Source organism: Streptomyces sp. NPDC043908, from assembly GCF_056435525.1.
Window position 1 is genome coordinate 1 of sequence record NZ_JBWKEI010000015.1, and the last position, 191,794, is coordinate 191,794.

Consider the following 191,794-nt stretch of genomic DNA (forward strand, 5'->3'; position numbering starts at 1 on the left):
GCGCGCGGTCTGCTCCGCAGACACGACGCGCCGCCGCTACGCGGCGGAAACAAGAATTGCTCCGCAATTCTGCATTCCGGCTCCGCCGAAATATTCGCCCAACTCCGTTGGCCCGGGGCCGGATCGCTCCGCGATCCGGCCCGAATTGAATTCGCTCCGCGAATTCAATTGGTCTGGCTAGGGGGTGGGGGTAGGCCGGTTTTTCGACTTCCGTATTCTGAGGATTCGTCAATTTCCGGTCTGGGATACCGCATTCACCTCCCCGGACCATCCCCTATTGAATTGAGACCCCACCGTGGCACACACCCGGCAAGCCCCGCAACCCCCACACTGAGGGCGGGGCGGACTAAGGCTGGAGGGGGAGCGCTCAGTCCGCTGTCCTCGTTTCTGCGGGTGTTGTCTGGGCGTAGCCCCTCTGTCAAGGCTCGTGCGCGCGCCACGGCCTGACGCCCCCTCATGTCGCCCGTACGGCACCCGCGCGACTCGCGGTCTGCCTGGCCGCCGGTCCTTCCCCCGTGGCACGCGACAGCCGGTGTGGGGTGCTTACCGGGTAAGCACCCCACCAGACGCCCGCTGGACGGGCGGCACAGCGCGGCCGCCAGCCGACGCGCGACAGTAAGGTCGACGCCCCGAAACAGGCCGCCTTAATCCGTCGCTGACACGCCCCGTTCACAAGCAGGGCAAGCCTTACCGTGCCACCTGCGTTCAGGCCTCGGCAACGGCCCCGAGAAGACATCACGCTTCCAGAACGACGTGTCAGGCTACGGGCACATTAACCACTGTGACTTCAGGCACGGCGACGACTTCGTCGAGATCTCCGTGGACCAGGACACCGAACACACGGCATCCGCAGCCGCGTTTCAGTCGCTCTATCAACCAAGAAGAACCGCCGCAGGTGACGAGGCATTGCAGGTAACAAGTCTAGGACCACCTACTGGAGCGATGCTCACGGCGAACGACACACTCAATCTGGAGGTCGTCGTCTACAGCCAGGACTCCTGGCTGCTGAGGGTGCAGGTGGTGCGACACTTCCTGCCCAACGACGGGCATCTGCTGCCCGAAGCGCGAAGCTTGCTGGCTGCCGCGCTCACCCGTTACGGCAAGGTCTCCTAGCCCCGAGCGAGCCATTCCGGGCATCGGCGCACAGGTCGGCGGCGCCGTCCATGGCCCGTGGCCCAGTGTGGTGGCGGTGCGGGTGAGCAGGGTCAGGGAGTCGTCCGGATCCAGGATGTCCAGGCGTAAGGCAGTGGTGGCGTCGGGTGGGCGGCGTCGTCCTGGGCGACGCGGGCGCGGCCCGGGTGCGCGCTGCTCTTGGGGGCGGGGCCGGCTACCGGGGCGAGCCGCTACCAGGTGCCCGCGCTGACGCGCGTGAGGATGACGGTGGCGAAGTGTTCTCGGGCGGCCGGGGCGAGGCTGCCGGCGGCGCGGCCGTTATAGAGGACGTGGATGCGGGCCTGGCGTCCCGCGTGCAGGCCGTCCTCGAGCAGTGATGGCCGGGGACTTCTTCCGGTCGTCCTTCTGCCGGAAGGCCTCCCAGTAGCGGGCGAGGTGCCGCATGGTGTCGTCGGCCCGGTCGAGGACGACTATCGGGCGGGGCGCGTCGTCGACGGCGCTGTCGAGGTGGAGGCGGCGATGGAGTTCGGCGGCGAGGCCGACCAGGGCGTTGTGGATTCCGGCGACGCTGCCGCGGTGCGTCACCGTTGGCAGGTCCTTGGTCCAGAGGTGAGCGACCAGGGGGCCGTCGAGGACCAGGGCATGGGCGCCCTGGTGGAGGAACTGGGCGGCTGAGGGTGCGCAGGATCGTGGTGCTGTCGTTGCAGGTGCCGGTGCCGGTGGCGGTGCAAACGAGGATGTGTGGCGTGTGGTCTACGTTGACGGCGGTAGCCGTTCCGTCGGTGCCGATGCCGATGAGTGCGTCGTCCCTGGCGGCATCGGTGGTACCGGCTCGGCTCTCGGGAGGGGCCATGGCCTTCAACTGATCCTGTCCCTAAGGGTGTTGACGGACCGTCTGCGAGGTGGGCGCGGCGAGGTCGACGACCGCCCACAGGCGGGTACCGTCGGGGGCCCGGTCAGTGCCGCACGCCGCGACCGAGGGAGAGCTGGCCACCGCGGTCAAGGACGGCTCCGCGCTGGTGACGGGGGTGTGGTGGTGGCTGAGGACGAGGATGCAGGCGCGATCACCCTCGTCGGCCAGGTGCACGCTGATACGCCGGCCCTCATCCGCCACCGCCGGAGCGATCAGAGCGGCCACCACCCCTCGCACCGCCGCCTCCTCGGGGCGATATCCCCAGGCATGCAGCTGTTCGATGATGCGGCGCTGGGCGGTGGAGGCAGTCCACGGAGCAGATTCCAGCGGCCAGTTCACACACCGGCGGTTCGCCAGCCGCACCCGCGCCCGCGCGTCCTGCAGCAGCGGGATGGTGCTGGGCTCGGGCGGGAAGGGGGACGGCGGCTTCTTCGGCGGTGTCGGGGTCTTGGGGGGATAGTCCGGTCGGTGCTCCAGCGCCGCATCCGGGGAGGTCTCGAACATGCGTTGCTCCTCCTCGCGTACAGCACGAGCCGCTGCCGACTCCCGTGCAGCCCATGCTAGGGGTCACTCTGGCGGGCCGTCAGCGCCTTCCGACGAGTTGGAGATCCTCTCTTTGCCTTGGTCTGGTATCGCAAGCAAAGCACAAGGGGGAGGAACTTCGACTCGTTGTGCGGAGTTGTACGGGGGAAAGCGTCTTCGCGGGGCGCCGCTTCGTCATCTGGGTACGGCGGTGGACCGCTCAGCGATCGGCCGCCCGGGGTCCGTCGGCCGGCCAGCATCCCGTGCCAATGATGTGTTTCACGAGCCTGAAGGGTACCCGGATGGGAACAGTGTTCCCATCCGGGTACTCGTCGTCTTGCCCGTTCGCGAGGACGAACCCGCCGCTCGACCCCAGAGCCCCGGGGTCCACCGCGTGCTCGCCGGAATCGTTCTCTTCGTCGAAGAGCATCACCATCGCGCGCTGGGTATTGGTCACGACGGCCAGCGGCCGTCCCGACGAACTGGTCAGCCATGTCTCAAGCTGTCCGCTGTCGATCCTTGACCGAAGAGCTTCCAGCACCTGCTCGCACGACACAGGGGTAGGGCAGTGGCCATTGATCACCCAGGACTCGGTCACATGCACGACGATCTCACGGACGGGATCCGAGGAATTGTCGATTCCTGTGGACTGAGGGTCCCTGTCAGGAGTCGCTGACGCCCTGATCCTTGGTTGCGAGTAGCTGGCGGAGCCGTCGAATCTCGGCGGCCAGACGTGGAATGTTCTGGCGGGCGCCAGCGATGAACTGGGCGTTCTCGTCCCACCGTTCATCGGCGACATCGACATAGCGAGCTTGCTGGATGAGAGTGGCAGCGACGATCTCGTGCTGGTCGAAGTCCGGCCAGCGTTCACCAAGCCCGGTGTCGGGAACGGTGCTGACGGCGACCAGGCTCATGGCGAAGTCGTCGTCGAGCTGACGGACATACCAGGGACCCGGGGTCGCTGCGTTCGCCACATCCTCGATCTCGGCAAGCTCTTTGTCGGTCATCGATTCGGGGGTGTCCATCAGGCGGCGAGCTCCTCGTGTTCGACCAGGCGGCCCTTGCTGAAATACGCACCGGCGCGGACGAGCGGGACAAGGTGGGCGCCGTGACGGCCCGCCAGCGGGCCTGAGCCGACTCGACGAGCCTAAAACCATGGCGAGCTCTGCGGCGCGCGGGATCCGGCGCCCTTGGTGACCTTCAGCCTGCTGGCTGGCCCCATAGGCCCGCTGTTCCATGCTGGCCTATGGCTCCCACCTAATGGGCGCCCTTCGCGACGGCCACAGCCGCGCTCCTGGCGGCCGCAGTTGCCTATGCGCCGCCCGTCGGCCCGCGCGGCACATGGCGATCTAGATCGGCACAGTGACAGTACGACCGCCCCTACAATGCAGCAGGCAGTCGCAGTTCAATCCAACCCACGCCTACCGATCACGGCCGGAGAGCGACATTCCCGTCAAACATAGAGATTATTCATCACACAATTCTGCCTTGGCTACCGAAATAGCCCATTCGATAAACTCATCACCCGGACTATCCCCCCCCAGCAAGTCGACCAAATACTCACTCTTGAGAACCTTACGAATGTGCACCATCTCACCCTTCCCTCCAGGTGTAAGGTCCCAAAATTCCACAACCGAATCTTCACTCCCTGGAACACCGTCACTCAGCACCACAGCTTCGATCAACGAACCGCAATATCGATAGAATCCCATAACTCAGTCCTCCTGGGCAAATTTCCCAAAAATATAGATCGGTGGCCCACCGCATACGGGTGGGCCACCACGAACGTGACTCTAATCCCTGAAGGAGTGCAGCTGCCAATCTCCGCTGCCACCAGGCTGCCTAAACTGGACGCCCCCCCATGGCACATGGTACTCGAGGAGATTCTCACCAGACTTACTGGTGTACCGCTGCACTGCTACCCGCGGATCCCTGAGAATTTTCTCTAGAGTCTCTTGCCCAAGCTCACTCCAGGTCCAGGGGTTTTGCTTACCTGTAGGCTTTGGCCATTGCCCATTATTCGTTGCGCGGCTCGCATGCTTCTTAAGCTCGTGACCTGCGCGCGTATAGTTGTTCTTGTCTTCTGCTTTGCCCAACGCCAAGAGGTCATCAACTTCTGGAAGACCACTCACTGACGCAGGGGGAATTTTCCGTGAACCCTTAGCCGCCTTCTCAGCACCCCCCTTCAGCAACTTTTCACCGAGATGCCTAAGTGACCCTGCCGCACTGAAGAAGCCGGCTAGTTCAGCAAGAGCGTCACCTGCATCGAACGCCTTGGTGTTCTTATCCACACCGTGCTTGGTGACAAAGTCGTCGTATTGCTCCGTGCCGCCGCCGCAGTCTTCGACGTAGCAGTACGGGTTGACCTTGGTGAGGGCTTCGCCGGCAGCAGCAATGTTGTGCCCGATTCCCCCGAGGAAGTCCTTGAAGCTTCCTTGCGGGCGCGGGTCGAGGGGTTCGTAATGGCAGTTGGGCTTGTAGGCGGGGTATGTGGCACTGCAGTCGGTGCCTCCGCCGCCGCCGCCAACATAGTTGCCAGAACCTCCGCCCATCCACGGGCCGCCGCCACCGCCACCACCGCCACCACCGCCACCGCCACCGCCACCGCCGCCACCTGTAACAACCTGGATGGTTATTACAGCAACGATGGTGATAAGGACGTATTCGATACCGAGGAACTTCCCACTGGGATCAGCGAATGAGACGGGATTGTTATTGCTGTACGCGTACCCGTTGATCTGCTGTGGGTCTTTGAGGTCCGCGATGGAGTCGGCGCTGATGAAGCGTCCGGTGGTGGGGTCGTAATCGCGAGCGCCGAGGTGCGTGAGGCCGGTCGGGTCTTGGGTTCCGCCGACGAAGCCCTTGTCGCCTGTCCAGGTGGTGGACTGGGTGCCGCGCGCTTCGCCGAAGGGCTGGGTCTGGCGCCGGGTGACTGTTTGGGTGGTGGCGTCGATCTGGAGGTTGGCGGTGCCGTTATGGTCAGTGCACATCCAGGTCAGGGACTTGGGGGTGCGCATGGCGACGGTCTGGCCGCCGTGGCTGTAGTAGCGGGTGGCTTGGACCGCACTGGTGGCTTTGTCGAGGCGGAGTTCGGTTTCGCCGAGGTAGAGGGTAGTGCCGGTGGTGTCGCGGCGGATGAGCCGGTTGCCATCGGCGTCGTTGAGGAAGCTGGTCTGGGTGTTGTCAGCTTCCGTGACCTTAATGAGTTGGTCTTGTTCGTCCCAGGTCAGGTTCTGGGTTTTGGTTCCGATGGTGCGGGTGGTGGTGTTGCCGGCTTCGTCGTAGCTGTAGCTCGTCGTGGGACGGCTGGCGTTGGCCGGGGCGGTCGTGGTACTTGACAGCAGGTGCGGGCGGGGCGTGTCGCCGGTCTTGGCGTCGTAGCCGTAGGTGGTGGTGGCCGGTCCGCCTTGGGCGAGGTAGTCCGTGGCGGTCTTGCGGTTACCGGCGCTGTCGTAGGTGAAGGACTTCCAGTACGGGGCGATCCCGCCGACGTTGCCACTGGTCGGGGTGGTGTCGCAGTCGGTGGTGGCGGTCCAGGCGCTCTTGAGGCGTCGGTGGCCGTCGTAAGTGAAGCACTGCTTGTCACCGGGGGTGGTGGAGCGGTCTTCGACCTGGATGGGGTTTCCGGCGCTGTCGTAGCGGTAGTAGGTGTCGGCGTCAGTGCCGCTGTGGGATTCGGAGACGACTGTCTGGCGTGCCAGGCGCTTGGTGCCGTCTTCGAAGCTGTTGTTGATCTCGGTCCACTTGGCAGTGGAGGAGACGCCGAGGGTGGTGCGGATCCTTTCACCGGTGGGCAGGTAGTCGGTGCCGCGGACGATGCCGGTGATGCCCTGGAGGGTTTCGGGCTGGCGCTGGGCGTTGTAGCCGTAGGTCAAGGTCTCGGCCGGCAGTCCGCCCATGGCGGGGATGACGCGCTGCTGGAGGGTGCCGTCGAGGTTGTAGAGGTTGTTGATGGTGTAGATGCCGGTGCCGGCGAGTGCGCCTTCGCTGGTGCTGATCGTGTACTGCTGCTTGAGGGTGCGGTACAGCTTGTCGTAGGCGGCGTTGGTGACGGCGTAGACCTTGCCGTTTTTGCCTCCGTCGTAGCGTATGGCCGACGTCGGCCGGCCCAGGGCGACGGTGTCGTAGCTCCAGCGCGCCAGGTACTTGCTGTCGTCAATGGCGGGCTTGCCACCGACAACGGGAATGCGGTCAGTCAGCTTTCCGGTGGGGCGGCCGAGCGCGTCGTATGTGTAGCTGAGTATCTTGCCGCGGGGGTCCTGGGTGACGCTGATCTGGTCGAGGTTGTTGTATTCGGTCCTGGTGGTGCCTGCGTCCGGGTCGGTGGCTGCGGTCTTGCGGCCGAGGAAGTCGTACGCGTAGCTCCAGGTGTTGCCGTCAGTGTCCTTGACCTGGGTGAGTTGGTCGGACTTGTCGTAGCCGTAGGTGAGCTTGGTGTAGGCGCCGGTGGCCTTGTTGCCGTCGTACTCCCGCTTCTCCACCAGTCGGCCTCGGGCGTCAGCCTCCTCGCGGATGGCGGAGGCTCCGTTCGGGCCTTCCACGGTTGTGGCGTTGCCGTCGTAGGTGCTGGTGGTGCGGGTGAACTCCTTGCCGAGGACCAATGTGATCTCGGCGGTGGGACGGCCTGCGCCGTCGTACACCTTCTGGACACCGGACGGAGCGGCAGTCAACAGCGTGGCAAGTGTGCCGCTGGGGGCTGTGGTGTCGGTGTAGTCGCCTGCGGTTTCTACTTCCAGTCCGCGGGTGTCGTACTTCGTCGTGGTGATCACCCGGCCGGCGCCGACGGCGGCCGGGGCCTGCGTCTGACGCGGACGCAGCAGCGCGTCGTAGATCGCGTAGGAGGTTTTGTAGGTCTTGCCGTCGTTGTTGAGGGACTTGGTGGCGACCCAGGATGCCTGGTCGCGCTGGACGGTGTACTCGAATTTGCTGCTCGGGATCTGTCCGGCGGACCGGTCGCGGTCGGCGAGCCATACGTCAGTGAGGCGGCCGAGGCCGTCGTAGGCCATTTCGGTGCGCCGGCCGTTGGGGTCCGTGCTGGACCGGTTGACGCCCCAGTCGGGCTGGATCTCGGTGGTGACAGTGTGGCCGAGCGCGTTGCTTTCCTTGGTCGCGGTCAAGGGACCGCCTGCAGCGGGGGTGTACTCGGTGTGCTTGACGTGGGTGCCGGTGGTGTCGTACTGGTCGGTCAGCCGGCCCAGGATGTCGAACTTGGCGGTGGTCACCGTCTGCAGGTCGGCTGTGCCGGCCGTGTAGCCGACGACCCGCTGGGTAGCGGTGACATCGCCACGAGTCGGAGCAGTGCCCCACGGCTGGTCGTCATAGGACGTGCGGGCGTCGGAAACGACGTCGGTTGTCTTCGGATCGCCCGTGCGGTTGGGCGCGGTAGTGCAGGCGACGGAGACCTGCTCGACCCGCTTGGGGTAGGAGAGCATCCACGTCTTGGAGTCGCTGGCGTATTCGGTGCGGGTGCAGTCGGTCCTGCCCGCGCCCTCGGTCTGCACGCTCAGCGGCAGGCCGTTGGTCTCGTCGTACGTGGTGAGCGTGGACGAGGTCAGGTTCCCGCCGGGGGCGGGGGTGCGCTTTGTTTCCTTCGCGGTGCGGACGATGTAGGCGCGCACGGTGCCGTATGCGTGGGGGGCCGTGGCCGTGTTCTTGGACCACGGGGTAGTTATGGAGCCACTGACCTCCCCGCCGTCGGTGCCGTTGTAGGTGATCTGCTCGCGGGCCTGGCCGGCGAACTCTTCTGCGTCGGTGACCTCCGTGCCCTGAGAGTCGGTGAGCGTGGCCTTGCGGGTGGTGCCGTCGGCCTGCTTGTCGCCGTTCATGCCGCGGTAGTAGAGGCTGACGCTCTTGCTGCGGGTACCGGCGGCTTCGCCGCTGGTGGTGGTGACCTTCTGGTAGCCGCGCCAGATGCCCCAGGTGCGGTACTTGTCCTTCGTGATCGGGGACTGGTCGTCGTACGCCCAGGCGCCGCCGTCGTGGTAGGTGTAGTCGGTCTGCTTGAGTGGGGCGCCGCCGGTCGGGTCGGACTCGGTGACCTGGGTGACGACGTACTTGTGGAACCAGTCGGTGCGCGGCTTGGGGTCCTCACCGGGGGTGGGGTTGGTCGGTGGAATCCACTTGACCGGGTAGCAGCGCTTGGTGTTCTTGTCCAGGTCGGAGGGAATGTTGCTGCTCGCGATGCACTCCGGGGCGGAGTAGTTGGCCGTCAGTACCGAACCGGTCTCGGAGGTGACGGTGCGTACCCGCCATTTGATGTAGGGCGGGATGTCGTCGCCGGTCTTGTCGACGCGGTTGTGCAGCTGGATGCCGGTGAACGTCACCGGCGGCAGGGTGACCTGGCTTCCGGAGACGCCGCTGTGCTGGATGGACTTCAGCCACAGGCCCGGGTTGGATCCGTCTCCCGGGTCGGGGAACTGGTGTTCCAGTGCCCAGGTGTTGACGTCGCGGTAGTCGGTGTCCGCACCGGTTCCCGTGCTCTTGTAGACCTGGGTGGTGATTGCCGTCAGGCGCTTGCGGGAGAAGAAGGACGGGGATGCCTGGTCGGTGCAGACGGTGTCCTTTTTGCAGATCTGATCGAAGGGCACGTCCGGCCAGGCGGACCGGTTCCCTTCGCCCAGGCTGTCGCAGGTCTCCTTGCCTGGCACGGGCAGGCAGCGCTCGGTGACGGTGAACTTCACCCGGGCGGCCGCGGGCTGGGTGGTGGAGAAGATGGTGTCGGTGCGCTGACCGTAGTCGATGCGCTTGAGGTAGCCGCCGCGGGTGTATTCGGTGCCCTTGTCGGTGGTTCCGTTCTTTGCGTAGGAGTTGAGCTCCTTGTCGTACCAGTAGGTCATGACGTTGCCGTGGGGGTCGACGACGTAGTCGAGGTTCCACCGCCATGCCTGGGTTTTGGCCCGGTCGGCGAAGGTGTCGCCCGCGTCGTAGCCGGGCTCACCGGCGTCGTCACCGAAGACGGGCACGGTCCACACCGAGTTGGTTTCCGGCTTGCCCGAGGTCCAGCCGGGCAGCTTATTCTTGCCGAAGACGTACTGCGTGCCATCGGTGCCGGTGACGGTCCAGAACTCGCCGTCGTCGTCCCCGTTGGGGGCTCCGGTGCCGCGCGCCACGCGCTCGCCGTCGTCGCTCTGCAGGTGCCAGGTGCCGGTCGTCTTGTCCTTGACGAGCGTGCTGGCCTTGCCGTTCAGGACGAGGGAGGCGTTGTCTTCCTGCCAGCACCGGTCGTACTTCTTGTCCTGTCCTTCGTCGGCACAGGTGCTGTAGGAGCGCTCGATGTAGGAGGTGGGCAGGTCGAAGCCCTCGCCGATCCAGGACGGCTGAGCGCTGGTCGCCGAGGTACGGCCGTCGACGCTCTGTGCCGAATAGCTGAGAGAGAGCTTCGGCGCCGGGCCTGCGGGGGCAGGGACGGCGTCCAGGGGGTAGGACCAGGTGAAGTCGCCGTTGGAACCGCCGCCGGCCCAGGTGGCGGAGGGGGACAGGGGGGTTGCCTCATAGGTGCCCTGGTCCGAGGATGCTCCCGCAGACAAGGCCAGCACCGCGAAACTACTGCGGCCCTGCAATGCCTTGGGGGTGGTGACCTGCGATGTCACCTTCTGCTTCGTCGCACTGTTGGTGGAGGGCACTGGAGTGGCGGTGCGGCAGGCCGGCTTGTCCGGGGTGGTGAGGGCACAGGCGGGCAGTTGGACCATGCGCAGTCGTGAGGACCAGTTGCCGCTGTAGGCCTGCGCGAAGCCGCTGTAGTCGAGGCCGACGGACAGTGCGGCGGGGTCGGCCTTGCCGTCGGTGCGTCCTACGGCCAGGACCACGCCCTTGATGCCGAGTTTGGCCGTCGTGGCACGGTCCGCGATCCGCACCTCGGCCTTCGCCGGCCCGGTGTCACGTGCGGGCGCGGTAGCCAGGCTCCGTCCGCTGCTGGCCCGCAGTGCGGGCACGGTCGGACGGGACACCTCGACTGGTAGGCCAGCGGCATGCACAGGCTTCGATGCAGCGGACGAGAGGGCAACGCTGGCCTGTCCGGCTGCTGGCCAGGTGACCTTCTGCGCGGCACGCTGGCGGGTTTTGGCATCTGCCTGGCGGGTTGGATCGGCCAGGCTCCTTGCTCGGCTTTCAAAGGGCTTGGCCTTGCCGAACTTCGCCTTTGGTAGCGCACTGGGGTCACGTTCAGCCGACTGGGCTGGGGCTATCCCCAGCAAGGTGGTGACAAGGGCTGTGGTCACGGGGAGGGCGACGGCCGCCATGCGGCGGCGACTTGCCCTGCTCCATGCCCACGAGCGCAGCACGGATGGTGTGCCGGACACGGGGATTCTCCGCATTCTGAAGGGCGGGGTGTGCACGATGGGCACACCCCGCTGGGGTGAATGATTAGGTGTCGAGTGGTCTGGGAAAGGTCAGCCGATTTCGATCGGCGGCTCGTCCGTAAGTGCGAGCTGGGTGATCTCCGCGTCGGACAGGATGCCGGCGTAGACGCGCATGTCGTCGAGCTGGCCGGACATCAGATTGCCCAGCGTGGCGTTGCCCTGCTGGTGCCCACGTCCGAGGTTAATCGGTCCGGTGGGCTGCAGGACGCCCTTGATGAAGGGAGTACCGGTGACGCCTTCTTCGTCGCCTTGGCGCTGGCCCGTCAGGTAGAGCTTGACCGAACGCTTGGTGGAGTCGTACACGCCGACGGCGTGGACCCATCCCGCCGGCCGGGTGACTTCGCTGGAGCTCGCGGTGGCACCGGCGCTGTCCGTACTGTCAAGAGAGCGGTATCCAAAGTTCCAGCGGCCGGTCTCCTGGCCCGCTGCCTGCTGATACCACAGGCGGAACGCGTCCTGCTGGGCTGCCGGGTGGGAGATCACCGTCGGAGAGTGCTCCGCACTGGTGTCGTCCAGGGTCGGGTAGTGCGCCAGGTTCACCCAGCCAGCGACCGTAAAACTGCCGTTGTTGTCCAGGGCTACTGGCGCGGTGGCGTATGACTCCAGCGTGTCGTCCAAGGTGAGGACATTGCCGTGCCCGTAGTCACCGGTCGACTCGAATACGGAGCCGCCTTCGAGCGTGAGGGTGTTCCCGTTGCCACTGCTGTCGGAGGCAGACCTGCCTGAGGTCTCGTCGAGTCCCCACTGCGCGAGAAGGCCCGCGCGCGGGAGACCGGTGTTGGGGTCCTCCGCATGTACCAGGGAGGACAGCTCGTCCCGGAAGACAACACGGTTCCATGCCCGCACGTCGTCGACATCGGCAGACAGTTGCGTGGTCCCCTCCCAGCGGCCGATCTCAAAGGGCCCCTTCGCTGCCCATACTGCGCTGGAGCCCGTCGTCTGCTGCGGACGGCCGTTGACGTACAGCTGAATCGTCTTGTTCTGCGCGTCGTAGACACCGAGCAGATGGGTCCAGGCGCCCACGACCGGCGAGTGCTGGCCCACAGCGCGAGCGACTTCGCTTCCCTGCGCATCGGCACTGGACCGGTTGAAGATCCAGCGGTCGTAGCCGGGCGAGTAATACAGGGCGAACGCTCCGGTGGCGCTGCCTCGCTGGCTCAGCACCACACTCTGGCCGGTCTTGTTGTTCAAACGCGCCCAGGCACTCACGGAGAAGCTGCGTGCGGTATCCACCACCGGTCCGGGCGTGGCTGCCGAGACGGTACCCATGCCCTTGAGGGCGGCGCCCACTCGACCCTTCGGGGTCCAGGACGGCTGGCTCAAAGTCAGGGAACTGCTGGCGTCGGCGCTGTTGGCCGCAGTGGTACCGGAGTTCTCATCCAGCGTCCACTGGCCGACGTTCGGTGCTCCTGGCCCGGCTTTGAAGAGGTAGTCGCGGGCAGCGCTGGCGTTGCCGGCCGCGTCATATGTCTGCACGCGCAGCGTGTTCGTCATCCGCTTGTCCGGAGCAATCTGCCGCTCGTAGGTCGGGGTGTTGACGGAGAACTGCTTGCTCTCCAGAGGCAGGCCGTTCAGGAAGATGTCGTACCGCCGGACATCCGAAGCCCCTGCGCTGATCTTGAAGGTACCGGGGGACCCTACTCCTCCAGCTTCCGCAGAGGTGTCACACGTCGTCCCCGCGCATTCGGGATACTGCTGGGACGTCACGGTGGGCATGGGTGGCGCGCTTGTGTCGACGGTGAAGTAGCAGGAAGGCGAATCCCGGCTGTACAGGGAGTAGGACTTGCCCTTCCATGAGTACTGGTACTCGGTCCGGGCCAGGAAGCGGTAGGTCTTGCCGCTGGTCAACGTGGGTGTTGGAGTCGATCCGGCCGTTCCGCTGGCCGTCCAGGTGCCGGGCTGGGCGATGTTGAGCTTGGTGCTGCCGTCCCACAGCTCGAAGTTCGGCCGCAACATGCTGTTGCCGCCGTCGCCGCCCGTGGGCGTGGCCGTCAGGCGGGCGGAGGTGGTGCGGATCATCGCGGGACTGGAAGCTGCCGAGCACGCGAGGTTCGGGTCGGACAGCTTCACATACGACGGCGCTTCCCCCGGAGGGGTTACGTAGGTGACGGACAAGCGCGGCTTGCGGTCACTGGTCGCCCGGTCGTCGGTGGGTGACATGAACTGCTTCCACGCATACGGATCCTTGTCGCTGGCCGCCAGTGCGAGGGTCGTCGTCGACGACTTGGCCCCCGCCGTGTCGGTGACCGCCGAGGTCGCATCGAACTCCACGTCACCGTCACGGCAGTCGGCGGAGAACCCCTTGGCTGCGGACACGGTCTTCACGTACTTCCACGACAGCCGGGAGTTCCACGTCGTCGATGCGGAGATCGGGCTGGTGCGGTAGAGAGTGACGTCTTTCTTGTCGCAGTTCGCCGACCAGATCTCATAAGCCGTGAATGTGGCATCCACGATCTTCTTGCCCACCACACGGCGGGTGTCGAACTGGAAGAGCGATTTGGACTGCTTGTTGTCCACCCAGGCGTCGTAGCCCACACCCAGCGCATGGGAGGTCTTCCAGAACGAGGTGTTCGGAGAATTCGACCAGATCGACGTCCATCCCGTCAGCGTCGCGCTGACGGCCGGCGGATCGATCACCACTGGATAGGAGGTCTGAGCGGATGCCAGGAACTTCTGGTCGGGGGCGACCGAGAGAGCTCCGTTACTCAGCGAGACGGTCGCCAGCGCCGTACGGGCCCCCGGCTCGGGGACCACTGGACTACCGTTTCCGACAGCAGCCGCGTGCACGACCGGCTTCACTGCGGAGCGGAGTGCCGGCGCAGCAGCGGCTCCGGTTGCCGAGTCCCACATCAGTGCGGCACTGCTGGAGAACACCGGGTGGCCAGCGCGGTCGACCAGCGACACACTGCCGCCAGAAGAGGTCCTGACCGTCAAGCCGGTGGTCTTGACCGGGAACCGGACCGACTTCAATGCCGGATCGGCCGCCGCCTCACGGGAGCGCAGGACGAGGTTCTGCGTGAACCCGTCGGGGCGCACCTGGACCACCAGATCGACGCCGGGCCGCACCGACTCGTAAACCGCCAGCGAACCCGTGACCCTGGGCTTGGGCAGCGACCAGGGTGCTCCCAGTTCATACGTCTTGCCGTCCCGCGTGATCTTTGCCAGCGGATCGGCCGCACCTCCCCCGGACAGCACAACGTCCTGCGCCGCCTTCGGGACGATCCTGCCGTCGGAACGCTGAGTCAGCGTCGTATCGATCGCTACCCACGAACCGTTCTTGCGCACCCGCTCCGCGACCGGCGAAGACTCCATGGTGAACGTGCCGTCGCTATTGGCGAGCACCCGGCTCGACTCATTCGTCAGCCCTGACACCTCCACACGGCGTCCCTCGGCCACGGCCCGCTGCGACGCCTTCTGCTCCGCAGAAGGCGTAGGCAGCTTGTCGTTCTGCCAGAAAGCCTTCTTCGGCTCGTCCTCCTCGCCGGAGGTACCGGCGGGATCCCGCTCTGCAGCGGCCGCCGCTACCGCAGCATGATTCCCGCTCAGCGGCCCGGCAGACAGACCCACTGCTGCGAGCAGCACCGCTACAACCGTGGCCCTTCCCCGCGCCGCTCCCCCACGACGCCTACATCTCTTCACTGCACAGAACTCACAATCTGAAAATTTGATGAAGATCGAGAGGAGACCTTACCTCTCACTTACTTCGCCGACTAGGCCTTTAAGGGCCTGAAATCAGCCAGAACTTGCCTATATCCTTGCAACCTGGAGCAAACTAACTGCGGCGCAACGGAGTTGACGTTGCGTCAGCCCCGCCGGGAGATACATCGAGAGACACTGAAAAGACTCCGGCAGCAGGGTCGCTGCAGGACAGGTGCCCAGCAGCGCGGCTACCGGCAGACGCCCGAGCAGCACTTCCGAGCCCAGAGCCACGTTCCTCATCAGCTGCGTCTCCGGGCACAGTCGAGCAAGCCGGCCCTCCGGCTAGGTCACCAACCAGACGGCGATGGTGGTCTCATACGGCTGATCATGCACGACACCACTGACAATGCCCCCCGTCGAAGCAACGGGCGGCGCGGAGGCCGTGGTCAGGCCCAGAGAGAAAGCGGCTCACGGCCCAAGGCTGCATAGATGGTGGACACCAGCCGGTTCCAACGCCCCGACCTTCCACGACAAGGGCTGAGCCTCGGCCGTATATCGCCCCCGACCACCACACGTGGCCAGGACGGGAGGCGCTGCGGTGAGCGTCAGGAGCACGATGCGGGATGTGGTCTAACGGGTGCTGCGCCAGCCGGACAGCCAGGTGATGAAAGATCCGCCCGGCGAAGTCGTACGACTCTGACATGCCGGGGGCGGGTGGTCACGGCCCGCGCAACCGCGGGGCCGTGACCGTGACGGACGACCAGACCCCGGCACCGGAGCCCCTACCTGGTAGAGCCCCCCATGTCCCCGGTTTCTGGCCGACGCCGATACCGGCGTCCACGCTGAAAGCGTGCGGTGCCACGCCACAGGGCTCAGTCCGGCCGAAATCGGCGGCCAGGCGGCGCGCCTGCCACGTGGTGCGCGGGGCAAGGGCCCACCGCAAGAGCGAGAAGCGAACGCGGCCGGTGCCGACTGTCATCCGGGCCGCCCCGTCGGGCAGGTCCTCGGGGGCGGTGCCTGGGTGGTTCGGAGCGGTCACGATCGCGAGTCTGGCGACGGCCACGGCGCTGGGGCGGCCGCCGGGCCGGGGCCACTGCTGGCCTCGGGTTGACGCCCGCGCACCGACGGCGCCCCCTGGGGGTGCGGGGGGCGATGCCTGGCTAGGCACTCTTCGGTTTGCGCCCGGCTGTTTTCTTCGTAGCCGTCTTCTTCGAGGCCATAGCTGCCTTGCCCGGAGCCTGCTTCATGGCGGCGACATTCCTTGTCGTGCGCTTTGCGGGGAGCTCGTGGACGCTGGCGTCTTCACCCGTCTCGCCGCGGCTGGCCTTACGAGTTGGTGCGTGACCTCTCGGTGACATCTACGTGGTAACCGACAACCTGTCCTCCCACAACAGCCTGTCCACCCGGACCTGGCTGGAGGGCCACCCCAGGATCCGGCACGTCTTCATTCCTGTCGGCGCCTGCTGGCTCAACCTCCAGGAAGGCTGGTGGCGCATCTTCCGCAAGGCCGCCCTCGCCGGCCAGTCCTTCGCCGGACCACCCGAGATCGACCAAGCCACCCGCCTCGCAACAGCCCAGCTCAACACCCGAGCCCGGCCCTGGGTATGGGGGCGACCCGCACCATCAACTCGCCTCTTACGCCGACGATATGTGTACCTCCTTTGAGCAATCCAGCACTAGTGGGGTCTGGCAGTGCCGTGGTTGGGGCGGTGGAGGGGTTGGAGGGGCCCCCACCATCGACCAGCGGCTGGAACGAAGAGGGATCAAGCTCATAGCCCCACCCCAGCGATACAGACGACTGTGCAGTGCCGATCGTCACCCTGAAGCGCAAAGGTCAGTGACGCCGTGCGCCGGGAGCAGGCTACCCGTTGGTTCGAAGGCGCCCGCCGCGCCGAACACCGTGTCCAGGGAGTCGACGGCCGCGGCTCCGCAGGGGACGATGTCCCGATCACGCTTCGGACTCGAGGGGCTTCAGTATCGCCGTGAACTCCTCCAGGAACGCCTGGCGGGAGGTCACCGGCCCCGCGGGGCGGATCACGAACTTCGACAGGCCCGCGTCGATGTAACGGCGCAGCTGGGCCCGGGCGTCGGACCAGCCCCAGCACAGCAGGGTGCGGGGGTCGGGCACATCGGGGCGGTCCTGGCGGAGGCGGGTCAGCAGGGCGTCCACAGCAGCGCTGTCGGTGTCGGGCTGGACGACCGTCAGGTACATACCGTAGTGGTCTTCGTCGATCGTCCGGTTCGCGCGTTCGGCGGCGAGGACAATGCGGGCACGGCACGCTTCGGCCTCCCGCGGACCGATGTTGCTGCCGAGCCAGCCGTCGCCGAGACGGCCGATCCGGTCCAGGGCCACGGGTACCCGGCCGCTCAGCCACAGGTCCAGCGCTCTCGTGGGCCGTGGGACCGATGCCTCCTCCAGGTGGAAGAACTGGCCGTGGTGGGTGACGACCCGCTGTGTCAGCAGCGCCCGCACCACCTTCAGTGCCTCTTCGAACACCGCGGCCCGGCGCCCGGTCGGCACGGGGTACATCGTCCGGTCGGGGTGCCGGGCGGGGCGGATCCCGAAGACGGGCAGGACGCGGCCCGGCGCGAGGGCCGTCAGGCTCGCCAGCTGTGCCGCGACCAGGGCCGGGTTGCGTCCGGGCAGGACCAGCACGCCCATGCCGAGCTTGAGCCGTGTGGTGACAGCGGCCGCGTGGGCGACGGCAACCAAGGGGTCGAGCGTGTCGGGGGCGGAGACCAGGTCCGAGAACCACACCGAGTCGATGCCGTGTGCCTCCACGTCCGCCACCAGGGCGCCCAGGTCGGGACGGTCCGACCGCGCGGCACGCTCGGGCACGCTGCCCACACCGATGCGGACCTTCATCGCGGCACCCCGGCCTCGGATCCCGCCGCCGCTGCGTCCCTCGTGCCGCCTGCCGGGCGCGGTCGCCTCACGGCCGGGCCCGCAGCAGCCGCCCCAGGGTGGTGGCCTTCGCCAGGACCGTGCCATCGGCTGCGGCGGTGACACCCTCGGCGAGGGCGACGCCTTCGGTCAGGGTCGCCGTCGTGGTGAGACGGCGCCAGGCGTGGACGGGCACGTGGCGACTCCAGCGGACGCCCAGGTCGAGCGTGATCGGCTGCACGGTACCGAGGCCTTCGCTGCGGAAGACGCACTCCAGAAGGAAGCTGTCGAAGAGCAGCAGGTCCACGGCGGCCCCGTGCGTGGCGCCGCCGATGAGCTCGGGGCGGCCCCGGACCCAGACGTCACAGAGCGGTTTGCCGTCCCCCAGCCCGGCCGGGCTGAGCGGGTAGTCCACGGCTCGTACGTCCAGGTGTTTGAAGAACGCCACCTCGTCGGCCAGCCAGGTCACCTCCGGCGCGGAGTCCGGCGGTGAGGCGTCGTCGGCGGAGGTGTCGTCCGTGACCAGCCGGGGGTCGAGCATCCAGGCGTCGGCGGTGAAGACGCGCTCGGCGTCCTGCAGCAGGTCGATGCGGAGCAGCTCGCTCTTCCCGCCCTTGCGGATGGTTTCGACGCGGCCCTCGATGGGTCCGGGTGCCGCGGCCTTCGGATAGGCGCCCTGGATGCCGCCCAGAACGAGACCGGTTGCCGCGGCACGGGCCACCTGGCTCGCGAACGCCGCTATGCAGCCGCCGAAGACCCGGTCGGCGAACAGCCACTCCTCGCCGACGACGCCCTGGAAGCCGGAGCCGGACGGTGTGACGGTGAACGCTGTTTCAAGCGACAACATTCTCTCCCTTGATACGGACCACGGCGGCGGCCACGATCCCCTGATGTTCGGCCGAGGTCAGCAGCACGACCCGGTCGCCGGGGCCGGAGTCCGCCGCCCGCGTCAGGGCGGTGACTAGCTGGAAGGCACCCGCCGCGGAGTGCAGCTGCCCCACCGCCTCTGTCACCGGCGGCAGCCGCGTCGCCTGTGGACACACGGTCGTCAGCGCTGTGGACTCCGCGTCTTCCCCCGTCCCCGAGCCCATCGTCGCCCACACCTGCCCGGGCGCGGCGCGGTCCAGCACCCGCTCCGCCGCCCTGCGCACGGCGGTCCCGGTGTCGCCGTCCGTGACCACCAGCGACGTGACGGCGAGGACCTCGGCCAAGCCGCCCGTGGCGTCGGTCTCAAGGCGGACCAGGGCGCAGCCTTCCGCCAGCGGAGCGGTGCCGCTCCGGACCCAGGTGCGTGCTTCGCTCAGTTCCTCGACGGCCCCGGCGAGCAGGACATCCGCCCGGCCCGTCAGCAGCAGTCGCCTGCAGTACCCGAGGGCGAGCAGTCCGGTCGTCGTGCCGCCGGCCAGGGTGGCGTTGGGGCCCTGGAGCCCGTGCCAGATGGCGGTCTGCCCCGCGATGCTGTTCATGGTCGCGTTCTGGATGGACGAGGGCTGCACGTGGTGCGGGCTCTTGCGCTCCCGTGAGGCGCGGTTGACTTCCAGAATGCTCTGGGCGCTGCCGTTCGTCGTGCCCAGGACCAGGCCGGTGCGGGTCGGGTCCACGTCTTCGGTGAGGAGCCGGGTGGCTGCCGCGATGCTCAGGGCGGTCGCGCGGCCCATGGTGCGGGTGCCCTGGCGGCCGAGGTACTCGCGGGGCTCGAAGTCGGGTACCGGCCGGGGCTTGTCGGGCAGCGGACGTCGTGCCGTGGTTCCTTCCGCGAAGGCCTGGTCCTCCGTTCCGTACGGGGACAGGGCCGACCATGCGGTGATGATCACGGCGTCTCCTCGAAGCGGCCGAACACGGTGATCGCGTTGTTGCCGTTGAACGCGAAGCCGTTGTTCTGCACGATCGTCACGTCGGCGGGTACGGAGTGGTTGGGTACGCAGTCGATGGCGCACTCCGGGTCCGTGGTGCGGTGGTTGACGGTGGGCGGGAGGAAGCCCTCGTTGATGGCGATCGTCGAGGCGATGGCGCCCAGGGCACTGGAGGCGCCCATGGAGTGTCCGAGCATCGACTTCAGCGAGACGACGGGGGGCGGGCTGTCGCCGTACACCGCCTTGATGGCCCGTACCTCGGTCACGTCGTTGGAGGGGGTGCCGGTGCCGTGGGCGGAGATGAGGTCCACATCGCCGGGGGCCACCCGGGCGTCGCGCAGGGCGGACTCCATGCACGCCTGGATGCTCTTCTCCTCGGGGGCGAAGGCGTGGTGGGCGTCGCAGTTGATCCCGTAGCCCAAGACCTCCGCGAGGATGGTCGCCCCGCGGCCGCGTGCCGAGGTCAGGCTCTCCAGGAGGAGGATGCCCGCCCCTTCGCCGCTGAGGATGCCCTGGCGGTCGGCGTCGAAGGGACGGCAGCGGTCGGGCGACATGATGCCGAGTCGGTGGAACGAGGCGAAGGAGCGCCGGCACACGGCGTCGGCGCCGCCCACCAGGGCGTAGTCGGCGTCGCCGAGCCGGATGGCGTCGAGGCCGTCCCCGATGGCGTAGTTCCCGGCCGAGCAGGCGGTCGGGAACGTTATCGGGGCCACGTTCTGGAGCCCGAACTCCCAGGCGATGGAGGTGGAAAGCCGGTGGGTCCAGGCGCGGTCCACCAGCGCCGGGTCCATCTGGTCGGCTCCGTGCAGGAGGGTCTGCTCGGCCAGCGCGTCGAGATCCTGCGACTCGCCGTCGGCGGTGCCCACCGCGATGTGACCCGGCCGGTCTCTCAGGTCCTCACCGGTCAGCCCGGCCTCAGCCAGAGCCATCGCGGCGGCGGCCACGACGAAGGAACTGGCTCTGCCGAGCGTCTCCACCGAGGTGCGCGCGATCCAGTCGGCCGGGTCGAACCCGGTGACCTCGCAGCCCAGGGAGTGGGCGAATCCGGTGGTGTCGAACGCAGTGAGCGGCGCGACCTCGTTGCGTCCGGACCGCAGCCCTTCGGTGAACGCCGCCGTGCCGACGCCGATGCTCGACACCGGGCCGCGGCCCGTCACCACGACGCGTTCGAGTCCGCTTGTCATGCCTCGGCCAGGACGTCGTGGATCGCGGCCAGGCTCACCATGCGTTTGGCCTTGTCCTGTTCGATGGTGATGCCGAGGCTGTCCTCGATGGCCGTCATTATCTCGAGGACGGCCAAAGAGTCGACGCCGAGCTCTTCGTAGAAGTGCGTCGTCTCCGTGAGTTCGCCGGGCTCGACCTCCAGGATGTCGCAGACGATCTTCTTGACGCTTTCCCGCAGGTCGGGCGTGATCTCTACCATGTCGTTCTCCTCGGTCTTCGGGGCGTAGCGGTCGGTCAGGCGCCCATGACGTGGACTCCGCCGTCCACGTGGACGATCTCGCCGGTGGTCGCGGGGAACCAGTCGGACAGGAGTGCCACGCACGCCTTGGCGGCGGGGGCGTGGTGGGCGGTGTTCCAGCCCAGCGGGGCACGATCCGCCCAGACGCCGGCCATGTCCCCGAATCCGGGGATGCCCTGTGCGGCGGGTGTGTCCAGGGGGCCCGCGGCCACCAGGTTGACGCGGACCCCCTGGGGCCCGAGGTAGCGGGCGAGGTAGCGGGAGCAGGATTCGAGGCCCGCCTTGGCGACGCCCATCCAGTCGTACAGCGGCCAGGCCTGGGAGGCGTCGAAGTCCAGGCCGACAACCGATCCGCCGTCTTTCATCAGAGGCAGGCACGCCACCGACAGGGACTTCAGGGAGTACGTCGACGTGTGCACGGCCAGGGCCACGTCGTCCCAGGAAGCGTTGAGGAAGTTGCCGCCCAGGGCGGACGGCGGCGCAGCGCCGATCGCGTGCACCACACCGTGCAGCTCCGGTACGTGCTCCCGTACGTGGTCCGGCAGCGCCTGCAGCTGCGCTGTGTCCGTGACGTCGAGGTCGATGACGGGGACCGGGCCGTGCGCCCCGGTGGGCAGCCGCTTGGCGATGCGTTCGGTCAGACCGCGCCGGGGGTAGGCGGTCAGCAGGACGTGCGCGCCCTGTTCCAGAGCGATCCGCGCGATGTGGAACGCGATGGAGTTCTGCGTGAGCACCCCGGTGACGAGGATGTTCTTGCCTTCGAGAATTCCCATGCCTCCCCTCACCACCCCATGGCCAGGCCGCCGTCCACCGGGAGGACTGCTCCGGTGACGTACGCCGCGTCCGGCCCTGCCAGGAACCGCACGGCCTTCGCGATCTCTTCGGGCGCGGCCGTACGCCCGAGCGGTATGCGTTCCTTGGCCGCGTCCTTGACCTTGTCGCTGAGTCCCGCCGTCATGTCCGTGTCGACGAAACCGGGAGCGACGACGTTGGCGGTGATGTTCCACGGGGCGAGCTCACGGGCGAGCGACCGGGCGAAGCCGACCAGGCCCGCCTTCGACGCGGCGTAGTTGGACTGGCCGCTCTGCCCCTGGAATGCGACGACGGACGAGACGAAGACGAGCCGGCCCGTGCGGGCTCTCATCATGCCGCGAGCCGCGCGTTTGGCGACGCGGTAGGCGCCGGTCAGGTTGGTGTCGAGGACCGCCTCGAACTCTTCCTCGCTCATCATCGCCAGGAGTTTGTCCTGGGTGATGCCCGCGTTGGACACCAGCACCTCGACGGGTCCCTGCCGCGCCTCCACCGCGGCGAAGGCGGCGTCCACGTCCTCGCCGCTCGTCACGTCGCACCGCACGCCGAACAGTCCGTCCGGTGCCTGCCCCGACCGTTGGGTCACGGCCACCGTGTCACCGGCGGCGGCCAGCTCCAGGGCGATGGCCCTGCCGATCCCCCGGTTGCCGCCCGTCACCAGTACCGAGCGTGTCACGCTCCCTCCCCGGCGGGGGTGTTCAGCGGTGCGACTGCGCCCAAGGCATCCACCAGGCGCTGAGGCACCGGCGTGCTGCCCGAGCCGTCGCCGGCCACGGTGACGTAGACGATGTGACCGGTCGCGGTGGCCGCGCCCTCCTTTCGGAAGGCGAAGTCGAGGGTGAAGCTCTTCTTCCCGATCCGCGCGGTGCTGACCAGGACCTCGGGCTGGTCCCCGTACCCGATGCCCGCCCGCCAGTCGATCTCCACGTGGGCGACGTGCACGTCGACACCCATCTCGGACCAGGTGGAGTACGGCAGGCCCCGCGCGAGGAAGAAGCCGTCCACGGCCTCGTCGACGTGCGCGAGGTACCACATGTTGAACATGACGCCTTGGCGGTCGATTTCAAAGAATCTCGGCTGGATGGGGTGCGCGAACACCTGGTCGTCCTTATTCATGATCTCTTGTGCCTTCGTTCGTGTACGGGTCAGCGGGGACACGGCCGGGCGGCCGCCTCACCACGAGAACGCCTCCTCGTCACGGAGATCCACCCCCAGCGTGGCTTTGCCCAGGTATTCCAGGCATTCCTCCGGCTTGGCCGGCATCACCGATCCGTACTGCAGCTCCCGCAGGAGCCGTTCGATGGGCCGGGAGCGGCTGACGGCCGCCGAACCGCAGACCGAGAGGGCGATCCCCGCGGCCTCGTGGCCGAGGTCGGCTACCGCGTACTTGGCGGCGTGCACGAGCGTGTTGGCGGTGGTGCCGCCGCGTTCGCGATCGACAGCCTCGCCCGCTCGCTCCACCAGGGCGCGGGTGGCATGCAGACGGGCGGCGAGCAGCCCCAGGTTGCGCTGGACGGTGGCGGACCGCGCCCTGCTCGGTGAGGCCGTGACGTGGTCCACGACAGCCTGGCACACGGCCTCGGCGATCCCGAGGTAGGCGCCGGTGTAACCGGCGACCATCCAGTGCGGTTCGCGGATCACCTTCGTCAGGGACAGCCCCTCGATCCCGAGGACCAGCCGGGACGCCGGCACCGTGACCGCGTCCAGGGCCATGTCCGCCGTGCTGGTCCCGTACATGGCCGTGAGGTTGTGGATCTCCCCGAAGGTGACGCCCGGGTCGTCCCGGCTCACCAGCAGGTGGGAGACGCGTCCGGGATCGTCGGAGTCCTCCGGCCGGGCGGGGACCGCGTAGTAGTCGGCGATGCCGGCCAGCGAGACGAAGGACTTCCGGCCCGTGATCACGAAACCCGCACCGTCGGCCTGGCGCCCGTAGCGCGTGCGCAGCCCGCGCAGTTTGGCACCGCTGGCCGGTTCGGACGCCGCCGACGCGAACATCTTGCCCCCCTCCACCACCTCGGCGAAGAGCCAGGCGCGGAACTCCTCCGCCATCGGCGGCAAGGGGGTGTCCGCGGTTTCACACAGCGGTCCGATGACGGCGTTGTGCATGTTCAGGCCGAGCGCCGCCGCGCCGTTGTGGAACCCGATGACGGACAGCACCCGCCAGTAGTCGGCGAACCCGAGCCCCGCTCCGCCCGCTCTGCGCGGGACGAGCAGGCTCAGGAAGCCGGCGTCGGCGAGCAGCCGGTAGGGTTCCCGCAGATCGCCCTGGCGGTTGTCCACGTCGGCGGCGAGGGCCGCGATCTTGCGGCCCACCTCGTGCGCGCGGTCCAGGAGTTCGTCGAAATCGTCGGGCATCGTCACCCTGTCTCCTTGAGTGGGGGGAAGTTCGCCATCGGTTGCGGGAGGTCGGCCGCGGGCCGTGCCGCGAGCGCCGGACGGTCGGTCTTTCCGCGGTCGTTGAGCGGGAGGGCCGGGACGGCGACCACCCGGTCCGGCACCATGTAGAGGGGCAGCTGGGTGCGCAGCAGTGCGAGGACCTCCCGCTCGGGGAGCGTGCCTTCCACGTACGCCCAGAGCTCGCCTTCGTACGCACCGCTCTTGGCGACGACCGCCACCGCCCCCACTCCGGGCGCGTCGAGCAGCAGGCTCTCGATCTCGCCCGGGTCGATGCGGTACCCGTGCCGCTTGATCTGGGAGTCCTTGCGGCCCAGCAGCACGAACTCGCCGTCGGCGGTACGCCGGCCGAGGTCTCCCGTGGGATAGGCGCGGCGCACCACGCCGTCACGGAAGCGGACCCGGCGGGTGGGATCGACGAGGGCGCCGTCCTGCAGGTATCCGAGGAAGACGGTGGCGCCGGCGACGTGGATCTCTCCCTGGCCGGAGGTGGGCCGGCCGTGTTCGTCGAACACCTCCACGGTGTCACCGGGGACCGCGCGTCCGACCGCTGCCTGCTGCGCGGCCGTCCAGGACCGGGGGACGCGGAGGTAGGTGCAGACGTTCGTCTCGGTCGGGCCGTACAGGTTGTAGACCGGCCGGTCGCCGGCGATCCGCAGATAGCTCTCCAAAGCCGCGGGAGGGAAGGGCTCCCCCGCGTACAGCAGGACGCGCAGTGCGTCCAGGGACGTCTTGGCGATGCCGCCGCGTTCCAGCAGACCGACGTAGAGCGAGGGCACCGCGTACAGCACGCTGATCCGCTGGGCGTGGAGCCAGTCGACCACGTCAGCGGGGAACGCCTTGATCCGCTCGGGCATCAGGACCGTACAGGCGCCGACGGCTGCGGCGGAGAAGAGGTCGAACGTGCTCAGGTCGAAGGTCAGGGCGGCCTGTGATCCGATCCGGTCCGTGGGCCGCAGCCCCAACTCCGCCGCGGCCCATTCGGCGAAGTGCGTGACGTTCGCGTGCGACAGCAGCACGCCCTTGGGCGTGCCCGTGCTGCCTGAGGTGAACAGGACGTACCCGCCCGCGCGAGCGGCCTCCGGCAGCGGCCCGGCCGGTACGCCGTCCGCTACGCGCAGCAGTCCTAGGCCGTGCGCGAGGGCCTCGGTGTGCGCGTCTGCTGCGCCGGACACGGCCTCGACCGCGCCGGCCCGGGAAGAGGCGGTGGTGAGCAGCGCCGTCAGCCCGGCCTGGCGCACCATACGGCGGGTCCGGGCCGTCGGGGTGCGGGGGTCGAGCGGTGCCACGACCGCCCCGGCGCGCAGGGCCGCGTGGATCGCGAGCACCGCCTCGAGCGACTTGGGGATGAAGACGCCGATCCGGTCGCCGGGCTCGACCCCGTGAGCGGCGAGTTCGGCGGCCATGGTGCCTGCCGCGGCGTCGAGTTCCGCGTACGTCCACGCGCGGTCACCGTCCACCAGGGCAAGACGCTCGGGGTGGGTCAGCGCGGCGCGGGTGAGCAGGTCGTCCAGGCGCCGCTGCGCGCGTTCGGGGGCCGGCCCCGTCAGGCCGGTCATCGGGCCGTCCCCAGCAGCACGCGCAACTGCCGCGCGCCGAGCGCGGAGTCGATGTCGAGGGTCACGGCGTCCGCGGTGTCCTGCGCGCGGGCGGCACGCAGCGTGGCGTAGAGCTGGACGAGGCCGGCGAGGCTCCCGAAGGCCGAGAAGTCCGCAGGGGCGGCAGGGACGACGGCCTCGGTGGCTGCGGGGGCCGGGGCAGCAGCCGCGGCGGCTTGGGGGGCTGCCTCCACGCGTCGAAAGAGGAACGCCACGGCCGCGTCGGTGCGGGACGGCGCGGCCAGCGGCTCGCCGTCCCGTGCCAGCCGGGCGTGGGCGGCCAGGGGGCGTCCCTCGGCCGTCACCAGTTCGACGCCGATCAGCAGAACCTGGTCCATGCCGTCGTCGAGGATCGTGTCCACCAGGTCCAGGGCCTCGGAGCGCACGTCGCCGCGGAGCGCGACGCAGGTCGTCGGTCCCGTGATGGCGTAGTCGCGGGCGATGACTCCGAGGATCGTCGTGGGCACCGACTGGTAGAACAGCAGGGGGTTGGCGGTCTGCCCGGATTCCAGCAATCGGCTGCCGAGGTCGGAGGTGACGGTGTCGCCGAAGAGCGTCGCCAGAACCAGACCCGTCCGTGCCCCCTGCTCGCCCAATGTGGCGCCGTCCACGACGTCTGCCAGGCAGCGGTCGACCGCGGCCTTGATCAGCGGGCTGAAGGCGGACTCGACGAACCCGGGCACGCGGCGCGTCTCGGACGGCTCGATGACGAGATGGCCCGCCTGGATGCCCGACGGCACGACGAGTGCCTCGGACACCAGAAGGCGTTCGGTTTGCGTGTCGGTCATGCTCGCTCCCACAGCAGTGCTGTGTTGACCCCGCCGAAGGCGGAGTTCGTCGTCAGGGCGCGCCCGATGCTCGATCGGCGGGCCCCTTCGGTTACGTAGTCCAGGTCGCATTCGGGGTCGGGCAGCGAGAAGTTCGCTGTGGGAGGTATCAGTTGATGTCTCAGTGCCAGCAGCGTGATCACGGATTCGACGGCTCCGGCCCCTTCGAGCGTGTGCCCCGTCGTCGATTTGGTGGAGCTCACGGGCACGTGAGCGGCGCGCTCGCCGAACACCCGGCGCAGTGCGGCGGTTTCGGAGGTGTCGTTGGAAGGGGTGCCCGTGCCGTGCACGTTGACGTAGTCCACCGCGTCCGGGCCGAGGCCGGCGATCCGCAGTGCGGACTCCATGGCCTGGGCGGTGCCACGGCCCTCCGGGTGCGGCCGGCTCGCGTGGTAGGCGTCGGAGGCGATGCCCCACCCCGCGACGCGGGCCAGCACCTCGGCTCCCCGGGCGAGGGCGCTCGCCTCGGACTCCAGCACCAGGCACGCCACTCCGTCGCCGAGCAGCAGACCCGTACGGTCGTGGGAGAAGGGACGTATATGGCCGTCCTTGGCGAACGCGCGCGCCGAGTCGAACTTCGCGAAGAGCTCCCGCTCCACCAGATAGGCGCCACCGCACAGCAGCGCTTCGGCCCGCCCCCGGCTGATGAGACGGCTCGCGTGGACGATGGTGTCGGCGGAGGCGACGCAGGCGTTGGTGAAGGTCAGGCGCAAAGGGCCCAGGCCCAGCGCGCCGGCGAGGCCGTGGGCGAGCTGGCCCGGCACACTGTCCGGGAGGAAGGACGCCTCGGGCGTCTCGGCGGCGTCCTCCACGGAGCGCCAGTATCGTGAGATCGGGCGGTAGTCGCCCTGGCTGCCGACGAGGGCGCCGGAGATCCGCGACGGGGCGATGCCCGCCATCCCGATAGCGGCCCTGGAGCAGGCCAGGAGTACGTCGTGCTGGCGCGGTGGGGCGTCCTCGGTGAAGTCGACCCCGGGGATCTGCGGGCCGTCCCCCTCATACACGGCCGCGGAGGCACACCGAAACGGCGTGGTGTCGAACCGCTTGACGTCGCGGAAGGCATGGCGGCCCGCGAACGGGCCATCGAGCAGCGCCTGTTCACCGAAGCCGAATGCGGTGAAGACCCCGAAGCCTGTGACGACGACGCGTTGCGACGCGCTCATCGCGGCTCCCCGGGACCGGCGGCCTTCGCGGTCAGCGCGTTCACGTGGGCCGTGATCCGGCTGATGCTGGAGAACGTCTCCGCGCGGGCTTCCCGCAGGTCGAGTTCGATGCCGAACTCGGTCTTCAGGCTGTGGCTGAGCCAGGCGAGGGAGAAGGAGTCCACCATGATTTCGGTGTCGTCCGCGACGACTTCCACCCCGGCCAGCGTGCGGCTGTCCACGAGGATCTTCCGTATGTCCTGCGTCGTGATCATCGGGCGCCCCTGCTCTCCGCGGTGGCGACGGAGCGCTTCTGGACCACCTCGTCGACGAACTCCCCGAGCGTTGCGGTGAGCATCAACTTCAGCAGTTCGTCCGGGAAATCGATGTCGTACTCCCTTTCGAGTTGGACGGCCACTTCCAGGGCGCCGATGGACTCCAGTCCGACCCCGTCCGGTCCGAGGGACGTGTTGATGTCGATTTCATCGCCGAGTTCCATGCCCACGACATCCTCGATGACATGAATGACGAACTCGAGAACTCGCTGCCGTTCCTCTGACTCCCGAAACTCCGCAGGCATGGCTGTGTCTCCTCAGTTCAACGGTCTGTCGTGATGTCTCCACGGCGGAGACAGCCGGGTACTCGCGCGGTCAGCGCAGCACGTCTCGCAGGACTCGGGCGAACGTCTCCACCTCGGCCATTGAGTTGTAGTAATGCGGTGAGACGCGCACAGCTGCCTCCACGCCGACCGCGTTCATGTACAGGGGTGTGTGGCTGCCCTGGGCGGTCCACACGTTGACCCCGGCGGTGTGAAGGGCGCCTTGGACATCCCGGGCGGGCATCCGGTCGTGCACGAAGGTGACGATCGAGGCGTGCCGACTGCCCGGGTCGATCAGCCGGGTCCCCGGCAGCTGGGCAATCGCCTCGCGCACCGCCTCGCGCACCATGCCGGGGCCGTCATCAGTACGGGCCAGATGGTGGCGGGCCGCCGCTTGGAGGCCCATGACGCTGGAGTTCGAACGTTCGGCGTACTCCAGCCTCCGGGCGCCGGTGCTGTGCACTTCGTAGTCGTCGCCGCCGGTCATGTCCGCGATGTGCAGGTCGTAGAAGGGCAGCGCGACAGCCTCACGCAGCCGGGGGCTGATGGCGGCGAATCCCGTGCCGCGCGGCCCCCGAAGGAACTTGCGCCCGGCACCGGTCAGCAGGTCGCAGCCGATCGATGCGGCAGAGACCGGCAATTGGCCGACGGCCTGGCAGCCGTCGACGCCGTAGTAGCACCGCCAGGGGGCGAGGATCTTTCCGATCTCCTCCACCGGTGTCACGATCCCGCAGCCGGACGGCACGTGCGGTACGGAGACGAAGGCCACGTCGTCCCCGATGTGTGTGCTCATCCAGTCCAGGTCCAGGTCACCGTCGGGCAGAACCGGCACGACCTCGACGCGCAAGTCCAGGCGTCGGCGCAGTTCCGTCCAGAGGATGAGGTTCCCCGCGTACTCGTAGGGGGTCACCCAGACGCGGTCACCGGCCGCGAAGGGGATGTGCGAGACCACCGAGGACCAGGCACGCGTGGCGCTGTCGAAGAGGGCGATGTCGTCGCTCGGTGCGTCGATCACCCGCCCGAGCGTTTCGTACACCTCGCGTTCGAGGGTGTCCGCGTGACGCTGTTCGGCCTCGTAGGAGCCGCCGTCGGCCTCCTCCGCGAGGTAGTCGGTGACGGCCTGGGTGACAGCCGCGGGCATGAGGCCGGCGCCCGCGTTGTTGAAGTGGACAGGCATGCGTGCACCCTTCGATCAGGAGACCTGGGCGGTTTTCGCCTCGGGCTCGGTCAGCCAGAGGTACGAACTGCGGCGGACGACGACGATCAGTACCAGCGCGACACCGAGGGCGGCGCCGACCAGATACCACGGGCTTGCGGCCGAGCCCCCGTCGTCGGTGAGCATCAGGCTCAGCTGGGGCATGGCGATCAGGCCCACGTTGACGCCCGCCGAATACAGCCCCATGTTGCGGCCGGTGACGGAAGGGTCCGACACCTCGCTGACGTAGTGGAGCAGCGCCGGGAAGACGATCATTTCGGCGGCGGTCCAGAGCAGCGTCGCCCCGACGAGCGCGGGTCCCGACGTCGACAGGCCCATCAGCACGAAGCCCGAGGCCGCCAGCACGTAGCCGGCCAGCAGCGAGACGAAGTGGCTCACGTGGCGCATCGCCGTGTTCAGCGGCACCTCGAACAGCACGATGGCCACCGCGTTGACGAAGAAGATCGCGCCTGCCCAGTAGCTGGGCAGACCCCGTTCGTGGATCACGTACGCGCTGAGGAAAGTGGGCGGCAGCGCGTACGCGAGGTGGATGGGCAGCGCCAGCAGGAAGATCGACCAGAAGCGTGTCTCGCCCTTCAGCGTGGGCGCCGTCAAGCGGCCGCGCGCCGTCTTCCCCTCCTCGGCGACCGTCCCTCCGGAGGTCCTGATGATGAGGTAGACCGCAGTGCCCAGGACGACGCAGGCGTTGATGAGGAACAGTCCCACCGGGCGCCAGGCGAACACGAGTCCGCCCAGCGCCGGTCCGATCCCCATGCCCACGTTGATGGCCAGGCGGTTGCAGGAGAAGGCGACCTTGCGGTCCTCCTCCCGGGAGTGACGCACGGTCTCCGCGTACGCCGCAGGCGTGAACGCCTCGTAGAAGAATCCCCAGACGAGGCTGCCGATGATCAGCATCACGGCGCTGTGGGTGAGCGGCAGGACCGCCACCAACGCCGCGTTGCCGACCAGGCCGCTGATCATCACCGTGCGTGCCGACACGAAGTGCAGGACGGGCCCAGCCGCCAGGTCGGCGGCGAGGGCGCCGAGGCCGTAGGCCCCGACGATCGAGCCCACCTGCCCCGCGGAGTAGTCATTCCGCTCCACCAGGTAGGCCGCCAGGAAAGGGAACGCCATGGTGCCGGACCGGAAGAGCAGCGTGGTGATGAACAGCGTGCGCAATTCGGGAGCCAGCCCGCGAACGGCGCGCAGAGTAGTGCGCAGCATCAGATCAGGTACACCTTGTCCTTCAGTTCCTGGATCTTCCGGTAGTCCGTGAGGATGGCCTCCTCGGTCTCCCCGGTCATGAAGATGCGCAGGGGGCTGGTGAGGAGGTCTACCGTGCGGCGGAGCCGGCCGCCCGGCTTCACCTTCACACTCGGGAGGAACACGGTGGGCAGGGCCGCGATCTCGCGTACGACGTCCTCGTCGATTGCGCGCACCTCGCCTTCCTGCACGCTGGGGGCGTTGTAGACCACCGCGGGCTGGCGTCGCGTGTAGACACCGTCGCCGTAGCGACGGAGGAACTCCTCGGGCCGCAGGTAGGACAGTGCGATCAGATCGGCCTGGTTGTGGCCCAGGCAGATCTGGTGGAAATCGGGCTGCATGTTGCCGTTGAGGCGGGCGCCGATCTCTACCAGGGCCGGGCCGTCAGAGGTCATCTTGACCTCGGTGTGCGTGGGCCCGAACCGGATGTTCATGGCCTTGAGGACCTCGTCGACGTACGCGATGAGCTCGGGCACCGGAGAGGCGTCGGCCGGCATCAGGACGTCCTTGTCGTAGACGTTCTTGCCATGGGTGAGGGTCTTCTCGTACTTCCACACACCGCAGACGAAGCGGTGGCCGTCATGGCTGACCGTGTCGACGATGTACTCCTCGCCGTCCAGGTAGGACTGGATGAGTACTTCCCGGTTGGGCAGGTCGAAGATGTCGCGCGAGGCGAGGACCTCCTCGGCGGCCGTGCGCACCTCCTCCGCCGAGCCGCAGATGTAGACCCCGTCAGTGGAGGCGGAACTGAGCGGCTTGATCACCACGGGGTACTGGCCACGCTCCTCGGCCCAGTTGACCAGGGTCTGGGGGTCGGAGCTCTTCAACTGATCGGCGCAGCGCAGGCCGGCCTCGCGCAGCACTTCGATCATCTGGTACTTGTCGCGACGGGCGGTGGACAGCCGGGAGCCATTGCTGGCCGTGCCGATCAGTTCACTGAGCCGGTCCGACAGGGGCACCCCGGGCTCCTGTCCGGCGAGCACGGCGCTGACGTTGTACGGGCCGAGCTCCTTGACGATCTGGTCCTCGTCGTGGAACACCAGATCGCCGACGTAGGAGTTCATGTCGGGCAGCAGCATGGAAGTCATCCACTCCGGGGTGCTGCGGACGTGGACTACCTGGGCCCCAAGCCTGGTGAAGGCCGCGGGCAGGAAGTTGCCGGTCGAGTAACCGTCGACGATGGCCGCTACGGGCGGAGTTGACGACAAGGAACTACCTTCTTTCGCGATGATGCGATGGGCGCGGGTCAGTATTCGGTTCCGAAGCGGACCCGCTCCGGCTCGTACAGATCGGCCAGGGCGGTCATGACCGCGGGCGGGTATTCGGCGAGGCGGTGCAGGAAGTGCAGCCACCAGTTCTGTCCGTAGACCGTGGCGATCCGGCAGGGTATGCCACGCTCCCGGTACGACTTGAGCAGCGGCGGCCGGCAGCCGTGCAGCATCTCGATCTCCGTGACGCGCTCCAACAGCCCGCGCTGGTCGAGGAGTTCGAGGAGTGCCGCGTCGTGGGTGGCGACGGCCACGGGATTGCCGTGCGCCACGATGCGCTCCAGGAGCAGGGCGTAGCGGTCGTTCAGTTCGGGACCGCGGGGCAGGGCGACGTCCGGCGCCTCGTTGTAGACGCCCTTCACCAGGCGGATCTTGCGTCCCATGGGCAGGACGGTGGCGAGATCGGCCTCGGTGCGGTGCAGGTGGGCCTGCATCGTCAGGGAGACGTTCTCGTGGTCCTCGGCCAGCCCCTTGAACACGGTGAGGATGTCGTCCACGAGGGACGAGCGCTCCATGCTGATGATGATGCCGATGCCCTGCGGGGCGGCGTCCCGCAGCAGGACGGCGGTGTTGTCGGCGGCGGTCTGGGGGGAGATGAGCGAACCCACGTTGGAGAGGTCGAAGCCCAGCTGGGTGGGGTGGTCGAGGCCGGCGCTGAGGTGGTCGTCGATCAGCGCGGCGTACTCGGTCATCACCTCGCGGACCTCACCGGCGTCGCGCGCCTCCTCGCCCACGAACTCCACGCCGGTCGTGTACCCCTTGGCCTCCAGGAGGGGGAGGCGTTCGAACAGCTCCGCCCGGTCGGCCGCGACGATGTAGCGGCGGGCGGCCGGGGCGAGCAGGGAGGCCAAGAGCGGGTCATCGACGAAGGCGGAACGGCAGCGGGTGTCAGCGGCGAGCTGCTTGAGGCCTCTGGTGGCCAGACGGAGCAGGGACGGGTCCAGGGCGGCTGCGGCCTGGGCGTCCACGACGTGGTTCATTGCGTGTCCTCTCGTGTAAAGCGACAGACGGGTTTCCTCGGGCGCCGCGGGCAGCACAGGCAGGCACTCGGGCACCTCCGGTACCTGAGGCACCTCGGTCAGCTCAGGCGGCGGTGACGCTCCGGGCAAGGGCTGCCGCTTCGGCGAAGGTTCCGTTGCCGTCGATGGCGGCCGGGTCGCCCCCGTCTCGGCGCCAGGCGCGGTACTTGGAGGCGTAGCTGAGCAGGGTCTCCTGGTTCTCGCGGCCCTTGGTGCGGGTCAGGACGCCCGCCCACAGACCGTCCCAGCGGGCGTAGGCGTGGTCCTCGAGGAGGACTTGGTGGGCCCGCTTCATGTTCCAGAAGGGCACGCCCGTGTTGAGGTGGTGTACCAGGTGGTAGTTGTCGTGGTGCCGACCCAGCAGGAAACGCTCGATGGCCCAGCCGTGACGGTTGCGGGTCATGAGGATCTGCTTGTTCTCGCTCTCCGGCAGCGGGTAGTGCTCGGCGAGCTCCGACAGCCAGCCGATGGCGATCGCCGTGGTGAAAAGCGGGACGAACCAGAGCAGTGCCAGTTCGAGCAGCCAGCCCTGCCAGGCGCAGAGGCCGATGATTCCCGCCCACTGCAGGAGCAGCACGATGCGCTCGGTGGAAAGGCGGACCGGCATGGAGACCGCGACGTTCTTGGGGTTGAAGAGAATACGGTCCTGAATGACGTAGGAGACGTATTCGAGGGTCCTCATGCCGCACACCGCGAGAGCGATGTTTTTGATGAAGAACTTCTTGTCGGAGACCTGGTGGTCGTAGATGCCGACACCCACGTGGAACTCGTAGTCGGGATCTTTTTCGGGGTCACCCAGGTAACGGTGATGGAACCCGATGTGAGAGTTCCGGTAAGGGTTGTACAGGTGGAGCACTGTGTAACCGGAGAAGAACGTCCCCAACGTGACGTTGAGACGACCGTTCTTGGTCAGAACCTTGTGAGAGGACTCGTGCAGGAGGTTTACGAACGCACGCTGAGTCGATCCGATCAGGATGATGGAGATCGGATAGAACCAGTACGAGATCCCCACGCACAGGTAGACCGACGCCGCCACCAGCAGATAGTCGAAGGCTAATGCCAGCGGGGCATGATAGTTGTCCAGTACACAGAGTTCTTTCAGACGCCTGCGAACTCCGCGATCGAGCTTGCTGAAGTCGAGACTCAGATCGTCGGCTTCTTCTTTGCCGATCGCCTCCTTGCCGACCTCTCCCTTCTCGTTCCCCTCATTGATTACTCGCTGAGCAGGCAAGGTAAATCCCTTCCGTAGAGAATGGAATATCCACCTCGGCGCAGCACGAAGCGCCACAGCACATTCAAGGCATGAGGACACTGGCCAGAACAGGCCTGTCAGATCACGCAGAAAACGCCATAAGCGTCGAAAGAGGGAACCGGCTACAGCGATGAGTGTAGACCGAAGACATATGCAGGCACATGTTGAAATTCGCTCCCCCGTTGGAGTCGTTTCGACCCACGGAGTGAAACATGATCTCGCCATCGGGATCAAGGGGGTTCCGGCCGACCGGTGACATCTCGCCGATCAGTCCTGGCCGAAATAGTGTGCAATCCAGAGGGACATAATGCTCATGAAGGGTGTAAGTCGAATGTTCTGTTTGCCGATGATGGCGTGAACCATGTGACTGGATGATGGCGTGAACCACGTGACCGGTCGCGAAACCTTCCGGGCGGCACCACATCGTGGGCGCGGGACGCGGCAACGGGCTGCTCCGAGACAGTTCGGCGCCCACGGGCCGGCCGGGTGGACGAGTCGTAGCGTCCAGAGCCTGATCATTTGAGTACGTGGCGTGCTTGAGCAGCAACGACGGCGACTTCGGCCGGTGTCGTCCTGGCCGCGTTAGCGATGGCGCTGACCGGGTACTCGCTGATCGCACTCACCAGACGGAACCAGACGGAACGGGAGTGGCGAGCGTTCGCTTCACCTGCTTCGACAAGGAGACGCCATGCCCGCTTGGAGACGGTTGTGCGGGAACTACGGGAACTACCACTTAGGGGCCGCAAGTCCGTCATGATCTCCGTCGGACCGCCGAAACAAAGACTGCCGGATTACCAGTAGTTTCCCGTCCCGTCAGGACCACAGGTGCTTGAGGGTGGCTGCGGGGAGCGCATACGGCCCGCCCTGCGGTGCCGCCGAGTCGGCCGTCACATCCGAGCCGGGGATCGTCGCAGCATGGAGATCAGCGTTGTCGACAGGGGTATAGGCCCAGTCCACCCGGTCGGGAGCATCCCAGAACCGGCGTGTGTTGGCTGACACGGCGTAGGTGATGGCGAAGCGGGTGGAAGGCGGCGCGGACAGTGCCGCGCGGATGAAACCGACGGCGTCGCGCGGACTGAGCCAGGACGCCAGGTGACGCTGTTCGGTAGGCACGCGCTCAAAGCTGCCGATACGCAGGCAGATCACCGAGAGGCCGAATTTGTCAGCGTAGAGACGTCCGAGGGCCTCAACGGCCACTTTGCTCACCCCGTAGAGACCGTCAGGGCGTACGGGCTCCTGAGGAGAGGTGAGGTGTCCTGTGGGATAGAAGCCGGTCACCCGGTTGCTACTGGCCAACACCACGCGCTCGATCCCCGTTCGGCGAGCCCCCTCCAACCCTCCAATACGTGACGCGTTCCCAGCACATTGGCCTCGAGTAGCTCGGGCAGGGGGGTGCCTCGTCAGGCACTCCGCCGAGATGGAGCACGCGGTCGGCTCCTGCCATGGCTGCCTCCACGGCAGCGGCGTCCCGAAGATCCACGGTGCGCGTGTCCTCGTTCTCAGCCTCTTGGTGCATCGGTACGCGATCCATGAGGATCAACCGCGCCGCACCCTCTCGAAGGGCTGCCCGGACGGCTGAGCCGATCGTGCCCGCCGCCCCCGTGATAGCAACGGTCCCAAAGTTCACAATGTCTCCCGGACTTCAACAATTCATTCATCGTGGCGTTCGCTGACCCACTCATCAAGTTGCGGGGCCGCGCGTGGACGGTCACGCCCACGCGTCGCTGAGTGAGGAGATGCGCGGGGCCAGGCGGGCCACCGATTTGGCATCCGCCGTGGCAGCGGATGACCAGTCGCCCTAGGGGTACGTACCTGGCCCGGGGCCCGGTCGACCAGTAACCACGCACGTCAACTCTGGTTACGGGACTTCCCCATGCTGCGGGGCCAGGCCGGCGACTGCAGACCCTCGCCCGCAGGGTCCAGGAGCGCCCCCCCCTCAGCGGTGGCCCCGGCCACCGGGTGCCGCGGAGCCGGCGCCACCGCCGCGGGCGCCCACCCTCATACGGAACTACAGCCCGTACGAGGTCGTCGCCATCAACCTCTGGATCGCAGACCCGGTACCGGGCGGTGGCCATCGCCCACTACGACTCTCGAGGACCGCCGCGCCTACCACCTGCGTCTGTGGCCCACCCTGCCCGACGGCGCCCGCACCGACTGGTACTGGTGAAACCCCGCCACGATGACCCGACGGGACTTCACCCCATGACCCCGCCACTTTCCCGGGCCTGCTGCCGCCCGACCTGCCTCGCCTGGAGGCGCTGCGGGCCTGGCACGCGATGTGGGTCGGCCTCATCGACCGGGCCATCGCCGATCTCAAGCGGCAAGAAGCCGAACGCGCAGAGGGCCAGCGGCGCCGACCACCACCGCCGGAGTGGACCATCGAGCATGCCCTCGGGGGGACCGCACCTGCTCATCGCGGTCCACACTGGCGACTGCTGGCTGCTCCACCACGCCAAACGCATGCGCGCCGTCGACCGCGCCACCGCCCGCCAGTCCCTGGCCGATGGCGTCGTGGCGTGCGGCTTCTGTCGGCCCGAACACCGCACTCGGCATGATCGACTGACGTGGCACCGGCCGATCGGGGCCGAAGCGGGTGAGGTGCCCGTGGTGACCAGCCTCAACCCGACGGGCAATAGAGCCTCCTCCGCGGAAAGACCGGACCCGAGGTAGAGGCCAAGGGGCCACATCCTGCGACTGCCCTGTCGCCTTCCTCAGAGACGGCTTCCGCGGCGGACACCTGGACTGCTCGGCTAGTCACCGCCGCACATGAGGACTATTGGTTGGGCTTATCCCGGCGGCGAAATCGCACAGCGGCTATGCCCGAGCCGACAGCGAGGAGAACGGGAAGCGAGGCCCCCCACGCCTTACTAGCGGATGCTCCCGTCAGCGTCATGATGACGCCTCCCAGAACATAGACGGCCAGAAAAGCGAGAATCAGGTTGGCTACGGGATGGCCGCGAGTATGCTCTTCGAAATTTTCCAAGCGTCCCATCATTACCTCTGTAGTGCACTCGGGTGGGGACCCGCGCTGCCACAGGTCCCCACGTACCGCCAAGGTTAGGAGAGCCAGGTCTCCACGCCCTGCGAGGTCAGATCACCGGCCGCAAAGCATCCAGCCGTTCGAAAGAAAACCGGACTCCGGGGCCGTTGCCGCCTCGCAGATTCCACCGACCCAAAGTCCAGCAGCCAGGCTCGCGGAAGTAGTGGGCGCCGAGGTGGTACAGGCCGGTGGGGTCCTTGTAGCCGGCGGCGAAGCGGTAGGGCTGCGGGGTCTTCTCCGTGGCCGTGCGGTCGGTGCCGCGGGGGGTGTAGGTGTAGCTGTTGACCTTCGTGCCCGTGTCGTCCACGAGCGCGATGACGGAGCCGAGCGCGTCGGTGAGGTAGTACGGCGAACTGGCCCCGCTCGTCATGGAGTTGAGGGTGCCCTGAGGTTCGCGGTTGAATCCCGTGTCCACGCCTCCGGTGCTGGTGCCGGACAGGCCCAGGGGGCCGTTGTGGAAGTAGGTGTCGCCCAGGCGGATGCGCTCGCTCTGGTCGGTGGAGGCGTACTGCCCGGTGAAGGCCTTGCTGCCCGTAGTGAGTGAGGTGAGCTGGGAGAAATCACTCCACGTCTCACCGGTGCGGGTGGTCTCCGGGGTCGACCAACTCCAGGCGCGGAGGCGGCCGTGTGCTTCCAGCCGCGTCACCGCCGTGCAGATCGTGATGCCGTGGGCCTGGTCCGCCAGAGCCAGATTCGCCACCGCGCGGGTGAGGCCAACCTCGCCCGCTGCGACGCGGCGTACCCCGGCGGTCTCCGCGAACTCGGTCTCGCCGGCGCCAGCGCCGCCACCGCGTCGATCAGACGCAAGGACATGGGCGGCTCCCCCGGCTGCTCGAAGACCTCGTCGTGGCTGATGGCCGCCCAGGCCAGCACGCGCTCAAACTGGTCGGCTTCCATGCCGGTGGGGCAGGCGGTGATCCGGGCGCGGTCCTGCGTGAGGTAGGACCGTGCCAGATCGGCCGCCTGCCACATCGCTTCGACCAGCTGCTGAGCGGACATGCACGACGGCCCCGCAGACAAGCCGGCCGGTCGCATGCTCCAGGCCCTCTCCCGCGCGTCCCGGCCTGATCCGGCTACGGGTAGAGTCGCGCTCTTCGGGCCCGAGCGGGCTCGGAGTCCCGGTGAGGCACCACTGACCATGACCGAACGCGCACCCGAACCCGACCCGGCCGCCCGCGCACGGCTCGACCGGGCGCTGGACCGGCTGGCCGTCACGTTCCGCGGAATGACCGCCCGGGCCGACGAGGTTCAGTGCGACTGCCACTGGGGCAGCCCGGAGGAACTCGCCCTGCTGAAGCTCCCCGACAAGGAACTCGACCCCGACCTCCTGCACCGCACCTGGAGCACTCCCGACTGGAACGACCACGGCGCCGTGCTGCGCCGCGTCCTGCCGCAGTTCGCCCGCGAACTGACCGCCGGCCTCGGCGCCCACGCGTACGACATCGACAACGTGGGCACCTCCTTCCACCGCGCCGCATGGCAGCAGTGGCCCGCGCCGCAAAGCGGCGCCGTACGGGAATTCCTGCACGCCTGGTGGGCCCACACCCTCCTCACCCCGCAACCCGCCGTCCCCGTGCACGAACTCCTCCCGCTGTGCGCCGAAGCCTCCGGCGACATCGGCCCCTGGCTGGCGGTTCTGGGAGGACCTGCGCCACCCGGTCGCCGACCGGCACCTCTGCCACACGGTCGACCGGTGGGAACGGGACCTCCTGGAGGACACACTCCCCTGGTGGCCATGGCGCGTCTGGCCGGAAGAGGAAGCGGAAGACGTACGGACTGAACTGACCGCCTGGCTCGTACGCGAGGCCCCAGCACGCCTGCGCGCCACCGGCGCGCCCGCCGAACTCCAGCACGCCGTACGCCTGCTCGGCCTCACCCACGCCGACCGCTGGGACGACCCGCACGCACCACGCCACCGCTACGCCTGACGCAGCAGCCCCGGCCCACCCCACGACCCGCAGCCAACAACTGCGCCGACCAGCGTCGGGCCAGGGCGGACAGCGGGCCGGGGCCGATCACCGCCCGGCTAAAGCCGCCTTGCACGGTGTTGGCCACACCCCGCCATCGGCGATCAGCAACCTCTTCACGGTCGCTTCACCCGCCCGAGCAGCTCGGCATACGGATCACTGCTCTTCGCGGTAGCGCATGCACTCCCCGCTCGCGTAGACCGTGGGGTCATCCGCGTACCAGGCCTGCTGGAGGGAAAGCTGGATACCGTGATCGGTGGTCTGGATCCCCGGCAGGCCCGGGCGGCCGGGCCGGTCCCGGGCCGGCAGGTCCTTTACCGTCAGGCCCTCGGCCCTCCAGCCTGCGCGGAGATGGGCCAGAGCCGTGAGGTAGTCGGCGCGGGTCGCGTACCGCAGCGTCCAGCTGTAACGCGGCTCGCCGCGCGTGACGTTGCCTTTGTCGAAACCGAAGTCATCGACACAGGAGGTGCTGTCTTCCTCGTGCGCTGCCGCCTCCGGCGCGGCACCGGGCCCGGTGCCCGCCAGCTGAGCGGCGGGCCGCAGCCGCGCGACGGTGTCCATACCGGCCTGCTTGGTACGTACCCCGTGCTCGCGGTAGTCGGTTGCCGAGTGCACCCGGCCCCCCAGCGATGAGCAAGCGCCTGTGAGGGACATCGCCAGCAGCAGGGGGAACCCCACGATGACTGCCCGGCGGGCGCGGCGCGGCAAGGAAATCATGTCGGTCGTCGGCATACGGACGATCAAACCCCCCAGGCCACCGCCGCAACACCGCACACCTACTCAACCCGCCCCTGAGTACCCCACCGCGTCACTTTTGGGGAGCTGCAAGCCGTCGTCCTGGGCCTGGGCCACACAATCGAAGACGACACGAGCAGCACGGCAAGAGATATGGCCCGCTACCGGGTCTGCGGATCCGCCGCCCGCATCCACGTCATCACCGATCCCGACCCTACACAGCATCGCCCTACCAACCCTGCCCGATGATGCTCTCATCCTCTCGCCGGCCACAGGGGTACGACAGTCGACGCCCCGGACCGTCGATGCCGTACCGCCCGTCGAGAGCGGTGTTCTGTGCGCAGGGCGAGGGAACGGTATGCGGGACGAGGCTCGGTCCGGCGGCGGTTGTCGGATCCGGCCGTGTCAGCTGAGGACGCCGAGAACGACGGTCACGACATACGTACCGTAGGCCTTCCAACGGTGGGTCATGCGGCAGTATCGCCGCGGCCGCTTCCGCCCGTGATGGGGAATGAGTACATCGCACCACTTGCACGGCAGGTCGCCGTGATACCTGCCGTCCTCCCCCAGCCGAGCCCGCTCCATGTCACCCACCCTATCGGGCCGGCACGAGAGCGCAGCCCCGGCTTGAGTGGAGCTGGGCCCGCTGCCGTTGGTGCTGCTCCGAGATCCGCAATGGCGTGATCCGGGCGGATGTGACACTCCGTCCTGCCGGTGGAGAGCGTGCCGAGTCCGGCGCCCGGTGGGCGAGCGACGGTTCGTCTCGTGCCGCCCCAAACTCCCTCCTGGACGCACGTCCAGCCCGGCCGGGGGGCCGGGGGTGATGGCCGAAATTCAGTTTTCTGCGGCTTCGCGGAACGCCGTGGTCTTTCGAGCAGCCTCAGAGAGTTCGGTCACATCCGTGAGAGTCAGGGCGCCGAGAGTGGATGCGTCGCTCCAGGCGCAGATGACGGTCTCCCCCGTGAGACCGTCGCGGTATCCGCAGCTCAGGCGACCGCCCAGCGGACCCGCATCGAAGGACGCCACATCGCGTGCTTTGGCTCCGGCGAAGAAGTTGCGGAACTCCTGGGTGATCGAGTACCTGCGCTTCTCGGCGCGAAGTTCGGAGTCCCACTCCACTGTATTGACGAAGAGGACCGCGTGTACCGAGGCGTCCGAGCCCTTGCCGTAGTACCAGCGCTTCCCGGCGTGGGACGTGCCCTGCGCCGCCCCGGCCCGTTCTGCCTCGTCGCCGGTCAGGAGCCGGTACCCGGCAATTTCCCGCGGGGCCGTGACCACACGCGACGCGGGGGCTCCCTCCGCACCCGTCGGCGTGGCGCCACTTCGCGTCTGCGCGGCGCGTGCCTCGGGATGGTAATTCCCGGCGGCGATCACGGTGCCCACGGCAGCGACCACGGCCATCACCGCGACCACGACGGCACGACGCCGCCCGTCCGGAACCGACGACTCGCCGTCGACACCCTCCCTGCGGGCGTCCGCGCCGCGCCATGATGCGGACAGCTTCCATACCAGGAACATCACGGCCGCCGTGACCAGCACGACGCCCATCACCTGGCCTGCGGCATAGCTCTTGGACGTCTGATCGACGGACAGCAGGGTCATGGGTGAATCGTATATTCGGTCCTGGAGGCGCCCGCCCGCCTGTCCCCAGGGAGCGGGCGTTGGCCGGTGAGCAGGTCCTCGGACGCCCGCGAGGCGAAGCCGTCTCCGGCCCTACTCGGACCGGCCCCGCGTGTCAGGCCACCCTCTTCCGGAAGAAGGGTCGGCTGGCGATGCGGCTTCGCGTACCGCCGGCGGGTCCTGCCGCTCATCGGTCCCGTGGTGGACGTACGGCTCGCCGTTCTGGTCGTGGGCGGCGAGTACGTTTACTCGGGCCTTCGTTGTCGGAGTCGCCGTGCGGACCGTCAGCGGCGGGTGAGGCGGCTCGAGCCGAAGCTCCCCGTGACGCCCGCATGCGCGTGCAGCGCCAACACCTCGCTGCGTACCTGCTCCACTTCGCGGCGCGCCTGCTGCTCGATCAGTATCCCCTCGACCTGTTCCGCCGAACCACGCCGCCCGCGGCGGCCCACCACGGCCACCAGGCCTGCGACAACGACTCCAAGCCCCACCATAAAACCCGCCAACGCGCCCATCGCTCCCCCGTCCCCGCCAAATCAAGAAAGCTCACCCTACGCAAGATCCCTCCCGACAACGCCGTGGAAACCGGACAGGGTTGCCTCGGAACGCGCCGTTCGCCGTGGGCAGCAAGCCGTACCGCTCGGACTCAGGCACGGCACCCCACCATGGGCAGCGCGCTCACCGCCGACGGGCCTCTGCCCCCCCAGTCGCGTTCACGCCAGCCCCGAAACCTCTCGGCGCGCGCCAGCCCACCGGCGGCGGGACGAAATCCAGGCCGGGCCGGCAGAACCGGCCCCCTGACCGGGCTTTCCGGTCGGTCAGTCGTTGATCGGACCTCGATCGGAGGGATCCCTGCTCGAACGAGAACACCCCGTACGGTACGGGTCGTACTTGGAGTTGGCCCGCCCTTGCGCCGAGGGCCACCGGCCCTTAGGGATGCGCGGGAGGACCGGCGGCTGCTCGGAGAGGGTCAGCGGTGCGCCCGCAAGCGCACGGGGCTCACCAGCCGCGCGCCCATACGGCCGGGTAGCCCAAGGCCCTCCGAGGTCCATGGCCATCCATCGGGCGCGGCGGGCTCCGGAGGTGGCCGACTCTGCCCAGTTGGTCGCCGAGCGGACTGCGGCAGTACAGGACTTGCCGTCCGTCGCGGGGCCCGGACCAGAAGGCCCGTGGCGTGCAGCACACGCAGGTGCAGGGACACGGTACTCGGGGTGACCCGGAAGCGACGGGCGATCTCGACTGTGGGCAATGGCTCGTCGAGGAGGGCGAGAAGTCTCACCCTGGTGGCGCCGAGCAGCGCCACCAGGGCAGTTGCGTCAGGGGCGGGTGCCGGGGTCCATAGCGTCGCCACTCCACGCGTTGCGTACGACAGCACCGGCGGTTCCTCCGGGCTGACCGGGGGCGCGGGCTTACGGGCGAAGACGGCGGGCGGGGCAGGCGGTGAAGCGAAACCGAACAGCGCCAGCGCTCAGCAATCATCTGAGCTCGGGTGACCCGCTTGAACCACCGTCGTTGATCACGCCATGAAGACCAACATCCTCGCCACCGCCGGCCTCGCCGCCGTGACCGCGCTGCTTACTGCCGCTCCGGCCCACGCCGGTATCGCCGACGGGACCCTGAACAACTTGGATGTCCTCGACCACATCTCGGCGCTGAACTCGAACATCAACAGCGATGTGCAGAGCCTGCTGAACAACAATGCGAACACCCGCGCCGACGGCTCGAAGAACAACGCCACCGGCCAGCACGAGTAAACGACCTCCGTACCAGCTGTTCGCCCGGCTTGAGGTTCGTGGCGTCGACCCCCTGCCTACGAGGTCGTCGTCCGTCAGTCCGACGGCGGTCGGCCGGTGCAGGCATCAGGTGACCTCCGCCTCCACCTCCACATCAAGCCCGTTTTACCCGTCCTCACCGTAGCCGGGGAAAGCCGTCCTGGCGGTGAGCCGCGCTGCCCTCGGTGAGCGCCACATCATCTGGTGCGGCACACCGGCCAAAACGATCGGCCTGACCAGACAGGCCGTCGAGCGAGCCCGCAGGACACCTGGCTCACGCTCCGTCGGCGGCCCGATGGAGCAACACGATGGATCCGTTACTTGCCGCGCCCCCGCTTCGCCCTGCCATAGAGGACCATGGCTCCCAGCACTGCGAGCGCGATCAGCACGATCACCAGTCCTGCAGGGCCGTCGGGATACCAGCGGCCCGCCCCTACTACAAGCATCTCTCCTCCTCTGATGGGGTGGGGTGTGGTGCGCATCTATGTACTCGCGCCAGGGCCTTTCATCGATCCTGCCGGTGATTTTGTTTGGGCAGAGGACAAGGTCCCGGCCGTTCGTTGACCAGTGCGCAGACACGATGCCGGGCGTGAACCACTCGACCTGACCAAGGCTCGCACCGGTGAGGGCGGAGATGTAGGTGCGGGCCAGCCTCATCTGGCCGTGCATCTGGACAGCGGGAAGCGCGGCGCCCGACTGAACGCGGGGCAGCAGGAACTCCTCAAGGGCTGTCCGGATTTGCGAAGTGGGCCTGTTGCTGTCCGCCACGGATTCCAGCAGCACAGGCAGATTTCGCCCAGGCGGCCCCATGCCGTGTGCCTGGAGCGCGGCCCGGGCCCGCGGGGCGGCGCCGTTGAGGAGAGTGCGGGTCCAGGCTTCGACGGCACGATGCATAGCCGAGGGTCTCCCGCCCTCTCGGGGACACTGAACCGAGCGCCGGGCCGACGGCACCCGCCGCTGATCACATGTCATGGGTATTCAGGGCTGCCACTCGACGTGGTCGAGGTGCGGATCGGCTGTACGGATCTTCCCAAAGCCACAGGCGCAGCTTACGATTTGAACGCGTTCAACTCTGCATATTCATAGACTAGGGGCGATCATGACGGCCGGGCAGAAAGAGGATGACCGCCCCCACCGGCAGCAGGGGGCTCTCGCGGTGTGTGCAGCGCTGACCGCTGCGTTGGTGATGCTCTGGGGCCTGCCGTCCTACCTCGGCCCCCTCTATGTGCTGACCGGCTTGTCCACCGTTTCTCCTCTCTTGTTCCTACGCCGTTCGAAGAGCTTTGTCCGCGCTTGCTTGGCCGTAGGGCTGGGGCTCGTAGCCTGGGGAGCCCTGGGCGTCCTCCTGGGGATGTTCTTGTTCTGGCCATCGGCGGTGCTGCTGCTGTTGGCGGCTTTCGGGAACCCGAAGCGACGCCCGGTCGCCGCGAAGGTGATGGGCGGCGTCGGCGCCCTGGTGACGGCGGGCGCTCTGGTGGGAGCAGCGGTGTTCTGCTGGAGCTTCCTCGTCGGTCCCGCGCTGGCGAAGCCCCATACGTTTCGGGCCGATGCCGAGCCCGGTTTGTCCAGCGAGAGGCTCGCAAAGGCTCGGGGGCGCCTTTGGAAGTTCGGAGCAACAGATGCGTATGAGAGTGAGTCGGATGAGGGATCCTTTCTCGAAGTCAGGTTCCCTGACGACCTGCCAGAGGAGCAGCGCGCGGGGTTGAAAGAGGAGATCGGCCGGCTGCCGGGCATCAGGCGGGTCGAACTGTGTTCTGTGCGCGACTGTGGCTGACCTGCGGAAACCAGCCCGGCTGCGATGCGCAGGGGTTCCTTCGGCGCCGTCGGCCAGGGCGCGTACGACGGAGTAAGCCTCACACCGCTGGGTGCCGCATACGCGAACTTCGGTACGGCATACGCGAACTCAGGGCAGCCGCCCACAGCCGACATGGTGGAGTTGTTGTACCAGGCGACGGCCGACGGGGTCCAGGAGGCCATGCAGGTCCAGGCAGGGAGGAGGCGGCGTGCGCAATGACCTGCAGTTGCCCGTCAGTCGCCTGCACGGCGAGCGGCCTTCCATACGCACCGCCCCGTCCTGGCCGTCGGGTGGCGGGCGGCGCAGTATGGAGGCGAGGGCCAGGTGGCGGCGGAGGGTGTCCATGGCTGATCCAGCAGAGTGCCTTGCGCTGCTGTTGAACGGCCGGTACGGGGCTGGGCGTTGGACGTTACGCGAGGATTGGTGAGCCGCTGAAGTACGCGTGGCCCCGGAGCCCGTGGACCGGACAGAGCGGCTGAACGCCGCTCCGGTCCACGGGCTCCGGGGCCGCTTGCGTCAGCGTGCTTGCGTCCGGCGGTTGCGGGTCTTCACAAAGAGCCCGGCCCCGAGGGCGACTGCGGCCGTGCCGGCGCCGGCCGCCCACGGGAGGGCGTTGCCCGTTCCGGTGGCGGCCAGAGCGCCGCCGGAATCGCCGGTGCCGCCGGCGGTGACCGGTGCGCCGGTCGTGGGGGCGGTCGATGTCGGCTTGGACCCGCCGTTCCGGGTGGGACGGGCTCCGGCGGTGCCGGTGGGGTTCGCTGTGGTCGCGGTCGGCTTCGGCTTGCCGGTGTCGGGCTTACCGGTGTCCGGCTTGCCTGGGGTTGGCTTGACCGGGGTGGGCTTGGGGCTGGGGGTGGCCAGGGTCCACGTCCAGTGGTGGAAGGGGTAGTCGTCCCGCTCGCGGTCCGGTGCCGGGTTGGCAACGCTCGGGTAGATGAACCCGCTGGTCGCCTTTTCCGTCAACAGCCACGCTTCGAAGCGCAGTCGGAGCTGGAGGGACACCTTTCCGCCCTGTGGCATCGTCGGGACGTCGAGGGAGAACTCGTTGAAATTGTCCCGGCCGGGCTGACGGTCGAGCGACTTCCAGGAACCGTTCTCGGTCCGCTGCTCGAACCTGATGGTGCCCTCGATGTCCTTCTCCCGGGGGAGGTGCATGTTCGTACCCGTCACGAAGATCAGCCGCATCCCGGACAGCTCGGCGGGGTCCGGGTTGCTCAGGTCCAGCCGCAAGTTGAGCCACTCCCCCGGGACGACGCTCTTGTCGCCGGTGAGGGTCAGGGGCATCACCGGGAGCTTCTTGTCCTTGGTGGGCTTGTCCCCGGCCTCCGGCTGCGCGGCCGCCGTGGGCTTCGCTGCCGGGTCCGCGAACGCGGGCGGGGCCAGGAAGACGACCGGCGCGACTGCCGTGGCCAGGACGGCAGCCGCGAGGTGCTGGAACTTCATGCGGTGAAACCTCAGTTACTTCAGGAATCGATCAGTGTTGATCGTTGATCAAGAATTCCCGATCACTCTAGGTCGAAATGCACACAAGCCGTCAACCGTTAGAGTCGGCCAATCACGGTAATAGTGCTGATACACAGCCTATGTACCGGTTTCGGCTATCCAGAGTTGTGTGGCACGTCACCACCGGCAGCCTATGACGACGCTGGGGCAACGGAGGCTGCTGTCGTCTCAGCCCAGTACACCGCCGGCCGTCCTGGAAGGCGTCTACGCGTGCGCGTCGACCGGTCGTCACGGCAGGGCGAGGACGTCATCGATCGCGGACCAGATCTCCTCGTGCCGCAGGAGGGCCCGGTAGTCCTGGTACGTCGCCAGCCACCGGTCAGATGCCTGCACCCTACGCAGGGCCGCCCGCGCCGCCGGAGAGACAGTGCCGATCCTCGCGAGGGCGCGCAGCGCGACGAGGAAGGAGCCGTAGGTCTCGCCCCCGTCGGCGACATGGAGGAGGTGCTTCTCCATGACGGATCGCGTCGGCTCGGGCTCGCCAGTGATCGTCCACAGCGCCACCGCCGCGTGCAGCCGTAGCCAGCTGTCACCGTGCTCCATGAGATGCAGCACCCGGTCTGCGTAGCGCGCGGCCGCCGGGCCGAAATCGCCGAGCAGGGCGACCGGACCGTAGAACGGTTCCTGTTCCGTCAGCACCGCCTCGCCGATGAGCTGCAGCGCCTTATCGCGATCGCCGCCCAGGCGCCAGGCTGCCCACGCCACCTTCTGATGGTTGCCGGGGACATCGAGGACCGTGCAGCCGCGCACGGCGGCCTCGGCAGACCGTGCGGCCTCTCCCATCGCCACCAGCGCGTCGACTGCGTACAGCGAGTACCGGGCGTCGTCCAGCAGCGCCACCACTTCCGGCAGCGCGGGCGCCGCAACCGGGCCCCACGCTGTAAGGACTTCCAGGAAGCGGCAGGTCAGCAAGCCGCCCACACCGTCTTCCCGGAGCAGCTCCCGTACTGCGGGCAGCAGGACCTCCGCATGCGCCCGCAACGGGATCAGCACGTCCTCGACCTCCGGCAGGCGCGGCTCGCCCTCGACGTATCCGCGGGAGTACCCGGCCCGGTACGGCGCGCACAGCCGCTCGACCAGCCCCGGCAGGGCGCGCTCGTCGCCGATGCGGGTCAGCGCCCAGCGGGCGTGGTCTCCGACGGTGCCCTTAAGCAACTCCGCCTCGCCCGGGTCGTCGAGGAGAGCGGCCAGCTCGTCGGCGTACGGAGCCGCCCGCGAACCGAGCACGGCCAGCAGGTGCGCGGCCCGGTACCTTACGCCGTCGTCGGGCTCGGCAAGCAACGCGCCCGCCAGCGGCAACAGCGATGACGCCGCGGACGGCCGGACCACCAACAACCTCCATCCCTCGTCCAGCGCGGCGCAGCACAGCAAGGTGTCCCCGTTCCGGCGCGCCACGCCGATGAGCCGGACGACGAAGGCGAGTGCCGTCCGCGGCGCACCCTCGAACAGCCGGGCCGTCCAGGAGACGACCTCCTCACGCGTGAAGGCACTGTCCGTATCCGGTACGTACCAGATCTCCTCGAACCGTGGACGTACGGCTGGGTCGGACAGGGCCGCAACCAGCAGGTTCAGCGCACGGACCGATGCCTGGGGATCGAAGGCGGCCCAGGCGTGCACGGCCGCGACCCGCATGACGGGAGTGCCCGTACGCAGCACCTGGGCCAGCACCGCCCGCACCCGGTCCACCGGGCCGGCTTGAGCGGAACGTGCTGCGGCGCGTCCCATCGCGAGCAGCACAGGCAGCCGAACCGTAGGGTCCGTCTCGGCGTGCCACCGCTCCAGCAGCACGCCGGCACTCTCTCCGAGAGGCAGCGCTTCTCGGCGCACCTCGGGCGCGGGGTCCGCGAGCAGCGCCCGGATCCGGGGACGCTGGGCCTGCCATGCCTCGTGCCACCCCGCGTCCACCCGGCCCGCATCGGCTTCGGCCGCCACCTCGGACAAGCTCACCAGTAGCTGAACGAGCGTGGTTCTGGTACCCATGCCCGGATCGCCGGCGAGTGCGACGACGAACGGCAGCGCAGCGGTTGAGACGGACGCCACGCGCCCGGTGCACAACGCGTAACAGTCGAACAGGAGAGAGCAGTCTTCCTCGGTCGCCGCACCGCCCCCGAGGGCCAGGCGACGCAGTGCTCGCCGCATCTCCCGGGCTGGGTACTGCTCAAGCGCCGACTCCAGCTGCTCCCACGGCACATCGTCCAGCGCCTCCAGCGCTATACCTGCCACTCATACCCCTGTGACCTCGCGACTCGGCTCCCCGACAAGACATCCTGTCATCGCAAACGGGTCCCTGCAGGGGGCCGGTCCGGCCGGGGCCGGTGGTGAGGGCGGCGCCCAGGACGGTACCAAGGCGGGTGGTTTCGGCGACCGGTCCGGCCCGACCCGCCGGTTGGTTCGGTGGTTGGTTCGGTGGTTGGTTCGGTGGTCGCGGGGAGCGGTCGCCGGGACCGCAGCCGTCTCAGCCGGCCTTGGCCAGGTCCAGGCGGAAGTCGGGGCAGACGTCCGGATCGGCGTTCTCGTAGAGAACCGTCCTGGTCGTGTCCATGGCGACGGAGAGCCGGTCAATCGTGTCGCCGGACATCCAGTCGTGCGGCGCGGTGAAGGAGAGGTGGACCAGGGGGCGGCCCGCGTTCGAGCGGGTGTCGACCTCCCAGGTGCCCGCGCCCTTGAAGGTGTCTCCCAGCTCCGAGCGGTAGTAGTCGCCGGTGGGCCAGTTCTCCACGGTGAGGGTGCCGCCGTTGCGGCCGGCGGTGAGCGCCAGGGTGAGGCGGACGTCCTTCGCCGCGTGCTTGCCCCGGTAGGTGCCGGCCAGGTCGCTGCCGTCCGCGGCCGAGGCCTCGGGCGGGATGCAGCGCCCGGTCGCGGCGCCGCACCCGGTGAGCTCGAACGCCAGCAGGCAGAGGGTCGCGGCCGCCGCGAGCGCGCGCAGGGTGCGGGTCATTCGGGGGTCTTCCCTCCGGCCGGGATGCGTTCGGTCCAGGTGATCTCCTGGCGCACGGTGGAGAGGACGCCCTCGTCCCGGTTCGTGCTCTTGAGCCAATCGTAGTAGCCGAGGTAGTGCAGGAACGATTCGTTGCTGGTGGCGTTCTTCAGCTTGTACTGGACGACCAGGGAGCCGTCGGGGTCCTGTCCCCGCACGTCGTAGTCGAGGGAGTAGGAGCCGACGAAGGCCTCGCCGAGGTGGTCCGGGTCCCCGGTGGCGATGGCGGGGATGTCCGTCAGGACCAGCTTCTTCAGCGCGCCGGCCTTGCCGCCGTCGGAGATCGAGTAGTGCACCGTCCCCTTGGCGTTGCCCTGGGCGCGCCACTCCTCGAGGGTGTCCGCACGCAGCTGCTTCATGCTCTCGCTGGAGCGGATCAGCTCGGTCATCCTGTCGCCCGCCTCGTAGTTCCGCTCCCGCGGTCCCTCGCCCAGGAGCCAGCCGAAGCCCAGGTCGTACGGGTCGTCGCTGTCGGGCAACTGGTAGGGGGACTTGCCCTGGATGGCGCGGTTGAGGGCGTTGTACTCCTCGTACCCGATGGTGTTGGTGGTGTCGATGTTCTGGTGCTGGGGTTTGGCGTTGAACCACTGGCCCACCCCGATGTCCGACATGAGACTGGAGGAGAGGTTCTGGTCGGCGGCGATGCCCCGCTTCACGATCTCCACGATCTCGTGCTGGGCCGCCTCGATCGCCTTCGCGTCGTCGGACCCCTTCTCGATGACTTTGCACTGGCCGTGGACCATCGTCGGTGAAACGGCCCCGTCGCCGTCGACGTGCAGACCCCGCTCACCGGCGCGGCGAACCGCGCCCTCCAGGTCCGTCCGTACGGCCTTCAGCTCGCCCAGGGCGTCGTCCAGCACACCCACCGCGGCCGCCGCGACCTTGGTGGCGTCCTGGAGCTGGCGCTCGATGTCGTCGATCATGCGCCAGGCGTACGGCGCCGCCGCGCCCTCCCAGTAGCCCTTGTCCCGCAGCGGCTGAAGCATCTCGTCGTGGACCCGCTTGCCGAGCTTGCCGATCTCCGTGTGCGAGGTGCGCCACTGGTCGGCGAGCTTCTGCAGCGGACCGAGGTCGGTGTCCAGGATCTCCCGGTAGAACGACGCCATCACAGTCCGTCCACCAGGGAGCGGCGGGGCTTGATCCCCCGGAACTCCTCCTCGATGGCGTGGTCCGTCTTCGTGAAGTCCCGCGCGCCGACCCGCAGGCTCTCGGCGATGCGCGCGAGCCAGCCCGCCACGGTGCCGGCCTGGAGTTCCCACTGCTTGTGCCCGGCCCGCAGCGCGAACGCCGTCTCCCAGCCGCCCATCGCCGACGCCGCCGCCTGCGCGGGTCCTTCGAGCGCGGCGGCGGCCTTGGTGAAGGCCGTGTGGATCTCGTCCGCCCTGCCCGCGGCCGCGGTGAGGACCGACGGCTCGATCCTCAGCACCTCCCCTTCCTGGTGCGGCCCGGCCTTGGGCGGCGGCTTGAGGAACGGGTACTGCGGCTGCGGGTACGGGCCCTGCGGGAAGGCAGGGGTGAGCGGGTCGTGGTAACTGTCGGCGGGCGGGGCCTTGGTCGGGCCCGCCGCCCAGGGGGAGTTGTGCTTCTTCAGCTCGTCAGGAGTCAGCGGCAGCTGGGAAGGTTCGGGCAGTTTGTCGTCGCTCATCCGGTATTCCCCCGTGGTGGTGCACAGTTGCCCGGAAACCCTAACCTGGTGGCCGATGCAGGTATGCCCGAGCGTCACACCCGGGTGCGAGGGTGAACTCACGCGACGAAGGATTGCAGGTCAGCCAGCTCCTCATGCCGTAGCGGAGGTGGTCGGGGCGGTCGGGATATGCAAGCACAGCGTTCAGATGCTTCCGTACGGAATGACACTGCGGCCGGCCCACGAAACAGCTCTGCCAGGACCCGAGGGTCCTGGCAGAGCCGCCTATTGGGCACGTCTTACAGACCTTGCTTCACGCGATCGCCGTGCGCAGTTGTCATCACGGCGCATACTTCGCTGCCGCGCGCGCCAGGACATCGGCAGCGAGCGGGGTCTGCAGGCGTACGCGCACCGCCGGAGAGGAGGGTTCCTTCAGTGAATCCCCCAGCGCACTCGCCAGGGCTCGCACTGCCGCTTCTCGTGTGAGGGGGAACTCGTTCTCGTCTTCGGCAATGGCCATGAGCATGCGGGCCAATGCGGTTGGCCCTTCGGACTCGCGAAGGTAACTTCCCGTGACCGACAATGCCATCTCTCGGACGTCTCCGTCGACATCCCACTCGACTCCCGCAAGGAACGCCTGCAGTTCGGGGAGCAACTGTGAGGTCATTCCCCAATAGTCGCAGAGGATCTGCAGGGCAAGCCGCGAGAGCATCGGGTCGGCCGGCGCGTGGAGGTACCTGCGGACGGCCCCCGCATGCGCGGGTGATCCCGCGAGCCCGACTACGTGGAGTGCTGTGTAGAGATCGCCGTTGTCGACTCGGCCATCCGTAACCGCATTCAAAGCAGTGTGGAAGTCGCGACTGTCCAGCGTTCCGGACATCGCCTTGTCAAGCATGCCGTGGAAATCGACCATCAGTGCCTCGGAACATATTTCTCTGAGTAGTCCAACATCTTGCTTGCCTGGCTCAGCTCTTCCTGAAGCCCTGCGTAGCGCGGGTCATCAACCCCCGCCTTCGACATGTCGACCTTGAGCTGGTGCATGCGTTTCAAGAGGCCGTTCTGGGCGTCCCGCACCTCCTTGATGTGGTCCCAGGGGGTGCCGTCCGGCTTTCGCGCAACGACCTCTCCTCCGAGTTCACGCTTGGCAGCATCCAGATCGCTGAACTTGAGATGTTCGGTGATCCGGTCCGTCTTGGTCAGAACACGGCAACTTGAGTTGTGCACCAGGACAGGCGCGCCGCCAGCCAGCACATAGTACGTGTGGAGACCCTCGACGGTGAGGTTGTACACCTTGTGGACCGCGGTCCTAGCACGGGTGCCGATGACCTCACGCAGATGCCCGTCAGGAGTGCGAAGCTGGTCGCCCGCCTTCAGATCCTCGGCGTTCAGCCAGCGGCCCCGACCGTCCACCCAGAACGGGTGCCTGCCAGTGGAGGTGACCGTACCGGTCGCGTTCCCCAGGCTTCCATCGGTGTCGATGGTGATCTCGACGAGATGCTTCCATCCAGCACCAATGATGACATTGGTGACCGTACGCAGCCCGGTCTCACCGGTGTTGGGGTCAGTGGCCAGGACCTTTTGGCCGATCCGCACTTGCCCGATCGGCTCACGCAGGCCGTCGGCCATCAGGACCGGGGTCTGAGGGACGAAACTGTTGGCCTCTTCCCCGACCGCGCATACCGGAGTCTTCCGGAACTTCCCGAGGAGATCCTCTCCCTTGCCGATCAGCTTTTTCGCGGCAGCGGACTCGTCGAGGAACTTACCGATGCCACCCACAATTCGAGTGACAGCCTTGGTTATTGCGGGGAGCTTCTTGAGGACCTGGATGGCCTTGCCCCACGGCAGAGCGCCGACCGCCGCCCAGAAGCAGCTTTCGACATTACCTTCGCCGAAGCACTTCTTGATGTCCTCGAAGAGCAGGTCGACGATGATCTCTCCGCCGTTTTCCAGCAGAAAGTCCTTTATCGACTTGTCAGCGAGCGCCCGGGACTTCTCATAGTCCTCCGCCGACATATGCGCCTCATCCAGCGCTTGGGCTTCCTGCACCGTCAGGGCTGGACCACCGCCCGCACCGTCCTGCTTCGCGGCTTCTTCGCGGCGCTTGCGTTCCTGTTCGCGCTCGTATTCCTCAGCCTTCTTGGCGGCCTCGTCCGCCTCGTGGGCATAGGTGTTGGCATTCTTGGCCGCGGTCTCCGCGGACTTCGCATGCGTCTCGGCGGATTCCGCCAGTTTGCCTGCGTCGGCGGCGTCGTTCTCCGCCTGGGTCGCCGCGCTCTGGGCGACCGCGGCTTCCTTCTCAGCCTGGGCAGCGGCGCCCGCGGCCGCGGTGGCGTGCTGCTCTGCCTCTGCGGCGGCGCCACGAGCGCGGGCCGCTTCGGCCTCGGCCTGGTTGGCGGCCTGACGGGCCGCGCTGGCGTCGGCGTACGCCTGGTTCGCCGCTGCCCGGGCGTCCTTGGCGTCCTGCTGCGCCTGGGCGCCGGCCTGGTTGGCCCGAGCCGCGGCGGCCCTGGCCTTGGCGCCGTCTTCGGCCGCCTGCGCGGCGGACTTCATCGCCGCCGCGGTCGAGCGTGCCGCATTGGCGGAGGATCGTGCCGCGTCTGCGGCCGCCTTGAAAGCGGGGGCTACTTGGGCACTGGCACGCTGTGCGGCCGCTTCGGCGGCTTCTGCGGCCTTGACCGCTTCGGTTGCCTTGGCATCGGCCGAGGTGACGTGCTCCTGACCGAGGTCCTGGGCGGCCGCGGCCACCGCTGCGGCGAAGTCGGCGTCGATGTCCTTGCCGGAGAACGGCGCGGTCAGCTCGATCGCGGTGTTGGCCGGGTCGGCGATACCGGCCGCGGTCGTGCGGGCGGCCATGGAGGCCTGGACGGCGATGCCGGACTGGAGCCGGGCCATCGCGGCCTCGCGGACCGCGCCTTCGGCCTCGTCCTTGGTGCGGTTGGCCGCTTGGAGCGCGTTGTTGGCCTCGGCGGCCGCCAGCCCCGCCAGCCGGGCGGCCTCGTGCGCGGCGACGCCGGCGCGGGCCTCCTGAGCGGTGGCCTCGGCGGCCTGGGTGTTGGCGCGCAGCGCGGCCGCGTGGGTGGCCGCTGCCTCGGCCTCGGCCTTGTTGGCAGCGGCGTTGGCAGCAGCAGCGGCGGCCTCGGCCTTGTTCGCGGCGGCGTTGGCGCGCGCCGCGTGCGCGGTGGCCTCGGCTGCCGCGGCTCGCGCCCGGGCAGCGGCTCCCGCGGCCTCGGTGGCCGCCGACCGGGCTCGTACCGCCGCACCACTCGCCGTATCGGCGGCGCCGCGGGCCTGGCCGGCCGCCGTCTTGGCGGTGTTGGCGTCCTCGCGTGCCGAGTCCGCGGCCGCTCGGGCCGTACCCGCGTCCACGGTGCCCCGGCCCGAGGCCGCGATCGCCTCGGTGGCCCGTGCCCGGGATTCCTTCGCCTGGTGTTCCTGCTCGGCCTTGAACGCCTTGGCGCGGGCGTTGCGCGCGTTGGTCTCCTCGCCGCGGGCCGCTTCGTCGGCCTTCGCCGCGATGCCCTCCTGCTCGGCGGCGTGCGCACGCGCTCCCGCCGCCGTGGCCGCGGCCGCCTGCGCGTCCGCGCGGGCCGCGGACGCGGTGCGCGCCTCGGCCTCGGCGCGGGCCCGGGCAGCGGCCGCGATGTCGCGTTCCTTCTCGGCGCGGACCCGCGCCGCCGCGGCCAGATCCCGCTCGCGCTCGGCGATCACGCGCTGCTCGGCCGCGATCTTCGCCTGGCGCTGGGCCTCGACGCGGGCCTCGCGGGTCTTCTTGGCGTGCTCCCAGGCCTCCTTCTCGGCCTTCTCGGCCGCGATACGGGCCGTCTTGGCGCGGGCGGCCGCGTCCGCGGCGATCGTGGCCTGCTTGGCGGCGGCGTCGGCCAGCGAAGCGGCGGCCGCGGCGTGCTGCTCGGCGTTGGCCCGCCACTGCTTGGCCTGCTGCTCGTGCAGCTCGGCCTGGTTCTTGGCGTTCAGGCCCTTGGCGTCGGCCTCGGTGGCGTCGATGGCGTGCTGCGCGGTCTGGCTCGCCTTGACGGCCGCGCTCGCGGCCGCGGCGATGCCGGCCGCGACATCCGACCACTGCGTGCCGTAGGTCAGGCCGGTCTCGACGAGAACGTCCGCCTGGACCTTGGCCTGCGCGGCCGCGATCTGGGCCGCCTTCGCGGCGCCGTCGGCGATGCCGACCTGACGGACGGCCTCGGCCTTGACACTCTCGTACGAGGACAGGGTCTTGCCCGCGCGGTCGGCGGACAGCATGCGGTCCGCCTGGCGTGCCTGGCCGGCCGCGGAAGTCATCGCGTTGGACGCTTCCTTGAGGGCCTTGACCGCGGTGCCGTGGGCGGTGATGAGCTTGGTACGGGCCTCGGCGGCGCGGGCGGCCTTCTCGGCCAGCTCGCGGAGTTTGTCCGCCGCCTCCTGGGCCTCCTTGAGCGCCTTCTCGTGGGCGGCACGGTCATCCGCGTCCTTCTGGGACGCGATCTGGTAGCCCTTTTCGAGGAAGGCCGCGATCACCTTGTCGTCGTTCGTGGCCAGGGCGGCCGCGGCGGCCTTCTTGACCTCGGGGCCGCCGGAGGCGACCAGCATCTCGACGCGCTTGCGCAGCTCCGCCGCGCGTTCCTTGGCGCTCTGCTCGTTCTTCTTGTCCTGCGCGCGGGCGAGGTCCGCGCCGAACGCCAGGAAGTCGGCCCGGGCCTTGGCGTCGGACTTCAGGACCCGCTCGACCTCGGCGTTGAACACGGGGCCGCCGGTGCCGCGCAGAGCCTCGATCTGCTGGCGGTTCTTGACGTCGGTGCCGTCACGCTTGTCCTTGGCGCGCTGGCGGGCCTCGGCCTCGCCGTGCTCCAGGAACTCCTTGATCGCGTTCGGGTCGCTGCTCTCCAGCGCCTTCTTCGCCGCCTCGCGGACCTCGTCCTCCTCGTCGAACTCCGCGTAGTCCTCGACGAGTTGGCGGTCGCGCTCGGCGCTGAGCTTGTCCAGCTCGGAGCGCGGGGCGGGCGGCGGTGTGGCGGACGGCTTCGGCAGGGCCGCGGCCGCACGGTCCAGTGCCGCCAGGGTGTTGGTGTACGAGGCCTGCTCGGCGCGGGCGGTCGTGGCGGCGGCGGCCTCGGCCGTCGAGCCGCCCAGGATCGCCAGCACCAGGGTCGCGGACAAGGCCCCCGACGCTGCCGCGGTCGCACGACGACCGCGTATCCTTCCGGCCTTCGGCCAGAATCTACCCATCACGGGATGAATCCCCCTCAATTATGGAAACAGAAAGCACTCCCTGCCCCCCGGCGTCACCGCACGGAGGAGCAGGGAGGACAGAAAAAACGCGGCGCACCAGGGACACGCGCGGGAAGCAGGCGAAACGCGCGCCGAGACAGGAGCCCGCTGGACGCGTGACGCCTGCGGGTGCCGTCCGGCTGGTCACACCGGCCGGCACCCGGGACGGATCCGGAGATCAGCCCTTGACGCGGTTCTCCGCGTCCCGGGCCCGCTCGAACATGTCCTTCCAGAAGCCGGCCGACGCGGTTGCTCCCGCCTGCTCCTCGGCCCAGGACGTCTGGTTGGCGTCGGCGGGATCGCCGATGCCCTTCCAGAGCTCGTTCGCGGACTCCTTGGCGGCCTTGGCGATACCGCGCCAGTTCTCCGCCTGCGCGGCCGCGGCCTCCTGCTCGGCCAGCCACGCCTTCTGCGCCGCGCCGGCGTGCTCGGACACCGCCTTCCAGGCGGCCTCCGCCTCGGCGCGGGCCTTCGCGGCGTCGGCGGCGCCCTTGACCGCCTCTTCGGCGGCCGCCGCCTTCGCGATCAGCTGAGACAGCGCGGCGCGCCGGGCCGTCTCGGCGTCGGACACGTGCAGCCGGTACGCCTCCAGGTCCAAGGAGCCGCCGGTGGCCCAGCCGTACCCGTAGAACTCGGCGATGTCGGCATCGGTGGCACCCGGTCGCAGTGCCCACTGCGCGGCCACCCGTACCTGCTCGCCCGGAGCGTGCTGGGCGAGCGCGGCCACGAACTCCCGGTCCGCGGCCGATACGTCCAGCCGGTGCTGGACGTCGGCCGCACGCGCTTCGCGATCGCGCTTCTGCGCCTGCGCGTAACCGGACTTCACGAAGGCGGCCCGGTCGGCGTCCGAGCCCTTGAGCGCCTTCTCGGCCCCGGCGCGCACCGCCGGGGAGAACTGCGCGGTGTGCGTGGCCACGACCCGCTCGCAGAAACTGCGGTTCTGCGTCCGCGAGTCCTTCAGGCGCTGCTTGGTGTACGCGTAACCGCCGCCGGGAGCCATCCACTCGGCGATCGCGTCGTCGCCGCGGGTGCTGCGCAGGGCGTTCCACGCGGAGACGCGCAGCTCGGCGGGCAGCTTGGAGACGGCGATCGAGTGGACGTAGTCGCGTGCGCTCGCGGCCGCGGCGGCCTTCATCGCCGCCGTCGGGTCGGCCGGCTGCTCCGCCGTGGAGACAGACGCGGTGGCGGACTGCGGCGCGTCGGCCCATGCCGGTGCCGCTCCTGCCGCCAGGACGCTTCCGCCGGCCAGCAGGGCTACGGCCGTGGCCCGCGCGGCCCACCCCTGGCGCCTCGTTGTCGGCCTCACGTGGTCTTGACCGGCTTGATCTGCCACAGCTGGGCGTCGGACTGGTTGCAGTACCAGGACTGGGCCTTGACGCCGTTCTCCGCCTTGGCGCTGATGATGTCCAGGCAGCGGTCCTCGGTGTGGGCGGGCCGCACCTGGAAGAGCTTCCTCACCGGGTCGACGAGCACGATCCGCCAGCGCATCTGCGCGCCGCTGCCGCACGTCCACTGCTGGACGGCCGCGCCGGCCTTGGTGCCGCTGTTCTCGACCTCGAGGCACTTGTTGCCGGTTACGGTCCGCAGCTCGTAGGAGGCGCCTCCCTTCGGGACCATGCGCCAGTGCTGGGCGACGACGGCGGGGTTGCAGTCCCACTGCTGGGCGGGCAGGCCGTCGTTGACAGCGCCGTTGTTGATTTCCAGGCACTTGCCGCTGGAGGCGACCTGGAGCTGGACGATCGTCTCGGGCAGCTTGGCCCGCGCTGCCGCCTCTTCGGCGCTCGCGCGTGCCGTGTTGGCGGCTTCCCGTGCGGCCTTGGCCGCGTCTTCGGCGGCGTCGGCATGGACGGTGGTCGCGGTGCCGGCCAGGGCGGCGACACTGGCGGTCAGGGCCAGCGTGGCACGGATGATCCGGGACATGGGGTGGTGGGTTTCCTCTCGGGGGTGGGGGGTGCTCGGGCTCGGGCGGATGCCGGGGCGTGCCGGGTCCGGTGCGGACCGGTTGTGGCCGGGCGGATGCCGGTGCCAGGTCCGGTACGGGGACCAGTTGTCAGGCCTTGGCCGGACCGGTGGTGGCCCGGGCGGACGCCGGTGCCGGGTCCGGTGCGGACCGGTTGTGGTCCGGGCGGATGCCGGTGCCAGGACCGGTACGAGGTCCGGTGCGAGGACCGGCCGTCAGACCTTGAACGGACCGGTTGTCAGGCCTTGACCGGACCGGTTGTCAGGCCTTGACCGGCTTGATCTGCCACTGCTGGGCCGCGCTGCCGTTGCAGTACCACAGCTGGGCGTTGGCGCCGTCGGTGGCGGCGCCGCTCTTGATGTCGAGGCAGCGGGCCGCGGTCGCGTGTGCGGGACGCAGCTCGTACAGATCCTTGGCGACATCCACCAGGAACGGGCGCCAGCGCATGTTGGCGCCGCCGCTGCACCACCACTGCTGGATGTTGGAGCCGCCGGCGGTGCCGCTGTTCTCCACTTCGAGGCACTTGCCGCTGTGCGCGGGCCGCAGCTCGAGCGTGCCGTCACCGACGGGGGCCATCTCGAAGAGCTGGTTGTCGGCGCCGTCGGCGCAGGTGCTCTGCACCGCGTTGGCTCCGTTGCGCAGGCTGGCCTTGTCGATGGTCAGGCACTTGCCGCTGTGCGCCGCCTGCAACTGCACGGTGGCCACCTCGGGGGCGGCGTTGTTCGTGGTGGTGTCGTCCGCGTGGACGGCGGTGACGGTGCCCGCCAGGGCTGCCAGGCCGGCGGTGGCGGCCAGCGCGGCTCGGATGATCCGGGACATCGGGTGTTCCGTTCTGTTCAGGTCTGCGAAGGAGTGGGGCCGGTGGGGCCGGTCGGGCCGGATCAGGGCGCGAGCGGGGAGACCAGCTTCCAGCTGGCGTCCTGGGCGAAGTCCTTGCCGCCGTCGAAGCGGTTCTTCCCGTCCTTGCCGGCGCCGTAGACGTCACCGGCGAAGTGGCGCAGCCAGCGCCCCGGCTGGCTCGCCGACTCGAAGGACTTGCCCGAGCCGGAGAGGCCCGGGCGGGCGCACCAGGTGGCGGCCTGGGCCGAGCCGTCGCTGCCGTCGTGCGCGGCGGCCACGACCCGCTGGCCCTTCAGCGTCAGGTAGGAGCCGCGGTCGCGGGCGGACTCGAAGGAGTAGCAGTCGGCCTTCTTGGCGAGGGAGGGCACGACGACCCAGGTGGCGTCCTCGCGGTCGGCCTGCTTGCCCTTGGCGGCAACGGGCGCGACGAAGGCCTCGCCGGCGTCCACCTTCGACTGCCGGATGAAGAAGCCGGCGGGCTTGCCGGCGGCGGGCTGGAGCGACTGGCGCATCGCGCGGTACTGGTTCGTTTCCTTGAGGAAGTCGACGACCTCCTCGTCCGTACCGGTCAGCGCCTTGTTGGCCTTGGTGACGAACCAGGGGTTGACCCCGGTCTTCGCCAGGGCGGCCGCTATCTGCTTCAGGCGCAGCTTGTTGGCCTCGGCGATCTGCTTGCGGCGGTTCTCCGCGTCGGTCTTGTACGCCTTCTCCGCGCCGGTGTGGATGAACTCGCTCCAGTCGGCGGCGCTCTGGCTCAGGGCCGCCTTCTGGGCGGCCGCGTACAGCTCGGGGCCGTTGGCGGCGACGGCCTGGCGCAGCAGTTCGCGGATGAAGTTGTCGTCACTGAGCCCGAGCATGGCTTCGGAGGGCGTGAGGTTGAACAGCGCGGCGGTGGCCTTGCGCGCGGCCAGCTCCTGCTGGCGCCGGGCCTCCTCGCGGTTCTTCTCCTCCAGCTCCTTGAGCTCGGCCGCCACATCGCGCTGGTGGGCCTCGCGGGCGCCGTTGGTGATGAACTCGCGCCAGGCGGCCGCGTCACCGGCGAGCGCCGCCGCGGCGGCGGCCTTGACCTGGGGGCCGGAGGCAGAGTGCTTCATGATGGCGCGGACGAAGTTGTCGTCGCTCAGTGCCAGCAGGTCGGGGCTGTTGGGGATGCCCACCGCGATCAGCGCCTGCGACTTGGCGAAACGGTCGGCACGGGCCGCGGCCTCGCGCTCCTGCTCGCGCTTCTTGTCGGTCGCGTACGCCTCGTGGATGCCGCTGGCGATGAACCGTACGTGGGCCTCCGCGTCGGGGCTGAGCATGGCCTCCTCGGCCGCCATCCGCACCGCTTCGTACTTCTCGCCGCCCTCGCGGGCCTTGCGCCACAGCTCCTGGATGAAGTCCAGGTCACCGCGCTGGAGCACGTCCCAAGTGGCGTCCAGGCCGACGACCGCGGCCGCCTCCACGCGCTGCTTCTCGTCGGTGCCGACGGCGGCGGCCGCGGCCACGGCCTGCGCGGGCCTGGCGATGGCGATGCCGGGCGCGGCCACACCGGCCACGGCGGCCAGAGCGGTGGTGGTGACGACGCCGCGGGTGATGACCCGGCGCATGCGCGCAGGGGTGATGTCTTGCTTGTCCATGCTGGTTCGACTAGCCCTTTTCATCACGTAATGCCCCCGTAAGTAAAGGGGAGATGAAGGCGAAGTCTTGAAGAGTCACCCGATAGGAGTCAAACCGGACTAGAGGGATATGATCTCGTCCAACACACCTAAAAATTGATTTGCTTTTGCAACTCGATGGGGTGGGCTTGGGCTGCTTTTTACTCACGCCCGGTAGGGGCAGATGGGCCGCGACAGCACCTTCGGCCGCAGCCGGACCAGCGCAGCTCAAGGCGGCCGGTGCCCCGGACGAACGTGCCCCCGATCCCGCGTGACGCGCCACCGCACGCCGAGCCCCCGACCGACGGCGTCGACAGCTTCCTGAACTGTACGTACGGGCCTCTTTGCAGCCCCGCAGCCGGTCCCCGCGTTCTTCCACGTCCCTGACGAGCGCGACGTATGTCTTGCACGCGCCCGGTGACGGGTCGTTCAAGCCGCGGAAGTCATTCGGAGCCGCCGTGGGTGACGTCGCGGTACGTGTCGCCAGCGAACTGGAACCGTTCTCCTCCAAGTCACATAGCGGCTCAGACCGATGCGGATTCACCTGGCCGCCGGCAAGGAAGCCGCCTCACAGTTGAAGGAGACTGCTGCGCCGGTCTGTTCTCGACGTCGAAGCGGGCGGTGGGGTGGGAACGATCCGGACGGGCTGCGGGAGCTTGCCAGACCGCAAGCTGCCCTCGGCGCGTGGACGCCCGCAGGGCGGCGGGTTCGCGTCCCTTGGTGACGAGAAGACCTCCGCCGCGATCGTGTACGGGCTAGGGGGTGGTTGTACCTGGCGTACTCTGCCGTAGCATTTCGGGGCGTCGAACTCGACCGTGCACCGGAGGTTCGTCATCAGGTCCAGGGCCAGCCTGTGGGGCGACTGCCCCGGAAGGTACCGCAACAACCTGACCGGTAACGGCAAGCCCGGCATCCTAGCCGTGGACCATATCGGCAGCCTGTGGCAATACCGCGGAACCGGCGCCCAGACCCCTTCGCCACTCGCATGAAGATCGGCACTGGCTGGAGCACCTACCCCGCACTCATCTGACCCACCATCGGGCAGGTTTGACGACCCTGCAACCGCACTCGCTGAGCGCGCCAAGCGTTTCTTTGCTTGATCTTTTATGTGCTCGCAGTCGCGAACAATGTTCGGCGGTTAGGGTGGCAGCCGCCGGACGAAGGGGGAAACGGTGAGTGACGACGGCAAGGTCCTTGACATCAAGACCGCCGATCTCAAGGCGACAGCACCGACGTTCCACGTGCAGAGCGTGGCGGTGGAGCGGGCTCTGACCACGCTCCGGTCGTCGTTGGCGGCAGCGGGCGCAGCATGGGGCGATGACGACCCGGGCAAGAAGTTCCACGACAAGTACGGCCCGCTGGTCACCCGGATCGAGCAGTCCGCCACGATCATCAAGGACGGCCTGGCCAGCATTCATCTGGCCATGTCGGACATGGCAGACGGACACATCGACAACGACGCCCTGGTCGGCTCCATGTTCCGCAGGGCCGTCCCGAAGCCGCTCGAGCCGCAGGAGGCCGGGAATCACCACCGGGGGCAGGAGCAATGAGTGCCAGTGACAAGGTCCGGGAGATAGTCACCGACGTCACCGGCATCGAGTGGCCCGCCGGTGACGTGGGCAAGCTCCGCAACATCGCCGACGCCTGGCGGAAGTTCGCAGATGACATGGAAGACGTCGCCGCGGCCGCCGACAAGGCAGCTCAGGAGCTCATCCATCACAACAGCGGCGAAGCGATCTCGGCTTTCAACGACCCTTTCTGGCGCCGCTATTACCACGACAAGAAGGGTTGGCTCCAGGACCTCGTCGATGCTCCCCGTGACCTGGCGAAGGGGATCGACCAGTACGCCGACGCCGTCGCGGGCGCAAAGAAGAAGCTCGATCACGAGCTCGAGATCGCCGGCGCCGTGATCGTCGCCGGCACTGCTCTCGCCTTTTTCACGCTGGGCGCGACCGAAGCCGCCGCCGCGACCGCCACGGCTGCGATCGTCGAGATGGCCGCCACCGTGGGGGTTGCCCTCACGACGGAGGTCGCCACCATCGCGGGTGCCGCTTTCGCCACCGCGGCCTTCGCTGGCGTCGAGTCCGTGGCTGTCGACCTCGCTGTCGCCCAGCCCCTGAAGATTGCCGCCGGCCTGCAGGACGGGTTCAGCCTCGACGAAGCCAGCACTGCGGCCACTGACGGGATGCTGTACGGCGGGTTGTTCGGGGCGGGTGGAGCCACTGCGCGCGTCGCGGGCGAATCGGGAGGGTGGGGCAATCTCCTGTCCGGAACCGGCCCGCGCCTCACCCTCGCGGACCTCGCCTACGGTCCCGAGTGGGGCGGTGCCCGCGTTCCGCTGCCGGGCGGGAGAGATCCCCTCCCCGGGGAAATGCCCCCAGGCTATGACCTTCATCAATCGGGGGGTTCGCTCCGCCCGCGTGATGACGGATCGGTTCGCGCATACGAACGTACGGAGACATGGGCCACTGACGCCTACGAATCCTTCCGCTCCGCAGATGACGTCGACGCCCTGGCGGGATCGCTGCAGAATGCCCCGCGCATCCATGGCGGTGAAGGGTTTTCGAGGGATGAGATCGCCGCGGTCAAGCGGCACATATTCGAAGAGACCCACCCCTTGACGTCTTACGACGGTGAGATAGTCCATGCCCGGTACGACCCCAACCCCGACATGGCGGAGGCATGGGTACGCCTGCGGGCCGGTCGCCATACCGACTCCGACCTGCTGCTCTTCGAGCATGAACTCGCCGAGCACCAGTACTATGTCGATCATCCTGGAGCTCCGTACTCAGAAGCTCACGCGGCGGCAAACAAAGTTGCCAACTGGGAGGCGAGCGAGATCACGCCCCCCGGACGCGAGGACTACAACGCCCCTTGGGAGTGAACGATGGCAATCTTCTCTGAAGTCAAGAAAGTCGACGAGAGCGAGCAGGAGGTGCGCTACTCGTTTTCGAATGGCATCGACGCAGAGCGTTTCCTGATCCTCGACAAGATCAACGAAAAACTCCACCCCGAAGACGGCATCGAAAACGTCGTCTACCGGGCTGTCGCCAGAAAGATCGCCACGGCGTGGATCCGAGAGGGGAAGGCGCCCGAGCGATTGACAGTCAACTCCTGAGCCCGAGCCTGACGTCGTGAGTCGCCGTCCGGCAGATCGTGGCGGCCATCCGGTGCACGTGCCAGCGACCTCCACATGCACATGAAGCTCGGTGCACTGGTACCCACCGTCGCCAGGGAACGACGTCCCGGCCGGAGCCCGCACCGCGCGCGTGAGAGCGTTTGGTGCGGTACACCGCCACGGCAATCGGCCTGGCGACCACGCCATTGAGCGAGCCCGCTCGGTACCTCTGGCCCGGCAACCAGGACATCGACGCCCCGAGGCACGGCGACGGAACCTTCGGACGTGTACGCCGCCTGACCGATGGCTGGAACTTCACTCAGACCACTACCGGCGACTTCAACGGCGACGGCAAGATCGACCTCATCGCCCAGGACTCCGCCAAGAACCTCCAGCTGTGGACAGGCCGGGGCAACGGTGCGTTCGACCGCGCCCGCCGCCTGACCGGCGGCTGGGACTTCACCCAGACCACTGCGGGTGACTTCAACGGCGACGGCAGAACCGACCTCGTCGCCCAGGACAGCCGAAGCGACCTCTGGATCTGGAAGGGCAAGGGAGACGGCACCTTCCGCGGCAAGGAACTCCTCAGCCGCAACTGGGCCAGCACCCAGACCACTGCGGGACCCTTCCGCGGCCCGGGCCGTGACTACCTCATCGCCCGCAGCGACACCACTGGCGACCTCAACCAGTGGATTACCACAAACCCGCAGCTCACCAACCCCCTTCGACTCACCGACAACTGGTAACGGCACTATCAGGGCCAAGGTTCTTGCCCCTGCCTCAAAGACCCCTTCTGCATCGCCCGAACCCTTGGGCTCCACCGAGCGAAACAGCCGTGCCGGACAGCGACGCTGCCCGGCACGGGCGCTCATAACCGGATAGCCCTGGCGAGGCTGCCGCATGCCGGCCGCACTTCCGTTCCGACGGCAGGGTGTGCGTACATCCGCGCACACCCCCTGCCAGGTCGTCTCGACCACTGCCTGACACAGCAACCCGTACGAGGAGAACCACCGATGACGCCCTCCCGCCCGCGCAGGTACCGGGGGATGACACGTATACGCGGGACGGTGATGGTGGCGACAGGGCTGTCGGCCGCCCTGTTCGCCGTCGACACCTCCGCCGCGGCGGCCGCCCAGCGGTCCCCGGCGTCATCGCCCGTCGCCGCCACCCGCTTGGCGGCGGCCGAGTGGACCCGTACCTGGGGCACGGCCCTCGGCACGGCGGCCCCCTCCGCCGAGTCCAAGGTCACCGGACGGCAGACGATCCGCATGGTGGTGCACACCAGCATCGCCGGCAGCTCCGCACGCATCCATCTGGCCAACACCTTCAGCACAGAACCCGTGACGATCGGGCACGCCACGATCGCCCGCCAGGACCAGGGTGCCGCCGCCCAGGACACCCACGTGTCCCTGTCGTTCGGCGGTACGCGTCAAGCGGTGATCGCACCGGGCGAGAGCATCGACAGCGACCCCGTGGACTTTCCCGTCAAGGCCGACGAGAACCTCCTCGTCAGCCTGTACCTGCCCGAGCCGGTGACCACCGTGCCGTACCACCAGTACACGCTGACGACTTCGTACGCGTCGGCGCCGGGGGATGACTCCGACCTCGCCGCAGCGAGCGGCTCCAAGAGCTTTCCCGCGCGCTTCCCGCACTGGGCCTACCTCAGCGGGCTGGACGTGACCGCCAGTGCCGGCGGTGGCACCGTCGTGGCGATCGGTGACTCGCAGACCGACGGCGGGCACACCACTCCCGACACGAACCGGCGGTGGACCGACGCCTACAGCCGGGCGCTGCAACAAGGAGGGCGTCCCAGCGGCGTCGTCAACGCCGGGATCTCTGGCAACCGCCTGCTGACCGACAGCACCGGTGCCCGCGCCGTGTACGGGCCCGCGCTGGTCCGCCGCTTCGACCGCGACGCCCTGGAACAGCCCAACGCCACGCATCTGATCCTGTACTCCGGCGTCAACGACGTCCTGTACAACGAGGCCACCAGCGAGGCCCTCGTGGCGGCGGTCCGCGACCTCGCGAAGCGTGCGCACGCCGCCGGCCGCACCCTCACCGTCGCCACCCTCCCCGCGTTCGAGGGGAATCCGGACTACAGCGCGGCCAAGGAGCAGGTGCGCCAGGAGTACAACCGCTACATCCGCACGACCCGGGACATCGACAGTTACGTCGATTTCGACCGGGCCACGCGCGACCCGCTCAACCCCACGCGGCTTTTCGCCGGCTACTACACCCGCGGCGACGACCGGCTGCACCTCAACGACAACGGCAACCAGGCGATGGCCGACGTACTGGCTCCCGCCCCGGCCACCCGTCCTGCTCCGCGCTACTCCCAGACCACGGCCGCCGACTTCAACCGGGACGGCACCGCGGATCTCATCGCCCGGGACAGCCAGGGGGCGCTGTACCTGTGGCCCGGCAATCAGGACATCGACGCCCCGGGCCACGGTGACGGTACCTTCGGTGGTCCGCGTCAGCTGACCGGAGGCTGGAGCTTCACCGAGACCACCGCCGCCGACTTCACCGGCGACGGCAAACCCGACCTCATCGCCAAGGACACCGCCAACAACCTCCACCTGTGGACCGGCCGAGGCGACGGCACCTTCGACCGCCCCCGCCAGCTCACCACCGGCTGGAACTTCACCGAAACCACCGCCGCCGACTTCACCGGCGACGGCAAACCCGACCTCATCGCCAAGGACACCGCCAACAACCTCCACCTGTGGACCGGCCGGGGGGACGGCACCTTCGGCGGCCCGCGTCAGCTGACCGGGGGCTGGAGCTTCACCGAGACCACTGGCGCGGACCTCACCGGCGACGGCAAACCCGACCTCATGGCCAAAGACAGCCGGGCCGATCTGTACCTGTGGAGGGCGAACGCCGACGGCACCTTCCGCTCCAAGGAGCTTCTGAGCCACGACTGGAACTACACGCAGACCACCCCCGGCGCCTTCCGCGAGCCGGGCCGCGACCACCTCATCGCCCGCAGCGACGCCACCGGCGAGCTCGACCAGTGGGTGAACGACGGGACCGCTCAGCTCACCAGCCGGCTGCGGCTCACCGGCGGGTGGTAACACCCGGAGAGCAAGGGACCACTGACATCGGCGGGCCGCACCTCACGGAGCGTCCCGCCGAACATGAAGGGATACCTTACGGCGGTCTCTGCCCGTACAACGCCGCGGAAGCTCTCTGCGAACCCGATCATGGGGTCCTCCTGACGGCCCGGCTCGCCGGCCCAGCAGGGCAGACGTCCCACGTGGGGAAACCGGCCCACTTCACCAGCATCAGCATGCGGCCCCGTACCGTCGAGGCCGCCTCCTGGACGGCGAACCCCGACGAGATGTGATCTCATCGAGGTCACCGATCCGGGTGCTTCCCTTTGGCTCACATGGTCGGTACGGCCAGGCCAGAAGCCAACTCCGGGTGCTGGCGCTTCAATTCGTCGACAAGTACCCGAAGCGGCGAGGTGGTGCTCACGTTGGTGGCGACGACCCGAAGCGGCAGCACGATGCTTTCCCCGGACCGCAGCCCCAACCGCACTCCCCGCATATCCACCTGCTTCCGCGCCCCGAAAACTCGGACGTTCGCCTCCTCCTTGATCACGACCGCCGAGACGATGTCCTCCACACGGACGGAACCAGAGGGTGAGAGGCCACTCTTCACCCCGCCCCGTGGGGTCTTCCAAGCTATGGCCTCGGCGTCGACGCGGACCCAGATTTGAGAGGGTAGCGACAAAAACCGCACGACGACGAGCAGCGCCAGGAGCCCGAGGAACACCTGAGCCAGTACAGACGACAGACTCACGGCTACTGCGATCAATGCGCCGCCGAGGAAGAGAGAAACGTTTCTCGCTTGTCGCATCGTGTACATTCGGATCTTCAACTGAACTCCATGTCGTGAACGACTTCACACCGTAAAGTCCCTGCGAGTCGGCCATCACACAAGGCACTTATAAGGGAATTCAACAACTTCCATCTGCAGCAATGCATCTGAAGCGGACACCCAATTTACAGGCCGCCGCCTCACGCCAAGGTTGCCTAGCAAATAACTATAGCCTCTCCCGCGCCTAAAGTTGAGAGTACTCAATCGAGCACGCTCACGATGCCCGGAATCTCATCCTGTGACACTTTTATGCTCACTTCAGCGAGTAACGCTAGGCCGTTCGGAGTCAAAATATCCGCCACACATGGCGCCGCATCTGCATAACCACCGATGCAAGCCGGTACGCAATGCGCGCAATACTCGACGAGCTGCGATTAGCCCGGGTTGTGGCCACTCGGGGGAAGCTGGAGAGGACACCTCGCAAGCACCTGGCCCCCGCCAAAATTTACTGCGCCTCGGGCGACCCTTGTCGCAACCGGACTCTTCCGCATCATAGCCCGCGTGGTCTTGAAAGCAGTCCCGCCGACCGGGACGGAACCGTGTCCACACACACAAGAGAAGACGCCCCTGCGGCGCGGCGCTGCTCCGACGCCGAAAATTGCACCGATTGCCGTAACTACACCTTTGGTTCGCAGCGCCGGGTGCCGACCGGCGAGCCGCACGGCCCGTGCGTAGTCGCCTTTCGAAAGGACCAAGTTTTAGACCAACGACCCTCTATCAGGAGTACATCCGCAACTAAACCGGGACGGTAAAGACCCTCGCGCTCCCACTACTTGGGCACCTTACTCTCTAAAAGTCCTCACGCGGCCCCGTCGTCGATGACAGTTGCGCGCACTCCGAGGACCAAGTTCTCCATCGCTTCTGGCATTCGACCGAAAGAGGCCAGCCACGTCTCGACGAGATAGATCGAGCTGTCCTCGTCGATACCCAAGAAGAATCTCCCCAAATCGTGCACACCGATGGGAAAGATCGAGCGACCGATGTGCTCACTCCAATCCATGAATCGGTCCTCCTCACCCAGGCATTGCATAGGATCAAACTCAAATGGTTCTCGAGATCGACTAACGCCCGGGCCTGAAATGTCGACGGCAATGCCACCAAACTCCGCCAAAAAGCCCCGTGCAGCCGGATGCGCATGCAGCCCAGTTGACTCGAAATATTCGAGCCACGACTTTGTATCAACACTCCTTCCCTGAAACCAACCAGCAGAACTGAGCTCGCGTTCCACCTCTGCGGAAAATTCAACCATTGAGTCCCTCGAATTTCATTTCGAACGCATCCTCAAGCGCCACACAACTGTTACAGGGCCCGACAACCATTCCGTGCTTAGCGTGCTCCACCGAGTTTCGCACAGTGACAGCCGCCGCACGAGCTCCGGTCGGATCGAACCCATCATTCAAGGCCTGCGATACGCACACCGCCAAGCCGCATCTGCCATGCCCCTGGCCACGCTCCAGCACGGGGATCGCCTCCAAAATCTCCTGGACATCAGGATGCAGATCTGGCGCCGCTCCTCGCACACTCGGACTGGAATAGATCTTTCCGTTCGGTAGCCGTATCGCCTCTGCTACCGCGGGACGCGCCCTCCCGGGTGTAACTGTCGAAGCCTTGTCCGCCTCGCTACGCGCGGCGGACATGACCTCACGCCCTTCCTGACGCGAAGCCGCCGCCCCCGCCTCCCCCTCGGCCCCCGACTTCGAGACCGCCTTGGAGATGCCCTTGGCGACCTTCGCCGCCGCGCCGACCACTGCCGCGCCGGCTCCCACCGCCGCCAGGGCTTCGCCGCCCGCTGATATCACGGCCCCGGCCGCTGCGGCTGTCGCTCCGAATGTGGCTCCTTCGGCGGCTCCGGTGGCCGCCGCCATCATCACTCCGGCGCAGGCGACGCCTGCCGGGGTGACGCAGGCCGCGACCACCGCCACGATCACCACCGTGATCACGACGACCACGGCGACCGTCTCGATCTTGTCCCAGACCTTCTGCCACCAGTGGTGGTGCTTGGGCTTCTTGGGCGGTGCGGGCCGGGTGTCGTACACGGTGCCGGTCGTGGCCGTGTATGTGGCGTACGCGTCCTCGCTCTTCGTCTCCGGCGTGGAGTCCCGGCCGCACTTCTCCGGGTTGAAGTCGCAGATCGTCTGCCCGGTCGGGTCCGCGTTGTTCAGCGGGGAGTTGTCCGCGTACGCGTAGCCGTTCAGCGCCTGGGGGTCGGCCGCGTCGAAGACCGGGTCCACCGACAGGAAGCGGCCCAGGTTCGGGTCGTACTCGCGGGCGCCCAGGTTGGTCAGGCCCGTGTCCGTGTCCACGGTCCCGCCCACGAAGCCCTTGTCGCCGGGCCAGGTGGCGGGAGTCGGGCCGCCCCGGTTCTGGCCGAACGGGGCCGTCGGCCGGCGCTGGACCGTGAGCGTCGCCGAGTCCACGGCGACGTTGTCCGTGCCGTGCGGGTCGGAGGCCAGGTAGGTGAGGCGGCCGTCGCTCGTGCGGGCCAGGGTCAGGGAGCCCGGGACGCCGTAGTAGCGGGTGGCGCTCGTCGCGTTGGTGTCCTTGTTCAGGACCACTTCGGTGCCCGGCAGGTACAGCGTCGACGTCGTCGGGTCGTGGCGCAGCAGCTGGTTGCCGTCCGCGTCGTAGACGAAGTCCGTGCCCTTCTCCGTCTGGGTCTTGGTGACCGTGTCGAGTTTGCCCTCGTCGGTCCAGGTGAAGTTCTGCGTGCCCGCGACTGTGGTGTGGGCGGTGGTGTTGCCGGATTCGTCGTAGGCGAAGGTCTCCGTGCTGGTGCCCGTGGCCGGGCTGCTGGACGTCAGGGACTGCAGGGCGTGCGGATGCGGCTGTCCGGCCGCCGGGTAGGTCTGGGCGCGGGTGACGTCCTTCGTGGTGTCACCGGTGACGTCGTGGTCGACCTGGCTCGTGCGGTTGCCGGTCAGGTCGTATCCGTAGGACTGCCAGTACGGTTTCGGGCCGCCCAGGTTGGCCGCGCTCGGCGTGGTGTGGGTGCAGCCGCCGATGCCCGCGGCCTTCGGGGCGGGCTCCGTGGTGGTGCCGCCCTTGTCGGTCCACGCCTCGGTGAGCCGGTTCAGGTAGTCGTAGCTGAAGCACTGCGTGTCGGTCTGGCCGGTGTCCTGGACGTCCGAGGCGGAGGTGACCGCGCCGGACGGGGTGTAGGTGTAGCTGGTGACGTCGACCGGCGTGGTGCCGTTCTCCTTGTCGAGTGTCGACTTGAGCACCCGGCCGGTGGCGGGGTCGTAGCTGTTGGTCTGCGAGACCTGCTTGGGCACGTCGCCGAGGAGGCTGCGCTGGACCTGGCCGTACGGCGTGTACCACATGCCGCTGATGTAGTCGGCTCCTCCACCGACCAGCATCGGCTTGCCGGCGAGGTTGTAGGAGTAGTAGACGGGCTCGGCGGCCAGGCCTCCCGCGGCGGGCATGGTGGCGGTGTCCAGCAGACCGGTGTTCGGCGTGTACGCCGCGGTGGTGGTGTAGGTGCCGGCCAGTTTGCCCTCGGCCGCGGGGATCGTGACCGTGCTGCCGGTGGGACGGTACGCCACGTCGTAGCCGGTGACCGCGTTGGTGTACGCGTTGCCGTTGCTGTAGCGGGTCGACGATGTCGGCTGTCCCTTGACCAGGGTGTCGTACGTCCACGAGGCCAGCTTCGTACCGCTCGTCGACCCGGCGTACTCGGCCGTCTTGCGGCCCAGTTCGTCGTAGGTGAACGCCAGTGTCTTGTGGCGGGCGTCCGTGACGGAGGTGAGCCGGTCGAGGTCGTCGTACCCGTAGGTGGTGGTGCCGGTGTCCGGGTCCGTGGAGGAGGCCCTGCGGCCGCGCTGGTCGAAGGTGGTGCTCCACTTGTTGCCCGCGCTGTCGGTCACCTGGTCCTGGTTGCCTGACGCGTCGTAGTGGTAGCGCGTGACGTCGGACGGGCCGGTGGGCGTGCCTCCGTGGTACTGGCGGAGCTCGACCGTGCGGCCGCGGGCGTCGGTGAGGGTGCTGGTCGCCGAGGCGCCGGGCGGCGGGGTGACGTCGACGCGGTCGACGCCGGGGTACGCGGTGCTGCTGCGCCACTGTTCCACGGCGAGGCTGGAGAGGGTCTGCGCCACGGGGCGGCCCATGCCGTCGTAGAACGTGCCGGTCTGCGACGGCACCTGGTCGTCGTTGACAACGAACAGCGAGGGGGTGGGGTTGGTGGTGTTGTAGTAGGGGGCGTTGGTCTTCACCGTCCAGCCATGGGTGTCGTAGAAGGTGTCCGACACCAGCCGGCCGGTGCCGCCGTCGGCACTGCTCTGCTGCTCCTGGCGCAGCCGCAGCAGCCCGTCGTACAGCTTGTGGTCGATCGTGTAGGAGTTGTCCTCGCGGAGCGTCTCGCTGGTGACGACGCTGGGGGTGCCCTTGTTGAGCGCGTAGGTGAAGCGCTTGTTGGCGCTCTTGCTCGCCTTGGGCCGGCCGGGCAGCCAGACGGCCGCGAGTCTTCCGAGCGGGTCGTACGCCAGGTCGGTGATGCGGCCGTTGGCGTCGGTCGTGGTCAGCGGGGCGGCCCGCAGCGGGTCATAGGTGGTGGTGCTCTTCCAGCCCGTGGTGGCCGGGGCCACGACCGGCTGGGTGCTCGTGGCGGAGGTCGGCAGCACGCCGGTCGCCGGGCTGTAGGCGGTGGACGTGGTGGCGCCGAGCGCGTCGGTCACGCTCGTCACGCGGCCGTAGCTGTCGTAGGTGCTCGTGCCGATGGTCTTGAACTGGGCGGTGCCGGAACTGTCGTAGTGGTCGAGGACCTGGGTGGACGTGGCGTCGCCCGTGCCCAGGACGTAGCCGAACGGCTTGTTGTCGTACATGCTGCGGTTGTCCGCGAGCGTGTTGTCCGCGTTCGGCGTGCTGTCACAGCTTCCGGCGATCTTGATGACCTCGGACGGGAAGGCCATCATGTTGGCCCAGGGCGTCGCGTTCTGCGCGTAGCTGGTCTTCGTGCAGACTTCCGGCGTCGCCGAGGTGCCGTCGCCCTTGTCGTCGACCGCGACGACGCGTCCGTCCGTGTCGTACGAGGTGTCGATCTCCGAGGTGCGCCAGGTCTTGGCGGCGCGCAGCGCACTCGTCTGAACCTTGGCGGTGCCCCCGAGCCGGGCGGTCAGGTCGGGCAGACCGGCCCGTTTGTGGGTCGCGGTGACGCGGCCTTCCCAGGGGGTACGGAAGGTGGCTTCCTGGATGGATCCGCCGGCCGTGTCGTAGGCCCGGCTCTCACGGACGACACCGGCCAGCTGATCGTCGTCGGTCACCGAGACGCCCGCGGAGTCCGTGACGGTGACCGACTTGTGGGAACCGTCGGCCTTCAGGTCCCCGTTCATACCGCGCAGGTAGAGGGAGGAGCTTTGCGTCAGTACCTGGGGTGCGGTGCCGGTGTGGGTGACGACCTCTGCGTAGCCGCGGAACTGGCCCCAGCTGCGGTTCTTGGGGTCCATCAGTTCTTCGTCGTCGTGGTGCCAGGCCGCGCCGCCCCGGTACTCGTACGAGGTGGACTTGGCGGCGGCGCCGAGCGTGGAGTTGTCGACCTCGGTGACCTGTTCGACCACATACTTGTGGAACCAGTCCAGGGTCGGGGCGCTCGCGCCCTGCGGGACCCAGTACACGGGGTAGCAGGCCATGGTGTTGCTGTCGGGCGAAGCGGGCATGTGGGTGCCCTTGACGCACTCCGGCGACTTGTAGGTGATATTGATCTGGGCGCCGGCTTCGGTGACGATCGCCTTGACCCGGTAGCGGTTGATCGGCGGGATGTTGTCGATGGTCGTGTCGACCCGGTTGGCAAGCCGTGTCCCGTAGAAGGTGACGGCGGGCAGCCCGAGCGTGCCGCCGTCCTTGCCGGTGTGGGTGATCGACGCGAGCCACAGGCCCGGCTTGTTGGTGTCGCCCGTGGCCGGGAACTGGTGGGTGAGGTCGTAGGTGTCCGCCTGGGAGTACGCCGAGCCGACCAGCACCTGGGTGGTGATGGCCGCGAGCCGCCTGGTGGTCCAGAACGATGGCGCGTGGTTGGAGCACGTGCCGGTCGAGGCGCAGTTCTGGTCGAACGGCACATCGGGCCAGTGGGTGGCGGTGCTCGCGGTGGGCGGCGTGTCGGGACAGGTGAACGTCGAGTCGGAGACACAGCGCTCGGACGTGGCGAAGACGATCTGGGCGGCGGCCTTGCTCCCGGCGACCGCGTCCGGCACCCGCTGCCCGTAGGAGATGGTGGTGAGGTACCCGCCGCGGATGTACGGCGTCAGGGTGTTGGAGGTGCCGCGCGCGTAGTAGTTGGACTCGGTCTTGTACGTGTACGTCGTCACGTTCTGGTTGGGGTCCACCACGAAGTCGAGGGACCAGTGCCACGCCTGCTGGCACCAGGAGGTGTCGAACGTGTCCCCGTGGCAGGGCTCCCCGGTGTTGTTGCCGAAGACGGGGGCGGTCCAGGTGGAGTTGGTGGTGGGCGTGGTGGTGCTGCCGGGCGCGTGGTTGAGGCCGAAGTAGTACTGGGTGCCGTTGGTCGTGGTGACCTTCCAGTACTCGCCGTTCTGGGCGCCGTTCGTCGCGCCGGTGAGGTGCTCCACCCGCGAGCCGTCGTCGCCGCTCTCACGCCAGATGCCGGTCGTGTCGTCCTTCACCAGCTTGACCGTGCGACCGCCGAGCGACAGCGTCGCGTTGTCGGTCGCCCAGCAGTTGTCGCCGACCGTGTTGGGCTGGCCGTCCTTGGAGCACGGCTTGTACGAGCGCTCGACGTAGCCGGGCTGGTAGTCCCAGCCGTCGCCGATCCATGAGGCCTGGTTGTTGGTCGCGGCGGTACGGCCGTCGATGCTGGAGGAGTCGTACGACAGCGCAACCGAAGGCGCGGAACCGCCCAGCGGCGGGGGCACGCCGATCGGGTACGTCCAGGTGAAGTCGCCGGAGGAGGTGCCCGCGCTCCAGCTTCCGGAGGGGGAGAGCGCGGTGGCGCCGTAGGTGCCGCCGGCTCCGGCGGGGCCGGCCGTCGCGGCGAGCACGAGCGGCTGGGCGCTGCCTGTCGTGGCGGCGCCCGGCAGCGCGACGTCGGCCACCAGGCGGTGGTTCTCAAAGTCGTTACGGAAAGGCAGGGGCTTGGACGTGCGGCATGCCGGGGAGTGCGGCGTCGTCATGGCGCAGGCGGGCAGCTGGACCAGCTGGAGGCGGGCCGCGTAGTCACCGCCGTAGGCGTCGGCGAAACCGGTGTAGTCCAGACCGACCGAGGCCTTGCCGCCCGTCTGGCGCGGCGCGCTGTCGGTCAGGGAGAACATTGCGCCATTGACCCCGGCGCGCTGCGCGGCGGTACGGCCCGCGACCGCAACGGTGACGGCTGTGGGTGTGGGTGTGCCGGTGGCTTGGTTCGTGCGCTGTTTGGTCAGCGCGCCCGGGCGGCCGACCCATACCGGGGTTCCGGCCGCATGGGCCGGGCCGGGCTCGGCATAGGGCAGCCTCGTGACCGACTGCCGCGAGGGCGCCTGCGGGGGCGCGCTGTTGTCGGCCGCCGGATTGACCTGGACACGGGTCGCGGACGGCCAGGTCACCGACAGCGGACGGTACTTGGCAGGAGACGACCCGCGAGTACCGGAGGGCGCGGCGGCCTGGTGCGGCTCGACGTCGTGCCCCGGCACCGAGTGCGCCTTGTCCAGTGGCCGCGGCGACCACTGCTTGGGCAGATGGTGCCCCTGAGCGAGCACCGGCGCCCCGGACAGCAGCGTCAGAACCAACGCGAAACAGGCGGCCAATGCCACCGTGTCCCGGGTTCTGCCCGCACGTCGAATCCGGCCAAAAAATTGCGAGAAATACCCGCCCCTGCTTCTCACTACAGTCCCCACCCCAGCAAGCAAAAGAGACCGGAAAACTAGCAGCGGAAAGGTTCTGCTCACCCCATGCGAGCGCAAAGAGTGAGCAAATTAAGGACTCAAATCCCTTACTGAGGCGCTAGATGACCCAGATCGGACACTTCACAGAAGGTCCACTGGCCCACCACACAACGGGCAGGACAATTCAGGACGTAAGCCTCTACACCTGCGCGATGAAGCCTGAGGCGTCCGTGCCACTCCCCATGGAGCGCAAGTCCGACTTAGCCGCTATACATCCATTCAACCCATTGACGATGCAGACCGTCATGAAACCACGCGCTGAATGTCTGACTCCCCGTATATGCTCCCCGGGCGCTCGCTGAATTAGCGGGCTGAATTCCATATTCCGCAGCCATACAGGAGCAGCATGGGGACCGAAAGACGGCGTCGGCGAAAAGCGATCGCCTCGGCCTGGAGTGTGGCGGTGAGCAGCGCCCTGATATCCGTCGCACTCGGCGCCGGCCCGGCAGCGGCCGGCGAGGGGGACGCTCCCGCTCCTGTGAAGCCGAACCCCGTCGAGCACCCCGCCACGGAGCCATCGACACCGCTCACCGGTCCGCAGGCCGCCGAAGCCGAGGCCGCGGCGCAGGCCAGGGCGACCGGCTCGGCCGTGCCCGTGCAGAGTGCCACCACCCCGACCAGTACGCTCACCGCCAACCCGGACGGTAGCTTCACCCAGAGGCAGAACGTCACTCCCGTACGCGTGCGGAAGGACGGTCAGTGGACGCCGCTCGACGCCACTCTCCGGCGCGGCGACGACGGGGCGCTCACCACCACCGCGACTCCCACCGCGCTCGCGTTCTCCCCGGGCGGGACAGGCCCGCTCGCCAGGATGACCACGCCCGAGGGCAAACAACTCGCGCTCTCCTGGCCTGATCCCCTGCCCGCGCCCACCGTGTCCGGCAGAGCCGCCCTGTATCCGAACGTCCTTCCCGACGTCGACCTCCGCGTCACCGCCCAGGACCAGGGCGGATTCGCCCAGGTCCTGATCGTCAAGACCCGCGAGGCCGCCACGAATCCGAAACTGGCCACCGTACGGCTCGCCACCTGGACGACGAGCGGACTGACGCTGTCGGATGACGCACACGGCGGCCTGAGCGCCAAGGACACCACGGGAGCCGCGGTCTTCTCCGCACCCACTCCGACGATGTGGGACTCCAGCACCGCGTCCGGCTCCGCCACGTCCGGCCTGTCGGTGGCCCGCAACAGGGCCCTGGTACAGGAACGCACGGCCGCCGCGGGCGAGACCGGCTCCTCGCCCGACGGGCCGGGGGCCGGTGCCAAGCAGGCCGACCTGCAGGCCCGGACCGCCGAAGGAGCCATCACCCTCACCCCCGACCAGCACCTGCTCACCGCCACCGACACGCACTACCCCGTGTACATCGATCCCAACTGGGAACCGGGCAGGACCGACAGCAACACCTGGGGTGCCGTCTGGGAGGCGTACAAGAACAGCGCCTGGGACACCGGCAAGTGGGGCAACCCGGGCGTCGGCTACCAGGGGTACCAGACCGACACCGGCATCGAGCGCGTCTACTACAAATTCAACACGTCCCCGTACGCAGGAAAGGTCGTCCACTCGGCCACCCTCACCATGACGGAGACGTACTCCGCCTCGATCGGCTGCGAGAAGTACGGGCTCAACGTCTATCGCACCGACTCCTTCAGCACGGGCATCACCTGGAACACCGCGCCCAGCGCCCACGAGAGGATCGGCAGCGCCTCGGTCACCGGCACCCGCAACAACGACTGCCCCGGCAACCAGCTCGCCGAGGCCGACATCACCTCGGCCGTCGACGACGCGGGTTCCAGCCTGGCCGTCGGCGTCTTCGCCGCCGACGAGAGCAACCGGGACGCCTTCAAGCGGTTCTCGACCAGCGCGTCCCTGGTCGTGCAGTACAACACCGTCCCCAAGGTGCCCACGTCACCCGGGACCACCCCCGCCTCCGTCTCACCCACCACGCCCGACTGCGGGGTGAACACCATCGGCTGGATCGGCGCGACCAACGCGGCCGGTGACGGAATCCACCTCCGGGCCACGGTCGCCGACGCCGACGCCGACCAGCAGGTCCGCGGACAGTTCGGGATCTGGGACGACTCGGACGGCAGCAGAAGCGTCATCGGCATGGGCGACAACGGCTCCAGTACCGCCTGGGTCTCCAGCGGCACCACCGTCGACAAGGCGGTCGGCACCCTCACCGACGGTCATCTGTACGGCTGGTACGCCCGATCCGACGACGGCATCAGCCACTCCGCCACCACGCCCGTCTGCCACTTCCGCGTCGACGGGACACCGCCGTCGGAGCCGGCGGTCGCGTCGGACGACTACCCCGCCTCCGGCTCCGCGGTCACGACGCACCACGCGGACGACCGGTTCGGCGGCACGTTCCGGCTCAGCGCCTCGGACGGCGGAAGCGGCGTCGACTACTTCGAATACTCCTTCAACCGGTCCCTCCCGGTCGGCGGCGCCACGACCGTCGACGCCGTGAACGGGACGGCTTCCCTGAACCTGACACCCGGCCACTGGGGCACGAACGTGCTCTACGTGGACGCGGTCGACAACGCCGGAAACCGCTCCCGGACGTACGAGTACGACTTCTACGTGCCGGGCAATCCGAACGCCAAGGCCGTGGCGGGGGATCTGACCGGTGACGGCCTGCCGGACGTCGCCACCGTGGACGGCGGCGGGAACATCCGCATGTACCCCGTCGGCACGGACGACCCGGCGCGCGGCGGTACTGTCGCGGCCTACCAGGCGCCCAGCAAACTGCCCACCACCGCCACGTGGGCCGGGGCCATCCTCGCCCACCGCGGCTCCCAACACGGCGGACAGACCGTCGACGACCTGTTCGCCTACAAGGGCGGAGAGCTGTACCTCTACCTCAACCCGACGAACGGCGACTTCACCAAGGCCCAGCTGGTGACGGTGACCCGGCCCGACTGCGTCTTCGATGCAGCCAAGTGCCGCAGCTATGGTGACAACTGGCAACAAGTCACCCAGCTCATCGCGCCCGGCGATGTGGACGGAGACGGCGGCAACGACCTGGTCACCGTGGAGAACGGTGTGCTCTGGCTGTTCCACGGGGCCGGCAACGGCCGTTTCGTCAACCCGGTCCAGATCGGTGCCGGCGGCTGGCAGAGCATGACCGTCCTCGCCCCCGGCGACATCGGCGCCGCCAGCGGCGCCTCCCGTGACGGCCTGCCGGATCTGTGGGCGCGCGACACCACCACGGGCGCCCTCTACGCGTACTACAACCGCGTGGGCGACCCGACCGGACTGGGCGACATCACCACCCGCCAGCAGATCGGCTCCGGTTTCTCCGTGCTGGCCCATCCGTCGATCACCTCCGACGGTGACCTCGACGGCGACGGCTACGCCGATCTCGTCTCCACCACCTGGGGCGGAAGCCTGATCGAGTTCCCCGGCCGGGCACCCGCGGCGGGCCAGTACCCGTTCACCGCCGCCGCGGACATCAGCCAGCGCGTCTGGGGCAAGACCATCCAGACCCTCGAGGGCTCTGCCTACCGGCCATACGCCAAGAACGACTACGACGGTGACGGCAGGAGCGATCTCACCGCCATCTCCGGCTCCGGCACCCTCTACTACTGGCACGGCAACGGCAACGGCAGCCTGCGCAACGGCGCCCGCTTGTGGCCGGTTGACGGCGACTACCTCACCTTCCGCGACCTGGCCCCGGGCGACCTCAACGGGGACGGCAAGACCGACCTCGCGGACATCAGTGGGGTGGGCACGCTCTACTGGAAGCCGGGTGACGGCAACGGCGGTCTCGGCGGTTCGGAGAAGCTGTGGCTCACGGACGAGGACTTCAAGACCTTCCGGGATCTGACCTCCGGCGACTTCAACGGGGACGGCAAGTCGGATGTCGCTGTCATCTCCGGCGCAGGCAACCTCTACTGGTGGGCAGGCGACGGCAACGGCCACCTCGGCACCGCCCAACGCCTCTGGCCCAACGAAGGCGATTTCACCACCTTCCGCGACCTGACCTCCGGCGACTTCAACGCAGACGGCAAAACCGACATCGCCGCGATCTCCGGCGCAGGCAACCTCTACTGGTGGGCAGGCGACGGCAACGGCCACCTCGGCACCGCCCAACGCCTCTGGCCCAACGAAGGCGATTTCACCACCTTCCGCGACCTGACCTCCGGCGACTTCAACGCAGACGGCAAAACCGACATCGCCGCGATCTCCGGCGCAGGCAACCTCTACTGGTGGGCAGGCGACGGCAACGGCCACCTCGGCACCGCCCAACGCCTCTGGCCCAACGAAGGCGGCTTCGCCACCTTCCGCGACCTCGCCTGACCCAGCCGCAGGGTGTCCCGGCCCCCGAGGGCCGGGACACCTGCTCCACCCCCTGACCAGCCCCCCCCGGAAGGCCTCCCCACGTGCCTATCAGTCATCGTCACCGCGTCGCGCTGGCGATCGCCGCGCTAAGTACCGCAATCGGCGCTACCCCCGTACAGACGGCCATGGCTGCCGACGCCGGCGCCTCCGAAGCCGGACTGGATCTGAGCACCCCCAGCACGGTCTACGTCAACGGCACCCCCGGGGACGTAGACCTCACGGTCACCCGCCCGCCCGCCGGCGATACCTATATCCGGCTGGACCTCCACGGCGCCGGACTGGACCACATACGCATCGTGGACGATGCCGGTACCGACGTGCCGTCGCACTACGACCCGTCGGATGGGTCCAGGAGGATCTTCGAGATCGGAGCGGCCGACAGCGATCACAACGGTGTACCCGGAGCACCTCTGGCCGAAGGCACGACCCATCTGCACGTGGCCGCTGAATACGGCGTGGGCAACCACGTCTCCCTGTACGGCCGCCTCGTGGACGGTGCCAGCGGACAGTTCCTCGACAACGCCCTGGAGCAGGGCCCGATAATGATGCCTCTGTCGTCGCCGTCGTTCACGAGCAGTTGGGTTTCCCCGGGGCACGGCACCGGTACCAACGCGACCATCGTCGTCAGCGCGGGTTACCCCCAGCCCGCCCACATGCGACTCACCACGCACATGGGGGCCATGCCTTCGCCCCCGACGAAAACACACACCCAGCTGCGATTCACCGCGCGGCAGCTGGCAGCCGCCGGCTACAGCGCCACGAAGCTGACCGAGGGGGTGAGGGTCGAGTACTCGACGGACGGCTCGCAGTACGCCCGGGTTCCCTGGACGACCGATGCCAGTGGCGCCGCCGTCCTCGACTTCCCCGCGCGCTCGTGGGGAGCCGACAAGCCGGTCGAGGCAACCGAGGACCTGCGTCTGTCTGCCTCCTGGGGGCTTCCGGCCAGCTTCCTCAACGGCGCTTTCTGCACGTTCGCCGACGAAGGAAGAGAGGTACTGAGACAGGACCAGGAGTTCCAGTTCGAACACGACTACGTCCCCGCCTCCGCCAGGCACTCCTTCTACGGCAGGGACGCAGCCGGCGTCCTGTGGCAGTACCAGGAGGGCGAGTACCCCGAATACCACGGCCAGTACTACACCCCCCGCACCCGCGTCGGAGGCGGCTGGCAGGCGTACGACCTGCTGACCAAGGTCTCCACCTTCGGCGTCCAGGGCACCGGCGACCTCGTCGCCCGCGACCGCTCCGGCGTGCTCTGGTACTACGGGGGCAGCGGCGACAGCAGCGCCCCGTTCCTGTCCCGCAGCCGGGTCGGGGGCGGCTGGCAGATCTACGACACCCTTCTCGGCGCGGGCGATGTGACCGGGGACGGCAGGCCGGACCTCCTCGCCCGCGACCGGGCCGGCACGCTCTGGCTGTACAAGGGCACCGGCAACCCGAGCGCCCCCTTCGCCACCCGCACCCGCGTCGGTGGCGGCTGGAACACCTACACCATGATCACGGGCGGCTCCGACCTGACGGGCGACGGACGCCCCGATCTGGTCGCCCGCGACCACAACGGTGTGCTCTGGCTTTACCGGGGCACCGGACGGGCCGCCGCCCCCTTCGCCACCCGCACCCGCATCGGCGGCGCTGGAACACCTACACCACCCTCACCAGCCCCGGAGACCTGTCCGGCCACGGCCACGCAGGCAGTCTGCTGGCCCGTGACCACGAGGGCAGGCTCTGGATCTACTTCGCCACCGGCAACGCCGACGCCCCGTTCGGGCCACGGCTGCAGATCGGCGACGGCTGGAACACGTACAACGCCCTCATCTGAGCAGACCACCGCTCCAGGTTCTGACTATCCAGGGGATACCGAGGCCGTGGGTGTTCCGACACCCACGGCCTCCTGCTGTCAATGGCGCTCGTACGGGACGGTGGGCTCCGCCTCCCGGCCCAGTGCCCGGCACGGACCGTCCGGCTGGTCGCCCCCGCGCCCCCGCTCTTCACCATCCGAACCCGCACGGATGGCTCCTTCGGCGCCTCGGAAGCCCCGTCTTTCGCCTCCCGCTTCCCGCCCCGTGAGGCCGGCTTGATGCTCCTTTGAGCCGCATCAGGTGGTTCTCACCACGCAATACAGGAGGGAACTAGCCGTACCGGTAGGGAAATGAGCCATATGAGGCTGGGTTGCTGTGGATCTTTGCGAGTCACACAAGTATTGCGAGTCTGGCTCAACCAACTGGGCATCGGGTGGCTCCTGTTCAGCCAGCCACACGATCAAACCACTGTTGTCAGAGCCATTTAGACCGCGCCCGTCGACTCTTCGCACGTGCGCGCGAGGAAGGGCGGGTCGGCCATCGGGTGCTCCCCGTGGACCGTGGCAAGATCGGCAGCAGGCACCACGTGATTGTCGAGGCGTACGGCCTCCCTATGGCGTGGCATGTCGGCGGCCTTCTCACCCTGGCCGACGGGAACCGCAACCGCGTCACGGAGCTGGTCCCGCTGGTCCAGGCCGTTCCGCCGGTCCGCGGCAGGAGAGGAAACGTGCTGCACCGCCCCTAGCGCCTCCACACCCGCTGCGGCTACGACCGCTGCAGTTGCCGTGACCCGGTCCCCAGGTTCGAGAACACGTCGGTGGCCGCCCGGCGCCGCATCGAACACGGCTCCGGTCGCGAGGTCTACCGCTGGGTCGTGGAGAGGGGGAGCGATTGCGCTGCTGCCACTGGTTCCGGTGCCTGCGGATGCGCTGGGAGATCCGCGACGACGTACACCAAGCCTTCGTCACCCTGGGCTGCGCCGTCATCCGCTGGTGCCGGCTGGAGACCTCGTTGCGTACCCGGTCCTAGCGCTGGGCGTCGTTGGGGCCACCGAAGTCGGGTATGTCCGCGGACAGCAGGTGTTCGGCGGCGTGTTCGAGGGCCTTGGCCGTCTCGGTGGAGCGGGGGAGCATGGTCTTCTCGTAGGTGCGGATGGCGTCGTCGACGGTGGCGGCGTTCGCGAGGGCGAGGGCGAGTTCGCTGGCGTCGAGCATGGCGAGGTTGACGCCGACGCCGAGCGGGGGCATGAGGTGGGCGGCGTCGCCCAGCAGGGTCACCGTCGCGCTGTGTTCCCAGGTGTGCGGGACCGGGAGGGCGAGGATCGGGCGGTCGATGTAAGGGCCGTCGTTTTCGGTGATCATCCGGCGCATGCGGGGCGACCAGTGGGCGTACTCGTCGCGGAGCACGGCGCGGATGCCGTCGGTGTCCTCGGCGGTCAGCCCGCGGGTGCCGATCCAGTCGGCCGGGACGCGTTGGATGATGTAGACGCGGATGTGGTTGCCGCTGTTGCGCTGGGCGAACAGCGCGCGTGCGCCGTCGGCTGCGTGGGCGCTGCCCGAACCGACCAGCTCGGCGATCTCGGGGTGCCGGTTCTCGACGTCGGAGAACCGTGCTTCCAGGAAGCTGACCCCGGTGTACTCGGGGACGGCGGGGGACACGGCCGGGCGTACCCGGGAGAATGCGCCGTCGGCGCCGATGACCAGATCGGTCTCGATGCTCGTGCCGTCCGCGAAGTGCAATCGCCGCGGCCCGTCGGCGGGTCCGCTGATCGTGTCGAGGGCGCGACCCCAGTGCACGGTTCCCGGCTGCACGGAGCCGAGCAGCAGGTCGCGCAGCTGGCCGCGGTCGATTTCCGGCTTGAAGAGCTCGTCGGGCGCCGGGACTTGGTGGGACGTGATCCTGCCGGTGGGGTCCATCAGGCGCATTTCCTGCCCTTCGGGACGGGCGAGGGCGAAGAACTCGTCGAGCAGGCCGGCTTCGCGCAGGGCGACCTGGCCGTTGTCGGCGTGCAGATCGAGGGTGCCGCCCTGGTTGCGGGCGTCCGGGCCCGGGTCGCGGTCGTAGACGGTGACCGCGATGCCGCGCTGCTGGAGGATGCGGGCGCAGGTCAGTCCACCGGGTCCGGCTCCGATGATGCTGATGCCGGCCTGGGCGGGGGCTGGGGAGTTCATGGTTTTCCTGTCGGTCGGTGGAGAGGAGGCGTCGGGCGGAAGGAGCGGGACAAAGCGGGGCGGTGTGGTCCCGCGTCGGCGTCGGCCTCGGCCGCGGTCGTGCGTCGTGCGTCTCCTTGATGCGCAGGAGCGCGACGGGCGGTGCGGTGCACGCGATGGCCGTGCCGGTGAAGAGGCGCCGTTGAGGTACCCGCGATCTCACAAAAGCACAACGCACATAAAAGTGCAACGACTCTAATTAGCGACCGGTTCGACAATCGGATACGCTCTCCTCATGACCGTGCCCCCCGTCAGCCGCCGCGACCGCAAGAAGGCGGCCACCCGGCAGGCCATCGCCGACGCCGCCCTGCAGCTCTTCCTGGAGCATGGCTACGACCACGTAGGCATCCGTGACATCGCCGACGCCGCCGACGTATCGACCGCTACGGTGTTCAAGCACTTCAGCGGTAAGGAAGCCCTGGTGTTCGACCAGGACCAGGACCGGGAGTCAGAGCTGATCGCCGCGGTGCGGGAGCGCCCCTCGGGTCAGGGCATCCTCGACGCTCTCCGACAGCACGTCCGCGACACCTGGCCCTCGATCGAGGCGCATCCTCAGGCGGCCGAGTTCACCCACCTCGTCGACTCCACACCGGCGCTGCGCGCGTACGCGGAACGGATGTGGACCAGGTACACCGACAGTCTCAGCGCAGCCATCGCCGACGAGGTCGGTGTGGACCACGACGACCTCGCCTGTGTGGCTCTTGCCCGATTCGTACTGGACATCCCGGCACTCGCTCGCGGTCGACAGGACCGCCGAGCCGCCGTCGAGGCAATCTTCGACATCCTCACCCACGGCTGGGAACCACCCACGAAGCCATCTGTGCCGTAGCCCTCACCACGCGCTTCGGCGGCACCGACCCCACGGTCGGTGAGCACCTGTCCTGGCCTGGACGCCGCCGTCCGACAGCCGCGTCTTCGCGGGACTGCGGTGGGGGGGCCGCACACCCCTGGTGCACCAGTGGAAGCGCATTTCCGCCAGATGGTGCAGCTGTGCTCCCTGATCGCGACTACTCGTGCACAGCCGAAACCGGAACAGCTGCCACTGGTGCACCGGTGCCATGGCACAGGCGGTTCCGAATACCTAGATTTACGAGGCAAGACAGGCCCCTCCCGCTCACCGTAGGGGCGGGCGCCCTGTCTGGGCACATGGGACAGATTCAACGGGGTTGGCACAAGCTCTTGCCAGAGACCCGCGCGCCAACGGACCGAACGGGTCAGTCGACGGCGACGCGTCGGGCAGCACCCCCCAAACCTGGGGCTAAACATGTACAGACACATCAGGCCACGGCCTGCTTGGACCGTTCGTCACGAGTCGGGCCCGTGCCTGAAGAACCGGCAACGGGTGCTGACAAGGGGCGCTCCGCCATTGCACCCCGCCGGCAACGCCAGACGCACCGAGCCCGGCTTTTTGAACGCCGTTGCGCCGACACGGTGTTGGGTAGCACTGCTGCTGGTAGCGCGCACCGCGTTCCGCGCAAACCATAAGGCCGGAACCGGCTGCTCAGCCCCAGGTATCCATGCCCGGCGGTACTGAAGCACTCAGCCCCCGACGTCTCCCATCTCCCGGTCGCGGACTCCCCTGACGGCCGGGGGCATGAAGCAGCCGACCCAGCCGCTCGTCCCGAGCGGCTGGTGCCCGTGCGCCTCCCGCAGCGGGCACCGGCGGTCAACTGCAGGCGGGGCGCCGTCTGCTCCCCGCAGCGTGCGCCCCGTCACGTGCCTTCCCACCTCCGCCTTCCCCACCCCGTACCCCGCACCCCGCACGGCCGATTGGCCGTGGCCGATCCGTCACCCGCGACACAGCGCCGGTCGAAGGCGCACGCACCAGTCCCCGGACCCGCGGGGACGCGTTGAGAGGATGAAACGATGACCGATGCAGCTTCGCTCCTTCGCCCGGCGCCGGTACACGGAACAGGCCGCGAAGCCGGGTCCTCCACCGCGGGTATGCCGAAAAGCGCATGTGCACCACCCCGCCCCCAGCGCACCCAGCGCACCCACCGGAACGCATCCACGACGGCTCCGGCACGGCCGCAACCCGCCCGCCGGGCGGCCGGCGGTCTGCACGACTTCATCCGAGGACGGCGCCGCTACCTCGCGCTGAGCCAGGAGGAAGTCGCTCACCGCCTGGACATCAGCGCCCGCGCCTACGGCAACTGGGAGCGCGGCGCCGTACACACCTGGACCGACCTCAAGTTGTCTGCGCTGGCGGCCGCGCTGGAAATGACCGCGGGCCAGACAAGCCGCCTCTTCTGGCTCGCCGCCAACCGGGCCCCGCAGCTCGCGCGCACCGGACACACCGCGCACCCGCGGCTGAGCCCCGCGCAAAGGGGCCTCCTGCGCGACTATCGGTCCACGATCGAAGCCACCAGCCTGCCGAGTCTGCTGGTCGATGCCGGATGGGACACGAAGGCGGCCAATCAGGCTTTCCACCGCCTGTTCGCCGCGGTAGGCGTGCATCCGAGCGCCATGCCGGAGAGTAACTTCCTGCGCTTCGGGCTGTTCCATCCCGACGGCCGCAAGGTTCTGGCGCACTACACACACTGGCGGCTGTCGCTCCTGGCGCAGCTCACCCTGGGACTGGAAGTGCACGGGCACCCGCAGCTGCAGGCCATCCGCCGCCAGGTCCTCCTCGACCCCACACTGCGCGCCGTCTACCTGAACGAGCTCCCCGCCTTCGTGTGCGGTGCGGGAACCGACCTCCTCGATGCCCAGACGGTGCGAAAGGTACGTCCCACCGCCTCTTCGGCTGTCCGGAGGTTCCGTCTGGTGGAGGAGTCGCCGAGGCCGCTCGAGGCCCTGGGGCTCACTCGCGTCACGTTCGTCCCCGTGGGGCAGGAGCCTGCGGCGACGGCGTGAACCAGCCCCGAACCACCCTGAGGCGGCCGCGCCGAACGCACCGTACACGGTCCGCAATGCCTCCTCGCCCGCCGCGACCGAGCCCTCGAACGGAGAGACTGTGGCCCTGCCGACCCGGCCCGACCGCGCCGCCCCGAGCCGTAGCCGCCTCGAACGCGGTCGCGGTGGTGCTGTCGCACAGCTACTTACCGATGAGCGGTGTCGGCCGCATCGTTTCAGAAGGTCGAGGCGTGCGATGACCTAGGAACTCAACAGCCCTGTACGGCCACGCCGTGCCCGGGTCCCCTCCGGCCTGACGAGGTGCGCCAACACCCCGTCAAGCGCCGGGGAACACGGCCCGTCATCTCCTAGCCCGAGATGCCAGGTTGATCACTCCAGCAGTACGGAGCTCACGCCCGTTACGGGGCTTTGACGTTCCACCACCGGGAACGGACCACCATCATGATGCAGCACTGCGGTGCTCGCTGTCACTCACTGCTGTTCGAAATGAAAGTATTTGCGGGTCGTCTGCGCTTGTCTCCCCATCCGAAAAGCCAGTGCCTCGACGGCATGTTCGGCACCCTGCACGTTCCTGCCGGGGGCCTTCGGTGACCGCCGCCGGAAGGGGCGCGCGCACCGCGCCGGCAGGCCTGCTCGCCCCGCTGCCGACGCTCTCTCCCCGTATGGTGCGCCTCCTCGTCGACGGCGACCGGGAGAACAGTTACGCCGGTTCGCCCGCCGGGCGCGGCAGCGGCGCGGCGGACTCCGACCACGCCTGGGCCGTCACCCGCGCCCTGGCCGTCGCCTGCGTCCACGCGGGCTGGAGCCGCGCCGCCTTCGTGCAGGTACTCCTGGACGGTCCCTATGCGGCGGGCCGGCCCGCTCGCGCCCTGCAGCACCGCCACGGTTACGACAGAGCCGTTGCCTGGCTCCACCGGGCCTGGGAGGGCGCCCGCCACCATGTACGCGACGGTGAGCCGCTTCGTACCCGGCAGGACTTCCATGCTGCTCTGGCGGACTTCCGGGCCCGCGTCGAGCGCACCAGGTGGAGCGGAACGGCCGCCAAGACCGACCTGCGCAACCTGATCGCGCGCATCGGTATCTGCTCGCGCTCCGGAGGCTGGGACCACACCGTCTCCGAGCGCGACCTCGCCGAGCGTATGGGGTGCAGCCGCACCACCGCCCGCCGGTCCAACCGGCGCCTTGTCCACGCCCGCCTGCTGCGTCAGCTCGACTCCGGCTCGCCCACCGAGGGTTCCTGCTGGATGCTGGTGTCCCGCACCGACCGCTCTCAGGAGCTGTCGCACAACGAACCCACCCCTCAACGGCCGCAGGCTGGGGGGGCCATGAGTGGGCCAGTGCTGAGACCGGACACCGGGGAAGCGGATATCGACTCCCTCACCGCCGAACACCTCATGCGCCTGGACGCGTTGGCGCACCGTGGCCTGAGCGGGAGTGGGCTCGCCGTTCTTGCGGCGCTGGCCGAGCGGGACGGGCAGACCCTGGCCGAGCTGCGGGGAAGTGCGTCCATCTCGCGTGCTACCGCCTACCGGCAGCTCGCCAAGCTCACCGATCTGGGCCTGGTGCGCCGGGACGGTGAACTGCTGCACCTGACCCTCGCGGCGGTGGAGAGCATCGGCGACGCCCGTGCGCTGGGTGAACACCCCGCGTCGCCGTGGGCGGGCATCGCGGAACGGCTGGGCGTCGCGGGAACCGGTGCCCGCAGGCGGCAGCGCCATGTCACCGAGCGCGCCTGGTGGCGCGCCGTGCAGATGCGATGGGCAGCGCGGCGCAGCGCGAGAGCAGCGGGGCGCAGCGCGAGAGCAGCAGGGCGGGACCTGTCGGGCCATGCACGCGTGACGTGCGCCGTGGGGGGTGAACGCCTGGACCGCGCGCTGTCGGGGCCGGCCGGATACGTGCTCCCGGCGCCACGTGCAGGCGTGGGCTCACGTGCAGGCGTGGGCTTCGGGCCATGTCGCCTGCCTGCCTGACGCGCATGGCAAGGCTGGCCTTGTGCGCTCAGGAGGGGCGCCGCACGCCATAGGTGCGTCCGCCGCGCCGGGGCAGGTTTTCGGGGATGTCACTGTCACCGGCGAGGGTCTCCACGGCCAGGTGCAGTTCGGCCCGCACGGCAGCCGACGCCAGGTCCAGCGCGAGTGCCCCACTGCAGCGCGCCAGCCACTCCGTGAGCGTACTGCGGCTCAGATTGAGCTCGGCGGCCGCCGGGGCGGTGCGGCCGCGGTGGAGCAGCCAGCAGCGCAACGCGATGCGCTGCGGCCGGTCCAGGGGTTCCAGAAGGGCCGCCGCCCAGCGTTGGGCGTACTGGGGGCTGAGCAGCTCACGGGGTACGCGCGGCCGGACGGTGAGCCGCTTGCCCGCCGTGGGCGCCGGCGGCGCGGAAGGGGCGCGGACGGTCAGAAGGAGGAGGGCCTGGGCCGCGGGATCGTCGAGTTCCACGCACAGCGCGGAGGCGGCGGTGCGCAGGCGTTGGCGTACCGTTCCTTCCGACACGGCCAGAGCCGACGCCGCGGCGGCCGTGGAGCCCGAGCGCAGATACGCCTCCAGTGTCTTGCGGAGTTCGCGGGACAGCGGTTGCAGGACGGCAGCCGACCAGGCCGCCAGCCGGCCCGGGGGGATGGTGTGCAGGAGCCCGCGGGCACCCAGGTCGGCGGCGGGGGCCAGGCTGCCTGTCGTCGCGCCGCTGCGGGCCCTCGAGGCTTCGTTCCATGCCGTGGCGGCCAGGTCGAGGGGCATGGGCTCGGAGACCCCGCCGGTGAGCCGGTACTCATGGGCCAGCCGGGCGAGTAGTGCGTGCCGTTGCTGGGGGTCGCCCTGCTCACCGTGGAGGGCGACAACGGTGAGGTCCACGCCGTGCAGACACACCAGCGTGCGGGGTGACGCCATCCGGCGGGGGGTGTGCACGCGGTGCCACAGATCTCCGTACGCGGCCTCGACCGCCTCTCCCGTGAGCCGGTAGACGGTCGTGTGGCTGAGGGCGTCGCAGCCCAGGACCTCGGTGGCCAGGCGTGTCTGGCCGGCCAGGAGCAGCGCCAGCACCGCGCGGTGCTGGCGCTGCTCCTGGCGCTGGGCCTCCTCCACCCGCCGGGCGGGCATACGCATGCGCAGCAGGTCAAGCGCGGTGGACTGGAGCAGGGCGATCCGTTTGCGCGACACCGCAGGTCCCGGCCCGATCACAAGAGTGGTGTCGGCGGTCTTGCGGACGGCGAGGTGACGGTGGGCGAGGGGGTGGGCGGCGGCCCGGACGCCCTTGGACGCGGCCTCGGCAGGGCAGGCCTGGATGGGGCGGCCGCCTCGGTTGACCAGCACCGCCCAGCCGTCCGCCAGTGCCGCGGTTTCGGCTATCAGCCGGGCGTCCGAGTGGGCGGCCGCCTTCTGCAGCCGCCGCACCAGCTGGTACGCGGTTGCCCGCCCTGCCGGGACGGGCGCGGGTGCCCCGCCGCCCGGGGTCACTGGATCCGGGCCACGCCGCCCCAGCCCGCCCGGTCGGTCAGGGTTCCGGTGTTGGCGTCCGGGCGCCAGCGGGGCCAGCTGGTGAAGCCCGGCTCGACCAGTTCCGTACCGTCGAACAGCTGCACGGAGACGGAGGGTTCGCGCAAGATGTAGGGAATGGCACCACTGGTGTTGTACGCCTCCTGGACCTGCGCGTGCAGTTGGTCGGCGGCCGTCGAGTGGCTGAGCGCCAGGTAGCTGCCGGAGGGAAGGCGGTCCACCAGGCGGCGCACCAGGCCGAGCGCTTCCTGCCAGTCCTCGATGTGGCCCAGGACGTCGTTGATGACCAGGGCGACGGGCCGGCTCATGTCCAGGGTCTTGGCCGCCCCGGCCAGGACGGCGTCGGTGTCCCGCATGTCGGTCTGGACGTAGTCGGTGGCTCCCTCGGGGGTGCTGGTCAGCAGCGCGTGCACGTGCAGCAGCACGATGGGGTCGTGGTCGACGTAGACCACGCGGCAGTCGGGAGCGATCCGCTGGGCAACCTCGTGCGTGTTGTTGCTCGTCGGAAGGCCGGCCCCGAGGTCGATGAACTGCCGTATCCCGGCCTCCTTCGTCAAGTAGGTGATGGTGCGGCGCAGAAACGCGCGCGACTCCGCCGCGAAGGGCACGATGTTGGGGTAGGTGGCGCTGTAGGCGTCGCCCGCCGCCTGGTCGGCCGGGTAGTAGTCCTTTCCGCCGAGCCAGTAGTTCCACACCCGTGCACTGTGCGCGACGGACGTGTCGATCGTCGTCGCCTTGGGGGTGGGCTCAGTCATGCCAGGGCCTCCAGTGAGGTATGCGGATGCGGTGCCACGAGGCACGCGTGGTCAAACAGCATCTGGTACGCCGTGACCGTAGTCAGCTCATTCGACATTTCGGCGGTTCCGGGCAATCCGCCGTCACGCACGACGTGGTCGGGGATCTCGGGCACCTCGACTCGGTAGAGCATGAGCGTGGGCTGTCCGGCCAGCACGTGCAGAGGGCCGTCGAGCGGATGGATCTGCAGCGTGACGTCACCGCGTTCGGCGGCGGCCGCCAGCGCCTGACGCTGCTCCGCCATCACCCGCGCTCCCCCGATGGGAGTGAGCAGGGCGGCGGCCGACATCAGCGCCCAGATGCGTGTGTGCGACTGGCGCAGGCGGTGCTGGCGCTCCACTGTCAGTTCGGTGCGCGCCTCACGGTCCTGTGCGGGAAGGTGCGAGCGGCGGATGTCGTCGACCGCGCGGGCATAGGCGGGCGTGCGCAGCAGAGTCGGCACCAGGGCCGGTTCCCAGATGCGGATCAGCCCGGCGGCGGACTCCACCGCCATGAGGTCCTGCTGCCAGGGTTCCATGACGGCCCGCCAGGGGTGCCACCAGCCGGGCAGGTTGGCGGTCGCCAGGTCCTTGAGGAACTCCTCGATTTCGGCAGGCGATGCACCGTAGGCACGCAGGAGGGTCCGCACCTGGCCTTCGTCCAGCGAGGTCGCGGCCGTCTCGATGCGGCGGACCGTCGCCTGGTGGGCTCCGAGGGCACCGGCGGCTTCGGCCCGTGACAACCCGGCGCCCTCACGCAGCGTTTTGAGCCGGTTGGCCAGAACACGGTGCGCGATGGTCGAACCCGACCGTTCTCGGGACACGGACCCCCCTTCCACCCTTCCGGCGGCACTTTGCACAATCTGCCGACAGTGCACACCTTGTACCTTGCACACACTGTCGGCAACCCCTGAGGATGTCTAACCTGCCGCACTCGAAGGGCAGTTGGGCCGCCCTGCACCGAGACGCGGCGCGGACGTCCCTCCGCTGCGCAGGGCCCGTAGTTGCACATGCACCACCAGCGCGCTGCCAGGGAGCGCGCTGACACAAGTGCCCGGGATGCCGACGCTCCGGGCCGGGCAGGCCCGCCGCATCGGGCCCGCGAGGAGAAACGCCCATGACGACCCTCGGCGCGTTAGCCGCGGACAGGGACGAACTGGAACTGCGGCTCGTCTGGCCGCAAAGGCCCGCCGCGCACCTGGACACGGAGATCGCCACCCTGGCGACCCTGCCGGTGGCGACACTGACGCAGGAAGGCGGGCCCGGCGAATTACCGAAGGGCGCTCTCGTCCTGCTCACCGGTACGGCATCGCCGAAGCTGCGCGGCCGCACCGCCTGCGCGTTGGAGTCACTGCTGCGCAGCATGGCGCTCGACGGCTGCCGTGCACTGGCCGTCCAGGCCGCCTCTCCCTCGCCCCAGCCGTTCCCGCGGGCACTGTGCGACGTAGCCGACGAGACCGGGATTCCCCTGCTCGTGACAACGGCGCCCACCGAGCGGTGGCAGGATGCCCATGCCCGCCTCCAGCAATCCCGCCTCGCGGCGTCCGCGGAACTGGGCGCCCAGCTCAACGGTCTGATCGCTCGACTGCCCACGCGCCTGGCCGAACCGCGGGCGATGCAGCGCATGGTGGACTGGCTTGCCCAGGCCCTCCATGCGCAGGTCCTGGTCAGTGGGCCGAACCAGGTCCTGACCGCCTCGTCCACCGAAGCCGTCCACTACCTGGCATGCGCCGTCATCCGCCAGTCCGTTGGCCGGTTTCACCCCTCCAACGACCTCGACATCCGGCTCGTTCCGCTTGCCCCCACACTGACCGGGAACGCCGTCCTGGCGGTAGGGCGTCGCACTCCGTTGAGCGAGAGCGACATGCGCCTGGTGCGACACGCCGCCAAGGCTCTCGGCCTGATCGACCAGGCCACACGTGAGTACCGTGCGGTGAGCGACGCCACCCATGCCACGCTCTCCGTGGCAGCCGAACTGCTCCTGTCGGCCGAGGTGGACAAAGCCCGCAGGGTTCTGGCCGTGCTCATGCCTGGTCTCCTCGACCCCGAAACGGCCCGGCTCTACGTCATCGAGACCGCGCCCAACCACCGCGACGAGACGGTCCGCCAGTGCGAGACGGTGGCGGGCCAACGCGCACTCGTGGCCGCAGACCCCACCAGCGAGGCCAGGGTGCTGGTGATCCACCCCGTCCGCTCCGGCAGCGACCCGGACGACCGCCTCGCCGACGACCTCGTCCACCTCGTCGGGGTCATGGGACCCGGTTCCTGCATGGGAGGCAGTGGCGTCTACGGGCTCGGCATGCTCACCGATGCCCTGCAAGAAGCCTTGACAGCGCTGCGCTGCGCCCCTCGCCAGAGAAACTCGGTAGCCCTGTCCGTCCAGCAGACCGATGTGGTCAGCCTGCTCCCGCCGACGGACGCCCTGGCCTGGTCCCTTGCCCTGCTGCGGCCGGTCATGTGCGACACGGCTCACTGGGAACCGCTGCGCGAATCGCTGCCCACCGCGCTCGCCTACCCCTACACCGTTGCCGCCCGGCGTCTGGCCCTGCACCGCAACACCCTGGCCCGCCGCGTCGCCAAAGCCCAGGAACTGCTGGCGATGGACCTGTCCGCAGTGTCCAACCGGATTGCTGTCGCCCTGGCTCTGGACATCGTCACCGCGCAGACCGCACGGCCTGCCGCATCGCCCGCGCTGGACGAGGCCGCGTCCCCGAACGGCCTGGACCGGCTGTTGCGTGCTCCAGAGGTCCAGGCCTGGGCCCACACACTGCTCGGACCCGCCCGGGCGGACCGGCGCAGGCTGATCGCCACCGCGAGGGCCTGGCTTGCCTGCAACCTGCATGTCGAGCCCACCGCACGGGCGTTGGGGCTCTCGGAGGTGACGGTGCGCTCCCATCTGAGGACCGTCGAGGGGTATCTGTCCCGGGACTTCACGTCGCTGAGCGGGGTACGTGACCTCGCGTTCTCGCTGCACGTCGTCACGGGCCTTCCCCTGGGCATGTCCCGCATCCCCGAGCCGCAGGCCGCTCTCTGACCCCCGGCCCCATGCCGGGAGCAGCGCCCGGCTTTCGGCGGACCGCCGTTTGGACGCCATTGCCCGGATGCAGAATCGTGACCAAGGGTGCTTCAAGCGACGCCCGCAGGCTTCCTTCGGATCGCGGCGCATCCTGCTTGCGGCGGCCGCCCGGACACGGCATAGGGGCTCCGGACGGGTGCAACGGGATCCGTGGTCGGCGCCGAGCGGCCACTGCCCACTCAGACGCAGCACCGGAGAACTTGGCGGCGCGGACGTGTGCGCCTGAGCGTGATCACTCTTGCGCACACTCCCATACGGGTGTTATGCCTGGCCGCACTTTTTTCTGCCACCCCCCTGTTTACGCTTGCGCACGCCCCCACCTGCCCCTTTAGCGTCATTGCGGGGCGACGGACGAGGCTCGCACGAAACCACGGGGGAGTACATGTACGCGCCGAACTGCGGGCGGTCGCTGGACCAAGGGAGGAGGTGGGCGGCACCGGGGCCTGCACCTTCCTGGGAGGTCCCGTCCCGGGGCGGGCGCCCGGGGCACAAGTTCGGAGGTCCTGGAAGGCCCGGACCAGGTCTGCTTCGCCCCGACGAGAGACCCCACATCAGCGCGGAACACCGCCTGGGCCGTGGCGGGCAACGGCGACAAGATCGACCCTGAGGAACCACGATGAAGATTGCCCGCCGCCCCATCGCCGCGCTGCTGCTCCTGGCCGCCACCACCGGCTGCGGCCCGCTCCCCCACAGCAACGGCAACAGCAACCCCGGTGGAAGCAAGAGGCCGGCCCTGAACATGCAGCAGGGCGCGAACCGAGCCGACGTCATCCTGGGGCGGACCCTTGCGGCGATCAAGCCTGAGCTGCGCTGGCTGCACGGCCCCTCGACCGATGCCTCGTGCGCGGACGACCCACAGGCTCCACAGAATTCAGGGACCGTGGACCGCCGCATACAGATCCAGACCGTCGTCTCGGAGGCACGTCGCGCCACCCTGCTCGGCATCGTCGAGCACGACTGGAGAGCCCACGGCTACAAGGTCACCAATGTGAACTCCAACAAGCGGTTCCCCTCCATCGTGGCGTCCACGCCGGACAACTTCTCCGTAGAGGTATCGGTCGGCGGCGAAGGCCAGTTCTTCCTCAGCGTCAGCACCCCATGCCTCACCCGGACAACCGTCGCTGCCCCCACCGCCCCGCCCAACACCCCCGAACGCGAGGGGCAATACCCTCTCCGGCCCTACATCCACGACACCTTCTGGTCCGCCACCTCGACGCGTACGTGAACGACACACCCTCTCCCCGAAAGCCTCCTCCGGAGCTCTCCCCCCCATGAAGTCCTTCTGCGGTCCAGTGGCCGCATGTGTACTCCTCGCCGCGACGGCCGTCGGTTGCGGTGCGATCCCGAACAGCCAGACGAAGGGCGGCGGCACCCACGACCGCAGGAAACCGGCCATGGACATGAGCCAGGGTGCCGATCGGGCCGACGCGATGCTTCAGCAGACCCTGGGGGCCGTCACTCCACCCCTGCGCTGGAACCACGGTCCCTCGATCGACAGTGGTTGCAGCAACATGCCGGGCAGGGACACGGGCACCGGTTCCGTCCATCGCCACGTCATCATCCTGACCAAGGTGTCCGCCGAACGGCGGGGCAGTCTGCTCGGCATCGTCGAGCGTAGTTGGAAGACCCAGGGATACAAGATCAACGGCCTGAACCCGAGCAAGACGATGCCCGCCGTCTACGCCACCACTCCCGACAACTTCCACATCGCCCTGGAGGTCGGTACCACCGGCCAGTTCAGCTTCTCCGCCGTGACCCCGTGCCTCACCGAACCCCACTCCCTGCCCGCCCCCGCGACCACCCCCAACACCCCGCAGCGCGACGACGTCCCCTTCCCACCCCGCGACGACATCCACGACGACTACTGGTCAGCCCCGGTACGTACGTAGACCTCACGATCCACAACGCCCGGCCCAGCGGGCCCCGTTCGGTCTTCGGTCAAGGTCCTGCAGTCGCCAGGCCCTGGTCACTGAGCGAGAAGGGCGGGCCCCGGAAAGCGGGCCCGCCCTTCTCGATGGCGCCCGGGGGGCCGGTCGGGCCCTACCCGCGGTTCAGACGGGCTAGGAGCAGGTTCGGGTCCGGTTCGGGGGCGAAGTACGAGGCGCTGGGGACGTAGACCGTGTGGTCGCGTACGGCCACGGAGGTGGGGTTCGCGAGGCCGTCCTGCTGGGTGAGGACGACGGAGTGGGTGCCCTTCGGGCGTACCACCACGACCTGGTTGGCGGTGTTCACCGTGGCGAGGACCGTGTCTCCGTGGCGTGAGGTGAAGGCGAAGTCGTCGATGCCGTCGAGGCCCGTCGCGCGGACGCCGGTCCTGCCCGCGGAGCCGTTGCGGCGTACGGGGATGCGCAGCAGTGTCCCCCGGTCGGTGTTGGAGACCCAGACGGCGCCGTCGTGGACCTTGATGCCGTTGGCGCCGAAGCCCGTTCCGGACGGGACCGGGCGCAGGGCCTTCGTCGTGGCCCACGCCGTGCGCCTGCCTCCTGTCACGGGTGCGCGCCAGACGACTCCCAGCGCGGAGTCGGCGGCGTACAGCACGCCCCGGTGTTCGTCGAGGGCGAGGCCGTTGGGCAGCCCGTTCGGCGGCAGCTTCACGATCTGGTGGGGCCTGCCGCCGTGGGGCTTGATGCGCCAGATGCCGGTCTCGCTGGTGCCGGTGGCGTACGTGACGTAGAGGGTGCCGTCGTGGGCGCGGGCGATGCCGAGAACCAGCGCGTTGTGGACGAGGGGGGTGTTCGGGTCCGCGACGGCCGGCAGGGTGACGCGGCTGCGGACGTTCCCGTGCCGGGTGACGTTGGCGACCTGGCGGGCGAAGGCGAAGGTCAGATCGGCGGAGCCGTCGGGTTCGAGCGCGATGTTCTCGGGCGTCTCGCCCGCGGTGAAGTCGAAGTGGGCGACCACCCGCGGGTGCGACACGATCGGCTCGTCACCGGATGCGGGAGCCGACGCGAGTACGCCGAGGGCGATGGCGGTCGCGGCGATACCGGCCAGGTACGGGCGTCGGGGCATGGGCCTCTCCTTGGGCTACGGCACGGGCCACCGGTGTGGCGCCAGGGGCAGAGTGCGGTACGCCGGGCCCCGACGGGCGGTGACAGGCGGAATCGCGGCCGGGAGATCGCTCTCGTGGGCTAGGAATGGATCGCCTTGGGGTGGGAGCGGGAGCGGGAGTGGGGGTGGGGGCGGGAAGCGGGGCGGGGGCGGGTGGCCGAGGTCCGCTCACATGTCCGTTGTCAGTGCCCGGCCGTAGATTCCCGGCCATGGGTATCTACTTGGTCAGCATCACCCCCGATGACTGGGCCGACGAAGAAGTCCTCCAGCCCACGGCCCGCGCCCTCACCGCCGAGCTGGCACGCCTCGGACTGCCACCCCTCATGCCCCCGCGGCGGCACGGCTTCGTCCCCGGGTCAGGCACCACCTTCGAGGAGAAGCTCAACCGTCCGATGGGCAGTTTCGGCGCCCTCTGCGAAAGACAGCCGGACGGCCAGGATCACAGCAACACCCTGCTCGGCTGGGACCTGCTCCTGCCCATCGCGCTCCCCCACCCCATCAAACTGCGGGCCGCGCCCCACGGCGACCCCACGATCGCCCAGTCCGCCCACACCGTCCTCGCCGCAACCCAGACGCTGGCCCGTCAGCTGGCACTGCCCCCGCAGATACCCGCGTACTGCGACAACCTCAACCTCACGAACTGGTTCACCGGCACGGAAGTCCAGCGGGCGGCCGCAACGCACCCGGGGCCCTGGCAGAACGACCTCGATGCCGCCTTCTACACGGCGGTGTACCTCCGCGCAGCCGAACACAGCCTGCGCAACGCATGCCCGCTGCACTACTCGTGACCCGTTCTCTTCTCCGGCTGCCGAGCCCGTTCTGCACCTTCAGGAGCCCGTTGGGTTCCCGGGCCCGGTCCCACAGGAGTCGGGCGGGCGGGGCACGATGCGAGGCCGACCCCGAGCACTCAGACGCCGCACCGCAGAACTTGGCGGCGCACACGCGTACGCCTAAGCGTGATCACTCTTGCGCACACCCGTATACGGGTGTTATGCGTGGCCGCACTTTTTTCAGCCACCCCCCTGTTTGCGCTTGCGCACGCCCCCACCTGCGCCTTTAACGTCATTGCGGGGCGACGGAAGAGGGTCGCACGAGACCGTGGGGGAGTACGTGTACGCGCAGAGCTGGCAGCGGTTGCTGGACCAGGCGGGGCAGTCGGGACAGGCAGGGCAGCCGGGGCAGTCCCGACAGGCGGGGGCGATGTCACTCGCGTCGGCGGGACCGGCGCGTGGCGGAAACAACGATGGCAGTGGCGAGCTGAAGCACAGCGCCAAGCCGTGGTCGGACGCGGCGGGCACCGCCCACGCACTGCAGACGGACACCGCCACGGCCAAGGCGAAGCTCACCGCGGCACACGCCGGTGCCGAGGCGGGCACGGCCGGGCTGGCGAGTATGGCCGCGCTCAAGTCCGTACTCACCTCGTGGGAGAAGCGGCTGACGGCCGTCCACACCGAGTGCGGCGCGCTGGAGCCGGTTCTGCGCCGGACGGCGTGGGCGCAGGGCGAAGTGGACGCGGGTGTGAAGTCGGCGCTGGCTCAGTTCTCCGCGCCGGCCGGCAAGGGCCGGTGACGGGGGTGCTCACCTGGCAGCAGTTGCACGACCTCAAGTGCGCCGAACTCCTCGACGCCGCCGACGGCTGGGGCGCCGTCAGTACCCAGGCCGACGCGGCCCGGGACCGGATCAGCAGCGAGATGATCCACGGCCTGGAAGCCACGCAGAAGGGCATGGCGTCCCCGGCCGCCGTCAACCGTCTGCGCCGCCTGGACCGCAACTACGACTACATCCGTACGGAGTGCGGTCTCGTCCGTACGACTGTGACCTCACTCGTGTACGAACTGGTCGGGTTCCAGGGGCAGTTGAAGGACGCCCTGGACGACGCCGCCAGTCTCGGGTTCACGGTCGCGGCGGACGGATCGGTGAGCTACCCGGCCGGCGGCCAGAACGTGGTCACGGACCAGCCGGTCCCCGGCGGCAGCGCCGGCGCCGACACCCCGCTCATGTCCCGCCCGCCCACCCTCGGCGCGCTCCACCCCGGCCTGGCCGACCCCAACCCCAACCGGGCCAAGGCCCAGGACATCGCCGACCGCATCCACCGCGTACTCACGGCGGCCCGCGAGGCCGACGAACACTTCAGTACGGCCCTGAGCAGGCTGAAGGCCGAACCCGGCCTGGACGTCACCGAGGCGACCTGGAAGGACGCGGCCTCGGACCTGGCCGCGGTGCGCAAGCTCTCCGGCGACCGCCTGAAGAAGACCATCCCGACGAACGCCTCCCCCGCCGAGCGCCACGACTGGTGGACCCACCTGTCCCAGGCCCAGCGCGACGAATACCTCACCCTGTGCCCGGACGTCCTCGGCAACCTGGACGGCATCCCGGCCCTCGCCCGCGACGAGGCCAACCGCGACAACCTGCAGATGCTGATCGGCAAGCTGTCGGGCGAGGACACCGAGGCGGCGCGGGCGAAGCTGGCGGGGCTGCGGTCGATCGACGAACAGCTCCAGGCGGCACCGGAGCCGGGCGTCCCGCCCATGTACCTGCTCGGGATCGGCGACCAGGGCAACGGGCGCGCCATCGTGGCCTTCGGCAACCCGGACACCTCGAAGAACGTGTCCGCCTACGTCCCGGGTCTCGGCACCTCACTCGACGCGGACTTCGCCCGCGGTGACATCAAGCGGGCCCGCCAGACCGCCAAAGGAGCAGGGTTCTACGACCAGTCCAGCGCCTCGATCGTGTGGCTCGGCTATGACGCGCCTCAGCTGCCGGCAGAAAAGATCGGCGCCAATTTCGCCGTGATGTTCCCGTACCACGCGGTCGCGGGCTCCTCCGCCTACAACCAGTTCATGGCGGGCATCTCGGCGACGAATGAGAATGCCGATCCCCACATCACTGCCATCGGCCACTCCTACGGCTCCCTCACCGTCGGCCAGGCGGCGCAGCGGTCGGGCGGCATCCCCGGTGCCGACGACATCATTCTCGTCGGCAGTCCGGGCACCGGAGCCCGCACCGCCGACCAGCTGGGTGTCGGCAAAGACCACGTCTACGTCGGCGCCGCCAAGAACGACCTCGTCACCCAGCTGCCGAACTCAGCCGAAATCGCCACTGCCCGGGAAGGCTTCAAGAACGGTTATAAGACCGGATCCCTCCTCGGGCCTGTCGCAGGACTGGGCTCGGGCCTCCTCGGAGCCTTCACCGGCTACGAGGTCGGTGACGCCGTGTCCGACGACAGCCAGATCTACTTCGGCACTGACCCCGCCAGCGCGGAATTCGGCGCCAAGCGCTTCACCGTGGCCGACGGCCCGCCGGTCGTGGACGCCGGGCACCTTTCCATCGGTGACATCGGGGCCCACTCGAACTACTTCAACCCGGATAAGGACGCGGACTCCGCCGACAACATCGCCAAGATCGTGGCGGGTCGAGGCAGTGAGATCAGCACTCAGGAGCCCCGATGAATCTCCATCGCCACGTCGTCACCCTGCTGCTCCTCGCGACAGTCACCGGCTGTGGCTCGCTCACTGACTCGGATATCACCGGAAGAGATCGACCCACCATGAACATGCAGCAAGGCGCCGAGAAAGCCGACGCCATCCTCCAGAACACCCTGGCCGGCATCACCCCGGGGCTCCGCTGGGTCCATGAGGCATCGGAGGACATCGGTTGCTCGGATTGGAAGAACGCCGGCACGGGCACCGGTTCCGTCATTCGCGGCATCATGATCATGACGGTCGTCTCTCCCGAGCGGCGCGGCGCGCTCCTCGGGGTCGTCGAACGCAACTGGAAGGCAAGCGCGTACAAGATCACCCGGGTGAACCGGAGTATGGAGCTCCCGTCCATCACGGCCTTCACGCCCGGGGGCTTCCAAGTACATGTGGCCGTGGGTGGCGAGGGCCAGTTCCGCTTCTCCGTCACCACCCCCTGCCTCACCGACTCTCCCGTCCAGAAGCCGGCCACCCCGTCCAACGTGGACACCAACACCCCCGCCTACGAGGGCGGCAAACCCCTCCCCCGCCCCTACATCCACGACGACTTCTGGTCAGCCACGCCGACGCGTACGTGAGCCGGACGGCCCGGCCGCAGCGTCCCCGCAGCCCGACACCCGACAGGCGCTGTGCGGCATCACTACGGCCCCGTGCTGGCCCCGTGGTCCCTCGAACTCGGTTGCACGCTCTTGGACATGTACATCGAAGACACCTCGTAGCCGTTGCGCCGGTACAAGGCAATGGCTGCGGCGTTGCCCCCGAAGACGTTCAGATGGAGCGAGGCCATGCCCTCACGGGCCACGAGTTCCTCGGCGGCGGCGAGGATGGCCGATCCGTACCCGTGGCGCCGGAACGGAGCGAGGACGTTGATGTCGTACAGCCAGGCCGAGTCCGTGGTGGCCGCTGCCTGACGTGGGTCCGGGCCGATCCACGCGTCTCCCACGACCTGGCCCGATGCGTTCTCCGCCACCACAAGGTGATGACCAGCGGTGTCACACCCGTCCGGGAGGAACTGGGCCGTGCCCCGGTGCGCCCGCTCTCGCGCCAGCTCTGCCGGCATGAACTTGCCCAGTTCGCGGGCCGTCTCGGCCTCGCGATGCGCAGTCGCCGCTTCGTACTCCGACGGCGTCATTTTCCGCAGGGTGACCTTCGGCGCGTCCATGCCACCATCCTCAGCTGACTGCCGGTGAGAGCGATACCGAGTTTCCACGCACGGCGGGTCGTAGCGGGCGTGGCCGGTACGTCACCACACGGCACAGCACACTGCTCGACTCCACGACTGCTCGACCGCGCGCACGGCGAGCTCATGCTCCGTGCGGGGGCGGTGGTCAGTGCAAGGCGTGGCCGTACGCCGTGACCAGTCCGTCCAGGTGCGGGTCACCAAACGTGGCTCGCAGCTCCTCGAAGGCACGGCTCTTGTCGGGGCCGAAGCGGGCGACGTGGGCGGCGTAGCCGGCCGGGGTGAGGAATCTGGGGGGTGTGGACTTGCTGTGGAACTTGTCCGCGTACATCACCAGCCGCTCCTCGGCCGTTTCCGCCACGTAATCGGCGGGCGGCAGCGGCAACTGCTGGCGTTCGATGTCGTCCCTGGTCAGCCCCACACCCGTATGACAGGAGCAGAACCGGCACACGGACTCGGGGAGTCCCTCCTCCGCGAGGAGGGCGTGACCGAGGATGCCGTGGCGCAGGTAGTTGGCGTGATCGAGGCGGCCCGTACTGTCGTAGAGGCGGTAGACGCCGATGTCGTGCAGCAGACAGCCCGCCCGTACCAGCTCGCGGTCCAGCTCCGCCCCGCCGCAGCGGTCCAGCAGCCCTTCGGCGATCTGCCACACGATCTCGCAGTGGGTCCAGACCAACTCGTACGCATCCCGGAACGGGGCGTGCTTCTCATGGAGCTCGCGGCACTCGTCCACCGACAAAATGGTCATCGGTGCAGCTTAGCAATGCCGCGAGGGCGGTCACCGGAGGTGAGCGGGGCGCCCCGCTCACCTCCGGTGACCGCGCCCGCTCTCTCCGAATTCTCCCCGGGCCGTCACTCGCTCCCCTCACTCCTCCCGCAGGCTCGTGACGAGTTCACGAGGCAGACCGTGTGTGTCGTGGAGGTACTGGAAGTCCTCGTCCCGCAGCGGGCCTTGGAAACGGGAACGGGCCAGCACCTGTCGGCCCCGTACCAGGAGTCGGCTGAACCGGCGCTCCTCTTCGAGGAGCAGTCGGCGTACGTCGCCGGGGCGCACCTCCTGGCGGAAGTGGTGCAGGGTGTGGGAGATGAGCTCCTCCGGCAGGTCTCCCAGGGTGCGCGACGGGTCGTCCCGCCAGAGGAGGGTGAGTACGCGTCGCAGCAGGCGGCGGAGTACGTAGCCGCGTCCGGTGGCGGCGGGGCGTACGCCGTCGCCGAGTACGACGACGGCTGACCGCAGGTGGTCGTAGACCAGGCGCAGCGACGGTTCGTCCAGCGGCCACAGGACCGGCACGATGCGGCGCCAGGGGTCGAAGACATCGCACTCGAACACGGACGACTTGCCCTGGAGCAGCGAGGCCAGGCGCTCCACGCCGAGTCCGGTGTCGACGTTGCGCTGGGGAAGTGGAACCAGGGAGCCGTCTTCCCGTCGACGGTGGCGCATCATCACGTGGTTCCAGACCTCCACCCAGCGGTCGTCGCGGGTGGGTGTCGACTGGGGCGGGCTATCGCCGCTCCACAGGAAGATCTCCGAGTCGGGACCGCACGGGCCTATCGGACCGTTGGACCACCAGTTGTCCTCCACGGTGAGCTCGACAGGTACGCCATGCTCCTGCCATACCTCAAGGGAAGCGGTGTCCGGCCCGGTCCGGTCGTCACCGCCGAAGACGGTGGCGTGCAGCATGCCGGGGTCGATGCCCAGTCCGTCGGTGAGCAGCCTGTACCCCCAGTCGAGGCTCAGCGAGCCCTCGTAATCGCCCAGCGACCAGGTGCCGAGCATCTCGAAGACCGTCAGGTGGGTGGCATCGCCGACCTCCTCCAGGTCGGTGGTGCGCAGACAACGCTGCACGTTGACCAGCCGCCGGCCCAGCGGATGGGGGCGCCCCTCCAGGTACGGGGTGAGGGGATGCATACCGGAAGTGGTGAACAGCACCGGGTCGCCGGGGGTTGGCAGCAGTGTCGAGCTGCTGATCCGGCGGTGGCCACGCTCCTCGAAGTACTCGAGGAACGTACGGACCATCGTCTCTGTGTCCATGGGACGGCTCCTTTGCTTCTGCGCTACTTCGCTTCTTCGCGTCACAGCGGGGAAGGCACCGGATAACGGGTCCGTGCTGGTCAACGCGTAGCGGCAGGGGCCGAGAACGCCATGAACCACCGGCGGGCCGTTTCCGGTCGCCGGTGGGAAAGGGGGGAAGGTCAGACGGCGGCAACCGGCGAGCGGGGCGCTCGCGCGGTCGCGGGGGTGGTTCGGCCGGTGACGTTCATACGGGGACGATAGCCCGCCCGGGCCGCGCGAGCGCGCGATTTCCTTCCGCCGCGTCCTGGGCTGTCGCGGGTCCCGGCAGGTCTGCAAGCAAGGAGAAGGGCAGACGGGAACGCGACCGCACCGGTGCGGCAACCGTTTAATGGGGGCCACGGCACCCACGTGAGGACCCGAGCGGCTGCGCGGACCGCGTACGTTGCGCGGGTACCCAGGCGCCGTGCCACAGAAGTTGACGCTCCGGACGTGTACGTCTGAGCGCGGTAGCTCTTGCACACACCCCGGCAACGGTGTTATGCGCGACCACCCGAATTTATCCCGCTCCCCCGTTTGCGCTTGCGCATGCCCCCACCTGCCCCTTTAACGTCATTGGCGGGGCGACGGAAGAAGGTCGCACGGGACCAGGGGGAGTACGTGTACGCGCAGAGCCGTCAACGAGGGCCGGAAACCCCTCCCTCCTCCCTTGCCTCCACGACGACGTCTGGTCGGCCACGGCCGCCACGCAGACACCTACATGAACGAGACGACCCGCAACACCCCCTCCCCGGAGCCCCGATGACTTCATTCCTCCGTCCAGTGGCCGCATCCCTGCTGCTCGCAGCGATGGCCGTCGGTTGCGGCGTACTCCCGGACAGCCATGCGACGGGCAGCGGCACCCATGACCGCAAGAAGCCGGCCATGGACATGAGCCAGGGTGCCGAGCGCGCCGACGCGATGCTTCAGCAGACCCTGGGCAGCATCACCCCGCCCCTGCGTTGGTACCACGGCCCCTCGAACGACATCGCGTGCAGCAACATCCTGGGCAAGGGCACCGGGACCGGCACCGTCAAGCGGCGTATCGCCATCCTGACCACGGTGTCCGCCGAGCGGCGGGGCAGCCTGCTCGGGGCAGTCGAGCGCAGTTGGAAGGCACACGGGTACAAGATCAATGGAGTGAACCCCGACAAGGAAATGCCCGCCATCTACGCCACGACGCCGGACAACTTCCAGATCACGATGCTGGTGGGCGCCACCGGCCAGTTCATCTTCTCCGCCGGGACTCCCTGCCTCACCCAGACCAGCAATATCCCGAAGCCCGTCACCACTCCCAACACCCCGCCGCGCGACGTCCCCTACCCCGCCCCCGCAGACATCCACGACGACTTCTGGTCCACCGCCGCCCCGGACGGACCGGCCTCTCAGGGGCACTCCCCCGCCGCCAGCCGCTAGAAGGCCGCCGCTCATGCCCCGTTGACGCCGCCAACTCCGGCTGTCCGGCACCTACAACCGGCCGTGCCCGGGGCAGGCAGAAACGGTGCCCCTACCAGTCGAAAGGCGTGCCAGCCATCATCGCAACGTTGCCGACTGGCGCGCAGACGTACTCGCACTCCCCCCACGCGCGGGATTCGCGAAGCGCCCGTCAGGCGACCCCGCGCCATACCGCGCAGCGCCTCCCCATCAGCGATCACTGCTTGGAGCTCGTACATCCAAGGCCTCTCCCGATCGGAGGCCCATCGTCTCCCACACAGCCAAACCGTGGCGTCACTGGGACCGGCCGACCTCTGCCGCGTTGTCCCCCTCACGTACGAGGGTCGACGGCTGGAACGCCTACGACACGTTGCCCCGAGCCGTGTTCTGGGCACCGTCCCGTCCCGCCCTCAGCCACCGCTCGATGACGGCGAAGTCGTCGTCGGTGAGGCCGTATCGGGGGTCGACGCGGTGAAGGAGGGCTCGGCCCGGGTGGTGGGTTTGCGTCCAGGACCGGTCCCTGTCCGTGATCTCGTCGTCGATCCATACGTACGGGCGTCCGGCCGCCCAGTCCCGGAGCGGGCGGGTCTTCCAGTGGAGGTGGAGGCCGTGGGGATGGTCGTCGGCGGGGTCCGGCCAGTCCACGACGGGCAGGCGCGGCAGGCCCAGCCACGGGGCGATGCAGTCGTTCGCGTCGGACATCCACGTCGTGGCCCACACCAGGGTGCAGGGCAGCGCCAGCAGCCGTGGCCCGTACGCCGGGTTGATCCTGGTGAGGAGCGGGTTGGCGTCGGCCGCCGGCTGGTGGTGAACGTGCCCGGTGTCGTACGTGGGGTAGCCGCCGTGCGGGAGTTGGTCGGGTGTCGCGCCGAACGGGATGAGCGGTCCGTCGACGTCGAGGAAGAGGAGTGATGGTCGGGGTACGGGGGCGGTCACACTTCGCACCGTACCCGGGGGTGTGTCCGGGCAGCTTCGAAGGTGGGCACGTCCGGTTCAAGATGGGCGCGTTCGGTACGTACCGTGCATACGGACGAGGGCCCCGGCCTCCGCTACGGAGACCAGGGCCCTCATTCATCGAGCGCTGGGCAGGCCTTGCACCTGCATCTCCCCACAGGAAGTGGGGCGCCTTTCCTTGGACCACCAACGCATGTCCCGCCACCGCTCTTCGCGGCCGCAAGCTCAAGATCGACTATAGCGGAACGGCGGGTGGTTCGCGAAACACGGCCTCTCCATGCGGGAGAAGTAAGCAGATGAGGTGGTGGGAGTGAGGGCGTCGCTCGGGACCGGCCAGCCCATGCGCTGGGCTTGGCCTGTGGCCTGTGGCCTTGGAACTGTCTGGTGTCGAGGTGTCGACCGCTCCTCTGCTGCGGCTGGGGCCGTGCCCACGCTCCCCGCAAGCGACTGCAAGTGACTGCATCCTTTGGCCTACTGCGCATTCGGCCCTGGGGAGGACGATCTTGCGGCGCGTTCGCGAGACGGTTGCTCCGTGCGTACGGCCATCGGTTACACCCTTGAAAGCATCGGCTACGTCGTAGGAGGCCAGGGTCTGATCAGCTTCGCTTCGCAGGCCCTCTTCGGCACGGAGTGGGGCTGGTTGCACAAGGTCGTCGGCCTTCCGTCCGTCGCATACCTCGGCATCGCCGTGGCAGGACTGGCGTGCGTCGTCGGCGGGGTGCGGATCCGGAAGCGTCCGCGCAACTGGAAACCGCGTGATCCGCGCGCGTTGCGGGCACCCTGGTGAGGCCTCTGCTGCGCCGGGCCGGACGCCAACTCCTCGTCGAGCCGCTTGGTTCGCCGGTACCAAGCCGGCTAGAAGAGACCGGTACGCACGTACTGCCTGAGGTTGTCGAGGATGTCGCTCAACCACTGGCTGCGGACGGCCGGCAGCCGGACGAGGGTGCGCTGGAAGGCGCCCGGATCGGCTCGGAACAAGTACCCGGGGCGGGGTGGGGGCGGGTCGTCCCGGAGGACGCCGTCGGGCATGCCGCCCGACGCGGGAATCGACAGGTGCGGCTTGGGAAAGGCCAGCTCCAGCCACACCCCGAACGGCAGCGGCACCGGGCAGGCCGAGGCAGCCGGTCCGGCCGGGGTCCACGTCTGTCCGGTCTGGGAATGGGTTGGTACGAGGACGATGTCGGCGCCCGTGTCGGGGACGGGGCGTCCTGGACCGGCCAGAACGGCGCGCCGTGCGGGCGGGCCTGCGGGCAGCAGGGCGTCGAGGGCGCGTTGGAACACCTCCTTGCTCAAACCGTCCGGGACGGTCACCGGGGCGCCCTGCGAGGCTGCCAGCAGGTGAGCGAGTGCTTGACCGGCCGCGGCCTCCCACTGGGGGCTCCACGACCAGAAGTGGTTCCGCCCGCGCCGCGACCCCCAGGTGTCGATGGGCTCGAACGCAGGCGTGCGGTTCTCTGCCTGCAACAGCTCTGTCCAGGTGAGCGGTACGGAGTCGGCCCCGTCGAGGAGAATGCGGCGCACGGCGTTGGGCGCGAGCCACACTGCCTGCCACAGTGAGCAGTCGTCGATCCGGCTCGCCACGGGCAAACCGCATGCAGCGCAGGCCATGTTGGGGCCGTCTGCGCCGTCGAGGCCACAGCAGTAACCGCCGGCCCTCTCCGGGATCAGCAGGGTGCCGCGGGCATCACCGGGTGCGATGACGATTGAGCCGGGGGCTCCATCGGAGAGGGCGTGGACCGGCGCGTAGATGCCGCGGGCCAGCGCCTCGTCCGGATCGACCTCCTCCCATCTCCGCCACGGCGGCCCCCAGGGCTCGGGGTCGACGGCGAACGTGCCCGACTCCATGAGCACCGGGAGCTGAAGCCCGTTCCCGTACGTCTGATGAGCGTGGGCGGGCAGGACGACCCGGGACAACGGGATGGTCAGCTCGGCGCCGCATCCCGCACACACGAAAACGAACAAACATCCTCCGTCGGGGAGTCGGGGAGTCGGGGAGCCAGGGAGTCGGGGAGCCAGGGAGTCGGGGAATCCGGGAGTCGGGAGCATCGTCGCAGCCTCGTCGGAGTCCGGCCAACGTGTTTTGGCTCCCCTGCGGGCGCCTCACCAACCTGTGCTGGCCCCCCGGAGGCCGGGGCCGCCGCGTCGCCCACCGGGCCCTGGGCGTTGTCGGGGCTGCGGGGGCCAGTAGTCTGTGCCGGTTCCACGGGAGGGGCTGCCTGGCGGTAGGGGATTCCGCGTAGCGGCGGGGCGGCAGCACATGGAGCAGTGCGGGGTCGGTGTTCGGCCTCTGCTTTGTCGCGGGTGATGGGGAGGGTGTGTGGGCGTGGTGGCCGGCAGACGTAGGGCGTGGCTGGTGTGGGCGGGTGCGGGCATGGTGCTCGCCGCCGGATGCGGTGGCGGGGATGCGTCGCGCGCGGAGAGCGAGCGGGTCGGGCCGGCGGCGTACGCGAATGCGGGCGCGGTCCCCGAGCAGCTGGGCCTCGACGGTACGACCATCAGCGTGGGGGACCCCAAGGCCGCGGTGACGCTTCATCTGCTGGAGGATCCGCGCTGCCCGTCCTGTGAGGCGTTCGAGCGTACGGGCGGTGGTCCGGCGCTGGCGGCGGCAGTCGTACGCCGGGAGGTGCGGGCGCAGTACACGATGGCCTCGTTCCTGGACGACCGGCTCGGGGGTGGTGGCTCGAAGCGGGCGGTCAACGCTCTGCGGGCGGCGCTGGAGGCGGGAAAGTTCGCCGAGTACCACGCCGTGCTCTACGGCAATCAGCCCCCGGAGGAGTCGGACGGCTACACCACCGCGCGTTTGCTCGAACTCGCCTCGCGGGTACCGGGGTTGCGCGGTGCCGCCTTCGACAGCGCGGTGAAGACGATGAAGTACCGGGCCTTCGTTCGGGCATCCGAGGAGGCGTACGAGGCGAAGGGCACCGAGGAAGGCTTCGGGCCGGGTACCCCCAGCCTCGAAATCGACGGCTACCCCGTCCCCAGGGCCTCCAGCGGGCTTCTGTACGACGCGAAGTCCTTCACTGCCCTTCTGCGTGAACTTCGGGACGCACACGTCTCCTGACCAGGGCGATCCGAGCGGGCGATCCGAGCGGCCGCCGACTCCTCGTACTCCCTCGCAGGTACGCCGACGCGGTGCCCGCACCGAGCAACCCTGCCCTCGCGCACCGAACGCCCCGGAGTGCCGCATAATGACCCGGCCGGCGTCGGTAGTGGTCGGCACGGATCGGCAAAAGTCAGCAGGGGGCGCACTTCGCCGACGGTGCAGGAAGCCAGAGGGGTGGACACGATGAGTGAGACCGGTGGAGAGCCGCACGCGGACGACGTGGTGCAGTTGGTTGGAGTGCCGCACGCGGACGACGTGGTGCAGTTGGTGTGCCAGGCGACGGGTGAAGAGTTCCGGGAGGCCACGCAGGTCCTGCTCCAGGCCTCTCCTGCCGGACGTAACAACCGCAGGCTGCTCATCGGCTTTGGGTTGTTCCCCTTGGCGCTCAACCTCTGGGTCGACCGAGGGGCCTTCGACCTCTTTCCGCTCCTGTTCGCTGCGCTGTTTCTCTCCTACGCCCTGGTGTTCGCGCCTCGCTTGCAGGCCAAGCAGGCCCACCGGCGCGCGCAGGCGGAAGGGCCGCGGTACATCACCGTGGACCCCAGCGGGCTCACGGTGGCCACCGCGCACCAACGCCAGTGGTCCGGCTGGCCGACGTTCTCCGGCTATGTGGAGACCCCCCGGCTGTTCGTGGTGCTCAGCGCGGACAAGAAGTGCATGACGTTCCTGCCCAAGCAGGCCGTACACGCCGCCGGCGAGCCCGACGGCGCTGACCGTCTCCGCCGTATCCTCGCCCAGCATCTGCCGCCCGTCGGCCGTACCCCAGGCCAAGCCACTCATCCCGATCACGTTCACTCCCTGCACGGGTGACGCGGGTTTCCCTGAAAGGGCCTGGGAGGGCCTGAGAGGGGAGGCCGACGGAGGTCGGTCCGGCCGGGTCAGGCGGGGTCGTTGTCCGCGTCCGACGGCTCATCGCCGGACGACTTGCTGTCAGGGGTGCCCTTGACCTGGTCGGTCACGTCGGCGGTGTCGCCGGCCGGGGGCGGGGTAATGGTTTTGGCACCTCCGAACCGCCGGAAGTCGATCTTGACGTGGGCGGCGCCGATCGTCTCTTCCATGCGGACGGGCAGGCTGGTGCGGGGGTCGACCCACAGGGCCAGGGTGATCTCCTGGACCTTGCCGGTGTACTCCCCCATGAGGCTGCCCTTGCTCTGCCCGGTGAGCGCGTCCCCGGCGGCACCCCACTGGCGAGGGGCGACGTGGACCACGTAGTGGCGCGTGACCTTGCCTCGGACGGTCTCGGTGCCCAAGTCCTCGGCATCACGTGCGTACTTGAGCGCCTTCAGCCCGGCCGTCGGGTCGCCGTTGCCGTGGCTGATGGCCGCCTCGCCGCGCTCCCCGAAGACGGCGCTCGCGTCGACCCGCATCCAGTGCACGCCCTTGAGCGGGCCGCTGTCCTGCGGATCGATCTGGTAGTAGTAGGCCCCGCCGACGAAGAGCATGCGGGTGGTGGGCGCCGACCGGAGGTCCTTGATGCCCGCACTGGCCGTGTTGATCTGCGTGTCGAACGCGGGCCGGGTTCCCCAGGTGTACGTGCCGGTCGCCGTCATCGGTGCCGGCTGGCCCGCCCCCGTGATCGTGGCCGTGATGTCCGCGGACCTGGCCCGCTCCGTCATACCGGTGGTGCGCGCCAGCGCCGCCATCACCGCACCGCGAGCCTGATCGGTCGCGTCCGCCGCCGACTTCGCGGTGTCCTTCGCCTCGTGGGCCGTGCAACCCGTCAACCCTGCCAGGACAACCGCGGCCGTCATTCCGATTGCCACATGCCGCTTACTCATGAATCCCACCCCTGGAAATACGTACGCCGAGCGCATCCACTGCGATCGCTCCACGTCAGGAAGTGGACTGTAGGGGAGGCCACGGACAATGGCCCCTGGTTTTCCCCGCAGCGCTCCCCTCGATGGGAGACCTGGCAGCGCCACAAACCAGTTGGTGCGGTGCGACCGGCCTCGACGCCATCACTACATGTTCGCCCGCGCGAACATGACATGGCCCCCATGTGAGGGAGCAGTGAAGTGCCTGTGTATGGTGCCAGAGACCTGAAGGCGCGGTCCAGACCAATCGCGCCCTCTCCTGACCAGCCGGGGGCCAGTCCATGAAGTTCATCCAGCGCACGCTCGCTGCCACCGCCGTCGCCACCGCCGTCGCCACCGCGTTGGCCGCAACCGCCGGTACCGCGTTCGCGGCCGGGAACCCGGCCGACGCGGCCACCCGGGCCGCCGAGCAGCGGCAGCACGTCCCGGCCGCCAAGGGCAAGCCGGCCGCGCCGCGTGCGGCGGCCGGTTCCTGGGAGCAGACGGCCACCTTCCCGATGGCGGCCGTCGAGCGGGACGGGTGGCTGAACTGGTACTTCCCGGACGGCCGGGGCGGGTTCGAGGCGTCGTGGCCCACCGCCGCCGACTTCAGCGGCTTCAAGCACCTCATCCAGGTTGACCAGGACAAGGACGGGGAAAAGGACGGTGCCTGGAGCATCCTGAAGGACGGCACGCTCTACTACGCCGGCACCAACACGGGGTCCGCGAAGACGATCGGCGGGGGCTGGCAGATCTACAACAAGGTCCTCTCCCCCGGCAACCTGGCCGGGGCCCGCGAATCCGACCTCATCGCCGTGGACAAGTCCGGCGTGCTGTGGATGTACCTCGGCTACGCCGACGGCCGCGTCACCGCCCGCACGAAGGTGGGCGGCGGCTGGGGCCAGTACACCGAAATCGCCGGGCAGGGTGACCTGAACGGAGACGGGCGCACCGACATCGTCGCCCGCGACAAGGCCGGCGTCCTGTGGCTCTACACCGGCAACGGCAACCGCAACGACCCGTTCAACAGCCGCGTGAAGATCGGCGGAGGCTGGAACACCTACAACCGGATTCTCTCGGTGGGTGACCTCGACGGTGACGGCCGCTCCGACCTGGTGGCCCGCGGCAACGACGGCACACTGTGGCGCTACTCCGGCAACGGCGGCTCCCGTGACCCGTTCGACAGCCGGGTCAAGATCGGCTGGGGCTACAACTCCCTCAACCTGATCTGATCCCACCCTCCCCGGGCCGAGGACGTCGGTCGGTCTGTGGACAAGTCGTAGGGAGGGGGGCAGCGTCGTGAGGATGGGGGCGGCCCGCTTGTGGGGCCGCCCCCACCAGGCGTTCCGGGTCCTCGCAGACAACCGCACGCCGCGCCCCCGACGCCTAGCGAGCCGTCGACAGCCCCCCGACACCCACCGAGTCGTCGACATCCGTCGGCGACCTCACCATGTGTTCCGCCGGTCTTCCTTGAGGTTTCGATGCGCCGCTCCTTTGTCCTCCTCGCCGCCACCGCGATGCTGTGCGCCGCCTGCACCGGAGCGGGTGACGACGAGAAGCCACGTGCGGAGGCTGCCGCCGCCGTACGCGACGCGGTCACCGCGACCAGCCACACCAGCGCCCGCTTCACCTCCACACTGACAACCCCCGTCGTCGATCCCGCCAAGCCGCCGCAGGTGAAGGCCTCGGGCAGTATCGATCTGGCCACCGGGAACGCTCGGATGACCGTCACGCACAGCTCCTCCGCCGTCGGGGCGGAGGAGATCCTTTACAAAGAGCGCGTCTACATGCGGCCCGCCGTACCCATGGATGTGGCGGTGGAGCTGGACGACCGGTGGGGTGTGGACCTCCGGCGCACCGCCGAGACCCACACCCCCTTCCGGCCGCCTCTCAACGACCCGGCCTATACCCTGCAGCAGGTCGCGCGGATGAAGGACGTACGAGCCGAGGGCACGGAAACCGTCCACGGTGTGCCCACCGAGCGCTACCGGGGCACCCTCGACCATCGCACCCTCACCCTGCGCCTGGCCACGGAGACCCGGGAGAACGCCGACCTCCTGCGCGACGCGTACGGCAGCGACCTCCCCATCGCGGCTCAGGCCTGGGTGGATCACCACGGGCGCCTCGTGCAGGCCCGGTTCACCCTCAAGGACCGCACGGTCACGCACGCCGTGATGACACTCTCCTTCACGGATCTGGGTACCCCCGTACCGGTCACCCCGCCGTCCCACGACGAGGACACCGCCCCCCTGCACGACCAGCTGCCCACGGGCCTGACCGGCTGACGTTCACTGCACCCGTCTCCGCGAACTCGTCACGCGCGGGCACACCTTCGGCCGCCGCCGGGGCTCAGTACAGGTCGCGGTACGTGTTCCAGCCGTCACCGAGCTTGACCCGGGGCTGGAAGCCGCCGTAGCCGTTGGAGCTGTAACGGAACAGCTCACCGCGGGAGTTGGAGGCCAAAAGGTCTCCGCGGCCGTCGCCGTTGATGTCGCCCGGGGCGGCGAGGTTCTTGAACTGCTGCCAGCCGGGGCCGACGTACAGACGCGACTTGAACGGCGAGGTGGAGACGCCTGTGCCCGCGTACAGGTACAGCTTGCCGTCGCCGGTGCGCGCGACGACGTCCGCCAGGCCGTCCCCCGTCAGGTCGCCGGCGCCGACGATCTTGTCGTACGCGTTCCAGCCGCCGCCGACCTTCAGGCGGGAGGCGAAGCCGGTGCCGGTCCCGTTGCCGCGCTGCAACCACAGGGTGCCGGAGCCGTCGCGGGCCAGCAGGTCGCCCTGGCCGTCGTTGTTGAGGTCGCCGGGGCCGGTGACCAGGTTGTAGGCGCCCCAGCCGCCGCTCACCGCGGTGCCGCGGTTGTACAGCCAGTTCTGGTAGATCTCCAGGAGCTCCGGCTGGCCGTCGCTGTCGAGGGAGGAGGCGAACCGGACGTCGGCGTGCGCCCAGCCCCCCGTGTCGCCCACCTGCTGGCGGCTCCCCAGCTGGCCGTTGTTCGTCGCGGAGTAGTAGAACAGGGTGCCCTGGGTGGTGCGCGCGAGGATCTCGCTCTTGCCGAGGAACGGGTTGCCGCCCTGCGATCCGAACCAGGAGCCCACCTCCCAGCCTTCGCCCCAGTATTTGCGGTCCTGGAAGTTGCCGTGGCCGTCGGCGAGGTAGAGGTAGACCGTGCCGTCGGCGGTGCGGGCGAAGACGTCCGCGTATCCGTCGCCGTTGGCGTCGTCCATGCTCAGGAGCTGGTTGTAGGTGTCCCAGCCGCCGCCGACCTTGGCGCGGCCCTTGAGCGGCGCCGCGCTGTCCCCGGTGCCGGCGTAGACGTACAGGTCACCGCCGGGCGTGCGGGCCAGGACGTCGGCGATGCCGTCGCCGTTGACGTCGTTCGCGCCGAGCAGCTGGTCGTACGCCCCCCAGCCGCCGCCGACCTTGATCCGGCCCGCGAAGGGGTCCGCGTCGGCGCTGCCGTTGCCGGGGTAGAGGTACAGGTCGCCGCCGGGCGTGCGGGCCAGGACGTCCATCTTGCCGTCGCCGGTGACATCGCCCGGGGTGAGGAGCTTGTTGTACGCGTTCCAGCCGCCGCCCGACCAGGTGCGGTAACCGGCGTACCCGGCGCTCGGGTTGGTGTAGAGGGACAGGGTGCCGGTCGACGACAGCGTCAGCAGCTCGGGGTGGCCGTCGCTGTTGAGGTCGCCGGGGGCGAGGACGTCCTTCTGCCACTCCGTCTGATCGGCGAAGGTGTACTCGACGTCCTCCTTGCCCTTCACGAACGTCCGCAGCCACAGCTTGCCGCTCGGCGTGCGGTAGAAGAGGTCGCTGTAACCGTCGCCGTCCATGTCGGCACGGGGCTTGGCGGGCGCCGCGGGTGCCACCGCGCCCGCCTTGCGGTGAGCCGTGCCCTTCGGAAGCGTCCCGGTAGGGTGCGCGGCCTCGGGCTTGGCGGGTGTGACGGCCGTGTGCGGCGCCGGCGGCGCTCCGTCGGCCGACGCCGTGCCGGACAGCAGCATCCCGGCAGACAGGGCGAGGGCGGTGCAGGCCGCGAGACGGCCCGTACGCGAAAGGCGCACAGAAGACAAGATTCCCCCCAGGGAACAGGTGAGTGAAACCGGGGGGGGTGGGGTGCGTCGCGGCTCAGGTGGTGAGTGGAGCGCGCGGACGCTCCTCGGAGACATTCCTCGTGCGGAGCGGCGCGGCGCGCGCATGGTGCGATTCCGCGGCCGCCTGGCCATGCCGTGCATGGCCGCGCGACGAACTACCGAGATCCCCCCCGGGATGTGGCTGAAGCCTACAGGCGGTGCATCAGGTGGTTGAAGGGAATATTGAGCCACCGGACGGGCTGCTGCATCCGCGCGTTGCTGGGCATGGGGCGGGGGGTGATTGGGGCGGGCTGTGGACCGTCCCGCGCAGCCCAGGTCGCCCATACAGCAGCCCCTCGCATTCCGCCCCCCTTCCGGTCGGAGGAGCTATACCTTCCTCAGCTTGTACAGGTCCCAGGAGTCGGGGTCGCCGATGTACTGGTAGAGGGTGGGCCGTTCCCGTGTGCCGCCCACGTTCCAGGGCAGCCACTGGCAGTCCTGGACGCTGACGTTGACCTCCTGGCTCCAGGTGTCCCGTCCGGCGTCGAACGTCCACGTGCCCTCGCCTGTGCACCGCGCCACCTCAGAGCCGAGGTTTTCGTCGAGCCGCTCATCCTGGACGCCGGACGCGGTGACCCTGCCGTCCGCGGTGAAGGTCAGCGTTGCGCCTTTGCCATCGGACCAGGTGCCGACAAGAGCCGGCGCGGACATCGTCGGCGGGTGGTACGTCGTGAGGAGGTGCGTCTGGAGCGCCACACCGCCGAGGACACCGACGCTGATCACGGCCAACACGCCCCACCCGGCCACCGCGCCGAACGTTCCTCGCGGCGACCGGCCGACCAGGGCCGGGACGGTGAGCGCGACGGTGGCCACCATCCACGAGCCCCCAGCCGTCGTCCAGTCCGCAGCACCGAGGAGGGCGGCCCCCATCGCCAGGGGCGCAAAGGCCGCCGCCAGGACCAGGGGTACCCACCACCAGGCATTCCGGCCGCCGTACCGCCGCCCCAGCGCTGCGGCGACCTGGATCGCGGGCAACACGAAGACCGCCGAGAGGGCGGCTCCGAGGAAGGCGCCTGCCGCTGCCACGAAAGGCAGGGCCAGCAGCCCGAGGGCGTAACCGCCGCCGGCGTTGGGCGACTCCCGCGTCTGGCCGTACACCACGGCCACCACGAGAGCGAGCACCGCCTCCAGGAACAGCACCACCATCGAGATCCACAGCATCCGACCGACAGACCGCTCGTGCGCCACAGCAAAGCCCCCTCGCGACAAGGCGTACGAGCGTGACTCGCCCATCGGCCGATCGCCATACTGCCAGGTGTTTTGAACGCGTTCAATTCGGGGGGTCGTCGCACTACAGCGGTGGTGCGCGGGACGGCCGTCTCCGGCCACTCCCCCACTCACGCACCGCAGATCCGGCGCTCCCATCCTCCGGCGGTAGCGGGGGGGGGAGCACCGTGCTCCCCAGCGCTCCACGGCAGTTGTCAGTGGTGGCTGCCACCATCGGGGACATGATTCGATTCGCATGGCGGCCGTTCCTCGATCGATGGAGTGGGGAATGGGCCGACGCAGAGGAATTGCAGGACGAGCCCGGGGAAGGCGACCGCCAGGCCCGGGCCGCTCGCTGGCTCGGGTTCGATCCCGCCGACGAGGAGCGCCTGCTGGCGCTGGAGGAGCGGCTGGGGCGGCCGCTGCCCCCGTCACTGCGCTCCTTCCTCCAGGTCACCGATGGCTGGCGGCACGCGGGGCACTTCGTCTATCGGCTGGCCGGGACCGAGCAGATCGACTGGTGCGGGGATCCGCACGGCATGCGCGACATCTGGCTGGAATCCGGGGAGGAGGACGAGGACGAGGAGGCGGTCCGGGAGGCCGAAGTGTGGCAGCGCTCGCTCCAACTGTCCTTGGAGTCCGACATGGTGGACGTCCTGCTGGATCCCGACGACGTCGACGAGCGCGGTGAGTGGGCCGTCCGTACGTATGCCAGTTGGCGCGGGTCCCCTCCCGACCGCTACGAGTCGTTCAAGCACTTCATGGAGGCCATGTACGAGGAATTCCTCGCCATGTCCGCCGGCCTGCCCGGTTTCGCCAACGAGACGACACGGTCCCTGGACGCCGCCGTAGAGCAGGCACGGAAGGACGCCCTCGGTGGTGCGTACGAGCCGGCGGCCGAGGTGCTGGCCCAGGCGGTGGCGTGCGGGCGCCCCCGGGCCGCGCGCATGCTCGACCAGATCCGGATGCTCTCGGGTGCGTCCGGCGGGACGACCCCCGAGCGCGGTGGTTCCCTGCACGACGCGTATGTCGCCCGCGAGGCGATGCCGCTCGACTGTCTGCGCCAGGCGGACTCGGGGCGCGACGACGACGCATGGTTTCTGGAGCAGTACCCCGAAGAGGACCGCGAGTTGGTGGCGGGGGCGCTCCAGCGGATACGTGAGGGTACGTACCGGTACGAGGCGTCAGGCGCGTTCGGCGAAGCGGTCGACGCCACCCGGGCGCTGGCCCGGCAGGCGCGGCCCGAGGCGGCATGGCGGGCCCTGGCGGCGGCCGTGCCCTCCTGGCGACCCGTCGCCACCGACCACATAGCGCCCGTGGGTCTGCTCGCCGATTCCGTCCTCCGCCCGGTGATCACCCCGGAGCGGGCGCGTGCGCTGCTGGCCACGCCTCGCGGTGGCGCCGAGGCAGTCACGGAACTCCGCACCGCCACGGCGGCCGCCCCGGCGGGAGAGCGGACTGTGCCGGACGCCGACGGCCTGGGCTGGCTGGTGGGCCCGGAGTCGCTGCGGCACGGGTTCCGGCTGCTGCTGGTGGAAGGAGTCGATCCCGCCGAACTGCACCGGCGTTTGGGATCGGGCGGTCCGCTGCTCCCGGCCCTGACGATCTGGGATGCCGATTTCCGGTACCAGATCCAGGGCGGCGAGAAGTGGGAGAGCAGGGCGATCGTGCGCACCGGAAGCGCGGGCGTCGGTGGGGCCGGATGGAGTTTCGCCCACACCACGGCCTGGAGAGGCGGGCGTACGGCACGTTTCGTCTCCCCCGCGGTGGCTGCCTCGCGCGGCACCCGGGCCCTGACGATCGTCGCCGACCACGCCTCCGACCACTTGGACGGCCGGCCGGAGAGCTTCTACGTCTCACTCGCCGAGGACGGCCGACTCGTGCACTCCCTCGCCGTGGACGGCGATGAGGTCACCTCCACCGGCGACACCCCCCTGTACTGGGGACCGCGGGGAGCGGCTTCACGTACGGACGACGGCGACGCGGAGGGCGCCACCACCCTCATCCCGCGCCGGACGCTGGACGCGATAGCTGATGCGTTCGGAGTGAGCGTCTCGGAGGAGGCCGTCCTGCGCGGGCGCCTGGACGCCTTCGAAACCGTCTCCTGGCTGCGGGAACCCCGGGAAGGGGAGACCTGGGCGTACGCAACGTGGAGCCGGTGACGCGGGACCTCGCCTCGCTCCCTACCGGCCGCTCGCCTTCTGCTCAGCACCCTCCTCGAACGCCCGCGCCCGCCTGCCGGTGTGCGAGGTCGTCGTCGGCAGTTCCACCGTGACGCGGAGCCCGCCCGGCGGGCGTGGGGTGAGGGTGAGGGTTCCTTCGTGGGCTTCTGTGATCGTCTTGACGATGGCCAGGCCGAGGCCGAGGCCGTTGCCGGAGTGGTCGGTGTGGACGCGTTCGGTGCCCCGCTGGAACGGTTCCGTCAGGGTCGCGGCCAGGTCCTCCGTGATCTGGTCACCCGTGTTCTCCACGGTGAGGAGCGCGCTCCCGGGGCGCGCGGTGGTCGTGACCCACACCGCCCCGCCGCCCTCGGGCAGGTTGTGGACGATCGCGTTGTGCACCAGGTTCGTGGTCAGTTGCAGCAGGAGCGTGGACGAGCCGGTCGTCGGGGCGATGTCGCCGGTGGTTTCGAGGGTGACGCCTCGCTGTTCCGCGAGGGGGAGCAGGGTTTCCGTGGCCTCCTCCGCCAGCAGCGACAGGTCCACCGGTTCGCGGGTGAAGGACCGTTGGTCGGCGCGGCTGAGCAGGAGCAGTGCCTCGGTGAGGTCGATCGCCCGGGTGTTGACCGTGTGGAGGCGTTCGATGAGCGCGCCGGTGTCACGGGGTGGATCCGTGCGGGCCACGTCCAGGAGCGCCTTCGAGATCGCCAGCGGGGTGCGCAGTTCGTGGGAGGCGTTGGCCGCGAATCTCTGCTGGGCGGCGACGTGTGCTTCGAGCCGTTCGAGCATCGCGTCGAAGGCGTCGGCCAGTTCGCGGAACTCGTCCCTGCGGCCCGGGAGCCGGATCCGGTGGGAGAGCGATCCGTGCGTGGCCGCGCGGGTGGCCTCCGTGATGCGGGTCAACGGCGCCAGCATGCGGCCCGCCAGGAGCCAGCCTCCCAGGAGGCCGAAGACCAGCAGGAACCCCAGTACCGCGGCTGCCCTCGGGGCGAAGACCTCCAGGAGCGCGGACCTGATGGGGAAGACACCGTTGGTGGGCCTGTCGTCGGGGTTGATGAGCATCGCCCGGTTGGGGACGTATCTGAGGAGGAACACCCATACCGCCGCCAGCACCATGACTCCGGCCAGCATCAGGAATCCGGCATAGCTGAGGGTGAGTTTGAGGCGGACGCTCATACCGGGTGCCCTGTTCATGCTCTGTTCCCCTCGGCATCCCCGGTTTCGGTCCCTCCCCCGAGGCCCCCGTGTCCTGTCTCCGGCTCGGCTGCGATGCGGTAGCCGGTGCCCGGCACGGTCGCGATGATCCAGGGTTCGCCCAGCCGCTTGCGCAACGCCGAGACCGTGATCCGTACGGCGTTGGTGAACGGGTCGGCGTTCTCGTCCCAAGCCCGTTCCAGCAGTTCTTCCGCGCTCACGACACCCCCCTCGGCCGCCACCAGGATGTCGAGCACGGCGAACTGCTTCCTGGTCAGCGCGATGAAACGGCCGTCCCGGTAGACCTCCCGGCGGAACGGGTCCACCCGTAGCCCCGCGATCTCGCGTACGGGGGGACGGCTGTGGGCGCGTCTGCGGTCCAGTGCTCGGAGCCTGAGGACGAGTTCTCGGAGGGCGAAGGGTTTCGTGAGGTAGTCGTCGGCGCCGAGCTCGAAGCCGGAGGCCTTGTCGTCGAGGCGGTCGGCCGCGGTGAGCATCAGGATCGGCATGCCGCTGCCCGAGGCGACGATGGTCCTGGCGATGTCGTCGCCGGACGGTCCCGGGATGTCGCGGTCGAGGACGGCGATGTCGTAGGCGTTGACGCCCAGCAGTTCCAGAGCGGTGTCTCCGTCACCTGCGATGTCGGCCGCGATCGCTTCCAGGCGCAGGCCGTCGCGGATCGCCTCGGCCAGGAAGGGTTCGTCCTCGACGATCAGCACGCGCATGGTGGCGATGCTACGAGCCGGCGCCTATCGCCCGCGTATCGAAAACCGCATACGTCTCCGCAACACGGAATCGCCTTGAGTACCGGTACCGGTACCGGGGGGGGCGCACACCGCTCCCGTGCCAGGACCCGACGACACGCGATGACCGGCAGTGAGCAGCAAGGAGAAGCCATGACGCAGGTGGACACGCCGCAGGCCCGGCAGGCCGGGCGGGGCGGCGCCGACGGCCGGGTTGCGGGCGTCGGTGGGTGGCGCGCGGGCGTCCGCCGGGCGATGCGTATGGCTTGCGCGCCCGGAGCCTGGAAGCGCGGCCTCGTACTCGCGGCGCTGGCGCTGTCGCTCGGTCTGCTCATGCTGCTGCACGCGTACGTCACGGACCGGGCGGGTCTGGGCAGCCTGGTGGAGACGTTCCTGCCGTGGTTCGGCCTGTTCGTCCCGGTGCTCCTCGTCGCGGGCCTGTGGCGCCGGTCCGCCTCCGCGGTGGTCGCGCTGCTGCTGCCGGTCGCGGTGTGGCTGAACCTCTTCGGCGGGGTGCTCGGCGACAGGTCCCGGCCGGGCAGCGACCTCACCCTGGTCAGTCACAACGTCGACGCCGACAACCCCGACCCGGCCGGCACCGCCCGGGACCTGGCGGCCCGCGGGGCGGACGTGCTGGCGCTGGAGGAGATCACGGCGCAGGCGAAACCCGTGTACGAGAAGGCCCTGGCGAAGGCGTATCCGTACCACTCCGTGCTGGGCACGGTCGGAGTGTGGAGCAGGCTGCCGCTGTCCGACATACGGACGGTCGACGTCGCGACGGACTACGGGCCGCTGGCGGCCACCAAGCCGGCCGACGTCAAGCTGGCCTACAACCGGGCGCTGCGCGCCACGGTGGCCACGGGCCGGGGTCCGCTCGCGGTGTACGTGGCGCATCTGGGGTCCGTACGCGTGCTGCCCAGCGGGTTCTGGACGGGCAGCCGGGACCGCGGCGCGACGGCGCTCACCGGGGCCTTGGCCGCCGAGCGGAACGAGCGGGTCGTGCTGCTGGGCGACCTGAACGGCACCACGGGCGACCGCGCGTTCGACGGCATCACGGCGCGGCTGCGCTCGGCCCAGGACGCGGCCGGGAAGGGCTTCGGGTTCAGCTGGCCCGCGACGTTCCCGATGGTGCGGATCGACCAGATCCTCGTACGCGGGGTGGAGCCGCGGAGCGCGTGGGTGCTGCCGGCCACCGGCAGCGACCACCGGCCGGTGGCGGCCGGGGTGGACTGGTGAACCCGGCAGGCCCGGGACAGCCCCCGCCCCCGCACGGGGGCCAGCCCCCGCCCCGACCGGCCCGTAGCCCGGATGGTGGCGCCGACCTCGTACGACGAGGCTGAACGCACAAGATCCACCGAGCAGAAGGAACCCCCCTGTGTTCAGCTTCAAGCCGCCGCGCCGCCGTACCGTCCGCACCGCCGCCGTCGGCGCTCTCGCCGTCGCGGCCTGCGCCACCGTCCTCGCCGGCAGCGCCGGAGCGATCGTCGGCGGTACGGACTCCACCGAGCGCTACCCGTTCATGGCGTCCATCCCGGAGTCGGCCCCGTCGCAGGGTCTGTACGACGGGAACTGCGGGGGCTCGCTCATCGACCCGCAGTGGGTGCTGACGGCGGCCCACTGCCTCAAGGGGGAGGGCCTGGAGGTGGACGGCACGGTGCGCATCGGCAGCGACCACCGCAAGTCCGGTGGGACCGTACGCAGGATCGACCGTTCCTTCGTCCACCCCGGCTATGTGAACGGCGACAACAAGGCGGCCAACACGAACGACATCGCGCTGATACGGCTGGACCGCCCGGTCTCCCAGAAGCCCATCAGGATCGCCGAACAGCCCGGGCGGCCGGGCACCCCGACGCGGTTGCTGGGCTTCGGCACCACCGTCGACACCGCGTTCGCGTTCCCGGAGCGGTTGCAGGAGCTGAACACCCGCCGGGGCGCCGCGTCCGAGTGCGCGCCGGGGTACGCCGACCGCACCCGGCTGTGCACCATCACCACCGTGCCCCGGGCGATGGCGTGCTTCGGGGACTCCGGCGGACCGCAGGTCCAGAAGGGCCGGGACGGCCGCTGGGAGCTGATCGGCGTCACCTCGGGGCCCGGCGCCCCGAACGTGCCCTGCTCCGAGGGCCCCGGCCTCTACACCAGCGCGCCCGCGTACGCGGACTGGATCAAGAAGACCATGAAGGCCAACCGCGTCTCCTCCACCTCCGCCTCCCCCTCCTCCGCCTCCGCTTACGCGCCGTCGGCCACCGCCCCGGGGTCCGGCCCCGCCACCACTGGCGGCATGGCCGAGAAGTAAGCCGTAATCGCCGATACCGGTACGACTGACGGCAACCCCGCCGTGATCGCCGGGCGGCCACTGCCCTCGGCGTCACCGGCGGCGGCACCGCAGTCGCGGTACACCACCGCCGGACGCGCGACGCCGCCTGAACAACCGGTTACCCCTCGGCGCGGCGCGACACCAGCGGTGTCCTCTACCGCTCCTTCTGACGCGTTCCCCGCCCGGTACGGGCCGTCCATGGTCCGGCCGGTAGTGCCCGGGCGGTCAGGGCCCGCAGGAGGATCAGGACCGCTCTGCCGGCCATCGGGGCCATTGGCGGCGGGGCGCGGGCCGCGACGAGCGTTCCCTCGTGCGGCACGGCCCTCTTCGGGAAGGGCCCCGCCGGTCACCCCTCCGTCGGCCCGTCCGTCACCCGTGCCGTCAGCGGGACCGTCAGCGAACGGAGCGTCGCGTCCGGTGCGAGGGTCGTGAGCAGGGGGTGGCCGTCCGGGGTCAGGGCGAGCGACGGGCCCGTGACCGTTCGGCTCGGCAGCGTCGACCAGTGGGGGTTCGGCGGGCCGTCGCCCAGGCGTGCCCAGCTGACGGTGCCCGCGTTGTTGCGGCCCGCCAGGAGCACTCCGCCGCCCACCGCGAGCAGCGCGAACGCCCCGTAGCCCCGGCCGGGGAGGGCGGAGGAGGGCTCCGGCCGCCACGTGCCGTCGGGGGTGAGCCGGTGCAGGAGCGGGCGGGCGGTGACCGGTTCGCGGAGGGCGAGCAGGACCGAGCCGTCCGGGCGGGGCAGCGCGGTCGGCGGGTCCGCCGACGCCGGGAGGCCGGTGGGGAGTTCGGTGAACGCGCCGCCGGGGGTCTGCTGGGTCCAGTGGTGCACCGCGTCGCGGCCCGTGGCGAAGACGTGGACGCGGCCCCCGGTGTCGGTCACCGCTGCCACGCCGTCCTGGAGGGGCGGTACGGGTGCTGTCGTACCCAGCGGGGTCCAGCGGGTCCAGCTCCCGTCGGGGTGCTGGACGCGGGTGGCGATGCCCCGCTCCCAGTTCCGGGCGAAGAGGTGCAGGGTGCCGTCGGCCGCCCTCGCCACCGCCGGGGTGCCGACGCGGCGGCCCCGCTCGGGGTCGCGGTCGGGGGTGCCCAGCGAGGTCCACGCCCCGAACGCGCCCCCGGGGCGGGTCTGGCGGGTGTGCGCGAGGTCGCGCCGGTTGTCGCGGGGGTGCGGCCCGAGCCCCGTGATCCGGGCCGCGAACAGGTGCCAGCAGCCCTGCGCGTCGAGCAGCGCGGTGAGTCCGAGCGCTATCCCGTCCCCACCGACCCGTATGGGCGCGCCCCATGTTCCGCTGCCGCGTGTGGTCTCCTGCCACATCACCGCCTGCCCGGAGAGCACCCCGAAGGCGTGGAGGCGCCCCGCCGCGTCCGGTGCGACCCGGGGCGCGGCGAACGGCTGGCGCGGGCTGGTGCGCTGGACCCAGCCGGTGCCCAGGGAGTTGTCGTGGCCCACGTCGTAGTCGCCGCACCCGGCCGCGAAGCCGCACGAGCCCGGGGAGCCCCCGTACACGTTGAGGATGTGCGCCTTGCGGCGTACCAGCTGCTTCGGCAGGTTCTGCGGCCAGCGCTCGTTGTAGTAGCCGCGGTACGGCACGACCGCCACGGGCGGTGCCGTACGGGCGCGGCGGTGGCGCTCCAGCGCGGCGAAGGTGAACAGCGCGGTGGCGGTGTGGTCGGGGTGGTCGGAGTAGCCGGGCTGGTCGTGGTGGAGGCGGTTCGCCTTGTCGCGGTCGCGGCGGCCGGGCGCACCACGGCCGTTGTTCCCGCCTCCGCCATTGCTCCCGCCACCGCCGTTGTCCCCGCCGCCGCCTTTGTTCCCGCCGCCGGGCGCGTCGTGGGGCTGGCGGTCCGGGTCGGGGTCCATGGTCCGTACGACGGTCGGCGCGTACCGGTCGAGCAGATGCACCAGGGCGTCGACGAGCCCGGTCCGGGTCACGGCGTACGAGCGCGCCACCGGTGAGCCGGTGCTGACACGGGTCCGGGTGACGGCGGCGGGGTCGGCCCACAGACGGGGCAGCACCCAGTCCGGGCCGTACTGCTGGATGCCGAGGAACACCAGCTGTACGTGGTCGTGGCCTTCCAGCGTGTCCAGTTCGGCCGCCAGGCCGCCGGGCAGGGCGAGCGGTCCGGTCCGCCAGGGCGCGTCGGGGCGGCCGGTGACCATGTACGCGTACGCCTGCCGCAGCCCCTGGCGCCGGGCCCCGGCGTAGCCCGGCTCGTCCGGGCGGGGCGCGGGCCCGCGGCCCGGGACCTTGTTGATGCCGTCCTTCTCGCCGCAGTTCAGATAGACGCTGACCAGGCGGTCCCCCGCCGTGAGCGACTGCTCCAGGTCGGGGTTCATGAAGTACAGGTCGTCGTCGGGGTGCGCGACGATCTGCAGGACGGTGGCGGTGCCGCGCGGCCCGCCCGTGGGGGACGTGCCCCTCGGGGACGCGCCGCCGCGCCCGTCCGGGTCCGAGGCGTTCCGGCGTCCCGGCACACACCCCGCCGCGGCGACGGCGACGGTCCCGGCCATCACACTCCGGCGCGCCGGCCCCCGGCTGGGCTGCGGTATCACGGTCTCCCCCTGGCAAGACGAACATACGGGCGCCCCCGGCCCGGCCCCGGCACACCCGCCTCGGTCAGTGGCGGGTCCATCCGTCGACCCGGCCAAGATACCCGGCGCCGTTCGGGGGTGCGGTGGTTTGCCGGGTGGGGGGTGGTTTGCCGGGGTGGTCTGCCGGGGGTTGCCGGGGTGAGCGGGGCGGGTGCCGGAGGAGGGTGCCGGAGGAGGGTGCCGGAGGAGGGTGGGCACTGGCGGTGGTGACGTGGCTCACGTCAGCCCCCTTCCCTCACCTCCGTACGTACGTCACCTCCGCCACCTCCGCCGCCTCCTCACCTCTGCCACCTCCCCCCTCCCGGCGCGCGCCCGGCCGTCAGCCGACGTACGGGCTTTGGCCGCCCAGCCGTGCCGACGTTAAGGTGTGGCGCCGTACTCGGCGGATCGCTCCCCTGCGGGAGGTGGGAAGGGGGGCTCATGGACGCCGAACACGCTCGGCTCGTCGTCGCGGCGCAGACCGGGGACGACCGGGCGCGCGAGGAACTCGTCGCCGCCTACCTGCCGTTGCTCTACAACATCGTCGGACGGGCGCTGAGCGGCCATGCCGACGTCGACGACGTCGTGCAGGAGACCCTGCTGCGCGCGGTGCGCGACCTGCCCGCCCTGCGCGCCCCGGAGAGCTTCCGGTCCTGGCTGGTGTCGATCACGATCCGTCAGATCAGTACCCACCGGGACCGGCAGCGCGCCTTCGCCGGGCGGACCGCGGTCATCGACGAGGCACACGAGATACCGGACGCGGGCGCCGAGCCCGAGGACGCGACGCTGCTGCGTCTGCGGATGTCCGACGAGCGCCGGCAGGTCGTCGAAGCCACCCGGTGGCTCGACGCCGACCACCGGATGCTGCTGTCGCTGTGGTGGCAGGAGCGTGCCGGGCTGCTGAGCCGTGACGACGTCGCCGCCGCGACGGGGCTCACCACAGCCCACGTCGGCGTACGTCTGCAACGCATGCGCGAGCAACTGGAGTTGAGCCGGACGATCGTCGCCGCGCTGGCGGCCGAGCCGCGCTGTGCGGGGCTGGACGAGGCCGTCGCCGGGTGGGACGGGGCGCGTACCTCGGTGTGGCGCAAGCGGATCGCGCGGCACACCCGCGGATGCCCGGTCTGCGGGGCGACGACGGCGACCCGGGTCCCGGCCGAGCACCTGCTCTTCGGTCTCGCGCCGCTGGCGGTCCCGGCCGGGCTCGTCGCCGCGCTCGCCGCAAAGGGCCTGCTGTCGGGGACGGCCGCCGGCGCCGCCGGGCTGGCCTCCGCCCCCGTCGCCCTCGGCACGGCGGCGGGAAGCGGCGGTCTGCACGGCTCGCTGATCGGCAAGCTCTCCGCGGTGACCGCGCATCCGCTGCTCGCCCTCGCCACCGGCGCGGTACTCGTCACCGGGACCGCCGTCTACGTGACCTGGCCCGAACCGGCACATCGGGAACCCGGTGTCAGCGCCGCTCCCACCCCCGGCCGCTCCACGACCGGCCGTCCCCCGGCCGGTCCTCCGGCGCCTTCCTCCTCGCGCCCTGCCACGCCGAGCCCGTCGCGCACCACCGCGTCGGCCGGGCCGTCCCCGGCGGTGAGTCCGTCCGCCGCCCCCGGTTCGGTTGCGCTGGGCGCCCAGTCGCTGGAGTCCGTGGACGCCCCCGGCCGGTACCTCACGTACGCCGGTGACCTCGCGGCGCTCGGCCCGGTCTCCGCCTCCAGCGACGCGCCGACGCGGCAGCGGTTCACCTTCACGGTCGTCAGGGGGCTGGCCGACACCCGGTGCGTCACCTTCCGCGCCGCCGACGGCCGCTATCTGCGCCACCGGGAGCTGCGGCTGCGGCTGAGCACCAGTGACGGCAGCGCCCTGTTCCGCGAGGACGCCACCTTCTGCCCGAGCCCCGGGGCGGTCGCCGGGTCGGTGACCCTGCACGCCCACAACTACCCCGGGTCGGTTCTGCGGTGGCGCGACGGCGGTATCTGGCTCGACGGCTCCGACGGCACCCGCGCCTTCGCCGGGCAGGCCTCCTTCGTCCTGCGCAGGCCCTGGGCCTGAAGACCCGCTCCCACCCGCCCCCTTCTGCTTCCTCCTGCTCCCTCCTCCGCCCTGAGCAGGTCCGGGCAGGCGCCTCCCCAGCCCAGCCACTCCCCGCAGCCCCGCCGGCCCCGTCGCCGCGGGCCCCGCCGGCCCCGTCGCTCCCGCGGCACGACCAGCCCACCGGGCCCCGCGTAACGCTTTCTTCCCGCGAGATGCATCACCGGGCGATCCGCCGCCCCGCGCCACTTTTCCGTTACGGGACCGCGGTTCCAGCGGCCTCCTCTTGTGTGGGGTGCTCTTCCCGCCGCTCGCCCGGCGTGCCGGCGCGGCAGGGGCCCCGACTTGCCCGTTGACGTATCTCCTGAAGGAAGCCGCTTTCATGACGCGACACCTCCACGACCCCCGAGGAACAGCATGAAGGGCCTGCACCGGCTCAGCCGGCGTCGCCGTACCGTGGCGATCGGGGTGTCGGCCGCCGCGCTGGTGGCCGGTGCCGTGACGCTGCTCCCGAACTCCGCCGGAGCCGCCGCCCTGGGGACGCAGGCGGCCCCCTCCGGCCGGTACTTCGGCACCGCCCTGGCCTCCGGCCGGCTCGGCGACGCGGCGTACACCGCGATAGCGGACCGCGAGTTCTCGATGGTCACCCCGGAGAACGAGATGAAGTGGGACGCGATCGAGCCGTCCCGCGGCACGTTCACGTTCGGCGCCGCCGACCGGATCGTCAGCCACGCCCAGGCCCACGGCCAGCGGCTGCGCGGCCACACCACGGTCTGGCACTCGCAGCTCCCCGCCTGGGTGCGCTCCATCCACGACGCGAACACCCTGCGCGCGGTGATGAAGAACCACATCACCACCGAGATGACCCACTACAAGGGCAAGATCTACGCCTGGGACGTGGTCAACGAGGCGTTCGCCGACGGCTCCGGCCGGCACCGTAGTTCGGTGTTCCAGGACGTGCTCGGCGACGGCTTCATCGAGGAGGCGTTCCGTACCGCCCGGACGGCCGACCCCTCGGCCAAGCTCTGCTACAACGACTACAACATCGAGAACTGGACGGACGCCAAGACCCAGGGCGTCTACCGCATGGTGAAGGCCTTCAAGTCCCGAGGCGTGCCGATCGACTGCGTCGGGTTCCAGAGCCACTTCGGCGCGGGCGGGCCGCCGTCGAGCTTCCGGACCACCCTGTCCGGCTTCGCCGCGCTGGGCGTCGACGTCCAGCTCACCGAGCTGGACATCGCCGGGGCCTCGCCCACACACTACGCAGGCGCCGTCAACGCCTGCCTGTCCGTGGCCCGGTGCACCGGCGTCACGGTGTGGGGCGTCCGCGACCGCGACTCCTGGCGCGGCGGCGAGAAGCCCCTGCTGTTCGACGACAACGGCAAGCCCAAGCCCGCCTACACCGCCGTCATGAACGCCCTCAAGTCCGCCCCGGGCCCGACGCCCGGCGGGTCCGCCACCCCCGGCGGAACCGGCCCCGCCCCCGGCGGGCCGGGCACCACGCCGGGCGAGCCCGGCTCCGGCGGGGAGATCAAGGGCGTCGCCTCCGGCCGCTGCGTCGACGTCAACGGCTTCTCCACCGCCAACGGCACCCAGACGCAGCTGTGGGACTGCAACGGGCAGACCAACCAGCGCTGGACCCGCACCGCCGGCAAGCAGCTGATGGTGTACGGCAACAAGTGCCTGGCCGCCGGGAACAAGGGCACCGCTAACGGCACCCCGGCCGTCATCTCGGACTGCGACGGCAGCGCCGACCAGCAGTGGAACGTCAACGCCAACGGCACGATCGCCGGCGTCCGCTCCGGGCTCTGCCTCGACGCCGTGGGCGCCGCCACCGCCAACGGCACGAAGATCCAGCTGCACTCCTGCTGGTCCGGCACCAACCAGAAGTGGACCGTCCCGTCCGGGACGCCGGCCCCGACCTCGCCCGCGCCGACCGGCGGCAGCACCTGCGCCCTGCCCTCGACCTACCGGTGGTCCTCGACCGGAGCGCTGGCGCAGCCGGCGAACGGGTGGAAGTCGGTGAAGGACTTCACCCACGTGATGTACAACGGCAAGCACCTGGTCTACGGCTCGAACGTGTCGGGTAAGTCGTACGGCTCGATGGCCTTCGCGCCGTTCGCCAGCTGGTCGGACATGTCCTCGGCCCGCCAGACCGGGATGAACGAGAAGGCGGTGGCGCCCACCCTGTTCTACTTCGCGCCCAAGAAGATCTGGGTGCTGGCCTACCAGTGGGGCGCGTGGCCGTTCATCTACCGCACGTCGAGCGACCCCTCCAACCCCAACGGCTGGTCCGCGCCGCAGCCGCTGTTCACCGGCAGCGTCCCGGGCGGCGCCCCGATCGACCAGACGCTGATCGGCGACGGCCAGAACATGTACCTGTTCTTCGCCGGTGACAACGGCAAGATCTACCGGGCGAGCATGCCGATCGGGAACTTCCCCGGCAACTTCGGCTCCTCGTACACCACGGTCATGAGCGACACGGTGAAGAACCTGTTCGAGGCGCCGCAGGTCTACAAGGTCCAGGGCCAGAACCAGTACCTCATGATCGTCGAGGCGCGGGGCGCCAACGAGCAGCGCTACTTCCGCTCGTTCACGGCCTCCAGCCTGAGCGGTACGTGGACGCCGCAGGCGGCCAGCGAGAGCAACCCCTTCGCGGGCAAGGCCAACAGCGGTGCCACCTGGACCAACGACATCAGCCACGGTGACCTGGTCCGCACCAACCCCGACCAGACGATGACCGTCGACCCCTGCAACCTGCAACTCCTCTACCAGGGCAAGTCGCCCACCGCAACCGGCCCGTACGACGAGCTGCCGTACCGGCCGGGGCTGCTCACCCTGCGCCGCTGACCCCGGCACCCGGAGCACGGAGGGACCCCGGCCGACGTACGTACGTCGGCCGGGGTCCCTCCCGCGTGGAGCGGGCGGCGGCCGCGGTCACTCCAGGTGGAGCGGGGCGGCGGGCGCGGTCACTTGCCGTCGCGGTTGGTGAAGTAGTACGCGACGATGACCACCAGGCTCACGCAGAAGACGACGACGACCAGCTTGGTCGTTCCCGCCGTCGCCGGGACGAGCAGCGCCTGGAGGAGACCGGGACTTCCTGTCATGGCGGCGCTCCCATGGCGGCTCCCCTCGACGGCTCGTGTCGGCGCCCGCGCACCGCTCGCGTCCACCGTGGAGTGAACTGGCCGCGTGCGCCGTGGAGTTGAGGGTGCCCCCGGGCCGTGCGTTGAATCCCGTGGTGACGCGCGCCCTTGGGGGCGGGTCCGCCCGCGCTCAGCGCACCCGCTCCACCCGGCGCTCGTCCCACACCGGCTCCGCGCTCTCGCGGACCACGCCGTCCGAGCCGAAGACCAGGTAGCGGTCGAAGGAGCGGGCGAACCAGCGGTCGTGGGTGACCGCAAGGACCGTCCCCTCGTACGCCTCCAGGCCCTCCTGGAGGGCCTCAGCCGACTCCAGGTCGAGGTTGTCGGTCGGCTCGTCCAGGAGCAGCGCGGTGGTCCCGGCGAGTTCCAGGAGCAGGATCTGGAAGCGGGCCTGCTGGCCGCCGGACAGCTTGTCGAAGGGCTGGTCCCCCTGGCGTTCCAGCTCGTAGCGCCGCAGGGCCGACATCGCGCCGCCCCGGTCCTTGGCGTGCTCGGTCCACAGGATGTCGACCAGGGTGCGGCCGACGAGCTCGGGGTGGGCATGGGTCTGGGCGAAGTGGCCGGGAACCACCCGGGCCCCCAGTTTCCAGGTGCCCGTGTGCCGGACGTCCTCGCCCGCGAGCAGCCGCAGGAAGTGCGACTTGCCGGAGCCGTTGGAGCCGAGGACCGCGACGCGTTCGCCGTAGAAGACCTCCAGGGAGAACGGCTTCATCAGGCCGGTCAGCTCCAGGTCCCGGCACTCCACGGCCCGTACGCCGGTCCGGCCGCCCGTCAGGCGCATCCGGATGTCCTGCTTGCGCGGCGGCTCCGGGGGCGGGCCCAGCTCCTCGAACTTGCGCAGCCGGGTCTTGGCGGCCTGGTAGCGCGAGGCCATCTCGTCGCTGCGCGCGGCGTACTGCTGGAGGTCCTGCACCAGGCGCTTGAGCTGCGCCCGCTTCTCGTCCCAGCGCCGGCGCAGTTCGTCGAAGCGGGCGAACCGCTCCTCGCGCGCCTGGGGGAAGCTGGCGAAGCCGCCGCCGTGCACCCACACGTCGGATCCGGCCGGGCCCGGCTCGACCGCGACGATGCGCTGGGCGGCGCGGGCCAGCAGCTCGCGGTCGTGGGAGACGAACAGGACCGTCTTGCGGGTCTCCGCCAGGCGCTCCTCCAGCCACCGCTTGCCGGGGACGTCCAGGTAGTTGTCCGGCTCGTCCAGGAGCAGCACCTCGTCGGGGCCGCGCAGCAGCGCCTCGAGGACCAGCCGCTTCTGCTCACCGCCGGACAGGGTGCGCACCTCGCGGTACTGGGCCCGGTCGTACGGGGTGCCGAGCGCGGCCGTGGTGCACATGTCCCAGACGGTCTCGGCCTCGTACCCGCGCGCCTCGGCCCAGTCGCTGAGCGCCTGCGCGTACCGCATCTGCGCGTTCTCGTCGTCCACGGTCAGGATCAGGTGCTCGGCGGCGTCCACGGCCGCCGCGGCCTCCCTGATCCTGGGCTGCGCGACCGACACCAGCAGGTCGCGCACGGTGCGTTCGTCGCGGACCGAGCCGACGAACTGGCGCATGACACCGACACCGCCGCTGGAGCTGACGGTTCCGCCGTGCGGGCGCAGCTCCCCGCTGAGCAGGCGCAGCAGTGTGGTCTTGCCGGCGCCGTTGGCACCGACCAGGGCGGAGACCGAGCCCTCACCGACCCGGAACGAGGCATCACCGAGCAGCACTCGCCCGTCGGGCAGGTAGTACTCCAGGTGCGAGGCTTCAAGATGTCCCATGGTCCCCCATCCTCGGGGGCGGCGCGGTGGGGGCACAACGCGTTTTCCGGGGGGCGGAAGAGCCGGCGAAGGAGAAGGAACCGTCCGTGGACCCCCACGAAGGCCGGCGCGCCCAGCACGAAGAAGGGCCCTGGTTCCCGCAGTGACTGCGGGAACCAGGGCCCTTCTTCATCGAGCGCTGGGCAGGCCTTGCACCTGCATCTCCCCACAGGAAGTGGGGCGCCTTTCCTTGGACCACCAACGCATGTCCTGCCACCGCTCTTCGCGGCCGCAAGCTCAAGATCTACTATAGCGGACCGGCGACACCCCCGGAACCGGCGTCTGAGTACGGGTACTCACGAGGCCGCGTTCCGGTCCTTGTAGCCTGGCGGCGGCGCGGCGCCGCAGTGACGTACGAGACGGGTGTGATCCAAGGGGGAACGGATGGGGTCGTTCGCGGACGAATGGGCGCAGCTCAAGAGCGGTCCTTCGGGCAGCGGGGGCGGTATGCGACTGGCCCACGCCGATGACGGCGGCGGTGGCGGCAAGGGGGACGTGCAGTCCAGCAAGGCCGCCTGGACGGCGGCCGGAAGCGCCGTCGGCGAGCTGAGCGGCGACGTGAAGAAGGCGCTCACCGCCCTGGAGACGGGCCAGCAGGGACTGGCCGCCGGCGGTGGCGTGGAGAGCGCGGCGGCGCAGGCCGAGGTCTACCAGAGCTGGAAGACCTACCTCGACAAGCTGTCCGGGCGGTGCACCGCACTCCAGGGCAGCCTCCAGCGGGCGGGCAACGACCTCCTCCTGACCGACGACAACATCAAGGGCCTCTTCGTGGAGCTGGGCAAGCAGTACCAGGACACCCCAGGCGTCGGTGGCGGGGGAAAGTGATCTGAGCCGTGGACATCGAGACCCTGAAGGCGCTGAAGCCGCACGAGTTCGAGGAAGCGGCCAACGGATACCGCACCACCAGTGATCTGGCGAGCGGCGCCAAGGACGCGCTGGAGCAGCGGATCACCGCCCAGATGCAGAAGGCCCTCAAGGGGGCCGCGGCCGACGCGGCGGTGAGCCAGCTGCGCGAGGTCGCCAAGGACTTCCACTACGTCCAGGTCGAGTGCGGCCTCGCCGCCACCGCCCTGACCGCGTTCGCCGCCGACATGCGCCCCGCCCAGGACAAACTCAAGCGGGCCCTGGCCGAGGCGGCCGAGCACAAGTTCACCGTCGGCGCGGACGGCTCCGTCAGCTACCCCGCGGCCGGACAGAACCCGGGCGGATCACCGCCGGGAGCCGGCTCCGCGCGAGGCACCACGGACGCGGGGGCCCGCGGCCTGCAGGGCCAGGCGGCCAGGTTCGATCCCAACCCCCACTACAAGGTCGCGCAGGACATAGCCAACCGCATCGCCGAAGCTGTGAACGAGGCCACCGAAGCCGACCAGAAGTGGGCGCCGCAGCTGCGCAAGCTCAAGGCCGACGACGACCTGGTCGTCTCCGACGGCGACTGGGCGGACGTCACCCAGGACACCGAAGGCGTCAGCGGCGCGGGCAAGCACTACCTGGACTCCCTGCCCCAGCCCCCCAAGGACGGCAGCCCCAAGGCCAACGCGGACTGGTGGAAGCATCTGAGCCCCGACCAGCAGGCCGCCTGGACCGCACTGCACCCCGACACCGTCGGCGCCCTCGACGGCCTGCCCGCCACCGTCCGCGACGAAGCCAACCGCATGGTCCTCGACGAGCGGCACGGCCAGTACCGGACGGAACTCAACGGCATCCCCAAACCCCCGGCCAACGAATGGACATGGATCAACGGCGGCGGCGGCTTCCCCGCCAAGGTGCACACCGACGAATGGATGGACTGGGAGAACAAGTACGGGGACCGGTACCGGCACCTGCAGTCGTCCCTCAAGGGCATGGAGAGCATCCAGAAGCGGTTCGACCAGACCGGGGTGGAGGGGCTGCCGGAGGCGTATCTGCTCGGCTTCAGCCCCGAGGGCCACGGGCGGGCCATCGTCGCCAACGGCAACCCGGACACGGCGCGGCACCAGGCGGTGTACGTACCGGGTACGACGTCGAACCTGGAGGGGTTCGGGGGCAGCATCGACCGGACGACGGAGCTGTGGCGCCAGACGCAGCAGGTGACACCCGACGCGTCCGTGTCGACCATCGCCTGGCTCGGCTACGACGCCCCGCAGGACATCGTCAAGGACGCGCCGTTCGAGCACTACGCCTATGACGGCGCGCCCGCCTACCGCAAGTTCATGGACGGCCTCGACGCCTCGTACAGTGCACCCGGCGAGCCGCACCGTACGGCCATCGGGCACTCCTACGGCACCACCCTCATCGGGGCGGCGGCCCAGAAGGGCGACCTCAACGCGGACGACGTGATCTTCGCGGGGAGTCCGGGGGTCAAGGTGGGCTCGGCCGACGAGATGGACGTCCCCAAGGGGCACGTGTGGAACGAGGAGGCCGATGGCGACAAGGTGCCGGACATCGGCCGCTGGGGCCACGGCGGCAGCTCGTGGAAGATGGGCGGCGGCGTGTTCCTCATCCCCAGCGACGACGCCTTCGGCGCGCACCAGATGAACACGGATCCCGAGGGCAGTGGACCGTCGGCGACGAAGGGAGCGCACGGCCACAGTGAGTACTGGGGGCGGGACACCACGGCCCTGAAGAACCAGGCGCTGGTCGTGGTCGGCAAGTACGACAACGTCACCGCTCCCGAGTGATGCGCCGCACGCCCGAGGCGTACGGCGGCAACGCCCGGCGCCGCACCCCCGATCGACCCCCCGCACTCCCCCAAGGACTCGCATGTTCCGCGCACCGTTCCCCGCTGCACGCCGGCGACGCCGCCCGGGCAGCGCCCTGTTCCCCTTCGTCCTGACCGGCCTTCTTCTCAGTGGATGTGGCATGAGCGACGACGACACCTCGAACATCCCCCTCGCGGGCACCGCCGGCACCGATGACGCGGTCGCCGCCGTGAAGGCGGTCTCCAGCCAGGTCTACGAGTTCACCGGCGTGCCCGGCAAGGCCTCGCAGCCCGGGCCCGGGGTCAAGGCGTGCCCGGGCAGGGACCCGGAGAAGTACTTCCAGGTCTACCACCCGTGGAACTTCGCGCCGAAATCCCCCGCGGACAACGACGTCGCCATGAAGCACCTCAAGGAGAAGCTCAGCACGGGCGACTGGGTGCTCAAGGACGAATACCGTGACAACAGCCCCAACAAGAACCTCAACCTCGTCGCCGACAACGACGCCAAGAAGATGAGCGTCTCGGTCGTCGCGTACAGCAAGGATGACGTCCCGAGCCTCGGCATCCAGGTGGTCTCGGGCTGCTACCAGGTCCCCGAAGGCCAGACGATCAAGCACTCGTAGCGGCGGCTCGGGGGGGGGGGAACCCCCCCCCCCCCCCCCCCCCTCCCCCCCCCCCCGCCCCCCCCCCCCCCCCCCCCCCCCCCCCCCGCCGCCCGGCCGTACTCCGCCGGCGGCCCCGCCCCACGGCCCACCACCCCGCTCCGGCCCCCGTCCTTCCCCTGGCCGACACCGTGGCGGCGTGGGAGGACGAGGTGACCGCCCACCGGGCAAGGTGTCGCTTCCCGCGCACGCGAACCCGACCGGCACCCCGCCCCCCGGATCAAGCGCCGGCCATCTCCACCAACTCGAACGCCGTCTTCCCGTCCAGTGACTCCCTGATGATGTCCGCGTGGCCCGCGTGGCGGGCCGTTTCCTCGATCAGGTGGAGCAGGAGCCAGCGCATCGAGACCCGGCCGTCCTCGGGGAACCAGGGGGCCGGCGGGAGGGGGAACGTGTCGTCCAGGGACGGTACGGCGTGGATGAACTCCTCCGTCTCCTTGGCGACCGCGTCCCAGAACTCCAGCATCCGCGGCACCGTCTCCTCGCCGGACAGGGCGAAGCCCTCGTGCCACGTCGACTGCTCGCGCTGCTTCTCGTTCGGGCGCTGCTGTGCCATGCGGAGCCAGGTGAGTTCGACCTCCGCCACGTGCTTGAGCAGGCCGGACAGGGAGAGTTCGCTGGCGCTGGGGCGGCTCGCCGCCTGCTCCTCGGTCAGGCCGAGCAGGGTGCGGCGCACGCCGCCCCGCTGGGCCTCGACGAACGCCAGGAGCGCCCCGCGCTCGTCGCCGTGAGCCTCTGCCGGAACGTGAGTGACCATGATGTCCGCCCTTGGATCCGTGCGAGGAGGCCCGCTGCCTCCCCGCGCTGCCGTACAACATCCAAATTACGGGGGAAGTAGGTCAGTTCCCGTCCTCATGGCGCCGGGGCAGCATGGCGGCCTGACCCGCCTCCCCTGCGCCCAGCCCGTCGTATGCACCGGCGCACCGCCTCCGACGTACGCACCCGCATCGGAGCCGGGCGCTCAGCGCAGCACGCCCTCGATGAAGTCGCTCCCCAGCCGGGCCACCACCGACAGGTTCAGCTGGTGGTGGACGTACCGGCCGCGCCGGCGCGTGGTGATCAGGCCCGCCTTCTTCAGCGCCGCGATGTGCCGGGACACCTCCGGCGCGCTGATGTCGTGCGCGGCGGCGAGTTCCGTCGTGGTGTACGCCGAGCGCGCCAGATAGCGGCACATGCGGATGCGCATCGGGTGGGCCAGGGCCTCCATGCGCAGTTCGAGGAGGTCCAGGGAGCCCGGGCCCGGCAGGGACGGCGCCGCCGCCGGGTAGTGGATCACCGGGCGCCAGCGGGGCGCGTGCAGCACCCACAGATGGGGCCAGCCGAAGGACGACGGTACGAAGGTGACGCCCGGGCCGACGGCCGTGTCCAGCGCGCTGGTGCGGCCGCTGGTCAGCTTGTCGACGCTGATCCGCGTCCCGTCGCCCTCCAGCGTCAGCGCGGGCGATACCTCGGCCAGCGCCTGGGCCAGGCCCTTGTGGCGCAGCACCTGCGTCTTGTGCCGGGCGTCGGCGGCGAGCTCCACCCGTACGCGCTGCCACACGTCGTCGAAGAAAGCCTCCGCGCAGTCCTCGAAGAGCCGCCGCGTCCAGGCCCGTACGGCGGGCGGGTCCTCCAGGAGGCGGGTGGCGAACTCCACCTGGCGCGGGCCGCGCGCCGCCGCGCGTTCCAGCGCGTGGGCGCGGGCGTTCGCGTCGCTGAGCGGGGAGGGGCCGCCGCGGCCGTACTGGCTGGTGCAGGAGATCTCCAGGGCCGCGTCGACGAACACGTCGTCGTCCAGGCGGTCCAGCTGGTCCAGGTCCTCGGCGAGGGTGGCGCCGGGGCGCCCGTGCGCGTCGGGCAGCGCCGCGAACGGCAGCGAGATGTCGGAGAACGACGACGTCCACAGGAAGTCCGCCTCGCACAGACGGTCCGCGAGGTCCGGCTTGAGGGCGGCGTTCGTCGCGGTCGTCCACCCGTGCAGCCCGGGGTGGTGCCCCGGTTCGGCCAGCGCGTGCAGCGCCGCGAACAGCTCGGCCAGCGGCGAGGGGCCGAACACCAGGCGCTCGGGCGGCAGACCGGCTATGTCGATGATCACGCTCATACCGCCATCCTGCCGGACTTTACGCAGGTGGGAGCCGATATGTGACGCTCGCCGCCCCCCGGGTTCGTACGAGAGCGGCGCCCCCGGGAACTCCCCGACGGTCCGCTCCGACTACTGGCAACGGGGCGGCGGAGGTCCGCCCGCGTACCGAGTGGACCTGGAGAGTTGTGATGCGTTCTCGCGTGTGGTGGCCTACGACGGCCGTGGTGCTCGGCCTCCTCGCGGCGGGCTGCGGTGACGGGGACGGGGCCGACAAGGGCGCGGGCTCGGGCTCGGGCAAGGACGCCGCGGGCGGCGCCGCCGTCTCCGCCACCGGGGGCTTCCCCGTGTCCGTCACCGACTGCGCGGGCACCCGGACCACCTTCGCCGCCGCCCCGAAGAAGATCGTCACCAGCAACGCGGCCGGGCTCGAACTGATGCTGCGCCTCGGCGCCGGGGACAAGGTGGCCGGCACCGGCTTCCCGCCCGGCAAGGGCACCCTGCCCCCCGAACTGGACGCCAGGGCCCAGCAGGTGAAGGTCCTCGGCAGGACGGTCATCGCCAAGGAGAAGCTGCTCGGCTCCGGCGCCGATCTCTACCTCGACACCTTCGCCTCGATGGCCGGTATGGGCGGCGGTATGGGGGACGCGCCCACCGAGGCCGAGTTCAAGGCCGCCGGGATCAGGCATGTGTTCCTCAAGTCCACCGCCTGCGCGGCCGACCGCAAGACCCCCGTGACCGATCTGTCCGCCGTCGAGGACGACATCACCTCCCTCGGCGCCGTCACCGGCACCTCCGCCACGGCGAAGGAGCTGGTCGCGGGCATGAGGAAGACCGTGGACGCCGTCCGGTCCGCCGTCGGCGGCGCCGCCCCGGACGCCCGCCCCACGTACTTCTTCTTCGACTACGACGCCGGCACCAAGCAGCCCGTGGCCGTCTGCAACCGGCAGGTCGCCCACGCGGTCATCACCCTGGCGGGCGCCCGCAACGTCTTCGCCGACTGCGACGGCGACTTCAAGCCGGTCGGCTGGGAGGACGTCATCGCCAAGGACCCCGACTGGATCCAGCTCGGCGTACGCGACCGGGGCAGCGAGTCCGCGAACAGGGCCGCGTTCGACGAGGCGCAGCGGTGGCTCCACGACAACCCGGCCACCAAGGGCCTGAAGGCCGTCAAGGAAGGCCACTTCGTCCGGATCGGCTCCGAGCGGACCACCATCGCCGGTGTCTCCAACGCCGACACCGTCCGGGACATCGCCAAGATCCTGTATCCCGGCAAGGTGGGCTGACCGGCCGTGGTGTCACTCGTCTCCTCGCGGAGGAACACACCGGACCGGGACACGGACCGGGACACGGACCGGGACCGGGACACGGACACAGACGTGTATCCGGACCCGGACACGGCCCCGGACCCGGGGGCCCGTAAGCGGGCCCTGTCCGCTCCCGCCCTCGCCGCCGTCCTCGCCCTCGCGCTGCTGGCCGCCCTCACCGCCGCCGTGTCCTTCGGCTCCACCTCCATCCCGCCCGGCGAGGTGTGGGGGGTGGTGGGGCGCAGGCTGTCCGGGGACGCGCCCCGGCCGGGCACGGACGACCTGATCGTGTGGCAGCTGCGGGTGCCGCGCGCGCTGCTCGCCGCGTTCGTCGGCGCCGGGCTCGGCGTCGTCGGCACGGCCGTGCAGGCGCTGGTACGCAACCCGCTCGCCGACCCGTACCTCCTGGGCATCTCCAACGGCGCCTCGCTGGGGGCCGTCGCCGCCCTCGTGCTCGGCGCCGGGGCGGGCGGCGCGCTCGGGCTCGGGCTGTCGGGCGCCGCGTTCGCGGGGGCGCTGGCCACCTTCGCGCTGGTGTGGGCGGTGGCCCGGCGCGGCGGCGGCTTCGCGCCGCTCAGGCTGGTCCTAGCGGGGGTGGCCATCGGCCAGTTCCTGTCCGGCTTCACCAGCTACCTGGTCCTGCGGGCCGGTGACGAACAGCAGACGCACAGCGTGCTGTTCTGGCTGATGGGCAGCCTCGGCGGCGCCACCTGGCCGCTGCTGGCCGTCCCGGCGCTCGCCGTCCCGCTCGCGCTGCTGGTCCTCCAGGCCCGCGCCCGGGGCCTGAACGCGCTGCTCATGGGCGACGAGACCGCCGCCGGGCTCGGCATCGACGTCGTACGGCTGCGGCGCGAGCTGTTCCTGGTCACCAGCCTGCTCACCGGGGTCCTGGTGGCCGTGTCGGGGGCCATCGCCTTCGTCGGGCTGATGGTCCCGCACGTGTGCCGGCTCCTCGTCGGCGGCGACCACCGCAGGCTGCTGCCGCTCTCGGCGCTGCTCGGCGCGCTGCTGCTGGTGGTCGTGGACACGGTGTGCCGTACGGCCATGGACGCGCAGGAGCTGCCCGTCGGCGTCGTCACCTCGCTGATCGGCGCCCCGGCGCTGCTGTATCTGCTGGACCGACGGCTGGGGAGCGGCAGTTGAGGGCCGACGCGGGGGAGCGGGAGCTGAAGACCGAAGCCGGGGAGCGGCAGTTGAGGATCGACATCGAGGACCTGCACGTCGCCTACGGCGGCCGTACCGTCCTGGCCGGGGCGCGGCTGCTCGCCGCCGAGGGCGAGATCACCGGTCTGGTCGGGCCGAACGGCAGCGGCAAGTCGACACTGCTGCGGACCGTCTACCGGCATCTGAAGCCGCTGGCCGGGCGGGTGCTGCTGTCCGGCACCGACCTGCGCGAGCTCAGTCCCGCCCGGGCGGCCCGGCACGTGGCCGCGCTGCCGCAGGAGCGCGGCGGGGACTTCGAGCTGTCCGTGCGCGAGGTCGTCGCCATGGGCCGCACCCCCTACAAGCGGGCCTTCGCCGCCGAGGACGCCACCGACGCCCGGATCGTGGCGCGCGCCCTCGCCGACACCGGTATGGCCGGGCACGCCCACCGCCGCTTCACCGAGCTGTCCGGCGGCGAGCGCCAACGGGTGCTGCTCGCGCGGGCCTTCGCCCAGCAGCCGGACGTCCTGGTCCTGGACGAGCCGACCAACCACCTCGACGTACGCCACCAGGTGGAACTCCTCGCGCTGCTGCGCGCCCAGGCCCGTACCACCCTGGTCTCCCTGCACGACCTCAACGCCGCCGCCTCCGTCTGCGACCGGCTGCACGTCCTGCACCGCGGCCACGTCGTGGCCTCCGGCACACCCCGCGAGGTACTCACCCCCGCGCTGATGGCCGAGGTGTTCGGCGTCCGCGCGGCGGTCGTGGACCACCCCCTGACGGGCGACCCCCTGATCGCCTTCGACCACCGGACCCCGGTGGACGCGGTGACGGAGGGGGGCGGCGGCACGGGCTCGGAGGTGGCGTCGGGTGCGGTCCCGGGCGCGGTCCCCGGCGCGGGTGCAGTCCCGGGCACGGGCACGGACGCGGCCACGGGCCCGGGCGCGAAGGCGGACTCGGCCCTGGGCGCGGGCACGGGCTCGGGCCCGGAGGCGGACGCGTCTTCCGTTCCGGCTCCGGCAGCGGACCCGGCCTCGGGTCCGGCATCCGCATCGGGTCCGGCCTCCGCATCGGACCCGGACCCGGACCCGGACCCCACCCCCCTCACGGAGATACGCATATGAGCCGCCCCCCGGATGCCGCCGCTCCCTCCGTCGACCGCTGGTCCCTCGTCGCCGTCGCCGGGCTGCTCTCCTTCGTCGCGATGCTCGACATGAACATCGTGAACGTGGCGCTCGCGGACATCTCCTCCGATCTGCACGTATCGGCCGCCACCGCCCAATGGGCCGTCCTCGGCTACCAACTCCCCGTCGTCGCCCTGCTGCTGCCCGTCGGCCGCTGGCTCGACGCGGCCGGTCCGCGCCCCGCGCTGCTGGCCGCCACCACCGGGTTCGCGGTGTGCGGCGCGCTCGCCGCGCTCGCGCCCTGGGCGGCCTGGCTGATCGCCGCCCGGATCGGGCAGGGCGCGTTCGCGGCGGTGCTGTTCGTCCTGATGCCCCTCCTGGCGATGCGGTCGGTACGGCCCCAGCTGCGCGGCCGGGCGATGAGCGTGCCCGCCACGCTCGGCCCGCTCGGCGCGGTGACCGGGCCCGCGCTCGGCGGGCTGCTCCTGGACCAGCTGGGCTGGCGTGCGGTGTTCCTCGTCAAACTCCCCGTCTGCGCGGCGGCCCTGGCCGTGGCGTGGAAGGCGATGCCCGGGGGCGGGCGCCTGCGCGCCCCCGACCGGCGCTCGGCCGCCGACGCGCTGCTCGTCGGCACCGGTGTGAGCGTCCTGCTGGTGACGCTGACCCTGGCCGCCTCGCACGGCCCGTGGTGGCTGCTGGCCGCGCCCGCCGCCGTACCGCCGCTGTGGTGGTGGCTGCGCGGGCCCGGCGGGCGCCCGGTGGCCGGCGCCCTGCGCGCCCCGGGCCTGTACCGGGCGCACGGCGCGGTCCTGGCGCTCGCGGCCGCGTTCGCCGCCATGCACTACGTGGTCGCCCTCCACCTCCAGCGCGACGACGGCCGCAGCGCCACCGCCACCGGCCTGACCGTGCTCGCCTTCCCGCTCGGCATGGGCCTGGCCGGGCCGCTCGGCGGACGCCTCGCCGACAGGTACGGCGGCCGGCCGATCGCCACCGCGGGCGCGGTGCTCACCGCGGCCGGGCTGCTGCTGCTCGTCCCCCTGGGCGACACCTGGTCCCCGCCCGACGTGGCCTGGCGCCTGGCGCTCGCGGGCCTCGGCATGGGGCTGAACGGCGGCCTCACCCAGGCGCTCGTGATGGGCGCCGCCGCCCCCGAACGGGCGGCGACCGTCGGCTCGGCCGTCCAGCTCGCCCGCAGCCTCGGCTTCACTCTGGGGCCCGCCCTCGCCACGGCCGTCTGGTGCCTCACGGGCGACGGCGACGGCGTACGGGCCGGGCTGGTGCTGGCCGCCGTCGCCGCCTGCCTCGCCGTCCCCCTGCTCGCGGTCCCCGCCGGGCCCGTACCCCGTCCGGCGCCGGACACCGATCCGGTGCCCGCCGCCCGCCCCTGACCCCCGACCCCGGAGCTGCCCCCATGTGCGGAATCACCGGCTGGGTGTCCTTCCACGACGACACCTACGCCACCCACGACCCTCACGCCCCCTACCCATCCCGCGCCACCCACGGGGCTCGCGCGGACCGAGAAGCCCACGCAGCCCACGCGGCCCGCGACCGTACGCGCAGGCCGGTCATCGAGGCCATGACCGCCGCCCTCGCCCCGCGCGGCCCGGACGCGGGCGGTGTCTGGCTCGACGAGCACGCCGCGCTCGGCCACCGGCGCCTCGCCGTCATCGACCCGGCGGGCGGTGTCCAGCCCATGCCCGACCGTCCCGACGCCCCCACGGCCGTCCTCTGCTACAGCGGCGAGATCTACAACCACCACCAACTGCGCGCCGAACTGCGCCGGTTGGGGCACGTCTTCCACACCCGCAGCGACACCGAGGTGGTGCTGCGCGCCTACGCCCAGTGGGGCGCCTCGCTCGCCGAACACCTCGACGGCATGTTCGCGTTCGCCGTCTGGGACGCCCGCGCGCGGCGCCTGCTCCTCGTACGCGACCGGCTCGGCGTCAAACCGCTGTTCTGGGCGGCCGTGGACGGCGGAATCGCCTTCGCCTCCGAACCCAAGGCGCTCTTCCGCCACCCGGAGCTACGCCCCCGGGTGGACGCCGACGGCCTGCGCGAGGCGTACAGCCTGCTCTTCAACACCGGACCCACCCTCTGGTCGGGCGTACGGGAGGTCGAGCCCGGCGGCCTGCTGCTCCTGGACCGGGGCGGCGTCCGCGAGCACCGCTACTGGCGGCTGGAGGCGGGGGTGCACACCGACGACCGGGACACCGCCGTCGACCACGTCCGCCACCTCCTCGACACCGCCGCCCGCAGCCAGCTGGAGGCCGACGTCCCGCTGTGCGCGCTGCTCTCCGGCGGCATCGACTCCACCGTCCTGACCGCGCTGCTCGCCGACGAACTGCGCCTGCGCGAGGGCCCGGACGCGCGGCTGCGCAGTTACGCCGTCGACTACAGCGACCAGGCCGAGCGTTTCACCGGCGACGTGCTGCGCACCGGCCACGACACCCCGTACGCCATCGAGGCGGGCGCCCACATCGGCACCGACCACAGCACGGTCGTCCTCGACCCGCGCACCCTGCTCGACCCCGAGCACCGCCGGGCGGTCGTGGCGGCCCGCGACTCGCCCATCGGCGTCGGCGACATGGACACCTCGCTCTACCTGCTGTTCGGCGAGATCCGCCGCCACTCCACCGTCGCCCTCTCCGGCGAGGCGGCGGACGAGGTGTTCGGCGGCTACCCCTGGTTCCACAACCCCAAGGCGCTCGCCGCCGACACCTTCCCCTGGCTGCTGGTGACCGGCGACGAGGCCGCGATGCCGCTCAACCCGGACCTCGGCCTGCGCATCGCCGAGTTCCGCGACGACACCTACCGTGCCGCGCTCGCCGCCGTGCCGCACGCCGACGGCGAGAGCCCCGACGAGCACCGGCAGCGCGAGATGCAGCACCTGTCGCTGACCCGCTGGCTGCGCCAGCTCCTGCACCGCAAGGACCGGCTCAGCATGGCGCAGGGCCTGGAGGTCCGCGTCCCGTACTGCGACCACCGGCTCGTCGAGTACGCCTTCGCCACCCCGTGGGCCCTCAAGAGCTTCGACGGCCGCGAGAAGAGCCTGCTGCGCGCGGCCGGGGCGGGGCTGGCGCCCGAGTCGGTGCTGTGGCGGCCCAAGAACCACTACCCGGCCACCCACCACCCCGACTACAACCGGGGCCTTCAGGACATGGCCCGCGACGCGCTCGACGCGTGCGGCGGCCGGCTCCGCGACCTCGCCGACGAGACGCGCCTCAAACCGTGCCTCGACACCCCGCCCGACCAACTCCCGTGGGGCCACCGGCTCCGCCTCGAACGCGTCGTCGACCTCGCCCTGTGGCTGGACCACCACCAGCCCGAACTCGCCCTCTGAGGAGCACCCTCCATGACCATCCAGGAACCGCTGCCGGCCACCGGTCCGGCCGCCGAGCCCGTCCCGCTCATGGGCTGCCCGTACAAGCGCGACCCGTACCCGCTGTACGAGAAGATGCGCGAGGACGGGCCCGTCCACCGGGTGGTGTTCCCCAGCGGGGTGAACGCCTGGCTCGTCACCGGGTACGAGGCCGCCCACGCGGCCCTGAACGACGAGCGCCTCGGCAAGAACCACGACCGGGGCAACGACCGCTGGCGCGCCCGCGCCTCGATCATGCCCGAGCCGCAGCACTCCCAGCTCCAGGTGCACCTGCTGCACCAGGACCCGCCCCGGCACACCCGGATGCGGCGGCTGGTGACGGACGCGTTCACCCCGCGCCGGGTGGAGGAGCTGCTCCCCCGCTTCCAGGAGCTGGCCGACGCCCTCGTCGACGCGCTGCCCGGTTCCGGGCCCGCCGACCTGGTGGCCGCCTTCGCCGCCCGCTTCCCCTTCCAGGTCCTCGCCGAGACCATCGGCCTGCCGCCCGCCCTGGCCGCCCGCTTCGACCGCGACTGGGGCAAGGTCGTCCAGCCCGTCGGCCCCACCGACCCCGGACGCCCGGCGTACGAGGCGCGGCTGCACGGCCTCCAGAGCTACATAGCCGAGGTCGTCGCCGACCGGCGCGCGCACCCGGGCGAGGACCTCCTCAGCCGGCTCGTGGCCGCCCGCGACGCGGACGAGCTGACCCCCGAAGAGCTCGACTCCATGATTTTCCAGCTCCTGGTCGCGGGCCAGGAGCCGGTCACCAACCAGATCACCACCGCGCTCATCGCCCTGCTGCGCCACCCCGGCGAGCTGGTCCGGCTGCGCGACGACCCGGCGCTGCTGCCCCGCGCCGTCGAGGAACTCCTGCGCTACGACAGTGCCTTCGAGCTCACCACGTGGCGTTTCCTCGCCGAGGACGACGACCTGCACGGCACGCGCGTCCCGGCCGGGGACTCGGTGATCGTCTCGCTGTGCGCCGCCAACCGCGACCCGCGCCGCTTCGAGGACCCCGACGCGCTGGTCCTGGACCGCTCCCCCAACCCGCATCTGGCGTTCGGCCACGGCATCCACTTCTGCCCCGGGGCCGCGCTGGCCCGCGCCGAGCTGCGGATCGCGCTGGGCACGCTCCTGGCCCGGCTGCCCGGGCTGCGGCTCGCCGTCGCGGACGAGGAGCTGGAGTGGATCCCGGCGGTGCTGGGGCGGGGGACGGCGCGGCTGCCGGTCACGTACGCCCACCGGGCCTGACACCCGGCCCGGGGGCCCGCCCCCTCCGTCCTCCTCGTTCCCGTACGGCTACGGCGCCCGGCACACAACGGCCGGCCGCGCACGACCACCACACCTGACACCCGCCCCCGGGGGCCCGCCCCCTCCTCCCGTACGGCTACGGCTACGGCGCCCGGCACCCGGCCGAGGCGCCCCGCCGCCATGCCCGCGCGCCCCCGTACCGCGTGCCCCGACCCTCACCCCACCTGGAGAACCCATGCCGCTGAAGACCGCCCCGAGTCCCCTCACCACGCCCCTGAGCGCCGCGATCCTGGACCTCCTGCTCCCCCACCACCGCACCACCGACCCCCACCCGCCCGGCCTCGACGTGTCGGCCTTCCCCCGCCAACTGCGCCGTATCCAGGCCTTCGTGGAGGCCGGAGCACCCGTGGTCCTCACCCTCCCCGGCTTCCCCTGCAAGTCCCCCAACCCCGCCAAGGTCCTCGGCCACCTCCCCGACCAGGGCGAACGCCTCTCCCTGCGGTTCCTGGACGCCTTGTGCAGAGACATCGGCCGGATATACCCACCGGGTGCCCGGATCGTCATCTGCTCCGACGGTCATGTCTTCGGGGACCTCGTCCGCGTCCCGGACCACCACATCGACGCCTACGCCGACGAGCTGCGCACCCTGATCGCCGCCGCCCGCCTGGACCGGCTCTCCGTCTTCGACCTGCGCGACGCCCTGGGCGGCCTGCCGTACGAGGCCCGGCGCGCCCACGTCCACGACCGCTACGCCCCGAGCGTGGACGCCCTGCGCGCCGAGGTCCGCAGCGACCCGCAGACCCTCGGCCTGTACCGGGGCATCACCCGCTTCCTGGTCGAGGACACGGCCGGTTTCACGGGGACGCGTTCCGCGCTGCAACGGGAGTGCCGCCAACGGGCGTACGGCGTGATCCAGCGCAGCCGCGCCTGGGGCGCCCTGATCGGGGAGCAGCACCCCGGCGCGGTGCGCCTGTCCATCCACCCGCAGCCGGTGGGCGCGGACAAGTTCGGCATCCGCCTCCTGGACGCACCCGACGCCTGGACCACGCCGTGGCACTCCAGCGCCCTGCGCCGCGCCGACGGCACCTGGACGCTGCTCCCCCGGGCGGCGGCGGCACAACTGGGCCGCCCGGTCCACCGGGACGGCCGCCCCAGCCACTTCGAGCAGAACGAGCGGGGCGCCGGAGCGACCGGAGCGACGAAAGCGACCGACACGACCGAAGCGACCCGCCCCGGGAACGGATTGCCCCCAATCCGTATCTGACTGTCCGACACTGGACGTCCGACGGTCCGCGCAAGCGGAACGCCCGGACCCCATCGGCATCGGCATCGGCTTCATCTTCGGCATCGTTTTCGGCCTCGGCCTCGGCAGAGAGTTCGCACGGTTCATGGGTCTGACGAGTACCACCGTTCTGCTACTGGCCGTGGCCTGCACGGCGCTGCTGTTCGCCGCCACCGTCTGGCTGTGGCCATACCTGGCGCGGCGGGGGTGGATGCCGGTGCTGGGCAGGGTGGGCCTGGTCCTGACGATCCAGGTGCTCCTCTTCTCCTCGGTCGGCCTCGCCGCCAACAGGACGTTCCTCTTCTACGGCTCCTGGGCGGACCTGTTCGGGCGCCAGACCGGGGTGGGGGTGCTGGGCACGCAGGCCATCGGCAACCCGGGCGTGAAGCTGGTGGCCCGGCAGGAGGTCGGTGTCCCCGGGGCCGGGTCGCCGCACCTGAGCGGCGAGGTGCAGAAGATCTCGGTGCAGGGCGAGCGGTCGCGGATCGTCAGCCCGGCGTACGTGTACCTGCCGCCGGAGTACTTCCAGAAGGAGTACGCGAACACGAGGTTCCCGGCGGCCGTCGTCCTCACCGGCTTCCCCGGCACCGCCGAGAACCTGCTCAAGGGGCTGCGGTACCCCAAGACGGCGTGGATGCAGGTCAAGCAGAAGAAGATGCGGCCGATGGTCCTGGTGATGATGCGGCCCACGGTCGCGCCGCCGCGCAACACGCAGTGCATCGACATCCCCGGCGGCCCGCAGACGGAGACGTTCTTCGCCAAGGACCTGCCCCGGGCCATCTCGGGAACGTTCCGGGTCGGCACCGCGCCCCGCAACTGGGGTTTCATGGGCGACTCGACGGGCGGCTACTGCGCGCTCAAGCTCGCCCTCCAGCACCCCGAGGCGTACGCGGCGGGGGTGGGCCTGTCGGCCGACTACAAGGCGGAGGTGGACCGCGACTCCGGCGACCTCTTCCACGGGGACAGACGCGAGGAGAAGCGCGCCGACCTGCTGTGGAGCCTGGACCACCTGCCGCAGGGCACCTCGTCCTTCCTGGTCACCACGTCCAAGCACGGCGAGACCAACTACCGCGCCACCCGGCGCTTCATCGCGAAGGTGCGCGCCCCCGCCCGCGTCTCGTCGATCACGCTCGACACGGGCGGCCACAACTTCAACACCTGGCGGCGGGAGATCCCGCCGGCGCTGGCGTGGCTGAGCGGGAGGCTGGGGGGCGAGTGAGGGGCGGGGGCCGAAGACCGCCGGCTCACTTGCGGCCCCGCTCCCCGACCCGCTCGACGCGCTCGACCCGCTCGACGCGCTCGGTGAGGAAGTCCTCCCAGGTCCGCGTACCGGTCACGGCGTGCTCCAGGGAGAGGTTGTCGCCCGCCCGGTAGGCGCGCCCGGCCTTGCCCGGCACCCGTACCGGCAGCAGGGGGCGCCGCTTGCCCCGGGCGCCGAGATACGTACGGGTCAGGTCCCGCATCCCGTACACCTCCGGCCCCGCCAGATCCGCCACCCGCCCGGCGGGCTCGCCCAGGGTCAGCTCGACGAGCCGGGCGGCGACCTCGCGCGCGTCGACGGGCTGGAGGCGCATGCCCGGGACGGGGACCACCGGAAGCTTGGCCATCTTCTCCATCATGGTCAGCACCAGGTCGTGGAACTGGGCCGCCCGCAGCGTCGTCCACGGGATGCCGGACTCCTCCACGGCCCGCTCGGCGCCGAGCTTGGCCCGGAAGTAGCCGAGCGGGACGGTGTCGGCGCCGATGACGGAGATGTACACGAGGTGCTTGACCCCGGCGCGGGAGGCGGCCGCGACGAGGTTGCGGGTCGCCAGGTCGTCGCCCTTGGGCCCGCCGGCCAGATGCAGCACGGTGTCGACCCCGTCCAGGGCGTCCTCGATCCCCGCCCCGGCGAGCAGATCGCAGGCGACGTACGCGACACCGCTGTCATCGCTCCGCCGCGCATTCCGGCTCAGCACCCGCACCTCGCGCCCGGCCCCCCGCACCAGGGGGACGACGATCCGCCCGAGGGTGCCGGTACCACCGGTGACCAGGATGGGAGACGCCATGACCACACACTCCAGAACTCGCTCCACATACCCCGCCCACTTCCAGCGGGGCGAGCCGCGCTTCGGGGCGGCTCTGCTTCTGTGAAACGTGGGGGTGGGGGAACGTGACACGATCCCGGAAGTTTTTTGTGCCGGGGCGGGGTACGCCGGCCGCCGGGCGTGCGGGGGGGGAGTTCCGCTCCTCCGGACCGGTCAGTCGCTCGTCTCCCCCAGCGCCGAGCGCAGCCAGTCCAGCGAGTCCTGGCGCAGCAGCTCGTCCGCGAGACGGATCGCCGTGCCGGTGACGAGGCGGCCTCGGCTGTTGTCGATCCAGCGCTGGGCGTGCCGGTGCCCCTGCGCCAGGTACTCGATGCCCTGGAGCATGCACTCCAGCTTGTCCGCGTCCCTGGCGCAGACGGCCTCGGCCGACTCCTTCGCCTCGTACTCCTCGACGAGCTCCCGGACGGCGAGGGCCAGCACCTCGGGCATTCCCTCGGTCTGGTCGGCCGTGACCGCCCGCGGGTCCGCCGCGCCACCGCCGTACTTCTTGCCGAGGTGATTCACGTCCCCGGTGCGGGACTCCTGCGTGTCGTGCCACACCGCGAGGAAGGCCGCGCGCGCCGGGTCGGCGCCTTCCAGCTTCGCGATGATCGAGGCGATCAGGGAGGTGCGCCAGGAGTGCTCGGCGACGCTCTCCGGATCACGGACGCCGGCCATCCACCATCCGGTACGCCGCGCCTGCTTGAGCGTGCCCGCCTCGTACAGGAAGTGCGCCACCGCGGACAGGTCGGTCACGTCCGCCTCCTTTCACGCCTCTGCGAGGCGGGTCGCGTACTGGATAGCTTCCAGCTCCCGGCGGGTGCGCACCGGGAGTCGGGCACCATCCAACATGACCGGCAGGCGGTCGCGCAGGGCACGTAGGGCCTCGCTGTCCCGCAGCAGGGCGGGGCGGGCGGCGATCAGAGCCCACAGGGAGTGGACGTTCAGAGCGAAGAACCCGTGGCGCGGGGTGAGTCCCCGCACGAGATGAGCCAGGAGCCGGTCGCCCGGCCAGGGTCCGAGGCCATCGGCGATGAAGTCGTCGGAGAGCTGGACATGGGGCGCCTCACCCAGCCAGTACGCCCAGTAGTTGAGATTCGCCGCCTCGCCCGCGTCGTCGGCGAGCGTACGGCTGATGAAGTGTTCCATGCGGTCCGTGTCTCCGTGGCGCGCGGCGACCGCGGCAACGGAACGGCTGTTGAGCCAGCAGCGCAGCCAGTCGTCCGGGCGTTCGGTCCGCTGCTGCCGAGCCAGCCAGTCGGCAGTGTCGGACCGGTCGTCGTAGCCGGCGAGATAGAGGGCCTGACGGCGGAGCAGGAAGTTGCCCGGTCCTCGGGCCCGTTCGGCCGTCTCGCGCATCCGGTCGAAGAACCGTGTGCGTTCGGTCGTGTGTAGGACGGGCCCGCCGGGCACCGGCCCGCGCCTCGGGCGCCTGGGCTCCGGCATGTTCCTGAGCGGTCCGGGAGCCACGCCGCTGAGCGGCCACGCCAGCACTTCGACGAGGTCACGCTGCATCACCCAGGCCCCGAGCGGATCACTGCCGACCGGAGCGGCACGTTCGTGCAAGGCACTGGCCAGAAGAACGTCGGCTTCCATGGCCCGGTCGAGCACTGCCATGACGGCGGGCGTCGCTCCCAGCCGCATGAGGCGATGCCGGTGGACGAGGGTCTGCCCGACCGGCAGGGCGGTCAGCGGGCGGCGCCCGGACTCCCATCCGGCGATGGTGTCAGGGGAGACAGCGAACTCCTCGGCGAGCGCTTCCTGCGTCCATCCCAGGGACTCTCGGACGGTCCGGAACACGTAACCGGAGATGATGCCGCCGCGCGCACGGGAAGTCCGGGGAGTGCTGCCCTTACCGCCGGTCGTGGTGGTGGCCGGGTGGTCTCTCATGGCGCCCCCTTTTTACCGGTTCCCAAGGCCGCCCACCCGTACCCGGGGTCACTTCTGGCAGCCCCTCGGGTTTCATACCGTCGGTGGTGCGACGACGACCACGCAACTCACCGTAGGGGAAAGGGGATTGCCATGAACGGCGGACCACCGGCACGGGTGAACGGGGAACAGCCACTCACCGACTCCACAGAACCGGGCGACCCGGCCCAGTACCGCCCCTGCGAGGTCTGCCACGAGCCGGGGGCCGACACCGTCGTCCGGCTGTTCGTCGCCGGCAGCACCGGCGGTGCCCGCTCCAGCTACGCGCACCGCGGCTGTGCCGGGGCGAGCGAGGCCGGGGTGAGCACGCCGTGCTGAACCCGGCCGGCCGGGCCGTCACGGAGTGGCTCGCCTCCGCGCACCCCGTACCCGCCCAGGCCCGGCGGGAGTTCGACGTGGGCATCGCCCTGGTGCCGACGGGGGTGCGGTTCGACGCGGTCCGCCTGCCCGCCGCGGTCGTCCACGCGGCCGCCGGGAGCGAGGACCCGGACGCCGTGGCCACCTTCCTCGCCCGAGCCCTGGGGGACGGGGCCGTCATCCACGACGCGTACGGCGTCGGCGTCTGGTACTACGCCCTCGTCCCGCCGGGCACGCACAGCCACTGGCAGGTGCCCGGCGCCGAGTGCCTGGGTCCCGGAACCTGGCTCGGCGTGCCCCGCCCGGACCTGACCGCACGGCCCGGCCCGCACTGGGCTCTCCCGCCCAGGGCCGCGGGCACCGTCTGCACGGTCCACGCCGTCACCGACCTGGTGACCCTCGGGCAGGACAGGCTCAGGATGATGCCGAGCACACCGGAGCCGGTCCACGAGCACACCGCGCCCCCGCCCGGGCCGACCCCGGGCACCACCCCGTGACTCCCCGGGCCCGCGCCCGGGCCGACCCCGGGCACCACCCTCTGACCCCCTACGCCGCGAACCCCACATTCGTCACATACTCGTACTGCCCCCACTGCGACCCCAGGTCCTCGATGACGTCCGTCCACGCCCCGTCCAGCGCCTCCGCGTCCGCCTCGGCCCAGGCCGCCACGATGCGGTCCCAGCGGCGGACGTTCATCGTGCGGTACTCCACCATCCGCTGGCGCGGGCGCGGGACCTGGGACTGGTTGAGGGGGTGGAGCTCCACGCGGGTGCCGCCCGCCGCGTTGAGGCGGCGCAGCAGGTGGCGGGCCACGTTGTGCCGACGGACCGTCCAGTACGCGCGGTCGATGCGCTCCAGGTTCGCCGCCGTGGGGGTGCGTCGGCCCGCCAGCCAGGCCTTGACCGTACGGTCGGTGACGGTCAGGCCCGCCTCCCGCGCCGCCGCCCACGCGTGCGGCGTACGCGTCAGGTAGTGCAGCCGCGCCATCAGGCCGCGCTTGACCGTCACCGGCGTCGCGATGCCGCCCGCGAGGGAGTCCAGGACCCGGGACACCGCCTCGCTGCCCTTGACGCCGCGCGCCCCGTACTTGCCGAACTCCTGACTGTGCTCCGGCACTTCAGCCCTCCTCGCCCTGCTCGACCGGCTCGCCCTGGTCGGCCGGGTCGCCCGCCGTGTACGTGTCCTTGACCTTGACCTCCGTCACGCCCCGGCCCTCCGCGAACACCGCACGCCAGTCGCCGATCACATGGAGCTCGTCGGTGCCCATCGCCCGTACCACCGTCAGCCCCTCGTCGTGCGCCTTGTACGCCTTCATCCAGAGGTTGGCGAACGCCTGGGAGCGGATGATGTGCATCCAGTCCGGACGGTACAGCTCCCTGTTGTAGTTGGACTCGCCCATCGTGGAGACGAACTTGGAGTACATCGCCTTCACGTACTCCAGTGTCACCTCGTCCCCGTCCGCGAGCGCCGCGTCCCGCGCGTCCTTGAGGGCGATACGGAACTTCTCCAGCAGGTTCTCCGTCGCCCCGGACGTGAACGACTCGTGGATCTCCGGCGGTTCGCACAGCCCGTACCGCGGTCCCGACAGGCGCTGCAGCAGCCGCAGGGTCGGCTCGGTCACCCACAGCGGGCCGGGCTCGTCGCGGTTGCCGATCGGGTTGGGCAGGACGTCCTCGTGCTCCCACACCGGCGGCGTGATCAGATGCACGCCCGCCCGGCGCCGGTCGTGCGCGAAGCCCGTGGAGTGTTCCAGCTGCCCCAGCGGCAGATGGGTCTTCAGCGCGGAGAGGTACGCGCCGTTGATGTCCAGCGCCGTCACCTCGTGCTCACCCGGGGGCAGCGCGTGCCGCGTCCACTTGGGGCGCGCCTCCCAGATCTGGTCGGCGCCCTTCGCCGTCTGCTTGCGCAGCACGTCCGGGATCCACGGGTGGGCGATGATGTCGTAACGGGCGCCCTTGCGCGTCTCGTCCAGCAGCCGCATCGCGTCCGGGATCGCCCGCTTGACCAGCGCGGCCGTCGCCGCGTCCACATCGCCCCGGTGCTCGGCGAGCGCCGCGCGCACGGCCTGCACGACCAGGTCCGAGGGTTCGGGGCGGGCGGCCTGGAAGGCCCGGCGGGTGGGGGGCTTCGGGGACTTGGGGGGTTGGGGGGGCTCGGGACGCTCGGAGGACGCGGAAGCATCCGGGTGCCGGTTCGTGTGGGGTGCGGGCGGCGGGGTGGAGGCGGTGCTGCCGTTCTCCTCACGAGCGGGGGTACGCGTACGAGAGGGAGCGGGCTGGGTCGCCACCGCCGCCGGGCCTGGGGCAACCGGCTCGGCCACAGGAGCCCGCACACCCGGAGCGGCCGCAGCCCCCGCACCCGGAGCCACGGGGGCCTGCATGCCCGGAGCCGCCCCGGTCCCCGCACCCGGAGCCACAGGAGCCTGTGCGTCCGGAGCCGCCACACCCTCCGCGCCCCCGGTCGCCACCTCCCCGCACTCCCCCGGATCCAGGTGCTGCGCGAACCCCGCCACCCGCTGCCGGGCCGGACGCCCGCACAGCACGCACGGCTCGGGCACGACGAGTTGCTCGACGTCCTCGACGTCCTCGGCGGCGTCAGCTACTTCCGCACCCTCCGTGCCCCCCGTACCCTCGGCGCCGCCCAGCCCCCCGGAAGCGTCGCCGCCCCCGCCCTCACCCGTAGGCACGGCTTCCGCCTCCGCCTCCGTCTCGGACTGCTCCTGTCCATACTCCTCCAGCCGCTCCCGCAGCCCCTCCAGCAGATACGCGTACCGCGTGCGCACCTCGCCCGACGGGTCGCGGCCGGTCTCCCAGCCCGTCACCGTCGACGGGCTGACCCCGAGCGCGCGGGCGACCTGCGCCTTGGACAGGCGCGCGGCCTCGCGCAGCCGCAGGCGCTCCTCGGGCGGCACGAGCGCGGCCTCGGGCCCGACCGAGGCGAGCAGCGAGTCGATCGCGTCGAAGTCGCTCACCGTCCCGCCACCCCGTCCCTCACGTTCACCTTCACGTTCACGTTCGCGTTCCGCCCGCTCCTGCCGCCGCCGCGGCGCGTCCCGGCCGGCAGCGCCTCGCACGCCCGGGTCGGGCCGGCCAGCAGGTCCAGCGGGCCGATCCCATAGTGCGCGGCCAGTACGTCGCAGTCGCGCAGGCTCCACGCGGTGGTGCCCGCCTGACGGCGCGACACCTGGGTCTGCGTCAGGCCGAGCACCTCGGCCAGGTCCCGTTGCGACTGGCCCGTCGCCTGCATCAGCGCCGCGACCGTCAGCCGCAGCGACTCCTCCAACCCCAGTCCCATACGCCCCACCCTACCAACCGGTGATGCGTTTTCCGCATGGGACGGAGGGATAGGGACTAGCCCAGTCGTTCGACGAGGAAGTCCTCCCAGGTGCGCTCGCCCAGCACGGCGGTGCCGTCCAGGGAGAGGTTGTCGCCCGCCCGGTAGGCGCGCCCCGCCTTGCCCGGCAGGGGCACCGGGACCAGCAGCCGACGCGTGTCGCGGGCTTGGAGGTACGTACGGATCAGGTCCCCCATCTCGTACACCTTCGGCCCCGCCAGATCCGGCGCCTGCCCGGTCGGGTCCCCGAGGGCCAACTGCACCAACCGGTCCGCCACATCGCGCGCGTCGACCGGCTGGAAGCGCAGGCCCGCCGGAACGGGGACGACCGGCAACCGGGCCATCTTGCGGCACAACAGCAGGATCAGGTCGTGGAACTGGGCCGCGCGCAGGGCCGTCCACGGGATGCCGGACGCCCGTACCGCCTGTTCGGCGTCCCTCTTCGTACCGAACCAGCCCAGCGGGACGCGGTCCGCGCCGATGACCGAGATGTACACGAGGTGGCGGACCCCGGCCCGTGAGGCGGCGCCGGCCAGGTTGCGGGTGGCCTCGTCGTCGCCCTTGGGGCCGCCGGCCAGGTGCAGCACGATATCGGCGCCCTCGACGGCGAGGTCGATGCCCTCGGGCCGCAGCAGGTCGGTGGCGACGTACTCGACGCCGTCGGCGTCCGGGCGGTCGGCGTCCGGGCGGTCGGCGTCCGGGCGGTCGTGGCGGCTGAGGACGCGCACGCGGTGTCCCGCGTCCAGCAGACGCGGCACGACGTGCCCGCCGAGCGTGCCCGTGCCACCGGTGACCAGGATCGTTGACGTCATCCCTGCTGCTCCTCGGTTCGTTGGACTCCCCCGGGTAGATGAGCAGGTCCGCGGTGATCTACTTCTCTGACACACCGCGCGCGGGCGAGGGGGACCGGAGGAATGCGGCCGATGGACGAGCAGCACGAGAAGCACAGCGACAGCCGGAACGAACCGGGGGCGGAGGCGCAGGCGCAGATACCGACGCAGGCACCGGCTCCGGCATCTGCACAGACGCAGGCACCGGCTCCGGTACGGGCGCAGCCCCAGACCGAGGCACTGCCCCAGACGCAGGCACAGCCACGGACCGAGGAACAGACCGAGGCACAGCCCCAAGCACAGCCCCAGACACAGACACCGGCGCAGACCCAGGCGCTGACCGAGCGCTTCGAGCAGGACCGTTCCCATCTGCGCGCGGTCGCCTACCGCATGCTCGGCTCCCTCAGCGAGGCCGAGGACGCCCTCCAGGACGCCTGGCTGCGCGCGAGCCGCGCCGACATCGGCGAGGTCGAGAACCTCGGCGGCTGGCTGACCACGGTCGTGGCGCGGGTGTGCCTGAACATGCTCCGCACCCGCCGTACCCGGGGCGAGGACCCGCTGGAGGCGGCCGGACCCGACGCGGAGTTCGGCCCGGGCGCTCCCACCGGTGCCCCGGGCGACACGGGCCGGCCCGACCCCGAGCGGGAAGCGGTGATGGCCGACTCCGTCGGGCACGCGCTGCTCGTCGTCCTCGACACGCTCTCCCCGGCGGAGCGCCTCGCCTTCGTCCTGCACGACATGTTCGCCGTACCGTTCGACGAGATCGGCCCGATGATCGAGCGGACCCCGGCCGCGGCCCGCCAGCTCGCCAGCCGCGCCCGCCGCCGCGCCCGGGGTGCCACACCCGCGCCCGGCCCGGACCCCTCGCGCGGACGCCGGCTCGCCGAGGCCTTCCTCGCCGCCACCCGCGACGGCGACTTCGAGGCCCTGGTCACCCTGCTCCACCCCGACGTGGTCCTGCGCGCCGACAAGGCGGTCGTGCCCAGTGCCGAGCCCATCTTCCTGGGCGGCGCGGTCACCGTCGCCAAGGCGGCGATGGCGGCGGTGGGCCGCGCCCGCTTCACCGGAGTGGCCCTGATCGACGGGACCGCCGGCCTCGCCATGGCTCCCTTCGGCCGCCTGCGCGTGGTGCTCCGCTTCACGGTCCTGGACGGAACGATCAGCGAGATCGACGTCGTGGCGGAGCCGGACCGTCTGCGGGAGCTGGAGATCGCGGTGGCGGACGCCTGAGCGTGCGGGGTGGCCGGGCTCGCGGGGAGGCTGCGCGCCCACGCCACCTGGCCGACATGCCACCTGGCCCCCCCACGCCACCCCGCCGCACACGGCACCCGGCGCACGGCGGGAAAGCGGGACAGCGGGACGGCGGGACAGCGGGACGGCCCCGGAGCCGTCCCGCTGCCCCGCCCCGGCTAGGCTCATCGATCATGCACCTCTCGGCCGACGCCCTCCTCTTCGACAGCGACGAGACCCTCGTCTCCAGCATGCGTTCGGTCGTACGGGCGTGGACCGGCTGGGCCGCCTCGTACGGCATGACGCTCCAGGACGTCGCCCGCGTCGAGGTGCACGGCCGCCCGGCCGCCGCGATCGTGGCCGAGCTGCTTCCGGCCGATCAGGTCGCACGGGCCGTGGCCCGCCTGGAGGACGCGGAGGTCGCCGACGCGCTGGCGGGCGGCGTCGAGCCCGTCCCCGGCGCGCCCGGCCTCCTCGCCCAGCTCCCCCCGGACCGCTGGGCGGTGGTGACGTCAGGCACCCGCCGGGTGGCCGAGGCCCGCCTCGGCGGGGTCGGCATCCACCCCCGCCACCTGGTCACGGTCGACGACATCACCCACCACAAGCCCCACCCCGAGCCGTTCCTCCTGGCGGCCGAACGCCTGGGCGTCGACCCGGCCCGCTGCGTGGTCCTCGAGGACGCCCCCGCCGGCCTGGCCTCGGGCCGGGCGGCCGGAATGACGACGATCGCCCTGACCAGGACCCACCCGGCCCACGAACTCGACGCGGACCTCACGATCGAGGACCTCACCTCCGTATCCGTCCGGGCGACACCCACCGGTCTGGAGATCACCGTCGGCCGCCCCGCGCGAACCGACGCGGATCCCACCCGCGCGTAAAAGCCCGGGAATTGGGCGGCCGGGCCGCGGGCGTGCCTTCTTCCCGGTTATCGCGTTGATACGGACATGAATGTCAGTCGAGTTCTCAGTACCGCGATCGCAGGGTCGGCGTTGGTGGCCGCAATGGCGCCGTCCGCTCAGGCGCTCGACATCGGCCGGACCATCAGCGGTGCCGCGCTCACGGCCAGCGCCGCCGGGCGGCAGGTGAAGCCGGTGACCGAAGGGGTGGTCGGGCGCAATCTGGACAAGCGGGTGAACGCCGCCAAGAAGGCGGTCAAGGCCGGCAGCGACGCCGTCGAAGCCGGGCGCGAGCTGACGAGCTGACCGGACCTGGGCAGTGTGTGACGAGACGCGCCCCTGCCTTCCTCCGCCCCCGGGGAATTCCTCCCGAGGGCGGACTTTCCTTTTGTGCGACTTTCATGGCGGGTGGGACATTGTCCGTTGACAGGGACAGCGCGGACCGTAAGGGCGGGGCCGGGTGCGATCTCGCGGACCCCGCGTTCTGGGCGCTCCCCCGCGAGCACCGCCTGGAAGCCTTCGCCCGGCTGAGACAGTTGGAACGGCCCGCCTACTTCGTCGAGCGGGCCGCCGGCCGTGGGCGGCCCGAGCGCGGGTTCTACGCCCTCGTGCGCCACGCCGACGTCGTCGGGGCCAGCCGGCAGGCCGAGGTGTTCGCCAGCGCCCCCGGGGCCACCGCGCCCGAGCCGCCCCGCTGGGTGCGCGCGGTGTTCGGAGACTCCATGGTCAACCTGGACGGGCCGCGCCACGCCCAGTTGCGCCGGGTCGTCTCGCGCGCCTTCACCCCCCGCGTCCTGGCCGACGCCGAGCACGGCATCCGCGAGCTCGCCGCCCGTATCGTCGACGACCTGGTGGCCACCGGGGCCGACGAGTTCGTCTCGGCCGCCGCATCGCGCATGGCCTTCGAGGTCATCTGCGACATGCTCGGCGTGCCCGAGCCGGGCCGCGTCGAGATCGCCCGCCAGGTCGACCGGGCCTCCGAGAACGCCGGTGTCGCCCGTACGCTGCGGGCCCGTGTCCGGGTGCCCGGGCGCGGGCTGCGGGCGCTGGCCCGGATGCAGCTGACCGTCGCGGCACTCGGCCGCGAGCGGCGCCGGCGGCCCACCGGGGACCTCATCTCGGCCCTGGTCGCCGCCGACGTCGACGGACAGGGCCTGAGCACCCGTCAGCTGGGCTCGTTCTTCTCGCTGCTCATGGTCGCGGGCGTGGAGACCACCCGCAACGCCATCGCCCACGCGCTCGCCCTGCTCACCGACCACCCCGAGCAGCGCGAACTGCTCACCGGCGACTTCGAGCGCTACGCGGACGGGGCCGTGGAGGAGATCGTCCGCTTCTCCACCCCCATCATCCAGTTCCGCCGCCATGTGACACGCCCTCACGTCCTGGGCGGGCAGGCGTTCGTCCCCGGCGACCGGGTGATGCTGCTGTACGCCTCCGCCAACCGCGACGAGACCGTCTTCGACCGCCCGGACGCCTTCGACATCACCCGCAAGCCCAACCCGCACCTCGGGTACGGGGGCGGCGGCCCGCACTACTGCCTCGGCGCCCATCTGGCCCGCGTCGAGATCAAGGCCCTGCTGCGCGAACTGCTGAGCCGCCCGCACGCCCTGCGGGCCGTGGGGATGCCCGAGCTGGGGCACTCCAGCTTCGACAACCGCGTACGGGCGCAGCGCTGCGCCTTCACGGCCGAGGAGAGCCGCACGACGCGCTGACCCCGTGAACCCGGCACACCCCGTGCATCCCCCACACCCCGCGCATCCCGCACACCCGAACAGATCATCCGACTTGCGCTAGACGGGTTGCCGCACGCCCATCCGGTACGGACACGCCCACGGATACGGCCCTTCCGGTGATGCCCGGAGTATTCCTATGACGATCTGGTCTTCTCTCCGCATTCCTGTCGAAGGGTTTGTCCGGCATGCACAACATCTCTGGTTCCGTCGCCCGGGCCGCCGTGGTGGCGGGCCTGGTCACGACCCTGGGTACGGCCTACAGCGCGGCCGCCGCCCCAGGCGATCCGGCCGGGGAGCGCGCCTCGGCACAACGGGGCACGGCGGCCGCGCGGCAGGGCGACCGTACGGGCGACACCACCGCCGACTCCGCCTCGGGCCCCCGCGACGACCGCGAAGACCGCGAGAGCGGCGGTTACGGCCACCAGGCCCACCAAACCCACCAGTCCCACCAGGGCCGCGACGACGGCGGGCACCGCGACGACCGCGACGACCACGACGCATACGGCCGTCCCGGTCACCACCACGGGCACGACCACGGCCCCGGATACGACCACGGCGCCGGGCAGGCCCCCGACCACGGGCACGGCACCGGCCACCACCACAGCACCGGCCCCGGCACCCCCCACCGAGGCGACTACGGCGAGGAGCAGCAGGAGCAGGAGCATGGCGGCGACACCCCCCGCCCGCACCCCTCCCACCCCCACCCGCACCACCCGCCGCACCACCCCGCCCCGCACCACCCCAAGCCCGCCCCCAGCCCGCCCACGCACCCCTCCCCCGGCCACACCCCGCCTCCCGGCCACTACACCCCCACGGGTGACGACAGGCCGCCGCAGCACGGCGGGCCCCCGGAGCAGAACACGTACCCGCAGCAGGGGCAGCCGCCGCACCAGGGCACGCCCCCGCAGCCCGGCACGCCGCCCCCCACCACGCCTCCGCAGATGGCGCACACCGGCAGTGACCGGCTTCCGCTCTTCCTCGGGGCGGCCGGCGGCACCCTGCTGATCACCGGTGGAGCCGTGGTGGCGCTGGGCCGGCGCGTGGCCCGGCATCAGCAGACGCAGTAAACCTCCGTTACTTCTGCACGCCGGGCGCGTTTAGCCATGACAACTGCGGCTTTGCGGTGGCCGACGGCCCTCGGGAGCCCTGAAGCGTTGGAACAAACAAGGAGAACTTGATGTCTCGTATCGCGAAGACCGTCGCCGTCCTCGCCGGAACGGGCGCGGTGGCGCTGAGCGGTGCCGGCATGGCCACGGCCGACGCGGGGGCGCACGGCGAAGCGTCGAACTCCCCGGGTGTGCTGTCCGGCAACCTGCTCCAGGTCCCGATCCACGTGCCGGTCAACCTGTGCGGCAACACCATCAACGTGATCGGCCTGCTGAACCCGGTGTTCGGCAACCACTGCGAGAACCAGAGCGGCCACCACGGCGACCACCACGGGCGCCACGGCGGCAGCTACGGGCACTGAGCCGGGCCGTCCTCGACGGCTCGGCCCATGAGCGGACGGCCCCCGGGTTCTCCCGGGGGCCGTCCGTGTGTCCGCCGCGCGCGGCGGGCGCCGCCCGGGCCACAGTCGGCGTACTTGTAGCTCTGCCACAGTCGGCGTACTTGTAGCTCTTGCCTCAGTCGGCGTACTTGTAGATCTTGCTGTGGTCCAGGAGCGCCGCCGGGGTGGTGTGCCACGGGGGCATCCGCTCGTTGAGGGCGGCCACCCGCCCGCGCTGGGGGTCGTCGCGGCCCGGCGGCCGGGCGGGGCGGTAGCCCGACTTGGGGTGGCGGGCCTGCCAGCGGGACCAGATGAGGTCGACGAAGGCGTGGTGGAGCCAGAACACCGGGTCGTTGACGGCCCCGCCGCCGATCATGGTGCCGCCGATCCAGCGGTGCACCCGGTTGTGGGTGCGCATGGTGTCGGTGCGCGTGCCGTCCGTCCAGCCCTCCATCTTGTTGCGGAAACCGGTGGGGCTGAGCGAGTTCCACGGCGCGACGTCGTAGACGGAGTCGGCGAGCGCCCGGTTGAGGTCCTCGCGCGGCGGCAGGTCCATCCGGCCGCCGCGGCCGTGGGCGTTGGCGAGGTCGCGGGTGAGGAAGGGGTCCTCGGTCACTGCGGTCTCGATCGTCCAGTTGCCGTGCCGGTGGGCGAAGGGCCCGGTCGTCACCTGGAGGTCCTCGCCGCGCCCGGTGCCGCCCATGAAGTCCTCGGCCCACAGCGACGACGAGGGCGAGTTGTCGCGCGTCCAGTCCCAGTACGGGACCGTCACCTTCGGGTTGACCTTGCGCAGTTCGTTCTCGAAGTCCAGCAGGAAGCGGCGGTGCCAGGGCAGGAAGGACGGCGCCATGTGGGCGACGCGCAGGCCCTCGTCCCCGTCGCCGACGAAGTACTCGATGTGCGTGCGCACGAACCGGTCGTACCGGCCCCGGCGCTTGAGCTCCAGGACGGCGTTGACGAAGGCCCGCTTCTCGGCCTTCGTGAGGTTCTTCTGGTTCTTGCGGATGTACACCATGCGGGTTGTCTCACCTGGCCTGTCGGGTGCGGGGTCACTTGCCGTGGAGCGGGGTCTCGGCCAGGCGGGCGGGCCCCAGGGCGTCGACGGCCGCGCGGACGGCCTCCAGCGGCGTGGCGTACGAGGTGTAGTGGTCCATCGCGCTGATGTACGTGCCGTCCGCGCGGCGCATCAGATGCAGCCGGCGGCCGTCGATGAGCGCCTCGAACCCCGTCCCGGCGGCGCTGGTGCCACCGGGCCCGGCGTGCGGGAGCACCGCGAGGGTGCCGGGCGGGCGCTCGGGCAGGCGGCCGGTCGCCGCGGCGGTCGCCTGCGCGTGCACGTCGGCGAGGACGGTGCGGCCCTGGATGCGCCGGCCCCGGTAGTTCTCGTCGAACGCGAAGGGCAGGCCGCTGTCCTGGGACCCCTTGTCGTCGGTGCCGGTCCAGGTGTCGGCCGGATCGGCCGGGCCGGTTCCGGTGCGCTGGGCGGCGTCGATCCGGGCGAGGGTGCCGCCGGTGAAGCCGACGACCGACAGGGTGAACAGTCCGCGCAGCACATTGCGGCGGGTGGAGGCGGGGGCGGTCCAGTGCGGGCGGCGGGGCCGGAACAGGCCGGCGCGGCGCCTCGGTACCGGGTCTTCGGTGATCACAGGGTCTCCGTTCTGCCCGGGGGCCGACCAGGTGCGTACGGGCCGGGGCTGATCGTTCACAAGGGGGCATTCGGGACAACGAGACCGGCCGGAAACCGTTCCGGTCGAGATTGATCAATTGGCGTCGGATCCGGCAATCGGCCGTGACGTCCGGGGCGGCCGGTCGTTGGAGCGGGTAGGGCAGAGGAGAATGAACGCCTGCCGGGGTCCCGGAAGTCATCACACTTCCGGGGCCTTGGTCTTTACCCGGCCGTGGCGGGCGGCGAGGTCTCCCCCCTTCCCCCGGATGGCGCGCGGCCCGGACGCGTGCCCGGCGAGGCCCCTTCTGACGGCTGCGGGCCCTTCTGACGGCCCGGCACCTGACAGCCCGGCACTCGGTGACCCTGTGTCCGAGCGGCCCGGCCGGTGGCCGGCTGACGGTCCGACAGCCCCCGACACTCACTTGCAGTAGCGGCGCGCTCGCTCAGCGCGACAAGTCCACATGATCGGATTAGCGTCCTAGGTGTCCGTGTTCACCACCTCAGGAGCACCGAAAATGACGTTTCGTCAGATAGCTGTAGTCGCCGCCCTGTCCGCCGTGGCGATCCTCCCGGTCGCAGGCGCCGCCCAGGCAGCGCCCCAGACGGCCCGTACCCCGGCATCGGCGGCACTCTCGTGCGGGTACGGCGACCACTGCAACGACAAGGACCACCGGGACCACGGCCGCTACGACAACGGTGGCAGCTACGGCCACGAGGGCCGCGACGACCACCACGGCCGTTACGACCACAACGGCCGTGACGACTACCGGCACCACGAGGGTCTCCTCGGTGTGCTGGGGTGGCTGCTCTAGCTCCCGGCCGGTCGGCACATGAGAACGGCGTGTGCCGCGGACCTCCCGTCCGCGGCACACGCCGTTTCCGTACGCTCCCCTGCCTCGGGGACCGGTCGGCGACTACCCGCGCAGGCGGCTGACCGGCAGAACACAGTGCCCCGCACCGGTGAGCGTCCGCTCATCGCCGACGAAGGCCCGCATCGCCTCCTCGGTGAGCCGGGCGCCCGGGACCGCCTCGGGCCAGGCTCGGGTGGTGAAGATGAAATGCGCGGCGCCCTCGGCCCTGGCGGCCTCCATCCACTCGGGGGGCGTGACGCACTGGACGCGAAGCTGAGGCAGCGTCAGGGTCACCTGGCCGCCCTCCAGCAGGAGCGTCATCGGCAGCCGCGCCCCGTGGGCGGCGTCGTGGACGGTCCCGGCCGGGATGCCGATCCCCTCAAGCAGTTCCCGGACGGCCGCCTCGGCGCCCTCGGCACCGCCCTCGCCGTCACCGAGCGGGTACACCATGAGAAAGGCCACGTCGCGGTCCTCCTCGAAGTGCGGGCCGCTCCACGCGAGCAGGGAGAGCGTGCCCAACTGGGCGGTCCTGGCAGGGCTTGCGGCACTGGTAGCTGAGGTCATGCCGGGACTCTAGCGACATGAGGGGGACACCAGGAACAAAGGCCACTCGTTAGGGCGAATCGGATTGCGCCGCGCTCCGGCGCCCGGTTGTCCGGCCGCCGTCCCTTCCGGCTCGGCCCCGCGCCGCCGGCTCCGTCGGGTCCCATCCCGGGCACCGGGACCGTCGGCGCTCCCAGGATTCCCTCACCGAAATTCCGCAATTCGCCCCCCATACGGCGAAATACCGCCTCGTGTTCCCGCGAGGGAAACGCGCCGCTTTTCGCTTTCGTCAGTGGGGGATCGGAAGGCCGCCGAGAAGGGCCCCCGGGCCGATGCCATTGGTCTTGTTCGCGCTGCCCGTGGCCTGGGAGACCGTGTGGAACAGGGAGTCCTTGCTGTGCGGGTCGAGGGCGTCGGTCTGGACGACCGTCGGCGGCGCGGGGTTGGTCAGGGCCTCGTTCGCCAGCGTCTCCACACCGCCGTTGAGGCTGGTGGGGACCGGGCTGCCGCCCATGCCGCCGGCCGCGAACGCCGAACCCGCGGACCCCACCACCGCCAGCGAACCGGCTACGACCGCGGCGACCTTCATCGGCTTCATCATCATGTCCTTCCGGTGGCGACATTCCGTCGCGGTTCACTGATTGCGTGTGCGCCTCTGCGCCCTGGGGAAGTGGCACGCGCTTCCTCTTGGCTAACGACCCCCCGGCCCGAGGGAAACCCAGCAATCCGGCAAACGTCGCCGGACCACTCGTACGAAGTGGGCCGCACTGGTGCCCTTACTGGAAAGATCCTCGTATCAGCATCCTGTAGGCATCGAGCCCCCGCCCAGGGGGCCAGTCCCCGAAAACGGCGAAACCGCCCTTTCCCCGCGGGGGAGGGCGGTCCGCACACGGCCCGGCCGTGCTGAGGCGACGCGAGGGCGCGTCAGTCGTTCTTGCACTCGATGCCGAACGCCGGGTTCAGCAGCCCGATGATGTCGATGCTGTTGCCGCAGAGGTTGATCGGCACGTGCACCGGCACCTGGAGGAGGTTGCCGGACAGGACGCCCGGGGAGTTGGTCGCCGCGCCTCCCGCGTGGGCGTCGGCGGCGGCGACACCGGCACCGCCGGCGACGGCCGCGGCGGCAGCGGCGGAGAGGGCGAGAGCCTTGGCGGTACGCGACATGAAGAAGCGCTCCTCTTGATGGGGGACGGTGGCCGGGCGTTGTCGCCCGGCCTGTCTGTCAACGCAGGTCAAAGGCCCCGAGTTGTGGCCCGACTGGGTGAACTCAGTCGTTCTTGCACTCGTTGCCGAAGGCGGGGTTCAGCAGCGCGATCACGTTGACGGTGTTGCCGCAGAAGTTGACCGGCACGTGCACCGGCACCTGGAGGAGGTTGCCGGACAGGACGCCCGGGGAGTTGTGCGCCTGACCCGACGCGTGGCTGTCGGCGGACGAGACACCGGCGCCGAGAGCCACGACGGCGGCGCTCGTGCCCGCCATCGCCACGGACTTGACCATTCGCTTCATCACTTTTTCCTTTCAGGGCAAAGATGAGGCACTTCCCTCAACGAGGCGGTTGACGACTGGATACGGATGATCACCCGATGGGACACTCCGAAACACATTCATGACGATCCCCGGCGGCAAATACGGCTACAGTTGCTGCCCACCCATTGCCCACGTGAAACAGCAGTGCGCCGGAGGCTCGGCCATCCGGCTCAGCAATGCGGAATTGAGTGGCCGACCCGGGGGAACGACACCCGTTCGGCGGGCCGCTTATACGAATACCTTCCCATGGGCGGAGTGACCTCGCGTGCAGCCGCAATTCCCCGACACCGGACCGGAAACCCGGCCCGCGCCGCACCTCCCGCATTCCCCGCGCCCCCCGCACGTCCTGCACCTGGTGCAGCCCGTCGACGGCGGGGTGGCCCGGGTCGTCGCCGACCTGGTGCGCGATCAGCTGCGGTGCGGGATGCGGGTGTCGGTGGCCTGTCCGGGCGGGCGCCTGGGCGCCGAGGCGGCCCGGCTCGGCGCCGACACGTACGCCTGGGAGGCGACCCGCTCCCCCGGGCCCGGCCTGCCCGGCGAGACCGTACGGGCCGCGCGCCTGATCCGCCGGCTCCGGCCCGACGTCGTGCACGCGCACAGCGCCAAGGCCGGGGTGGCGGCGCGGCTCGCGGTGCGCGGCCGGGTGCCGACCGTCTTCCAGCCGCACGCCTGGTCGTTCGAGGCCGTCACCGGCCCCCTCGCGCTCGCCTCGCGCGCCTGGGAGCGGGCGGCGGTGCGCTGGACCGCGCGCCTGGTGTGCGTCAGCGAGGGCGAGCTGCGCACCGGCGAGCGGGCCGGGGTGCGCGGGCCCTCGGTGGTCGTCCCCAACGGCGTCGACCTCACCCGCCACCGCCCGCCCGCGCCCGGCGAGGACGTACGCGCCCCGCTGGCCGCCCTGCGGGAAGTGGACGCGCACGCGCCCCTGGTGGTGTGCGTGGGGCGGCTGTGCCGGCAGAAGGGCCAGGACGTGCTGCTGGAGGCCTGGCGGGAGCTGTCGGGCGAACTGCCCGCCGCCCGCCTGGTCCTGGTGGGCGAGGGCCCCGACGAGGCGGCCCTGCGCGCGGCGGCGCCCGCGTCCGTCCTGTTCGCCGGGGCGGTCGAGGACCCCACCGGTTGGTACCGGGCCGCCGACGTCGTGGTGCTGCCCTCGCGCTGGGAGGGCATGGCGCTGGCCCCCCTGGAGGCGATGGCCTGCCAGAAACCCGTCGTCGTTACTGATGTGGGCGGCTCGTCCCAGAGCCTGCCGCCCGGGCACGCCCCGCTCTGCCTCGTCCCGCCGGACAGCCCGCGGGCGCTGGCCCGGGCCGTCGGCGCTCTGCTCCGCGACGCGCCGCTGCGCGACACCCTGGGCCACCAGGGCCACCAGCACGTGACCACCACCCACGATGTGCGCCGGACGGCGGAAGCGATCGCGGACCTCTACCGCGAACTGACCGGCGCCCGGCGCTCCGAGTGCAGGGAACCCACCTTCAAGTGACTGCGGACAACACCGTTCCCTCCCCCAAAGGGGGCGTTCCTTCCCCGGCGGGTCCGCGCCGGGGCGGCGCGGCCGCGGCGGGATCCGTCTCGACGGTGGCGGCGCCCGGCCGGACGCCCGTCCCGCCGCCGCTGCCGGTGCGGCGCGCGCCCCGGCCGCGTACGGACGCCGCCCTGATGGCCGTGGACGCCTGCGCGGTCCTGCTCGCGGCGGCGGCGGGCGGCGCGGAGCAGGCGCGGACGGCCACCGCCGCGCTGGTCCTGGGCGTGCTGGTCCTGCACGGGCACGCCGGGCTGTACCGGCCGGGCGCCCTCGCCGCCGCGCGCGGCGCCCTGGAGGAGGTGCCCGCGCTCGCGTTCCGGGCGGCCGTGGCGTGGTGCGTGCTGGCGGCCGTGCTCCCGGGGCCCGCGCTCGCGCTGCCGGTGCTGGCCGCCTCCTGCGCCGTACAGACGGGAGCGAGCACGGCCGGGCGCTCCGCCGCGTACGCGCTGCGCCGGTGGCGCGCCGCCCGCGCGCCGCGCCCGGCCCTCGTGGTGGGCCCGGCGGGCGCGCTGCGGCTGACCGCGGCGCTCGGACGCCGCCCGAGCGGCGGGATCCGCCCGGTCGGGGTGGTGGTGCCGCAGTTCCAGCCGGTGCCCGAACCGGTCGGGGTGCCGGTGCTGCGCACCATCGAGGAGGTGCAGCGCGCGGTCATCCAGAACGGCGTCCGCGACGTGCTGTTCACCGACGCCGACGCCGCCGACCCCACCCTGCTGCTGCGCCAGCTGGAGAGCTGGGGCTGCGCCCTGTGGTACGTCGACACCCGCGCCCCGGGCGTGGCCGGACGGGCGGTGCGGGGCGAGGAGCTCGCCGGGTTCCCGGTGCGCCGGGTGCAGGCGGCCGGGGTGCGCCGCCCGGGGTTCGCCGTCAAGCGGGTCCTGGACCTGTGTGTGGCGGTGCCCGCCCTGCTGCTGGCCTCACCGGTGCTGGTGGTGTGCGCGCTGCTGCTGCGCGCCGGCGACGGGCCCGGCGTGGTCTTCCGCCAGGAGCGCGTGGGCCGCGACGGGCGCCCCTTCACCCTGTGCAAGTTCCGTACGCTGCGCCCCGCCGACGCCCACGAGGCCGCCACCCGCTGGAGCGTCGCGGACGACGAGCGCATCGGCCGCACCGGCCACTTCATGCGGCTGACGTCGCTGGACGAGCTGCTGAACCTGTGGAACGTGGTGCGCGGCGACATGAGCCTGGTCGGCCCGCGCCCCGAACGGCCCTACTTCGTCGCCCAGTTCGGCCAGTCCCATCCCGGATACTGGGCCCGCCACCGCATGCCCGCCGGCATCACGGGCCTGGCCCAGGTGGAGGGCCTGCGCGGCGACACCTCCATCGAGGACCGGGCCCGGTACGACAACTACTACATCGACCACTGGTCGCCCTGGCAGGACGTGTGCGTGCTGCTGCGCACCGTGGCGTCCCTGGCGCGTCCGACAGGGAGCTGACGATGAGCCGGAACGCGGCGGCGCCGCCCCGCACCACCGCCCCGCCCCTGCGGGCCCCGCACCCGGCCGTGCGCCGCCGTCTGCACCTGCTGCCGCTGCTCGCCGTCCTCGTCCTGCTCGCCGCGCCGCCGCCCGGCGGCGCGGGCGGCGAGGGAACGGGCACCGGAACACCCGCCGACGCGGCCTGCGCCGTCCTCGCGCTGTGGGCGCTGGGCTCCTCGCTCCGGTCCGGGGCGCGCCCCCTGGCCCCGGCCGCCGCGGGCCTGTTCGGCGCCGCCGCCGCGGGGATCGCGGTGGCCGCCGCCGGGGCCGGCGAGGCCGGGGAGGCGCTCGCCGGGCTGGCCCGCTATCTGGAGGTCTTCGTCCTCGTACCGGTCTCGGTGCTCCTGCTGGTGCGCGACCGCCGCGACTTCACGGTCGTCGCCTGGGCGCTGGTGGCGCTCGCCCTGGCCGAGGGCGCGGTGGGGGTGCACCAGTACGCCACCGCCACCGGCGCCTCCTACATGGGCGAGGACATCCGCGCCGTCGGCACGTTCGGCGCCTCCGACATCATGGGCATGGCGACCGTCGTCGCCCTCGGGCTGGTGTGCGCGGTGGGCCTCGCGCTCGCGCCCGACGCCCGCGCGGGCCGCGCCCAGCGCCCGGTGGCGCTGGTGTGCGCGGCCGCGCTGCTGCTCCCCCTCACCCTCTCCTTCAGCCGCGGCGCCTGGATCGCCACCGCCGTCACCTGCGCGGCGCTGCTCCTGCTGGCGGGCGTGCGGCGGGCGGTGACGGTCGCGGCGGCCGTCCTCGCCCTCGCCGTGGTCGTCGTCGGCGGCGCCGGAGCCGGGACCGCACTCCTCCAGGAACGCCTCACCAGCATCACCCGCGTCACCGACGCCCCCGACCAGTCCGTCACCGACCGGTACACCCTGTGGAGCGCCGCCGCCGCGATGTGGCGCGAGGCGCCCCTAACCGGCGTCGGCCTCAAGGGCTTCCCCGCCCACCGCGACAGCCACGCCCCCCTCGCCCTGTCCTCCGGCAGCGACACCGCGGGCGCGGGCGCCGCCTTCCGCCGCCAGCCGCTGCTCTCCCCGCACAACATGTACCTCCTGGTCCTGAGCGAGCAGGGGCTGGTGGGGGTGTGCACGCTGGTCGCCGGGTGGGCCGCGCTCCTCGTCGCCGCCCTGCGCCGGCTGTACGCGGCGGCCGCGGGCCGCCGCCGCGACCGGGACTGCGGTCTCGCCGCCACCGGCCTGCTCCTGTGGCTCCTGGTCAACTTCTTCTACGGAGACATCGGCGGCCCCTCCACCGTCCTGACCGCCCTCGCGCTCGGCCTCGCCGCCTGGTGGGCCCTCGCCCCGCACGGCGACGCCGTACCCGAAGAGGCCGTACGGCGATGAGCGACGCCTCCCCCACCGCGCCGGGCCCGGTACCGGCCCACCGCCAGGACAGCGGTCCCGCCCCGGAGCCGAACTCCGGCGGGTTCCTGGCGCGGGCCGCCGCCGTCACCGCCGCGCTCACGGTCGCGGGCGCGGTCCTCGGGCTGCTGCGCGACCGGACGTTCGCGCACGTCTTCGGCGCGGGCCCCGACACCGACGCGTTCCTGGTGGCCTGGACGGTGCCGGAGGTCGCGGCCACCCTCCTCATCGAGGACGGGCTCGCGCTGGTGCTCGTCCCCGCGTTCAGCCTCGCCGCCCTGCGGCGCGACCGGGGCGGCCCCGACCCGGTGCGGGCCCTGGTCGCCGCCACCCTCCCCCGGCTGCTGGCGGCCCTCGCGGCGGCCGCGGCGCTGCTGGCGGCGGCGGCGCCCGCCCTGGTGGACCTGCTGGCGCCCGGGCTGCCCGAGCGGGCCCTGGCGGTGGACTGCACCCGCGCCACCGCGACCTGCGCCCTCACCTTCGGCCTCGCCGGCTACTGCAGCGCCGCGCTGCGCGGCCACGCCCGCTTCCTCGCCCCCGCGACGATCTACGTGGCGTACAACACCGGCATCATCACCGTGCTGCTGGTGTGCGGCCGCGCCTGGGGCGTACGGGCGGCGGCGGCCGGGGTCGCGGTGGGCGGCGCCCTGATGGTCGCGGCCCAGGTGCCGTCGCTGTGGCGGGGGATGCGGCGCACCGGACGGCGCGGGGCGCGGTGGCGCGACCCCGGCCCCGTCGGGGACGCTTCCCACGGCCGGGGCGATCCCGGCGGCGACCGGCGGTCCGGCGCCCGCCGCACACTGCGGCGACATGGCGGCGGGCACCACGGGCGCGGCCCGCGCACCATCCCCGGGCAGCGCACACCGGCGAAGCGGCCGGGGCGGCCCGGGGAAGCGGCCGGCGCCGTGCGCCTGGCCATGGTCGCCCCCGTCGTCGTCTTCGCGCTCGGCCGCCAGTGCCAGACCCTCATCGAGCGCCACCTCGCGGCCCCGCTGCCCGCCGGAGCGATCTCGCACCTCAACTACGCCCAGAAAGTGGCGCAGATGCCGATGGTGCTCTCCCTGATGCTGTGCACGGTCACCTTCCCCGTGGTCGCCCGGGCGCTGGCCGCGGGCGACACCGAGCGGGCCCGCCGCCGCGTCGAGGGCGATCTGCTGGTGGCGGGCGCGATCGTGCTGCTCGGCGGCGCCGTCGTCGTCGGCTGCGCCCCGCAGATCGTCGAAGTGCTCTTCCAGCGCGGCGCGTTCGGGCCCGCCGACACCGCCGCCACCGCCGCCGTGATGCGCGTGTACGCGCTGGGCCTGCTCGCCCAGACCATGGTGGGCGTCCTGGTCCGCTCCTTCTTCTCCGCGGCCCGCCCCACCTGGTACCCGGCCGCCACCATGCTGGTGTGCCTGGCGGTGACGGCCGGCGCCGGGGCGTGGGCGGCGCCCCAGTGGGGGGCGCGCGGCATCGCCGCCGCCAACGCCCTCGGCATCGCCTGCGGCGCGCTGCTGCTGTTCGCCGGCGCGGGCCGCCGCCCGGTCGGCCTCGCCCGGCTCCGCGTCGGCGGCGAACTGCTGAAGCTCACCGCGGCCGGGGCGGGGGCCGCCACCACCTGCTGGTGGTGCGCGGCCCGTGTCGCCGACCCGGCCGCGGCGCTCGCCGCCGGCTCCCTCGCGGCCACGGCCGCCTTCCCCGTGCTGGCCCGCGCCGCCCGCGTCCGCGGCTTCGCGCCGCTGACGCTGCTGCGGGCGCTGTCGCGCCCGCTGACCCGCCCCCTGACCCGAAGGCCGAGGCATGCCCGTTGACACCCCCGCCCTGTGGGCGGCGATGTACCACTCGGTCGGCGCCCGCGCCGACGCCCGCGAGGACGACCCGTACGGCATCACCGTCACCCCCCGCCGCCTGGAGCGGCAACTGCGCTGGCTGCGCGCCCGGGGGTTGCTCGGCGTCGGCATGGCCCAGCTGCTGCGGTCCCGCGCCGCCGGCGGCGGCACCCGTCTGGTGGGCCTCACCTTCGACGACGGGTACGCCGACTTCACCGAGGAGGCGCTGCCGCTGCTGCGCCGCTACGACTGCACGGCCACCGTCTTCGCCCTGCCCGGACACCTGGGCGGCACCAACGACTGGGACCCGCTCGGCCCGCGCCGCCCGCTCCTGGACGAGGAGGGCCTGCGGCGCGCCGTGACGTGGGGCATGGAGATCGGCTCGCACGGCCTGCTCCACACCGACCTCACCACCGCCGACGACGACACCCTGCGCCGCGAGACCGCGGAGAGCCGCGCCCTGCTGCGCGCGCTGACCGGCCGGGACGTGCCGGGGTTCTGCTACCCGTACGGCCGCTGCGACCAGCGGGCCCTCGACGCGGTGCGCGCGGCGGGCTACAGCTATGCCTGCGCCATCGACCCCGGCCCCCTGACCGGGCGTTACGCACTGCCGCGCGTCCACATCGGCGAGGGCGACACCAGCTGGCGGCTGCACCTCAAACGCCGGCTGCACCGCTGGCGGCGCCGCCCGCCCGGCGACGGCCCGGGCGCCGGCTTCCTGCCCGAGGACCGCCCGGCCCCCCTCGCCCCGCCCCGCCGCCCCCAGGACGGCAACAGCCCCGGAACCGCCCCCGAGGAACCGGCCGCGAGCCGTCCGGCGCCGGACCAGGAGGCACGGTGAGAGTCCTGCACGTCATCACCGGCCTCGGCGTCGGCGGCGCCGAACAGCAACTGCGCCTGCTCATCGGCGCGTTGCCCGCCTCCTGCGAGGTCGTCACCCTCACCAACCCCGGGGCCGTCGCCGAGGGCCTGACCGCCGACGGCGTACGGGTGCACCACCTCGGCATGGCCGGCAACCGCGACCTGAGCGCCCTGCCGCGCCTGACCCGCCTGATCCGCCGCGGCCGTTACGACCTGGTCCACACCCACCTCTACCGCGCCTGCCTGTACGGGCGGGCCGCCGCCCGCCTCGCCGGCGTCCGTACGGTCGTGGCCACCGAGCACTCGCTGGGCGCCGCCACCATCGAGGGCCGCCCGCTCGGCGCCGGGGTGCGCGCCCTGTACCTGGCCTCCGAACGCCTGGGCACCTCCACGGTCGCCGTGTCCGCGACGATCGCCCGGCGGCTGCGCGAGTGGGGCGTCCCCGCCCGCCGCATCCACGTGGTGCCCAACGGCATCGACGCGGACCGCTTCCGCTTCGACCCGCTGCTGCGGGCCCGCGCCCGCACCCTGCTCGCCCTGCCGCACGACGCCTTCGTGATCGGCGGGGTGGGCCGCCTGGTCGCGGGCAAGCGCTTCGACGTCCTCATCCGGTCCCTGCCCCATCTGCCCGGCGCGCGTCTGCTCCTGGTGGGCGGCGGCGAGCAGGAGACGGCGCTGCGGGCGCTGGCGGCGCGGCTGGGCGTGGCCGGGCGGGTGTGCTTCGCGGGCGAGTGCGCGTACGAGGGCGGCGGCGGGGGCCTGGACCTGCCCGCCCTGCTCGCCGCGGCGGACGTCCTGGCCTCGCCGTCGGCCGACGAGGCCTTCGGCCTGGCGGTGGTGGAGGCGCTGGCGGCGGGCCTGCCCGTCGTCTACGCGACCTGCCCCGCCGTCGACGACCTGCCCCCCGGCCAGGCGCCGGGCGCGGTACGGGCCGACCCGGCGGGCTTCCTCACCGCGCTGCGGGCCGCGAGCCAGGCACCGCCCGGCCGCCTGCCCGTGCCCCCGGCCGTCGCGCACTACACGATCGCCGCCTCGGCGGCCCGTCTGACGGCCGTCTACGAGGCCGCCCTGCACAGCACGACCCCCGTCCTCGGCAGACAGCACCCGCCCCTCGCCGCGAACGCCCCGGCCACCCCCGACGCCCCGGACCTCTCGGCCCGCACCGACACCCCGGACCCCACCAACACCCCGGTCCCCTCAGCCCCGTCAGACCCCTCAGACCCCTCAGACCCGTCAGTCACGTCAGGAGTGAGCGCACGATGAGCCGATCCCCCAGCCCCTGGCGCCGGATGCAGTCGCACCCCGCTGCCCGGCCGCTGCCGAGGTGGTGGCCGCTGCCGGTGTGCGCGCTGCTCGGCGCGGCCGCGGGCGGTGTGTACGGGCTGGCCCGGCCCGCCGAGTACTCCGCGACCAGTTATGTCGTGGTGACCCCCACCGGCACGTCGGACCCGGCGACGGCCCTCGGCTTCGCCCAGGCGTACGGGCGGGTCGCCACCCAGGTCGCGGTGGTCGGCGACGCGCAGACCTGGGCCGGGGTGCCCGCCGACACGATCCGCCGCAAGGTGCAGACGGCGACCTCCCCGGACGCGCCGATGATCGCCATCACCGGCACCTCGGAGCGGCCGGCCGAGGCCGCCGACATCGCCAACGCGGTGGCCCGCTCGCTCACCGTCAACGGCGCGCACACCGAGGCCAGTACGGGCGTGCGCCTGGTGCAGTTCTCGCGAGCGGCCCGCCCCGTCGATCCCTCCTCGGCGTCCCCCTCCCTGACCGCGCTGGTGGGAGGCTGCGCCGGTGGCCTGACCGGGGGTCTCGTCCTGCTCGTCCGGCCCGCCCGGCGCGAGCCCGCGCCCGTACCGGCGCCCGCCCTGCCCGTCGGCGCGCCCTACGGGGGCGCCCGGTGACGGTCACGACGGCCCGGGACACCGCCCTGGTGGCCGAGGTGTGCACGGACAGCGGCCGCTTCGCGGGGCTGGCGCGCGAGTGGCGGGACCTGCACGGCCGCTGCCGCACGGCCACCCCCTTCCAGAGCCACGCCTGGCTGCACTCGTGGTGGACGTCGTACGGCGTGAGCGGCAGGCTGCGCCTGGTGCTGGTGCGCCGGGACGGCGAACTCGTCGCCGCGGCCCCGCTGATGCTGGTCTTCCGGCCCTTCCGCACCCTGGTGCCGCTGGGCGGCGCGATCACCGACTTCACCGACGTGCTGCTGGACGACTCCTGCGCGCCGCAGGCGGCGCGGACGCTGGTGGCCGCGGTGCGGGAGGCGGCGGGCGGCGCGCTGGTGGACCTGCACGAGGTACGGCCGGGCAGCGCGGCCGAACTGCTGCTGGCCCACTGGCCCGGCCTGAGCGCCCGCCTGCCGGACTCGGTGTGCCTGGAGCTCCCGGCCGCCCCCCTGGACGAGCTGCTGGCCCGCCTCCCCTCGAAGGCGGCCCAGCGGGTACGCGCCAAACTCCGCAGGATCGACGCGCTCGCGGTGGACGAGCGGGCGGTGGCGCCCGGGGAGGTCCCCGCCGCCCTCGACACCCTGCTCACCCTGCACCGGTTGCAGTGGCGCGGGCGCGGGGTGACCCGCGAGCACCTGCGCTCCCGGTTCGCCGAACACCTGGACCGCGCGGCGCGGCTGATGGTGGCTCAGGGCGAGGCGGTGCTCACCGAGTTCCGCCTGGACGGCACGGTGGTGGCCTGCGACCTCACCCTCCAGTCCCCGTCCCTGTCGGGCGGCTACCTCTACGGCGCCCACCCCGTCCTGCGCGCGCACAAGGTCGACGTGGCCACGATGCTGCTGCGCACCTCCGCCCGCCGCCTGGACGGCAGTGGCCGCGCCGTACTGAGCATGCTGCGCGGCTCCGAGACGTACAAGGGCCACTGGCGCCCCGGCACGGTCCGCAACGAGCGCTTCCTGCTGGCCCACGGCACCCGCGCGGCCCCCCTGCTGTGGTGGTGCGCGGGATACCTGCGGGCGCGGCGCCGGGCGGCGGTGATCGTACGGGGGCTGCGCGCCCGGCGCCAGGCGGTTACGGCCGGTAGGCCGTCCCGCGCGAACGGGCCCAACTCCCGTCAGGGCAGCGGGGCATAGGGATCGGCGCGTAGAGGGGGCGAGGGGCCCCGTTCGGCCATCCCCGCCCACCCGGCGCCGGAATGCACCACCGGAACGAAAGCCTCGCCCCCACAATTGCGGGCATGCTGATTCCTTCCGAACTCCTGCGACTGGACGAGCGTGTCCACGCCTGGCTGCCCCACTCCCCCGGCACCTGGGGCATGGCCAACTGCGTGGTCGTGGGCTCCGAGTCCGACGCCCTGCTGGTGGACACGCCCTACACCGCCGGCCTCACCCGCGCCCTGCTCGCGGCCGCCCGCCAGGTCCTTCCGCCCGGGGCCCGGTTCTCGACCGTCGTGAACACCCACGCCAACGGCGACCACAGCTACGGCAACGGCCTCTTCCCCGACGCGGAGATCATCAGCACCGAGGCGAACCTGGCGCACCTGTGCGCCGAGCCCACTCCCCCGCAGCTCCAGGCCGTCCTGGACGGGTGCCGGGCGGAGGTGCCCTTCGAGCGGTATCTGCTCGCCCACTTCGGCCGCTACGACTACACGGGAATCGACGTCGTCCCGCCGACCCGCACCTTCAGCGGCCGTCTCGACCTCCTCGTCGGTTCGACGCCCGTCGAGCTGTACGAGGTGGGCCCCGCGCACACCGCGGGGGACCTGGTGGTGCACCTGCCGGAAAGCGGTGTGGTGTGCGCCGGGGACGTCCTGTTCGCCGGGGACGTGCCGGTGCACTGGGCCGGACCCCTGGACGGGGTGATCGCGGCCTGCGCGCGGATCCTCGCCCTCGGCCCGCGCGTCGTCGTGCCCGGGCACGGGCCGCTCATGGGGCAGGACGAGGTGCGCGCGTACATGGCGTATGTGGAAGAGGTGCGCGGACGCGTCCACGAGCTGCACCGCGCCGGTACCGGAGTGGAGGAGGCCTCGCGGGTGGTGCTGCGGGAGCTGCGGCGTCCGGGGCTCGGGCTGTGGGAGCGCCTCGCCGTCCTGACGGCCGTGGAGTACCGCCATCTCGACGGCTGTGACGAGCCGTTGAACCTGGTGAACGTGCTGGACGCGGCGGTGCGGCTCGCCCCGGACTGCGTACCGGATGCGGTCGCCGGGCGGCCGGAGCTGGTGGCGGGGCTGCGGGACCGGCTGCCGGGCGGGCAGCCGGTGGCGGCCGAGGGCTGACGGACCCGCCCGGCGGGCGGCCGGTACCGGGGTCCTCGCGCACCCGGCACCGGCCGCCCGCCCCTCCCCCGCCGCCGCTCACGCCGCGCGGCGGGCTCTCCCCTCGCGCCCCGGCGCGGCCACGCCCGGGAAGTCGAACGGGGTGAGGACGAAGGTCAGCCGCGTCAGGCCCAGCGCGTGCGCGCGGGTCGGGATCTCCTCGACCAGCCGGCAGACCTGGAGGCCGCGCCGCGGATCGGGATGGCGCAGAACGCGCAGCGGGCCTTCCGGGTGGGCGAGGTCCGCGGCGCCGTCCGGGGCGCAGCCCTCCAGCGCGTCGCGGCACAGGGCGCGCAGCGAGGGGCGGCGGTGCACATCGGCGTGCAGGGCGCGCAGCGCGGAATCGTGGGGGTACTGCTCGCGCGCCGCGGCCAGCGCGGACAGCAGGGAGATCCGCCAGTCGGCGTGGTTGGCGAGGATGCTCCCGGCCTCGGGATGCAGCAGGCCGAACCGCAGGAAGCTGACGGCGGGATCGGCGTCCGCGTGCGCGCCCAGACCCGCGAACAGGTCGTGGTAGGCGTCGTTGGCGGCCTGCACCTCCCACCGGTGGTCGATCAGCAGGGCGGGCAGCGACAGCGCGTTCATCATGACGTCGTAGTCGGCGAGGACCGCCTGCGCTGCCTTGCACGATGCCCGTCCGCCGTGGACGGGAGGCCGGCGCACCCGGGCGGGAAAACGGCCGACGGTGAGCCGGAACAGCCGCTCCACCTGGTAGTCCGACATCTCCAGGACGTCGGCGAGGGCGAGGAGCTTGCCGTCGGTCCACTCCTTGACCCGGCCGCGCTCCCAGTTGCCGTACGCGCGCGAGCTGACCCCGAGCCGTTCGGCCACGGCCTCCTGGCTCAGCCCGAGGCGGCTGCGGCGGCCCCGGATGAGCTCCTGGAGCGGTTCGGGGCGTGCGGGCCGGCCACCCGTCCCCGCCCGCGCCGGGTTCTCGAACCCCAAGACCTCACGCATACCCACCGTCATGGCCATCCCCGTCCCCGTCCCCGTGGTGCGGGATCCCCGGGCCGCTCCCCTGGGGGCGGCCGCCTGGTGAAGTCCCGCGCGGCGACGTTGTATTGACACTCCGTCACCTTTGTCGTGATCCTGCAACTCCCCCACCACCCATGTCAACCAGGCTTTCCCGCCGGGGAAAGCCGGCTTTGCCCCGGGGGGTGGGTTCAAGCCGCCGCAGTCGTTACGCTCGGGCCTTCGAGGAGCGACGGCGGGGTACGACCAGGGGGTGCCGTGACTGACGCCTGCGGGCTCGACGCGATGCTGGACCGCGTACAGGCCCTGATCGAGGAGCTGGAACGGCGGCCGGAGGACGTCCTGGACGCCGTGGAGCTCTCCTACGCCTCGGGGGTGCCCCCGGCGGACGTACGGGAGCTGCTCGCCGGGGGGCGGGTCGCCGACCCGGGGGTGGCGGCCCGGGTCCAGCAGCGCCTGGAGCTGCTGATGAACACCCGCAGGAGGTGCGGCGACGGCGTCGTGCGGCCCGTGGGGGAAGCGGTGGCCCCGCACACCCAGGCCGAGATCGCCCAGGGCATCGGCGTCACCCCCCAGGCACTGCGCGCCTACCGCAAACCGGACCATCCCGCCGTCCCCAGCGTCCACACGGTCCTCGGCATCAGCGAGTGGTTCCGGGTGCACTCCGGCTGGCTCACCGAACCGGCCGACCGCGCCCTGGCCCGCGTCCTGCGCGAGCGGCTCCAGGAGCTGGAACGGCAGTCCGCCCAGCGGGAGATGGAACGGCTCCTGCACGACCGGGGCGTACGCGCCCACGCCTTCCGGGCGGTCGGCGCGCTCCCCCGGCAGAAGCTGGAGGCGCTGATGACCCTGCTCGGCTGCGACCCCGAGAGCACCGATCCCGCCGAATCCACCGGCCCCCCGCCGCTCGGCGCCACCCCCGGCCGCTGACCCACTCCCCCACCCTCCCCTCCCCCCCCCACCAGCCACTTCCACGTCCCACGCCCCGAGACGCCCCGGCAGGAAGACCGCACCCCCAGGAAAACGACCATGGCGAGAACTCTCCCTCCCTCACCACGGGCGGTTGACGCTGTGTCCGCCTCCCGGTAGAAGCGGGGCGCGCGGCGTCACGCCGTCCGCCAAGTGACCGGATTTCGCTGGGAAATCCCCTTTCCGGAAGCGCCGTTTCCTGGTGGAGTTCCCGCTCCTTCGATAGGCATCGTGTCCCGCGCAGAACGCGGCAGCACGGCAAGAGCCACGAGCAGGAGGGGATCCATGCACAGCCTCGCGTCACCGGACCGGGAGATCGGGTACGAAGGCCGGAGCGTGGTGTACGAGACGTGCTGGCCGGACGGTCCGCAAGGAGAGGGCGGGCTGCTCTTCAGCAGTCTGGCCACCGCGCAGCGGCAGGCCGAGCACGCCTATCTCCGCGTGGCGGTGAACGGCCCGGGAGGCGGCGCCCCGCCCCTCGCGCCGCGCGACGGCACCGGACGCCTGTCGTGGTTACGGCAGGACGCGCACGGGTCACGGGCGTATGAGACATGGAGTCTGCTCGACGGGGGTGAGAGGACTCCGGTCTCCATCAGCGCGCGGCCCGTCCACGACGGCACGGTGGCGCCGGCGACCCTGACGACCTGGCGGACGTTCCCCCTGCCGCCCGCCCCGCCCCGCCACACCCGGGGCAGGCCCGCCCACTGCCGCGCGAGCCCCGTCCACCGCGCCACCGCTCCCCCGGGGCCGACGGCCGTCCCGTACGACTCGCACGGCTCGTATGGCTCGTATGGCTCGTCCGGCTCGCACGGCCGGGCGGTGTCGTCGGTCGAGGAGCTGCTGGCCCGCTTCCGCGACCACCCGGACCTGTCCGAGTCGATGTACGCGCTGTGCGGCTTCGACATGTCCTGCCGCGACCACGGGGAGGTGCTGACGGTGCCCTCGGGCGTGCCGGTGGAGGGCTTCGCCGGAGACGACGTCGGCGGTACCTATTTCCTGTGCGGCGACCCCGGCGGGCAGCGCGCCGTGGTGTACGCGAGCCCCGAGGGCGAGGGCGGCCTGATCGCGGACAGCCTCGGCGACGCGCTGGCCGTCATCGTCGGACTGCCGGGCTGGCAGGACTGTCTGCGGTTCTCGGGCGGCGGCAGCCTGACGGCGATGCGGGCGGCGGCCGCGTACCTGGAGAACGACCTGCGCCGGGTCGAGCCCCACCTCACGGCGCGCCGTGCCCGCCTGGCGGAAGCACTCTCCCTCGACCTGCCGCCCGTCCACCTGCTGCTGGCCCGGCTGCGGGACGCGGTCGCGCGGACCACCCCCGCGTACGTCCTGAAGACCGCCCGGGGCGACACCTGCACATCCCTGTTCGGCCGGCTGACGCCTGCCGACAACCCCGGCTGGAGCGGCCCGTAGCGGTCCGCGATTATCACGCCGTGATAGGTCGACGACCGCCCGCGCGGCCCGTTCGACCTATCACGGCGTGATAGCTCGCGGGGTTCCCCGGCCGCGCGAGACCCGCGCGTCCGTCGCCGGTTGGCCGCTGTCGGACCGGGTGTCCGGGCGACGGGGGACCGGGTGTCAGGGGGGCCGGGTGTCAGAGGGGGCCGGTCGCCCTCGTTCGGCCCCTCCTCAGCCGGTCGTCGACGGTTCCGTCGAGGCGGCGGCCCGGTCCCGGGCGGCCTCCTCCTGGAGCCGCTCCACCATCCGGCCCCGCTCCACGGGCGTCATCCGCGAGATCGCGATCTCCGCACAGGCGACGCCGTCGGTCCAGGGCATCTTGACGACGGGCCGAGCGGCGGGGGCCTCGGGGCGCTGGGCCGGGAGGTCGCTTCCGTGGGAGGGGGACACGGGAGCGGGCTTGAGGGCGGGCTCGGGCGCGGAAACAGGGACCGGATTATCACGCCGTGATAGGTCGGCCTCGGGGCCCCGGCCATCACGCCGTGATACCTCGGCCACTCCCCCGGCGCCCGACCCGGCCGCGGTCCCGGTCGCCACGGCCGCTCCCGGATTATCACGCCGTGATAGGTCGGCCCCGGGGTCCCGGCTATCACGCCGTGATAGCTCCGCTGCACCTTCGGGGCTATCACGCCGTGATAGATCCACCTCGTCCTCGGGGCTATCACGGCGTGATAGGTCGGCCTCGGGCTCCCGGTTATCACGCCGTGATAGATCCGCATCACTCGCCGAGCCATCACGGCGTGATAGCTCGCCGCGCTCCGCGTCGCTCCCCCCGCCCGGATTATCACGCCGTGATAGCTCGGCCGCCCGCCTGCTCGCCTCCCGGCGTTCCTCCGCCGCAGCCGCCCGGGCGTCGGCCTGGGCCCGCTGCTGCTCGGCGTCGTACTTCGACAGGTTCCGTACGTGCTCGACCTTGCGGCGGCCCTCCAGGAGATCGGCCTGGAGTTCCGGGGCCAGGTCGAGGACCGACAGCTTGGAGGAGATCGTGGACTGGGCGATGCCGAGGCGCTTGGCGGCGCGGCTCTGGGAGCCGTAGAACTCCACCAGCTTCTTCAGGGCGTGCGCCTGCTCCAGCGGGTTCATGTCGTCGCGGTGGACGTTGGCGACGAAGGCCGCTTCGAGGAGCGCCTCGTCGGTGGAGACGAGGGCGTTGTCGACGCTGACCCGGACGGTGGGGACGCCCGCGAGTTTGGCGGCGGCCAGCCGCCGGTGACCGTCGATGACGATGTAGCGGGTCTCGGGGTCGAGGTCGTCGGCCCGGTCGGGGCGCTCCCGCAGATACGCCTCGACGGAGGCGACGGTGATGGCGTTGACGAGACCGATCTCGCGGATGCTGTCGGCCAGACCGTCCAGATCCCGCAGCTGCTCGCGCGGGTTGTCGGGGTTCTGGCTGATGCGGCCGACGGGCAGTTCGGTGGGGTCGGGGACGCCGGCGGTGGGCGCGACGGTGGCGGCGCCGATGGCGGCCCGGCGTGCGGAGACCGCACGCGCCTGCCCGAACGACGACCCGGCTCCGAGGTTCTTGGCCTTGCTGCTCACTTGCTGATCTCCCGGGCGAGGGCGCGCAGCCCCACGGACTGGTCGCAGCGCGGGGCGTACGACAGGAGCGGACGCTTGACCCGTACCGCTTCCTTCTGTTCCTTCAGGTCTCCGATGACGCCGACGACGCGCGGGTCCTTGATGTCCATCCAGGACTGGAGGGAGGAGGTGGCGATGTAGCCGCGCCGGGCGTCGTAGTGGTTGACGACGATGCCGAGGTAGTCGAGCTCCAGGGCGAGGTCGGTCCGCATGTCCTCTATCTGCGACGTCAACAGGTCGTAGGCGTCGGCGCTGCTGTCCTCGGCCTGGACGACGATGAGGGTGCCGGAGTTGCCCGGTACCTCGTCGGGCCGGCGGCGTCCGTAGTAGGCGGCGGCGTCCATGCTCAGGCCGAGGCTGGGCGGGCAGTCGATGAGGATGACGTCGTAGTCGGCCTCGATGGGGGCGAGGGCCCGTTCGAGCGCGGCCTCCCGGGCGCGTACGGAAGCCAGGCGTACGTCGAGGAGGAAGGCGTCCGTGCAGGCGGGCAGGAGGTGGAGCCGGTCACCGAAACGGTCCTCGTCGATGGCGACGATCACCTCGCGCAGCTCGCCCTTGGCGTCGCCCGCCATGTGGTTGGTGAGGGAATCACCGCCCATGGGGAGGGGTTCCTGGCCGAGCTGCTTGGTGAGGTGGCCCTGCGGGTCGAAGTCGACGAGCAGCACGCGCTGGCCCAGACCGGGGAGGTCTTCGAGGGCCAGGGGGTCGTTGCCCCGGCCGTCCTCGCCGTCGTCGAGGAGCGCCGCGAAGTGCTTCGAGACGCGTACGGGCATGAGGGTCGCGGGGTCCTCGGCGAGGGCCTCACCCGTACCGGCGGTGATGGCGGTCTTGCCGACACCGCCCTTCTGGTTGCAGACCACGATGCGCCGCACGATCGCCGGGCGCCGCACGGCGGGGGCGGGGTGGTGGTCGAGCCAGACCTGTACGGACTGGGCGAGGCCCTGGATGAGGGAGACGCCCCGGTCCTTGCAGTCGCCTCGGAAGCCGGACCACTGCTCGGCGGGCAGGAAGGTGGCGAACGACTCGGCGCCGGAGGTGTCGATGGGGGAGAGGTTCGAGCCGAGGCTGCGCCAGGTCGTGATGCCGGTCTCGACGGCTTCCTGGATGTCGACACCGAGCTGGGCCGCCCGGATCTTCAACTCCTGGCGAAGCCGCAGCGGAAGCTTCGAGACGACCTTCTCCCGGTCGCTTCTGGATGCAGGTGAGGTGGGTGAGGTCATGGAACGTAACTGTACTAACGCCGAAGATCCTTTGATGGACCGACACGTTAGCTTTCTGACTTCGGGGGTGGGGGAGAGGGGGTGAAAACTACCCAATAGGGGTGAAGTGGACGGCGGGGGAGGGCAGTTATCACGGCGTGATAGGTCGGCCGGGGCTATCACGCCGTGATAGGTGGCGGCGCGAGAGTGATCGAGAGTGGTGGAGAGGACCGGATTATCACGCCGTGATAGCCGTGATAGGTCGCAGCGCGAAGGTGGTTGAGGGGGCCGGACCTATCACGCCGTGATAGGTCCGGCCGCGCCAGCTATCACGGCGTGATAGCTCGCAGCATCGGAGTGCGGGCGGCCTGCCGACGCCGCTCGCCGGGATGGAAGACCAGGATGATCATGCGGGCGCCGGGGGCGGCCATCGGCTGGGCGGCGCAGAGGGTGACCCAGCCGGGGCCCAGGGCGAGGTGGTGCAAGGGGCGTTCGTCGCCGTCCAGGGGAAGGTGGGCGACGGCCCGTTCGTAGATGGGGGAGGAGACGGGGTCGGCGAGGATCTCCTTCTCGATCTGCTTCAGCGTCTCGTCGTGGGGGTCGGCCGCGAGGGCACCGCGCAGATAGGGGAGGGCGAACGGCGCCCAGGCGTTGTCCCAGTCGGTCAGCACCGAACGGGCCGTGCGGTCCAGGGCCATCCAGCGCATGACGTTGTGCGGGGCCCGGCCGTAGGGGAAGAGCGCGGCGAAGGCGGCGTTGTGGGCGAGCAGGTTCCAGGAGCGGTCATGGACGTACGCCATGTGCGCGATCCCGTCGACGGCCTCCTGCCAGACCCCGGGGACCTCCTCGCCGGAGCGCGCGTTGAGGGGATAGGGGGGATCCTGCCCGAGGCCGTAGCGCCACAGCGCGATCCACTCCTGCTCGTTCATGCCCAGCAGGCGGGCGACGTCTTCGAGGAGATCGGCGGGCGGGTTGCCGTAGCGGCCGGACTCCAGGCGCCCGTACGTGTCGGGCGCGCGGTGCAGCAGCTGATCGATCTGGGCCTGGGAGAGACCGGGGGCGCGCCGGCCCTGCCGGGTGGGCCGGCGCAGGCCGTGGCTCTCGGGGGTGATGCGGGCGCGGCGTTCGCGCAGCAGGCCGCGCAGAGCAACCTTGTCCATGAAACGTGTTCCCCATGCGTGGGCGGCCCCGTCGGAGAGTCACGGGCGGCCGCCTCGGTGAGCTGAGCTGGTGCCGGTACGGGGGTTCAGCCTCCCCGGAAGGAGCACTGGGCAGTCGAACACCGCACCTCCGTGCGAACGTTTCCGGCCTGGCCCAGAGCCCTTCGTGAACCCCTGATGAACCCCTCGTGCGAGCCGGTGCCGTACAGGCCCACCGGTACGCTGCCTGGTCGGACAGGTGGCGATCAAGCGGTGGCGGCTGCGTGTGTGCGCCCGGCGCAGACACGCAGAGCGCCGACGGGGGCGAACCAGGTGGAGAGCGACAATCCGGCGCGGCGCACGGACCGGCTGCCGCCGGAGGCGGTCGAGTTGTACGGGCGGATCACCCGCCACGAGCCCCTGACGCCCGAGGACGGGCCGGTGCTCGCCCGGCTGCGGGAGCGCGGCCTGGTGGCGGTGGACGCCGATCTGCCGGACATCCCGATAGCCCTGGACCCACAGGAGGCGGCCCGGCGGCAACTGGACGCGGATCTGCGGGAGATGGCGGCGCGGGCGGCGCGCATGGCGGCGATACCGGAGGACGCGGACGAGCTGAGCGTGCACTTCGAGCGGGCCAAGTGGCGTTCGGGGCGCGGCTCGGAGTTCCTGACGGAACCCGGTCTGGTCAACGCCCGTATCGAGCACGCCATCAGCCAGGCCCAGGACGAACTGCTCACGGCCCAGCCCGGCGGACCGCGCCCCCCGGAGCTCCTCGCCCTCGCCATGGACCGGGACAGCCGCGCCCTGGAGCGGGGGGTGAGCGTGCGCACCCTGTACCGCGACAACGTCCGCGACGACGAGGCGACACGGCAGTGGGCGCGGGTGATGACCGGCAGGGGGGCCCAGTTCCGGACGCTCATCGGGCCGTTCCAGCGGTGCATCATCGTGGACCGGCGTACCGCGTTCATCTCCGACCACATCGTGAACTCCGTCCCCAGCCACGCCGCCTGGCACATCCTGGACCGGGCCGCGGTGGCGTACATGGCGGAGGGCTTCGACCAGGAGTGGCGCCGCGCGGAGATCTGGCACGGCGACCCCCGGGTCTCGGACGTGGCCGCCGGGGCCCGGACGACCCGGTTGCAGCGGGAGATCCTGCGGGACACGGCCGCGGGGATCGAGCAGCGGATCACGGCGCAGCGGCTGGGGATCGGGCTGCGCACGCTCTCGAAGGAGATCGGCAAGCTGCGGGAGCTGTGGCAGGTGTCCACGCTGGCGGAACTCACGTACCGCTGGGCGCTGTCGGCGGAACGGCTGATCGACGACGTGTGAGGGCGCGCGGGGGAGCGGTCGCGGAGAGCGCCGCGGGGGAGTGGCGGCGTCCACTGCCCGCACGGTTTTTCGGCGGAAAAATCATCAGGAGAAAACGCGGTCCACGCTGTTGCATGCTGGGCCCGGCCGACCGGAGAGGCCCGCGGCCTGGGGCTGTTCCGGTCCGTACGTCCGCTGTCACGGGGGACTGCCATCCGCGCGCATGCCAGAACCGGCAGTGCGGGGCCCGTCGCCGGACCCTGCCGGGCATCGCGCGGGGCCGGGTGCCCGAGCCGGGACACCCGGACGCTGCCGAGTCTCGGCACGCCTCCCGTGCCCAGCGGCGACGCGGACGTACCCACCCCCGGCCTCCCCGCGCGCGAGCGCACCGGCGGACCCAGGTGACGATGGAGTCACCGACGGGCAGGACCTGCCCACGTGTGACCGCACCCACGCCACCCATGGCGTCGAACGCGCTGACGAAACGATCCGTCAGCGCGTTTAATGCGGCCCATGCGCAAACGGGGTGACGACCAGTCCACAACGGCCCGCCCAGCGGCGGCCTTGCTGGCCCCGACGGCCCTGCTGACCCTGCTGACCCTGCTGGCGCTCTGCACGGCCGCCTGCGGCCCCTCAGCCGCCCCGGACGCCCCGGCCTCGTCCAGCGGCCCCAGCGGGGACAGCAGCCGCCCAGCGCCCCGTACAGGCTTCTCCGTACGCTACGAGCCCCCCTCGGCCCACGACCGCCCCGACGCCGCCTTCCTGCGCGGCCGCCGGCTCCTGGAACGCGCCTCCGCCGACCTCGACGCCCTCGTCCCCGGCCAACGCCTGGGCCCGGCCGTCGAGGTGGTCGCCCGCTCCTGTGACGGCGAGGGCTCGGCGTACGACGCCGAGGCCCGGCGGATCGAGATCTGCTACGACGACGTGGCCCAGGAGCGGGCCCTGTTCGTGGCGGCGGGGGTGCGCCCGGCGGACGACGAGGCCGCCGCCGTTCTCACCGAGACGGTCTTCCACGAGGCGGGGCACGCCTTCGCGGACGTCCTCGGTCTGGACCTGGGCGACCGGGCCGAGGAGGACACGGCCGACCGGTTCGCCGCCCTGATGCTGATCCGGCGGGGCCCGGCGGGGGAGCGGGAGCTCAGGACGGCGGCCCGGGAGTACGAGCTGTCGGCGGCGGCCGGGGACGCGGATCCGGACCCGGGTGGCGCGACGAGGGGCGAAGAGGCGAGGGACGAACACTCCTCGGACCTCCTACGGGCCACCCACCACCTCTGCCTCCTCCACGGCGCCGCCCCCGCCCGCACCGCCGACCTGGTCGGGACGGAGCTGCTCCCCCGTGAGCGGGCCGGTCGCTGCGGTGAGGAGTGGCGCAGGGTGCGCGAGACCTGGCAGAAACGTCTCGCTTCGGTCGCTGGGCCCAACGACCGAAAAGCCGCCGGGTCCAGCGACCGAAGCGACCGGAGCGACTCAAGGCCGGAGAAGCCTCGGGCCAGAACACAAAGAAGGCCCAGCAGGCGAGGACCGGCCGGGGTGACCGCCGGCGGAGCGACTGAAGCGACCGAAGCGACTGAGGCCCGGACCTTTTGGCGTGTCCCGGACCAGTCGCAGAGGCAGGTGCGGAACTCGGTCGCTTCAGTCGCTTGAGTAGCTGGGCCCGGAGGCCCTTCGGTCGCTGCCCTTCAGTCGCTGCGGAGGCCTTCAGTCGCTGTTACGCCCGGTAAGGGTGAAGGCGATTTGGGCGTTTTGCTCTCCCAGCTACTGAAGCGAGCGACCGGGAGGGCTTCAGTAGCTGTTCAGTCGCTGCCATGAAACCGCAGGTCAGAGGCGTGGAGGCCAGCAGAACAGCGACTGAAGCGACTCTGGCTCCTATATTAGGTAGCCATTTTGGCTTTTTCCTCGTGTGCGCGTCTGAGTGATAAGTAGGGGTTTTTAGTCGCTGTCAGTCGCTAATGGATCTCCACATGGCGCCTGACCTGGTGTTTTAGGCAGCACCGAAGGCAGCGACTGAAAAATCCTCAGTCGCTGCCCTTCAGTCGCTGGTCGCTCGTTGAGCAGCTGGGCCCGCTCCCGGCCCGCCCCGACACGGCAGGGCATTTTCCGTGGGCCTGCGCTCACCCGCCTCCATGCTTCGCTAACCTATGTCCGTCGTTGAGTCGCTTCAGTCGCTGAGTAGGGGAACCACATGACTGCTGAGCTGCGTTTTTCACGCAGCGACTCAGAGCAGTCAGCCCCTGAGCCGACGCTTGCTGAGCTAGCCGGGATGGGTCCGCTCGCCCTGGCCCGGGGCTGCGCTGCCCGTGACTGGCCGGTGCACCCGCTGGCGGCGGGCCGCAAGACCCCGGTGGCGAACTGCAAGCACTGCAGCCGCCCGGGCCACACCAGAAGCGGGTGCCAGTGCCTCGAGTCCCAAGGCCGCTGGTGCCACGGCTTCCACGCCGCCACCGTCGACCGCGCCCGCATCGAGCGCTGGTGGGGCCCCCGCCCCGACCTCGGGGTCGGGGTCGCCTGCGGAGCAGCGGGCCTTGTCGTGATCGACATTGACGACCACCCCCAGCCGCTCCCGGGCCGCGACCGCATCCTGCCGGGCATCGCGATCCACGACGACGTCGACCTGCGGGGCATGTCCAACGGCTTCCACACCCTGGCCGTCCTGGCCGCCCTGCGGGGCGAGAAGAGCCCGGCCGACGACCCCTCGACCCTGCGCGTGCGCACCCCCTCCGGCGGGCTGCACGTCTGGTACCGGGCCGCGGGCGACGGCCGCCGCTGGCACTCCTCCGTGGGCCAGGGCGGCGGCTGCTCCCTGGCCTGGCAGGTCGACGTACGCGCGCACGGCGGCTACATCGTCGCTCCGGGAACGGTCACCTCCGCCGGGAGGTACACCCCTCTCGAGGGCGCGGAGGAGCCCGCCCTCCTGCCTGCCTGGCTCGCCGACGAGCTGGAGCGGACGGGGCATCTGCGGAAGCAGCGGGTGCCCGCCCCCCAGCCCCTCCACCGCCCCAACCGCGCCCGCCAGGCCGTCATCGCCGCCGGCGGCGGCCGCGAGCAGGCCACCCGGGTCCTCGCCGCCGCCCTGGCCGAGGTCGCCGACTGCGCGGCCGTGGCCGAGGGCGCGGGCTTCACCGACAAGCTGAACCGGGCCGCCTACACCGTCGGCGGGCTCGTCGCGGCCGGGTACCTCGGGCAGGACGCGGGGGAGCGGGTGCTGCTGGAGGCGGCCGAGTACGCGCGCCCGGGCCAGGAGCGCCGGGCCGCCCCGATCGTGCGCGGCGGCATGGCCGCGGGCCTGCGCCGCCCCCTGGAACTCCGGAGCCGCCCGTGAGCGCCCCCGGCAAGGGCGGCGGCGGCCGCGGACGGGCCCACGAGGACGTGCTCTTCGACTTCGACCCGCAGACGGTCGCCTCGCAGATCCTGGCGCACACCCCGGACTCCCCGTCCGGGGAAGCCCTGTTGCCCGCTCAGACGGGCAGCCAGGGCCCTTCCGAGGCCCGTACGGGAGCAGCCCGGGCCGCCGCCCCGTCCGCGTCGGCTCCGGAGGCGCCCGGGCACGTCCCCTCCGCCGCCCGCACCGGCCTGCTGCCCGACACCCTCACCGACCGGGGCAACGCCAAGCTGTTCGTACGGCTCTTCGCGGACGACTACCGCCATGTGCCGGGCCTCGGCTGGTACCGCTGGGACACCACCCGCTGGCAGCTCGACGAGGACGACACGGTGATGTGGGCCGCGGGCGACCTGGCCGAGAACATCGCCGACAGCGACCCGCGCGGCTTCTACACCGCCCAGGCGCTCCAGCAGCACCGCCGCCGGGCCCTGTCGACGGCCGGGATGAACGCCATGCTCGCGCAGGCCCGTTCGGCGCCCGGCATGGTCCTCAACGCGGCGCTCCTCGACGCCGACCCGTACGCGCTGTGCACCCCGGCCGGGATCGTCGACCTGCGCACCGGGCTGCTGCGCACGCCCGACCCGAACAAGGACTTCCACTCCCGCTCGACCTCGACCGGGCCGCGCCAGATGCCCACCCCGCGCTGGAACCGGTTCCTGACCGACACCTTCGGCGAGGACGCCGAGTCCGCCGAGATGATCGGCTTCCTGCATCTGCTGCTCGGCTACTCGATCACCGGCGACGTCGGCGGGCAGATCATGCCGTTCCTGTTCGGATCGGGCAAGAACGGCAAATCGGTCCTGCTGGACGTGGTGATGAAACTCCTCGGCGACTACGCCGACGCCGGCCCGCCCGGCTTCCTCATGGCCCGCCCCTTCGAGGGCCACCCCACGGACCTCGCCGAGCTGCACGGCCGCCGCGTCATCGTCTGCTCCGAGGTCAAGCCCGGCGACAAGTTCGACGAGGCCCGCGTCAAGCTCCTCACCGGCGGCGACCGCATCAAGGCCCGCCGGATGCGCCAGGACTTCTTCAGCTTCCAGCCCACCCACAAGCTCTGGCTGCTCGGCAACCACCGCCCCGAGGTCGGCACCGGCGGCTTCGCCTTCTGGCGCCGCATGCGGCTGATTCCCTTCGAACGCGTCGTCTCCGACGAACGCAAGATCGACAACCTGGCGGACGTCCTGGTCACCGAGGAGGGCCCGGGCATCCTCAACTGGCTGATCGAGGGCGCCCGCCGCTACCTGGGCGGCGACAAGGACCTCACCGGGCCCGAGCGCGTACGGATCGCCACGACCGTGTACGCGGAGACCGAGGACCACACCGGGCGCTTCTTCGAGGAGACCTGCGCCCTGCACCCCGACCACCGGGCGGAGCAGACCCGCCTCTACGCCGCGTACCGGGCCTGGTGTCAGAATGAGGGAGCACCCGTCATCACCTCCCGCGCGTTCGCCGCGCGCGCACGCGAACTGGTCGGGCTGGCCTCGCCCAAGGAGATGATCTTGTCCAATTCGCGGAAGTACTACCCGGGCATCGGACTGCTCGCCGACGAGGAGAGGGCATGAGCTCCCTGATCACGGACGACGAGATCAGCCACGAGACCGAGCTGGTCTGGCTGGAGGACATCTCCCGTCTGGACTACGTACGCCAGAGCCTTGACCGGCTGCCCACGCGGCGCAGCAAACCCGCCTACCACCGTGACGGGCGCATGGTCGGCTACGCGCTGCTGGGCCCCAAGGCCAAGGCGTCCCCGTCCTCGGGCACCTGGCGCCGGCGCGTGTTCTGGGTGCTGCCCCACGACCGCGACAGCGAACCGGACGGTCTGTACGCGACGGGGGCGCCGGCCGAGGCCATCGACCCGCGCACGCTCGCCCCGGGCAGCAAGGGCCGCAAGACCGAACGCTCCGAGGGCGGCCCGCCGTCCTCCGCGATGCGCGAGCTCGGGATAACGCTGCCGCTCTGAGACGCCCACGCGCCCCGGCACGGCACGGCTACCAGGTGGCCCCCGCCGGCTGCCGCGTCGTCGCGTTGAGCCGGTTGAACAGGTTCGTCAGGGCGATCAGCAGGGTGAGCGCGGCGAGCTGCCGCTCGTCGTAGTGCCGGGCCGCCTCGTCCCACACGGCGTCCGGCACCGGGTCGGGGCGGTCGGCGAGCCGGGTCGCGGCCTCGGCCAGGGCCAGCGCCGCGCGCTCGGCCCCGGTGAAGCAGCCCGCCTCGCGCCACGCGGCCACCGCGTGCAGCCGAAGATCGCTCTCCCCGGCCTTCCTGGCGCTCATCACGCCCCCGTGCACGCAGTAGCTGCACCCGTTGATCTGGCTGGCCCGCAGATGCACGAGCTCCAGCGTCGACTGGGGAACCCCGCCCTGCTTGGCGGCCTCGAAGACGTCCAGGAGGGACCGCATCGCGCCGGGCAGCACCACCGCGGGGTTGCGCATCCGGGCCGGGCGCTGCGTCGTCGGGGCGGTCATGGTCTGCCTCCTCGTGCTCGTCTCACCCAGCCCAACGAGCCAGTACGGCAAACGGGACGTGGGCGGCGCGGGGAAAAGCGCCCGAACGGAAAAAGCCGGGCTGGGGGGGGGGGGGGGGGGGGGGGGGGGGGGGGGGGGGGGGGGGGGGGGGGGGGGGAGGGTGGGGGGGGGGGTGCTTGGCGGAG

Annotated in this window: 157 protein-coding genes and 2 pseudogenes; 72 read left to right on the top strand and 87 right to left on the bottom strand. The window is 70.7% G+C overall.

All coding sequences use genetic code 11. The features are described from left to right. Together AC069K_RS28350 and AC069K_RS28355 are read left to right on the top strand one after the other, a co-directional pair. On the top strand, positions 1-181 hold a 181-nt coding region (locus AC069K_RS28350; RefSeq protein ID WP_478621116.1), incomplete at its 5' end, for a hypothetical protein. Positions 182-819: 638 nt separating this feature from the next. Then, positions 820-1,113, top strand: coding sequence for a hypothetical protein (locus AC069K_RS28355; protein ID WP_478621118.1), 294 nt, complete (start codon positions 820-822; stop codon positions 1,111-1,113). Positions 1,114-1,431: 318 nt separating this feature from the next. On the opposite strand, the gene AC069K_RS28360 is transcribed toward AC069K_RS28355, so the two are convergent. The 7 genes from AC069K_RS28360 to AC069K_RS28390 form a co-directional block, all read right to left on the bottom strand. Next, the gene (locus AC069K_RS28360; RefSeq protein WP_478621120.1) at positions 1,432-1,698 is read right to left on the bottom strand and encodes a hypothetical protein; all 267 of its coding nucleotides are present in this window, start codon (positions 1,696-1,698) and stop codon (positions 1,432-1,434) included. A gap of 289 nt (positions 1,699-1,987) precedes the next feature. Then, positions 1,988-2,530, bottom strand: coding sequence for a hypothetical protein (locus AC069K_RS28365; RefSeq protein ID WP_478621122.1), 543 nt, complete (start codon positions 2,528-2,530; stop codon positions 1,988-1,990). A gap of 238 nt (positions 2,531-2,768) precedes the next feature. Beyond that, positions 2,769-3,146, bottom strand: a complete 378-nt coding sequence (locus AC069K_RS28370) for a hypothetical protein (protein WP_478621124.1) — start codon at positions 3,144-3,146, stop codon at positions 2,769-2,771. A 64-nt stretch (positions 3,147-3,210) separates the two neighbouring features. Next, positions 3,211-3,573: a hypothetical protein gene (locus tag AC069K_RS28375; protein WP_478621126.1), complete on the bottom strand. Its 363-nt coding sequence runs from the start codon at positions 3,571-3,573 to the stop codon at positions 3,211-3,213. A 441-nt stretch (positions 3,574-4,014) separates the two neighbouring features. Next, on the bottom strand, positions 4,015-4,260 hold the full coding sequence (locus AC069K_RS28380) for a hypothetical protein (protein WP_478621128.1): 246 nt from the start codon (positions 4,258-4,260) through the stop codon (positions 4,015-4,017). A gap of 81 nt (positions 4,261-4,341) precedes the next feature. Further along, on the bottom strand, positions 4,342-10,845 hold the full coding sequence (locus AC069K_RS28385; RefSeq protein WP_478621129.1) for an RHS repeat-associated core domain-containing protein: 6,504 nt from the start codon (positions 10,843-10,845) through the stop codon (positions 4,342-4,344). A 90-nt stretch (positions 10,846-10,935) separates the two neighbouring features. Next, positions 10,936-14,487, bottom strand: a complete 3,552-nt coding sequence (locus AC069K_RS28390) for a LamG-like jellyroll fold domain-containing protein (RefSeq protein WP_478621131.1) — start codon at positions 14,485-14,487, stop codon at positions 10,936-10,938. 1,419 nt (positions 14,488-15,906) lie between these two features. On the opposite strand from AC069K_RS28390, the gene AC069K_RS28395 reads away from it, so the two are divergent. Then, complete coding sequence (locus tag AC069K_RS28395) at positions 15,907-16,209, top strand: hypothetical protein (protein ID WP_478621133.1); 303 nt, start codon at positions 15,907-15,909, stop codon at positions 16,207-16,209. A gap of 283 nt (positions 16,210-16,492) precedes the next feature. Here the strand turns inward: AC069K_RS28395 and AC069K_RS28400 are convergent, their stop codons facing one another. The 21 genes from AC069K_RS28400 to AC069K_RS28500 all read right to left on the bottom strand — a co-directional run bounded on the left by AC069K_RS28400 (position 16,493) and on the right by AC069K_RS28500 (position 35,736). After that, positions 16,493-17,410, bottom strand: a complete 918-nt coding sequence (locus AC069K_RS28400) for a TIGR03854 family LLM class F420-dependent oxidoreductase (RefSeq protein ID WP_478621135.1) — start codon at positions 17,408-17,410, stop codon at positions 16,493-16,495. A 67-nt stretch (positions 17,411-17,477) separates the two neighbouring features. Beyond that, on the bottom strand, positions 17,478-18,275 hold the full coding sequence (locus AC069K_RS28405) for an acyl-CoA thioesterase domain-containing protein (RefSeq protein ID WP_358831028.1): 798 nt from the start codon (positions 18,273-18,275) through the stop codon (positions 17,478-17,480). Further along, a complete protein-coding gene (locus AC069K_RS28410) occupies positions 18,262-19,242 on the bottom strand; it encodes a beta-ketoacyl synthase N-terminal-like domain-containing protein (RefSeq protein ID WP_478621137.1) in 981 nt (326 codons plus the stop codon). The genes AC069K_RS28405 and AC069K_RS28410 overlap by 14 nt, the downstream gene beginning before the upstream one ends. Continuing rightward, on the bottom strand, positions 19,239-20,465 hold the full coding sequence (locus tag AC069K_RS28415; RefSeq protein WP_478621139.1) for a beta-ketoacyl-[acyl-carrier-protein] synthase family protein: 1,227 nt from the start codon (positions 20,463-20,465) through the stop codon (positions 19,239-19,241). The genes AC069K_RS28410 and AC069K_RS28415 overlap by 4 nt, the downstream gene beginning before the upstream one ends. Beyond that, positions 20,462-20,704: an acyl carrier protein gene (locus AC069K_RS28420; RefSeq protein WP_358831025.1), complete on the bottom strand. Its 243-nt coding sequence runs from the start codon at positions 20,702-20,704 to the stop codon at positions 20,462-20,464. Before AC069K_RS28420 ends, AC069K_RS28415 begins: the two co-directional genes overlap by 4 nt. A gap of 35 nt (positions 20,705-20,739) precedes the next feature. Next, on the bottom strand, positions 20,740-21,516 hold the full coding sequence (fabI, locus tag AC069K_RS28425) for an enoyl-ACP reductase FabI (protein ID WP_478621142.1): 777 nt from the start codon (positions 21,514-21,516) through the stop codon (positions 20,740-20,742). 8 nt (positions 21,517-21,524) lie between these two features. Further along, positions 21,525-22,229, bottom strand: coding sequence for a 3-oxoacyl-ACP reductase FabG (gene fabG, locus AC069K_RS28430; RefSeq protein ID WP_365113293.1), 705 nt, complete (start codon positions 22,227-22,229; stop codon positions 21,525-21,527). Next, positions 22,226-22,669 carry an acyl-CoA thioesterase gene (locus tag AC069K_RS28435; protein ID WP_365113291.1) on the bottom strand — a complete coding sequence of 148 codons (444 nt, stop codon included), beginning with the start codon at positions 22,667-22,669 and terminating at the stop codon, positions 22,226-22,228. Before AC069K_RS28435 ends, fabG begins: the two co-directional genes overlap by 4 nt. A 57-nt stretch (positions 22,670-22,726) precedes the next feature. Further along, positions 22,727-23,908 carry an acyl-CoA dehydrogenase family protein gene (locus tag AC069K_RS28440; protein ID WP_478621145.1) on the bottom strand — a complete coding sequence of 394 codons (1,182 nt, stop codon included), beginning with the start codon at positions 23,906-23,908 and terminating at the stop codon, positions 22,727-22,729. Positions 23,909-23,910: 2 nt separating this feature from the next. After that, positions 23,911-25,506, bottom strand: a complete 1,596-nt coding sequence (locus AC069K_RS28445; protein WP_478621147.1) for an amino acid adenylation domain-containing protein — start codon at positions 25,504-25,506, stop codon at positions 23,911-23,913. Beyond that, the gene (locus tag AC069K_RS28450; protein ID WP_478621149.1) at positions 25,503-26,333 is read right to left on the bottom strand and encodes a ketosynthase; all 831 of its coding nucleotides are present in this window, start codon (positions 26,331-26,333) and stop codon (positions 25,503-25,505) included. Before AC069K_RS28450 ends, AC069K_RS28445 begins: the two co-directional genes overlap by 4 nt. Next, a complete protein-coding gene (locus AC069K_RS28455; RefSeq protein ID WP_365113282.1) occupies positions 26,330-27,535 on the bottom strand; it encodes a beta-ketoacyl-[acyl-carrier-protein] synthase family protein in 1,206 nt (401 codons plus the stop codon). The genes AC069K_RS28450 and AC069K_RS28455 overlap by 4 nt, the downstream gene beginning before the upstream one ends. Next, positions 27,532-27,789, bottom strand: coding sequence for a hypothetical protein (locus tag AC069K_RS28460; protein WP_358831017.1), 258 nt, complete (start codon positions 27,787-27,789; stop codon positions 27,532-27,534). The genes AC069K_RS28455 and AC069K_RS28460 overlap by 4 nt, the downstream gene beginning before the upstream one ends. Beyond that, positions 27,786-28,094, bottom strand: a complete 309-nt coding sequence (locus tag AC069K_RS28465) for an acyl carrier protein (protein WP_478621152.1) — start codon at positions 28,092-28,094, stop codon at positions 27,786-27,788. The genes AC069K_RS28460 and AC069K_RS28465 overlap by 4 nt, the downstream gene beginning before the upstream one ends. A gap of 70 nt (positions 28,095-28,164) precedes the next feature. Continuing rightward, entirely contained in the window at positions 28,165-29,289 is a 1,125-nt protein-coding gene (locus AC069K_RS28470; RefSeq protein ID WP_478621154.1) for an aminotransferase class V-fold PLP-dependent enzyme, read from the bottom strand. 15 nt (positions 29,290-29,304) lie between these two features. Continuing rightward, positions 29,305-30,531: an MFS transporter gene (locus tag AC069K_RS28475; protein WP_365113274.1), complete on the bottom strand. Its 1,227-nt coding sequence runs from the start codon at positions 30,529-30,531 to the stop codon at positions 29,305-29,307. Continuing rightward, on the bottom strand, positions 30,531-31,778 hold the full coding sequence (locus AC069K_RS28480; protein ID WP_478621157.1) for an ATP-grasp domain-containing protein: 1,248 nt from the start codon (positions 31,776-31,778) through the stop codon (positions 30,531-30,533). The genes AC069K_RS28475 and AC069K_RS28480 overlap by 1 nt, the downstream gene beginning before the upstream one ends. 38 nt (positions 31,779-31,816) lie before the next feature. After that, entirely contained in the window at positions 31,817-32,818 is a 1,002-nt protein-coding gene (locus tag AC069K_RS28485; RefSeq protein WP_365113269.1) for a proline dehydrogenase family protein, read from the bottom strand. Positions 32,819-32,921: 103 nt separating this feature from the next. Further along, entirely contained in the window at positions 32,922-34,088 is a 1,167-nt protein-coding gene (locus AC069K_RS28490) for a fatty acid desaturase (protein ID WP_478621159.1), read from the bottom strand. A gap of 834 nt (positions 34,089-34,922) precedes the next feature. After that, complete coding sequence (locus tag AC069K_RS28495; RefSeq protein ID WP_478621161.1) at positions 34,923-35,411, bottom strand: NAD-dependent epimerase/dehydratase family protein; 489 nt, start codon at positions 35,409-35,411, stop codon at positions 34,923-34,925. Further along, positions 35,395-35,736 carry an NAD-dependent epimerase/dehydratase family protein gene (locus AC069K_RS28500; RefSeq protein WP_478621163.1) on the bottom strand — a complete coding sequence of 114 codons (342 nt, stop codon included), beginning with the start codon at positions 35,734-35,736 and terminating at the stop codon, positions 35,395-35,397. Before AC069K_RS28500 ends, AC069K_RS28495 begins: the two co-directional genes overlap by 17 nt. A gap of 758 nt (positions 35,737-36,494) precedes the next feature. Between AC069K_RS28500 and AC069K_RS28505 the strand changes: the two genes are divergently transcribed. After that, positions 36,495-36,779, top strand: a complete 285-nt coding sequence (locus tag AC069K_RS28505; RefSeq protein ID WP_478621165.1) for a DUF6233 domain-containing protein — start codon at positions 36,495-36,497, stop codon at positions 36,777-36,779. A 419-nt stretch (positions 36,780-37,198) separates the two neighbouring features. Here AC069K_RS28505 and AC069K_RS28510 read toward each other — a convergent pair whose 3' ends face one another. Together AC069K_RS28510 and AC069K_RS28515 are read right to left on the bottom strand one after the other, a co-directional pair. Then, complete coding sequence (locus AC069K_RS28510; RefSeq protein ID WP_478621167.1) at positions 37,199-37,849, bottom strand: RHS repeat-associated core domain-containing protein; 651 nt, start codon at positions 37,847-37,849, stop codon at positions 37,199-37,201. Beyond that, complete coding sequence (locus AC069K_RS28515; RefSeq protein ID WP_478621169.1) at positions 37,792-38,148, bottom strand: hypothetical protein; 357 nt, start codon at positions 38,146-38,148, stop codon at positions 37,792-37,794. Before AC069K_RS28515 ends, AC069K_RS28510 begins: the two co-directional genes overlap by 58 nt. 139 nt (positions 38,149-38,287) lie before the next feature. Between AC069K_RS28515 and AC069K_RS28520 the strand changes: the two genes are divergently transcribed. After that, positions 38,288-38,929, top strand: coding sequence for a hypothetical protein (locus AC069K_RS28520; protein WP_478621171.1), 642 nt, complete (start codon positions 38,288-38,290; stop codon positions 38,927-38,929). 343 nt (positions 38,930-39,272) lie between these two features. On the opposite strand, the gene AC069K_RS28525 is transcribed toward AC069K_RS28520, so the two are convergent. The 4 genes from AC069K_RS28525 to AC069K_RS28540 form a co-directional block, all read right to left on the bottom strand. Further along, positions 39,273-39,848: a hypothetical protein gene (locus AC069K_RS28525; protein WP_478621173.1), complete on the bottom strand. Its 576-nt coding sequence runs from the start codon at positions 39,846-39,848 to the stop codon at positions 39,273-39,275. Positions 39,849-40,685: 837 nt separating this feature from the next. Beyond that, a complete protein-coding gene (locus tag AC069K_RS28530) occupies positions 40,686-41,453 on the bottom strand; it encodes a hypothetical protein (protein WP_478621175.1) in 768 nt (255 codons plus the stop codon). 302 nt (positions 41,454-41,755) lie between these two features. Then, a complete protein-coding gene (locus AC069K_RS28535) occupies positions 41,756-41,983 on the bottom strand; it encodes a hypothetical protein (RefSeq protein ID WP_478621176.1) in 228 nt (75 codons plus the stop codon). A gap of 455 nt (positions 41,984-42,438) precedes the next feature. Then, complete coding sequence (locus AC069K_RS28540) at positions 42,439-42,843, bottom strand: ArsR/SmtB family transcription factor (RefSeq protein WP_478621178.1); 405 nt, start codon at positions 42,841-42,843, stop codon at positions 42,439-42,441. Positions 42,844-42,991: 148 nt separating this feature from the next. Between AC069K_RS28540 and AC069K_RS28545 the strand changes: the two genes are divergently transcribed. Then, entirely contained in the window at positions 42,992-43,222 is a 231-nt protein-coding gene (locus AC069K_RS28545) for a hypothetical protein (protein ID WP_358831004.1), read from the top strand. A 335-nt stretch (positions 43,223-43,557) separates the two neighbouring features. Here the strand turns inward: AC069K_RS28545 and AC069K_RS28550 are convergent, their stop codons facing one another. Continuing rightward, complete coding sequence (locus AC069K_RS28550; RefSeq protein WP_478621180.1) at positions 43,558-43,686, bottom strand: hypothetical protein; 129 nt, start codon at positions 43,684-43,686, stop codon at positions 43,558-43,560. Between the two features lie 653 nt (positions 43,687-44,339). On the opposite strand from AC069K_RS28550, the gene AC069K_RS28555 reads away from it, so the two are divergent. Further along, on the top strand, positions 44,340-45,014 hold the full coding sequence (locus AC069K_RS28555; RefSeq protein ID WP_478621182.1) for a hypothetical protein: 675 nt from the start codon (positions 44,340-44,342) through the stop codon (positions 45,012-45,014). A gap of 537 nt (positions 45,015-45,551) precedes the next feature. Here the strand turns inward: AC069K_RS28555 and AC069K_RS28560 are convergent. From AC069K_RS28560 to AC069K_RS28610, 11 genes are all read right to left on the bottom strand, one after another. Continuing rightward, a complete protein-coding gene (locus AC069K_RS28560; protein ID WP_478621184.1) occupies positions 45,552-46,478 on the bottom strand; it encodes a hypothetical protein in 927 nt (308 codons plus the stop codon). Positions 46,479-46,766: 288 nt separating this feature from the next. Further along, positions 46,767-48,761, bottom strand: coding sequence for a hypothetical protein (locus AC069K_RS28565; RefSeq protein WP_478621186.1), 1,995 nt, complete (start codon positions 48,759-48,761; stop codon positions 46,767-46,769). Between the two features lie 232 nt (positions 48,762-48,993). Further along, entirely contained in the window at positions 48,994-49,476 is a 483-nt protein-coding gene (locus AC069K_RS28570; RefSeq protein WP_478621188.1) for a hypothetical protein, read from the bottom strand. After that, positions 49,473-50,621 (bottom strand): hypothetical protein, encoded by a 1,149-nt coding sequence (locus AC069K_RS28575; RefSeq protein WP_478621189.1) that lies wholly within the window; start codon positions 50,619-50,621, stop codon positions 49,473-49,475. The genes AC069K_RS28570 and AC069K_RS28575 overlap by 4 nt, the downstream gene beginning before the upstream one ends. Continuing rightward, on the bottom strand, positions 50,621-51,160 hold the full coding sequence (locus AC069K_RS28580) for a WXG100 family type VII secretion target (protein ID WP_478621191.1): 540 nt from the start codon (positions 51,158-51,160) through the stop codon (positions 50,621-50,623). The genes AC069K_RS28575 and AC069K_RS28580 overlap by 1 nt, the downstream gene beginning before the upstream one ends. 319 nt (positions 51,161-51,479) lie before the next feature. After that, a complete protein-coding gene (locus AC069K_RS28585; protein WP_478621193.1) occupies positions 51,480-52,052 on the bottom strand; it encodes a hypothetical protein in 573 nt (190 codons plus the stop codon). Then, positions 52,052-56,287, bottom strand: a complete 4,236-nt coding sequence (locus AC069K_RS28590; protein ID WP_478621195.1) for a polymorphic toxin type 28 domain-containing protein — start codon at positions 56,285-56,287, stop codon at positions 52,052-52,054. Before AC069K_RS28590 ends, AC069K_RS28585 begins: the two co-directional genes overlap by 1 nt. 289 nt (positions 56,288-56,576) lie before the next feature. Then, positions 56,577-57,704: a hypothetical protein gene (locus AC069K_RS28595; protein ID WP_478621197.1), complete on the bottom strand. Its 1,128-nt coding sequence runs from the start codon at positions 57,702-57,704 to the stop codon at positions 56,577-56,579. Continuing rightward, on the bottom strand, positions 57,701-58,318 hold the full coding sequence (locus tag AC069K_RS28600; RefSeq protein ID WP_365107592.1) for an RICIN domain-containing protein: 618 nt from the start codon (positions 58,316-58,318) through the stop codon (positions 57,701-57,703). The genes AC069K_RS28595 and AC069K_RS28600 overlap by 4 nt, the downstream gene beginning before the upstream one ends. Positions 58,319-58,619: 301 nt before the next feature. Continuing rightward, positions 58,620-59,177 (bottom strand): RICIN domain-containing protein, encoded by a 558-nt coding sequence (locus tag AC069K_RS28605; RefSeq protein ID WP_478621199.1) that lies wholly within the window; start codon positions 59,175-59,177, stop codon positions 58,620-58,622. 62 nt (positions 59,178-59,239) lie between these two features. Beyond that, positions 59,240-60,817, bottom strand: coding sequence for an AbfB domain-containing protein (locus AC069K_RS28610; RefSeq protein WP_478621201.1), 1,578 nt, complete (start codon positions 60,815-60,817; stop codon positions 59,240-59,242). A gap of 1,190 nt (positions 60,818-62,007) precedes the next feature. On the opposite strand from AC069K_RS28610, the gene AC069K_RS28615 reads away from it, so the two are divergent. The 5 genes from AC069K_RS28615 (at position 62,008) to AC069K_RS28635 (ending at position 67,030) form a co-directional block, all read left to right on the top strand. Continuing rightward, complete coding sequence (locus AC069K_RS28615) at positions 62,008-62,385, top strand: hypothetical protein (protein WP_478621203.1); 378 nt, start codon at positions 62,008-62,010, stop codon at positions 62,383-62,385. Beyond that, positions 62,382-63,719 (top strand): WXG100-like domain-containing protein, encoded by a 1,338-nt coding sequence (locus AC069K_RS28620; RefSeq protein WP_365107581.1) that lies wholly within the window; start codon positions 62,382-62,384, stop codon positions 63,717-63,719. The genes AC069K_RS28615 and AC069K_RS28620 overlap by 4 nt, the downstream gene beginning before the upstream one ends. A 3-nt stretch (positions 63,720-63,722) precedes the next feature. After that, positions 63,723-63,953, top strand: coding sequence for a hypothetical protein (locus AC069K_RS28625; protein ID WP_365107579.1), 231 nt, complete (start codon positions 63,723-63,725; stop codon positions 63,951-63,953). Positions 63,954-64,159: 206 nt separating this feature from the next. Next, complete coding sequence (locus tag AC069K_RS28630; protein WP_478621205.1) at positions 64,160-64,699, top strand: FG-GAP repeat domain-containing protein; 540 nt, start codon at positions 64,160-64,162, stop codon at positions 64,697-64,699. A 300-nt stretch (positions 64,700-64,999) separates the two neighbouring features. Beyond that, positions 65,000-67,030 carry an FG-GAP-like repeat-containing protein gene (locus AC069K_RS28635; RefSeq protein ID WP_478621207.1) on the top strand — a complete coding sequence of 677 codons (2,031 nt, stop codon included), beginning with the start codon at positions 65,000-65,002 and terminating at the stop codon, positions 67,028-67,030. Positions 67,031-67,340: 310 nt separating this feature from the next. Here AC069K_RS28635 and AC069K_RS28640 read toward each other — a convergent pair whose 3' ends face one another. The 3 genes from AC069K_RS28640 to AC069K_RS28650 all read right to left on the bottom strand — a co-directional run bounded on the left by AC069K_RS28640 (position 67,341) and on the right by AC069K_RS28650 (position 75,547). Further along, complete coding sequence (locus AC069K_RS28640) at positions 67,341-67,838, bottom strand: hypothetical protein (RefSeq protein ID WP_365107573.1); 498 nt, start codon at positions 67,836-67,838, stop codon at positions 67,341-67,343. 799 nt (positions 67,839-68,637) lie between these two features. Beyond that, positions 68,638-69,087, bottom strand: coding sequence for an SUKH-3 domain-containing protein (locus tag AC069K_RS28645; protein WP_478621210.1), 450 nt, complete (start codon positions 69,085-69,087; stop codon positions 68,638-68,640). Continuing rightward, positions 69,080-75,547 carry an RHS repeat-associated core domain-containing protein gene (locus AC069K_RS28650; RefSeq protein WP_478621212.1) on the bottom strand — a complete coding sequence of 2,156 codons (6,468 nt, stop codon included), beginning with the start codon at positions 75,545-75,547 and terminating at the stop codon, positions 69,080-69,082. The genes AC069K_RS28645 and AC069K_RS28650 overlap by 8 nt, the downstream gene beginning before the upstream one ends. Positions 75,548-76,106: 559 nt before the next feature. Between AC069K_RS28650 and AC069K_RS28655 the strand changes: the two genes are divergently transcribed. The 3 genes from AC069K_RS28655 (at position 76,107) to AC069K_RS28665 (ending at position 82,586) form a co-directional block, all read left to right on the top strand. Continuing rightward, positions 76,107-80,003 (top strand): FG-GAP-like repeat-containing protein, encoded by a 3,897-nt coding sequence (locus AC069K_RS28655; RefSeq protein WP_478621214.1) that lies wholly within the window; start codon positions 76,107-76,109, stop codon positions 80,001-80,003. A gap of 167 nt (positions 80,004-80,170) precedes the next feature. After that, a complete protein-coding gene (locus tag AC069K_RS28660; protein WP_478621216.1) occupies positions 80,171-82,120 on the top strand; it encodes an FG-GAP repeat domain-containing protein in 1,950 nt (649 codons plus the stop codon). Positions 82,121-82,394: 274 nt separating this feature from the next. Then, on the top strand, positions 82,395-82,586 hold the full coding sequence (locus AC069K_RS28665) for a hypothetical protein (protein ID WP_478621218.1): 192 nt from the start codon (positions 82,395-82,397) through the stop codon (positions 82,584-82,586). Between the two features lie 280 nt (positions 82,587-82,866). On the opposite strand, the gene AC069K_RS28670 is transcribed toward AC069K_RS28665, so the two are convergent. Beyond that, positions 82,867-84,012 carry an FAD-dependent oxidoreductase gene (locus tag AC069K_RS28670; RefSeq protein WP_478621220.1) on the bottom strand — a complete coding sequence of 382 codons (1,146 nt, stop codon included), beginning with the start codon at positions 84,010-84,012 and terminating at the stop codon, positions 82,867-82,869. A 274-nt stretch (positions 84,013-84,286) separates the two neighbouring features. Here AC069K_RS28670 and AC069K_RS28675 point away from each other — a divergent pair, with 274 nt between their 5' ends. The 3 genes from AC069K_RS28675 to AC069K_RS28685 all read left to right on the top strand — a co-directional run bounded on the left by AC069K_RS28675 (position 84,287) and on the right by AC069K_RS28685 (position 88,877). After that, the gene (locus tag AC069K_RS28675) at positions 84,287-84,880 is read left to right on the top strand and encodes a TetR/AcrR family transcriptional regulator (RefSeq protein WP_478621222.1); all 594 of its coding nucleotides are present in this window, start codon (positions 84,287-84,289) and stop codon (positions 84,878-84,880) included. A 1,037-nt stretch (positions 84,881-85,917) separates the two neighbouring features. Further along, positions 85,918-86,907: a helix-turn-helix domain-containing protein gene (locus AC069K_RS28680; RefSeq protein ID WP_478621223.1), complete on the top strand. Its 990-nt coding sequence runs from the start codon at positions 85,918-85,920 to the stop codon at positions 86,905-86,907. Positions 86,908-87,494: 587 nt separating this feature from the next. Then, a complete protein-coding gene (locus AC069K_RS28685; protein WP_478621224.1) occupies positions 87,495-88,877 on the top strand; it encodes a helix-turn-helix domain-containing protein in 1,383 nt (460 codons plus the stop codon). A gap of 28 nt (positions 88,878-88,905) precedes the next feature. On the opposite strand, the gene AC069K_RS28690 is transcribed toward AC069K_RS28685, so the two are convergent. The 3 genes from AC069K_RS28690 to AC069K_RS28700 are packed head-to-tail and all read right to left on the bottom strand — an operon-like array spanning position 88,906 to position 91,993. After that, complete coding sequence (locus tag AC069K_RS28690; protein WP_478621226.1) at positions 88,906-90,294, bottom strand: helix-turn-helix domain-containing protein; 1,389 nt, start codon at positions 90,292-90,294, stop codon at positions 88,906-88,908. Positions 90,295-90,353: 59 nt separating this feature from the next. Beyond that, positions 90,354-91,151, bottom strand: coding sequence for an SAM-dependent methyltransferase (locus tag AC069K_RS28695; protein WP_478621228.1), 798 nt, complete (start codon positions 91,149-91,151; stop codon positions 90,354-90,356). Beyond that, positions 91,148-91,993 carry a helix-turn-helix domain-containing protein gene (locus tag AC069K_RS28700; protein WP_478621230.1) on the bottom strand — a complete coding sequence of 282 codons (846 nt, stop codon included), beginning with the start codon at positions 91,991-91,993 and terminating at the stop codon, positions 91,148-91,150. Before AC069K_RS28700 ends, AC069K_RS28695 begins: the two co-directional genes overlap by 4 nt. 293 nt (positions 91,994-92,286) lie before the next feature. Between AC069K_RS28700 and AC069K_RS28705 the strand changes: the two genes are divergently transcribed. The 3 genes from AC069K_RS28705 (at position 92,287) to AC069K_RS28715 (ending at position 96,134) form a co-directional block, all read left to right on the top strand. Beyond that, entirely contained in the window at positions 92,287-94,203 is a 1,917-nt protein-coding gene (locus tag AC069K_RS28705) for a helix-turn-helix domain-containing protein (protein ID WP_478621232.1), read from the top strand. A gap of 658 nt (positions 94,204-94,861) precedes the next feature. Then, complete coding sequence (locus AC069K_RS28710) at positions 94,862-95,470, top strand: hypothetical protein (RefSeq protein WP_478621234.1); 609 nt, start codon at positions 94,862-94,864, stop codon at positions 95,468-95,470. 169 nt (positions 95,471-95,639) lie between these two features. Further along, positions 95,640-96,134, top strand: a complete 495-nt coding sequence (locus AC069K_RS28715; RefSeq protein WP_478621236.1) for a hypothetical protein — start codon at positions 95,640-95,642, stop codon at positions 96,132-96,134. Between the two features lie 151 nt (positions 96,135-96,285). Here the strand turns inward: AC069K_RS28715 and AC069K_RS28720 are convergent, their stop codons facing one another. Beyond that, the gene (locus AC069K_RS28720; protein WP_478621238.1) at positions 96,286-97,254 is read right to left on the bottom strand and encodes an SMP-30/gluconolactonase/LRE family protein; all 969 of its coding nucleotides are present in this window, start codon (positions 97,252-97,254) and stop codon (positions 96,286-96,288) included. A gap of 248 nt (positions 97,255-97,502) precedes the next feature. On the opposite strand from AC069K_RS28720, the gene AC069K_RS28725 reads away from it, so the two are divergent. The 4 genes from AC069K_RS28725 (at position 97,503) to AC069K_RS28740 (ending at position 101,347) form a co-directional block, all read left to right on the top strand. Beyond that, positions 97,503-98,081 (top strand): hypothetical protein, encoded by a 579-nt coding sequence (locus AC069K_RS28725; RefSeq protein WP_478621240.1) that lies wholly within the window; start codon positions 97,503-97,505, stop codon positions 98,079-98,081. Between the two features lie 310 nt (positions 98,082-98,391). Beyond that, the gene (locus AC069K_RS28730) at positions 98,392-98,862 is read left to right on the top strand and encodes a hypothetical protein (protein ID WP_478621242.1); all 471 of its coding nucleotides are present in this window, start codon (positions 98,392-98,394) and stop codon (positions 98,860-98,862) included. Further along, positions 98,859-100,742, top strand: coding sequence for an alpha/beta hydrolase (locus AC069K_RS28735; protein WP_478621244.1), 1,884 nt, complete (start codon positions 98,859-98,861; stop codon positions 100,740-100,742). The genes AC069K_RS28730 and AC069K_RS28735 overlap by 4 nt, the downstream gene beginning before the upstream one ends. Positions 100,743-100,840: 98 nt before the next feature. Then, on the top strand, positions 100,841-101,347 hold the full coding sequence (locus AC069K_RS28740; protein ID WP_478621246.1) for a hypothetical protein: 507 nt from the start codon (positions 100,841-100,843) through the stop codon (positions 101,345-101,347). 62 nt (positions 101,348-101,409) lie between these two features. Here AC069K_RS28740 and AC069K_RS28745 read toward each other — a convergent pair whose 3' ends face one another. From AC069K_RS28745 to AC069K_RS28755, 3 genes are all read right to left on the bottom strand, one after another. Then, positions 101,410-101,931, bottom strand: a complete 522-nt coding sequence (locus AC069K_RS28745; protein ID WP_478621248.1) for a GNAT family N-acetyltransferase — start codon at positions 101,929-101,931, stop codon at positions 101,410-101,412. Positions 101,932-102,097: 166 nt separating this feature from the next. Continuing rightward, entirely contained in the window at positions 102,098-102,697 is a 600-nt protein-coding gene (locus tag AC069K_RS28750; protein ID WP_478621250.1) for an HD domain-containing protein, read from the bottom strand. A 117-nt stretch (positions 102,698-102,814) separates the two neighbouring features. After that, positions 102,815-103,981: an alanine--tRNA ligase-related protein gene (locus tag AC069K_RS28755; RefSeq protein ID WP_478621252.1), complete on the bottom strand. Its 1,167-nt coding sequence runs from the start codon at positions 103,979-103,981 to the stop codon at positions 102,815-102,817. A gap of 780 nt (positions 103,982-104,761) precedes the next feature. On the opposite strand from AC069K_RS28755, the gene AC069K_RS28760 reads away from it, so the two are divergent. Then, on the top strand, positions 104,762-105,415 hold the full coding sequence (locus AC069K_RS28760) for a hypothetical protein (RefSeq protein ID WP_478621254.1): 654 nt from the start codon (positions 104,762-104,764) through the stop codon (positions 105,413-105,415). A gap of 378 nt (positions 105,416-105,793) precedes the next feature. On the opposite strand, the gene AC069K_RS28765 is transcribed toward AC069K_RS28760, so the two are convergent. Then, positions 105,794-106,369, bottom strand: coding sequence for an HAD domain-containing protein (locus AC069K_RS28765; RefSeq protein ID WP_478621256.1), 576 nt, complete (start codon positions 106,367-106,369; stop codon positions 105,794-105,796). A gap of 550 nt (positions 106,370-106,919) precedes the next feature. Here AC069K_RS28765 and AC069K_RS28770 point away from each other — a divergent pair. Further along, positions 106,920-107,174, top strand: coding sequence for a hypothetical protein (locus tag AC069K_RS28770; RefSeq protein ID WP_478621258.1), 255 nt, complete (start codon positions 106,920-106,922; stop codon positions 107,172-107,174). A gap of 68 nt (positions 107,175-107,242) precedes the next feature. On the opposite strand, the gene AC069K_RS28775 is transcribed toward AC069K_RS28770, so the two are convergent. Then, positions 107,243-108,349, bottom strand: coding sequence for a hypothetical protein (locus AC069K_RS28775; protein ID WP_478621260.1), 1,107 nt, complete (start codon positions 108,347-108,349; stop codon positions 107,243-107,245). A gap of 364 nt (positions 108,350-108,713) precedes the next feature. Between AC069K_RS28775 and AC069K_RS28780 the strand changes: the two genes are divergently transcribed. Beyond that, positions 108,714-109,448, top strand: coding sequence for a DsbA family protein (locus tag AC069K_RS28780; protein WP_478621262.1), 735 nt, complete (start codon positions 108,714-108,716; stop codon positions 109,446-109,448). Positions 109,449-109,673: 225 nt separating this feature from the next. After that, a complete protein-coding gene (locus tag AC069K_RS28785; RefSeq protein ID WP_478621264.1) occupies positions 109,674-110,300 on the top strand; it encodes a hypothetical protein in 627 nt (208 codons plus the stop codon). Between the two features lie 68 nt (positions 110,301-110,368). Here the strand turns inward: AC069K_RS28785 and AC069K_RS28790 are convergent, their stop codons facing one another. After that, complete coding sequence (locus AC069K_RS28790; RefSeq protein ID WP_478621389.1) at positions 110,369-111,304, bottom strand: SCO4651 family lipoprotein; 936 nt, start codon at positions 111,302-111,304, stop codon at positions 110,369-110,371. Positions 111,305-111,585: 281 nt separating this feature from the next. Between AC069K_RS28790 and AC069K_RS28795 the strand changes: the two genes are divergently transcribed. Both AC069K_RS28795 and AC069K_RS28800 read left to right on the top strand, forming a co-directional pair. After that, on the top strand, positions 111,586-112,515 hold the full coding sequence (locus AC069K_RS28795; protein ID WP_478621266.1) for an FG-GAP repeat domain-containing protein: 930 nt from the start codon (positions 111,586-111,588) through the stop codon (positions 112,513-112,515). A gap of 249 nt (positions 112,516-112,764) precedes the next feature. Beyond that, the gene (locus tag AC069K_RS28800; protein ID WP_478621268.1) at positions 112,765-113,568 is read left to right on the top strand and encodes an SCO4651 family lipoprotein; all 804 of its coding nucleotides are present in this window, start codon (positions 112,765-112,767) and stop codon (positions 113,566-113,568) included. Between the two features lie 64 nt (positions 113,569-113,632). On the opposite strand, the gene AC069K_RS28805 is transcribed toward AC069K_RS28800, so the two are convergent. Both AC069K_RS28805 and AC069K_RS28810 read right to left on the bottom strand, forming a co-directional pair. Further along, positions 113,633-115,345 carry an FG-GAP repeat domain-containing protein gene (locus AC069K_RS28805; protein ID WP_478621270.1) on the bottom strand — a complete coding sequence of 571 codons (1,713 nt, stop codon included), beginning with the start codon at positions 115,343-115,345 and terminating at the stop codon, positions 113,633-113,635. 396 nt (positions 115,346-115,741) lie between these two features. Beyond that, positions 115,742-116,575, bottom strand: coding sequence for a hypothetical protein (locus AC069K_RS28810; RefSeq protein ID WP_478621272.1), 834 nt, complete (start codon positions 116,573-116,575; stop codon positions 115,742-115,744). 287 nt (positions 116,576-116,862) lie between these two features. Here AC069K_RS28810 and AC069K_RS28815 point away from each other — a divergent pair, with 287 nt between their 5' ends. Next, positions 116,863-118,782: an SMI1/KNR4 family protein gene (locus tag AC069K_RS28815; protein WP_478621274.1), complete on the top strand. Its 1,920-nt coding sequence runs from the start codon at positions 116,863-116,865 to the stop codon at positions 118,780-118,782. A 21-nt stretch (positions 118,783-118,803) separates the two neighbouring features. On the opposite strand, the gene AC069K_RS28820 is transcribed toward AC069K_RS28815, so the two are convergent. Next, positions 118,804-119,973 carry a sensor histidine kinase gene (locus tag AC069K_RS28820; protein ID WP_478621276.1) on the bottom strand — a complete coding sequence of 390 codons (1,170 nt, stop codon included), beginning with the start codon at positions 119,971-119,973 and terminating at the stop codon, positions 118,804-118,806. Further along, the gene (locus AC069K_RS28825) at positions 119,970-120,698 is read right to left on the bottom strand and encodes a response regulator transcription factor (protein WP_478621278.1); all 729 of its coding nucleotides are present in this window, start codon (positions 120,696-120,698) and stop codon (positions 119,970-119,972) included. The genes AC069K_RS28820 and AC069K_RS28825 overlap by 4 nt, the downstream gene beginning before the upstream one ends. Positions 120,699-120,971: 273 nt before the next feature. Here AC069K_RS28825 and AC069K_RS28830 point away from each other — a divergent pair, with 273 nt between their 5' ends. Next, positions 120,972-121,952 carry an endonuclease/exonuclease/phosphatase family protein gene (locus tag AC069K_RS28830; protein WP_478621391.1) on the top strand — a complete coding sequence of 327 codons (981 nt, stop codon included), beginning with the start codon at positions 120,972-120,974 and terminating at the stop codon, positions 121,950-121,952. Between the two features lie 139 nt (positions 121,953-122,091). Beyond that, the gene (locus AC069K_RS28835; protein ID WP_478621280.1) at positions 122,092-123,009 is read left to right on the top strand and encodes a S1 family peptidase; all 918 of its coding nucleotides are present in this window, start codon (positions 122,092-122,094) and stop codon (positions 123,007-123,009) included. Positions 123,010-123,376: 367 nt separating this feature from the next. On the opposite strand, the gene AC069K_RS28840 is transcribed toward AC069K_RS28835, so the two are convergent. Next, positions 123,377-125,542: a PIG-L family deacetylase gene (locus tag AC069K_RS28840; protein WP_478621282.1), complete on the bottom strand. Its 2,166-nt coding sequence runs from the start codon at positions 125,540-125,542 to the stop codon at positions 123,377-123,379. Positions 125,543-126,043: 501 nt separating this feature from the next. Here AC069K_RS28840 and AC069K_RS28845 point away from each other — a divergent pair. Both AC069K_RS28845 and AC069K_RS28850 read left to right on the top strand, forming a co-directional pair. Next, positions 126,044-127,642: a sigma-70 family RNA polymerase sigma factor gene (locus AC069K_RS28845; protein ID WP_478621284.1), complete on the top strand. Its 1,599-nt coding sequence runs from the start codon at positions 126,044-126,046 to the stop codon at positions 127,640-127,642. 396 nt (positions 127,643-128,038) lie between these two features. Further along, on the top strand, positions 128,039-130,471 hold the full coding sequence (locus AC069K_RS28850) for a non-reducing end alpha-L-arabinofuranosidase family hydrolase (protein ID WP_478621286.1): 2,433 nt from the start codon (positions 128,039-128,041) through the stop codon (positions 130,469-130,471). 119 nt (positions 130,472-130,590) lie between these two features. Here AC069K_RS28850 and AC069K_RS28855 read toward each other — a convergent pair whose 3' ends face one another. After that, positions 130,591-130,728, bottom strand: a complete 138-nt coding sequence (locus AC069K_RS28855) for a hypothetical protein (protein WP_365107481.1) — start codon at positions 130,726-130,728, stop codon at positions 130,591-130,593. A 169-nt stretch (positions 130,729-130,897) separates the two neighbouring features. After that, the gene (locus AC069K_RS28860) at positions 130,898-132,517 is read right to left on the bottom strand and encodes an ABC-F family ATP-binding cassette domain-containing protein (RefSeq protein ID WP_478621288.1); all 1,620 of its coding nucleotides are present in this window, start codon (positions 132,515-132,517) and stop codon (positions 130,898-130,900) included. A 423-nt stretch (positions 132,518-132,940) separates the two neighbouring features. Between AC069K_RS28860 and AC069K_RS28865 the strand changes: the two genes are divergently transcribed. The 3 genes from AC069K_RS28865 (at position 132,941) to AC069K_RS28875 (ending at position 135,856) form a co-directional block, all read left to right on the top strand. Then, positions 132,941-133,381, top strand: coding sequence for a hypothetical protein (locus AC069K_RS28865; RefSeq protein WP_365107475.1), 441 nt, complete (start codon positions 132,941-132,943; stop codon positions 133,379-133,381). An 8-nt stretch (positions 133,382-133,389) separates the two neighbouring features. Continuing rightward, the gene (locus tag AC069K_RS28870; protein WP_478621290.1) at positions 133,390-135,213 is read left to right on the top strand and encodes an alpha/beta hydrolase; all 1,824 of its coding nucleotides are present in this window, start codon (positions 133,390-133,392) and stop codon (positions 135,211-135,213) included. A 181-nt stretch (positions 135,214-135,394) separates the two neighbouring features. Beyond that, positions 135,395-135,856: a hypothetical protein gene (locus tag AC069K_RS28875; RefSeq protein WP_365107469.1), complete on the top strand. Its 462-nt coding sequence runs from the start codon at positions 135,395-135,397 to the stop codon at positions 135,854-135,856. Positions 135,857-136,115: 259 nt separating this feature from the next. Here AC069K_RS28875 and AC069K_RS28880 read toward each other — a convergent pair whose 3' ends face one another. Together AC069K_RS28880 and AC069K_RS28885 are read right to left on the bottom strand one after the other, a co-directional pair. Continuing rightward, positions 136,116-136,652: a DinB family protein gene (locus AC069K_RS28880; protein ID WP_478621292.1), complete on the bottom strand. Its 537-nt coding sequence runs from the start codon at positions 136,650-136,652 to the stop codon at positions 136,116-136,118. Between the two features lie 204 nt (positions 136,653-136,856). Continuing rightward, positions 136,857-137,975 carry a DUF5937 family protein gene (locus tag AC069K_RS28885; RefSeq protein WP_478621294.1) on the bottom strand — a complete coding sequence of 373 codons (1,119 nt, stop codon included), beginning with the start codon at positions 137,973-137,975 and terminating at the stop codon, positions 136,857-136,859. 170 nt (positions 137,976-138,145) lie between these two features. Here AC069K_RS28885 and AC069K_RS28890 point away from each other — a divergent pair, with 170 nt between their 5' ends. From AC069K_RS28890 to AC069K_RS28925, 8 genes and pseudogenes are all read left to right on the top strand, one after another. Further along, complete coding sequence (locus tag AC069K_RS28890) at positions 138,146-139,240, top strand: ABC transporter substrate-binding protein (RefSeq protein WP_478621296.1); 1,095 nt, start codon at positions 138,146-138,148, stop codon at positions 139,238-139,240. A 144-nt stretch (positions 139,241-139,384) separates the two neighbouring features. Continuing rightward, positions 139,385-140,404 carry a FecCD family ABC transporter permease gene (locus tag AC069K_RS28895; RefSeq protein WP_478621393.1) on the top strand — a complete coding sequence of 340 codons (1,020 nt, stop codon included), beginning with the start codon at positions 139,385-139,387 and terminating at the stop codon, positions 140,402-140,404. Between the two features lie 50 nt (positions 140,405-140,454). Next, positions 140,455-141,222: pseudogene (locus AC069K_RS28900) on the top strand (ABC transporter ATP-binding protein); the annotation flags it as partial. Between the two features lie 302 nt (positions 141,223-141,524). Then, positions 141,525-142,916 carry an MFS transporter gene (locus AC069K_RS28905; RefSeq protein WP_478621298.1) on the top strand — a complete coding sequence of 464 codons (1,392 nt, stop codon included), beginning with the start codon at positions 141,525-141,527 and terminating at the stop codon, positions 142,914-142,916. Positions 142,917-142,939: 23 nt separating this feature from the next. Next, the gene (gene asnB / locus AC069K_RS28910; protein ID WP_478621300.1) at positions 142,940-144,868 is read left to right on the top strand and encodes an asparagine synthase (glutamine-hydrolyzing); all 1,929 of its coding nucleotides are present in this window, start codon (positions 142,940-142,942) and stop codon (positions 144,866-144,868) included. A 12-nt stretch (positions 144,869-144,880) separates the two neighbouring features. Continuing rightward, positions 144,881-146,137 (top strand): cytochrome P450 family protein, encoded by a 1,257-nt coding sequence (locus AC069K_RS28915; RefSeq protein WP_478621302.1) that lies wholly within the window; start codon positions 144,881-144,883, stop codon positions 146,135-146,137. A gap of 235 nt (positions 146,138-146,372) precedes the next feature. Beyond that, positions 146,373-147,401 (top strand): L-tyrosine/L-tryptophan isonitrile synthase family protein, encoded by a 1,029-nt coding sequence (locus AC069K_RS28920; RefSeq protein ID WP_478621304.1) that lies wholly within the window; start codon positions 146,373-146,375, stop codon positions 147,399-147,401. A gap of 124 nt (positions 147,402-147,525) precedes the next feature. Next, complete coding sequence (locus AC069K_RS28925) at positions 147,526-148,638, top strand: alpha/beta hydrolase (RefSeq protein ID WP_478621306.1); 1,113 nt, start codon at positions 147,526-147,528, stop codon at positions 148,636-148,638. 25 nt (positions 148,639-148,663) lie between these two features. On the opposite strand, the gene AC069K_RS28930 is transcribed toward AC069K_RS28925, so the two are convergent. The 3 genes from AC069K_RS28930 to AC069K_RS28940 all read right to left on the bottom strand — a co-directional run bounded on the left by AC069K_RS28930 (position 148,664) and on the right by AC069K_RS28940 (position 151,375). Beyond that, positions 148,664-149,467: an SDR family oxidoreductase gene (locus AC069K_RS28930; protein WP_478621308.1), complete on the bottom strand. Its 804-nt coding sequence runs from the start codon at positions 149,465-149,467 to the stop codon at positions 148,664-148,666. Between the two features lie 192 nt (positions 149,468-149,659). Beyond that, entirely contained in the window at positions 149,660-150,241 is a 582-nt protein-coding gene (locus AC069K_RS28935; RefSeq protein ID WP_365110541.1) for an HD domain-containing protein, read from the bottom strand. Positions 150,242-150,253: 12 nt separating this feature from the next. Further along, positions 150,254-151,375 carry a helix-turn-helix domain-containing protein gene (locus AC069K_RS28940; protein ID WP_478621310.1) on the bottom strand — a complete coding sequence of 374 codons (1,122 nt, stop codon included), beginning with the start codon at positions 151,373-151,375 and terminating at the stop codon, positions 150,254-150,256. A gap of 132 nt (positions 151,376-151,507) precedes the next feature. On the opposite strand from AC069K_RS28940, the gene AC069K_RS28945 reads away from it, so the two are divergent. Further along, positions 151,508-151,732, top strand: a complete 225-nt coding sequence (locus tag AC069K_RS28945; protein ID WP_478621312.1) for a hypothetical protein — start codon at positions 151,508-151,510, stop codon at positions 151,730-151,732. Further along, positions 151,726-152,268: a hypothetical protein gene (locus AC069K_RS28950; RefSeq protein ID WP_478621314.1), complete on the top strand. Its 543-nt coding sequence runs from the start codon at positions 151,726-151,728 to the stop codon at positions 152,266-152,268. Before AC069K_RS28945 ends, AC069K_RS28950 begins: the two co-directional genes overlap by 7 nt. 49 nt (positions 152,269-152,317) lie before the next feature. On the opposite strand, the gene AC069K_RS28955 is transcribed toward AC069K_RS28950, so the two are convergent. From AC069K_RS28955 to AC069K_RS28970, 4 genes are read right to left on the bottom strand one after another with little or no spacing between them, the layout of a single operon-like run. Beyond that, positions 152,318-152,887 (bottom strand): transcriptional regulator, encoded by a 570-nt coding sequence (locus tag AC069K_RS28955; protein WP_358834318.1) that lies wholly within the window; start codon positions 152,885-152,887, stop codon positions 152,318-152,320. A 1-nt stretch (position 152,888) separates the two neighbouring features. Beyond that, positions 152,889-154,742 carry a helix-turn-helix domain-containing protein gene (locus tag AC069K_RS28960; protein ID WP_478621316.1) on the bottom strand — a complete coding sequence of 618 codons (1,854 nt, stop codon included), beginning with the start codon at positions 154,740-154,742 and terminating at the stop codon, positions 152,889-152,891. Then, positions 154,739-155,065, bottom strand: a complete 327-nt coding sequence (locus AC069K_RS28965) for a helix-turn-helix domain-containing protein (protein WP_478621318.1) — start codon at positions 155,063-155,065, stop codon at positions 154,739-154,741. Before AC069K_RS28965 ends, AC069K_RS28960 begins: the two co-directional genes overlap by 4 nt. Positions 155,066-155,121: 56 nt before the next feature. Continuing rightward, positions 155,122-155,916: an SDR family oxidoreductase gene (locus AC069K_RS28970; protein ID WP_478621320.1), complete on the bottom strand. Its 795-nt coding sequence runs from the start codon at positions 155,914-155,916 to the stop codon at positions 155,122-155,124. Positions 155,917-156,027: 111 nt separating this feature from the next. Between AC069K_RS28970 and AC069K_RS28975 the strand changes: the two genes are divergently transcribed. The 6 genes from AC069K_RS28975 (at position 156,028) to AC069K_RS29000 (ending at position 161,261) form a co-directional block, all read left to right on the top strand. Beyond that, a complete protein-coding gene (locus AC069K_RS28975) occupies positions 156,028-157,164 on the top strand; it encodes a sigma-70 family RNA polymerase sigma factor (protein WP_478621322.1) in 1,137 nt (378 codons plus the stop codon). A 194-nt stretch (positions 157,165-157,358) separates the two neighbouring features. Further along, the gene (locus tag AC069K_RS28980; protein WP_478621324.1) at positions 157,359-158,042 is read left to right on the top strand and encodes an HAD-IA family hydrolase; all 684 of its coding nucleotides are present in this window, start codon (positions 157,359-157,361) and stop codon (positions 158,040-158,042) included. 123 nt (positions 158,043-158,165) lie between these two features. Then, entirely contained in the window at positions 158,166-158,366 is a 201-nt protein-coding gene (locus AC069K_RS28985; RefSeq protein ID WP_358834324.1) for a hypothetical protein, read from the top strand. A gap of 110 nt (positions 158,367-158,476) precedes the next feature. Further along, positions 158,477-159,772 carry a cytochrome P450 gene (locus AC069K_RS28990; protein ID WP_478621327.1) on the top strand — a complete coding sequence of 432 codons (1,296 nt, stop codon included), beginning with the start codon at positions 158,477-158,479 and terminating at the stop codon, positions 159,770-159,772. Between the two features lie 206 nt (positions 159,773-159,978). After that, positions 159,979-160,860, top strand: coding sequence for a hypothetical protein (locus AC069K_RS28995; RefSeq protein WP_478621329.1), 882 nt, complete (start codon positions 159,979-159,981; stop codon positions 160,858-160,860). Between the two features lie 110 nt (positions 160,861-160,970). Next, the gene (locus AC069K_RS29000; RefSeq protein WP_365110512.1) at positions 160,971-161,261 is read left to right on the top strand and encodes a chaplin; all 291 of its coding nucleotides are present in this window, start codon (positions 160,971-160,973) and stop codon (positions 161,259-161,261) included. A 154-nt stretch (positions 161,262-161,415) separates the two neighbouring features. On the opposite strand, the gene AC069K_RS29005 is transcribed toward AC069K_RS29000, so the two are convergent. Both AC069K_RS29005 and AC069K_RS29010 read right to left on the bottom strand, forming a co-directional pair. Next, complete coding sequence (locus AC069K_RS29005) at positions 161,416-162,294, bottom strand: tyrosinase family protein (RefSeq protein ID WP_365110510.1); 879 nt, start codon at positions 162,292-162,294, stop codon at positions 161,416-161,418. 34 nt (positions 162,295-162,328) lie between these two features. Continuing rightward, positions 162,329-162,925: a tyrosinase family oxidase copper chaperone gene (locus tag AC069K_RS29010; protein ID WP_478621331.1), complete on the bottom strand. Its 597-nt coding sequence runs from the start codon at positions 162,923-162,925 to the stop codon at positions 162,329-162,331. Positions 162,926-163,460: 535 nt separating this feature from the next. Between AC069K_RS29010 and AC069K_RS29015 the strand changes: the two genes are divergently transcribed. Next, complete coding sequence (locus AC069K_RS29015; protein ID WP_478621333.1) at positions 163,461-163,757, top strand: hypothetical protein; 297 nt, start codon at positions 163,461-163,463, stop codon at positions 163,755-163,757. 102 nt (positions 163,758-163,859) lie between these two features. Here the strand turns inward: AC069K_RS29015 and AC069K_RS29020 are convergent, their stop codons facing one another. The 4 genes from AC069K_RS29020 to AC069K_RS29035 form a co-directional block, all read right to left on the bottom strand. Further along, on the bottom strand, positions 163,860-164,360 hold the full coding sequence (locus tag AC069K_RS29020) for a DUF5949 family protein (protein ID WP_365110501.1): 501 nt from the start codon (positions 164,358-164,360) through the stop codon (positions 163,860-163,862). A 268-nt stretch (positions 164,361-164,628) separates the two neighbouring features. After that, positions 164,629-164,943, bottom strand: a complete 315-nt coding sequence (locus AC069K_RS29025; protein WP_478621336.1) for a hypothetical protein — start codon at positions 164,941-164,943, stop codon at positions 164,629-164,631. A gap of 320 nt (positions 164,944-165,263) precedes the next feature. Then, on the bottom strand, positions 165,264-165,503 hold the full coding sequence (locus AC069K_RS29030; RefSeq protein ID WP_365110496.1) for a chaplin: 240 nt from the start codon (positions 165,501-165,503) through the stop codon (positions 165,264-165,266). 103 nt (positions 165,504-165,606) lie between these two features. Continuing rightward, a complete protein-coding gene (locus AC069K_RS29035; RefSeq protein WP_478621338.1) occupies positions 165,607-165,846 on the bottom strand; it encodes a chaplin in 240 nt (79 codons plus the stop codon). A 286-nt stretch (positions 165,847-166,132) separates the two neighbouring features. Here AC069K_RS29035 and AC069K_RS29040 point away from each other — a divergent pair, with 286 nt between their 5' ends. The 9 genes and pseudogenes from AC069K_RS29040 (at position 166,133) to AC069K_RS29080 (ending at position 177,106) form a co-directional block, all read left to right on the top strand. Next, complete coding sequence (locus AC069K_RS29040) at positions 166,133-167,344, top strand: glycosyltransferase family 4 protein (protein ID WP_478621340.1); 1,212 nt, start codon at positions 166,133-166,135, stop codon at positions 167,342-167,344. Further along, positions 167,341-168,816, top strand: coding sequence for a sugar transferase (locus AC069K_RS29045; protein WP_365110491.1), 1,476 nt, complete (start codon positions 167,341-167,343; stop codon positions 168,814-168,816). The genes AC069K_RS29040 and AC069K_RS29045 overlap by 4 nt, the downstream gene beginning before the upstream one ends. 2 nt (positions 168,817-168,818) lie before the next feature. Beyond that, positions 168,819-170,198, top strand: a complete 1,380-nt coding sequence (locus AC069K_RS29050; RefSeq protein ID WP_478621343.1) for an O-antigen ligase family protein — start codon at positions 168,819-168,821, stop codon at positions 170,196-170,198. Next, complete coding sequence (murJ, locus tag AC069K_RS29055; RefSeq protein WP_478621345.1) at positions 170,195-172,006, top strand: murein biosynthesis integral membrane protein MurJ; 1,812 nt, start codon at positions 170,195-170,197, stop codon at positions 172,004-172,006. The genes AC069K_RS29050 and murJ overlap by 4 nt, the downstream gene beginning before the upstream one ends. Before the next feature lie 22 nt (positions 172,007-172,028). Beyond that, positions 172,029-172,715: pseudogene (locus tag AC069K_RS29060) on the top strand (polysaccharide deacetylase family protein); the annotation flags it as partial. A 146-nt stretch (positions 172,716-172,861) separates the two neighbouring features. Further along, a complete protein-coding gene (locus AC069K_RS29065) occupies positions 172,862-174,148 on the top strand; it encodes a glycosyltransferase (protein ID WP_478621347.1) in 1,287 nt (428 codons plus the stop codon). Then, positions 174,145-174,789, top strand: a complete 645-nt coding sequence (locus AC069K_RS29070) for a YveK family protein (protein ID WP_478621349.1) — start codon at positions 174,145-174,147, stop codon at positions 174,787-174,789. The genes AC069K_RS29065 and AC069K_RS29070 overlap by 4 nt, the downstream gene beginning before the upstream one ends. After that, positions 174,786-175,964, top strand: coding sequence for a GNAT family N-acetyltransferase (locus AC069K_RS29075; RefSeq protein ID WP_478621351.1), 1,179 nt, complete (start codon positions 174,786-174,788; stop codon positions 175,962-175,964). Before AC069K_RS29070 ends, AC069K_RS29075 begins: the two co-directional genes overlap by 4 nt. A gap of 104 nt (positions 175,965-176,068) precedes the next feature. Beyond that, the gene (locus AC069K_RS29080; RefSeq protein WP_478621353.1) at positions 176,069-177,106 is read left to right on the top strand and encodes an MBL fold metallo-hydrolase; all 1,038 of its coding nucleotides are present in this window, start codon (positions 176,069-176,071) and stop codon (positions 177,104-177,106) included. Positions 177,107-177,184: 78 nt separating this feature from the next. On the opposite strand, the gene AC069K_RS29085 is transcribed toward AC069K_RS29080, so the two are convergent. Then, the gene (locus tag AC069K_RS29085) at positions 177,185-178,102 is read right to left on the bottom strand and encodes an MmyB family transcriptional regulator (protein ID WP_358834556.1); all 918 of its coding nucleotides are present in this window, start codon (positions 178,100-178,102) and stop codon (positions 177,185-177,187) included. A 273-nt stretch (positions 178,103-178,375) separates the two neighbouring features. Here AC069K_RS29085 and AC069K_RS29090 point away from each other — a divergent pair, with 273 nt between their 5' ends. Together AC069K_RS29090 and AC069K_RS29095 are read left to right on the top strand one after the other, a co-directional pair. Further along, positions 178,376-179,047: a hypothetical protein gene (locus tag AC069K_RS29090; protein ID WP_358834555.1), complete on the top strand. Its 672-nt coding sequence runs from the start codon at positions 178,376-178,378 to the stop codon at positions 179,045-179,047. A 324-nt stretch (positions 179,048-179,371) separates the two neighbouring features. Beyond that, entirely contained in the window at positions 179,372-180,496 is a 1,125-nt protein-coding gene (locus tag AC069K_RS29095) for a hypothetical protein (RefSeq protein WP_365110478.1), read from the top strand. 216 nt (positions 180,497-180,712) lie between these two features. Here AC069K_RS29095 and AC069K_RS29100 read toward each other — a convergent pair whose 3' ends face one another. The 3 genes from AC069K_RS29100 to AC069K_RS29110 form a co-directional block, all read right to left on the bottom strand. Next, entirely contained in the window at positions 180,713-182,080 is a 1,368-nt protein-coding gene (locus tag AC069K_RS29100; protein WP_478621357.1) for a ParB/RepB/Spo0J family partition protein, read from the bottom strand. Then, positions 182,077-183,339 (bottom strand): ParA family protein, encoded by a 1,263-nt coding sequence (locus AC069K_RS29105; protein WP_365110473.1) that lies wholly within the window; start codon positions 183,337-183,339, stop codon positions 182,077-182,079. The genes AC069K_RS29100 and AC069K_RS29105 overlap by 4 nt, the downstream gene beginning before the upstream one ends. Before the next feature lie 308 nt (positions 183,340-183,647). Further along, positions 183,648-184,478, bottom strand: a complete 831-nt coding sequence (locus AC069K_RS29110; RefSeq protein ID WP_365110470.1) for an MmyB family transcriptional regulator — start codon at positions 184,476-184,478, stop codon at positions 183,648-183,650. 312 nt (positions 184,479-184,790) lie between these two features. Between AC069K_RS29110 and AC069K_RS29115 the strand changes: the two genes are divergently transcribed. The 5 genes from AC069K_RS29115 (at position 184,791) to AC069K_RS29135 (ending at position 191,104) form a co-directional block, all read left to right on the top strand. Then, positions 184,791-185,786, top strand: coding sequence for a TrmB family transcriptional regulator sugar-binding domain-containing protein (locus AC069K_RS29115; protein ID WP_478621360.1), 996 nt, complete (start codon positions 184,791-184,793; stop codon positions 185,784-185,786). A gap of 492 nt (positions 185,787-186,278) precedes the next feature. Beyond that, positions 186,279-187,409 (top strand): DUF4344 domain-containing metallopeptidase, encoded by a 1,131-nt coding sequence (locus tag AC069K_RS29120; protein WP_478621362.1) that lies wholly within the window; start codon positions 186,279-186,281, stop codon positions 187,407-187,409. A 616-nt stretch (positions 187,410-188,025) separates the two neighbouring features. Further along, positions 188,026-189,084 carry a bifunctional DNA primase/polymerase gene (locus AC069K_RS29125; protein ID WP_478621364.1) on the top strand — a complete coding sequence of 353 codons (1,059 nt, stop codon included), beginning with the start codon at positions 188,026-188,028 and terminating at the stop codon, positions 189,082-189,084. Positions 189,085-189,131: 47 nt separating this feature from the next. Further along, complete coding sequence (locus tag AC069K_RS29130; RefSeq protein ID WP_478621394.1) at positions 189,132-190,706, top strand: DNA primase family protein; 1,575 nt, start codon at positions 189,132-189,134, stop codon at positions 190,704-190,706. After that, positions 190,703-191,104, top strand: a complete 402-nt coding sequence (locus AC069K_RS29135; RefSeq protein ID WP_358834948.1) for a DUF6009 family protein — start codon at positions 190,703-190,705, stop codon at positions 191,102-191,104. The genes AC069K_RS29130 and AC069K_RS29135 overlap by 4 nt, the downstream gene beginning before the upstream one ends. A gap of 28 nt (positions 191,105-191,132) precedes the next feature. Here AC069K_RS29135 and AC069K_RS29140 read toward each other — a convergent pair whose 3' ends face one another. Further along, positions 191,133-191,609 carry a carboxymuconolactone decarboxylase family protein gene (locus tag AC069K_RS29140; protein WP_365110458.1) on the bottom strand — a complete coding sequence of 159 codons (477 nt, stop codon included), beginning with the start codon at positions 191,607-191,609 and terminating at the stop codon, positions 191,133-191,135. Positions 191,610-191,794 lie beyond the last annotated feature (185 nt).

Excerpts from the sequence above, each read along its gene's own strand:
- AC069K_RS28365 (WP_478621122.1), bottom strand. The coding sequence starts at position 2,530 with ATGTTCGAGACCTCCCCGGATGCGGCGCTGGAGCACCGACCGGACTAT.
- AC069K_RS28375 (WP_478621126.1), bottom strand. The coding sequence starts at position 3,573 with ATGGACACCCCCGAATCGATGACCGACAAAGAGCTTGCCGAGATCGAG.
- AC069K_RS28380 (WP_478621128.1), bottom strand. The coding sequence starts at position 4,260 with ATGGGATTCTATCGATATTGCGGTTCGTTGATCGAAGCTGTGGTGCTG.
- AC069K_RS28400 (WP_478621135.1), bottom strand. The coding sequence starts at position 17,410 with ATGAAGGTCCGCATCGGTGTGGGCAGCGTGCCCGAGCGTGCCGCGCGG.
- AC069K_RS28405 (WP_358831028.1), bottom strand. The coding sequence starts at position 18,275 with ATGTTGTCGCTTGAAACAGCGTTCACCGTCACACCGTCCGGCTCCGGC.
- AC069K_RS28415 (WP_478621139.1), bottom strand. The coding sequence starts at position 20,465 with ATGACAAGCGGACTCGAACGCGTCGTGGTGACGGGCCGCGGCCCGGTG.
- AC069K_RS28420 (WP_358831025.1), bottom strand. The coding sequence starts at position 20,704 with ATGGTAGAGATCACGCCCGACCTGCGGGAAAGCGTCAAGAAGATCGTC.
- fabI (WP_478621142.1), bottom strand. The coding sequence starts at position 21,516 with ATGGGAATTCTCGAAGGCAAGAACATCCTCGTCACCGGGGTGCTCACG.
- AC069K_RS28435 (WP_365113291.1), bottom strand. The coding sequence starts at position 22,669 with ATGAATAAGGACGACCAGGTGTTCGCGCACCCCATCCAGCCGAGATTC.
- AC069K_RS28440 (WP_478621145.1), bottom strand. The coding sequence starts at position 23,908 with ATGCCCGACGATTTCGACGAACTCCTGGACCGCGCGCACGAGGTGGGC.
- AC069K_RS28445 (WP_478621147.1), bottom strand. The coding sequence starts at position 25,506 with ATGACCGGCCTGACGGGGCCGGCCCCCGAACGCGCGCAGCGGCGCCTG.
- AC069K_RS28450 (WP_478621149.1), bottom strand. The coding sequence starts at position 26,333 with ATGACCGACACGCAAACCGAACGCCTTCTGGTGTCCGAGGCACTCGTC.
- AC069K_RS28455 (WP_365113282.1), bottom strand. The coding sequence starts at position 27,535 with ATGAGCGCGTCGCAACGCGTCGTCGTCACAGGCTTCGGGGTCTTCACC.
- AC069K_RS28460 (WP_358831017.1), bottom strand. The coding sequence starts at position 27,789 with ATGATCACGACGCAGGACATACGGAAGATCCTCGTGGACAGCCGCACG.
- AC069K_RS28465 (WP_478621152.1), bottom strand. The coding sequence starts at position 28,094 with ATGCCTGCGGAGTTTCGGGAGTCAGAGGAACGGCAGCGAGTTCTCGAG.
- AC069K_RS28470 (WP_478621154.1), bottom strand. The coding sequence starts at position 29,289 with ATGCCTGTCCACTTCAACAACGCGGGCGCCGGCCTCATGCCCGCGGCT.
- AC069K_RS28475 (WP_365113274.1), bottom strand. The coding sequence starts at position 30,531 with ATGCTGCGCACTACTCTGCGCGCCGTTCGCGGGCTGGCTCCCGAATTG.
- AC069K_RS28485 (WP_365113269.1), bottom strand. The coding sequence starts at position 32,818 with ATGAACCACGTCGTGGACGCCCAGGCCGCAGCCGCCCTGGACCCGTCC.
- AC069K_RS28505 (WP_478621165.1), top strand. The coding sequence starts at position 36,495 with ATGCCCTCGGGGGGACCGCACCTGCTCATCGCGGTCCACACTGGCGAC.
- AC069K_RS28515 (WP_478621169.1), bottom strand. The coding sequence starts at position 38,148 with ATGTCCGCTCAGCAGCTGGTCGAAGCGATGTGGCAGGCGGCCGATCTG.
- AC069K_RS28520 (WP_478621171.1), top strand. The coding sequence starts at position 38,288 with ATGACCGAACGCGCACCCGAACCCGACCCGGCCGCCCGCGCACGGCTC.
- AC069K_RS28525 (WP_478621173.1), bottom strand. The coding sequence starts at position 39,848 with ATGCCGACGACCGACATGATTTCCTTGCCGCGCCGCGCCCGCCGGGCA.
- AC069K_RS28530 (WP_478621175.1), bottom strand. The coding sequence starts at position 41,453 with ATGACCCTGCTGTCCGTCGATCAGACGTCCAAGAGCTATGCCGCAGGC.
- AC069K_RS28535 (WP_478621176.1), bottom strand. The coding sequence starts at position 41,983 with ATGGGCGCGTTGGCGGGTTTTATGGTGGGGCTTGGAGTCGTTGTCGCA.
- AC069K_RS28545 (WP_358831004.1), top strand. The coding sequence starts at position 42,992 with ATGAAGACCAACATCCTCGCCACCGCCGGCCTCGCCGCCGTGACCGCG.
- AC069K_RS28550 (WP_478621180.1), bottom strand. The coding sequence starts at position 43,686 with ATGCTTGTAGTAGGGGCGGGCCGCTGGTATCCCGACGGCCCTGCAGGA.
- AC069K_RS28555 (WP_478621182.1), top strand. The coding sequence starts at position 44,340 with ATGACGGCCGGGCAGAAAGAGGATGACCGCCCCCACCGGCAGCAGGGG.
- AC069K_RS28560 (WP_478621184.1), bottom strand. The coding sequence starts at position 46,478 with ATGAAGTTCCAGCACCTCGCGGCTGCCGTCCTGGCCACGGCAGTCGCG.
- AC069K_RS28570 (WP_478621188.1), bottom strand. The coding sequence starts at position 49,476 with ATGACCCGCACCCTGCGCGCGCTCGCGGCGGCCGCGACCCTCTGCCTG.
- AC069K_RS28575 (WP_478621189.1), bottom strand. The coding sequence starts at position 50,621 with ATGGCGTCGTTCTACCGGGAGATCCTGGACACCGACCTCGGTCCGCTG.
- AC069K_RS28580 (WP_478621191.1), bottom strand. The coding sequence starts at position 51,160 with ATGAGCGACGACAAACTGCCCGAACCTTCCCAGCTGCCGCTGACTCCT.
- AC069K_RS28585 (WP_478621193.1), bottom strand. The coding sequence starts at position 52,052 with ATGGTCGATTTCCACGGCATGCTTGACAAGGCGATGTCCGGAACGCTG.
- AC069K_RS28600 (WP_365107592.1), bottom strand. The coding sequence starts at position 58,318 with ATGTCCCGGATCATCCGTGCCACGCTGGCCCTGACCGCCAGTGTCGCC.
- AC069K_RS28605 (WP_478621199.1), bottom strand. The coding sequence starts at position 59,177 with ATGTCCCGGATCATCCGAGCCGCGCTGGCCGCCACCGCCGGCCTGGCA.
- AC069K_RS28610 (WP_478621201.1), bottom strand. The coding sequence starts at position 60,817 with ATGGACAAGCAAGACATCACCCCTGCGCGCATGCGCCGGGTCATCACC.
- AC069K_RS28620 (WP_365107581.1), top strand. The coding sequence starts at position 62,382 with ATGAGTGCCAGTGACAAGGTCCGGGAGATAGTCACCGACGTCACCGGC.
- AC069K_RS28625 (WP_365107579.1), top strand. The coding sequence starts at position 63,723 with ATGGCAATCTTCTCTGAAGTCAAGAAAGTCGACGAGAGCGAGCAGGAG.
- AC069K_RS28635 (WP_478621207.1), top strand. The coding sequence starts at position 65,000 with ATGACACGTATACGCGGGACGGTGATGGTGGCGACAGGGCTGTCGGCC.
- AC069K_RS28645 (WP_478621210.1), bottom strand. The coding sequence starts at position 69,087 with ATGGTTGAATTTTCCGCAGAGGTGGAACGCGAGCTCAGTTCTGCTGGT.
- AC069K_RS28660 (WP_478621216.1), top strand. The coding sequence starts at position 80,171 with ATGGCTGCCGACGCCGGCGCCTCCGAAGCCGGACTGGATCTGAGCACC.
- AC069K_RS28670 (WP_478621220.1), bottom strand. The coding sequence starts at position 84,012 with ATGAACTCCCCAGCCCCCGCCCAGGCCGGCATCAGCATCATCGGAGCC.
- AC069K_RS28675 (WP_478621222.1), top strand. The coding sequence starts at position 84,287 with ATGACCGTGCCCCCCGTCAGCCGCCGCGACCGCAAGAAGGCGGCCACC.
- AC069K_RS28680 (WP_478621223.1), top strand. The coding sequence starts at position 85,918 with ATGACCGATGCAGCTTCGCTCCTTCGCCCGGCGCCGGTACACGGAACA.
- AC069K_RS28695 (WP_478621228.1), bottom strand. The coding sequence starts at position 91,151 with ATGACTGAGCCCACCCCCAAGGCGACGACGATCGACACGTCCGTCGCG.
- AC069K_RS28705 (WP_478621232.1), top strand. The coding sequence starts at position 92,287 with ATGACGACCCTCGGCGCGTTAGCCGCGGACAGGGACGAACTGGAACTG.
- AC069K_RS28710 (WP_478621234.1), top strand. The coding sequence starts at position 94,862 with ATGAAGATTGCCCGCCGCCCCATCGCCGCGCTGCTGCTCCTGGCCGCC.
- AC069K_RS28715 (WP_478621236.1), top strand. The coding sequence starts at position 95,640 with ATGGACATGAGCCAGGGTGCCGATCGGGCCGACGCGATGCTTCAGCAG.
- AC069K_RS28720 (WP_478621238.1), bottom strand. The coding sequence starts at position 97,254 with ATGCCCCGACGCCCGTACCTGGCCGGTATCGCCGCGACCGCCATCGCC.
- AC069K_RS28725 (WP_478621240.1), top strand. The coding sequence starts at position 97,503 with ATGGGTATCTACTTGGTCAGCATCACCCCCGATGACTGGGCCGACGAA.
- AC069K_RS28740 (WP_478621246.1), top strand. The coding sequence starts at position 100,841 with ATGAACATGCAGCAAGGCGCCGAGAAAGCCGACGCCATCCTCCAGAAC.
- AC069K_RS28745 (WP_478621248.1), bottom strand. The coding sequence starts at position 101,931 with ATGGACGCGCCGAAGGTCACCCTGCGGAAAATGACGCCGTCGGAGTAC.
- AC069K_RS28750 (WP_478621250.1), bottom strand. The coding sequence starts at position 102,697 with ATGACCATTTTGTCGGTGGACGAGTGCCGCGAGCTCCATGAGAAGCAC.
- AC069K_RS28755 (WP_478621252.1), bottom strand. The coding sequence starts at position 103,981 with ATGGACACAGAGACGATGGTCCGTACGTTCCTCGAGTACTTCGAGGAG.
- AC069K_RS28760 (WP_478621254.1), top strand. The coding sequence starts at position 104,762 with ATGACTTCATTCCTCCGTCCAGTGGCCGCATCCCTGCTGCTCGCAGCG.
- AC069K_RS28785 (WP_478621264.1), top strand. The coding sequence starts at position 109,674 with ATGAGTGAGACCGGTGGAGAGCCGCACGCGGACGACGTGGTGCAGTTG.
- AC069K_RS28790 (WP_478621389.1), bottom strand. The coding sequence starts at position 111,304 with ATGCGCTCGGCGTACGTATTTCCAGGGGTGGGATTCATGAGTAAGCGG.
- AC069K_RS28795 (WP_478621266.1), top strand. The coding sequence starts at position 111,586 with ATGAAGTTCATCCAGCGCACGCTCGCTGCCACCGCCGTCGCCACCGCC.
- AC069K_RS28800 (WP_478621268.1), top strand. The coding sequence starts at position 112,765 with ATGCGCCGCTCCTTTGTCCTCCTCGCCGCCACCGCGATGCTGTGCGCC.
- AC069K_RS28810 (WP_478621272.1), bottom strand. The coding sequence starts at position 116,575 with ATGCTGTGGATCTCGATGGTGGTGCTGTTCCTGGAGGCGGTGCTCGCT.
- AC069K_RS28815 (WP_478621274.1), top strand. The coding sequence starts at position 116,863 with ATGATTCGATTCGCATGGCGGCCGTTCCTCGATCGATGGAGTGGGGAA.
- AC069K_RS28820 (WP_478621276.1), bottom strand. The coding sequence starts at position 119,973 with ATGAACAGGGCACCCGGTATGAGCGTCCGCCTCAAACTCACCCTCAGC.
- AC069K_RS28825 (WP_478621278.1), bottom strand. The coding sequence starts at position 120,698 with ATGCGCGTGCTGATCGTCGAGGACGAACCCTTCCTGGCCGAGGCGATC.
- AC069K_RS28830 (WP_478621391.1), top strand. The coding sequence starts at position 120,972 with ATGCGTATGGCTTGCGCGCCCGGAGCCTGGAAGCGCGGCCTCGTACTC.
- AC069K_RS28840 (WP_478621282.1), bottom strand. The coding sequence starts at position 125,542 with ATGGCCGGGACCGTCGCCGTCGCCGCGGCGGGGTGTGTGCCGGGACGC.
- AC069K_RS28845 (WP_478621284.1), top strand. The coding sequence starts at position 126,044 with ATGGACGCCGAACACGCTCGGCTCGTCGTCGCGGCGCAGACCGGGGAC.
- AC069K_RS28850 (WP_478621286.1), top strand. The coding sequence starts at position 128,039 with ATGAAGGGCCTGCACCGGCTCAGCCGGCGTCGCCGTACCGTGGCGATC.
- AC069K_RS28855 (WP_365107481.1), bottom strand. The coding sequence starts at position 130,728 with ATGACAGGAAGTCCCGGTCTCCTCCAGGCGCTGCTCGTCCCGGCGACG.
- AC069K_RS28860 (WP_478621288.1), bottom strand. The coding sequence starts at position 132,517 with ATGGGACATCTTGAAGCCTCGCACCTGGAGTACTACCTGCCCGACGGG.
- AC069K_RS28865 (WP_365107475.1), top strand. The coding sequence starts at position 132,941 with ATGGGGTCGTTCGCGGACGAATGGGCGCAGCTCAAGAGCGGTCCTTCG.
- AC069K_RS28875 (WP_365107469.1), top strand. The coding sequence starts at position 135,395 with ATGAGCGACGACGACACCTCGAACATCCCCCTCGCGGGCACCGCCGGC.
- AC069K_RS28880 (WP_478621292.1), bottom strand. The coding sequence starts at position 136,652 with ATGGTCACTCACGTTCCGGCAGAGGCTCACGGCGACGAGCGCGGGGCG.
- AC069K_RS28885 (WP_478621294.1), bottom strand. The coding sequence starts at position 137,975 with ATGAGCGTGATCATCGACATAGCCGGTCTGCCGCCCGAGCGCCTGGTG.
- AC069K_RS28890 (WP_478621296.1), top strand. The coding sequence starts at position 138,146 with ATGCGTTCTCGCGTGTGGTGGCCTACGACGGCCGTGGTGCTCGGCCTC.
- AC069K_RS28905 (WP_478621298.1), top strand. The coding sequence starts at position 141,525 with ATGAGCCGCCCCCCGGATGCCGCCGCTCCCTCCGTCGACCGCTGGTCC.
- asnB (WP_478621300.1), top strand. The coding sequence starts at position 142,940 with ATGTGCGGAATCACCGGCTGGGTGTCCTTCCACGACGACACCTACGCC.
- AC069K_RS28915 (WP_478621302.1), top strand. The coding sequence starts at position 144,881 with ATGACCATCCAGGAACCGCTGCCGGCCACCGGTCCGGCCGCCGAGCCC.
- AC069K_RS28920 (WP_478621304.1), top strand. The coding sequence starts at position 146,373 with ATGCCGCTGAAGACCGCCCCGAGTCCCCTCACCACGCCCCTGAGCGCC.
- AC069K_RS28925 (WP_478621306.1), top strand. The coding sequence starts at position 147,526 with ATGGGTCTGACGAGTACCACCGTTCTGCTACTGGCCGTGGCCTGCACG.
- AC069K_RS28930 (WP_478621308.1), bottom strand. The coding sequence starts at position 149,467 with ATGGCGTCTCCCATCCTGGTCACCGGTGGTACCGGCACCCTCGGGCGG.
- AC069K_RS28940 (WP_478621310.1), bottom strand. The coding sequence starts at position 151,375 with ATGAGAGACCACCCGGCCACCACCACGACCGGCGGTAAGGGCAGCACT.
- AC069K_RS28945 (WP_478621312.1), top strand. The coding sequence starts at position 151,508 with ATGAACGGCGGACCACCGGCACGGGTGAACGGGGAACAGCCACTCACC.
- AC069K_RS28965 (WP_478621318.1), bottom strand. The coding sequence starts at position 155,065 with ATGGGACTGGGGTTGGAGGAGTCGCTGCGGCTGACGGTCGCGGCGCTG.
- AC069K_RS28970 (WP_478621320.1), bottom strand. The coding sequence starts at position 155,916 with ATGACGTCAACGATCCTGGTCACCGGTGGCACGGGCACGCTCGGCGGG.
- AC069K_RS28975 (WP_478621322.1), top strand. The coding sequence starts at position 156,028 with ATGGACGAGCAGCACGAGAAGCACAGCGACAGCCGGAACGAACCGGGG.
- AC069K_RS28980 (WP_478621324.1), top strand. The coding sequence starts at position 157,359 with ATGCACCTCTCGGCCGACGCCCTCCTCTTCGACAGCGACGAGACCCTC.
- AC069K_RS28985 (WP_358834324.1), top strand. The coding sequence starts at position 158,166 with ATGGCGCCGTCCGCTCAGGCGCTCGACATCGGCCGGACCATCAGCGGT.
- AC069K_RS28995 (WP_478621329.1), top strand. The coding sequence starts at position 159,979 with ATGCACAACATCTCTGGTTCCGTCGCCCGGGCCGCCGTGGTGGCGGGC.
- AC069K_RS29000 (WP_365110512.1), top strand. The coding sequence starts at position 160,971 with ATGTCTCGTATCGCGAAGACCGTCGCCGTCCTCGCCGGAACGGGCGCG.
- AC069K_RS29005 (WP_365110510.1), bottom strand. The coding sequence starts at position 162,294 with ATGGTGTACATCCGCAAGAACCAGAAGAACCTCACGAAGGCCGAGAAG.
- AC069K_RS29015 (WP_478621333.1), top strand. The coding sequence starts at position 163,461 with ATGACGTTTCGTCAGATAGCTGTAGTCGCCGCCCTGTCCGCCGTGGCG.
- AC069K_RS29020 (WP_365110501.1), bottom strand. The coding sequence starts at position 164,360 with ATGACCTCAGCTACCAGTGCCGCAAGCCCTGCCAGGACCGCCCAGTTG.
- AC069K_RS29025 (WP_478621336.1), bottom strand. The coding sequence starts at position 164,943 with ATGATGATGAAGCCGATGAAGGTCGCCGCGGTCGTAGCCGGTTCGCTG.
- AC069K_RS29030 (WP_365110496.1), bottom strand. The coding sequence starts at position 165,503 with ATGTCGCGTACCGCCAAGGCTCTCGCCCTCTCCGCCGCTGCCGCCGCG.
- AC069K_RS29035 (WP_478621338.1), bottom strand. The coding sequence starts at position 165,846 with ATGAAGCGAATGGTCAAGTCCGTGGCGATGGCGGGCACGAGCGCCGCC.
- AC069K_RS29050 (WP_478621343.1), top strand. The coding sequence starts at position 168,819 with ATGAGCCGGAACGCGGCGGCGCCGCCCCGCACCACCGCCCCGCCCCTG.
- murJ (WP_478621345.1), top strand. The coding sequence starts at position 170,195 with ATGAGCGACGCCTCCCCCACCGCGCCGGGCCCGGTACCGGCCCACCGC.
- AC069K_RS29070 (WP_478621349.1), top strand. The coding sequence starts at position 174,145 with ATGAGCCGATCCCCCAGCCCCTGGCGCCGGATGCAGTCGCACCCCGCT.
- AC069K_RS29080 (WP_478621353.1), top strand. The coding sequence starts at position 176,069 with ATGCTGATTCCTTCCGAACTCCTGCGACTGGACGAGCGTGTCCACGCC.
- AC069K_RS29085 (WP_358834556.1), bottom strand. The coding sequence starts at position 178,102 with ATGCGTGAGGTCTTGGGGTTCGAGAACCCGGCGCGGGCGGGGACGGGT.
- AC069K_RS29095 (WP_365110478.1), top strand. The coding sequence starts at position 179,372 with ATGCACAGCCTCGCGTCACCGGACCGGGAGATCGGGTACGAAGGCCGG.
- AC069K_RS29105 (WP_365110473.1), bottom strand. The coding sequence starts at position 183,339 with ATGACCTCACCCACCTCACCTGCATCCAGAAGCGACCGGGAGAAGGTC.
- AC069K_RS29110 (WP_365110470.1), bottom strand. The coding sequence starts at position 184,478 with ATGGACAAGGTTGCTCTGCGCGGCCTGCTGCGCGAACGCCGCGCCCGC.
- AC069K_RS29120 (WP_478621362.1), top strand. The coding sequence starts at position 186,279 with ATGCGCAAACGGGGTGACGACCAGTCCACAACGGCCCGCCCAGCGGCG.
- AC069K_RS29125 (WP_478621364.1), top strand. The coding sequence starts at position 188,026 with ATGGGTCCGCTCGCCCTGGCCCGGGGCTGCGCTGCCCGTGACTGGCCG.
- AC069K_RS29135 (WP_358834948.1), top strand. The coding sequence starts at position 190,703 with ATGAGCTCCCTGATCACGGACGACGAGATCAGCCACGAGACCGAGCTG.
- AC069K_RS29140 (WP_365110458.1), bottom strand. The coding sequence starts at position 191,609 with ATGACCGCCCCGACGACGCAGCGCCCGGCCCGGATGCGCAACCCCGCG.